General features: G+C 62.8%; 189 protein-coding genes, 1 tRNA gene and 2 pseudogenes. 87 read left to right on the top strand and 105 right to left on the bottom strand.

Annotated features, from left to right (window positions below):
* From B0G83_RS29590 to queF, 3 genes and pseudogenes are all read left to right on the top strand, one after another.
* Positions 1–357: pseudogene (locus B0G83_RS29590) on the top strand (threonine ammonia-lyase, biosynthetic); the annotation flags it as partial.
* Between the two features lie 23 nt (positions 358–380).
* Complete coding sequence (locus B0G83_RS29585; RefSeq protein WP_105510926.1) at positions 381–1,283, top strand: 5'-nucleotidase; 903 nt, start codon at positions 381–383, stop codon at positions 1,281–1,283.
* On the top strand, positions 1,280–2,104 hold the full coding sequence (gene queF / locus B0G83_RS29580; protein ID WP_035553478.1) for an NADPH-dependent 7-cyano-7-deazaguanine reductase QueF: 825 nt from the start codon (positions 1,280–1,282) through the stop codon (positions 2,102–2,104). Before B0G83_RS29585 ends, queF begins: the two co-directional genes overlap by 4 nt.
* 78 nt (positions 2,105–2,182) lie before the next feature.
* On the opposite strand, the gene B0G83_RS29575 is transcribed toward queF, so the two are convergent.
* From B0G83_RS29575 to B0G83_RS29565, 3 genes are all read right to left on the bottom strand, one after another.
* Complete coding sequence (locus B0G83_RS29575) at positions 2,183–2,569, bottom strand: RidA family protein (protein ID WP_105510936.1); 387 nt, start codon at positions 2,567–2,569, stop codon at positions 2,183–2,185.
* A 73-nt stretch (positions 2,570–2,642) separates the two neighbouring features.
* Positions 2,643–4,124: an amidohydrolase family protein gene (locus tag B0G83_RS29570; protein WP_105510925.1), complete on the bottom strand. Its 1,482-nt coding sequence runs from the start codon at positions 4,122–4,124 to the stop codon at positions 2,643–2,645.
* 3 nt (positions 4,125–4,127) lie between these two features.
* A complete protein-coding gene (locus B0G83_RS29565; RefSeq protein WP_105510924.1) occupies positions 4,128–5,018 on the bottom strand; it encodes a MurR/RpiR family transcriptional regulator in 891 nt (296 codons plus the stop codon).
* A gap of 158 nt (positions 5,019–5,176) precedes the next feature.
* Between B0G83_RS29565 and B0G83_RS29560 the strand changes: the two genes are divergently transcribed.
* A complete protein-coding gene (locus tag B0G83_RS29560) occupies positions 5,177–6,454 on the top strand; it encodes an amino acid deaminase (RefSeq protein ID WP_105510923.1) in 1,278 nt (425 codons plus the stop codon).
* 53 nt (positions 6,455–6,507) lie between these two features.
* On the opposite strand, the gene B0G83_RS29555 is transcribed toward B0G83_RS29560, so the two are convergent.
* Together B0G83_RS29555 and B0G83_RS29550 are read right to left on the bottom strand one after the other, a co-directional pair.
* Positions 6,508–7,020, bottom strand: a complete 513-nt coding sequence (locus tag B0G83_RS29555) for a MarR family winged helix-turn-helix transcriptional regulator (protein ID WP_105510922.1) — start codon at positions 7,018–7,020, stop codon at positions 6,508–6,510.
* A gap of 29 nt (positions 7,021–7,049) precedes the next feature.
* A complete protein-coding gene (locus tag B0G83_RS29550) occupies positions 7,050–8,645 on the bottom strand; it encodes an MDR family MFS transporter (protein WP_105510921.1) in 1,596 nt (531 codons plus the stop codon).
* A 139-nt stretch (positions 8,646–8,784) separates the two neighbouring features.
* Here B0G83_RS29550 and B0G83_RS29545 point away from each other — a divergent pair, with 139 nt between their 5' ends.
* A complete protein-coding gene (locus B0G83_RS29545) occupies positions 8,785–9,624 on the top strand; it encodes an EcsC family protein (protein WP_105510920.1) in 840 nt (279 codons plus the stop codon).
* Here B0G83_RS29545 and B0G83_RS29540 read toward each other — a convergent pair.
* On the bottom strand, positions 9,594–10,559 hold the full coding sequence (locus B0G83_RS29540; RefSeq protein WP_105510919.1) for an alpha/beta hydrolase: 966 nt from the start codon (positions 10,557–10,559) through the stop codon (positions 9,594–9,596). The two genes, B0G83_RS29545 and B0G83_RS29540, sit on opposite strands and share 31 nt — an antisense overlap.
* 123 nt (positions 10,560–10,682) lie before the next feature.
* Positions 10,683–11,117, bottom strand: coding sequence for a CHRD domain-containing protein (locus tag B0G83_RS29535; RefSeq protein WP_105510918.1), 435 nt, complete (start codon positions 11,115–11,117; stop codon positions 10,683–10,685).
* Positions 11,118–11,359: 242 nt separating this feature from the next.
* Here B0G83_RS29535 and B0G83_RS38310 point away from each other — a divergent pair, with 242 nt between their 5' ends.
* Positions 11,360–11,575, top strand: a complete 216-nt coding sequence (locus B0G83_RS38310; protein ID WP_146120313.1) for a hypothetical protein — start codon at positions 11,360–11,362, stop codon at positions 11,573–11,575.
* A gap of 151 nt (positions 11,576–11,726) precedes the next feature.
* On the opposite strand, the gene B0G83_RS29530 is transcribed toward B0G83_RS38310, so the two are convergent.
* From B0G83_RS29530 to B0G83_RS29505, 6 genes are all read right to left on the bottom strand, one after another.
* The gene (locus tag B0G83_RS29530; protein ID WP_105510935.1) at positions 11,727–16,145 is read right to left on the bottom strand and encodes an ATP-binding protein; all 4,419 of its coding nucleotides are present in this window, start codon (positions 16,143–16,145) and stop codon (positions 11,727–11,729) included.
* Between the two features lie 59 nt (positions 16,146–16,204).
* Positions 16,205–16,951: an aquaporin Z gene (aqpZ, locus tag B0G83_RS29525; RefSeq protein WP_105510917.1), complete on the bottom strand. Its 747-nt coding sequence runs from the start codon at positions 16,949–16,951 to the stop codon at positions 16,205–16,207.
* A gap of 245 nt (positions 16,952–17,196) precedes the next feature.
* Positions 17,197–17,841, bottom strand: coding sequence for a response regulator transcription factor (locus B0G83_RS29520; RefSeq protein WP_105510916.1), 645 nt, complete (start codon positions 17,839–17,841; stop codon positions 17,197–17,199).
* 111 nt (positions 17,842–17,952) lie between these two features.
* On the bottom strand, positions 17,953–18,642 hold the full coding sequence (locus tag B0G83_RS29515; RefSeq protein WP_105510915.1) for a response regulator transcription factor: 690 nt from the start codon (positions 18,640–18,642) through the stop codon (positions 17,953–17,955).
* 145 nt (positions 18,643–18,787) lie between these two features.
* On the bottom strand, positions 18,788–19,453 hold the full coding sequence (locus B0G83_RS29510) for a response regulator transcription factor (RefSeq protein ID WP_105510914.1): 666 nt from the start codon (positions 19,451–19,453) through the stop codon (positions 18,788–18,790).
* A 338-nt stretch (positions 19,454–19,791) separates the two neighbouring features.
* Entirely contained in the window at positions 19,792–21,099 is a 1,308-nt protein-coding gene (locus tag B0G83_RS29505) for an MFS transporter (RefSeq protein ID WP_105510913.1), read from the bottom strand.
* Positions 21,100–21,198: 99 nt separating this feature from the next.
* Here B0G83_RS29505 and B0G83_RS29500 point away from each other — a divergent pair, with 99 nt between their 5' ends.
* From B0G83_RS29500 to B0G83_RS29475, 7 genes are all read left to right on the top strand, one after another.
* The gene (locus B0G83_RS29500) at positions 21,199–22,086 is read left to right on the top strand and encodes a LysR family transcriptional regulator (protein WP_105510912.1); all 888 of its coding nucleotides are present in this window, start codon (positions 21,199–21,201) and stop codon (positions 22,084–22,086) included.
* Between the two features lie 416 nt (positions 22,087–22,502).
* The gene (locus tag B0G83_RS29495; RefSeq protein ID WP_105510911.1) at positions 22,503–23,219 is read left to right on the top strand and encodes a c-type cytochrome; all 717 of its coding nucleotides are present in this window, start codon (positions 22,503–22,505) and stop codon (positions 23,217–23,219) included.
* Positions 23,216–24,562 carry a cytochrome c gene (locus B0G83_RS29490; protein WP_105510910.1) on the top strand — a complete coding sequence of 449 codons (1,347 nt, stop codon included), beginning with the start codon at positions 23,216–23,218 and terminating at the stop codon, positions 24,560–24,562. The genes B0G83_RS29495 and B0G83_RS29490 overlap by 4 nt, the downstream gene beginning before the upstream one ends.
* Positions 24,563–24,586: 24 nt before the next feature.
* A complete protein-coding gene (locus B0G83_RS38760) occupies positions 24,587–24,763 on the top strand; it encodes a hypothetical protein (protein WP_181157134.1) in 177 nt (58 codons plus the stop codon).
* A gap of 2 nt (positions 24,764–24,765) precedes the next feature.
* The gene (locus B0G83_RS29485; protein WP_105510909.1) at positions 24,766–25,338 is read left to right on the top strand and encodes a cytochrome C oxidase subunit II; all 573 of its coding nucleotides are present in this window, start codon (positions 24,766–24,768) and stop codon (positions 25,336–25,338) included.
* On the top strand, positions 25,325–26,950 hold the full coding sequence (locus B0G83_RS29480; RefSeq protein WP_105510908.1) for a b(o/a)3-type cytochrome-c oxidase subunit 1: 1,626 nt from the start codon (positions 25,325–25,327) through the stop codon (positions 26,948–26,950). The genes B0G83_RS29485 and B0G83_RS29480 overlap by 14 nt, the downstream gene beginning before the upstream one ends.
* Positions 26,947–27,756 carry a c-type cytochrome gene (locus B0G83_RS29475; protein WP_105510907.1) on the top strand — a complete coding sequence of 270 codons (810 nt, stop codon included), beginning with the start codon at positions 26,947–26,949 and terminating at the stop codon, positions 27,754–27,756. Before B0G83_RS29480 ends, B0G83_RS29475 begins: the two co-directional genes overlap by 4 nt.
* A gap of 7 nt (positions 27,757–27,763) precedes the next feature.
* Here B0G83_RS29475 and B0G83_RS29470 read toward each other — a convergent pair whose 3' ends face one another.
* Positions 27,764–29,413, bottom strand: coding sequence for a methyl-accepting chemotaxis protein (locus tag B0G83_RS29470; protein WP_258168375.1), 1,650 nt, complete (start codon positions 29,411–29,413; stop codon positions 27,764–27,766).
* A 303-nt stretch (positions 29,414–29,716) separates the two neighbouring features.
* Here B0G83_RS29470 and B0G83_RS29465 point away from each other — a divergent pair, with 303 nt between their 5' ends.
* Positions 29,717–30,517, top strand: a complete 801-nt coding sequence (locus B0G83_RS29465) for a DUF4239 domain-containing protein (protein WP_105510934.1) — start codon at positions 29,717–29,719, stop codon at positions 30,515–30,517.
* Between the two features lie 182 nt (positions 30,518–30,699).
* Here B0G83_RS29465 and B0G83_RS29460 read toward each other — a convergent pair whose 3' ends face one another.
* On the bottom strand, positions 30,700–31,773 hold the full coding sequence (locus tag B0G83_RS29460; protein WP_105510906.1) for a Glu/Leu/Phe/Val dehydrogenase dimerization domain-containing protein: 1,074 nt from the start codon (positions 31,771–31,773) through the stop codon (positions 30,700–30,702).
* 276 nt (positions 31,774–32,049) lie between these two features.
* On the opposite strand from B0G83_RS29460, the gene B0G83_RS29455 reads away from it, so the two are divergent.
* Positions 32,050–32,508 carry an Lrp/AsnC family transcriptional regulator gene (locus tag B0G83_RS29455; RefSeq protein ID WP_105510905.1) on the top strand — a complete coding sequence of 153 codons (459 nt, stop codon included), beginning with the start codon at positions 32,050–32,052 and terminating at the stop codon, positions 32,506–32,508.
* Positions 32,509–32,602: 94 nt separating this feature from the next.
* On the opposite strand, the gene B0G83_RS29450 is transcribed toward B0G83_RS29455, so the two are convergent.
* From B0G83_RS29450 to B0G83_RS29435, 4 genes are all read right to left on the bottom strand, one after another.
* The gene (locus B0G83_RS29450; protein WP_105510904.1) at positions 32,603–33,409 is read right to left on the bottom strand and encodes an alpha/beta hydrolase; all 807 of its coding nucleotides are present in this window, start codon (positions 33,407–33,409) and stop codon (positions 32,603–32,605) included.
* A 161-nt stretch (positions 33,410–33,570) separates the two neighbouring features.
* Complete coding sequence (locus B0G83_RS29445) at positions 33,571–33,927, bottom strand: DUF4148 domain-containing protein (RefSeq protein ID WP_105510903.1); 357 nt, start codon at positions 33,925–33,927, stop codon at positions 33,571–33,573.
* Positions 33,928–34,368: 441 nt separating this feature from the next.
* A complete protein-coding gene (locus B0G83_RS29440; protein ID WP_105510902.1) occupies positions 34,369–34,911 on the bottom strand; it encodes a single-stranded DNA-binding protein in 543 nt (180 codons plus the stop codon).
* A 122-nt stretch (positions 34,912–35,033) separates the two neighbouring features.
* Positions 35,034–36,221, bottom strand: coding sequence for an MFS transporter (locus B0G83_RS29435; RefSeq protein ID WP_181157132.1), 1,188 nt, complete (start codon positions 36,219–36,221; stop codon positions 35,034–35,036).
* Positions 36,222–36,543: 322 nt separating this feature from the next.
* On the opposite strand from B0G83_RS29435, the gene uvrA reads away from it, so the two are divergent.
* From uvrA to B0G83_RS29420, 3 genes are all read left to right on the top strand, one after another.
* The gene (gene uvrA, locus B0G83_RS29430) at positions 36,544–39,417 is read left to right on the top strand and encodes an excinuclease ABC subunit UvrA (RefSeq protein ID WP_105510900.1); all 2,874 of its coding nucleotides are present in this window, start codon (positions 36,544–36,546) and stop codon (positions 39,415–39,417) included.
* Positions 39,418–39,451: 34 nt separating this feature from the next.
* Positions 39,452–40,537: an AI-2E family transporter gene (locus tag B0G83_RS29425; protein ID WP_105510899.1), complete on the top strand. Its 1,086-nt coding sequence runs from the start codon at positions 39,452–39,454 to the stop codon at positions 40,535–40,537.
* A gap of 212 nt (positions 40,538–40,749) precedes the next feature.
* Positions 40,750–41,988 (top strand): PepSY domain-containing protein, encoded by a 1,239-nt coding sequence (locus B0G83_RS29420; RefSeq protein ID WP_105510898.1) that lies wholly within the window; start codon positions 40,750–40,752, stop codon positions 41,986–41,988.
* A gap of 122 nt (positions 41,989–42,110) precedes the next feature.
* Here B0G83_RS29420 and purU read toward each other — a convergent pair whose 3' ends face one another.
* The 5 genes from purU to B0G83_RS29395 form a co-directional block, all read right to left on the bottom strand.
* Positions 42,111–42,980 (bottom strand): formyltetrahydrofolate deformylase, encoded by an 870-nt coding sequence (purU, locus tag B0G83_RS29415; protein ID WP_105510897.1) that lies wholly within the window; start codon positions 42,978–42,980, stop codon positions 42,111–42,113.
* 122 nt (positions 42,981–43,102) lie between these two features.
* Positions 43,103–43,954, bottom strand: coding sequence for a DUF4743 domain-containing protein (locus B0G83_RS29410; protein ID WP_105510896.1), 852 nt, complete (start codon positions 43,952–43,954; stop codon positions 43,103–43,105).
* A 23-nt stretch (positions 43,955–43,977) separates the two neighbouring features.
* The gene (locus B0G83_RS29405) at positions 43,978–44,592 is read right to left on the bottom strand and encodes a LysE family translocator (RefSeq protein WP_105510895.1); all 615 of its coding nucleotides are present in this window, start codon (positions 44,590–44,592) and stop codon (positions 43,978–43,980) included.
* Positions 44,593–44,680: 88 nt separating this feature from the next.
* Positions 44,681–45,247, bottom strand: coding sequence for an adenine phosphoribosyltransferase (locus B0G83_RS29400; protein WP_105510894.1), 567 nt, complete (start codon positions 45,245–45,247; stop codon positions 44,681–44,683).
* A 107-nt stretch (positions 45,248–45,354) separates the two neighbouring features.
* A complete protein-coding gene (locus B0G83_RS29395; RefSeq protein ID WP_105510893.1) occupies positions 45,355–47,358 on the bottom strand; it encodes a cation:proton antiporter in 2,004 nt (667 codons plus the stop codon).
* Positions 47,359–47,519: 161 nt separating this feature from the next.
* Here B0G83_RS29395 and kdsD point away from each other — a divergent pair, with 161 nt between their 5' ends.
* The 11 genes from kdsD (at position 47,520) to B0G83_RS29340 (ending at position 56,936) form a co-directional block, all read left to right on the top strand.
* The gene (kdsD, locus tag B0G83_RS29390) at positions 47,520–48,503 is read left to right on the top strand and encodes an arabinose 5-phosphate isomerase KdsD (RefSeq protein WP_105510892.1); all 984 of its coding nucleotides are present in this window, start codon (positions 47,520–47,522) and stop codon (positions 48,501–48,503) included.
* Positions 48,503–49,063 (top strand): HAD family hydrolase, encoded by a 561-nt coding sequence (locus B0G83_RS29385; protein ID WP_035553550.1) that lies wholly within the window; start codon positions 48,503–48,505, stop codon positions 49,061–49,063. The genes kdsD and B0G83_RS29385 overlap by 1 nt, the downstream gene beginning before the upstream one ends.
* Positions 49,060–49,668 (top strand): LPS export ABC transporter periplasmic protein LptC, encoded by a 609-nt coding sequence (lptC, locus tag B0G83_RS29380; RefSeq protein ID WP_105510891.1) that lies wholly within the window; start codon positions 49,060–49,062, stop codon positions 49,666–49,668. The genes B0G83_RS29385 and lptC overlap by 4 nt, the downstream gene beginning before the upstream one ends.
* Before the next feature lie 20 nt (positions 49,669–49,688).
* Positions 49,689–50,360, top strand: a complete 672-nt coding sequence (gene lptA, locus B0G83_RS29375; RefSeq protein ID WP_105510890.1) for a lipopolysaccharide transport periplasmic protein LptA — start codon at positions 49,689–49,691, stop codon at positions 50,358–50,360.
* Positions 50,357–51,142, top strand: a complete 786-nt coding sequence (lptB, locus tag B0G83_RS29370) for an LPS export ABC transporter ATP-binding protein (protein ID WP_105510889.1) — start codon at positions 50,357–50,359, stop codon at positions 51,140–51,142. Before lptA ends, lptB begins: the two co-directional genes overlap by 4 nt.
* A gap of 184 nt (positions 51,143–51,326) precedes the next feature.
* Complete coding sequence (locus tag B0G83_RS29365) at positions 51,327–52,841, top strand: RNA polymerase factor sigma-54 (protein WP_105510888.1); 1,515 nt, start codon at positions 51,327–51,329, stop codon at positions 52,839–52,841.
* A gap of 170 nt (positions 52,842–53,011) precedes the next feature.
* Positions 53,012–53,368 (top strand): ribosome hibernation-promoting factor, HPF/YfiA family, encoded by a 357-nt coding sequence (hpf, locus tag B0G83_RS29360; RefSeq protein ID WP_105510887.1) that lies wholly within the window; start codon positions 53,012–53,014, stop codon positions 53,366–53,368.
* A 274-nt stretch (positions 53,369–53,642) separates the two neighbouring features.
* A complete protein-coding gene (locus tag B0G83_RS29355; RefSeq protein WP_105510886.1) occupies positions 53,643–54,158 on the top strand; it encodes a PTS sugar transporter subunit IIA in 516 nt (171 codons plus the stop codon).
* 142 nt (positions 54,159–54,300) lie between these two features.
* Positions 54,301–55,269 (top strand): HPr(Ser) kinase/phosphatase, encoded by a 969-nt coding sequence (hprK, locus tag B0G83_RS29350; protein ID WP_012431656.1) that lies wholly within the window; start codon positions 54,301–54,303, stop codon positions 55,267–55,269.
* Between the two features lie 98 nt (positions 55,270–55,367).
* Positions 55,368–56,261 carry an RNase adapter RapZ gene (gene rapZ, locus B0G83_RS29345; protein ID WP_105510885.1) on the top strand — a complete coding sequence of 298 codons (894 nt, stop codon included), beginning with the start codon at positions 55,368–55,370 and terminating at the stop codon, positions 56,259–56,261.
* Positions 56,262–56,300: 39 nt separating this feature from the next.
* Positions 56,301–56,936, top strand: a complete 636-nt coding sequence (locus B0G83_RS29340) for an LON peptidase substrate-binding domain-containing protein (protein ID WP_035553568.1) — start codon at positions 56,301–56,303, stop codon at positions 56,934–56,936.
* 48 nt (positions 56,937–56,984) lie between these two features.
* On the opposite strand, the gene mutY is transcribed toward B0G83_RS29340, so the two are convergent.
* On the bottom strand, positions 56,985–58,109 hold the full coding sequence (mutY, locus tag B0G83_RS29335; RefSeq protein ID WP_374954950.1) for an A/G-specific adenine glycosylase: 1,125 nt from the start codon (positions 58,107–58,109) through the stop codon (positions 56,985–56,987).
* Positions 58,110–58,116: 7 nt separating this feature from the next.
* Positions 58,117–58,947, bottom strand: coding sequence for a bifunctional DNA-formamidopyrimidine glycosylase/DNA-(apurinic or apyrimidinic site) lyase (gene mutM / locus B0G83_RS29330; RefSeq protein ID WP_105510883.1), 831 nt, complete (start codon positions 58,945–58,947; stop codon positions 58,117–58,119).
* Between the two features lie 87 nt (positions 58,948–59,034).
* Here mutM and B0G83_RS29325 point away from each other — a divergent pair, with 87 nt between their 5' ends.
* The 8 genes from B0G83_RS29325 (at position 59,035) to hisC (ending at position 66,316) form a co-directional block, all read left to right on the top strand.
* Complete coding sequence (locus B0G83_RS29325) at positions 59,035–60,876, top strand: tetratricopeptide repeat protein (protein WP_105510882.1); 1,842 nt, start codon at positions 59,035–59,037, stop codon at positions 60,874–60,876.
* Positions 60,876–61,508 (top strand): lipoprotein insertase outer membrane protein LolB, encoded by a 633-nt coding sequence (gene lolB / locus B0G83_RS29320; protein WP_105510881.1) that lies wholly within the window; start codon positions 60,876–60,878, stop codon positions 61,506–61,508. The genes B0G83_RS29325 and lolB overlap by 1 nt, the downstream gene beginning before the upstream one ends.
* A gap of 88 nt (positions 61,509–61,596) precedes the next feature.
* Positions 61,597–62,478, top strand: a complete 882-nt coding sequence (gene ispE / locus B0G83_RS29315) for a 4-(cytidine 5'-diphospho)-2-C-methyl-D-erythritol kinase (RefSeq protein WP_105510880.1) — start codon at positions 61,597–61,599, stop codon at positions 62,476–62,478.
* Positions 62,479–62,529: 51 nt separating this feature from the next.
* Positions 62,530–62,606 (top strand) — tRNA-Gln (locus B0G83_RS29310).
* Between the two features lie 45 nt (positions 62,607–62,651).
* Positions 62,652–63,608 carry a ribose-phosphate pyrophosphokinase gene (locus tag B0G83_RS29305; RefSeq protein WP_035553584.1) on the top strand — a complete coding sequence of 319 codons (957 nt, stop codon included), beginning with the start codon at positions 62,652–62,654 and terminating at the stop codon, positions 63,606–63,608.
* Positions 63,609–63,772: 164 nt separating this feature from the next.
* Positions 63,773–64,393 (top strand): 50S ribosomal protein L25/general stress protein Ctc, encoded by a 621-nt coding sequence (locus B0G83_RS29300; RefSeq protein WP_105510879.1) that lies wholly within the window; start codon positions 63,773–63,775, stop codon positions 64,391–64,393.
* 150 nt (positions 64,394–64,543) lie between these two features.
* Positions 64,544–65,146: an aminoacyl-tRNA hydrolase gene (pth, locus tag B0G83_RS29295; RefSeq protein WP_035553589.1), complete on the top strand. Its 603-nt coding sequence runs from the start codon at positions 64,544–64,546 to the stop codon at positions 65,144–65,146.
* A 90-nt stretch (positions 65,147–65,236) separates the two neighbouring features.
* Positions 65,237–66,316, top strand: a complete 1,080-nt coding sequence (gene hisC, locus B0G83_RS29290) for a histidinol-phosphate transaminase (RefSeq protein ID WP_105510878.1) — start codon at positions 65,237–65,239, stop codon at positions 66,314–66,316.
* Positions 66,317–66,513: 197 nt separating this feature from the next.
* Here hisC and B0G83_RS29285 read toward each other — a convergent pair whose 3' ends face one another.
* The 3 genes from B0G83_RS29285 to rsmD form a co-directional block, all read right to left on the bottom strand.
* Positions 66,514–66,771, bottom strand: a complete 258-nt coding sequence (locus tag B0G83_RS29285) for a YfhL family 4Fe-4S dicluster ferredoxin (RefSeq protein WP_035553594.1) — start codon at positions 66,769–66,771, stop codon at positions 66,514–66,516.
* Between the two features lie 63 nt (positions 66,772–66,834).
* On the bottom strand, positions 66,835–67,350 hold the full coding sequence (gene coaD, locus B0G83_RS29280) for a pantetheine-phosphate adenylyltransferase (protein WP_035553596.1): 516 nt from the start codon (positions 67,348–67,350) through the stop codon (positions 66,835–66,837).
* Between the two features lie 112 nt (positions 67,351–67,462).
* Positions 67,463–68,077 (bottom strand): 16S rRNA (guanine(966)-N(2))-methyltransferase RsmD, encoded by a 615-nt coding sequence (gene rsmD, locus B0G83_RS29275; protein ID WP_105510877.1) that lies wholly within the window; start codon positions 68,075–68,077, stop codon positions 67,463–67,465.
* A gap of 241 nt (positions 68,078–68,318) precedes the next feature.
* On the opposite strand from rsmD, the gene ftsY reads away from it, so the two are divergent.
* Positions 68,319–69,512 carry a signal recognition particle-docking protein FtsY gene (gene ftsY, locus B0G83_RS29270; RefSeq protein WP_105510876.1) on the top strand — a complete coding sequence of 398 codons (1,194 nt, stop codon included), beginning with the start codon at positions 68,319–68,321 and terminating at the stop codon, positions 69,510–69,512.
* 98 nt (positions 69,513–69,610) lie between these two features.
* On the opposite strand, the gene maiA is transcribed toward ftsY, so the two are convergent.
* Both maiA and B0G83_RS29260 read right to left on the bottom strand, forming a co-directional pair.
* Positions 69,611–70,255, bottom strand: coding sequence for a maleylacetoacetate isomerase (maiA, locus tag B0G83_RS29265; protein ID WP_105510875.1), 645 nt, complete (start codon positions 70,253–70,255; stop codon positions 69,611–69,613).
* 25 nt (positions 70,256–70,280) lie between these two features.
* Positions 70,281–70,979 (bottom strand): fumarylacetoacetate hydrolase family protein, encoded by a 699-nt coding sequence (locus tag B0G83_RS29260; protein ID WP_105510874.1) that lies wholly within the window; start codon positions 70,977–70,979, stop codon positions 70,281–70,283.
* Positions 70,980–71,217: 238 nt separating this feature from the next.
* Between B0G83_RS29260 and ybiB the strand changes: the two genes are divergently transcribed.
* Positions 71,218–72,189, top strand: a complete 972-nt coding sequence (gene ybiB / locus B0G83_RS29255; RefSeq protein ID WP_105510873.1) for a DNA-binding protein YbiB — start codon at positions 71,218–71,220, stop codon at positions 72,187–72,189.
* A gap of 512 nt (positions 72,190–72,701) precedes the next feature.
* Positions 72,702–73,682 (top strand): annotated as a pseudogene (locus tag B0G83_RS29250) (2-isopropylmalate synthase); the annotation flags it as partial.
* Positions 73,683–73,738: 56 nt separating this feature from the next.
* Here the strand turns inward: B0G83_RS29250 and B0G83_RS29245 are convergent.
* Positions 73,739–74,122: a nuclear transport factor 2 family protein gene (locus tag B0G83_RS29245; RefSeq protein WP_105510872.1), complete on the bottom strand. Its 384-nt coding sequence runs from the start codon at positions 74,120–74,122 to the stop codon at positions 73,739–73,741.
* 42 nt (positions 74,123–74,164) lie between these two features.
* Entirely contained in the window at positions 74,165–74,728 is a 564-nt protein-coding gene (locus B0G83_RS29240) for an acyloxyacyl hydrolase (RefSeq protein ID WP_105510871.1), read from the bottom strand.
* Between the two features lie 363 nt (positions 74,729–75,091).
* Between B0G83_RS29240 and rpoH the strand changes: the two genes are divergently transcribed.
* The 5 genes from rpoH to cydX all read left to right on the top strand — a co-directional run bounded on the left by rpoH (position 75,092) and on the right by cydX (position 79,527).
* A complete protein-coding gene (rpoH, locus tag B0G83_RS29235) occupies positions 75,092–76,027 on the top strand; it encodes an RNA polymerase sigma factor RpoH (protein ID WP_035553615.1) in 936 nt (311 codons plus the stop codon).
* 339 nt (positions 76,028–76,366) lie between these two features.
* Positions 76,367–76,627, top strand: coding sequence for a cytochrome oxidase putative small subunit CydP (gene cydP / locus B0G83_RS29230; protein WP_105510870.1), 261 nt, complete (start codon positions 76,367–76,369; stop codon positions 76,625–76,627).
* Complete coding sequence (locus B0G83_RS29225) at positions 76,617–78,212, top strand: cytochrome ubiquinol oxidase subunit I (RefSeq protein WP_105510869.1); 1,596 nt, start codon at positions 76,617–76,619, stop codon at positions 78,210–78,212. The genes cydP and B0G83_RS29225 overlap by 11 nt, the downstream gene beginning before the upstream one ends.
* 35 nt (positions 78,213–78,247) lie before the next feature.
* Positions 78,248–79,384: a cytochrome d ubiquinol oxidase subunit II gene (gene cydB / locus B0G83_RS29220; RefSeq protein ID WP_105510868.1), complete on the top strand. Its 1,137-nt coding sequence runs from the start codon at positions 78,248–78,250 to the stop codon at positions 79,382–79,384.
* A 29-nt stretch (positions 79,385–79,413) separates the two neighbouring features.
* On the top strand, positions 79,414–79,527 hold the full coding sequence (gene cydX, locus B0G83_RS29215) for a cytochrome bd-I oxidase subunit CydX (protein WP_105510867.1): 114 nt from the start codon (positions 79,414–79,416) through the stop codon (positions 79,525–79,527).
* 161 nt (positions 79,528–79,688) lie between these two features.
* Here the strand turns inward: cydX and nagE are convergent, their stop codons facing one another.
* The 5 genes from nagE to B0G83_RS29190 all read right to left on the bottom strand — a co-directional run bounded on the left by nagE (position 79,689) and on the right by B0G83_RS29190 (position 87,107).
* Positions 79,689–81,467: an N-acetylglucosamine-specific PTS transporter subunit IIBC gene (gene nagE, locus B0G83_RS29210; protein ID WP_105510866.1), complete on the bottom strand. Its 1,779-nt coding sequence runs from the start codon at positions 81,465–81,467 to the stop codon at positions 79,689–79,691.
* A 99-nt stretch (positions 81,468–81,566) separates the two neighbouring features.
* On the bottom strand, positions 81,567–84,131 hold the full coding sequence (gene ptsP, locus B0G83_RS29205) for a phosphoenolpyruvate--protein phosphotransferase (protein WP_181157131.1): 2,565 nt from the start codon (positions 84,129–84,131) through the stop codon (positions 81,567–81,569).
* A gap of 38 nt (positions 84,132–84,169) precedes the next feature.
* Entirely contained in the window at positions 84,170–85,177 is a 1,008-nt protein-coding gene (locus B0G83_RS29200) for an SIS domain-containing protein (RefSeq protein ID WP_105510864.1), read from the bottom strand.
* On the bottom strand, positions 85,170–86,273 hold the full coding sequence (nagA, locus tag B0G83_RS29195) for an N-acetylglucosamine-6-phosphate deacetylase (RefSeq protein ID WP_105510863.1): 1,104 nt from the start codon (positions 86,271–86,273) through the stop codon (positions 85,170–85,172). Before nagA ends, B0G83_RS29200 begins: the two co-directional genes overlap by 8 nt.
* Before the next feature lie 99 nt (positions 86,274–86,372).
* Positions 86,373–87,107 (bottom strand): GntR family transcriptional regulator, encoded by a 735-nt coding sequence (locus B0G83_RS29190; RefSeq protein WP_105510862.1) that lies wholly within the window; start codon positions 87,105–87,107, stop codon positions 86,373–86,375.
* Positions 87,108–87,479: 372 nt separating this feature from the next.
* Between B0G83_RS29190 and B0G83_RS29185 the strand changes: the two genes are divergently transcribed.
* Positions 87,480–88,406 (top strand): bifunctional helix-turn-helix transcriptional regulator/GNAT family N-acetyltransferase, encoded by a 927-nt coding sequence (locus tag B0G83_RS29185; protein ID WP_105510861.1) that lies wholly within the window; start codon positions 87,480–87,482, stop codon positions 88,404–88,406.
* 57 nt (positions 88,407–88,463) lie between these two features.
* Here B0G83_RS29185 and B0G83_RS29180 read toward each other — a convergent pair whose 3' ends face one another.
* Positions 88,464–89,276, bottom strand: a complete 813-nt coding sequence (locus tag B0G83_RS29180; protein ID WP_105510860.1) for a MetQ/NlpA family ABC transporter substrate-binding protein — start codon at positions 89,274–89,276, stop codon at positions 88,464–88,466.
* Between the two features lie 199 nt (positions 89,277–89,475).
* A complete protein-coding gene (locus B0G83_RS29175; protein WP_105510859.1) occupies positions 89,476–91,338 on the bottom strand; it encodes a methyl-accepting chemotaxis protein in 1,863 nt (620 codons plus the stop codon).
* Between the two features lie 243 nt (positions 91,339–91,581).
* Between B0G83_RS29175 and B0G83_RS29170 the strand changes: the two genes are divergently transcribed.
* Positions 91,582–91,872, top strand: coding sequence for a YciI family protein (locus tag B0G83_RS29170; protein WP_105510858.1), 291 nt, complete (start codon positions 91,582–91,584; stop codon positions 91,870–91,872).
* Positions 91,873–92,018: 146 nt separating this feature from the next.
* Here B0G83_RS29170 and B0G83_RS29165 read toward each other — a convergent pair whose 3' ends face one another.
* The 5 genes from B0G83_RS29165 to B0G83_RS29145 all read right to left on the bottom strand — a co-directional run bounded on the left by B0G83_RS29165 (position 92,019) and on the right by B0G83_RS29145 (position 96,152).
* A complete protein-coding gene (locus tag B0G83_RS29165) occupies positions 92,019–92,636 on the bottom strand; it encodes an SCO family protein (RefSeq protein ID WP_105510857.1) in 618 nt (205 codons plus the stop codon).
* Positions 92,637–92,645: 9 nt separating this feature from the next.
* Positions 92,646–93,551 carry a heme o synthase gene (cyoE, locus tag B0G83_RS29160; RefSeq protein WP_105510856.1) on the bottom strand — a complete coding sequence of 302 codons (906 nt, stop codon included), beginning with the start codon at positions 93,549–93,551 and terminating at the stop codon, positions 92,646–92,648.
* Positions 93,552–93,557: 6 nt separating this feature from the next.
* Positions 93,558–94,667, bottom strand: a complete 1,110-nt coding sequence (locus B0G83_RS29155) for a heme A synthase (protein ID WP_105510855.1) — start codon at positions 94,665–94,667, stop codon at positions 93,558–93,560.
* A 22-nt stretch (positions 94,668–94,689) separates the two neighbouring features.
* A complete protein-coding gene (locus tag B0G83_RS29150; protein WP_105510854.1) occupies positions 94,690–95,352 on the bottom strand; it encodes a cytochrome C oxidase subunit I in 663 nt (220 codons plus the stop codon).
* A gap of 80 nt (positions 95,353–95,432) precedes the next feature.
* On the bottom strand, positions 95,433–96,152 hold the full coding sequence (locus B0G83_RS29145; RefSeq protein WP_105510853.1) for an SURF1 family protein: 720 nt from the start codon (positions 96,150–96,152) through the stop codon (positions 95,433–95,435).
* A gap of 114 nt (positions 96,153–96,266) precedes the next feature.
* Here B0G83_RS29145 and B0G83_RS29140 point away from each other — a divergent pair, with 114 nt between their 5' ends.
* The gene (locus tag B0G83_RS29140; protein WP_007179452.1) at positions 96,267–96,476 is read left to right on the top strand and encodes a twin transmembrane helix small protein; all 210 of its coding nucleotides are present in this window, start codon (positions 96,267–96,269) and stop codon (positions 96,474–96,476) included.
* A 185-nt stretch (positions 96,477–96,661) separates the two neighbouring features.
* Here the strand turns inward: B0G83_RS29140 and B0G83_RS29135 are convergent, their stop codons facing one another.
* The 8 genes from B0G83_RS29135 to B0G83_RS29105 all read right to left on the bottom strand — a co-directional run bounded on the left by B0G83_RS29135 (position 96,662) and on the right by B0G83_RS29105 (position 103,943).
* Positions 96,662–97,519, bottom strand: a complete 858-nt coding sequence (locus tag B0G83_RS29135) for a cytochrome c oxidase subunit 3 (protein WP_105510852.1) — start codon at positions 97,517–97,519, stop codon at positions 96,662–96,664.
* Between the two features lie 132 nt (positions 97,520–97,651).
* On the bottom strand, positions 97,652–97,861 hold the full coding sequence (locus B0G83_RS29130; RefSeq protein WP_105510851.1) for a DUF2970 domain-containing protein: 210 nt from the start codon (positions 97,859–97,861) through the stop codon (positions 97,652–97,654).
* A 39-nt stretch (positions 97,862–97,900) separates the two neighbouring features.
* Positions 97,901–98,524 (bottom strand): cytochrome c oxidase assembly protein, encoded by a 624-nt coding sequence (locus B0G83_RS29125; RefSeq protein ID WP_105510850.1) that lies wholly within the window; start codon positions 98,522–98,524, stop codon positions 97,901–97,903.
* Positions 98,525–98,566: 42 nt separating this feature from the next.
* On the bottom strand, positions 98,567–98,701 hold the full coding sequence (locus tag B0G83_RS38930) for a cytochrome oxidase small assembly protein (protein WP_035553669.1): 135 nt from the start codon (positions 98,699–98,701) through the stop codon (positions 98,567–98,569).
* A gap of 117 nt (positions 98,702–98,818) precedes the next feature.
* Positions 98,819–100,432, bottom strand: a complete 1,614-nt coding sequence (gene ctaD / locus B0G83_RS29120) for a cytochrome c oxidase subunit I (protein ID WP_105510849.1) — start codon at positions 100,430–100,432, stop codon at positions 98,819–98,821.
* A gap of 44 nt (positions 100,433–100,476) precedes the next feature.
* Entirely contained in the window at positions 100,477–102,132 is a 1,656-nt protein-coding gene (gene coxB, locus B0G83_RS29115) for a cytochrome c oxidase subunit II (RefSeq protein WP_105510848.1), read from the bottom strand.
* Positions 102,133–102,198: 66 nt separating this feature from the next.
* The gene (locus B0G83_RS29110) at positions 102,199–102,672 is read right to left on the bottom strand and encodes a DUF2244 domain-containing protein (RefSeq protein WP_035562454.1); all 474 of its coding nucleotides are present in this window, start codon (positions 102,670–102,672) and stop codon (positions 102,199–102,201) included.
* Between the two features lie 293 nt (positions 102,673–102,965).
* On the bottom strand, positions 102,966–103,943 hold the full coding sequence (locus B0G83_RS29105; protein ID WP_105510847.1) for a methyltransferase domain-containing protein: 978 nt from the start codon (positions 103,941–103,943) through the stop codon (positions 102,966–102,968).
* Positions 103,944–104,111: 168 nt separating this feature from the next.
* Between B0G83_RS29105 and B0G83_RS29100 the strand changes: the two genes are divergently transcribed.
* Both B0G83_RS29100 and trmL read left to right on the top strand, forming a co-directional pair.
* On the top strand, positions 104,112–104,813 hold the full coding sequence (locus B0G83_RS29100) for a ComF family protein (protein ID WP_105510933.1): 702 nt from the start codon (positions 104,112–104,114) through the stop codon (positions 104,811–104,813).
* Between the two features lie 22 nt (positions 104,814–104,835).
* Positions 104,836–105,306 (top strand): tRNA (uridine(34)/cytosine(34)/5-carboxymethylaminomethyluridine(34)-2'-O)-methyltransferase TrmL, encoded by a 471-nt coding sequence (gene trmL / locus B0G83_RS29095; RefSeq protein WP_105510846.1) that lies wholly within the window; start codon positions 104,836–104,838, stop codon positions 105,304–105,306.
* Here the strand turns inward: trmL and B0G83_RS29090 are convergent.
* From B0G83_RS29090 to B0G83_RS29070, 5 genes are all read right to left on the bottom strand, one after another.
* On the bottom strand, positions 105,279–105,827 hold the full coding sequence (locus B0G83_RS29090) for an O-acetyl-ADP-ribose deacetylase (protein WP_105510845.1): 549 nt from the start codon (positions 105,825–105,827) through the stop codon (positions 105,279–105,281). The genes trmL and B0G83_RS29090 overlap by 28 nt on opposite strands.
* Positions 105,828–105,924: 97 nt before the next feature.
* A complete protein-coding gene (locus B0G83_RS29085) occupies positions 105,925–106,923 on the bottom strand; it encodes an NAD(P)H-dependent glycerol-3-phosphate dehydrogenase (protein ID WP_105510844.1) in 999 nt (332 codons plus the stop codon).
* A 21-nt stretch (positions 106,924–106,944) separates the two neighbouring features.
* Positions 106,945–107,415 (bottom strand): protein-export chaperone SecB, encoded by a 471-nt coding sequence (gene secB, locus B0G83_RS29080; RefSeq protein ID WP_074762880.1) that lies wholly within the window; start codon positions 107,413–107,415, stop codon positions 106,945–106,947.
* Between the two features lie 150 nt (positions 107,416–107,565).
* Entirely contained in the window at positions 107,566–107,829 is a 264-nt protein-coding gene (gene grxC / locus B0G83_RS29075) for a glutaredoxin 3 (RefSeq protein ID WP_105510843.1), read from the bottom strand.
* On the bottom strand, positions 107,826–108,251 hold the full coding sequence (locus tag B0G83_RS29070) for a rhodanese-like domain-containing protein (RefSeq protein ID WP_035562459.1): 426 nt from the start codon (positions 108,249–108,251) through the stop codon (positions 107,826–107,828). Before B0G83_RS29070 ends, grxC begins: the two co-directional genes overlap by 4 nt.
* Positions 108,252–108,390: 139 nt before the next feature.
* On the opposite strand from B0G83_RS29070, the gene gpmA reads away from it, so the two are divergent.
* The 3 genes from gpmA (at position 108,391) to B0G83_RS29055 (ending at position 111,945) form a co-directional block, all read left to right on the top strand.
* Complete coding sequence (gene gpmA / locus B0G83_RS29065) at positions 108,391–109,137, top strand: 2,3-diphosphoglycerate-dependent phosphoglycerate mutase (RefSeq protein WP_105510842.1); 747 nt, start codon at positions 108,391–108,393, stop codon at positions 109,135–109,137.
* A gap of 303 nt (positions 109,138–109,440) precedes the next feature.
* Positions 109,441–111,012, top strand: coding sequence for a S41 family peptidase (locus B0G83_RS29060; protein WP_105510841.1), 1,572 nt, complete (start codon positions 109,441–109,443; stop codon positions 111,010–111,012).
* A 174-nt stretch (positions 111,013–111,186) separates the two neighbouring features.
* The gene (locus B0G83_RS29055; protein ID WP_105510840.1) at positions 111,187–111,945 is read left to right on the top strand and encodes a molybdopterin-synthase adenylyltransferase MoeB; all 759 of its coding nucleotides are present in this window, start codon (positions 111,187–111,189) and stop codon (positions 111,943–111,945) included.
* Positions 111,946–112,024: 79 nt separating this feature from the next.
* Here B0G83_RS29055 and ptsP (B0G83_RS29050) read toward each other — a convergent pair whose 3' ends face one another.
* From ptsP (B0G83_RS29050) to B0G83_RS29020, 7 genes are all read right to left on the bottom strand, one after another.
* A complete protein-coding gene (gene ptsP, locus B0G83_RS29050; RefSeq protein WP_105510932.1) occupies positions 112,025–113,773 on the bottom strand; it encodes a phosphoenolpyruvate--protein phosphotransferase in 1,749 nt (582 codons plus the stop codon).
* Positions 113,774–114,104: 331 nt separating this feature from the next.
* Positions 114,105–114,374 carry an HPr family phosphocarrier protein gene (locus B0G83_RS29045; RefSeq protein ID WP_012431596.1) on the bottom strand — a complete coding sequence of 90 codons (270 nt, stop codon included), beginning with the start codon at positions 114,372–114,374 and terminating at the stop codon, positions 114,105–114,107.
* A 96-nt stretch (positions 114,375–114,470) separates the two neighbouring features.
* The gene (locus B0G83_RS29040) at positions 114,471–114,998 is read right to left on the bottom strand and encodes a PTS sugar transporter subunit IIA (protein WP_105510839.1); all 528 of its coding nucleotides are present in this window, start codon (positions 114,996–114,998) and stop codon (positions 114,471–114,473) included.
* Positions 114,999–115,321: 323 nt separating this feature from the next.
* On the bottom strand, positions 115,322–116,278 hold the full coding sequence (gene gshB, locus B0G83_RS29035; RefSeq protein ID WP_105510838.1) for a glutathione synthase: 957 nt from the start codon (positions 116,276–116,278) through the stop codon (positions 115,322–115,324).
* Between the two features lie 102 nt (positions 116,279–116,380).
* On the bottom strand, positions 116,381–117,670 hold the full coding sequence (gene gshA, locus B0G83_RS29030; RefSeq protein WP_105510837.1) for a glutamate--cysteine ligase: 1,290 nt from the start codon (positions 117,668–117,670) through the stop codon (positions 116,381–116,383).
* A 236-nt stretch (positions 117,671–117,906) separates the two neighbouring features.
* Positions 117,907–119,415 (bottom strand): ammonium transporter, encoded by a 1,509-nt coding sequence (locus B0G83_RS29025; RefSeq protein ID WP_105510836.1) that lies wholly within the window; start codon positions 119,413–119,415, stop codon positions 117,907–117,909.
* Between the two features lie 44 nt (positions 119,416–119,459).
* The gene (locus B0G83_RS29020; RefSeq protein WP_006048089.1) at positions 119,460–119,798 is read right to left on the bottom strand and encodes a P-II family nitrogen regulator; all 339 of its coding nucleotides are present in this window, start codon (positions 119,796–119,798) and stop codon (positions 119,460–119,462) included.
* 396 nt (positions 119,799–120,194) lie between these two features.
* On the opposite strand from B0G83_RS29020, the gene B0G83_RS29015 reads away from it, so the two are divergent.
* The 8 genes from B0G83_RS29015 to B0G83_RS28975 all read left to right on the top strand — a co-directional run bounded on the left by B0G83_RS29015 (position 120,195) and on the right by B0G83_RS28975 (position 125,645).
* The gene (locus tag B0G83_RS29015; RefSeq protein ID WP_035553708.1) at positions 120,195–120,452 is read left to right on the top strand and encodes an accessory factor UbiK family protein; all 258 of its coding nucleotides are present in this window, start codon (positions 120,195–120,197) and stop codon (positions 120,450–120,452) included.
* 426 nt (positions 120,453–120,878) lie between these two features.
* A complete protein-coding gene (locus tag B0G83_RS29005; protein WP_181157130.1) occupies positions 120,879–121,211 on the top strand; it encodes a helix-turn-helix transcriptional regulator in 333 nt (110 codons plus the stop codon).
* Complete coding sequence (locus tag B0G83_RS29000; protein WP_105510834.1) at positions 121,208–121,669, top strand: ArsI/CadI family heavy metal resistance metalloenzyme; 462 nt, start codon at positions 121,208–121,210, stop codon at positions 121,667–121,669. The genes B0G83_RS29005 and B0G83_RS29000 overlap by 4 nt, the downstream gene beginning before the upstream one ends.
* A complete protein-coding gene (locus B0G83_RS28995; protein ID WP_105510833.1) occupies positions 121,666–122,187 on the top strand; it encodes an arsenate reductase ArsC in 522 nt (173 codons plus the stop codon). Before B0G83_RS29000 ends, B0G83_RS28995 begins: the two co-directional genes overlap by 4 nt.
* Positions 122,174–123,244, top strand: a complete 1,071-nt coding sequence (arsB, locus tag B0G83_RS28990) for an ACR3 family arsenite efflux transporter (RefSeq protein WP_105510832.1) — start codon at positions 122,174–122,176, stop codon at positions 123,242–123,244. The genes B0G83_RS28995 and arsB overlap by 14 nt, the downstream gene beginning before the upstream one ends.
* A gap of 10 nt (positions 123,245–123,254) precedes the next feature.
* On the top strand, positions 123,255–123,677 hold the full coding sequence (arsC, locus tag B0G83_RS28985) for an arsenate reductase (glutaredoxin) (RefSeq protein WP_105510931.1): 423 nt from the start codon (positions 123,255–123,257) through the stop codon (positions 123,675–123,677).
* The gene (gene arsH, locus B0G83_RS28980; protein WP_105510831.1) at positions 123,677–124,441 is read left to right on the top strand and encodes an arsenical resistance protein ArsH; all 765 of its coding nucleotides are present in this window, start codon (positions 123,677–123,679) and stop codon (positions 124,439–124,441) included. Before arsC ends, arsH begins: the two co-directional genes overlap by 1 nt.
* Positions 124,401–125,645: an MFS transporter gene (locus B0G83_RS28975; protein ID WP_374954953.1), complete on the top strand. Its 1,245-nt coding sequence runs from the start codon at positions 124,401–124,403 to the stop codon at positions 125,643–125,645. The genes arsH and B0G83_RS28975 overlap by 41 nt, the downstream gene beginning before the upstream one ends.
* A 79-nt stretch (positions 125,646–125,724) precedes the next feature.
* Here the strand turns inward: B0G83_RS28975 and B0G83_RS28970 are convergent, their stop codons facing one another.
* The 5 genes from B0G83_RS28970 to B0G83_RS28945 all read right to left on the bottom strand — a co-directional run bounded on the left by B0G83_RS28970 (position 125,725) and on the right by B0G83_RS28945 (position 131,767).
* Positions 125,725–126,051 carry a hypothetical protein gene (locus B0G83_RS28970; protein ID WP_146120312.1) on the bottom strand — a complete coding sequence of 109 codons (327 nt, stop codon included), beginning with the start codon at positions 126,049–126,051 and terminating at the stop codon, positions 125,725–125,727.
* A 381-nt stretch (positions 126,052–126,432) separates the two neighbouring features.
* Positions 126,433–128,274, bottom strand: coding sequence for a type IV secretory system conjugative DNA transfer family protein (locus tag B0G83_RS28965; protein ID WP_146120311.1), 1,842 nt, complete (start codon positions 128,272–128,274; stop codon positions 126,433–126,435).
* A 141-nt stretch (positions 128,275–128,415) separates the two neighbouring features.
* A complete protein-coding gene (locus B0G83_RS28960) occupies positions 128,416–129,198 on the bottom strand; it encodes a hypothetical protein (RefSeq protein WP_146120310.1) in 783 nt (260 codons plus the stop codon).
* A gap of 1,124 nt (positions 129,199–130,322) precedes the next feature.
* Complete coding sequence (locus tag B0G83_RS28950; protein ID WP_105510825.1) at positions 130,323–131,369, bottom strand: site-specific integrase; 1,047 nt, start codon at positions 131,367–131,369, stop codon at positions 130,323–130,325.
* 131 nt (positions 131,370–131,500) lie between these two features.
* Positions 131,501–131,767, bottom strand: a complete 267-nt coding sequence (locus B0G83_RS28945) for a hypothetical protein (RefSeq protein ID WP_105510824.1) — start codon at positions 131,765–131,767, stop codon at positions 131,501–131,503.
* 961 nt (positions 131,768–132,728) lie between these two features.
* Here B0G83_RS28945 and B0G83_RS28940 point away from each other — a divergent pair.
* On the top strand, positions 132,729–133,616 hold the full coding sequence (locus B0G83_RS28940) for a DUF4238 domain-containing protein (protein WP_181157129.1): 888 nt from the start codon (positions 132,729–132,731) through the stop codon (positions 133,614–133,616).
* Between the two features lie 64 nt (positions 133,617–133,680).
* Here B0G83_RS28940 and B0G83_RS28935 read toward each other — a convergent pair whose 3' ends face one another.
* Positions 133,681–134,220: a hypothetical protein gene (locus B0G83_RS28935; RefSeq protein WP_105510822.1), complete on the bottom strand. Its 540-nt coding sequence runs from the start codon at positions 134,218–134,220 to the stop codon at positions 133,681–133,683.
* A 912-nt stretch (positions 134,221–135,132) separates the two neighbouring features.
* Positions 135,133–136,857 carry a recombinase family protein gene (locus B0G83_RS38305; RefSeq protein WP_181157127.1) on the bottom strand — a complete coding sequence of 575 codons (1,725 nt, stop codon included), beginning with the start codon at positions 136,855–136,857 and terminating at the stop codon, positions 135,133–135,135.
* Between B0G83_RS38305 and B0G83_RS28920 the strand changes: the two genes are divergently transcribed.
* Positions 136,852–138,435: a YifB family Mg chelatase-like AAA ATPase gene (locus B0G83_RS28920; protein ID WP_374954952.1), complete on the top strand. Its 1,584-nt coding sequence runs from the start codon at positions 136,852–136,854 to the stop codon at positions 138,433–138,435. The genes B0G83_RS38305 and B0G83_RS28920 overlap by 6 nt on opposite strands.
* A 332-nt stretch (positions 138,436–138,767) precedes the next feature.
* On the opposite strand, the gene B0G83_RS28915 is transcribed toward B0G83_RS28920, so the two are convergent.
* Positions 138,768–139,433 (bottom strand): hypothetical protein, encoded by a 666-nt coding sequence (locus tag B0G83_RS28915; RefSeq protein ID WP_258168377.1) that lies wholly within the window; start codon positions 139,431–139,433, stop codon positions 138,768–138,770.
* Positions 139,434–139,630: 197 nt separating this feature from the next.
* Between B0G83_RS28915 and B0G83_RS28910 the strand changes: the two genes are divergently transcribed.
* Complete coding sequence (locus B0G83_RS28910) at positions 139,631–140,161, top strand: TlpA disulfide reductase family protein (protein WP_105510819.1); 531 nt, start codon at positions 139,631–139,633, stop codon at positions 140,159–140,161.
* Between the two features lie 103 nt (positions 140,162–140,264).
* Here the strand turns inward: B0G83_RS28910 and B0G83_RS28905 are convergent, their stop codons facing one another.
* The 8 genes from B0G83_RS28905 to ugpQ all read right to left on the bottom strand — a co-directional run bounded on the left by B0G83_RS28905 (position 140,265) and on the right by ugpQ (position 150,459).
* Positions 140,265–141,617 carry a sigma-54 dependent transcriptional regulator gene (locus B0G83_RS28905; RefSeq protein WP_181157135.1) on the bottom strand — a complete coding sequence of 451 codons (1,353 nt, stop codon included), beginning with the start codon at positions 141,615–141,617 and terminating at the stop codon, positions 140,265–140,267.
* Between the two features lie 17 nt (positions 141,618–141,634).
* Positions 141,635–143,647, bottom strand: coding sequence for an ATP-binding protein (locus tag B0G83_RS28900; RefSeq protein WP_105510818.1), 2,013 nt, complete (start codon positions 143,645–143,647; stop codon positions 141,635–141,637).
* A gap of 73 nt (positions 143,648–143,720) precedes the next feature.
* The gene (locus B0G83_RS28895) at positions 143,721–145,001 is read right to left on the bottom strand and encodes a dicarboxylate/amino acid:cation symporter (protein ID WP_105510928.1); all 1,281 of its coding nucleotides are present in this window, start codon (positions 144,999–145,001) and stop codon (positions 143,721–143,723) included.
* Between the two features lie 460 nt (positions 145,002–145,461).
* Positions 145,462–146,532: an ABC transporter ATP-binding protein gene (locus B0G83_RS28890; RefSeq protein ID WP_105510817.1), complete on the bottom strand. Its 1,071-nt coding sequence runs from the start codon at positions 146,530–146,532 to the stop codon at positions 145,462–145,464.
* Positions 146,533–146,590: 58 nt separating this feature from the next.
* Positions 146,591–147,382 carry an ABC transporter permease gene (locus B0G83_RS28885; protein WP_105510816.1) on the bottom strand — a complete coding sequence of 264 codons (792 nt, stop codon included), beginning with the start codon at positions 147,380–147,382 and terminating at the stop codon, positions 146,591–146,593.
* Positions 147,379–148,317 (bottom strand): ABC transporter permease subunit, encoded by a 939-nt coding sequence (locus B0G83_RS28880; protein ID WP_105510815.1) that lies wholly within the window; start codon positions 148,315–148,317, stop codon positions 147,379–147,381. Before B0G83_RS28880 ends, B0G83_RS28885 begins: the two co-directional genes overlap by 4 nt.
* Before the next feature lie 136 nt (positions 148,318–148,453).
* Positions 148,454–149,566, bottom strand: coding sequence for an ABC transporter substrate-binding protein (locus B0G83_RS28875; protein WP_105510814.1), 1,113 nt, complete (start codon positions 149,564–149,566; stop codon positions 148,454–148,456).
* A gap of 101 nt (positions 149,567–149,667) precedes the next feature.
* Positions 149,668–150,459, bottom strand: a complete 792-nt coding sequence (gene ugpQ, locus B0G83_RS28870) for a glycerophosphodiester phosphodiesterase (RefSeq protein WP_374954949.1) — start codon at positions 150,457–150,459, stop codon at positions 149,668–149,670.
* 220 nt (positions 150,460–150,679) lie between these two features.
* Between ugpQ and B0G83_RS38755 the strand changes: the two genes are divergently transcribed.
* Together B0G83_RS38755 and B0G83_RS28865 are read left to right on the top strand one after the other, a co-directional pair.
* Complete coding sequence (locus tag B0G83_RS38755) at positions 150,680–150,832, top strand: hypothetical protein (protein ID WP_181157124.1); 153 nt, start codon at positions 150,680–150,682, stop codon at positions 150,830–150,832.
* A gap of 193 nt (positions 150,833–151,025) precedes the next feature.
* Positions 151,026–151,796 carry a DeoR/GlpR family DNA-binding transcription regulator gene (locus B0G83_RS28865; protein WP_105510812.1) on the top strand — a complete coding sequence of 257 codons (771 nt, stop codon included), beginning with the start codon at positions 151,026–151,028 and terminating at the stop codon, positions 151,794–151,796.
* Positions 151,797–151,829: 33 nt separating this feature from the next.
* On the opposite strand, the gene B0G83_RS28860 is transcribed toward B0G83_RS28865, so the two are convergent.
* The gene (locus B0G83_RS28860; protein WP_105510811.1) at positions 151,830–153,497 is read right to left on the bottom strand and encodes a Na/Pi cotransporter family protein; all 1,668 of its coding nucleotides are present in this window, start codon (positions 153,495–153,497) and stop codon (positions 151,830–151,832) included.
* Positions 153,498–153,710: 213 nt separating this feature from the next.
* Between B0G83_RS28860 and B0G83_RS28855 the strand changes: the two genes are divergently transcribed.
* Complete coding sequence (locus B0G83_RS28855; protein WP_105510810.1) at positions 153,711–154,394, top strand: HAD family phosphatase; 684 nt, start codon at positions 153,711–153,713, stop codon at positions 154,392–154,394.
* Between the two features lie 117 nt (positions 154,395–154,511).
* Here B0G83_RS28855 and B0G83_RS28850 read toward each other — a convergent pair whose 3' ends face one another.
* From B0G83_RS28850 to tauA, 3 genes are read right to left on the bottom strand one after another with little or no spacing between them, the layout of a single operon-like run.
* Complete coding sequence (locus B0G83_RS28850) at positions 154,512–155,345, bottom strand: ABC transporter permease subunit (protein WP_258168370.1); 834 nt, start codon at positions 155,343–155,345, stop codon at positions 154,512–154,514.
* Between the two features lie 32 nt (positions 155,346–155,377).
* Positions 155,378–156,175, bottom strand: a complete 798-nt coding sequence (locus tag B0G83_RS28845) for a taurine ABC transporter ATP-binding protein (protein WP_105510808.1) — start codon at positions 156,173–156,175, stop codon at positions 155,378–155,380.
* Between the two features lie 41 nt (positions 156,176–156,216).
* Positions 156,217–157,239, bottom strand: coding sequence for a taurine ABC transporter substrate-binding protein (gene tauA / locus B0G83_RS28840; RefSeq protein WP_105510807.1), 1,023 nt, complete (start codon positions 157,237–157,239; stop codon positions 156,217–156,219).
* A gap of 274 nt (positions 157,240–157,513) precedes the next feature.
* Here tauA and B0G83_RS28835 point away from each other — a divergent pair, with 274 nt between their 5' ends.
* Positions 157,514–157,960: a hypothetical protein gene (locus B0G83_RS28835; RefSeq protein ID WP_105510806.1), complete on the top strand. Its 447-nt coding sequence runs from the start codon at positions 157,514–157,516 to the stop codon at positions 157,958–157,960.
* Between the two features lie 55 nt (positions 157,961–158,015).
* Positions 158,016–158,150 (top strand): hypothetical protein, encoded by a 135-nt coding sequence (locus B0G83_RS39265; RefSeq protein WP_258168369.1) that lies wholly within the window; start codon positions 158,016–158,018, stop codon positions 158,148–158,150.
* Positions 158,151–158,242: 92 nt separating this feature from the next.
* Here the strand turns inward: B0G83_RS39265 and lipA are convergent, their stop codons facing one another.
* The 3 genes from lipA to B0G83_RS28820 all read right to left on the bottom strand — a co-directional run bounded on the left by lipA (position 158,243) and on the right by B0G83_RS28820 (position 160,420).
* Positions 158,243–159,250, bottom strand: a complete 1,008-nt coding sequence (lipA, locus tag B0G83_RS28830) for a lipoyl synthase (RefSeq protein ID WP_105510805.1) — start codon at positions 159,248–159,250, stop codon at positions 158,243–158,245.
* A gap of 13 nt (positions 159,251–159,263) precedes the next feature.
* Positions 159,264–160,001: a lipoyl(octanoyl) transferase LipB gene (lipB, locus tag B0G83_RS28825; RefSeq protein ID WP_105510804.1), complete on the bottom strand. Its 738-nt coding sequence runs from the start codon at positions 159,999–160,001 to the stop codon at positions 159,264–159,266.
* Positions 160,002–160,093: 92 nt separating this feature from the next.
* On the bottom strand, positions 160,094–160,420 hold the full coding sequence (locus B0G83_RS28820; RefSeq protein WP_105510803.1) for a DUF2917 domain-containing protein: 327 nt from the start codon (positions 160,418–160,420) through the stop codon (positions 160,094–160,096).
* A gap of 98 nt (positions 160,421–160,518) precedes the next feature.
* Between B0G83_RS28820 and B0G83_RS28815 the strand changes: the two genes are divergently transcribed.
* Positions 160,519–161,493 (top strand): transcriptional regulator GcvA, encoded by a 975-nt coding sequence (locus B0G83_RS28815; RefSeq protein WP_105510802.1) that lies wholly within the window; start codon positions 160,519–160,521, stop codon positions 161,491–161,493.
* A 30-nt stretch (positions 161,494–161,523) separates the two neighbouring features.
* On the opposite strand, the gene B0G83_RS28810 is transcribed toward B0G83_RS28815, so the two are convergent.
* The 10 genes from B0G83_RS28810 to B0G83_RS28765 form a co-directional block, all read right to left on the bottom strand.
* A complete protein-coding gene (locus tag B0G83_RS28810; protein ID WP_105510801.1) occupies positions 161,524–161,793 on the bottom strand; it encodes a DUF493 family protein in 270 nt (89 codons plus the stop codon).
* Entirely contained in the window at positions 161,765–162,733 is a 969-nt protein-coding gene (locus B0G83_RS28805) for a D-amino acid aminotransferase (RefSeq protein WP_105510800.1), read from the bottom strand. The genes B0G83_RS28810 and B0G83_RS28805 overlap by 29 nt, the downstream gene beginning before the upstream one ends.
* Before the next feature lie 13 nt (positions 162,734–162,746).
* Positions 162,747–163,976: a D-alanyl-D-alanine carboxypeptidase family protein gene (locus B0G83_RS28800; protein ID WP_105510799.1), complete on the bottom strand. Its 1,230-nt coding sequence runs from the start codon at positions 163,974–163,976 to the stop codon at positions 162,747–162,749.
* Between the two features lie 346 nt (positions 163,977–164,322).
* Positions 164,323–164,967, bottom strand: a complete 645-nt coding sequence (locus tag B0G83_RS28795; RefSeq protein WP_105510798.1) for an alpha/beta hydrolase — start codon at positions 164,965–164,967, stop codon at positions 164,323–164,325.
* Positions 164,968–164,975: 8 nt separating this feature from the next.
* Positions 164,976–165,299 carry a ferredoxin gene (locus B0G83_RS28790; RefSeq protein ID WP_105510797.1) on the bottom strand — a complete coding sequence of 108 codons (324 nt, stop codon included), beginning with the start codon at positions 165,297–165,299 and terminating at the stop codon, positions 164,976–164,978.
* Between the two features lie 139 nt (positions 165,300–165,438).
* Positions 165,439–166,596, bottom strand: coding sequence for a VanZ family protein (locus tag B0G83_RS28785; protein WP_105510796.1), 1,158 nt, complete (start codon positions 166,594–166,596; stop codon positions 165,439–165,441).
* Between the two features lie 31 nt (positions 166,597–166,627).
* Positions 166,628–167,254, bottom strand: a complete 627-nt coding sequence (locus B0G83_RS28780; RefSeq protein WP_105510795.1) for an ABC-type transport auxiliary lipoprotein family protein — start codon at positions 167,252–167,254, stop codon at positions 166,628–166,630.
* Between the two features lie 38 nt (positions 167,255–167,292).
* Positions 167,293–168,273, bottom strand: coding sequence for an MlaD family protein (locus tag B0G83_RS28775; RefSeq protein ID WP_105510794.1), 981 nt, complete (start codon positions 168,271–168,273; stop codon positions 167,293–167,295).
* Positions 168,274–168,292: 19 nt separating this feature from the next.
* Positions 168,293–169,171: an ABC transporter ATP-binding protein gene (locus tag B0G83_RS28770; protein ID WP_105510793.1), complete on the bottom strand. Its 879-nt coding sequence runs from the start codon at positions 169,169–169,171 to the stop codon at positions 168,293–168,295.
* The gene (locus B0G83_RS28765) at positions 169,168–170,301 is read right to left on the bottom strand and encodes an ABC transporter permease (RefSeq protein ID WP_105510792.1); all 1,134 of its coding nucleotides are present in this window, start codon (positions 170,299–170,301) and stop codon (positions 169,168–169,170) included. The genes B0G83_RS28770 and B0G83_RS28765 overlap by 4 nt, the downstream gene beginning before the upstream one ends.
* A gap of 106 nt (positions 170,302–170,407) precedes the next feature.
* On the opposite strand from B0G83_RS28765, the gene B0G83_RS28760 reads away from it, so the two are divergent.
* The 3 genes from B0G83_RS28760 (at position 170,408) to B0G83_RS28750 (ending at position 172,423) form a co-directional block, all read left to right on the top strand.
* Positions 170,408–171,310 carry a biotin--[acetyl-CoA-carboxylase] ligase gene (locus B0G83_RS28760; RefSeq protein ID WP_105510791.1) on the top strand — a complete coding sequence of 301 codons (903 nt, stop codon included), beginning with the start codon at positions 170,408–170,410 and terminating at the stop codon, positions 171,308–171,310.
* Positions 171,307–172,122, top strand: a complete 816-nt coding sequence (locus tag B0G83_RS28755) for a type III pantothenate kinase (RefSeq protein ID WP_105510790.1) — start codon at positions 171,307–171,309, stop codon at positions 172,120–172,122. Before B0G83_RS28760 ends, B0G83_RS28755 begins: the two co-directional genes overlap by 4 nt.
* Before the next feature lie 61 nt (positions 172,123–172,183).
* A complete protein-coding gene (locus B0G83_RS28750) occupies positions 172,184–172,423 on the top strand; it encodes a hypothetical protein (RefSeq protein WP_035553786.1) in 240 nt (79 codons plus the stop codon).
* A 3-nt stretch (positions 172,424–172,426) separates the two neighbouring features.
* On the opposite strand, the gene rfaE2 is transcribed toward B0G83_RS28750, so the two are convergent.
* The 6 genes from rfaE2 to B0G83_RS28720 all read right to left on the bottom strand — a co-directional run bounded on the left by rfaE2 (position 172,427) and on the right by B0G83_RS28720 (position 178,921).
* The gene (gene rfaE2, locus B0G83_RS28745) at positions 172,427–172,909 is read right to left on the bottom strand and encodes a D-glycero-beta-D-manno-heptose 1-phosphate adenylyltransferase (RefSeq protein WP_105510789.1); all 483 of its coding nucleotides are present in this window, start codon (positions 172,907–172,909) and stop codon (positions 172,427–172,429) included.
* Positions 172,910–173,089: 180 nt separating this feature from the next.
* A complete protein-coding gene (locus B0G83_RS28740; protein ID WP_105510788.1) occupies positions 173,090–173,962 on the bottom strand; it encodes a ferritin in 873 nt (290 codons plus the stop codon).
* A gap of 577 nt (positions 173,963–174,539) precedes the next feature.
* Positions 174,540–175,325, bottom strand: coding sequence for a PhaM family polyhydroxyalkanoate granule multifunctional regulatory protein (locus tag B0G83_RS28735; protein ID WP_105510787.1), 786 nt, complete (start codon positions 175,323–175,325; stop codon positions 174,540–174,542).
* A 127-nt stretch (positions 175,326–175,452) separates the two neighbouring features.
* On the bottom strand, positions 175,453–176,310 hold the full coding sequence (locus B0G83_RS28730) for an enoyl-CoA hydratase/isomerase family protein (RefSeq protein ID WP_105510786.1): 858 nt from the start codon (positions 176,308–176,310) through the stop codon (positions 175,453–175,455).
* A gap of 142 nt (positions 176,311–176,452) precedes the next feature.
* Entirely contained in the window at positions 176,453–177,646 is a 1,194-nt protein-coding gene (locus tag B0G83_RS28725) for an ABC transporter substrate-binding protein (RefSeq protein WP_374954951.1), read from the bottom strand.
* 291 nt (positions 177,647–177,937) lie between these two features.
* Positions 177,938–178,921: a fumarylacetoacetate hydrolase family protein gene (locus tag B0G83_RS28720; protein ID WP_105510784.1), complete on the bottom strand. Its 984-nt coding sequence runs from the start codon at positions 178,919–178,921 to the stop codon at positions 177,938–177,940.
* A gap of 126 nt (positions 178,922–179,047) precedes the next feature.
* Here B0G83_RS28720 and B0G83_RS28715 point away from each other — a divergent pair, with 126 nt between their 5' ends.
* From B0G83_RS28715 to B0G83_RS28675, 9 genes are all read left to right on the top strand, one after another.
* Positions 179,048–179,959 (top strand): IclR family transcriptional regulator, encoded by a 912-nt coding sequence (locus tag B0G83_RS28715; protein WP_105510783.1) that lies wholly within the window; start codon positions 179,048–179,050, stop codon positions 179,957–179,959.
* 253 nt (positions 179,960–180,212) lie between these two features.
* Positions 180,213–181,514 (top strand): DUF3108 domain-containing protein, encoded by a 1,302-nt coding sequence (locus B0G83_RS28710; protein ID WP_105510782.1) that lies wholly within the window; start codon positions 180,213–180,215, stop codon positions 181,512–181,514.
* A 187-nt stretch (positions 181,515–181,701) separates the two neighbouring features.
* Positions 181,702–182,490, top strand: coding sequence for an alpha/beta fold hydrolase (locus B0G83_RS28705; RefSeq protein ID WP_105510781.1), 789 nt, complete (start codon positions 181,702–181,704; stop codon positions 182,488–182,490).
* A gap of 118 nt (positions 182,491–182,608) precedes the next feature.
* Positions 182,609–182,866: a DUF3567 domain-containing protein gene (locus tag B0G83_RS28700; protein ID WP_007179533.1), complete on the top strand. Its 258-nt coding sequence runs from the start codon at positions 182,609–182,611 to the stop codon at positions 182,864–182,866.
* 250 nt (positions 182,867–183,116) lie between these two features.
* Complete coding sequence (locus B0G83_RS28695; protein WP_105510780.1) at positions 183,117–184,196, top strand: homocysteine S-methyltransferase family protein; 1,080 nt, start codon at positions 183,117–183,119, stop codon at positions 184,194–184,196.
* A gap of 32 nt (positions 184,197–184,228) precedes the next feature.
* Complete coding sequence (locus B0G83_RS28690; protein ID WP_105510779.1) at positions 184,229–185,311, top strand: AAA family ATPase; 1,083 nt, start codon at positions 184,229–184,231, stop codon at positions 185,309–185,311.
* Positions 185,311–186,024: a DUF4276 family protein gene (locus B0G83_RS28685; RefSeq protein ID WP_105510778.1), complete on the top strand. Its 714-nt coding sequence runs from the start codon at positions 185,311–185,313 to the stop codon at positions 186,022–186,024. Before B0G83_RS28690 ends, B0G83_RS28685 begins: the two co-directional genes overlap by 1 nt.
* On the top strand, positions 186,021–188,738 hold the full coding sequence (metH, locus tag B0G83_RS28680) for a methionine synthase (protein WP_181157122.1): 2,718 nt from the start codon (positions 186,021–186,023) through the stop codon (positions 188,736–188,738). The genes B0G83_RS28685 and metH overlap by 4 nt, the downstream gene beginning before the upstream one ends.
* A 163-nt stretch (positions 188,739–188,901) precedes the next feature.
* Positions 188,902–189,111 carry an acid-shock protein gene (locus tag B0G83_RS28675; protein ID WP_105510777.1) on the top strand — a complete coding sequence of 70 codons (210 nt, stop codon included), beginning with the start codon at positions 188,902–188,904 and terminating at the stop codon, positions 189,109–189,111.
* 190 nt (positions 189,112–189,301) lie between these two features.
* On the opposite strand, the gene B0G83_RS28670 is transcribed toward B0G83_RS28675, so the two are convergent.
* Positions 189,302–189,628 carry a DUF1840 domain-containing protein gene (locus B0G83_RS28670; RefSeq protein ID WP_105510776.1) on the bottom strand — a complete coding sequence of 109 codons (327 nt, stop codon included), beginning with the start codon at positions 189,626–189,628 and terminating at the stop codon, positions 189,302–189,304.
* Positions 189,629–190,084: 456 nt separating this feature from the next.
* On the opposite strand from B0G83_RS28670, the gene argS reads away from it, so the two are divergent.
* From argS to B0G83_RS28645, 5 genes are all read left to right on the top strand, one after another.
* Positions 190,085–191,875 (top strand): arginine--tRNA ligase, encoded by a 1,791-nt coding sequence (gene argS, locus B0G83_RS28665; RefSeq protein WP_105510775.1) that lies wholly within the window; start codon positions 190,085–190,087, stop codon positions 191,873–191,875.
* A gap of 61 nt (positions 191,876–191,936) precedes the next feature.
* Complete coding sequence (locus tag B0G83_RS28660; RefSeq protein WP_105510774.1) at positions 191,937–192,731, top strand: SPOR domain-containing protein; 795 nt, start codon at positions 191,937–191,939, stop codon at positions 192,729–192,731.
* Between the two features lie 174 nt (positions 192,732–192,905).
* Positions 192,906–193,544: a thiol:disulfide interchange protein DsbA/DsbL gene (locus B0G83_RS28655; protein ID WP_105510773.1), complete on the top strand. Its 639-nt coding sequence runs from the start codon at positions 192,906–192,908 to the stop codon at positions 193,542–193,544.
* 15 nt (positions 193,545–193,559) lie between these two features.
* Positions 193,560–194,333, top strand: a complete 774-nt coding sequence (locus B0G83_RS28650; RefSeq protein ID WP_105510772.1) for an SDR family oxidoreductase — start codon at positions 193,560–193,562, stop codon at positions 194,331–194,333.
* A gap of 351 nt (positions 194,334–194,684) precedes the next feature.
* The gene (locus tag B0G83_RS28645; protein ID WP_105510771.1) at positions 194,685–196,271 is read left to right on the top strand and encodes an ABC transporter substrate-binding protein; all 1,587 of its coding nucleotides are present in this window, start codon (positions 194,685–194,687) and stop codon (positions 196,269–196,271) included.
* The last annotated feature ends 114 nt before the right edge of the window (positions 196,272–196,385 follow it).

Here is a 196,385-nt window from a genome sequence, read left to right as displayed (position 1 = left end):
GGCGCATTCGAAGCACACGGTTTCGCGACCGTGGACCTGACCTTCGATGAACTCTCGAAGCAGCACATCCGCTACATGGTCGGCGGCCGCTCGCCACTCGCGCACAGCGAACGTCTGTTCCGTTTCGAGTTTCCCGAACGGCCGGGCGCGCTGATGAAGTTTTTATCGTCGATGGCACCGAACTGGAATATCAGCCTGTTCCATTACCGCAACCAGGGCGCGGACTACAGCTCGATCCTGGTCGGTATTCAGGTGCCCGAAAGCGAGAACGCGGCGTTCGACCAGTTTCTCGCCACGCTCGGGTATCCGAACTGGGAAGAGACGCAGAACCCGGTGTACCGCTTATTCCTCGCCTGACCTTTTAGGACTGAAACACGCAGATGGCTCTTACGCTTGTCGACAAACTGGTGGTGGCAATCTCGTCGCGCGCGCTGTTCGACTTCGAGGAAGAGAACCGCGTGTACGAGGACGGCAATCTCCCGCAGTATGAAGCGCTGCAGCGCGACCGGCTGACCGTGCCCGCCAAACCCGGCGTGGCCTTTCCGCTGATTCGCAAGCTGCTGGCGTTGAATGCCGGCGGGCATCGCGTGGAAGTGGTGATCTTGTCGCGCAGCGATCCGATCAGCGGATTGCGCGCGTTTCACTCGTGTCGCGAACATGGCCTCGCGATCGAGCGCGGCGTTTTCACGCGCGGGCGCGCGCCGTTCGGTTATCTGAAGCCGTTGAACGCGTCGCTGTTTCTGTCCGCGAATCAGGACGACGTGCGTGACGCGCTGGCCGCCGGATTCCCTGCCGCGCGCGTGTTGCCCGAATCGGCGAAAATGGCGAGCAAGTATCCGGACGAAATCCGCATTGCCTTCGACGGCGACGCGGTGCTGTTTTCCGACGAAGCCGAGCGCGTGTTCCAGAAAGACGGGCTGAAGGCCTTTCTCGGTCATGAGATTCACAACAAGGATCTGCCGCTGGCGGACGGTCCGTTGAAGCCGTTGCTCGAAGCACTGCATCGGCTGCAAAAACTCGCGGATGAAGCTGCGCCGATGCATATTCGTACGGCATTGGTGACAGCGCGCTCGGCGCCCGCGCACGAGCGCGCGATCCGCACATTAATGGCGTGGAACATCGAAATCGACGAAGCGATGTTTCTCGGCGGCCTCGACAAGAGCGCATTTTTGCGCGAATTCGAGCCGGACTTTTTCTTCGACGACCAAATTGGCCATTGCGAATCGGCCCGCGTCGTGACGGCGACGGGGCACGTGCTGAGTGGCATCGTGAACGCATCATGACACCCGAACAATCACCGCTGGGCAAGGCTTCCACCTACACCGAACAGTACGACGCTTCGTTGCTGTTTCCGATTGCGCGCAAGAATGCGCGCGAGGCGATCGGCATTGGCGCGCAGTTGCCGTTTTTCGGCACGGACATCTGGAACGCGTATGAGTTGTCGTGGCTGAATGCACGCGGCAAGCCGCAGATCGCGGTGGCCACGTTCTTCGTGCCGGCGGATTCGCCGAATATCGTCGAGTCGAAGTCATTCAAGCTGTATCTCGGCTCGTTTGCGCAGACCGCGTTCGAGTCGATGGAGGTGGTGCGCGACACGATCAAGCGGGACGTGTCGGCTTCGTGCGGGGCGACTGTGTCCGTGCATCTGACTGCGCCGTATGAGTTCGGCAAGTTGCAGATGGAAGAGTTTGAGGGGTTGTCGCTGGATCGGCTGGATCTGGATACTGATATTTATCAGCCGGATGCTTCATTGCTGAGTGCGGCGCTCGACGAGGCGCCGGTTGAGGAGACGGTGTTTTCCAATCTGCTGAAGTCGAATTGTCCGGTGACCGGGCAGCCGGATTGGGGCACCGTGCAGATTCATTATGTCGGGCCGCAGATCGATCATGCGGGGTTGTTGCGGTACATCATTTCCTATCGGAATCACACCGGGTTTCATGAGCAGTGTGTCGAGCGGATTTTTATCGATGTGTTGAAAGCCTGTAAGCCGGTTAAGCTGGCTGTTTATGCGCGTTATACGCGGCGCGGCGGATTGGATATCAACCCGTTTCGCACTAACTATAATTTGCCTATGCCGGATAATATGCGGTTGGCTCGCCAGTAAAATTACTGGGTTTTGGGGTTGTAGGCCTTTTCTTGAGATCAGTCGCAATTCAACGAAAGGCCAACAAACCAAACCCAATCAGGCCGCGGGCTTCTTATACGCCACGCAATCAACCTCGACCCGGCAATCAATCACCATCGAAGAAACCACACAAGCCCGCGCAGGCGGATTTTCGCCAAAGTACTCGCGGAAAACCTTATTAAACGAAGCAAAATCTCGCGGATCATCCAGCCACACGCCGCAGCGGACCACATCCTCCGCTCCATACCCTGCTTCCTTCAAAATCGCGAACACGTTCTGAATCGCCTTGTGCGATTGCTCAACAATCCCGCCATTGATCACCTCGCCATTTTCCATCGGCGTCTGTCCGGAAACGAACAACCAGCCATCCGCTTCAACGGCACGAGCAAACGGCATATGCTGACCACCCGTTCCTTTCCCGCCTTCAACGCCATAACGCTTCATCGTCACACTCCTTAAAAGTCGGGCACGCAGCGCAAACACCACTGCCTGCCACATCAATCAGAAAACAACCCGCTCAAAACGCACCCTGCGCATCGCCCTTCGACGCCGCGCCGCGCGCCACGAAATGACCCGCGCGCTCCCCGGTCACTTCGCCATCGCGATACGTCAGCACACCATTCACCCACACCGCGTCGATCCCATCGGCCGCCTGCTGCGGCTTTTCAAACGTCGCCGCGTCACGCACCTTCGCGGGGTCGAACAGCACCAGATCCGCGTGATAGCCGATATGCACCTCGCCCCGCTGCGCCAACCCAAACCGGCGCGCCGACAAACCGGTCATCTTGCGCACCGCCTCTTCAAGCGGCAATAAACCGGCGTCGCGCGCGTAATGCCCGAGCACGCGCGGAAACGCCCCCCACAAGCGCGGATGCGGCAGCGGATCATTCGGCAATCCGTCCGAGCCGACCATCGTCGCGGGATGCGAGAGAATGCGCCGCACGTCGTCCTCGGACATGTTGTGATACACCGCGCCCGCCGGCTGCAAGCGCTTGCCCGCTTCCTGCTGCGTCACGCCCCACTCCGCCGCGATCTCCTTGACGAGCTTGCCCGCCATCTCCGGATGCGGCTCCGACCACGTAATCGTGATGTCGATGTCGCCCGTCACCTGCTTCAGATCCAGCGTCGACGAACTACGGTTGTACGGATAACAATCGCACCCGATCGGCTGCAAACGCCGCGCGCCTTCGAGCGACTTCAGCACTTCCTCGCTGCGCCCCCAGTTCGACGGTCCCGCGCACTTCAAATGCGAAATCACCACCGGCACATGCGCATGACGGCCCACCCGATACGCTTCGTCCATTGCGTCCAGGATCGCGTCGAACTCGGTGCGCATGTGCGTCGTGTAGAGCGCGCCAGCGGCGGCGAGCGGTTCGGCCAACGCCATCACCTCTTCAGTCGGCGCGGCGAACGCCGAGCCATACGCGAGCCCTGAACTCAGACCCAGCGCGCCATGCGCCAATGCCTCCTCGAGTTGCGCGCGCATGCCGTCGATTTCCCCAGCCGTCGCCGCGCGATCGAGCCGGTCCATCTGATTGCTGCGCAATGCCGTGTGCCCGATCAGCGCACCGACATTCACTGCCGGACGCGCCGCGTTCACGGCGTCGACATAGGCGGCGAAGGTCGGATACTGAAACGCGTCGCGCTCGCCGAGCAGATTCATCGGATCCGGCGGATCGCCCTTCAACGCCACCGGCGACGCGCTGATCCCGCAATTGCCGACAATCACCGTCGTGACCCCTTGCGTGATCTTCGGCAGCATTTGCGGCGAGCGGATCACGTGCGTGTCGTCGTGCGTATGGACGTCGATGAAACCCGGCGCCAACGCACGCCCGTTCGCCTCGACCACGTCCTCGGCCAGCCAGTTCGACAGATTGCCGATTGCGACGATGCGCCCGTCGCGGACCGCGACATCGCGCTCTACCGGCGGCGCGCCGGTGCCGTCATACAGTTGCGCGCCGACGATCAGCGTGTCGGCGGCTTCGGGATGCGAATGCATGGATCAGTCTCCTAACGGTTGTCGATCGCCGCCGCCGCGGTGCGCGTCGAGCGCGTGCTTCATGCGGCGCAGCAATTCGCGGCTCTCGTCGCCCTGACTGACGGCGAGTTCGGTGACGAGCACATCGAGCGCCATCATCATCGCGTAGCGCGATGAAGACGGCTTGTAAATGAAATCGGTTTCGAACGCGACGATTGGAATCACCCAGTCGGCGAGCCGGGCGAGCGGCGAGGCCGGCGCGGTCAACGCGATCACGCTCGCGCCGTAGCTGCGCGCGATCTTGCAGTTCTCGACCATTTCCGGCACGCGCCCGGTGGTGGACAGCGCAATCACCACGCACTCGCGCGACACCGTGCTCGCGACCATGCGCTGCAGCAAGCCGTCCTGATAGGTCGCGACCGGTCGGCCGAGTCGCACGAGACGAAAGCGCATTTCGTCGGCGAGCGCGGTCGAGCCGCCACCCATGCCGAACACGTAGATCATCCGTGCGGCGCGCAACGCGGCGGCCGCATCGCTGAACGGCGCCTGCCGCAACAATTGATGGTTATGCGCCAGCGCGTTCTGCAATTCGTCGAAAATGCGGGTAGCGATCGGCTCGGGCGCGTCGCCCGCGCCGCCAGGCTGCAGAAAGCGCTGGCCGACCGCGGCCGCCTGCGCGAGCCGCAGCTTCAGTTCCCGCACATCGCGGCAACCCACCGCCTTGGCAAAGCGCGTGACGGTCGCGACGCTCACCTCGGCCTGCTGCGCGAGCGCACCGATACTGGCGCGCGACGCGCCCGTCAGATCGTCGAGAATCAGCGCGGCAACCTTACGCTCGGCCGAACGCAGTTCCGGCGCGCATTCGGCGATGCGCGCGACGATATCGAAGGTCAACGGCTCGGCGGTTGAGTTCATTGCAGACTGTGGGATGACGCTCGAAGGCTGACAAAAAGCCTTCGTCGGGTTGTAACGCGAACCGTGGTACTAAATAACATTTCTTCGATCATCGTACTTTCGGTAACATGCTAAAGTCAACTTTGATTCAATTTAACTGGACGATGGAGCAGGGAGACATGAAAGTTACAAACTATCAGGGCGCGACGATTGATCCTTATAGCAAGGGCTTGGGCATGGTTCCGGGCGCCAGCATCCAACTGACGGACACCGCCCGCCTCGAGTGGAATCTGTTGAACGAAGACGTCAGCCTGCCGGCTGCCGTGCTGTACGCGGATCGCGTGGAACACAACCTGAAATGGATGCAGGCGTTCGTCGCGGAATACGGTGTCAAGCTCGCGCCGCACGGCAAGACGACCATGGCGCCGCAACTGTTTCGCCGCCAGCTCGACACCGGCGCGTGGGGCATCACGCTCGCCACGGCACATCAGGTGCGCGCGGCTTATCACGGCGGCGTGTCGCGCATTCTGATGGCCAATCAACTGGTGGGCCGCCGCAACATGATGATGGTCGCCGAGTTGCTGAGCGATCCGGATTTCGAATTCTTCTGCCTCGTCGATTCAGTCGAGGGGGTCGAGCAATTGGGCGAGTTCTTCACGTCGGTGCATAAGCAGTTGCAGGTGCTGCTCGAACTCGGCGTGCCGGGCGGCCGCACTGGCGTGCGCGACGCAGCGCAGCGCAACGCGGTGCTCGAAGCGATCGCCCGTTATCCGGACGTGCTGAAGCTGGCCGGTGTCGAGTTGTACGAGGGCGTGCTGAAGGAAGAACACGAAGTGCGCGAGTTCCTGCAAAGCGCGGTCGCGGTCACGCGCGCGCTGGTCGACGAAGGCCGCTTTGCGCGCACACCGGCGGTGTTGTCGGGTGCGGGATCAGCGTGGTACGACGTGGTCGCGGAAGAATTCGTGAAAGCGTCGGAAGACGGCAAGGTCGAGATCGTGTTGCGCCCCGGCTGTTACCTGACGCATGACGTCGGCGTTTATCGCAAGGCGCAGACCGATATCTTCGCGCGTAATCCGGTCGCGAAGAAAATGGGCGAAGGCTTGCTACCCGCGTTGCAATTGTGGGCGTACGTGCAGTCGATTCCCGAGCCGGATCGCGCGATCATCGGGCTCGGCAAGCGCGACTCCGCGTTCGACGCGGGCATGCCGGAGCCGTCGCGCCACTATCGTCCGGGCAATGAAGCCCCGCGCGATGTCGCGGCGAGCGAAGGCTGGGAGATTTTCGGTTTGATGGATCAGCACGCTTATCTGCGGATTCCGGCCGGCGCCGATCTGAAAGTGGGCGACATGATCGCGTTCGACATTTCGCATCCGTGCCTGACGTTCGACAAGTGGCGTCAAGTGCTGGTGGTCGATCCGGCGTATCGCGTGACTGAAGTGATCGAGACGTTCTTCTGATCGTGTTCTGAACGGCGCGCTTTGCGAGAGATCTGAAGCGCGCCGGCGGCGTCTTAGCGCGACGCCGCGCTGTTCGCCGCTTCTGCTTTTTCTGCTGCTTGCATAGCGCTGGTGTCAGCGGCGTTATCGTTACCCGCTGCCACCACTTCTCCGATCCTCGCCTCGAGCATCTTCAACGCGCCCGACAGCGCGCCCAGTACGTCGTCCGGCAGCGCCGCCATCGTGTCGTGCACGAACGCCTTGCGACGCGGCAAACTGGCCTCCGTCGCGGCCTGCCCTGCTTCGGTCAGACGCACGTTGGTCACACGATTATCGCGCGCGTCCATGCTGCGCGCAATCCAGCCCAACGCTTCGAGCGCCTTCAACTGCCGCGTCAGCGCGCCCGGATCCACGCGCAAGCGCTCCACCAGCCGCTTCTGCGACGACTCGCCCGCCTGATCGTGCAGCGCGAGCAGAATGCGCCAGCGCGGCAGCGGATGACCCACCTGCGCCTCGAACGCCGACATGAACGCCCGATAGGTGCGGCCGAATTGCTGCATGACGGCGACGTGATCCTGTTCTTCCATATCTTCAGTAAACCGGTAAGTCTAAAAAATCAATCCGCGTGAATCACTGGCTCGAGCTTGCGCTGAAGCTTGACCGGCGGCACACGGCGGCTTTGCCACACCGACACCACGGCGATGATGGCGGCCATCGCGAGCCCCAGATGAATCGCCGCGACCAGCGCCTCGCGCGCGCTTTCCAGCAGCATGGCGCCGTTGTGGCCCGCATGCGCCAACTGGCCGAGCAAGGTGGTTTGCGCGTCGCGATTGATCAGGATCTGCGGATCGCCGAGATCGCTGAACCATTGCGAGGCGTGATCGTTTTCCAGCGCGCTGCGCACGCCGCTCGCGTACATATGGCTGACCAGCGTACCGGTGAGCGCCGTGCCGAGCATGCCACCGATCATGCGCAGCGACTGCAGCAGCGCGGTGGCGATACCGAGGTGCTCGCGGCCGGCCGTCTGCTGCGCGAAGATCGTCAGGTTCGGCATCACGAAACCGAGACCGAGGCCGCCGATCACCATGAACGTCATCAGCAGCCATTGCGGCATGGCGCGCGTCGCGACGACCACGCCGAGACACGCGAGCGCGAGAAGCGCAAAGCCGATGTACAGCATCAGATTCGGATTGCGCACACGCGACACAATGCGCCCATTCGCGATACTGCCGATCGTGATGAACACCACCAGCGGCGTGATGACGAGCCCCGCCTCTTTCGGCGACATGCCGAAGCCGCCCTGGAATAGCAACGGCGCGTAGAACAGCAGCGAGAACATCGAAAAACCACCCAGCACGGCGAGCGTGAAGAGCGCGGCCAGACTGCGGTTGCGGAACATGTCGACGGGCAGGATCGCCGTCGGGCAGCGCTTTTCCCACTGCCACAGCGCGTAAGCCGAGGCGACGCTCAACGCGAGCAGCGCCAGGGCGCTCAACGTGACGCCATGCTTCGGCAGTAATTCGACGAACAATTGCAGCGAGCCGAGCGCCACCGCGATCAACACGGCGCCGGGCCAATCGAGCCGCATCTTACCTTTATGCTCGACGTGCCGGAGATGCGGCAGGAAGCGCCAGACGAAAAACAGCGACAACAGGCCGACCGGCAGATTCACATAAAAGACCGAACGCCAGCCGTAATACTGCGTGAGGAAGCCGCCGAGCGACGGCCCCACTGCGTTGGCGATACCAAATGCAGAACTCATCAGCACCTGCCAGCGCAAACGCACCACGGAATCGGGAAACAGATCGGGAATGCACGCGAAAGCGGTGCCGACCAGCATGCCACCGCCAATGCCCTGTAGCCCGCGCGCGAGCACGAGGAACATCATGCTGTTCGCGACGCCGCACAGCACGGACGCGCCCGTGAACACCACGATCGACGCGATCACGAACGGCTTGCGCCCGTAGTAATCGCCGAGCCGCCCGAAGATCGGCACGGTAATCACCGAGGTCAGCAGATACGATGTGGCGACCCACGCATAGAGCTCGAACCCCTTGAGTTCCGAAACGATGGTGGGCAACGCGGTGCCGACCACGGTCTGGTCGAGCGCCACGAGCATGGTGACGAAGGAGATGCCGAGCATCGCCAGAAGCGATTCACGGAACGGTAAAACTTGCCCACTCGAGTGGTGGGCCGCAGTATGGACAGCCATTTTTGATAGAGCAACTGTTGACTCGTCAAATGATTGGGAATCATACCACGAGCCGGCGCTCTAAACGGGACGTGTCGCGACGGTTTACCGTAGCGGCAATCGACTGAAGAATGCATTCAACATGACGCCAGGGAGGCACATGGAGCCGAGTTCGCTCGCCGCACAAGCCCTATCGGATGAAGACCTGAGCGCGCTGCGGCGCGCCAAACACGAACTGGAAAGCCCCGCGCTGGCGATGAAACTGGCCAGCATCGTCGGCTCGCCGCTCGAAAAACTGATGTCGCGCATGCCGGCGTTCGCCAACGAAAAGGTCACCGACGCAACCGAGCTGGCGTTGCGCAAATGCCTGTCGATCGCGTTGCGCACGCTCGGGCGCCGGGACGCGGCCCCGTTGATCGTGCCCGACCGGCCGAGCAACCTGCTGCACAAGTTCGCGGTGGCGACTACCGGCGCGGCCGGCGGTGCGTTCGGGCTGTTCGCGTTACCGGTCGAGTTGCCGGTCACGACCACGCTGATGTTTCGCTCGATCTGCGACATCGCGCGCAGCGAGGGCGAGGATCTGAGTTCGATCGACACGCAGTTGCAGTGTCTGACGGTGCTCGGCATGGGCGGCACATCCACCGCCGATGACGATGCCGACTTCGGCTACTTCATCATGCGTGGCGCGCTGGCGCAGGCGGTGTCGAAGGCGTCGTCGGAAATCGCCACCAAGGGATTTACCGCGCACGGCTCGGCGGCCTTGCTGCGCCTGCTCAACACGATCGCCGCGCGCTTTTCGGTGCAGGTCAGCGAACAGATCGCCGCGAAGTCGATTCCCGCGATCGGCGCGGTGCTCGGCGCAATGGTCAATACGGTGTTCATCGACCATTTCCAGCAGGTCGCGCACGGTCACTTCACCGTGCGGCGACTCGAGCGGCAATACGGTCAGGCAACCGTCGAAGCCGCGTATCAAACCATCGACATCGCGCTCGACGGCTGATTCGCGCCAGAGCCGCGACTCGTCACGCGCCGCACGAAAGCGGCCGAGCGGTCGAGCGCGCGATTGGCCTCGGGAATGAACGGCGCGAAGATCGGCCAGACGTGCGGCATCTTGCTCCACACCTCGAATTCACAGTCGACACCTGCCGCGCGCGCGTTGTCGGCCACGCGCCGCGAATCGTCGAGCAGCACCTCGGTGCTGCCCGCCATCATGAAAAGCGGCGGCAAGCCGTGCAGGTCGGCATAGACCGGCGAGGCATGCGGGTGCGTGGCCGGCGTCTCGCCGAGATAGAGTTGGCCGGCCGGCGCGATCGCGCGGCCGCTGAACATGGGGTCGAGGCCGTCGTTGCTGTGAATACTGGCGCCGGTCGCGGCCAGATCGGTCCACGGCGAGAACAGCAGGCCGCCTGCCGGCATCGGATCACCGGCGTCGCGTAACGCCACCAGCGTGGCCAGCGCGAGGCCGCCGCCGGCTGAATCGCCGGCAATCACGATCGACTCGGGCGCGATGCCGTCGGCGAGCAATCGACGATAGGCCGCGGTGGCGTCGTCGAGTGCGGCGGGAAAACGATGTTCCGGGGCGAGACGATAGTCCAGCGAAAACACCGCCGCCTTGGCGCGCGTCGCGAGGCCGAACACAATCGACCGATGCGTTTTCGGAGAACAGAAGTAGTAACCGCCGCCATGGCAAAACAGCACGATGGGGCTGACGTGCGCTGTGTGCGACTCGCCGGCCGGCTCGAGCCATTCGCCGCGCAAGGGCGCGTCGTCCGCGCCGTACAACTCACGCAGATGCCAGCCGCGCGGCACGCGTGGCGGCCAGGCCCGCTTCGCGGTCAGCGCACGCGCTCTCTCGACATTGATGCCCGGCTTGAGGGTTTCCGGACGAAATTGCCTGCGCAGATACCATGTTGCGAGTGCACTTTGCCAGCTCATTGGGGACACACTCCTTCTTTAGTGTCCCGCCATGGTACGTGCGTTCGATGCGGCGCCGGTGGACGGCGGCTTCTAATCCCAAAACCGCGCGATCCACCCTCCGTTCAAGCCTTTCCGACTAATTTAATTCGCCGGTAAAACCTGCCCGCGAATTTCGCCCGTCGGGTTTTGCGCGGTATGTACATTGAAGTACCACTGCCCCGCCATCAGATCCGTCACCTGTTGTTCGCTCAGCGCCGCCGAACCTTTGATCGGGCTCGCGAGCGCGTCCTTGTCGATCGGCACCTGCACCTTGGCGTTCTGCCCGACCGGAGCGGGACCGTGGAAATGCGCGGCCGTAGCCGGGCCGCTCAGGCCTTCGTAGGTGACGGTCCACTGCAGAGATTTAGTCGACGTGTCGAACGTGGCGTTTAGCATGCCGTGTCCGTGACTCACGCGCGGCGGCACTTCGCTCGAAGGTTCAAGATCCGCCTTCAGCGCCACCGTATCGGCAAAGGCAACGCCTGACGCCAACGCCCACAACACCACAGCCAGATTCAATTTTCGCAGCGTAATCATGGTCTTCTCCGGACTTGATGCACCGCCGCACCGACGTTTCGGCTGCGTACGGAGCCACCACATACTAGTGCAATTTCCCTGCAGGCGTTTGCGTTGGACAGCGTGCGCTCGCGGTTAAGCGCTTTTCGTTGCGCATGGTCGGTGCCGCCATCCGACTCGCGCTGCTCGCTTCAATCTGGCGCGTGGCGCCGACTTCGTAGTTGTGCGTAGCTATCGCTGCATGTCACGTGTTGGTGAAACCGATGTCGAGTTGGGGCCTGCCTGATATGCGTCCCGACGTGTCGGATTGCGCGACCCATGGCCGCCATTGGTGCGTCGATTGCGCCGATTCATTCATCGAACCCGCCGCCGACAGGACAGCTACCAACGCTTTCTTCGATTTCTTCAAACAGTTAATTGCGCTTTTTGTAGTGAATGAATTGCGCCATCCCAGCTATGCTTCCGGTTGCGAGAAGTGACTCCTTCATCGAGGGATGTCTCCAAATCTTTAACGCGGCTTCGGCCGCGTTTTTTTTCGTCCGTTTTTTTTGCTCTTTGCCGGGCTGCCGGATTCACACGCGCAATTGCATTGGCCGACCGTGCGGGCGCCGCCGCGCCCCATGGCAAATCTCAAGCGAGCAACGCCGCCTGCTGCTCGATACCGTCGAGCATGGCATTGCATTTGTCGATCAGCGCGAGCCCATCGAGACGCACTTGCTCAGGTGATTCAACACCGATCACGCGACGATACGCTTCGAGCGCATTCAGCAAAGGCGGGTATTGCAGCACGCTCGCCGCCCCCGCCACCCGGTGCAGCCATTCGCGCACCCGCTCGGTTTCGACACGTTCGAGCAGCGGCGACAACGTCGCCATGTCTTCGCGCACCGAGGAAACGAACGAGTCGAGCAATGCCTTGACGGTCGATTCGCTCCCCCACAGTTGCGTCATATAACTCAGATCGACTGGCACGAACGGCTCGGCGGTGCGTGCCGTAATGGCTCCGGCGGTAGCCGGCGTGCCGACGGCCTCCGCAGGGGCGGCCTGCCTCGCGCTGTCGGTGCCGAACCAGCGGTTCAGATAATCGCGCAGCGTGGCGAGCCGGGTCGGCTTGACCAGACTGTCGTCCATCCCGGCTTCGCGGCACAGATTCAGGTCTTCGGGCGCGGTGTTCGCCGTGATACCCAGAATCGGCAATCGATGTGTACCACCCGCCTCCCGCTCGCGAACGCGCCGCGTGAGTTCATAGCCGGACAGGTTCGGCATATGGCAATCGGTGATCAGACAGCCGTAGGTAGTCTGCTCAAGCGCGGCGAGCGCCTCCGCGCCATCGTTCGCGACGTCGCAGGCGAAACCGAGCAGAGCCAGCTGATGGCGAATCAACTCCTGATTGACCGGATGGTCTTCGGCGACCAGGATCAGCCGGCCACTGGCGATGGCGCGCTCGCGATCCGGAATCGCCGCGCCACCCTCGGGCGTACGCGGCATGCCGGCGAGACGCGGCGCCACCGACGGCAAACCGGTTACCGCCGCCGCACACGCGGCGCCCAGCCCGCGCCACGAAATGGGATTGATGCTGACGCGCACGTTGTTGTCGATGATGCGATAACCGGTTGGCTTCGGCTTCTCGGTCAAGCTGACGATGCGGGAACGCGGTATGACGTCTTCGGGAAACGTCACGTCCTCGCTGGCGAACAGCAGATCCACATCGGCCAGTGCTGCGCGGTCGCGCAACTCGGTGGCATCCGGAGAAAAGCGACGCAGTTCGAGTCCCAGCGCCTCGCCGAAATGCATCAAGGCCTGACCGACGCGCGCGTCGTGGGTAGCGACGACACCGCGCTTACCGCGCAACGCGCCGACCGAATAACGCTGGGCCTCGACGGGCAAGCTGAGCCGCACGGTCATCCGCGTGCCACGGCCGGGCTCGCTGTGTAGCGCGAGCGAGCCGTCCATCAGATCGATCAGCTTGCGGCAGATCGTCAAACCGAGGCCCGTGCCGCCAAAGCGGCGCGTGGTAGAAGATTCGGCTTGCACGAAAGGCTCGAAGAGCCGCGCCTGCACCTCGGGGGCAATGCCGATGCCGGTGTCCTCGACCGTCACCTCGAGCGTTTGGACGCCACCGGTTTGCGCGACAACCGACACCCCCACGTCGACCTCACCGGACGGCGTGAACTTGATCGCATTGCCGAGCAGGTTGAACAGAATCTGCCGGAAGCGCACGCTGTCGCCCCGCAGAGTCGCGGCGACTTCCGCGGCGATATCCACGCGCACCTTCAAGCCTTTTTCGTGTGCACGTCCCGCCAGCAGACCGACGGCGTTGTCGACCAGCTCACGTATGTCGATAGGCTCGGCTTCGATAGTCAGCCGACCCGCTTCGATTTTCGAGTAGTCGAGCAGATCGTCGAGAATCTGCAGCAGCGCGCCGGCCGACTCGTGAATCATGCTCAGCATTTCGCCTTGATCCGCGTTGAGCGGCGTGCGTTCCAGCACTTCGACGAGACCGAGCACGCCGTTCATCGGCGTGCGGATTTCGTGACTCATCATGGCGAAAAAGTCGTCTTTGGCGCGCGAGGCCGCTTCGGCGACGTCGCGTGCCCGCGCCAGTTCGTCGGCGCGCGCGTGCTCCGCGCTGGCATCCACCCAGTACCCGCTCCACACGACGCTGCCGGCCCCCTCCCGACGCGGGACCAGTTCGGCGCGCACCCACTTGAGATCGCCTTCGCTTTCGAAGCGAAACTCCATATGCACCGGCGTTTCGCAACGCGCCGACTGCTCCAGTTCGGCGATTACGAGCGGCCGGTCCTGCTCGCAAACGCGCTCGAAGTCGACCTGATCGCGCTTGATCACGGCGCTACCGCCCAGCAGCAGCCGCGTGTCGCCGCCGATATACGGAAACGAGTACACACCGGCCGCCGTACGGCGCAGCTGAAACACCACGGCCGGCAACGAGCGCGTCACGTCGAAGAGACGGCGCTCGGTTTCGCGAGCGAGCATTTCGGCGCGTCGGATATCCGTGATATCGACCATGGTGCCGAGCACGCAAACGGCTTTGCCGTCGCTACCGCGGCAGGTGCTGGTCCAGAACAGCCCATGCCGCACGTCGCCGTTGCTGCGCACGAACTGCAGCTCCGCCTGCGCCGTTTCGCCGCCCTTAAGCATCTCGCGGGTCATCTCGTCGAGAATGTGGCTGTTCGCTTCGCCCCAGCTCCGCACGTCTTTCGTGGTGCGTCCGACCACCGCTTCGCGGCGCATGCCGCAGGCTTCCTCATAGGCCTGATTGACGGCGATATACCGACCGTCGAGGTCCTTCGCAACCAGCGGATAGGGCACCATCTTCATCATGGTTTCCTGGAAGCTCAGCTGCAACGCAAGATCGCATTCGGTCTTTTTGCGCAGCCTGACCTCCCGCTGCAGCAACAGACAGGCTCGCAGCGTGACGAGCAGAACAATGCCGATACCGATCAGCAACGGCAGCAGACGCAGCGCGGTCACACTCCACATGCCCGCACCCGTGGCGCTGCCGGTGACCCACTTCTGCCTGATGCGCTGCTTTTCCCCCGCCGGCATGGCCAGCAGCGCGCGATCGATCAGCCCGGCAAGCGGGCTCAGGTCCGCACGCACGGCGAAATTGAGCGCGTCGGATTCACCCACCGTGCCGAGAATTTTGAGCACGCCGGCATAGCGCCGCTTCAGCACGACGTCGACGGCGGCCACGTTGCCGACCAGGACGTCCGCCTCGCCCGCTGCGACCATGGCCAGCGCGTCTTCGAGACTGGGTGCAATTGCGATGTGGTCCGGCGCAATGTGGTCGAGCGCGTGCGGAACAGAGCCGGCGACATGCGACGAAACGACAATGCGGCGCGACGCGAAGTCGCTGAGTGCGCGCGCGGCCGGCTCGTCTTCGCGCCCGACAATGACCAGCGGATAGCTCTCGTACGCGCGCGTATGCTGCGCGTTTTTGAGGCGCGGATCATTACTGGAAGCGGTGGCCAGCATGGCCAGTTCGCCGCGTTGAAAAGCAGCGATGGTGGCCGGCCAATCCGCAGTGGAAGCGCGGCTGAACACCACGCCGAGCGTGCGACTCAAATAGGCCAGATGGTCTGCGGCGACGCCGGCCGGATGGCCGGCGTCGTCGACATAGCTGAAGGGTGGCCAGGCGCTATCAAAACCCACCGGCAAAGGCGGCAATGAGCGAAGCCACGCCTGCTCCTGTGCGGTGAGTACCAGCCGAGGCGTACCGGGCACAGGCCCGGCGTCAAAGTTGCCGGATAACCAGCGCACGCGCAACGCTGTGTCGTCGGCCGGGTCTAGCGATGCAAGCGCCCGGTCGAGCTGATCACGTAGCGCAGTCTTGTTGCGCGGGACGCCAAATCGCAGGTCCGCGGTCTTGCTGCCCTCCTCGAACGCGACGCTGAGGCCATGGAACTCGTCGGTAGCCAGTGCATATTGCACGGCCGGGGTGAAACCAAGGTAAGCGTCCGCGTCGCCGCGAACGACGGCGGCAAGCGCGGCGTGGGTGGTTGCAAACGCCTTGATCTCAGCACGCGGAAAGCGCTCGCGCACTGAACGCTCCAGTGCAAAACCTTTCTCGATCGCAATGCGCGCCGTGCCAAGTTGCGAAGCCGTCGCGTAGCCCTCACCGTCCCGCCGAACCACAGCCGATATGGAAGAGCGAAAATACGGCACGGTAAATCTCAGGCAGCGTTCACGTTCAGGCGTGCGCGCAAGGCTCATCAACAGATCGACCTGGCCCGCGCATGCGGCGGCAAGCAATTGCGGCATGTCGGGAAAGGCCTTGGCTTCGATCGCGACGTCCGGTCCAACCAGCGCCCGCAAATAGTCCACGCTCATGCCGGTGAGCCGGCCGCCTTCCAGTGCCTCGAACGGCTGCCAGTTGCTGGCGAGCACACCAACGGTCAATCTGGCGGGAATGACGCTTGCGGCCCGAGGGCGGGATGCCTCGCTGGAAGGCTGAGCGACCGCCACAGCGTACACGGCGCCGCAGAAAGAAAAGACTAGCAGGGCCAACCACAGGCGCCGGAATCTACCCATCAACGCCATGCCTTGCCGAACACAGACGGACCACGCCACCCACGGCGCGCGGTTCCCCCTCACGCGGATTCGCTCTGTTGACCGGCGAGCGTATCAGCCGCCTGATCTGATTGACGGTGCAGCAATGAAAACAGGATGCCGGCCACGACGCCGCCCGACATGGGCGCAGCCCAGAACAACCATAGCTGATCCAGCGCCCAATCGCCGACAAACAACGCCTGGGCGGTGGAGCGGGCGGGATTGACCGACCCGTTGGTGACAGGAATCGACACCAGATAAACGAGCATGAGGCACCCGCCGACAACCAGCGGCGCGATCGACGCGATGCGGTGGCGAACCGCGACCATCAGGCACGTCATGACAAAGGCGAACGAGAGCACGAACTCGACGACCAACGCCGAATGCAATGGATAGTCGGCAGGGGAATGTTCGCCAAAGCCGTTCGCGGCGAACTCACTCGCGCCCAACGCGAAACCGGGGCGGCCGCTCGCGACATAAACAAGCAGCGCCGCGGCGACAGTCGCCCCGACGAGCTGTGCAGCGATGTAGGGCACGAGGTCCCTGACCGGAAAACGCTGCGCGGCCGTAAAGCCCACGGTGACAGCCGGATTGAAATGCGCGCCGGATATGCCGCCGAACAGATAGCCGGCTGTAGCGAGCGCGAGCCCAAATGCCGACGACACTTCGAGCACGCCATACCCTTGCTGAACTGCACCGGTGCTCAATACGACGCTGCCGCAGCCGACGAACACCAGCCACGCCGTTCCGACGCCCTCTACGAATAACCTTTTCCCTAACCCGACCATGCCGCCCCCAATTTTTCTGGACAAGGCAGACGGCAGTACACGATTGCGGTAGGGCGTCAGCCTGAGTTCTCCAAGGCGTCTCCATTCAGCATGACGAAATAAATACGCCCATCATGCGAATGAAAACAAAGCCGAAGGGAACTCAGAACTATGGAATGGCAGCGTCACCAAACCAATCAGCAGAGTCCTAAATTCGTGCGCCTCAATGACATTCAGAGAAATGGTCTCGGCATCCCGACTGGTCCTCAGGTCAATCCGATCTGTCTTGCGTAGTCGATCAGATCAGCCTCGGTCTCAAGACCCAGCTTGCGCATCGCGCTGCGTTTCTGCGTACTGATGGTCTTGCCGCTACGCTGCAAACGAACCGCGATTTCGTGGACGGCGAGGCCCTGCACATACAGCTGAAAAACCTCCCACTCGCGTGCGCTCAAAATGCCGGCGCGCAACTGCACCGGCGTATCCGCCGCTTCCATCGCGGTGCGCGCCTGCTCCGACAGATAGACGCGGCCGGCCATGCCGGCTTCGATTGCGTCGATCAGTGCAGCGGCCACGTCGCGCTTATCGACGATTGCACCCACACCGATATGCAACAAACCGGACAACATGTGCGCATGGCAAATCATCGTCAGCACGACGATGCAGGGATGAGGCCGGCCTCGCAGCAGCCGACGCAGAAACGAAACCGCGTTGCTGCCGCCGTCGATGCCGGGCATGCTGATGTCCGACACGACGACGTCGCATGCGCAGGTGTCGATGAGCTCGGCCAGGCCATAGGTGTCGGCGGCTTCGCCGACGATTTCGATATGTGACGCGGCCGACAACAGCCGCCTGACGCCGACGCGAACACAGTCGTGATCGTCAGCCACGATGACACGGATTTTTCTTGTCATTTCTTGTTGTGTTTTCGACTGGCTCGCCCTGCGCGCGTTGCGCTTCCCCAGGTCATGCCAATGCCTCTTCGGACAGTCGCACCGATCGCGGCGCGACACCTCGCCGGCACGTTACCGGCTCTGCGCACGTTCCTCCGCCACGACGCCATGCTCAACGGCGAAGCGGAACAATTCCGCGTCGCTCTGCAAGGCCAGCTTGCGCATGGCAGTGCATTTTTGCGCGCTGATCGTCTTGACACTGCGGCCGAGGCGCGCGGCGATCTCGGTGACGCCGAGTCCGGAAGCGTATTGCGTGAACACCTCGAGTTCGCGGCGCGACAACATGGTGCGAACGAAATCGAGCCGCTGCGTCACCGTGGCGTCGGCGATCAGCGCGCGCACGGCGGGCCCGACGTAGCACTCGCGCGCGAGCGCGGTGACCACCGCCACGTGAATCAGATCGATCCGGTCGCGCTTGCTGACCAGCCCGTCGACACCCAGCGAAATTACCTTTTGCAGCGCGTTCGCCTCGGTTTCCATGGTGAGCACGACGAGCCGCACACCGGGATAGCGCAGCTTGAACTGCCTCACGACCTCGAGCCCGTTGCCGTCGAAACCGCCCGGCATATACAGGTCCATCAGCACGAGGTCGCAGGGATTACGCTCGACTTCCATGAAAAGCTCGGTGGCGTCGGCCGCGCGACCGACGACTTGCATATTCGGATAGCCACCGATCAGATTTTCGATCGCCAGTAAAACCAGCGGATGGTCGTCCGCAATGATGGTTCTAACCGGTGTGGCTGTTTCAGCGACGTCGTTCATCGATTAATTTCCCTTTCTATCTTGACTGCTCGCCGTTGTGGTCGGCGCAACCGACCCTGCCTCAATCATTAAACGTTCTCCCGAAGATAACCATAAGATCGCTCCGAAACACCCCCAATCAAGGCGAGTTTCTTCACTCAATTGCTTAGATATGCGATTCAAAATTAATAATTCCGTGCGCGCGCAGGTAAGAGAAGAGGCCCGGATCGTTGGTCACGCCGAGCTTGGCCATCGCTTCGCGCTTTTGCCGGCTCACGGTGCGACGATGGCAACCGAGGGCGGCCGCGATGTCGGCAATCGATTGTCCGCTGGCAAAACGCGTGACGACCTCCGCTTGCCGCCATGACAGACGCGGCGCGAGTAGCCGCTGAGGCTCGCTGTCCTGCGGATGCGCGAGCGCGTCGACGATGGAACGCCCGACGTAAACGCCGCCGCCCGCGCTTGCTTCGATGGCCCGCCAGAGTTCGTCCATCGGTTCGGTTTTGCCGAGCGTGCTGACCGTGCCGTCCGCGACGATCGCGCGCAAGATCGCGGTGTTCATCAGCGTCGTGATCACGACAACGCGCACTTGAGGCCAATCACGGCGAATGCGTCGGATCAGGCTGAGTCCGTCCTCGGCGCCACCGCGCGGTTCCTGCATCGAGAGATCGGTGACGAGCACGTCGCACGGTGTGTTCTGCAACAGCTCGACTAGCGACGTCGGCGTCGCCGCCTCACCGGCAATGGTGACGCCGGCTCGCATTTCCAGCGCGGCCCGAATGCCAAGCAGAACGAATGGATGATCGTCCGCCAGAATGATTCTAAGGTTCACCAGGATTTCTCGCGTTTGTTGTAGGGATAATTGGCTAATGCGCAGGAATAAACCGACGTACTCTGCGCATGCTTTAACAGCAACCCGGCGACGCCTATAAGTACGCCAAGGCGGCCATAAAATCACCGCTAACACGCCGCGAAAATCGGAGCGTTCCGAATCCTGAAAAAAGCTAATAGTTCAATGCAGGCCTATCCAAAAGGCAAAATGCCGCAAATACCCGAAATGGATATTTGCGGCATTTTTTATTGCCAATGTCCCACTGAATCGCTTCGTTCAATTTGAAGCGCTTCGCGGCACGCTATTGAAGGGTCGGCGTGACGACCGCCGCGCTCGCTTCAGGTCGGGTCGCAAGCAGGCGCCGCGTTTAGCTTGCCGCTACGCGCCGCACGGGGAAAAACCGGCCACGCGATCAACGCGCAGACACTCGCCACGGCCCAGACCATCGGCCACGAACCCATCGACAGTAAGAGCGGAATGGCGAGCGGCGTCAGGAACAGCGTAAGAAAGACGCAGGTATTGCCGATCGCCAACGCCGTGCCCGCGCGGCTCGTCCCGGCCTGCGTCGCCAGCTCCGTGAACGCGACGCCGTGCCACGCCGAGGCGCTCACCCCGCCCAGCACGATCATCACTGCAAACACGCTGGAGAGCATCGCGTGATGCAGACCGAGCCCCGTCAGCAGAGCGAGCGAGGCGAACAGCACCGCCGTGAGCAGACTGCAGGCGCGCATGTACGCCCGGCGATTGCCGCGCCGGTCGGTCCAGCCGCCGCTCCAGACCCGCGCGATGGCCGCGCCGGTTTGCACCGCGGCCATCGTCACGCTGATCGCCAGCACGCCGGCGCGGCTGAAGTCGTGGAGGAACACCGTCCCGAACGTGACGACGGCGAGTTGCGGCACACACAGGGCCGCCGCGCCGAGCGCCACGCGCCAGATGCCGACGTTGCGCAACGGCGAGCCCTTCGCGGGCGCCGCACCTGTCGCGCTTTGTACTGGACTCGCGCCGTCCGCGTCGACGTGCGACGGTTCGTGCAGCCAATGCCAGGTGAATCCGGCCGTGATCGCGCAGGCCAGCGCCAGCACGGCATAGGCGCTAGCGAAACCAAAGTGCGACGCCAGCACCGGCAGCACCAGCGCGCCGAGGCCGCCGCCCGCGGGCACCGCGGTCTGGCGAATGCTCATGGCAAGGCCGCGCTCGCCTTCGCGGAACCACGCCATCACCGCGCGCCCACTCGAACCGTTGACACTGCCGCCCAGCAAACCGACCAGCAGCAAGCCGAGCGCAAGCATCGTCACGCTCGGCACATGCACACCCGACGGCGCCACGAACAGCGCCATGCCGGCCAGCGCCGCGGCGGTCGCCAGCAGGCCGAGCAGCAACACGCGCCGGTCGCCCCAGCGATCGGTCAGCAGGCCCCACGGCAACTCGCTAACGGCGATCCCGAGACCGAGCATGCCGAGCACCAGGCCTAGACCGCCGTTGCCGAGGTGATAGTCGGAGCGCAGAAAAACCGCGGTCGTCGGAATCCCCGAAAATGCCGCCGAAAAACTCGCGTTCGCGGCGAAGCCGACGCCCAGCACTTTCCATCGATGATTTGCCGTCCGTGCGCCCGAGCCAGGCGCCGCTACAACGGTTCCGTTTTTCATCACAGCCTCCGCAAATTAGGAATCTGGAGGTATCCTACGGCTGGGCATTCCATCGGAAAAGCCGGAAATTCAGATGACTTCCATCGGATAAAACGAATCATGAGCCAACGTGGATTCGACCTGACGCAGTTGCGGACCTTCGTCGCCGTCGCGGAATCGGGCAGCGTCTCGGCCGGCGCCGGGCGCGTGTTCCTGTCGCAGTCTTCGGTGAGCGAGCAGTTGAAGAAACTCGAGGAGCGCGCCGGCCTGCCGCTCTTTGTGCGCAGCAAGCAGGGCGTGAGCGCCACGCCGGCCGGCAGCCGCCTGCTGGAGCACGCGCGCCGCATCATCGCGATGAGCGAAGCGGCGTTCGAAGACCTGCAAGGCCGCTCGCTCGACGGCGAACTGCGCATAGCGATCACGGACTATTACCGCCCTCACGACATCGCGCGCATTCTCAAGACCTTTTCGGAGCAGCATCCGCGTCTGAAACTGCATGTGAACGTGCAGCCGAGCGCGGTGATCGACAGCAATGCCGGTGACGATGCGTCGTTCGACATCGGCGTGTCGTTGCGACTCGTCACGGACACGGCGCGCGCCGCCGGCCGCCGCACCGCCGTGCCGAGCACCGTGGTGCGGCGCGAAAAACTGCTGTGGGTCTGCGCCGCCGATGCCGGTCCGCGACCGGCCACGCCTTATCCGCTGGTGCTATTGCCGTCGAGCTGCCAGTTGCAGCGCTTCGTCGTCAAACTGCTCGACGAACACAAGGTGCCCTATCTGGTGTCGCACTCGGCGTCCGGTGTGGCCGGCTTGCAGTTGGCGCTGAAGGCTGGGCTCGGCATTTCCTGCCTAAACGAATCGTCGACGGGCGGCGGTGTGGTGCCCTGCCCGCCCGGCGTGAATCTGCCGACCTTGCCCGCCGTCGAGTTTCATCTGTTGCCGGGGCGGCTCGGCGAAAGCGAACACGTTAGTAACGCGCGCACGGCATTGATGCGGCTATTCAACTGAAGCGCATGACACGGCGAGTAGCGCGCCTTCAATAGAAATATTGAAAGCGCGCTACTCGCCGCCTATGATGATCTGGTACCCAGTCGAAAGCGTTTTTCCCACCGTCGATGCACTGGTTCGAATCCCGCAACCCGCTGTCCGCTGCGGAATGTTTCAGCATTATGTCTGGCAGCCCGAAAACCGTGACCCCGCGGCACATTCCCGCGACTCATTGAGTTAAGTCAAGCAATTGCTTCGTCGTAGCGAATCGACGTATTGGCGTCCGGAATAAGTCCGTTACGATTCGCCATTGATGCCGTCGTTATAAAAACCGGCAGAGCTGTCACGCGTCGCCCATTCGCTCCATAAGCAAATGCAGAGGCGAATGCGCGAGAAAACTATTCAGAAAAAAGAACGTTTCCCCAACGAGGCCTGGCGTGCATCGCAGAACTTTCGGATCTTCCGTCCTGTTCGTGTTTTACGTCATGTGGAGCGGCGCGGCGCTCGCCGCGACTGACGCATCCGGCGTCTTGCCTTCAGCCATGGACGAACGCGTGCGCGCTTGCACCTCCTGTCATGGCGTGCAAGGCCAGGGGCTGAACAACGACTACTTCCCACGCATTGCCGGCAAGCCGGCCGACTATCTGTTCAATCAATTGACCGCGTTCCGCGACGGCGGGCGGACCTATCCGCCAATGGGCTACCTGCTCGCGTTTTTACCGGACGACTATCTGCGCAAAATCAGCCAGTACTTCGCCGATCTGCAACCGCCCTATCCCGACGCCGATCACAGCGCCGTCTCGCCGGCAGTGCTCGCCGCCGGTCAGCGGCTCGTCACGCACGGCGACCCCACGCGCAAGATTCCCGCCTGCATTGCCTGTCATGGCGCGAGCATGACCGGCACCCAACCGGGCATTCCGGGCCTGCTCGGTCTGCACGCAAGCTATATCGCCGGACAGATGGGGACGTGGCGCTCGGGTACGCGTCACGCGCTTGCCCCGGACTGCATGCACTCGATCGCCGTCAAGCTGAGCGACAAGGACATCACCGCGGTATCCAGCTGGCTCGCACGTCAGCCGCGTCCAGCCGATCCACGGCCCGCGCCGGCCACGACCGCGCGGCTGCCGCTCGCCTGTGGGAGCCAACCGCAATGAAGCCGACACTTCGCGCGCGTTTATCTCTCACGCTGATCGCCGGCTTGATCCTCGCCAGCGGCGCCGTACTGCTCAACGTGCCGCAGACGCTCCTGATCGCCGAAGCACGCGCCGCCAGCACCACGCCACTCGCCCCCGCGACCACCACGCAGACCGCGGCCGCCGCAACCGACCCAACCGCCGCGCAGACCGACCTCGTCAAACGCGGCGAATACCTGGCGCGCGCCGGCGACTGCGTGGCGTGCCACACGGCGCCGCGCGGCAAACTGTTCGCCGGCGGTCTCGCGATGGAAACGCCGTTCGGCACGCTGTACTCGCCGAACATCACGCCGGACCCGCAGTACGGCATCGGCACCTGGAGCCAGGAAGCGTTCTTCAAGATGATGCGCACCGGCCGCACGCCGGACGGCACGCTGATCTACCCGGCCATGCCGATCGCCCAATACACCAAGGTCACGCGCGACGACTCGAATGCGATCTTCGCGTATCTGAAGACCGTCGCGCCGGTGCGCGAGGCGAATCATCCGCACACGCTGCGCTTTCCGTTCAATCAGCGCAAATTGTTGTACGGCTGGCGCACGCTGTATTTCCGCGAAGGCGAGTACCAGGCCGATCCGACCAAATCGGTCGAATGGAATCGCGGCGCGTATCTGGTCGAAGGGCTCGGGCACTGCACGATGTGCCACTCCAAGATCAACATGCTCGGCGGCTCGTCGCAAAGCGAGCAGTTCGCGGGCGGCCTGATTCCGGTGCAGAACTGGTACGCGCCGTCGCTGACCTCCGACAAGGACGGCGGTCTCGGCGACTGGAGTATCAAGGACATCGTCGATCTGTTGCAGGCGGGCATTTCCGATCGCGGCGCCGTGTACGGCCCGATGGCCGAAGTCACCTATCACAGCCTGCAATACATGACCGAAGACGACGTCAAGGCGATGGCCGTGTATCTGAAAACCTTGCCCGACAAGAGCGGCCGAAAAACGGGACCGTCCGCGTCGACCAGCAGCAACGTGTTCGAGCTGGGCGCGAAGATCTACGCGGACAAATGCGCGCTGTGCCACGGCGCCAAGGGCGAAGGCCAGTTGCAGCATTACCCGCCGCTGGCCGGCAACCAGTCGATCGAAATGGACTCGGCGGTCAACCCGATCCGGATCGTGCTGAACGGCGGTTTCCCGCCGGGCACCCTGCGCAATCCCGAACCGTACGGCATGCCGCCGTTCGGCCAGGAACTGGACGACACCGACGCCGCCGCCGTCGTCACCTACATCCGCACCGCGTGGGGCAATCACGGCCAGCCGGTGACGTCCCGCGAAGTCAACGAGTTGCGCAAGGCGCCGCTGCACTGAACCGCCGCACTGGAGAATCTTTTGATGGAAGCGAACGATACCCGCAGCGGCGCCCCGCCGACGGATGACGAAGTGGAACGCGTCGTCGCGGCCGGCCCGCACGGCGCGATCGCGGTAGCCGGGGTCGCCACGCTGATCGTCATGGCGATCTGGTTCGGCTTTTACTTTTTCGTCTTTCTGCCGCGTGGCGTTCTGCATTGATCATGTCGACCGATACCAATCATTCATCCGGCGGCGGTCACGCCGTCGCCCTGCGTGCCGAACGGCGCTGGGCGATTTTCGCGGTCGCGCTGATCGTGCTGATGCTCGCCGTCATCGTCTATTCGGGGCTGCATTGGGCGATGATGCCGCCGTCGCGGGTCGAAACGATCGACCCGTCGCGCCTGCAACTCTCGGGCGAATTCGTCGAGGACAACCTCGGCAGCGCGGTCGAACCGGACGGTTCGGTGGTGGTGCGCTTTATCGCGCAACAGTACTCGTTCACGCCGCAATGTCTGCTGGTGCCCGCCGACACGCCGATCACGATCCGCACCACCAGCGCGGACGTCGTGCACGGCCTGCTCGTGACCGACACCAATATCAACACGATGGTCGTGCCCGGCTACGTCTCGACGATGAACACACGTTTCGACACCCCAGGCGATCACACCATGCCGTGTCACGAATTCTGCGGCTTCGGCCATCAAACCATGTGGGCGCACGTCAAAGTGGTCGACAAGGCCACCTTCTTCGCGCAAGCCCGACAATCCCGGAGGCTGAGCTGTGTTTCACGCTAAGCGACTCGTTCTCGCCCATTTCTGGCTTGCCTTCATTGCGTTTCTGATCGCGCTGTTTCTCGGCGCGTGGCAGATGCTGGCGCGCAGTCCGTTCATGCCGTGGGTCGGCGACCCGGAACTCTACTATCGCTCGGTGACCGCGCACGGAACGGTGATGGCCTACGTGATGCCCACGCTGGTTTCGATGGGCTTCGGCTATGCGATCGTCGAACTCGCACTCGGGCAGCGCCTCGCCGGCCTCAAGTGGGCATGGGCCGCGCTCATCATGCTGGCGGTCGGCGCGGTGATGGCCGTGGTGCCGGTCGCGCTCGGCCAGGCTTCGGTGCTGTACACCTTCTATCCGCCGATGATCGGCAGTCCCTTCTACTATCTCGGCGTGGTGCTGGTCGTGGTCGGCTCGTGGATCTGGGTCGCGCTGATGCACGTCAATCTGCGCATCTGGAAACGCGCGAACCCCGGCAAGCCGATCCCGCTCGCCATGTTCGCCAACGTGGCCGGCGCGTATCTGTGGGCGTGGACCGCGATCGGCGCGGCGCTCGAAATCCTGTTCCAGATCCTGCCGGTCGCGTTCGGTCTCACCAATACGATCGACGCCGGCCTGTCGCGCATCCTGTTCTCGTGGACACTGCACGCGATCGTCTACTTCTGGCTGATTCCGGCGTATATCGCGTACTACACGCTGGTGCCGCGCGCGATCGGCGGACGGCTCTACAGCGATTCGATGGCGCGCGTGTCGTTCATCCTGTTCCTCGTGTTCGCGATGCCGATCGGCATTCACCATCTGTTCGCCGATCCGCAGGTCGGCTCCGGATTCAAGTTCCTGCACGCGGTATTCACCGGCATGGTGTCCGTGCCGACATTGCTGACGGTGTTCACGATTTGCGCGTCGGTGGAGATCGCCGGACGCTTGCGCGGCGGCAAAGGCGCGTTCGGCTGGCTCACCGTGTTGCCGTGGCAGAACCCGATGATGCTGGTGATCGCGTTTTCGTTCGTGATGCTGGGGCTGGGCGGCGCAGGCGGGCTCATCAACATGAGCTACCAGTTGAATTCGACGATCCATAACACGCAGTGGGTCACCGGGCACTTCCATCTGATCTTCGGCGGCGCGATCGTCATCATGTACTTCGCGATTGCGTACGAGCTGTGGCCGCAACTCACCGGCCGCGCGATCGCGTCGGCGAAACTGGTGCGCACGCAACTGTGGCTGTGGTTCGTCGGCATGATGGTGGTGACGTTGCCGTGGCATTACGTCGGCCTGCTCGGCGCGCCGCGCCGCATGGCCTATTACGACTACAACGCACCGGGCATGCAACAGCAGGCGTTCTGGGTTGGGATGTCGGCGGTGGGCGGCTTGATCCTGGTGGTGTCGGGCGTGATGTTCATCTACATTCTCGCGAAGTCGCAATTCGGCCCCGTCGTGGAACAGCAGACGTTCCGCTTCGCGAGCGCGGTGCAGCCGGTTGAACGCGTGCCGGCCGCGCTCAACAGCTTCGGCTTGTGGGTGGCGTTGATGATCGGCCTGACAGTCGTCAATTACAGCGTGCCGATCGTACAGTTGCTCAGATTGTCGCAGACGTCGGTGCCGGCCGTCATCGTCGGAGCGCAGCGATGAATCAGGAACGCGTCTTCAGCTTGCGCAACCCGTGGTTCACGCTGAGCGTGGGCGGCACCATCGCGATTGCGGTCGTGGGCATCCTGATCGGCTTTATCTGGCTGCCATCGGCGAACAATGCATTCGGCGACCGCAGCCTGTGGGCCACGATCTGCAGCGCCGCGGGCGCGCCGTCCAGCTGGTACGGCGGCGCGAATCTCACCGGCCCGGCACCGAGCGACGTGGTGGTGTTGCCACCGTTGCGGCGGGCGAACGCGGACGCGACGTCGATCGGCCGGGGCGCGACTATCGCGACGCAGAATTGCTCGATGTGCCACGGCGTGCAAGGCACGCCGCCGGTGACTGCGCCGGCGCTGGCCGGACAGTACGCCGATGTGGTCTACAAGGAGTTGCGCGATTTTCAGAGCGGCGTGCGTCAGAACGCGGTGATGCAGGCGATTATCGCCACGCGCAGCGACCAGGATCTGCACGATCTGGCCGTCTACTATGCGTCGCTGTCCAGAGGGCCCGCGGCGGAGAGTCCGCCGTCCGGTGCGGGACCGGACGCTAACGCGGTGAGGCTGGCCATGCAGGGCGATCCGCAGCGCAATATCGCACCGTGCGCGGCCTGCCATGGGCAACTGGATCGCAAAGGCGCCGCGCCGTGGCTGGGGGGACAGTCTTCCGTTTATCTCGCGGCGCAATTGCATGCCTTTGCTGCCGGCACGCGGCACAACGACATCAATGAACAGATGCGCAATGTCGCGCGGCAGATGACGCCCACTGAGATCGACAGCGTGGCGAAGTATTACGCCACGATGCCGTAAGCAGGCATCAAGCCGTTGCGAGCGCGTGCTTGTCGGCGGCGCCCGCAGCGGCCGATGCGCCACGCCGCACGGCAGAAGCCGACCGCGACGACGCCGGGCCGCTGCCCGTCTGAAACACCGCCACCGCCGACGTCAAGCGCCGCGCCTGATCTTCCAGCGAACTCGCCGCCGCCGCAGCCTGCTCGACCAGCGCCGCGTTCTGCTGGGTCACCTCGTCCATCTGCGCGACCGCGAGGTTGACCTGATCGATCCCGGTGCTCTGTTCCAGCGCGGCGGAGGCGATCTCGCTCATGATCGAACTCACGCGGGAAATCGCGTTGACGATTTCGGTCATTGTCGAACCCGAGCGTTCCACCAGTTGCGAGCCGGCCTGCACGCGCGCCGTCGACGCATCGATCAAACCCTTGATCTCCTTGGCCGCCGCCGCGCTGCGCTGCGCCAGCGAGCGCACTTCGCTCGCCACCACCGCGAAACCGCGGCCCTGCTCACCCGCACGCGCTGCTTCGACTGCCGCGTTCAGCGCCAGAATATTGGTCTGGAAAGCGATCCCTTCGATCACGCCGACAATGTCGGCGATCCGCCGTGAGTCGTCGACGATGCCGTGCATCGTGCCCACCACCTGCTCGGTCAGATCGCCACCCTGCGCGGCCAGGCTCGACGCGCCCTGCGCGAGCGAACTCGCCTGCTTCGCGTTGTCCGCCGTCTGCTTGACGGTCGACGTCAGTTCCTCGATGCTCGCCGCCGTTTCTTCCAGCGACGCCGCCTGTTCCTCCGTGCGCTGCGACAGGTCGGTATTGCCCGAGGCAATCTCGCTCACGCCGGTGTCGATCGATTCCGTGCCCTGACGCACCGTGTTCACGGTCGCGATCAGCGAGTCCTGCATCTTGCGCAGCGCGGCCGCGAGGCGGCCCATTTCGTTGTTGCTGCTGACGTCGATCCGGCTCGTCAGGTCGCCGTCGGCGATGCGCTGAAACTGCGCGATGGTGGCGTCGACCGGGCTGACGATCGCGCGCACCAGCACCGCGCGGCCAATCAGCGAACCCAGCAGCGACAACACCATGCCGACCGCCACCGCGATACTGATCGCGTAGAACAGGTCCTGCGCGTCCTGATAGCGCTGCGCGCCGTGATCGAGTTGCAGTTGTTCGAGCGTGAGCATCGACTTCTCGAAGGCGCTATAGAGCGACGGCAGCTTGTGCGCCTGCAATTGCTGGAACGCGGTCTTGTCGCCCGACTTGAGCGCGGCGAGCGCCGGCTCGACGCCGTCGCGCAGGAAAGTGTCGCGCTTGTCCATCATGTCTTTGATCAGGCGCTGTTCGTCGGCATCCGTGCTGGCGCGGCTCACATAGTGGGCAAGACGATCGTTGGATGCTTTCTGGTACTGATCGAAACGCTTGAGCACGGCGTTCGCGCCGTCCTGGTCGTTAAGGTCGTTGAGCGACGCGTAAGTCGCCAACGCCAGACGCAGACGTAGCAGTTGCCCGGCGCTGCCTTCGAGATCGGCGACGGCGGGCGTGTCCACGGTGTACATCTGCTGCAATGACGCGTTGCTCGAACGCAGCGACAGCAGACCGGCGGCGGCGCCCGCCAGCAGCAGCGCGCCGAAAAACAGGATCATCAGGGTAAGGCTGGTACGAATCGACAGATTTTTCAGCATCGGGCTAGTCTCCATTGGGCTGCCTGACCGAATGTTCAGTAAATCGCCTCGGCCACGCGTGCTGCGCCCAAGCCCGTCCGGCCAGGTCCGCAACCATTTATTCAAATTTAAGCGAATGCCACACAGAGGGACAACGGCCGGTTTACAAAAAACTTTATGGTGAATAGCGCAAGCGCTTGCGATGGTTCAATCTACGAGCGGCAACGGAGCGCTATTCGCGCAAGGCGTTTGCGGGACTACCCGGCTAGCCGCCACGGCGGAGTTAAAGGACAGTGACGAGGCGCATGTCTTCGGAGCATGACCATGTCTGAAATAGGCTCGGCTTTGCTGGTCTTTCTTTTATTGCTCGGCGCGACCGGTATCGGCGTATGGGTGCGTCCGCTACTGCCCGAGGAACACAAAGCGCACGAAACCGTGCAACTGATCCAACTGGTGATCGGCATGCTGGTGACGTTCGCCGCGCTGGTGCTTGGTCTGATGACGGCGTCCGCGAAGGCGAGTTTCGATACCACGTCGAACGATCTGCGCACCTATGCGGCCGATCTGATCGAATTCGACACGACCCTGCGCGAGTACGGCGCCGACACCGGCCGGGCGCGGGATCTGTTGCGCCAGTACACGGCGGCGGCCATCGCGTCGACCTGGCCCGGCGAGCCGGCGCCTGGCGGCGACTATCCGAAGGACGTCGGCACACAGGACAATTCGCAAAAACTGGAGAACGTGCGACTCGGCGACATGCTGACCGCGGTGGGACGGGAATTGCGGCAACTACGCGCGCACGATCCGCTGCAACAGCGCGCGCTCGAAGATGGTTTGTCGCAATACCGGCGGGTCGTCGACGCGCGCTGGAAAATCATCGAAGAAGCGCACAGTTCGATTTCGCAGCCGTTTTTCACCACACTGACGTTTTGGCTCGGCGTGATCTTTCTGAGCTTCGGCCTGATCGCGCCGCGCAATGCGCTGGCGCTCGTCACGATCTGTCTGGGGGCGGTGTCGATCGCGTCGGCGGTATATGTGATCGTCGATCTGGACACGCCGTTCACCGGGCCGATCGTCGTATCGAGTCAGCCGATGCGCGATGCGCTCGGACATCTAAGCCAGTGAACGGCGGAGATTCTGCTAGTGGAGCGCGGAGAAGCGGCGAAGAAGCGGCGAAGACGTGGCGGAGAAGTGGCGAAGAAGCGGTGGAGCGGCGTAGCCGGGTGGCTAAGCGGCGGCCTTGCGTTCTCGCCGGCTGGCTGAACGAAGGCCGCGTTACTTCATTTAACGCTAACTTCGACGCAGCCTCAGGCCGCGACCATCTTCTCGCGCGCCCACGCCACCGCCGCGCGCGCCGGCGCAACGCCCGTCGCGCTGACACGGCCAGCGAGTTCAAACACCCGCGGACCGATCTGCGCGACTTCGGCCAGTACCGACGCTTCTTCCGCTGAGCCCAGATATTCGCGCACGCAACTGATAATGCCGCCCGCGTTCACGAGAAAATCCGGTGCGTAGAAAATGCCGCGCTGATGCAGCATGTCGCCTTCGGCCAGCGACATCAACTGGTTGTTCGCGCCGCCCGCGATCACTTTGAAGCGGCAATGCTCGGCAACCTCGGCGGTGATCGAGCCACCGAGCGCGCACGGTGCGAATACATCCGCTTCCACGCCGGCGATCTGTGCGATCTCCACCACGCGTGCGCCAAACAACTGTGCGGCGCGCGCGGTCCTGGCGGCGTCGATGTCCGACACGATCAACCGCGCGCCCGCCTCATGCAGACGCTCGCACAGATCCCAGCCCACCGAGCCGAGCCCTTGCACCGCGACCGAAACGCCGTCGAGCGATTTGCGGCCCAGCGCCGAATCGACCGCCGCCTGCAGGCCGATGAACACGCCGTACGCGGTGCGCGGCGATGGATTGCCGCCGTACACGTCGCCTGAACGCGGAATACCGCTCACATAGCGGGTTTCGCTTTGGACCGCGCGCATGTCGTCGGCGGTGGTGCCGACGTCTTCGGCGGTCAGGTAGATGCCGTCGAGCGATTGCACCAGACGGCCGAAGGCCTTGAACATCGCGGTGCGGTCGAGCGCGTCGGGCTTGCGCAGAATCACGGCCTTACCGCCGCCGAACGGCAGATCGGCCAGCGCGTTCTTGAACGCCATACCTTGCGACAGGCGCAGCGCGTCGTTATAGGCCTCGTGGTCCGACGCGTACTGCCAGTAGCGGCAACCGCCGAACGCGGGGCCGCGCGCGGTGCTGTACACGGCGATCACGGCTTGCAGGCCGGTGGGTGCGTCGGTCGCGAGCACGATGCGTTCGTGCGCGGGTTCGCCGTGAATGCCGAAAAGCGTGCCGGCGGCAGTGGTCGTCAGTCGGTCCATCTGGGTCCTTCCTTGTGGGCAGGTAATTTGAACGGGGCGCGCAGCGGTGGCTGCACGCGATGCCGTATGCCGACCGGATCGCGGCCGCATACGGAGTCAACACGCGGCGCGGGAGACGCGCCTCGGTCGCAAGAGTTTAGGCGGACAAATTGAGGGTTTCGTTTTGTTTAGCTGGCGATTTGGCGGGCGTGGCAGAATGATTGCCTATATTTTGTTTATTTTGCAGACAGTTCGTCTAGCGGCAAATGCTGCAACGCGCCAACCACCAGGATCTTCATGCCACTCGACGCCATCGACCAACGCATCCTGCGCGAACTGCGCCAGGACGGGCGCCTGTCCAACGCCAAACTCGCCGAACGGGTCGGCCTGTCGGCGACGCCATGCTGGAACCGCGTGCGCGCGCTCGAAGAAGCGGGCGTGATCGAAGGCTATGCGGCCTTGCTGAATCAGAAGGCGCTCGGCATGCCGGACACCGTGATTATCGAAGTGACGCTCGACAAGCACGACGAGCGCACGCTGGAACGTTTCGGCGACGCGCTCATCGATCTGCCGGAAGTGGTCGAAGCGTTTCTGGTGTCCGGCGAGTACGACTATCTGATCAAGGTCGCGGTGGCGGGCACGGAAGGCTATGAGGCGTTTTTGCGGCGCAAGCTGTACCGCTTGCCCGGGTTTCAGAACAGCCGGTCCATCTTCGCGCTGCGGTGTTTGAAGCGAGGGGTGTCGGTGGAGATTTAAGGCGAGCGGGCTACATCTCGCGGCCGGTCACGGGCAGCGGGATGAAGGCGTCACTCGAGATGACCTCTCCTTTTCCGGCTGCCCGCTCGGTGTATCACGGCTGGGCGTGCTGCGCCGCGTCTTCGATCACCGCGGCCACTTCCTTCGGACGCGATTCGTAGACCGAGTGGCTCGCGCCCGCCAGCACCGTGGTGTGGCTATGCGCACGCTGGTAATAGAAACGCTCGAGATCCGGGTTGATGATTTTGTCGTCGGCCGCGACGATGCCCCAGCTCGGCTTGGTGGTCCATGCGGCGACGCTCATCGGCTGCGAGAAGACCTTGGCGGCCGTCAGGATCTGCGACTGCGCTTCGAACTGGGCTTGCTTGAGCGGCAGGTCGGCGGCGAAATCTTTCGGGAAGTCGGCCGGATTCAGGTACGTGTAGCCGTCGTCCGTCTTCTTGATGGCGCCCGGCTGCTTCGACGTGTAGCTCGGGTAGTGCTTGCCCAGATCCGATTCGTCTTCGCCGACCGCCGGCGCATGGGCCGCGACGTACACCAGGCCGCTCACTTTCGGATCGACGCCGGCTTCGGTGATGATCGAACCGCCGTAGCTGTGCGCCACGAGAATGGTCGGACCGTCCTGCAGGTCGATGACGCGTTTGGTCGCGGCGACGTCGTCGTCGAGCGAGGTCAGTGGCTCCTGCACCATCGTGACGTGGTAACCGTCTTTGGTGAGAATGTCATAGACCGGCTTCCAGCCCGAACCATCCACCCACGCGCCATGCACGAGGACGATGTTTTTGATCGGCACGGCGGCCGGTTTGGCATCTTGCGCCATGGCAGCCGAGGAAGCGAACAGGCAAGCGGACAACGACAGAACCGAGGCGGCGAAAAGCAAAATCTTCACGGGAAACTCCATTGAAAAACATTGATATGAATTGGATTTGAAAAAAAGCTGACTTGATTCGTCACCACGCGGAATGGCTGCGACGCGCTGGTCTATCAAGCCACCTTCTTCTGTGCATCGTGCCGGCGACCCTGCGCATGACACGGGAGCGCAGGATCGGCATGCCACGCCACTTAGCTACCGAAGAACACGTTGCAGTAGCTGACCGGGCCGACGCAATTCGAGTGCATCGACATCGACGTGTGAGACATCGATCCCGAAGCCGTGCTGCCGTTCTGTGCAACTCCACCAACAGCCTGCATGGCCAGTTGCCGGTCGCCTTGCGATGCGATCTTTGCTTCGGCTGCCTGAATATCGGCCGGGTAGTCGAGATCGTTGCCACGGTTCGGGCTGTAGCCTGCCTGTTCGACGCGAACCAGATCGGCCCGGACTTCGGCACGGGTGAGCGGGGCATTCGATTGAGCGAAGCTGAGAACCGGTGCGCCGAGGGTGGCGACGGCGAGAGCGATACCTACGAGCATCTTGGACATGATTAAGATTCCTTTATTAATTGAAAATAGCTGGATGGCTTCGGGCTATCGCGGGAGGGGTACGCCTCTTTTTCGCGACTTCCTTATCGGCCTGCGCCTCACATCAATTCGTGCGACAGACGGATAGTCGGCGTATCGACGGTTTGTCTCCAGCCACTTGCGACCGGTTGACGCCATGCGTCGCGAAATGCATCAGGGAGGGCGCGGAATGCGCCGCTGTTGAGGAGGTGCGGAAGGGGGGAGTTACCGCCGTGCGCGAGGAGGGGTCGCTACGCACGGCGAAGACAAGCGGCACGGGCGTGATGAAGTGAGATCACCAGCCCCAACGCACTGTGGCGTTGCCAAGGGCACAAAAGAAGAAAGCCGGATAAACCTCACATAACCGATCGATTACGCAAGGCTTATCCGGCCTGTATTTAGCAGCCGGTGAACCGGCTTTGTTTAGAACGGAATATCGTCGTCCATCTCATCAAAGCCGCCGCCAGCCGGCGCGCTCGGGCGGCTGGCACCACCGCCACCGCCGCTGCCGCCACGCGAAGCACCGCCACCCGACACCGCGCGGCCACCACCACCACCGCCACCGCTACGTTCCGACGGCTCACCGCGGCTATAACCACCACCGCCTTCATCGCCGCCGCCCATCGAGCCACCGCGACCGCCCAACATTTGCATCTGCTCGGCGACGATTTCCGTCGAATAGCGGTCGGTGCCGTCTTGCGCTTGCCATTTACGGGTCCGGATGCGCCCTTCCAGGTACACCGACGAGCCCTTCTTCAGATATTCGGACACGATTTCCGCAAGGCGGCCGAAGAACGACACGCGGTGCCATTCGGTCGCTTCCTTCATTTCGCCGGACGCCTTGTCCTTATACCGATCCGTCGTTGCAAGGCGGATGTTCGCCACTGCGTCGCCGCTCGGAAGATAGCGGACTTCCGGATCGGCTCCGAGATTGCCGACGAGAATGACCTTGTTCACGGATGCCATGAGTTTCTCCTGTTGATTCCGTTGCGGGCGGCGCGGTACGACACGGTTCGCGTCTCATGGCCGACAGGCCCGAGACCAGAACCGCGCCTCTGCCCGCCGCCGGGTGAGTTCTGGGTGCTCAGCTACGCCTTGCGCGGCGGCTGCTTCATATTGGCGGCGATTATAAGCCAGCACAACACCAGCCCCGAGCAGGTAAAGAATACGGCGCTCGCCCCATCTACCTTGAGCAGCCAGCCGCCGACCACCCCGCCCAGCGCGAGGCCGATCGACTGCGTGGTGTTGTAGACGCCGGCCGCCGCGCCCTTGCGGGTGCCCGGCGCCAGTTTCGACACCAGCGAAGGCTGTGACGCCTCAAGGATATTGAAGCCGAGAAAGTACACAAAAAGGATCGCTGCCACACTCAGAATCGTATGCGGAGCGACGCCCAATAACAACTGTCCGATCAGGATAAGACCGATCGCCGACAGCAGCACGATTTTCATTTTTCCGCGCTTTTCGGCGGCGATGATGGCCGGCACCATCATCACGAACGACAGACCCATGACCGGCAAATAAACCTTCCAGTGCGACGCGACCGGCAAGCCGCCGGCTTCGAGAATACGCGGCACGACGAGGAACAGCGCGGTTTGCGTGGCATGCAGCACGAGCACGCCGAAGTTGAGGCGCAGCAGTTCGACGTTGTGCAGCACTTCGGCGAACGGCGCACGCACATGCACCGGCTTCGGCGCGTCGGGCACGACCCACAGCACAAGGCCGATCGCCAGAATCGAGAAGATACCGACCAGCGTGAACAAACCGCTCATGCCGACCCACTGGAACACGATCGGCGCACCGATAATCGCCACCGCGAACGACACGCCGATGCTGGCGCCGACCATCGCCATCGCCTTGGTGCGATGCTCTTCGGACGTGAGATCGGCGATAAACGCGATCACCGCCGACGACACCGCGCCCATCCCCTGAATCACCCGGCCGACGATGATCCACGTCATGTCGTGCGCGCCCGCCGCGACGAAGCTGCCGATCGCGAAGATCAGCAGGCCGATCGCGATCACCGGCTTGCGGCCGATCTTGTCGGAGACCCAGCCGTAAAAGATGTAGAGCATGGACTGCGTGACGCCGTACGCGCCCAGCGCGATGCCCACCAGCAGCACGTTGTCGCCGCCCGGGATGGTTTTCGCGTAGATCGAGAACACCGGCATGATCATGAACAGACCGAGCATGCGCAGCGCGAAGATGGCGGCCAGCGACACGGTCGCGCGCAGTTCAGGCGCGCTCATGCGTGAGGATGTTGCGGACGGATTGGACATCGGGAACGTTCTTTGAATGAGCGGGGCGGGCACACCGCCGAAGGGCGGCCACCAGCGGGCGGCTTACCGTGGGACGGCGGGACGCATGCGGCGCGGCGTTCGAGCCGACGGCCTTGCAGCATTCCCACTGACGCCTCGCGGTGCCTTGTACTCACGAGGAACGGCCCCAGTTAGACCTCTTCCCCGCGGCGCTGAACCGCTGCCTTACAGCTTGCCTCAGTGCTTCTTCAGCCTGTCAGGAAGCCGTAACGGCGGTCTTGAAAAGTCGTTATAGTAGCAGGTTTAGCCCCTTCCTCTTTCCGCCAGTTCATGGAATAAATCCGTGGAACAAATCCGTATTCGTGGGGCTCGCACCCACAACCTGAAGAACGTCAACCTCGATCTTCCACGTCACAAGCTCGTCGTCATTACGGGCCTTTCGGGCTCGGGCAAATCGTCGCTGGCGTTCGACACGCTCTATGCGGAAGGACAGCGGCGCTACGTCGAAAGTCTTTCGGCCTATGCGCGCCAGTTCCTGCAATTGATGGAAAAACCGGACGTCGATCTGATTGAAGGCCTCTCGCCGGCAATCTCGATCGAGCAGAAAGCGACCTCGCACAATCCGCGCTCCACGGTCGGCACCGTCACCGAAATTCACGACTATCTGCGGCTATTGTTCGCCCGGGTCGGCACGCCGTATTGCCCGGATCACGAAATCCCGCTGGAGGCGCAAAGCGTCTCGCAAATGGTCGACGCGGCGCTCGCGTTGCCCGAAGAAACGAAGCTGATGATCCTCGCGCCGGTCGTGGCCGACCGCAAGGGCGAACACGTCGAACTGTTCGAGGAAATGCAGGCGCAGGGCTTTATCCGTTTCCGCGTGCGCTCGGGCGGCGGCACCGCAAATGAAGGCGTCGCGAAGATCTATGAAGTCGACGCGCTGCCGAAGCTGAAAAAGAACGACAAGCACACCATCGACGTCGTGGTCGACCGTCTGAAGGTGCGCCCGGACATGAAGCAGCGTCTCGCCGAATCGTTCGAAACGGCGCTGCGCCTCGCCGACGGCCGCGCGATCGCGCTCGAAATGGACACCGACAAAGAGAAGCTGTTCAGTTCGAAGTTCGCCTGCCCGATCTGCTCGTATTCGCTGCAGGAACTGGAGCCGCGGCTGTTCTCGTTCAATAACCCGATGGGCGCGTGCCCGGAATGCGACGGCCTCGGCCAGATCACCTTCTTCGATCCGAAGCGGGTGGTCGCGCATCCGTCGCTGTCGCTCGCGGCCGGCGCGGTGAAGGGCTGGGACCGGCGCAACCAGTTCTACTTCCAGATGCTGCAGAGTCTCGCGGCGTTCTACGAGTTCGACATCGACATGGCGGTCGAAGATCTGCCGGAGAAGGTCCGCAAGATCCTGCTGTTCGGTTCGGGCAAGCAGGAAATTCCGTTCTCGTACATCAACGAACGCGGCCGCACGTCGGTGCGCGAGCACGTATTCGAAGGGATCATCCCGAACCTGGAGCGGCGTTACCGCGAGACCGATTCGGTCGCGGTGCGCGAAGAGCTCGCGAAATATCAGAACAACCAGCCCTGCCCCGCTTGCGCCGGCACGCGCCTGCGCCGCGAAGCGCGCTTCGTGCGGATCGGCGCGGACAGCGACGCACGCGGCATCTTCGAAATCAGCGGCTGGCCGTTGCGCGACGCGCTCGGCTATTTCCAGACGCTGCGTCTGGAAGGCTCGAAGCGCGAAATCGCCGACAAGGTGGTCAAGGAAATCGTCGCGCGGCTCATGTTCCTGAACAATGTCGGGCTCGATTACCTGTCGCTCGAACGCAGCGCGGAAACGCTGTCGGGCGGCGAGGCGCAGCGCATTCGGCTCGCGTCGCAGATCGGCTCGGGCCTGACCGGCGTGATGTATGTGCTGGACGAGCCGTCCATCGGCCTGCATCAGCGCGACAACGACCGGCTGATCGCCACGCTCAAGCATCTGCGCGACCTGGGCAATTCGGTGATCGTCGTCGAGCATGACGAAGACATGATCCGCATGGCCGATTACGTGGTCGACATGGGACCGGGCGCCGGCGAACACGGTGGCATGGTGATCGCCGAAGGCACGCCGAAACAGGTGCAGGCGAACCCGGCGTCGATGACCGGCCAGTACATGTCCGGCACGCGCAACATCGAGTATCCGGACGAGCGCAAGCAGCCGGACGAACGGCGTCTGCGCATCGTCGAGGCGTACGGCAACAACCTGAAGCATGTGACGCTGGATCTGCCGGTCGGCCTGCTCACCTGCGTGACCGGCGTGTCCGGCTCGGGCAAGTCGACGCTGATCAACGACACGCTGTACCACGCGGTCTCGCATCACCTGTATGGTTCGTCCACGGAGCCGGCGCCGTATGAGTCGATCGAAGGCCTCGAGCATTTCGACAAGGTCATCAACGTCGACCAGTCGCCGATCGGCCGCACGCCGCGCTCGAATCCCGCCACTTACACAGGCCTCTTCACGCCCATCCGCGAACTGTTCGCGGGCGTGCCCGCGGCAAAAGAACGCGGCTACGATCCGGGCCGTTTCTCGTTCAACGTCAAGGGCGGCCGCTGCGAATCCTGCCAGGGCGACGGCGTGCTGAAGGTCGAGATGCACTTTTTGCCGGACGTGTACGTGCCTTGCGACGTCTGCCACGGCAAGCGCTACAACCGCGAAACGCTGGACGTTCAATACAAAGGCAAGAACATCAGCGAAGTGCTCGACATGACGGTGGAGAACGCCTACGAGTTCTTCAAGCCGGTGCCGGTCGTCGCGCGCAAGCTGAAAACCTTGCTGGACGTGGGTCTGGGCTATATCCGCCTGGGTCAGTCGGCCACCACGCTGTCGGGCGGCGAGGCGCAGCGGGTCAAACTATCGTTGGAACTGAGCAAGCGCGACACGGGTCGCACTCTATACATTCTCGACGAGCCGACCACCGGCCTGCACTTTCACGATATCGCCCTGCTGCTGGAAGTGATCCATCGGTTAAGCGACCAAGGTAATACTGTCGTGATCATCGAGCATAATCTCGATGTAATAAAGACTGCCGACTGGGTCATCGACCTCGGTCCGGAAGGCGGTGCGGGTGGCGGTCAGATCATTGCCCAAGGCACGCCGGAGCAAGTGGCGAAGTCGAAGGCAAGTTTTACCGGAAAGTATCTGGCGCCCTTGCTGAAGCGGGCTGCCAGCAAAAAGTAACGCTGCACCTCACGGGTTGGAGACGGAATAAGCCATGGCCAAGCGGAATCAGGCGCGCGACGACGGGCAAGTGCAGGACCTACGCCCACGCCCGGTCAGGCTGACTAGCGACATGAGCCTGCCGAAACTGTCGGCGGTCGAAATCGGCAGTTATGCGCTGATGCTGTTCGGCATGTGGGCGGTGATCGAACTGAGGCTGCTCGGCGCGTTGCTCGCCGGGCTGCTGGTGTTCCAGCTCGTGCATACCATTGCGCCGCGCATCGAGCGCCATATGTCGAGCAAGCGGGCTCGCTGGCTCGCGGTGGTGTTTTTGTCGGTGGTGATCGTGGGCGCGTTGACCGGGCTCACGCTCGGCATCATCGCGCATTTCGAGAACGACGTACCGAGCGTGCAGAACCTGCTCGACCAGGCCATGCAACTCGTCGACGAGGCACGTGGCCGGATTCCGCAGTTCATCGCCAACTATCTGCCGGTCGACACCGAGCAGATGAAGACCCGCGCCACCGAGCTGATGACAACGCATGCCAACATGCTGTCGCAAAGCGGCAAAACGGCGGCGCGCGCGTTTACGCATATTCTGATCGGCATGATCATCGGCGCGATCATCGCGGTCGGCGCACAGAAGCATATGAACCGGCTACCGCTGTCCACCGCGTTCGTCACGCGCGTCACGCGTTTTGCCGACGCGTTTCGCCGCATCGTGTTCGCGCAGGTGAAGATCTCCGCGATCAACGCGGTGTTCACCGGCATCTTCCTGCTGGTGATCCTGCCGATCTTCCACGACACGCTGCCGCTGTCGAAAACGCTGGTGCTGGTCACGTTTATCGTCGGCTTGCTGCCGGTGATCGGCAATCTGATCTCGAACACCATCATCGTCGCGGTGGCGCTGTCGGTGAGTTTCCCGGCGGCGGTCATGTCGCTCGTGTTCCTGATCCTGATTCACAAACTCGAGTACTTCCTGAACGCGCGCATTGTCGGCGGCCAGATCGAGGCGCGCGCGTGGGAACTGCTGATCGCGATGCTGGTGATGGAAGCCGCGTTCGGCATTCCCGGCGTGGTCGCCGCGCCGATTTTCTACGCTTATATCAAGCGGGAACTGATTTATCTGCGGCTGGTTTGAGGCGGGTTCGCGTGGCGGCTGGGCCGCCACGCAAGGCGGTGGATGCAACAGATAGCGGCACTTCTTCGGTGCCGCTTTTTTATTGCCCGACGCATCGACGGGAAACTTGCCGCCCGCTGCAAGTTTCCCGTAAGATGCGAACAATTCCTATTTACACCCGTCTTCGCCGTGATAGTCCGCCCGCCGTTTCCCCTCGTCCCGCCGGCTTGCCCATGAGGCGCCAGTTCGTTCGTCTGCATCGCTGGTTCGGCGTCGCCACCGCGTTGTTTCTATTCATGGCCGGCCTCACGGGGGCGATCATCGCGTGGGACCATGAACTCGATGCCGCGCTGAATCCATCGTTCTTCAACGCACGTACCCATGCGCCAGCGCTGTCGGGGCTTGAACTGGCGCGCCGCGTGGAAGCCGCGGACCCGCGTCTGCAGGTCACCTATCTGCCGCTCGTCGCCGAGCCCGGCCACACGTTGCAGATGATGGTGCTGCCGCGCATCGATCCCGCGACCAGACAGCCCTACCCACTCGACTTCACCCAAATCGCTGTCGACCCCGCCACCGGCGAAATCCAGGGCCGCCGCGAATGGGGCGTCGTCTCGCTCGCGCGGATCAACCTGATCCCGTTCATCTACAAATTTCACTACACGCTGCAACTGCCGTTCATGGGCAGCATCGATACCGGCACGTGGTTGATGGGCATCGTCGGCATCGTCTGGCTGTTCGATAGTGTGATCGCGCTGTGGCTGTCGTTTCCGAGTTTAAAGGCGTGGCGCAAGTCGTTCGCGTTTCGCCTGAAGCGCGGCGGCTACGCGCTCACCTTCGATCTGCACCGCTCCGGCGGCGTCTGGATCTGGGGATTGCTGGCGATAGTCGCGGTGACCTCGATATCGATGAATCTCTCCGGACCGGTCGTACGGCCGGTGGTGTCGATGTTCTCGAAGCTCACGCCGAATCCGATCGATAACCCGGAAATCCTGCGCCAGCCGCAACCCGGCGACCCCGTGTTGAGCCGCGCGCACATCGTGCAACTGGCCGAACAGGCCGGCAAAGCGCAGAACCTGAAGGCGCCGCCGGGCGGCATCTACTACGCGGAATTCCTGCACGCCTACGGCGTGGGCTTTTACACGCCCGGCAACGACCACGGCGATATCGGCTTCGGCAACCCGTGGATGTATTGGGACGCCGCCACCGGCAAGCCGCTCGGCAAGCTGATTCCGGGCAAGGGCACGGCCGGGGATATCTTCACGCAGGTGCAATTCCCGCTGCATTCCGGACGCATTCTCGGCCTGGGCGGACGGATTCTGATCAGTGCGCTCGGTATTGCGGTCGCCGTGCTGAGCGCGACCGGATTGCTGATCTGGCTGAAGAAGCTGAATGCGCGCCGCCGTTCGTCACAAAACGCACGAAACACACGGAACGCGGACGTCTCGCGGGACTCGGGCCGCTCCGCAGCCTAGCCTGCTCAAAAAAATGCGCCGGAATCATCCGGCGCATTTTTGTTACCTGAGTTGAAGGCAGTGTTGCAGACGAAAGCGGCGCTTAACCGCCATCTCGCCCACAGCCAACATCTCAACTGCGTCTAGCGAAACACCACCGTCTTGCTGCCGTTCAACACGACGCGGTGCTCCACGTGCCACTTCACCGCACGTGCGAGCGTCACGCATTCGACGTCGCGGCCGATCGCCGTGAGTTGCTCGGGCGTCATGCTGTGGTCCACGCGCTCCACTTCCTGCTCGATGATAGGACCTTCGTCGAGATCCGTTGTCACGTAATGGGCGGTCGCGCCGATCAGTTTCACGCCGCGGTCGAACGCCTGGTAATACGGCTTCGCACCCTTGAAGCTCGGCAGGAACGAGTGGTGAATGTTGATCGCGCGGCCGGCCAGCGCTTCGCACATTGTCGGCGACAGAATCTGCATGTAGCGCGCGAGCACCACCAGGTCGGCCTGATGCTCGTTGATCACCTCGAGCACGCGTGCTTCCTGTGCGGCCTTCGCGTCGGGCGTGGCGCCCATCAGCGGGAAGTGATGGAACGGCACGTCGTAGCTCGCGGCGAGTTGATAAAACTCCTTGTGGTTCGAGATGATGGCCGCAATCTCGATACCCAGTTGGCCGGTGCGATAGCGGAACAGCAGATCGTTCAGGCAATGGCCGATCTTCGACACCATGATGACCACGCGCGGCTTCACCGACGCGTCATGCAACTCCCAACGCATACCGAACTGTTCGGCCAGCGTCACGAACGACGCGCGCAGCGCCTCCAGACCCGGATCGCCGCCCACCTGCTGAAAATGCACGCGCATGAAGAACTCGCCAGTGCGGCTGTCGCCGAACTGCGCGGAGTCGAGGATATTGCTGCCGCGCTCGAACAGAAAGCCCGACACCGCATGGACGATGCCGGGCCGGTCGGCGCACGACAGTTTGAGAATAAAGCTGTGATCGGTCGACATGACCTGGATGACTCCCTTCTTCAATGCGTGATTTATTCAGTGTATGCGGCTCGATGCAGCGTCCCCGAGAGGATGTCCGGCGCAGCGTGCATGGGCCGCGCCACGCGGCGCGAGCATCTATCTTATGCAAGCACCGGCGGCGTGAACAGGACTTCGATACCGGCGCACGCTTCTTCGTCGATCCAGCGGCGGCGCAGCAAGCAGTCCAGCGTAGCCAGACTCGCGTCGACCGTCATGGCGTCTTCTTCGATCCAGCGCGCGACTTCGTCGATGCGTGCGAGGCGGTGCTCGCCCACTTCGCCGTCCTGATTGCGCGGCGTGAAATCGGCAGGCAGCGCAAGGTCATAGATGAAAATCTGTTCGGCCTGCGTGCCTTCCGGCAACGATTGCAGCACATGCGCGGTGCGACCTGCCGTGGCGCGCGCGGCGATTTCCTCGGGAATGCCGGCTTCCTCCCAGCATTCCTTGACGATCGTCGCCTCGACGCCGAAGCCCCAGCCGATCCCGCCCGCGACGACATTGTCGAGCATGCCCGGATCGGTCGCCTTGGTGTCGCTGCGGCGCGCGATCCACAACTGCGGCGCACCGCCATCCGCATATTCTACGACGCCGTTCAGATGCACCGCGTACGTCTGCGTGCCGAAGAAGCGCGATGCCGCGCGTTCGATATACGCGAGCGGCGGCGCGTCGAACGCATTGCGGATCGCGTAGGTTTCGTTGCGCCAGCCAGGAATGCGGCCTTCGGCAGCGAGCGCGCCGATCACGGAAGCGAGCGCCGCGCTGCGCAGATCGACGGTATTGAACGTGGCCGTGAGCGTCACGCGCTTGCTGTCGATCTCGAACACATCGGGCCAGCGCGTGAGCAAGGACACATCGCTCGAACGAATCCAGCCGACCTGTTCGGCGTCGATCCAGAACGGCAGATGCGCGCGCGGATCGAAGCGGCGCGCGGCGATGAGGGCAGGCAAAGTCATGCAAAACTCCAAACTAACTGGGTTCAATCGCGCAGCGCGACACGAATTCCAATCGCAATGAACGTGGCGCCCGCCAGCCGATCGAGCCACACGCCCACACGCGGCCGGCGCTTCAACCAGCCGCCTATCATTCCCGCGCACACGCCGAACAGCGAGAACACCACCACGGTCTGCAACATGAACAGCACGCCGAGTTCGAGCATTTGCAGCGTGACGCTTTGCGTGCCGTTCGGCTTCACGAATTGCGGCAGAAACACGACAAAGAACAACGTCACCTTCGGGTTCAGCAGATTGCCGAGCACGCTTTGGCGAAACACGGTCGACAACGGCTGCGGCGCGCGTTCGTGCGCGGTCGCGAGGCCCTGGCTGCGCAGCGCCTTGATGCCGATCCAGACCAGATACGCGGCGCCGGCCAGCTTGATGACCTCGAACGCAACCGGCGACGAACGCAGCAGCGCAGCGACGCCGAGCGCGGCCAGCGTGGTGTGAAACGTAATGCCGGCCGCGAAACCGAGTGCGGCGACGAGACCCGCCGCGCGGCCTTGGGAAATGCCGCGCGCGAGGACTTGCAGATTGTCCGGGCCGGGCGCCATGGTGATCGCGATCGACGTGGCGAGAAACAGCAGGAAGTTCGGCATCGTTCTGACCTTCGTGATGGTGTTCAGGAAAGAAACTGGTTCAACGCACGAGGCGAGGCACGCTTCGCGGCAGATTTGTTAAAACCGCTCAATGACCGTCGAATCCGGTCACCGTATAAAGCGGCAGGCCACCGTCGCGCAGCAGCTTCGAGCCACCGAGTTCAGGCAGATCGACGATCGCCGCGCCTTCCACGACGACCGCGCCGAGCCGCTCGAGCAGCATCTTGCCGGCCAGCATCGTGCCGCCCGTGGCAATTAGATCGTCGACGATCACGACGCGGTCGCCCGGCTTGCAGGCATCCTCGTGAATCTCGACGGTCGCGCTGCCGTACTCGAGTTCGTACGATTGCGCGACCCGCTTGTACGGCAGCTTGCCGGCCTTGCGGATCGGAATGAAGCCGAGGTTCAGCTCATACGCGAGAATCGGCCCGATGATGAAGCCGCGCGCATCGAGCCCGGCAATGTAGTCGAGCTTCGCGTCGATATAGCGCTGCACGAACAGATCGATCAACACGCGCAGCGACTTGCGCTCCTGCAGCAGCGGCGTGATGTCGCGGAACTGCACACCCGGTTGCGGCCAGTCGGGCACCGTGCGAATGTGGCTTTTGATGTAGTCGGCCGCATCGAGCGGCGCGCTCGGGAGCGCGTTGGACATGGTGTCTCCGGATGGACCTCGTCAGGTCCGATGAAAAGCGAAATCGGGCAGGCCCGGGTGGGATCGTGGCACAGGCGTGGCGTCGGCGTTCCCGCCTCACGCTGCGCCTACGCCGCCGCGGCGCCCGCGCGGCGGTGCTTCGACAATCGTTCCTCGGCGCTCGCCAACTGCTCGGGCAACCCGCGCAACACCACGATGTCGCTCGCGCGCAGCTTGGTGGACGGGTCCGGCTCGACGCCGCGAATGCCGTGCCGGCGAATCGCCGTCACTTCGACGCCCAGTTCGAACAGGCCCAGTTCGGCGAGCGTGCGGCCCACGGCGTCGGCATTTTCGTCGACCGGGACCGATTGTAGCCGCACCTGTTCGTGGCCGTCGTCGTCTTCCACGTCGTCGGCGCCGTGGAAATAACCGCGCAGCAGCGCATAGCGTTCGTCGCGCATTTCCTCGACCCGCCGCACCACACGCCGCATCGGCACGCCCATCACCACCAGCGTGTGCGACGCCAGCATCAGACTGCCTTCGACGATTTCCGGAATCACCTCGGTCGCGCCGGCGGCCAGCAGCTTTTCCAGATCGGCGTCGTCGACGGTACGCACGATCACCGGCAGCGTCGGCTCAAGTTCGTGAATGTTGTGCAGCACGCGCAAGGCGGACGGTGTATTCGCGTAGGTAATCGCAATCGCGGCCGCGCGATGGATACCGGCGGCGAGCAGCGACTCGCGCCGCCCGGCGTCGCCGAACACGACCGATTCGCCGGCCGCCGCGGCCGCCGCCACGCGATCGGGGTCGAGATCGAGCGCCACGTACGAGAGCCCTTCGTGTTCGAGCATGCGCGCCAGATTCTGCCCGGCCCGGCCGTATCCGCAGATGATGACGTGACCGCTCTGCTTCAGGCTCTGCGTGGCGATGCGCGTCATTTGCAACGACTGCATCATCCATTCCGTGGACGACAAACGCAGCACGATCCGGTCGGCGTTCTGGATCAGGAACGGCGCGGCGAGCATGGACAGCAGCATCGCCGCGAGAATCGCCTGCAGCAACGTGGCGTCGACGAGATGCTTGTCGAGAATCAGATTCAGCAGCACGAAGCCGAACTCGCCGGCTTGCGCGAGGCCAATCCCGGTGCGCATCGCGACGCCCGGCGACGCGCCGAAGAGGCGCGACAGCCCCGTCACCATCACCGCCTTCAGCACGATCGGCCCGATCAGGAAGCCGAGCACGATAAACGGATGCTCCCAGATCACGCGCGGATTCAGCAACATGCCGGTGGTGACGAAGAAGAGCCCCAGCAGCACGTCGCGAAACGGCTTGATGTCCTCTTCCACCTGATGCCGGTACGGCGTCTCGGCGATCAACATGCCGGCGATAAACGCGCCGAGCGCGAGCGACAAACCGAATTTGTCCGTGATGAACGCCGAGCCGAGCGTGACCAGCAGCAGATTGAGAATGAACAGTTCCTGCGATCGACGCCGCGCGACCACATTGAACCAGCGCGTCATGAAGCGCTGCCCGACGATCAGCAGCAGCGCGAGAGCCACGACGATCTTGATCGACGCGAGGCCGAGCGCGCTCACCAGGTCTTTCGAATCGCCGCCGAGCGCCGCGATCACGATTAACAGCGGCACGACCGCCAGATCCTGGAACAGCAGCACGCCGAAGATATTGCGGCCATGCTCGGTTTCGATTTCGAGCCGCTCCGCCAGCATCTTGCTGACGATCGCCGTCGACGACATGGCCAGCGCGCCGCCCAGTGCCACGCTCGCCTGCCACGTGATATGCACCCAGCGCTCCAGCACGAAGCCGAGCGTGACCGCCACCGCGATCGTGCCGATCACCTGCAACAGGCCGAGACCGAACACGAGCCGGCGCATGGAGCGCAGCTTGGCAAGCGAAAACTCCAGCCCGATCGAAAACATCAGGAACACCACGCCGAATTCGGCGAGGTTCTGCGCACCGGCCGAGTCAGGGATCAAACCGAACGCATGCGGCCCGACGACGATCCCCACCGACAAATAGCCGAGCATCGGCGGAAGATTCAGGAAGCGAAAGATCACCACGCCCGCCACCGATGCCAGCAGCAGGAACAGCGTCATTTCGAGGGGGGAAATCATCGGCAAAAACGCATCGGTAAAGCGTCCTCGTTCGTCAGCGGAACCGCGCACGCAAAACGCCGTGCGACAAGGTTGAGGGGCCGTAAAAAACAGCAATAAAGGCAGCGGCTTGGCACAGCAGGCCCGGCGCGGCGAACAAGCGCCTTTGCTATACTCCGCGAATGATAGCGAAAATCAATGGCGACCGGGCACTCACGCTCGCTCGTGACGTGCTCGACATCGAAGCGGACGCCGTGCGCGCGCTTCGCGATCAACTCGACGATGGCTTCGTCGGGGCGGTCGATTTCATCCTGGGCTGCCGTGGCCGCGTGGTCGTTTCCGGCATCGGCAAATCCGGCCACGTGGCGCGCAAGCTCGCGGCCACGCTCGCCAGCACCGGCACGCCGGCGTTCTTCGTGCATCCCGCGGAAGCCAGTCACGGCGACCTCGGCATGGTCACGGCCGACGACGTCTTCATCGCGCTGTCCAATTCCGGCGAAACCGAAGAACTCGTGGCGATCCTGCCGCTCATCAAGCGGCTGGGCGCGAAGCTGATCGCGATGACGGGACGTCCGTCGTCGAGTCTCGCACAACTGGCCGACGTGCACCTGAATTCCGCGGTGGCGAAAGAAGCCTGTCCGATGAATCTTGCGCCCACGGCCAGCACCACCGCCGCGCTCGCGCTCGGCGACGCGCTCGCGGTCGTGGTGCTCGACGCACGCGGTTTCGGCCGCGACGACTTCGCGCGCTCGCATCCGGGCGGCGCACTCGGCCGGCGCCTGCTCACTTATGTCCGCGACGTGATGCGCACGGGCGACCAGGTGCCGAAAGTCACGCCCGAGGCCACCGTACGCGACGCGCTGTTCCAGTTGACCGCCAAACGCATGGGCATGACCGCGATCGTCGATCGCGACGACCGTGTTGCCGGTATCTTCACCGACGGCGACTTGCGCCGCGTGCTCGAACGCGACGGCGATTTCCGCGGCCTGTCGATCGCCTCGGTCATGACTGCCGGTCCGCGCACCATCGGCCCCGATCACCTCGCGGTGGAAGCCGTGGAACTGATGGAGCGCCACCGCATCAATCAGATGCTGGTCGTCGACGAAGCAGGCAAGCTGATCGGCGCACTCAACATGCACGACCTGTTTTCGAAGAAGGTGATCTGATGGCCATCGCCCCTGTGACCGCTACCGAACGCGCAAGCCGCGTGAAGCTGATGATTTTCGACGTCGATGGTGTACTGACCGACGGCGGCCTGCTGTTCACGGCGGAAGGCGACACGATGAAAGGCTTCCACTCGATGGACGGCCACGGCATGAAGCTGCTGCGCCAGGCCGGTATCGACACGGCGATCATCACCGGGCGCAAGTCGGGCATCGTGGCGGTGCGGGCGAAAGAAATGAACGTCACGCATGTTTATCAAGGCGTGCAGGACAAACCGGCGGCCTTCGCGGATCTGCTCCAGCAAACCGGCCTGACGGCGGAAGAATGCGGCTACATGGGCGACGACTGGGTCGATCTCGCGGTCATGCTGAAGGTCGGCTTCGCCGCGGCGCCCGCCAACTCGCATCCCGAAGTGATCGCACGCGCGCATTGGGTGAGCGAAGCACGCGGCGGCCACGGCGCGGCCCGTGAAGTCGTCGACACGCTGCTGCGCGCCCAGCACAAATATGAAGCGCTGCTCGCGGCAGCCTGTAGCGGCGAACAGCGAGGCCTCGTCGGATGAACCAGTTTCGCCTGACTTCGCTGATCCCTCTCGTGGCCATGGCCGCGCTCGCCGGTATCACCTGGTGGCTGCTGCAAGCCACCTTGCCGCGACAGAACGAAAACCTGGTGCGCCCCAAGGAGCACACACCCGACTACTTCGCGGACAACTTCTCGGTGTCCGAACTCGATCAGTCGGGCTCGACGCAATACCGCCTGACCGCTCAATCGCTGATTCACTACGAAGACGACGAACTGAGCGACCTCGTCAAGCCGGCCATGCGTGCCTTCCAGCCCGGCAAGCCGATCGTCACCGCGACCGGCGACACCGGCAAGGTGAACGGTGACGCCTCGATCGTCGACCTGTACGGCAATGCGCGCATTCTGCGGGCGCCTGGCTACGGCGATCCGCAGATGCAGGCGGATTCGGAGCATTTTAAGGTGCTGGTCAACGACGATGTGATCGAGACTGAAAAGCCGGTTAAACTTCAGCGCGGCATGTCGGTGATGACTGCCAGCGGCATGAATTACAACAACGTCACCCGGGTGATGCAGCTGTTCGGCAACGTGAAAGGCGCGATCGCGCCGTCCGAAGCCGGTGGCAGCTCGCCCAAGCAACCCGGGTAATCTATTCCAGGCGTGACTGCATGAACGAATCGTTCCCCCGTTTTGATACCGGCCGCTCGCGCGCTTTGTCCGCGTGGCGTGCCGGACTCGCTGCGCTGCTCGTCGCGTTGCCGCTCGCCGGCTTCGCGCCGCTTGCGCACGCGGACCGCGCCGACAAGGACAAGCCGCTGAACATCGAAGCGGACAACATGACTTACGACGACCTCAAGCAGGTCAACATCTTCACCGGCCACGTGGTCGCCACCAAAGGCACGATCGTGATCAAGGCCGATCGCGTCGAAGTGACGCAAGACCCGCAGGGCTATCAGTACGCCACGGGCACGTCGAGCGGTGGCAATCTGTCGTATTTCCGCCAGAAGCGTGAAGGCCTCGACGAGTACATCGAAGGCACGGCGATCCGCATCGACTACGACGGCAAGCAGGACCTGACCACGCTCACCACGAATGCAACGGTGAAGCGTCTGCAGGGCCTCGCCACTGTGATGGACCAGGTGCACGGCAGCGTGATTACCTATGACGGCCAGAACGACTTCTACACCGCGAAGGCGGGCAAGGATGTTGCCGGTCCGGGTAATCCGAGCGGCCGCGTGCGCGCCATGCTGTCGCCGCGCAATGGCGGCGCCGCGCCGCTGAACGGTGCATCGGCCACGCTCACGCCGTCCAACTCGATCCAGGGAGCGCCGAATCAGTGAGCACCTCCGCGTCTCTCCCCAATCGCAAGCCGGCCGGTACCAGCAGTTCGCTGGTCGTACGCAATCTGAAGAAGCGCTATGGTTCGCGCACGGTCGTCAAAGACGTGTCGCTCGACGTGAAAAGCGGCGAAGTGGTCGGCTTGCTCGGCCCGAACGGTGCCGGCAAGACGACCTCGTTTTATATGATCGTCGGCCTCGTGCCGCTCGACGCCGGTGAAATCGATCTGGACGGCAAGTCGATCAGCCTGCTGCCCATCCATAAACGTGCTTCGCTAGGCTTGTCGTATCTGCCGCAGGAAGCTTCGGTATTCCGCAAGCTCACCGTCGAAGAAAACATTCGTGCCGTGCTGGAATTGCAGCATGAAGACAACGGCAAGCGGCTCAGCAAAGACACCATCACGAGCCGTACGGAAGCGTTGCTCGACGAATTGCAGATCGCGCATTTGCGCCAGAATCCGGCGCTGTCGCTGTCGGGTGGCGAACGTCGCCGGGTTGAAATCGCACGCGCGCTGGCCACCAATCCGAGCTTTATTCTGCTCGACGAACCATTCGCGGGTGTCGACCCGATCGCGGTGCTGGAAATCCAGAAGATCGTTAAATTTCTGAAGCAGCGCAATATCGGCGTGCTGATCACCGATCACAACGTGCGCGAAACGCTCGGCATCTGCGATCACGCGTATATCATCAGCGACGGCAGCGTGCTGGCCGCCGGTGCGCCGAGCGACATCATCGAAAACGAAAGCGTGCGGCGCGTCTATCTGGGCGAGCACTTCCGCATGTAAGCCCACAAGGGACATCCCGGCTATGCCAACGCGCATACGCCGGTCCCTTTGCGGCAACCGCACATCAGCATCCTGACCCGGGCCATTCGCGCCCGGCGCCGCCGAAAACGGGCGCACGCGTAATTGCGAATGTCGCAATGTATCGCGGTCGTGGCAAACTCTCTACAATGAAACTCAACTTGCCATGAAAGCCAGCCTCCAACTCCGCCTATCGCAGCATCTTGCGCTGACGCCACAACTGCAGCAGTCCATCCGGCTGCTTCAGCTGTCTACGCTCGAACTGCAGCAGGAAGTCGCAATGGCGATCTCGCAGAATCCGCTCCTCGAAAACGAGGACGACTGGATCGCGAGCCCGTTGCGCGTGGCGGCGGACGGCTCGCTGATCACGCAAGCGCCCAATTCGTCGGCGCCGCCCGACCAGATGGGCGGCAATACGTCGTCATCGTCCAGTAGCAGCGAGCGCGCCGAAAACGGCGAGCCGCAGGGCGTGGACGAATACAACGGCCTCTCGGGCGACAGCAACGGCGACGCGTCGCAATGGAACCTCGACGACTACGGCCGCTCCGGCAATGCGTCGGACGACGACGATTTACCGCCGCTGCAAATTCACGAATCCAGCACTTCGCTGCGCGACCATCTGATGGCGCAATTGCGCGTGACCCAGGCGAGTCAACGCGACCGCGCGCTGATCACGTTTCTGATCGAATCGCTCGACGACGACGGCTACCTCGCCGCCACGCTCGACGAAGTGCTGGCCGATCTGCCCGACGAGCTCGAAGTCGACACCGACGAACTGAATGCCGCGCTCGCGCTGCTGCATAGCTTCGACCCGGCGGGCGTGGGCGCGCGCTCCGCGTCGGAATGTCTGAAGCTGCAATTGCTGCGCCTCGACACGTCGCCTACGCGCACGCTCGCGCTCGACATCGTGGCCCACCATCTGGAACTGCTAGCGGCGCGCGACTTCACGCGTCTGCGCAAACACCTGAAGGCGAACGACGACGACCTGCGCGACGCGCACGTGCTGATCCGCTCGCTCGAGCCGTTCCCGGGCGCCGCCTACGGCAAAGCCGAAGCGGACTACGTGGTGCCCGACATCATGGTGCGCAAAACGGCGCAGGGTTGGCAGGCCGAACTGAATCCGGAAGTCGTGCCAAAGCTGCGCATCAACCATCTGTACGCCAATATTCTGCGCAATAACCGGGGCGATCCGGGTAGCGGTTCGTTGCGCCAGCAACTGCAGGAAGCACGCTGGCTGATCAAAAATATCCAGCAGCGTTTCGAGACCATCCTGCGGGTCGCGCAAGCTATTGTGGAACGTCAGAAGAGCTTTTTTGTCCACGGCGAAATTGCTATGCGCCCCTTGGTCTTGCGGGAAATAGCTGATACGCTAGGCCTACACGAGTCAACTGTCTCGCGTGTGACAACCGGTAAATACATGCTGACCCCATTCGGGACGCTTGAATTTAAGTACTTCTTCGGATCACACGTTTCGACCGACACGGGCGGCGCGGCGTCTTCAACGGCGATCCGTGCGCTCATCAAGCAACTGATAGGAGCGGAAAACCCGAAATCTCCTCTTTCAGACAGCCGCATAGCCGAACTGCTGGCGGAACAGGGCTTCGTGGTCGCGCGCCGCACCGTGGCGAAGTATCGCGAAGCACTAAAGATTCCGGCAGTCAACCTGCGCAAGTCTCTGTAGCCCGTCGCCTTCCGTGGCGGGCATTTACCGGCCGCTCCGCAGTTGGCGGACAGGCCGGCCGATGCGACCTGCCAGAAGTCAGTCACCGGGGGGCGACTCAGGCAAGCCGACAGATCGACCGGACCTACGTCATCGTGCGGAACAAGCGGCCATTAGCTTGGAGAAGCACTATGAATCTGCAGATCAGTGGACACCACCTCGAAGTAACGCCTGCGTTGCGCGAATACGTGATCACCAAACTGGATAGGGTGCTAAGACATTTCGATCAGGTAATCGACGGCAGTGTGGTCCTCTCGGTCGACAACCATAAGGAAAAGGAAAAGCGTCAAAAGGTTGAAATCAACCTGCATCTGAAAGGCAAGGACATCTTTGTCGAGAGCTGTGACAGCGACCTCTACGCTGCGATCGATCTGATGATCGACAAGCTTGACCGACAGGTGATACGCCACAAGGATCGTCTGCAAGGCCATGCGCACGAGGCGATCAAGTATCAGCCGGCGCCGCAAATTGACGTGCCGCCGCAATAGGGCAAATTAGAAGCGCCGCTTCATATTCCCTAACCTAGCCAAACCGCCCGAGACCGGGCGGTTTTTCGTTGCGCGAGCGCTTTTTCCGCGAGAATCGTGTGGCGTCGAACGATCCTTCAAAAACCCGTCGCGCATCGATGGCGCGCCGCACCATCTGTTGCCACCCTGTTCTATAATGTTCCGGTTACCATCGGGGTCAAGCCAGCGCTAACGGAAGTCGGCAGGAGTCTTGTGCTTTCGGACTCCAACGCACGTCGCCGCGAGCATCGAACGAATGGAACGCCAATCAAACGCCCCAGCGAGGAGAAACCAGGCCACGTTTTCGCCTGTCAACATGAATCGTTTAGCCAAATTTCTTCCCCTCGAGAACGTCGTCGTCGGACTATCGGTCACCAGCAAGAAACGTGTATTCGAGCAAGCGGGCCTGATCTTCGAGAACCAGAACGGCATAGCCCGTAGCACGGTCACTGACAATCTGTTTGCGCGTGAGCGCCTCGGATCGACGGGGCTCGGCGAAGGCGTCGCGATTCCGCATGGCCGGATCAAAGGCTTGAAGCAGCCGCTCGCCGCGTTCGTCCGCCTGGCCGATCCCATCCCCTTCGAATCGCCCGACGGTCAGCCGGTTTCGCTGCTGATCTTCCTGCTCGTGCCCGAACAGGCCACCCAGCAGCACCTCGAAATTCTTTCGGAAATCGCCCAGTTGCTGTCCGATCGCGAAGCCCGCGAGCGCCTGCACACGGAAGAAGACCGCGAATCATTGCATCGCCTGCTCACTCAGTGGCAACCTTGATGTAGCGGCGGTTATCCGCACGCCGCTGATCCGCATGCGCGGTGGCCATCCGCGCGCGGGTAAGGTCTCGCAACGCGAGCGGACCGCGTTTATGCGGCCGCCCGGTTGCCGGGCTAGCGGTCCACACTGGAGTCACTGACTCATGGATACGTCCAGCATCAACGCCCAGAGCATTTTCGACGACAACGCCGCCATGCTGAAACTGAGCTGGCTGACGGGGCATGAAGGCTGGGAGCGCGGCTTTTCTTCGGAATCGGTCGCCAATGCCACGTCGAGCGCCGACCTTGTCGGCCACTTGAACCTGATCCACCCGAACCGGATCCAGGTGCTCGGCGACGCCGAAATCGACTACTACAAGCGCCAAACCGACGAAGACCGCTCGCGCCACATGGCCGAGCTGATCGCGTTGGAGCCACCTTTCCTGGTGGTGGCGGGTGGCGTTGCCGCGCCGCCGGAACTGGTGCTGCGCTGCACGCGCTCGTCCACGCCGCTGTTCACCACGCCGATGTCCGCCGCCGCGGTGATCGACAGCCTGCGTTTGTACATGTCGCGCATTCTCGCGCCCCGCGCCACGCTGCACGGCGTGTTTCTCGACATTCTCGGTATGGGCGTGCTGCTCACCGGCGACTCGGGCCTCGGCAAGAGCGAACTCGGATTGGAGTTGATCAGCCGCGGCCATGGCCTCGTTGCCGACGACGCCGTGGATTTCGTGCGCCTCGGTCCGGACTTCGTCGAGGGACGCTGCCCGCCGCTGCTGCAAAACCTGCTCGAAGTACGCGGCCTCGGCCTGCTCGACATCAAGACGATTTTCGGTGAAACCGCCGTGCGGCGAAAAATGAAGCTGAAGCTGATCGTGCAACTGGTGCGCCGTCCTGACGGCGAATTCCAGCGCCTGCCGCTGGAAAGCCAAACCGTCGACGTCCTCGGCCTGCCGATCAGCAAGGTCACGATTCAGGTGGCGGCCGGCCGAAATCTCGCGGTGCTGGTCGAGGCCGCGGTGCGCAACACGATCCTGCAACTGCGCGGCATCGACACGCTGCGCGACTTCATGGACCGGCAGCGCCTCGCGATGCAGGACCCCGACAGCCAGTTTCCCGGCAAACTGATCTGAGTCCGCGACACCATGCCGCACCCGCTGCCTACGGCAGGCCGCAGGGTACGAGCATGGGGACCAGATGCTATGATGAAATGTACGGTTTTGACGATTCCATGCGCATAATCCTGATCACCGGTATATCCGGCTCCGGCAAGTCAGTCGCCTTGAACGCGCTTGAAGACGCGGGCTATTACTGCGTCGACAATTTGCCGCCGCGTTTCCTGCCGCAACTGGCGTCGTACCTCGCCGAAGGCGGGCACGACCGCCTCGCGGTCGCGATCGACGCGCGGTCGAGCGCCTCGCTCGACGACATGCCCGCCATGATCCGCGACCTGTCGCGCGCTCACGACGTGCGCGTCCTCTTCCTGAACGCCAGCACGCAGTCGCTGATCCAGCGCTTTTCCGAAACACGCCGCCGCCATCCGCTGTCCGGTTCCACCGCGCACGACGCGGACGTCGGCCTGCTCACCTCGCTCGCGGAAGCGATCGAACGTGAACGCGAATTCGTCTCGGGTCTGGCGGAATTTGGCCATCAGATCGATACCAGCAATCTGCGCGCGAACGTGTTGCGCGCGTGGGTCAAGCGTTTCATCGAGCAGGAAGATGCCGGGCTCGTGCTGATGTTCGAGTCGTTCGGCTTCAAGCGCGGCGTGCCGCTCGACGCCGATTTCGTCTTCGACGTACGCACGCTGCCGAACCCGTATTACGATCACGAATTGCGGCCTCTAACGGGCCTCGACAAACCGGTGATGGATTTTCTCGATGCGTTACCGGTCGTGCATGAAATGATCGATGACATCGAGAAGTTTCTTGCCAAATGGCTCCCGCATTTCCGCGACGACAATCGTAGTTATCTAACCGTCGCGATTGGTTGCACGGGTGGCCAGCACCGTTCGGTGTTTATCGCGGAGACGCTTGCCGCGCGTCTCGCAGCCTCGGCGAATGTCATTGTGCGGCACCGCGATGCGCCGGTCGACGCCAGCGCATCATCGAAGTTAGTGGCTTAATCGGCCGCATCGCGCGGCCTTAACTCGAAGCGTTGCGCCATGTCTTCTACTTCTACTGTGCTTGCCGATGTGCCGCTGTTTCCGCTGCATACGGTGCTGTTTCCCGACGGCCTGCTGCCGTTGAAGATCTTCGAAGCGCGCTATCTCGACATGGCGCGCGACTGTCTGCGCGAGAAAACGCCGTTCGGCGTGTGTCTGCTGAAAAGCGGCGCCGAGGTCGCGCGTGAGCAGGAGCCTTCGGTACCCGAAGCAATCGGCTGTCTGGCGGAAATCGAAGAGTGCGACGTCGAAGCCTTCGGCATGCTGCTGATCCGCGCACGCGGCACGCGGCGCTTCCGGCTGCTGTCGCATCGGGTGGAACACAATGGCTTGCTGGTCGGCATGGCCGAACCGCTCGGCGAAGACATGCCGCTGGAAGGCAATGAACTGCTGGCCAAATTCGGCGCGTGTGCGGAAGTGCTCGAACGCATCATCGCGACGATCCGCGAACGGGACGCCGACAGCCTGCCGTTCGCCGAGCCGTTCAGGCTCGAAGATCCTTCCTGGGTGTCGAACCGGCTCGCTGAAGTGCTGCCGATCGCGTTGCGTGCGCGTCAGAAATTGATGGAGTTGCAGGACGCCGGCGCACGGATCGATGTGGTTCATCACTACATGCAGCAGCATCAACTGCTTTGAATACGCTGCGAACCAGGCGCTAACACCACCGCCTGCGTGGACGTTTGATCAGATCAACGAACCCTGCAAGCCGTCCAGCAGCTTGCGCACCGGCGCCGGCACACCGAACGAATCCAGATCGCTCAGCGCGACCCACGCGGTGTCGGCGTCGCCAAGCGCGGCCGGTACGCCGGCCGTGCGATCCAACTCGGCGAGGCGCGGCTCGATATCCAGCTTGAAGTGCGTGAACACATGCGTGAGCGGCGCCAGCGGCGAGACCGCGCCGTCGCCGCCGAACGCGCGCGCACGCTCGGCGAGCGCCGCTTCGTCGGCCGCTTCGGGCAAGCTCCACAAGCCGCCCCAGATGCCCGACGGCGGCCGCTTCTCCAGCATCACCGCGTTGCCGTCGCGCAGCACCAGCATCCAGGTGCGACGCGTCGGCACGGTTTTCTTCGGACGCGCCGTGGGCAGTTCTCGCTGACGTCCCGTCACGTTGGCCACGCAGTCCACGGCATACGGGCAGCGCAAGCAATCCGGCTTGCCGCGCACGCACAGCGTCGCGCCGAGATCCATCAGACCTTGCGTGTAGGCGCTGACTTCGTCGTCCGACGCGTTGAGCGGCAGCAGCGATTCCGCCAGCGTCCACATCGCGTTTTCGACTTTCTTTTCGCCGGTAAAACCTTCGACGCCGAACACCCGCGCCAGCACGCGCTTCACATTGCCGTCGAGAATCGTCGCACGCGCGCCGAACGCGAACGACGCGATCGCCGCCGCCGTCGAACGGCCAATGCCCGGCAACTCCGCCAGTTCTTCGACCGACGCCGGAAACTCGCCGCCATGCCGCTCGACGACGGTTTGCGCGCAACGATGCAGATTGCGCGCACGCGTGTAGTAACCGAGGCCGGCCCACAGCGCCATGACGTCGTCGACCGGCGCGGCGGCGAGCGCGGCGACATCGGGACACCGCGCGAGAAACTTCGCGTAGTACGGAATCACCGTCGACACCTGGGTCTGCTGCAACATGATTTCCGACAGCCAGATGCGATACGGATCGCGCGTGTTCTGCCACGGTAGATCGTGACGCCCGTGCTGACGTTGCCACGCGATCAGCCGCGCGGAAAAATCAGACATGACCGGGAAAGCAGCTTGGGGCGCAGCGGATGAACTCGCACGCGGTGTTAGACGAGAAGGCATTGAGGAATTAACGCTGACAGGTGGGACAGAAATACGTGGAGCGCTGCCCCTGCACGATCTGTTTGATCGGCGTTCCACACACGCGGCACGGCAGCCCCGCGCGATCATAGACGAAATAGTCGAGCTGGAAATACCCGCTTTCACCATTGCTGCCGACGAAATCGCGCAGCGTGCTGCCGCCCTTCTCGATCGCGGCGGCGAGCGTCACGCGCACGGCGTCGGCGAGCAGGTCGTAGCGCACCAGCGAAACACGGCCCGCCGCCGTGGTCGGCCGGATGCCGGCGCGAAACAGACTTTCCGACGCGTAGATATTGCCCACACCGACCACGATCTCCCCGGCCAGCAGTGCCTGCTTCACCGACACCTTGCGGCCGCGCGTGAGACGATGCATCAGCGCCCCGGAGAATGCCGGCGAAAACGGCTCCACGCCGAGTCCGGCGAGCAGCGGATGCGCGAGCACGTCGCCGGCTTCACGCGAATGCCAGAGCACCGCGCCGAAGCGCCGGGGATCGCGATAGCGCAGAATGAATTCGTCGAAAATCCAGTCCACGTGATCGTGTTTTGCCGCAGCGGGCGGATGCGGCACGTGACGCAGCACGCGCAGCGTGCCAGTCATGCCAAGATGCACAATGAACCAGCCCGAGTCGATTTCGAACAGCAGATACTTGCCGCGCCGCTCGACCTTACGGACTACATGGCCGCGCAAGGTTTTAGCAAGCTCGGCCGGAATCGGCCAGCGCAGCGCGGGCGTGCGGATGTCGACGCGCTCAACCTTGCGGCCGGACACATACGGTTCGATTCCCCGTCGGGTAACCTCAACTTCTGGCAACTCTGGCATGTCTAACTGGTCTGCAACTTGCGTGAGTGGTTGTGCGCGTATTGTAGCGAGCGCGTTACAATCGTCCGAAACATTGAACGGATTTCCATGAACTTGTCCTTCGTGAAGCTGTTTTCGAAGCGCCCGGCTAGCGCATCCCGCGTGCCGCACGCCGTGTCCGCCCGCCGGATGCTCGGTGCCGCCGCGCTCGCGGTCTGGGCGCTGGCCGCCGTGCCCGCGCACGCGCAGGACCCATCCCCGGACTCGGACGACACGTCGGTCACCCTGCCGGACCCGCTTGGGCCCGCGTCGGCGGAAGACCAAAAGTCGTTGCCGAACGTACCGCTGACAAGTCAGATCGTATTCCAGGTGCTCGCCGCCGAAGTCGCGTTGCAACGCGACCAGCCGGCGCCCGCTTACCAGACCTATCTCGCGCTCGCGCGCGACACGCACGATCCGCGCATGGCGCAGCGCGCTACCGAAATCGCGTTGGCCGCGCAAAGCCCGTCGGACGCATTGGCCGCCGCACAGTTGTGGCAGCAGTATGCGCCGAGTTCGGAACGCGCCGCGCAACTCGACGCGTCGTTGCTCGTGTTGTCCGGCAAGCCTGACGACGCCGAGCCGATTCTCGCCCGGGAACTCACCAAGGTGACGGCCGAAAATCGCGGCAGCGCGATCCTGGCGTTGCAGTTGCTGCTCTCGCGCGGACCGAATCGCGTTGGTGGCCTGCACGTGCTGCAGGATCTGTTGAAGAACGACATGGACCGGCCGGAAGCGCAACTGGCTATCGCACGTCAGCAGATTCAGGCTGACGACGCGCCGGGCGCGCGCAAGTCGCTCGAACAGGCGCTCACGCTCAAGCCGGATTACCTGCCGGCCGCGTTGATGCTGTCGCAAATGGGCCCGGAAGAGCGCAAGGAAGGCATTGCGTCGCTCGAAAAGTACGTGCAGCAAAATCCGAAATCGCATGACGCGCGTCTCGCGCTCGCGCAGATGTACCTTGCGAGCGACCGTCTGGACGACGCGCAGAGGCAGTTCGAGACCATGCACAAGAACGACGCGAAAGATCTCACGCCGCTCATGGCGCTCGCGTTGATCAAGATTCAGCAGAAGAATTTCACCGAGGCCCAAACGTATCTGACGCAATACGCGCAGCAGGCCGAGAAAACGCCGGGCGCCGATCCGGGGCAAGCGTATATCTATCTGGCGCAGTTGTCGCTCGAGCAGAAAAACGAGGCCGCCGCGGGCGACTGGTTGAACAAGATTTCGCCGCAAAGCCAGCAATACATTCCGGCGCAGATCACGCGCGCCCAGTTGCTCGCCAAGCAAGGCAAGACCGACGACGCGCGCAAGCTGCTGGCCACTTTGCCGGCGCAGGATCCGCGTGACCAGGCACTGATCGCTCGCACCGACGCGGCGATCCTGTTCGACGCGAAGCGCTACCCGGAAGCGGAATCGCGCCTGCAGCAAGCCACGGCGAATTTCCCCGACGATCCCGATCTGACCTACGACTACGCCATGGCCGCCGAAAAAACCGGCCATTACGATGTCATGGAAGCGCAGCTGCGCAAGCTGATCCAGACGCAGCCGGACAATCCCCAGGCGTACAACGCACTCGGATATTCATTGGCCGATCGTGGCCAACGTCTCGCGGAAGCGGACAAGCTCGTCGAGAAGGCTTCGTCGCTGGCGCCTAACGACGCGTTCATCATGGACAGCGTCGGCTGGGTCAAATATCGCATGGGCGATACGTCGGACGCGATCAAGCTGCTGCGCAAGGCGTACGACATCCAGCCGAACGCCGAAATCGGCGCGCATCTCGGCGAAGTGTTGTGGAAAACCGGCGCGCAGGACCAGGCACGCGCGGCCTTCCGCGATGCCCGCAAGCTCGAACCGGACAACGACACGCTGGTCAAAACGCTCCAACGTCTTCAGGTGAACGATCTTTGATGCGTCTTTCCCGTTTGCTTTCCTTTACCCGGGCGCCGCGTGGCGCGGTGCTCGGATTCGCAGCGGCGACGGCTGTCGCGTTGACCGGCTGTGCGTCGGTTACGCCCAAAGGGCCGTCCACGTCGAATGCCGCGACCTCGGTGACCGCGCAGACCAGCCGCGCATATCAAGGCCGGTTCGCGATCCAGTACAACGATCAGAACGGCCAGCAGCGCAATGCGTACGGCAACTTCGTCTGGCAGGAAACGGGTGACACCGTGACTCTGCAGTTACGCAATCCGCTTGGCCAGACGCTGGCGGTGGTGACGTCGTCGCCGGCCTCGGCCACGCTCGAACTGCCGAACAAACAGCCGCTCACCGCGGATAACGTCTCCACGTTGATGCAGAACGCGCTCGGCTTCGCGCTGCCGGTCGAAGGTTTGCGTTACTGGCTGCAGCCGTCGCCTGCGCCGACTTCGCGTGCCAGGACCGAGAAGGATCCGGACCAGCCGTCGCGTCTGAAGCAGATTACACAAGACGGCTGGACGATCGACTACCTCGCGTATGCCGATGCCCCAGCCACTGGCGTCAAGCGCCTGAACCTCAGCCGTTCGGAACCGCCGCTCGACATCAAGCTCGTGCTGGATCAGTAACGCGTCGACTCGCGCCGCGCGTCGACCCATGTCGTCGCGCGGCCTTGCTTTTTAGCGCCACCATGGCGCACGTAGCCTCGAATGACTCATGATTGAAACCATCGATTCGCTGCGCGATTGCCTCGCGCCCGCGAAACTCAACCTCTTCCTGCACATCACGGGCCGTCGGCCGGATGGCTATCACACGCTGCAAACGGTTTTCCAGTTGCTCGACTGGGGCGACACGCTGCACTTCAAGCGCCGCGACGACGGGCTAATCACGCGCAGCACCGAAATCGCCGACGTACCGGCGGAACACGACCTCACGGTGCGCGCCGCGACGCTATTAAAGGCGCATACCGGCTCGGGCGAAGGTGTCGACATCGAAATCGAAAAACGCCTGCCGATGGGCGCGGGCCTCGGCGGCGGCAGCTCCGACGCAGCGACCACGCTGCTTGCGCTGAATCGTCTGTGGAAGCTCGATCTGCCGCGCCTGGAACTGCAGAAACTGGCGCTGAAACTCGGCGCGGACGTGCCTTTCTTTGTTTTTGGAAAAAATGCGTTTGCAGAGGGTGTCGGAGAAGCATTAGACGTTGTACAATTGCCGCCGCGCCATTTCCTAGTAGTGACGCCGAGAGTTCAGGTTCCCACTGCAGCGATTTTTTCCGAAAAAGCGTTGACAAGAGATTCGAAACCTCTCATAATTACGGACTTTCCTGCAGAACTTAGCTGCAACACTGAATGGCCGGAAAGTTTTGGCCGGAATGACATGCAGCAGGTTGTCGTAGGGAAGTACGCGGAAGTAGCGCAAGTGCTGCGATGGTTTGAAAACGTCGCGCCAGCGCGGATGTCTGGATCAGGTGCAAGTGTCTTTGCAGCGTTCCGTAGTAGAGTTGAGGCAGAGGCGGTGCAAGCCACTTTGCCCAGCGAATGGAACAGCGCAGTGGCCGCCAGTCTAGAGCAACATCCACTCTTTACTTTCGCGTCATAGTTTTGCGTCGTCGAACGAAACTCCACGTTCGGTGAGGCTCAAAGTTAGTGTAGGGGAGTCGCCAAGTTGGTTAAGGCACCGGATTTTGATTCCGGCATTCGAAGGTTCGACTCCTTCCTCCCCTGCCAAAAATTCTCGCATTTCCCTCGCCCCCAGCCTGAAGTAGGTGCACGATGAGCAGCCATGACGGCCTGATGGTTTTTACTGGCAACGCAAATCCCGCGCTTGCACAGGAAGTCGTCAAAATCCTCGGTATTCCCCTCGGCAAAGCAATGGTTAGCCGTTTCTCGGACGGTGAAATCCAGGTCGAGATTCAGGAAAACGTGCGTGGCAAGGATGTATTCGTCCTGCAGTCCACATGCGCACCGGCGAACGACAATCTGATGGAACTGATGATCATGGTCGATGCGCTCAAGCGCGCATCCGCAGGCCGGATCACCGCAGCTATCCCCTACTTCGGTTATGCCCGTCAAGATCGTCGCCCGCGTTCGGCGCGCGTCGCCATCTCGGCGAAAATCGTGGCGAACATGCTGGAAATCGCCGGCGTCGAGCGGATCATCACGATGGATCTGCACGCTGACCAGATTCAAGGTTTCTTCGACATCCCGGTCGACAATATCTACGCTACGCCCGTGCTGCTCGGCGATCTGCGCAAGCAGAACTACGAGAACCTGCTGGTCGTTTCGCCAGACGTCGGCGGCGTGGTGCGTGCCCGGGCGTTGGCAAAGCAACTGAATTGCGATCTCGCTATCATCGACAAACGTCGCCCGAAAGCGAATATCGCCGAAGTGATGAACATCATCGGTGAAGTCGAAGGCCGTACCTGCGTGATCATGGACGACATGGTCGACACCGCCGGCACGCTCTGCAAGGCAGCTCAGGTGTTGAAGGAGCGCGGTGCGAAGCAGGTGTTCGCTTACGCTACCCACCCGGTTCTGTCGGGCGGTGCGGGCGAGCGTATCGCCGCTTCCGCACTCGACGAACTCGTTGTCACGGACACGATCCCGCTCGGCGAAGAAGCCCGCTCGTGCGCAAAGATCCGTTCGCTGACCAGCGCCGGTTTGCTGGCCGAAACGTTCTCGCGGATTCGCCGCGGCGACTCGGTCATGTCACTGTTCGCTGAAAGTTAAGTATTTGCGAAGGCGCCGCGCGCCGCGTCAGGCGGCCCGCGGCGCTTTTGCACAATCGGCATGAACGAACGAAGGTTTGTGCCGCAGCTCTGGGGCCTCAGCCATAACGGCTTGGAGGCCCTGTTTTTACTGCCTGGTCGCGGGCAGTGCATTGGAGATTCAACATGAAAGTAGTCGCTTTCGAGCGTTCTTTGCAAGGTACGGGTGCGAGCCGCCGCCTGCGTATCGCGGGTAAGACCCCGGGTATCGTATATGGCGCTGGTGCTGAAACGCAATTGGTCGAACTGGACCACAACGCACTGTGGCACGCGCTGAAGAAAGAAGTTTTCCACTCGTCGATCCTCGAATTGGAAGTGGCCGGCAAGTCGCAACAGGTTCTGCTGCGCGACGTGCAATACCACCCGTTCCGTCAGCTCGTGCTGCACGTGGACTTCCAACGCGTCGACGCGAAGAAGAAGCTGCACACCAAAGTGCCGCTGCACTTCATGAACCAGGAATCGAACCCGGCAGTCAAGCTGTCGAGCGCGGTGATCTCGCACGTCGTCAATGAACTGGAAATCGAGTGCCTGCCGTCGGCACTGCCGGAATTCCTCGAAGTTGATCTGGCAACGATCGAAGCAGGTCACTCCGTTCACGCTAAAGACATCAAGCTGCCGGCAGGTGTGTCGCTGGTTGCTCACGTCGAAGCAGAAAACCCGGTGGTCGCTGCTGCAACGATCCCGGCGGGCGCAATCGCTGAAGGCGACGCTGCCGCTGCTGCTGAAGGCGAAACGCCGGCTGCTTAAGGGCACCTCAGGCAAAGAACAAGTAATCCTCTCGATCCGTTTCAATGAAACGGTCGACGTGACCCGCCGAGGTTCGCCCCGGCGGGTTTTTTTTCGCTTTTTTTCGGCACGGCGGCGTTCAGCCACCGGGCCAGACGGACCTACGCAATCATGATCAAGCTGATCGTCGGGCTCGGCAATCCGGGCGCCGAATACACCGCGACGCGCCACAACGCCGGCTTCTGGCTGGTCGATCAATTGGCGCGCGAAGCAGGCACGACGCTGCGCGACGAGCGGCGCTTCCACGGTTTCTATGCGAAGGCGCGACTGCACGGTGAGGAAGTGCATTTGCTGGAACCGCAGACGTATATGAACCGCTCGGGTCAATCGGTTGTAGCGGTGGCGCAGTTCTTCAAAATTCTGCCCGACGAGATTCTGGTCGCGCACGACGAACTCGACATGCCGCCCGGCAGCGTCAAGCTGAAGCTGGGCGGCGGCAGCGGCGGCCATAACGGTCTGAAAGACATCACCGCACATTTGTCCTCGCAGCAGTATTGGCGGCTGCGGATCGGCATCGGGCATCCGCGTGACCTGATTCCCGAAAGCGCGCGTGCCGGCGCCAAGCCGGATGTCGCCAATTACGTGCTGAAGCCGCCGCGGCGTGAGGAGCAGGACGTCATCGATGCCTCGGTCGAACGCGCGCTCGCTGTCATGCCGCAGATCATCAAGGGCGAGCTGGAACGGGCGATGACGCAGTTGCATCGGAATCCGTGATCGATCTTTGAGCTGGCCTGCCATAGCCGAATCGTCTCGCCCCGCTCGCCGCGGGGTTTCACGCCGCATCGCCCTCGATAGGAGAATCGCTTGAGCCACTATTGGAGTGACGTCGTTCACCGCCTGACGCCGTATGTGCCGGGCGAACAGCCCGTGGCCGCGCATCCGGTAAAGCTGAATACCAACGAGAATCCCTATCCACCATCGCCGCGCGTGGTCGAGGCGATCCGCCGGGAACTGGGCGAGGCCGGCGAGTCTCTGCGGCGTTATCCGGATCCGACGGCGCTCAAGCTGCGCGAAACGGTGGCCGCGTATCACGGCATTCGCGCCGACCAGATCTTCGTGGGTAACGGCTCGGACGAAGTGCTCGCGCTCGCGTTCCAGGCGCTGTTGAAGCACGACAAACCCCTGCTGTTCCCGGATATCACGTACAGCTTTTATCCGACCTACGCGCGGCTGTTCGACGTCGACTACCAAACCATTCCGCTCGACGACAGCTTTGCCATTCACGTCGACCATTACGCGATGCCGAACGGCGGCGTCCTGCTGCCGAATCCGAACGCACCGACAGGCCGTCCGTTGCCGCTCGCCGATATCGAACGCCTGGTTGCGCGAAATGCGGATTCCGTCGTGGTGATCGACGAGGCCTACGTGGATTTCGGCGCGGAGTCGGCGATCGCGCTGCTCGACCGTTATCCGAATCTGCTCGTCGTTCAGACCGTGTCGAAGTCGCGATCGCTTGCCGGCATGCGCGTCGGCTTTGCGTTCGGTCATCCGACGCTGATCGACGCGCTTAACCGCGTGAAGGACAGCTTCAACTCCTATCCGCTCGACCGGTTGGCACAAGTCGCCGCCACTGCGGCCTACGAAGACGACGCGTGGTTTCGCGACCATTGCGCCAAGGTGATCGCGAGTCGCGAGCGGCTGGCCGCGGGACTGACGGCGCTGGGTTTCGAGGTAGTGCCGTCGGCGGCGAATCTGCTATTCGCGCGCCACGAGGGTTACGACGCCGCCACGCTTGTGTTGCGGCTCAGGGAAAGGGAGATTTTCGTGCGCCATTTCAAGGCGCCGCGAATCGACCAGCATCTGCGGATCTCGGTGGGCACCGACGCCGAATGCGAGATTCTGTTGAGCGCGCTGCGCGATATCTTCGGCGCTTACATCGGGTAACGGCGCGCGCAAAACAGGACGCGCGCGGATCAATGCTCTGGCCGTAACACGTCACGCGCAGCACGCCGCACATCATGCATGACTCGCAACTCGTCCCGCAAAACGAAATCGCATAGCGCAAGCATCACCGCAAAAGCAAACGGCGAGGCCCAAGCCTCGCCGCTCATCCATCCGCGCACCGCGTCAACTCAAGGCGCTCACGCCTCTTTCGCCGCCACCAGCGCGTGGTACTTCGCCATCAACCCATCCGGCGTTTCCAGATGCTCGGGATCGCGCGGAATGCACTCCACCGGACACACCTGAATACACTGCGGCTCGTCGAAATGACCGACACACTCGGTGCATTTCTTCGGGTCGATCACATAGATTTCCGGGCCCATCGAAATCGCGTCGTTCGGGCACTCGGGCTCGCACACGTCGCAATTGATGCACTCGTCGGTAATCATCAAGGCCATACTTCTCTCACTTCGCGCCGGCCGCAGCCGGCTTTGATCCGTCAAACCGACAGTTTACGCCGGTTACGGTTGTCCCGCCGAGGCCTCGCCGCTGGTATCCAGCGCGGCGACCTTCTCTTTCAGCCATTTTTCGACCGACGGGAACACGAATTTGCTGACATCGCCGCCCAATTGCGCGATTTCACGCACGATGGTGCCGGAGATGAACTGATACTGATCGGACGGCGTCATGAACATGGTTTCGACGTCGGGCAGCAGATAGCGGTTCATGCCAGCCATCTGAAACTCGTATTCGAAGTCCGAGACGGCGCGCAGCCCACGCACGATCACCCGTGCGTTATTGCTGCGCACGAAGTCCTTCAGCAGGCCCTTGAAGCTCATCACCTGAACGTTCGGGTAGTGCCCAAGCACTTCGTGAGCGATATCGAGGCGCTCCTCCAGCGTGAAGAATGGCTTCTTGTTGCGGCTGTCGGCAACGCCCACCACCAGCGTGTCGAAAATGCTCGACGCGCGCCGCACGAGGTCTTCGTGACCGCGAGTCAGCGGGTCGAAAGTGCCCGGGTACACGGCGACTACCATGAGACTTCTCCTCTCTTCAGACAAAGGGGCACGTCAAAGCGTCCATCCGACGCCTTCGGCACCGACCGCGCGCGTAACGGCAAACCGCCCGGCGCTTGTTATGGAACGCGCATTATTCCTTATTTTCGCGCTGCAGCAAATGAAAGTGGACAGCGCCCGCTTTCCCTTGCCGCACGATTTCCCAGCCGGCTAACAACTCGTTGCCCTCGAGTTCGAGGGCTTCGCCCGCTTCCACGTATAGAAAACCTTCAGCGCTGATCAACGGCACGGCAAGCGTGAGCGCCTTGTCGAGCAGACCGGCGTCGAACGGAGGATCGAGAAACACCACGTCGAACGAGCCGGGCGCAAGGCTTGCGGCAAGCCGCAGGCCGTCCGCTTCGGCGATTTCGATCGTGCGCGCCGCGAGGCGTTCCTGATTCGCGCGCAACTGGGCGGCGGCGCGCGTATTGCGCTCCACCATCAGAACCCGCGCGGCGCCACGCGAAGCCGCCTCGAAGCCCAGCGCGCCGCTGCCGGCGAACAGATCGAGGCAGCGCTGACCCTCCAGATCCTGGCCGAGCCAGTTGAAGAGCGTTTCGCGCACGCGGTCGGGCGTGGGGCGCAGGCCGTCGAGGTCGAGCACGGGCAAGGGGGTGCGCTTCCAGTCGCCGCCAATGATACGGATGGCGTGCGGCTTGCCGCCTTTGGACGAAGCGCCGTGAGCGCGTGAAGACGAAGAACGGGGCATGCGGTTTCATTGACTTGATGGGGGCGCCCGCCACGCCGATGCGAGAGGGCCGGAGCGCCAACGTTACCACAGGGGCGCTCCGCGTCCAGCCTGGCCGTTCGGCCGATACGACGGGCGGCGGCGCGCCTGATAAAATGTGCGGCTTCCAGCGCCTTGCATCCCGCATCGCAACGCTGCCTGCCGCTCCCACCGGTCTTGTGCCGGCTGCGCGCATCGGCGCGCGCTCTCACCACGCCAGATCATGTTCAGCTTTTTCAAACGATTCAAGGGTTCGAAAGAGTCCGATAACGCGCCAGAAGCGTCGCAAATTGCGCCCGAAGACCAGGCGCCCGAGCGCGCGGTAGACACGCCGGCCGCGCCTGTCGCGCCGTCGGCGCCGCGTCCGGCGGTGGCTCCGGCCGCGTCCGCCCCTGCGCCTGTGGCCGCCCCAATCGAGCCGGAGCCGGAAGAAGCCACGCTTGAGGAAGAATACGAAGCCGCGGAAACGCCGGAAACCGTCGAAATCGTCCCGCCCCCGGCGCAGGACGCGAGCGCCAAGCGCTCGTGGCTGACGCGCCTGAAAACCGGCCTCTCGAAAACGAGCTCCAGCCTGACCGGCATTTTCGTCAACGCGAAGATCGACGACGACCTCTACGAAGAACTCGAAACCGCGTTGCTGATGTCCGACGCGGGCGTCGGCGCCACCGAATTCCTGCTCGAATCGCTGCGTGAAAAAGTGCGCGCCGAGCGCCTCACCGATCCGCAGCAGGTCAAAGCGGCATTGCGCACATTGCTGATCGACCTGCTCAAGCCGCTCGAAAAGTCGCTGATGCTCGGCCGAGCACAGCCGCTCGTCATGATGATCGCCGGCGTGAACGGCGCGGGCAAAACCACGAGTATCGGCAAGCTCGCCAAGCATCTGCAGAGTTTCGACCAGTCGGTGCTGCTGGCCGCCGGCGACACCTTCCGCGCGGCCGCGCGCGAACAGTTGGCGATCTGGGGCCAGCGCAACAATGTCACGGTCGTGTCGCAGGAAAGCGGCGACCCGGCGGCAGTGATCTTCGACGCGGTCGGCGCCGCGCGAGCGCGCAAGATCGACGTCATGATGGCGGACACGGCCGGCCGTCTGCCGACCCAGTTGCATCTAATGGAAGAGCTGCGCAAGGTGAAGCGCGTGATCGGCAAGGCGCAAGACGGCGCACCGCACGAAGTGCTGCTGGTGATCGACGCGAACACCGGCCAGAACGCGCTCGCACAAGTGAAGGCCTTCGACGACGCGCTCGGCCTCACCGGCCTGATCGTCACCAAGCTCGACGGCACGGCGAAAGGCGGCATTCTCGCCGCGATCGCACGGCAACGGCCGATTCCGGTGTATTTCATCGGCGTCGGCGAAAAGGTCGAGGATTTGCAGCCGTTCAGCGCCGAAGAGTTCTCGGACGCATTGCTGGGCGGTTGAACGACGGCGCGGGTTCTATTCCCGCTGCAACGTGCAGCACCGGCAACAAGCAAAAAGGGCACTCCGCGGAGTGCCCTTTTTGCCTTCAACCCATCACCTCACTCTGCGTCCGGTTGCGCGCCAGGTGCCGCGCGGGCAAACGCGTCGAGTTGCATCGCGCGATCGTAGATGCGTTGAATCGTCGGAAACTTCGCGGTGTCGACCTTGAAGCGCTGCGCGTTGAACACTTGCGGGATCAGACAGGCGTCCGCGAGCGTCGGCGTGTCGCCGAAACACAGCTTGCCGGTGCGCGGATCGCCGGCCAGATGCGTTTCCAGCGTCGCGAAGCCCGCTTCGATCCAATGCTTGTACCACGCGTCTTTCGCATCGTCGTCGACGCAAAGCGTGTGCTTCAGATACTTCAGCACGCGCAAATTGTTCAGCGGATGAATCTCGCACGCCACCTGCAACGCCACCGAGCGTATGTACGCGCGCTCGGCCGGCGTGCCGGGCAACAGCGGCGGCTCCGGGTGCGTTTCCTCCAGATACTCGATGATCGCGAGCGACTGCGGCATCACCTCGTTGCCGTCGACAAAGGTCGGCACGATACCGTCCAGGTTCACCTTGCGATAATCGGGCTTCAACTGCTCGCCGCCATCGCGGACCAGGTGCACCGGCACATAGTCGTATGGCAGGTTCTTCACGTTCAGTGCAATGCGCACGCGGTACGACGCCGAGCTGCGAAAGTAGCTGTAGAGCTTCATATTGTCTGTCTCCTCCGGCGTGCCCTCAGACCACGCGCACGCTGAACTCGCCGAGTCCGTCCACGCCGCCCTTCATCAGGTCGCCCTGCACCACCGCGCCGACACCTTCCGGCGTGCCGGTAAAAATCAGGTCGCCGGTTTGCAGTTCGAACAGCGTCGACAGATACGCAATCGTCTCGGCCACCGACCAGATCAGTTGCGACACGTCCGAGCTTTGCTTTTCCTCGCCGTTCACCGACAACCAGATCGCGCCCTTGCCGACATGGCCCACCGTCGTCACCGGATGAATCGGGCCCAACGGCGCCGAGTGGTCGAAGCCCTTCGCGGTATCCCACGGACGGCCCAGCTTTTTCGCCTCGGCTTGCAGATCGCGGCGCGTCATGTCGAGACCGAGCGCATAGCCGTAGACGTGATCGAGCGCGCTGTCAGCCGGAATGTTCTTGCCGCCCTGGCCGATCGCCGCCACCAGTTCCATTTCGAAGTGGACGTTTTTTGACAGCGGCGGGTACGGAAACTCGCCGGTCGTGCCGGGTGCGACGTACAGCACGGCATCGGCCGGCTTGGTGAAGAAGAACGGCGGTTCGCGGTCGGGATCGTGTCCCATCTCGCGCGCATGGGCCTCGTAATTGCGGCCCACACAGTAGATGCGACGCACCGCGAATTGCTCGCTGGATCCCACGACCGGCACCGCGACCTGCGGTGCGGGTGCAAATACGTAACTCATCCCGTTCTCCGTTGCTTGATATGTACCGCTGCGGTGTACGGCCGCAGCGACGCTAAAGCATCGAGTGTAACGCGCGGAAAAGCGCTACGCGCGGCAGTCGGGCAAGCACGCGCGGCGGCGGCGAATCCGGCGCGCGGTCTCGCCGAAGCGCCATAGATGCGATACTCACACCGAACGAAGTCCTTTGAATACCGTGGCAAACCGCTTGAGGCGGCGCGCCGCCCCGTCCCCGCGCCCGATGACCGACTCCGCCGACACCGCTACCCCCTTCCCTTGCGCCCGATTCATCAAGGAAATCGGCCGTGGCCCGAACGGCGCCCGCGCGCTGACCGCCGACGACACGCGCTCGCTCTACAGCGCGATGCTGGACGGCCGCGTGGCCGAACTCGAACTCGGCGCGGTGCTGCTCGCTTACCGCGTGAAGGGCGAAACCGCCGATGAACTCGCCGCCATGCTGGCCGGCGCACATGCGTCGTTCGAGCCGGTTCATCTGCCGCACGGTGAGTTCCGGCCGGTATCGATCCCCAGCTACAACGGCGCGCGCAAGCAACCCAACCTGGTGCCGCTGCTCGCGCTATTGCTGGCGCGTGAAGGCGTGCCGGTGCTGGTGCACGGCGTCACCGAAGATCCGGGCCGCGTGACCAGCGCGGAAATCTTCACGCATCTGCAGATTCCTCACGCGCGCGCACACGCCGATATCGAAGACGGTCTCGCCGAGCGGCGTCTCGCGTTCGCGCCGATCGAGGTGCTCGCCCCGAAACTCGCGCGCCTGCTCGCGCTGCGGCGGCGCATGGGCGTGCGTAACTCGACGCACACGCTGGTGAAAATCCTGCAGCCGTTCGCGCCGGCCGGGCTGCGCCTCGTGAATTACACGCATCCGCCGTACCGGGACAGTCTCACGCAACTGTTCAACACGCATCCCGATGCGGCCGAGGGCGGGGCGCTGCTGGCGCGCGGCACCGAAGGCGAAGCGGTGGCCGACACGCGTCGTCAAGTGCAGGTGGACTGGCTGCACGACGGCGTCTGCGAAACGCGCGTGCCGCACGAGCGCTCGTCGCCGGATGCGCCCGAGGTCGACTTGCCCGAGGCCAAAGACGCACCAACCACCGCGGCATGGATCGCCGCCGTGTTGCGTGGCGAGGCGCCCGTGCCGAGCGCGATCGAGCGGCAAGTCGAGCTGATCGTCGACGTCGCGAGAATGCCGGTTTGATGGGCGCTGCGCTCGGCGGCGCGGCCCGCGAAGCGGTGCTTGCCCGACGAGACGCAAACGCCGAGAGTTGACACACTGCCGCGCGCTGTCTTAAATTAGCCCGATGCGTTCCCTTCCGAACCCCCTCCGAATTAGCTTCGGCCGCCTAGCGCGGCCCCTATCGCTACGTCTAGCGTAAGTCAGACGTAGCGCTGCGCGTTGGCCACCCACTGGGTTGCGCCAGGCACAGTCCTCCGGCAGTTCCCGCAGTTCCCGCGTCACCCCAAACCTGAGTTCTTCACAACCTGTAGTCGTTTGCATTCGTCCGTTTACCGTTCGGACGAAGCGCGAGGGTCATATGCGCGTTGCATGGGCATCATCCACGTCCGTTTTCGTCGTCGCCATGACGCTGTTCGTTCGCGCACGTTCGTTGGTGCCGCTAGCCACCGGCTGGCGGACCGTGCACCCGTGGCAGTCCGCCAACCGCTCGACGCCACACCCTTTCGCACACGACACAACGAACGAGGCCCCACATGTTGCGCAATCCCGCTGAAAAATACCGTCCCTTCCCCACTGTTCGGCTGACCGGCCGCAAATGGCCAAGCCGCACGATCGACCACGCGCCGGTCTGGATGAGCACCGATCTGCGCGACGGCAACCAGGCACTGATCGAACCGATGAACGCCACGCAGAAGCTCGAATTCTTCGAGATGCTGGTGGCGATCGGCTTCAAGGAGATCGAGGTCGGCTTTCCGTCGGCCTCGCAAACCGACTTCGATTTCGTGCGCAAGCTGATCGAAGAAAAGCGCATTCCCGACGACGTGACCATCGAAGCGTTCGTGCCGTCGCGCGCCGAACTGATCGCGCGGACCTTCGACGCGCTCGCGGGCGCGCCGCGCGCCATCGTCCATTTGTACAACGCGATCTGTCCGTCGTTCCGGCGCATCGTCTTCAACCAGTCGAAGGCCGAGATCAAGGCGCTGGCCGTGGAAGGCACGCGCATCATCAAGGAGCACGCGCAGGCGCGGCCGGACACGCAGTGGACCTTCCAGTACTCGCCCGAAACCTTCAACACGGCGGAACTGCCGTTCTCCCGCGAGGTGTGCGACGCCGTCGCGCAAACGTGGCGGCCCACGCGCGATCGCAAGATGATCGTCAATCTGCCCGCGAGCGTGGAGGCGGCGACGCCGAACGTGTTCGCCGATCAGATCGAATGGATGCACCGCAATCTCGGCTATCGCGACAGCATCGTGCTGTCGGTGCATCCGCATAACGATCGCGGCACGGCCGTGGCCGCGGCGGAACTGGCGCTGATGGCGGGCGCGGACCGCGTCGAAGGATGTCTGTTCGGCAATGGCGAGCGTACCGGCAATCTGGATCTCGTCACCCTCGCGATGAATCTCGACGCGCAAGGCGTGGACTCAGGTCTGGATTTCTCGGATATCGCCGCGGTGCGGCGTGTCGTGGAGCGCTGCAACCAGCTTCCGGTGCATCAGCGGCATCCGTACGCGGGCGTGGCGGCGATGCGGGTGAAAGAAGACCGGCGAAGCGATAGCGTCACCGGCAAGGCTCACTCGATCGCACAACGGGTCGCCTGCCACGCGATCAACCGCCATTGACCCTCTTCTTGCGTATGAATGGCCGTGTAGGCGATCGGAAACAGCAGCGCGCCGTTATTCGCCTCCATTTCGATCAACGCTCGGCCGGTCACGACGCAAGTCTCGCGCCCCACCGGCAGCACCTCTTGTGACTGCACCTCGATCTGCCGGTAACGCCGCCGCCCGGCGGTAATCCCGTCGATGAACTGCCGCTTCGTTTCCCGCTTGCCGTTCGTATGGACATAGCTGACGTTGTCTGCGAGCAGCGCGTCGAGCGACGGCCCGTCACCGTCGACCATTGCACGAAAGCGCTCTCGCTCGAGCCCGCGAATCGCTTCGATCATCTTTGCCACCATCGCTCAGCCCCTCGCACCGGTGAGCCGACGTGGCCACGGTCGTCAGAAGTTATATTGCAGATATAGCTGGTGGAAATTTATACCAGGATTCGGCTCTTTGATACCACCGTTGGAAACATGCTGGAAACGGTAGCCCGCCTGGTACTGCTGGTGGCTGCCGAACTGCAGCCCCACGCCCGCCATGTCGGCGAACTGGAAAGCGGTGCCGAGCGTGAACTTCTCGGACAGCCGTGGACTCGTCAGCAGCCGGATGCCCGCGCCTAGTTCGGCGTACGGACGCAGCGACCCGCTCCCCTTGATGAAGCGGATGATCGGCGTCACACCGACTTCGCCGATGTTGTCGTGCACATTGCCTTCGTTGGTATGCCACCAGGCCACGTGCGCTTCGCCGATCAGCGAGAAATGCCAGTCGCCGATTTGCCACCAGGTCAGATTCGGATCCCAGACGAAACCGAGATCGAGTTTCTTGACGTGCCGGTCGCCGACACCGCCGGCGACCTGTATGCCGAACTGGTCGGCCGAAGCCGCCGCCGAAGCGCCCATCAACAAGGCCGCACATGCGGCTTTTAGCGCCAGACCACGCAATCCATCGTTTTTATTGTTCATCTAACACCCGAGCTCCGCCGAACGTTAAAGAATCTGTAACAGTCCCCTTATTCTAAAGAGAAAGTCGGATCGATGGATCGTATGAAGAAACCTAAGTTTTCGCAATTAGTCACTTCAAAATCTGCAAAAATCGGTCACTTATAAGACTGAAGGCAAATTGTTAGGTAAGTTGTACGACTCAAGCAATGGCTGCGCGGGAAGCGTATCATGGCTATTGAAATCCAAATTTCAATAGGAATTTGCGGAACTTGGATGTCCCTACGGCCTCTAAGTATTAGCACTCGGGAAATCAGAGTGCTAACATCCAACGCTGGAGTCGTTTACCTGAATACGCTTTTGTCTGATTCCAAAGGAGTTTTCCACGTGAGCCATGCAATGACCCTTCCGAGTACTCTGAGCCCGTCGGCGGCTAAGGCCGCTTCGGCAGGTGCACTGGCGCTCTCGCATTCCTCGCTGCTGCCTGGTCAACTGGGCAATATCGACGCCTACATCCAGGCCGTTAATCGGATTCCGATGCTGACGCCGGCGGAAGAACGCCAGTTCGCCACCGAATTTCGCGAGCAGGACAACCTCGAGTCCGCGCGCCGTATGGTGCTGTCGCACTTGCGGTTGGTCGTGTCGATCGCGCGCAATTACCTCGGTTACGGCCTGCCGCACGCCGACCTGATCCAGGAAGGCAATATCGGCCTGATGAAGGCCGTGAAGCGCTTCGACCCGGAGCAGAACGTGCGCCTCGTGTCGTACGCCATGCACTGGATCAAGGCTGAGATCCACGAATACATTCTGCGCAACTGGCGGATGGTGAAGGTCGCCACCACCAAGGCGCAACGCAAGCTGTTCTTCAACCTGCGTAGCCACAAGCAGGGGCTGGGCGCGTTCACGCCGGACCAGATCGACGATCTGGCCAAAGAACTGAACGTGAAGCGCGAAGAAGTCTCCGAAATGGAAACGCGTTTGTCGGGCGGCGATATCGCGCTCGAAGGTCAGGTCGAAGACGGCGAAGAAGCGTACGCGCCGATCGCCTATCTGGCCGACTCGCATAGCGAACCGACCGCCGTGCTGGCTTCGCGCCAACGCGACAAGCTGCAAAGCGACGGTATCGCGAGCGCGCTGGACGCGCTGGACGCCCGCAGCCGCCGCATTATCGAGGCACGCTGGCTGAAGGTGGAAGACGACGGTTCGGGCGGCTCGACACTGCACGAACTCGCCGACGAGTTCGGCGTGTCGGCGGAACGGATTCGCCAGATCGAAGCCAGCGCCATGAAGAAGATGCGCGGCGCGCTGACCGAATATGCGTAAGGCCTGAAACCTTCGCCACGAAGCGCACCGCCAGGCCAACGCCAACTGGCCGTAAAGCCCCGCCCTCGCAAGACGGCGGGGCTTTTTTTCGTCCGCGCGGCAAGATGTTCGCCGCGCCCCAGCCCATACGTGGCCTGGCCCAGTCGGCATACGTTTTCTTGACGTATCACAAACCAGATAGCAATACTGTTCGAACGGGGCGAGCTTCGCGACCCAATGCCGCAGCGCTGAAATGATGCGCACAGGGTTCTGCTCCTAGAATCGGGATGCACTCGCCAGACCGCTCACGTGGCCTGGATCCAGCCGGACTCACCGGCGAGAAGTCGCCTTCGACCGATCATGACCATAGCCCTCAAACGCAACCACCGCCCCCGCTCGAACCTGCGCAAACGGTTCGACCGCTGGGTGCGCGGTCCGACGTTGGCGCGGGACATCGCCATCGTCCTCGCCATCAAATTCGCTCTGCTGATGGCGCTCAAATACGCATTCTTCAATCATCCGCAGGCGGAGCATATGTCGCTGCCGCCTGAACAAGTCGCGCAGGCGCTGTTGTCCGTGCCGGCCTCCCATCCGTCCCAAGGTGATCCACATGCCCGTTAGCGAAGTCGTAGAACTATCGCGCCTCCAGTTCGCCATCACGGCGCTTTATCACTTTCTGTTCGTGCCGCTCACGCTTGGCCTGTCGTGGCTGCTCGTCATCATGGAATCCGTCTACGTGATGACCGGCAAGCAGATCTACAAGGATATGACCCAGTTCTGGGGCAAGCTTTTCGGGATCAATTTCGCGATGGGCGTGACCACCGGGCTCACGCTGGAATTCCAGTTCGGCACCAACTGGTCGTACTACTCGCACTACGTCGGCGATATTTTCGGCGTGCCGCTCGCCGTTGAAGGCTTGATGGCGTTCTTTTTGGAATCGACCTTCGTCGGTCTGTTCTTCTTCGGCTGGAAGCGGCTCTCGAAAGTGCAGCACGTAATGGTCACGTTCCTCGTCGCGCTCGGCTCGAATCTGTCCGCGCTGTGGATTCTGGTCGCCAACGGCTGGATGAACAATCCGGTCGGCGCCACCTTCAACTACCAGACCATGCGGATGGAACTCGACAGCATCTTCTCCGTGCTGTTCAACCCGGTCGCGCAGGTGAAGTTCGTGCACACCGTGTCGGCCGGTTATGTGACCGCGTCGATGTTCGTGCTCGGCGTGTCGTCGTGGTATCTACTCAAGCGCCGCGACACCGAATTCGCGCTGCGTTCGTTCGCGATTGCCGCCGGCTTCGGTCTGGCGTCGACGCTGTGCGTGATCGTGCTCGGCGACGAGTCCGGCTACCGCACGGGTGAAGTTCAGCAGGTGAAACTGGCCGCGATCGAATCCGAATGGGAAACCGCGCCGGCGCCCGCGCCGTTCACGATCATCGGCATTCCGAATCAGAAGGAAGAGCGCACGGACTACGCGATCCGGATTCCCTACGCGCTCGGCCTGATCGCCACCCGCTCGGTCGATGAACCCGTGGTCGGCCTGAAAGACCTGATGGCGCAAAACGAAGTGCGTATCAGGAACGGCATGCTGGCCTACGCCGCGCTGCAAAAGCTCAAACAGGGCGACGCTACCGACGAAGCCAAAGCCGCCTTCGACGCGCACAAGAAAGACCTCGGCTACGGCCTGATGCTCAAGCAGTTCACCGCGAACGTCACCGACGCCACGCCGGACCAGATCGTCCAGGCGGCGAAGAAGACGATTCCGCCGGTCGCTCCCGTGTTCTTCTCGTTCCGCCTGATGGTGGGCCTCGGCATCCTGTTCCTCGCGACCTTCGTGACGGCGTTCTGGTTCTGCGCGCAACGCTCGCTGCTGCTGGAAAAGCGCCGCTGGTTCCTGCGCTGGGCGGTGTGGGCGATTCCGTTGCCGTGGCTCGCAGCCGAGTTCGGCTGGATCGTGGCTGAAGTGGGCCGTCAACCGTGGACGATTGCCGGCATCCTGCCGACCAGCCTCTCCGCGTCGAGCCTGACGCCGACGGATCTGTATCTGAGCATCGGCGGCTTCGTGGTGTTCTACACGGTTCTGTTCATCATCGAAATCATGCTGATGTTCAAGTACGCGCGCCTGGGACCGTCGTCGCTGCATACGGGCCGCTACCACCACGAACAGCAACCGCCGCTGAATCAGCCGCTGCCGACCAACACGGCCGCCTGATGCGCCGCCACTGAGCATCAAGGGAAAAGATCATCATGGATTACGCAACCCTCAAACTGATCTGGTGGGTGCTGATCGGCGTGCTGCTGATCGGCTTCGCGCTCACCGACGGCTTCGACATGGGCGCGGCGATTCTGCTGCCGTTCATCGCAAAGACCGATGCCGAGCGGCGCATTGTCGTGAACACGGTCGGTGCCACGTGGGAAGGCAACCAGGTGTGGTTCATCACGGCCGGCGGCGCGATGTTCGCGGCTTGGCCGCTGGTGTACGCGGCCTCGTTCTCGGGCTTCTACTTCGCCATGTTGCTGGTGCTGTTCTCGCTGTTCTTCCGGCCGGTCGGCTTCGACTACCGCAGCAAACGTGAAGACCCGCGCTGGCGCAGCGCTTGGGACTGGGCGCTGTTCGTCGGCGGCTTCGTGCCTTCGCTGGTGATCGGCGTCGCGTTCGGCAACCTGCTGCAAGGCGTGCCGTTCGCGTTCGATACCGACCTGCGCGTCACCTATCACGGCGGCTTCTTCGCGCTGCTCAATCCGTTCGCGGTGTTGTGCGGGCTGGTGAGCGTGTCGATGCTGGCGGCGCATGGCGCGGCCTTCGTGAAGATGAAGTCGGACGGCGTGGTGGCCGAGCGGGCCTCGCTCGCGCTGCGGATTGCTTCGCTGGTGGGCGTGGTGCTATTCCTGATCGCCGGTGTGCTGATCGCGACGGTGATCGGCGGCTATCAGGTGATCGACGCGCCGCCGCTCGATTCCGTCGCCAATCCGCTGATGAAGAACGTGATCGGCGCGCCTGGGCTGTGGCTCACCAACTACGCGAATTATCCGTGGATGGTGGCCGCGCCGGTGGCGGGTCTGGTGGGCGGTGTGCTGGCTTTGTTGCTGGCACGCTCGCGGTTCGAGAAGAGCGCGTTTCTGTCGACCGCGTTGATGATTATCGGCGTGATTCTGACGGCGGGCTTTTCGATGTTCCCGTTCATCATGCCCTCGTCGCTCGACGGCCGCAGCAGCTTGACCGTGTGGGATTCGACGTCGAGCCGCATGACGCTGCAGATCATGCTGGTGGCGGTCGTCATCTTCCTGCCGCTGATTCTGATTTACACCAGCTGGGTGTATCGCGTGATGCGCGGCAAGGTGACTGCCGCCGCGCTCGAAGAAAACCAGCATTCGATGTATTGACCGGCAGTACGTTTTAACAGGAGTTTGTGATGTGGTATTTCAGTTGGCTGCTTGGGATCGGCGTGGCGTTGGCGTTCGGCATCATCAATGTGATGTGGCTGGAGTCGCGCAAGCCGGTGGAAGCTAAAGCTAGAACGCGCTGAAGCGACGCGCGCCGGCGGCAATGAAGCCGGTCGATTAACGCGAAAGCGGCACCTTGAAGAAAATCAAGGTGCCGCTTTTTTGTTGCTGCGTGCCGTGCCGCTTGAATGGAGACGGCGGAAACCGCCCCACTCCGTTACGACGCCGTCACACGATCACCCCATCACGCGGGCAAAGGCGAAGCATTGCCGCCATTCGCCGACATACGCGTCGCCAGCACCGCCGCATAGCGTTGTGCCGAATCGCCGACGACGATATGGAACGTATCCGCCGAGATCCACGCCGTATCGAGCGTAGCGAGCCGCTGACGATCCACCGCCGACGGATCGCGCACGACCACGCGCAAACGCGTCGCCGCAACCGCATCCAGCGACACCACGTTGCCCGCGCCGCCGAACACGGCAAGCCAGCGCAGCGGATCCGGATCGAGCGGACCACCTTGCCCACCTGCAGTTGCCGCAGCAGCCACCGGCGCAACGGCAGCAGCAGGCGCAACACTCGCCGCCTTCACCGTCTCGCCACCACCCTGCGCGATTACCGTACGAATTTCATCCGCGATGATGTCCGCTTCCGGCCCGATGATCACCTGCACATTGCCCGAACCGCGCTTCAACACGCCACGCGCGCCGATCGTCTTCAGATCGTTTTCCGAGACCTTGTTCGAATCGACCACCGACAACCGCAGACGCGTCGTGCAAGCATCCACCACCGACAGATTCGCCGCACCGCCCAACGCAGCGATATACCGCTGCGCACGCGGCACCGCAGCGCCCGCCACCGGCGAAACGAAACCACCGGCCTCGAACGATCCGACCTGTTCGTCAGCAGCAGCGGGTTCGCGACCTGGCGTCGCCATGTTGAACTTGCGGATGAAGAAGCGGAACAGCCCGTAATACACGACCGAATACACGATGCCGATCGGAATCGCCATCCAGCCCTTCGTCGACAGGCCATAGTTCAGCACATAGTCGATCGCGCCAGCCGAGAACGTGAAGCCGAGGTGAATGCCGAGCGCCGAGCAGATCGCGAGCGACAAGCCGGTCAACAGCGCGTGAATCACATACAGCACCGGCGCGAGGAACATGAAGCTGAATTCGATCGGCTCGGTCACGCCCGTCAGGAACGAGGTGAGCGCCATCGAGAACAGCAGGCCGCCAACCATCGCACGGCGTTCCTTCGGCGCTTCATGGAACATGGCCAGACACGCGGCCGGCAGACCGAACATCATGACCGGGAAGAAGCCCGTCATGAACGTTCCGGCCGTCGGGTCGCCCGCGAAGAAGCGATGCAGATCGCCCGTCACCGCAACGCCGCCCGGCGGCGTGAACGTGCCGAACACAAACCACGTCAGCGAGTTGAGAATGTGATGCAGACCCGTGACGAGCAGCAGACGGTTCAGCACGCCGAACACGAACGCGCCGAGCGCACCCGCCGTGGTCAGCCAATGACCGGCCGTATCGATCACAGCTTGCACGGGTTGCCACACGTACCCGAACACGATGCCGAGCACGAGGCAGACCACCCCCGTGACAATCGGCACGAAGCGTTTCCCTCCGAAGAACGCGAGGTAATCGGGCAGCTTGATGTCCTTGTACTTGTTGTACAACAAGCCCGCGACAATCCCCGCGATGATCCCCGACAACACGCCCATGTTGAGCTTGTCGTTGATGTCCTTCATCACCGCCATTTCGATCAGATAACCGATCGCGCCCGCGAGACCCGCCACGCCGTTGTTGTCTTTCGCGAACCCGACCGCCACGCCGATCGCGAACAGCAGCGGCAGGTTGTCGAAAATCGCGCCGCCGGCGTCGGCGATCATCTTGATGTTGAACACATCGGGTTGGCCGAGGCGCAGCAGCAGGCCGGCAACCGGCAGCACCGCAATCGGCAGCATCAGCGCGCGTCCCAGGCGCTGAATCTTCAGAAACGGATTCCCATCCATCGATTACCTCCAATCCTTAGTCTCGTGGTCGACTGTTGTCGTTGAATTTTCTAGCTTCACGTCTTCGTTGTGCGAAGCCGGCTGCGGACTGTGTGGTGCTCAGTCCAGCGGCCAGGTTTCGCGGCTCACTGCTCTTACCGCCTGTGCCGATTCGAGCGCCAAGGCATCCTGGGCGCGCTGGCGACACAACTGATAATCGAGATTGCGCACGCGCGCTTTGATGCCCGGCACCGACACCGGATCGACCGACAGTTCGGTCACGCCGAGGCCGACGAGCAGCGGCATCGCCACCGGATCGCCGGCGAGCGCACCGCACACGCCGACCCATTTGCCGTGCTTTGCCGCGCCTTGCACGGTGGCCGCAATCAGGCGCAACACGGCCGGATGCAAGCCGTCGGCTTGTGCGGCGAGGTCGGCCTGACAGCGGTCCATGGCGAGCGTGTACTGCGTCAGATCGTTGGTGCCGATAGACAGGAAGTCCGCGTATTGCGACAGCTGATCGGCCAGCAAGGCCGCCGACGGCACTTCGATCATCACGCCGACTTCGATCGGCTCGGTGCGGCCCAACTCGCGGGCAAATTCGTCGATGCGTTTGCGGATGCGGATCAGTTCACCCGCGTCGGTCACCATCGGCAGCAGAATGCGCACGGCGCCAAGCGGCTGCACGGCCAGCAGACCGCGCAACTGGTCGTCGAGCAGATCCGGGCGTACTTGCGCGAGACGAATGCCGCGCAGGCCGAGCGCCGGATTCGGTTCGGGCGGCAACGTCAGGTAATCGACTTCCTTGTCGGCGCCGACGTCGAGCGTGCGAATGATCGCGGTGCGCCCGCTCAAGGCGTCGACGATCGACTGATAGCTTTGACGGTGTTCGTCCGTGGTCGGCGCCGCGGCGCGGTGAATGAACAGCAGTTCGGTGCGCAACAGGCCGACGGAATCGGCGCCGTTGTCGACGGCGATTTTGGCGTCGTCCAGCGTGGCGATGTTCGCGGCCACTTCGATCGCGCGGCCGTCGGCGGTCACGGCGGCTTGCTGCGACGTGCGGCGGTTCGCTTCGCGCACGTTAGCGAGGCGGCTGCGTTCCGTGCGCGCGCGTTCCACGTCGAGTTCGGTCGGCGCGAATTCAAGCCGGCCGGTGGTGGCGTTCACCACGACTTGCGTGCCTTCGGGAATCGCGTGCAAGGCATCGCCCACGGCAACCAGCGCGGGAATCCCGGCCTGCCGCGCGAGAATCGCCGCGTGCGAGGTCGCACCGCCGCGCGCCATGACCAGCGCAGTAACGCGCGAGCGATCCAGCGTCGACAGATCCGACGGCGTGAATTCTTCGGCCGCGAGCACGGCTTCTTCCGGCAGCACACGTGCCGCTGCGTTCGTATAACCCAGTGCGCGCAGCACGCGCTTTTCGATGTCGCGCAGATCGGCGGCACGTTCGGCGAGCAACGCGTCTTCGATATTCGACAGAATCGCGATCTGCGCGCGGATCGCGTCGCGCCACGCAAAACCCGCGCTCTTGCCGAGGCTGATCAGATCGCGCGCCGCGTCGAGCAGCGTCGGATCTTCGAGCAACACGCGATGCACCGCGAAAATGCCCGCTTCACCCACCGCGCCGCGTTGCGACGCATCGCGCACGGTCGTACCGAGGTCCGCGTCGACGGTGGCGATCGCCTTGTCGAGCAGACGGCTTTCCGCCGCCGACGTGCCGTTCGCCTTCTCCGGCGGATCGATGTCCGCGTCGTCCCAACGCACCAGCTTGCCGACCGCGACGCCCGGCGCGGCGCACACGCCCGCGAGCGTATTCGGCGCGAGCGCCTCACCCGCCGGACGCACGACCGCCTGCGGCGCGGGCGAGCTTTGACGTGCGGGCTTTTCTTCGGCTTCGCCGTGCGCTTCGCGCGTCAATTCGTGGGCGATCGCGTCGATCGCGGCTTTGGCTTGCGGGCCGACGCCGAGCAATTCGACGGTCGCGCCTTCGCCCGCACCCAGACCGAGCAAACCGACCACGCTTTCGATCGCCGCCTTGCGCCCTTCGTAACGCACTTCGACCCGCGCGTCGAAACCGCGCGCCGCTTCACGGGCACGCGCCGCCGGACGCGCATGCAAACCACCCGCGTGAACCAGCGTGACCTGCTGGCGCGCTTCTTCCGTCACATTCGTGGCACTCGCCTGGCGCGACGCTTCGGCGACGGCGCCGTCGCGGGCACGCAGCACCAGCAGCGGCGTTTCACCGGCCTTCAGCATGCCGCCTTCCACGCGCTCGACGATTTCGAACGCGTCCGAATTGGCAATCGCGATCACCGACACCAGGCTCGGTGCGTTAAGCGCGACCTGGTCCTGATCGAACTCGATCAGGATGTCGCCGGCACGCACGTGGGCGCCTTGCGCGACCATCGGCGCAAAGCCCTTGCCGTTCAGTTCGACCGTGTCGATACCGATATGCAGCAGGATCTCCGCGCCGTCGGCGGTGGCCAGCGTGACCGCATGGCCCGTGCGTGCGAGATGCGTGACGGTGCCGTCGCACGGCGCGACGAGTCGCCCCTCGAGCGGATCGACGCCAATGCCGTCGCCGAACATGCCGCCCGAAAACACAGGGTCGGGCACCTTCGCGAGCGGCACGACCGGACCGGTCATTGGCGCGAGCAAAACAATATGGCCTGCAGTGGGGCTCATCAAGCGGGACTCCTCGACACGTCGCATCTGATTTCTCGTCAGTGAGTTTCGGTGACTTTGTTGAGATGGCGCGGCGCATCGGGATTGCGCCCGCGCGCGGCGGCAAGGCCGGCGGCCATCACGTAAAAGGACAGGATCGCGGCGATCGGATCGAGCGCCGCATGAGCGGTGGTCGCGAGCGGCAGCGTGGCTTCCGCCACGTCGGCGGGCGCCGCGAGCAGCACGTTGGCGCCGCGCGCGCGCATGTCGCGAGCGAGTTGCAGCAGGCCCGTTTGCTCGGGTCCGCGCGGCGCGAACACCAGCAGCGGATAGTCGCGGTCGATCAGCTCCATCGGACCATGACGCACTTCCGCGCTCGAAAACGCTTCGGCCTGAATGCCGGAGGTTTCCTTCAGCTTGAGTGCGGCTTCCTGCGCGATCGCGAGACCCAGACCACGGCCGATCACGATCATGCGTTCGACGCCGCGCAATTCGTCGACGGCTTGAGTCCAGTCGAGCTTGCCCGCCGTTTGCAGCGCCTCGGGCAGCGTGTTCAATGCGGCGAGCAGGTCGGCGTCTTTTTGCCAATGCGCGACGAGTTGCGCGGAGATCGACAGCATCGCGATGTAGCTCTTGGTGGCCGCGACACTCAACTCCGGACCGGCGACGAGCGGCAGATGCCATTCGCACGCGTCGGCCAACGGCGAGCTGGGTGCGTTCACGGCGGCTACCGTCAGCGCGCCGGCTGCGCGGAGCGCTTGCATCGTGCCGACCAGATCCGGGCTCTTGCCCGATTGCGAGAAAGCCAGCGCGAGCTGATCCCGCACTTGCAGCGGCGCTTGCTGAAGCGTCGCGACCGACATGGGCAGCGACGCGACCGGCACGCCGAGGCGGCTCATGGTCAGGCTGGCGAAGTAGCTCGCCGCATGGTCCGAACTGCCGCGCGCGACGGTGAGCGCGACGTGACGCGGCTGCTGCGCGAGCTTCGTGGCCAAGGCCTCGACGCGCGAGGTATCCGTGAGTTGCGCGGCAACCGTTTCAGCGGACGCCAACGCCTCTTTAAGCATATTCGACAATTGCTTCTCCTTCGACGTAAGTCGCGGTCAACGCCAGTTCACGATCGAACACGACCACATCGGCCCACGCGCCGCGCGCGATGCGGCCGCGGTCTTCGATGCCGAGATAGTCGGCGGCGTAGCGCGACAAACGGTTTGATACATCGGCGATCGGCAAGCCGATCGAGACGAGATTGCGCAGCGCCTGATCCATGGTCAGCGTGCTGCCGGCGAGCGTGCCGTCGGCAAGGCGTACGCCGCCGAGGCACTTGGTGACGTGCTGGCTGCCGAGGCGGTATTCGCCGTCGGGCATGCCGGTGGCCGAGGTGCTGTCCGTCACCACATACAGACGCGGAATCGCGCGCAGCGCGGCGCGGATCGCGCCCGGATGCACGTGCAGCAAATCGGGAATGATTTCGGCGAATTCGGCGTGCGCGAGCGCGGCGCCGACCAGGCCAGGATTGCGGTGATGCAGCGGCGACATCGCGTTGAACAGATGCGTGAAGCCGCAGGCGCCGTGCTTGAGCGCAGCGACGGCGTCGTCGTAGGTGCCCAGCGAATGGCCGAGCTGCACGCGCACGCCGCGCGCCGCCATCGCGGAGATGATTTCCATGTGGCCGGCAATTTCCGGCGCGAGCGTCACCACGCGAATCGGCGCGATCGACAGATACTTCAGCACTTCTTCCATCACCGCGGAAACCGCCGCGTCCGGTTGCGCGCCGAGTTTGCCGGGGTTGATGTACGGCCCTTCCAGATGCACGCCGAGCACGCGCGCGCCGCCCGGCGTACGGACTTTCGCGTTGTTGCCGAGACCGGCGACCACGTTCATCAGTTCGTCGCGCGGCGCCGTCATGGTGGTGGCGAGCAGGCTGGTGGTGCCGTAGCGCGCATGCGTACGGGCAATCACTTCGATCGCGTCGCCGGCTTCCATCACGTCGGAACCGCCGCCGCCATGCACGTGCAGATCGATGAAGCCGGGCAGGATGTACGGCGCGTCGTTGGTCGACGGATCGACGCGGGCGCCGGTCAGTGCCGTGATGCGGCCGTTTTCGTATTCGAGCGTGCCGTGAATCCACCCATCGGTGGTGAGTATGTTTCCGGTCAGCATGAGTCTCTCTGGTCAGGCGTAATACGGGGTGTGGCTGAATCGCGCGTAGTGTCGCCGCGTCGCCCGGTGAGCCTCGCGGCCCGCCGGCAAATCAGCCAGTCAGGTTCGCAACTCGGCGACGAAGTCGTAGTAATCGTCGCGGCAATAGGTGTCGGTCAGTTCGATGGCGCGCTGGTCCGCGCTATAGCCGATACGGGTAATGACCAGCAGCGCCGAGCGCGGTTCGATATCCATCAGCGAAGCGATCTCGCTCGACGCGTTGACCGCACGGAAGTGCTGCAACGCGCGTACCACGGCCTGGCCGCGTTGTTCTAGGTGCGCGTAGAGCGACACGCCGATTGCTTGCGGGTCGGGCACGATCGACGCCGGCAGCGCGGAATGCTCGACCGCCATCACGATGCCGTCCGCACGCCGCAGGCGCCGCAAGCTCGCCACCGCCGCGCCGGGCGACAGACCCAGATGCACCAGCTCGTCCCGATTGGCGGCGCGGATATCGCGCTCGAGCCACACCGAATCCGGCCGGAAACCACGTTGCTGCATCTTCTTGGTGAAACCGGTGAGACGCGACAGCGGATCTTCGACCCGCGGCGTGATGAAGCTACCCGCGCCGCGAGCACGCCGGATCAAGCCTTGCTCGACCAGCAGTTCGATCGCCTTGCGCGCGGTGATGCGCGACACGCCGATCGCGTCCGACAACGTGCGCTCCGACGGCAGCGCTTCACCCGCCGACCAGACGCCACAATGGATCGCCGTCGCCAGATTGCGCGCGAGCTGCAAATAGAGCGGCGTGACGTTGCGAGCGTCAGGCATCAATGCGGACCAGCGAGTTTCCATGGGGCTCCGGGGGCCGTTGTGGGGGAGTCGGCCGACGAAAAATGAGAGCCCATTATATAACCAACATAATACCAGTCAATCAACTGGTATCAGTCTGGTCCGAACCACTGGAGAGCCTTATACAGCAAGCGTTTGCGAGGTTTGACAAGGTGCCGGACGGGGTGTCCCGGCGCCCAGGACTTACCCGTATTCAGCCTTCTGAAAGCGTACCGGTGGAGCCCACATCGGACCGCAACTGGTCTGATGAAAACCACGGTGGATACCTGTGTGATACCAGTTCGTCTACCTCGGCGTCGGCGCGGCTTTTTTAATGGGTGAGGTTCCAATATAGTGCTGGATACGAGGCCATAAAAATTCCCCGGGGAGCAGCATTTGACCGATTCCGAGGCGCTGCGGCGCGCTCAGGCCGTCCGCCATTTCAACCGCTTCTACACCCAGCACATTGGCGCGCTGCATGAGCATCTGGCAAAGAGCGCGTTTTCGCTGACGGAAGTGCGCGTGCTGCACGAACTCTCGCGCGGACGTGCGCAAACGGCCTCGGTGCTCGGGCGTGCGCTCGGTCTCGATAGCGGCTATCTGAGCCGCCTGCTGACCAGCTTCGAACGACGCAATCTGATTACGCGGCGCCCGTCGGATACGGATGCGCGACAGTCGCTAATCGCCCTCACCGACAACGGCCACGCGGCCTACGCGCCGCTCGACACCGCCGCGATCGAAGAAGTATCGGCGCTGCTCGCAGGTCTCACGCCACTCTCGCAGGAACAGTTGATCGGTGCGATGAAGCTGATCGAACGGCTGTTGCGCGCCCAGCCATCGCACGAACTCGTGCTGCTGCGGCAGCCACGGCCCGGCGAATGCGGCTGGCTCGTGCATCGGCAGGCACAGTGGTTTGCGGCGCAATACGGCTGGGATCGATCGTTCGAGGGACTGCTGGCGCGAGTCGTCGCGGATTACACGCAACGCGGCGATCCGCTGCGCGAGATGTGCTGGGTCGCCGATCAGGAAGGCGTGGTGGTCGGTTCGGTGTGCATCGTCGGGGTGTCGACGACGGTGGCGGGCGTGCGGCTTTTGTGGGTCGAGCCGGATTTGCAGCGGCTCGGCATCGGCACGCAGTTGATCGGCGAATGCGTGCGTTTCGCGCGGCGCGCGGGCTACACGAAGCTCACGCTGACCACGGCGCTTTCGCTTGCCGAGCCACGGCGCCTGTGTGAGCGCGCCGGTTTTACGCTCGCCGGCACAGCGCCGGAGCGCCGCTTCGGCAAGGATCTGACGATCGAGCGATGGGAGTTGGGCTTGTAGAAGCGAGTTGGCGGGCGGCGCCGTGTCAGCGCGCACCCGCCATGGTGAGTCAGCCGCTTAGAACGACGGCACCACCGAACCCTTGAACTGCGTCTTGATGAACTGGCGCACGTCTTCCGACTGATACGCAGCGACCAGCTTCTTCACCCACGGCTTGTCCTTGTCCTGCGCACGCACGGCGATCAGGTTCGCGTACGGGCTGTGGATGTCCTCGAGCGCGATCGCGTCTTTGGTCGGCTGCAGGCCGGCGGCCAGCGCGAAGTTCGTGTTGATCGCGGCGGCGTCGACGTCCGACAGCGAACGCGGCAATTGCGCGGCGTCGAGTTCGATGAGCTTGATCTTCTTCGAATTCTCGGCGACGTCGAGCGGCGTGGCGTTATTGCCGTTGGTACCCGCGCCGGCCTTCAGCTTGATCACGCCTTGCGCTTGCAGCAACAGCAGCGCGCGATTTTCGTTCGACGGGTCGTTCGGCACCGCGACCTTCGCGCCTTGCGGCAGATCCTTCACCGACTTCAGCTTCTTCGAATAGATGCCGAGCGGCGAGATGTACGTGAGACCGGCGTTGACGATCTTGTAGCCGCGTTGCTTCACCTGGCTATCGAGGTACGGCTGATGCTGGAAGCTGTTCGCGTCCAGGTCGCCCGCGTCGAGTGCGGCGTTCGGCTGCACGTAGTCGTTGAATTCGACGACCTTCACGTTGAGGCCTTCGCGCTTCGCGACTTTGGTGACCACTTCCCAGATTTGCGCGTCCGGGCCGCCGATGGTGCCGACCTTGATGACTTTGTCGTCGGCATGGGCGCCGGCGCTGGTCACGATCGCCGCGCCGGCGATCACTGCGGAGAGGGCTTTGAGGATGTTTCTGCGCTGCATTTGATTCTCGCTGGTTCCAGTCGATCAGGTGGGCTGATCGACGCTCTGATCGGTGTCAGATTCGGGTGAAAGTTGGCGCGCGTGCTGCTTTTGGCAGTGCGGCGCCAACTGGACCGTAAATGGTCTCATACGCCCGGCGAGATGGGAAATATCACGATGGCATATAGGTATGCATCGGCAGCGGCAGCGTTGGGCTACATTAGAACGTGGTCCAGTCTTCGTCGGACGAGGCGGTCTTTGCCGGTTCGGCGGAGACGCGCATCGGCGCTGGTGTTGGCCGGGCGTTCGCTGCAGGCTTCGCGCTTGCTGCTGTCGCATTCAATACGCTGGAGGCCGATGCCGACAGCATCGGTTCCACTTGCACCGATGCCGCTGCCGACGCGTGAGTCCGCGTCGAAGCCTTTGCGTTACTGATCCGCTTCGAAGCGCTTTGCGCCGCTGCCGGTTTAACGTCGCGCGAGGTGACCGCCGCCGGTCGCGTCGCAGCCGATGTCGTGCCCGCCACCGCTGCCCCGCCATTCACCCGAAACGCGCTCACCGTATCGCGCAACCGCCCCGCCTGATCCTGCAACGAAGCGGCGGCCGCCGCAGCCTGCTCGACCAGCGCCGCGTTCTGCTGCGTGACTTCATCCATCTGCGTGACAGCACGGCCGACCTGCGCGATGCCCGTGCTCTGCTCCTCGGACGCCGCCGCGATTTCGCCCATGATGTCGGTCACGCGCTGCACGGCCTGCAGAATCTCGCCCATCGTCGTGCCGGCCTGCTGCACCAGCGTCGAGCCGTTATGCACGCGCTCCACCGACGCGCCGATCAACTGCTTGATCTCCTTGGCCGCCGTGCCGGAGCGCTGCGCGAGGCTGCGCACTTCGCCCGCGACGACCGCGAAACCACGCCCCTGTTCGCCGGCGCGCGCGGCTTCCACCGCCGCATTCAACGCGAGAATGTTGGTCTGAAACGCAATCCCCTCGATCACGCCGATGATGTCCGCGATCTGCCGCGAGCTGTCGTTGATCTCGCCCATCGTGCCGATTACGCGGCTTACCACGTCGTTGCCGCGGGTCGCGATTTCGGACGCGTTGTGCGCGAGCCCGCTCGCCTGCCGCGCGTTGTCGGCGTTCTGCTTGACCGTCGCGGTCAGCTCTTCCATGCTCGCCGCCGTTTCCTGCAACGACGCCGCCTGCTGCTCGGTGCGCTGCGACAGATCGTTATTGCCGGCGGCAATCTGCTGCGTCGCCGAGGCGATCGACTCCGACGAACGACGAATCTCGCCGATGGTCCGTTGCAAGCGGTCCTGCATGCCGTGCATCGCCGCCATCATGCTGGTCGTGTCTTGCGGACGCACGTCGACGACCTGCGTCAGATCGCCTTGCGCGATACTCGCCGCGATCCGCGCCGCCTGATCCGGCTCGCCGCCGAGGCTCGCACGTACGTTGCGGATAATCAGCAGCATGGCGAGCGTGATGATCGCGCCGATCACCAGCACGACGGCCAGGTGCAACGCCAGGGTCTCGTAGTAGACGGTGTCGATATCCTTGATGAACACGCCGCTCGTGATGTTCCAGTCCCACGGCGCGAAACGCACCACGTAGCTGATCTTCGGCACCGCCGTTTCGCTGTGCGGCAGACGTCCGCGATATTCGGCGAAGCCGCGGCCGCTTGCCTTGGCCGCGTCGACGATCGCGACGTACAGCAGCTTGCCGTCCGGGTCCTTGAAATCGCCGACGGGTTTGCCGGTCATTTGCGGCAGCGTCGGGTGCATCAGCACGACCGGCTTCGAATCCATCACGAACAGATAGCCGGAGTCGCCGTAGCGCATGGTCGCGAGACGGGCGAGCGCTTCGCGCTGCGCGTCGGCCTCGCTCATCTTGCCGCCCTGCGACAGCGTGTAATAGCCGTTCACGACGCCTTGCGCCGCGTCGACGAGATTCACCATGCCCGCCTTGCGCTCGGCCAGCATCGTGCTACGCGTTTCGACCGCGCTCCATAGCCCGACGCCGAGCAAACCCAGCCAGACAAGTGCGAGCGACAGCCACAGTTTGCGATTCAAACTCATCCTGCTCATTGTTATGGTCTCTCTCGTGTGATCCGTTTTCAGCTTGCTTCAGCTTGCGAATGCGGGCGCGTGGTTCATCACCGTGACTGCCCGCAAACGATTGCTTCATTGATAACGGCATGGCAGGCAGCCAACTTGAGGCATGTTGTAAGGAAACCGATTGCTTCACGGTGTCGCACGCGGCCGAGTTGATCGCGCGCAATAAGTCGTCCGCTGACCGATAATCGACGGCTGGCAGAAAAGAGAACCATCATGTACGTCATCAACCTGAGCTATATCGCATCGCTCGAACGCGTCGACGACGTGCTCGACGCGCATCGCGCATTTCTGACAACGCAGTTCGAAGCAGGCGTGTTCGTCGCGGCCGGGCCGAAGGTGCCACGCGACGGCGGCATCATTCTGGCGGTGGGCGTCGAGCGTGAAAAACTGGATGCGATTCTTTCCAGCGACCCGTTCGCGGTGCAGCAGATCGCACGCTACGAGGTGACGGAGTTCAAGGCGACGCGGCTGGCGCCGGGTTTGAATTTGCCGATGCCGACTTGAGCGGTCTGGCGGAAGGAATGAAGCGAGCCGGGTCGAGGCTGCGGGAATCGAGGCGCTGAAGTCTGATGACGTGACGCGAATTCAATCATGGAGCCGAGTCGAAACCGGGCACATGCTTCAGGCATGCGCCCGCTTCCATCGCGGCATTAATCGAGCAGCAGCTTGATATCGTGTACCCAAGGCGTTGCGCCCTGGCCGTCGCGCGCGAACAGACGCAGCTTGCCGTCCGTATCGAACACATAGCTCGCGGCCGTGTGATCCATCGTGTAGCTGTCCGGCGTCTTGCCCGGCACTTTCGCGTAGTAGACGCGGAAGTCTTTCGTGATCTTGGTGAGTTGCGCCTGATCCGCCGGACGCAAGCCGACGAACGTCGGGTTGAACGCCGGCACATATTGCGCCAGCAACGCCGGCGTATCGCGATCGGGATCGACGGTGACGAACAGCACCTGCACGCGCTTCGCGGCGTCCGGTCCGAGTTGCTGCAGCGCCTGCGAAAGCTCGGCCATGGTGGTCGGGCAAACGTCCGGGCAATGCGTGTAGCCGAAGAACAGCACCACCACTTTGCCCTTGTAGTCCGCCATGGTGCGAACCTGGCCGGACGTGTCGGGCAACGAAAAGTTGCTGCCGAATTGCGTATTACCGGTGATGTCGAGATTCGTGAACGCCGGCGGCTGTTTGCCACAGCCTGCGGCGATCAACGCGGCGCCGAGCGCGCAAGCCATCACAGCGGCACGCGCGCTGCGTGCGAAGCGGTTCTTGAACATGATGTAGTGTTACGCGCCGATCAGGACGCGCGCATAGTGGTCGATCAGCAGCGCGGCGAACAGCAGCGACAGATAGACGATCGAATAACGGAACATCTTGCGCGCGAGATCGTCCGAGTACTCGCGGTAGATCTTCCAGGCGTACGCAAGGAACAGGGCGCCGAGCAGCACGGCGGCCGCGAGATACACCACGCCGCTCATGCCGGAGATGAACGGCATCATCGTGACCGCGAACAGGATTACCGAGTACAGCAGAATATGCAGGCGCGTGTACTGCTCACCGTGCGTGTTCGGCAGCATCGGCAGGCCGGCGTTTTCGTAGTCTTTGCGGCGATACAGCGCTAGCGCCCAGAAATGCGGCGGCGTCCACACGAAAATGATCAGCACCAGAATCCACGCGTCGCCCGGCACGTGACCCGTGACCGCAGCCCAACCGAGCGCCGGCGGCATGGCGCCCGAGGCGCCGCCGATCACGATGTTCTGCGGCGTGGCCGGCTTGAGCAACAGCGTATAGATCACCGCATAGCCGACGAACGTGGCCAGCGTGAGCCACATGGTCAGCGGATTGGCGAACGTGTAGAGCGTCCACATGCCGAGACCGCCGAGCACGGCGGAGAACGACAGAATTTGCGTGGTGGTGATTTCGCCGCGGGCCGACGGACGCCACGACGTGCGTCGCATCTTCGCGTCGATTTTCTGTTCGACGAGGCAGTTGATCGCGAACGCCGCGCCGGCCAGCAGCCAGATGCCGACGGTGCCGCCGATCAGCTTGGTCCACGGCACCATGCCGGGCGTTGACAGAAACATACCGATGACGGCGCAGAACACGGCGAGTTGCGTGACGCGCGGCTTCGTCAGGGCGAGATACTGGGAGACCCGGCCACCGGGCGTTTGGGAGAGTGTTGTGCTGTCCATGTGGAGTCACGCTGGCGCGGCATCGCGCGCGGGAAGCGCGGCGCGGCCGGGACGGCTATAAGCGATCCGAAAGTTTAACATAACGAGCAGAAGCAGCAGGATCGCGGCCCCCCCGTTATGCGCCACTGCAATGGGCAACGGCCACTGCAGAACGATGTTCGACAAACCCGTGATGAACTGAATCAACACCACCAGCAGCACGCCATTCGCCGGCCGTCGCAGCGACTCGAAACGGCGCAATTTCAGCGCGAACCAGACCAGATACGCGACCAGCACGATCGCAAACGTGCGATGCGTCCAGTGGATCGCCACCAACGCGTCCTGCGTGATCATTTCGCCGTCACCGGTCATGCCGAGCGCGCGCCACAAGTGGAAGCCGTGCGCGAAGTCCATCGGCGGGACCCATTGGCCGTTGCAGGTCGGGAAGTCGGTACAGGCGAGCACCGCGTAGTTCGTGCTGACCCAGCCGCCCAACGCGATCTGCGCCACAAGCAACACGAGGCCGGCGAGCGCCGCGACGCGCCAGCGCGCGGCTTCGGGCTCGTAGGCGGGCAGCGGCGTTTGCCGCGCCGCCAGCCAGCCGAGCGTGCCGAGCAACGCGAGACCGAGCAGCAGGTGCGTGGTCACGATGATCGGTTGCAGCTTCATCGTCACGGTCCATGCGCCGAACGCGCCCTGCACGAGGATCAGCAGCAGTAGAGAAGTCGGCCACCACGGCGACACATGCAGCGGACGGCGCTTGATGCGCGCGGTCCACGCAATGATGGTCTGCGCGATGATAAGCACGCCGATCGCCATGGCGAAGTAACGGTGGATCATCTCGATCCAGGCCTTCGTCAGGCTGACCGGCCCGGTGGGCATCAACCGATGCGCCGCGCTGATCGCCGCATGCGCGATAAACGGCGACGACGTGCCGTAGCACCCCGGCCAGTCGGGACAGCCGAGGCCGGAATCGGTAAGGCGCGTGAAGCCACCGAACATCACCAGATCGAGCGTCAGGAAAGTGGTGAGCCAGACCAGCTTGCGGAATTTGTTGTCGTCGGCCTTGACCCACACGTAGGACAGCGGCAACAACGCGATACACAAGCCGATCAGGGCCAATTGCAGTACGAACATCTCTCTTACCCTGGTTGCGACATCAGCCGATGGTCGACCATTTGAGCAGCTTGGTCACGTCGCCCTTGATCTTGCTCGGGTTCGGATCTTTCGGGAAACGCATCATCAGATTGCCGTTCGGATCGACCAGATAAATGTGGTCGGTGACCTGGGTGCCGGTGTCGCTCGGCAGCCAGGCAGACACCTGAGCCGGATCGGCGATCAGCATGTCGGTGTCGGGATACGCCTTTTGTATCACGTCACCGACATTGCCTGCATCGGTGCGCAGCCACACTTGCACGACGCGCTCGCGTTCCGGGCCCTGGGCTGTGCGGATTTGTCGCATGAAGTAGAGCTTCGTGACGCAGTTTTTGTCGCACGCGCTGTTGTCGACCGAAATCATCAGCCACTTGCCGCGCAGCGTGGCCAGCTTGAGCGGCTTGCCGTCTTCACCGGTGACCACCAGCGATTCGGGGATCGGGCGCTGCGGCTCGACCAGCGTGCCGTAGTTCGTTTTGCCGCCGGCCGGCTTGATCACGTAATAGGTGAAGTACGACACGGCGATCGGCGCCGCGCAGATCAGCGCCAGCAGCAGCAAGACCCATCGGCCACGCTTCCATGAGCCCTTGCCGTTGGGTTGGCCTGGCATCGCTTTCGGCGTGGCGGGTTTGCCGGCTTGCGGCGTACGGGGAGATTGCGTCGACACTACGGGACCTCACTTCAATGATTGCGCGGTCGCGTCGTGCCCTGGCGAGCTGGCGCGAAACCGCATGTGCTGTGCTTGCGTTATACGCCGGACACCGGCGCTTTTTTGCCCGCCCGGCGCGCGGCATACAGACCGAACACCAGCGCGGCGGCGGCCATGCCCCACCACTGGAACATATAGCCGTAGTTGCGCTCGACGCCATTGTCCGGCGCGGGCCAATCGCGCACCAGCTTGTCGCCGTCGTCGCTTAGTTGCTGGATCACGAACGGTTGCAGCGGCAAGCCGGTTTCAGCGGCATACGCGGCCGTGTCGAGATTCTGACGGATCAACTGATGCTCGGCCGAGCCGCCCTGCCCCAGCTCGAATGCGCGCGTGGCGTCGGCCCGCGCAATGCCTTCGATCTCGATCTCGCCCTGCGGCGTACTGTACGGCGCGATGGTTTCGCGATTGTTCATGTTGCGCGGCAACCAGCCGCGATTGACCAGCACGTAGCCGCCGCCGTCGGCCAGTTTAAAAGGCATCACGACGTAAAAGCCCGGCTGATCGTTATACGGACGATTATCGAGGTAGACGACCTTGTCCGCGACGAAACTGCCGCGCGCTTTCACCCGATGAAATTCGATGTCCTTCAATGCAAGCGGCGCACTGTTCAGCGTCTGCGCAGGCGCGTTCTCGAACTGCGAGATGTGCGCCTCGAGCGCTTCCTTCTGGTGCGCGCGATCGCGCTGCCAGAAGCCGAGCCGCACCGTTACCACGATCACCAGCAGAATCAGCAGCGCGGGAATCAGGCGGAACTTCATCGGCCGCCCCGCTTTGTCACCGCGCGCGGCGCCGCCCGGACGCTACGGCAAACGCCGGCGCGCGGTGCGATAATAAATGTCTCGCCTCTGCGCTTTCGGGTTTCAGTTGGTTCCATGCACATTCTCGTTCCCATCGCCTTCGTCCTTATCATCGCCAGCATGGTGTCGGCGCTGTATTTCATGATGCATGACAAGGGCAAAACCAAGCGGATGGTCTGGTCGCTCGCCACGCGGGTGGGCCTGTCGATCTCGTTGTTCCTGTTCATCCTGTTCGCTCACTGGATGGGCTGGATTCAGTCGACCGGTATTCCCTACGGGCGCTGAGCCCGGCGGGACGTTATCAAGCTTCCCACGCCGCCAAACAAAACGCCGCCCTGACAGGGTCGAGGGCGGCGCTCCTTACGTGCTTGCATACTGCTCGTGCGCCACGTCCTGAAGAACGTCACGCGAACGGCCTGCACACATTCCGGGTTCCCGGTCGGCGCAGGCCAGACTGCCAGACCGCCTGCTTACAGCCAGTACACGACGACGTACAGCCCGAGCCACACAACGTCCACGAAGTGCCAGTACCACGCCGCGCCTTCGAACGCAAAGTGATGCTCCGCCGTGAAGTGGCCGCGAATCAACCGCACCAGCACCACCGCCAGCATCGTGCCGCCGAGGAACACGTGGAAACCGTGAAAGCCCGTCAGCAGGAAGAAGGTCGAACCATACACGCCCGACGACAGCGTCAGATTCAGTTCGTTGTACGCGTGGAAGTACTCGAAGGCTTGCAGGAACAGGAAGCAGACGCCGAGCACCAGCGTAGCCGCCAGCCAGATGATGGCCTTCTTGCGATGATCTTCACGCAGCGCGTGGTGAGAAACCGTCAACGTCGCGCCCGACGACAGCAGCAGCGCGGTATTGATGGTCGGCACCGGCCACGGCTGCATCGACTTGAAGGTCGAGACCAGCGCTGCCGGACCGTTGTTCGGCCACACCGCCGAAAAGTCCGGCCAGATTAGCTTGTAGTCGAGGCTGCCCAGTTGATGCAGCGCAATTTCACGCGCATAGAACAACGCGCCGAAGAACGCACCAAAGAACATCACTTCGGAGAAGATGAACCAGCTCATGCTCCAGCGGTACGACTTGTCGACATTCTTGCCGTACATGCCGCCTTCCGATTCCGCGATCGCGTCGCCGAACCAGTGCCACAGCGTAAAGAGCAGCCACAACAGGCCGACCACCACGCCGATCGGCGCCCAGTCATGGTCGTTGATCCAGGCCGCAAGCGATCCGAGCATGACCAGCAACCCGGCAGCGGCGCTGATCGGATGCCGCGACGGATGCGGTACGAAATAGTACGGGCTCTCGTTTTGACCGCTCATTCTTGATTCTCCACTTCAGTCCAGTTGTTCCGGAATCTCCGGCTGTATCTTCGGCGGCGCGTCGATACCGCACCGCTTCACTCTAATTCGTGGGCCCCGCTGCGCCCTTTACTACCGCTGCGTCCGATCGCCTCAGCCCACCACCGCGCGCACGACCAGAATCAGCACGCCGATGAAAATAGCCGCGCAGATCAGCGCCGCCGCGATCACATGCAGCGGATTCAACTGCGTAGCATCGGCTTCCAGATCGCGACGCTTGCGCACACCGAAAAACGACCAGAACACGGCACGCATCGACTGACCAAAACTACTCTTGCGCGGGGCGCTGCCGTTATCGCTCATCTTGTCCCGGTTTCCTTCGCCTGGGCGGGGGGTAACCCGTCAGGCGGGATTGGCGGTGGTTGCCGCCGTGTTAGCCGTGTCGGCCGTGGATGTTGCGCTTCCGGCCGTCGCCGCGGTCGGCGTGTTCAATTCAAAAAACGTGTACGACAACGTGATCGTCTTCACGTCTTTCGGCAACTTCGGATCGACCACGAACACCACCGGCATCCGTTTCGTCTGATTCGCCGTCAACGTCTGCTGCGTAAAGCAAAAACATTCGATCTTCTTGAAGTACTCGGTCGCCTGCTTCGGTGCGTAGCTCGGAATGGCTTGCGCCTGAATCGTGCGCGCCTGTTCGTTGCTGACCTCGTACATCACGGTGGTCACTTCGCCCGGATGGACGTCGAGACTGCGTTGCTCCGGCTTAAAACCCAGCGGACCGCGCGCGTTCGCATCGAACTCGATCGAAATCGTGCGGCTCATGTCGACCTGCGTGTTCTTCGCCTCGCGCGCCGTGGCATCACGCCGCACGAGGTTGTTGATGCCGGTGATCTGGCAGATCGCGCGGTACATGGGTACCAGCGCGAAACCGAAACCGAACATCATCAACGCGACGACGAACAGCTTGATCAGCATCGAACGGTTAAAAGAGCGATCGGCCTGAGCCGGCGGTTGCGTCGACATCTCAATCCTCAACAAACCTGCGAACAGACGGCAACGGCTGTGTCAGGTGAAGAACCGCTGCTTGATGATGACGCTCGCGAAAAAGACCGCCGCGATGACGAACATCACCCAACCTATCCGCCTGTTGCCCGCGCGAATCTGCTCCGGCGACCGTCTTTCCTGTGGATTGCGCGTCATGCTCGATTTTCTGAATACTTTTGTGACCGCCGGGTGGCAGCTGCCTGAGCCGCTGCCCCGATTCCGCTGGCGGCAACTCGCGCCGCAGCCGGAACCGGTTGCCTCCCCCACTGCCGATTACTCGACTGTCGGCGGGTGTTCGAACGTGTGGAACGGAGCCGGGCTCGGCACGGTCCATTCGAGGCCCGTTGCGCCGTCCCACGGCTTGTCGCTCGCCTTTTCGAGTTCACCGCCACCACGGTAGGCCGGCAGTGCAACCGCGAACAGGAAGTAGACCTGCGCCAGACCGAAGCCGAACGCGCCGATCGAGATGACCTGGTTCCAGTCGGTGAACTGGGCCGGGTAGTCGGCGTAACGACGCGGCATGCCAGCCAGGCCGACGAAGTGCATCGGCAGGAACGCGAGGTTGAAGAAGAACATCGACGCCCAGAAGTGGATCTTGCCGCGCGTTTCGTTGTACATCCAACCGGTCCACTTCGGCGCCCAGTAGTACCACCCTGAGAACAGCGCGAAGAGCGACCCCGCCACTAGCACATAGTGGAAGTGCGCCACCACGAAATAAGTCCCGTGATACTGGATGTCGAGCGGCGCCATGGCCAGCATCAGACCCGACAGACCGCCGAACGTGAACACGATCAGGAAGCCGACCGCGAACAGCATGGGCGTTTCGAAGCTCAACGAACCGCGCCACATCGTCGCGACCCAATTGAACACCTTCACGCCGGTCGGCACGGCGATCAGCATCGTCGCGTACATGAAGAACAACTGGCCCGTCACCGGCATGCCGGTGGCGAACATGTGGTGCGCCCAGACCATGAACGACAGAATCGCGATCGACGACGTTGCATACACCATCGAGCTATAGCCGAACAACGGCTTGCGCGAGAACGCCGGGATCACCTGCGACACGATCCCGAACGCCGGCAAGATCATGATGTACACCTCGGGGTGCCCGAAGAACCAGAAGATGTGCTGGTACATGACCGGGTCGCCGCCGCCCGCCGCGTTGAAGAACGACGTGCCGAAGTGGCGATCGAACAGCACCATGGTGATCGCGCCGGCCAGAACCGGCATCACGGCGATCAGCAGGTACGCGGTGATCAACCACGTCCAGACGAACATCGGCATCTTCATCAGCGTGAGGCCGGGTGCGCGCATGTTCAGGATCGTCACGACGATGTTGATCCCGCCCATGATCGACGAAGCACCCATCAGGTGGACCGCGAAAATCGCGAAGTCCATGCCGGGGCCCATTTGCGTGGAGAGCGGTGCATACAGCGTCCAGCCCGCGGCGGTCGCGCCGCCCGGTGCGAAGAACGAACCGACCAGCAGCACGGCGGCCACCGGCAGCAGCCAGAAGCTGAAGTTATTCATGCGCGCGAACGCCATGTCCGACGCGCCGATCTGCAGCGGAATCATCCAGTTCGCGAAGCCGACGAAGGCCGGCATGATCGCGCCGAACACCATGATCAGGCCGTGCATGGTGGTCAGCTGATTGAAGAACTCGGGGCGCATGATCTGCAGGCCCGGTTCAAACAGTTCGGCACGTATCATCAGCGCCATCACGCCCCCGGAGAGGAACATGGTGAACGAGAAGATCAGGTACAGCGTACCGATGTCCTTGTGATTGGTTGCGAACAGCCAACGACGCCAGCCATGCGGCGTTTCGTGGGCGTGGTCGCCGTGTACGTGCTCGTGGCCCGCGGTTACATCGTGTCCGATGCTAGACATGACAATCTCCTAATGCGAATACTGCGGTGCTGACCATGAACACGTCAGGCGGCCGGGCTGATCTGAACACGCCGGGCTTCTTTCGCGTCGCTGCCGCCCGTGATCGTTTCCGGCTTCTTTAAAATAATATGGTCTTCGGCAATGCCGGCTGCTTTCAGTGCGTCGCGCACGGCTTCGGCGCGCGTCTTCGCGAGCTTCGCGTTGACGTCGGCGGAGCCGGTTGCGTCGGTGAAGCCCGACAGCGTGAATTTCGCGTCCGGATGCGTCTTCGCGTAGGCCGCGGCCGCGTCGACCGCCGCTTTCGCGTCGGCCGGCAGCGTGCTCTTGCCGGTGTCGAAGTAGATGCTGGCCGGCAGCGCCGCTTGCGTGCCCGCCGCGCTGTCCGAGCCGGCCGCAGCCGCGTCCGCGCCCGAGGCGCCTGACGCTGCCGCCGCGCCCGAAGCCGCTTCCGCGCCGCTTGCCGCCGCACCCGCCCCACCCGCCCCACCCGCGTCGGCCAGATGGTTGCCACCTTCCGGCAGCTTGCCGTTACGGGCGTCCAGAATCTGCTTCGGCTGGAGAATGTCGCCGGTGTGGTTGCCCCACGAGTTACGTTCGTACGTGATCACCGAAGCGATTTCGACGTCGTTCAGCGTCGGCGCCCACGAAGGCATGGCGTTCTTGCCCTTCAGTACCAGGCTGACGTGCTCGGCGATCGGGCCGTTGGCGATCTTGCTGCCGTCGAGCGCCGGGAATGCGCCCGCGCCCTTGCCGTTCGGCTGGTGGCAGACCGCGCAATTCGCCGTGTACACCTTGCCGCCGCGTTCCATCAGCTCGGCCATCGTGTAGGTCTTGTTCGGGTCGTCCTGGCTCGCGGCCATTTTCGCTTTCTGCGTTTCGACCCACTTCGCGTAGTCGTCGGCGGACAGCACTTCGACCACCACCGGCATGAACGCGTGTTCCTTGCCGCACAGTTCGGTACAGAAGCCGCGGAACGTGCCGGTCTTGTCAGCCTTGAACCACGTGTCGCGCACGAACCCCGGAATCGCGTCCTGCTTCACGCCGAAAGCCGGCACGTACCAGGAGTGGACCACGTCGTTCGCGGTGGTGATGATGCGGATTTTCTTGTCGACCGGGACAACCAGCGGATTGTCGACTTCCTGCAGGTAGGTGGTGGAAATCGGCTGGCGGCCGTCGGTTTCCGCACGCGGCGTGGCCAGCGTGGACAGGAAGTTGATGCCTTCGCCCGGGCCCTTCACGTAGTCGTAGCCCCATTTCCACTGATAGCCGGTGACCTTGACGGTAAGGTCGGCGTTCGTGGTGTCTTTCATCGCGACGACGGTCTTGGTGGCCGGCAGGGCCATCAGCACGACGATGACGAACGGCACGATCGTCCAGATGATTTCGACGGTGGTGCTTTCGTGGAAGTTCGAAGCCTTGTGCCCTTTCGATTTGCGATGCGCAAAGATCGAATAGAACATCACGCCGAACACGCCGACGAAGATGACAAGGCACAGAACCAGCATGAACATGTGGAGGCTGAAAAGCTCCTCAGCGATTTTGGTCGCAGGCGGCTGGAGATTGATCTCGTTGACGGCAGGGCCGCCCGGAACATCGCCCACTGCCAGGGCGGCACCGGCGAAAAGCAGTCCGCTCATCGCCAGCACGCCCATGAGGGCTCGCTTGATTGTTTTCATAGCTTCCTTACCCAAATTTTCCATTCAAACCCTCGACCCCACCGACAGGCTGCCTCGCGCTCCCCTTGAACGCCGCGCGTCTCAACGCGTCTAACAACGCGTGAGCCACATACGCAATTCACCTGCGAACTGCGCGCGCCGATACTGCGCGAGATGTTGCCCGATCATGATCGTCTGGCCACGCGAGACCAGTTTGATCTGGTCACGCGGCGTTGCGCCCGGCTCGATCCGCACCCAGCGCGGATTGAATTCGAACTGCGTAAGCTTCTCCGCGCTGACCTGCTCGATCACGAGCCGGTTCGGAAACAACCGGATGCGCTCGTAATCCACAGCATGACGCGCGTATATGGCAAACGCGATACCCACCGCCAGCAATTCGATACCGGTGAACGGCAACACCAGCCAGGCGCCGACTAGAACCAGCATGAAAGCAATTGCCAACGAGAACAACGCAAGCGACACGTAGAAACCGACGAACTGCCGCGGCGATATCGAACAGTTGCGTTTCATGGTCCAGTCTTTGAGGACTGGTTCTGAATCCGCCAGCAGATCTGATGCTTCCATCGCTGCCTCCTGCGAATCGCCGCTTTCGGTCATGTGGCGCGGACCTTTGAACCCGCCGCCCGATCACAACCGAGTCTCCTCATCATGCAGTACTTTGCCTCCGGCCTGCCGCCCCAAATGTGGGGACTCCGGGCGACAAACTGACGCATTATAGGCGCGATCCATAGCATCCACAAGCAAGGGCCAAATGGCCCAAAAGCCCGGTGCGACAAGCCTCCGCGCCGTTTTGACGCAGCTTTTGCGCGTCTTTTGAAGTGGAAATTTCAGACATAACAGATGTCGTCTTTACCGCTTCAACGATTCCTCGACGAACCTCGTCCGATGTCCTCGATTCGCACGATCCCGTGACCTTCGGCGGTGGTGCGCGGCACGGCTTTCCATGCGTGTCCGTAGATCACCTCGAAGGTCAGCGCGAGAGTGCCGTCGGCGCGCCGGCCCGCTTCGAGCGCCGCCAGCAAAGCCTTGTGCAGCCGACGCGCGGAGCCGCCCGCGGACACTTCACGCTCGAACGCGCGCTCGAACGGATAGGCGCCCCAGCGACGCACGTCCGCGAGCAGCGACTCCGGCGACTTGTAGGTAATGGTGAGCACTTCCTGATCCATCACGGGAATTTCGAAGCCGCTCTCCACCAGCATATCGCCCAGATCATGCATATCGACGAAGTCGATCACATGCTTGCGCGAGGCGATGCCGTGCGCGGCTTCGACCTCGGCGTATGCGCCGCGCAATTCCTTGAGCGTATCGGGACCGAGCGTGCTGAACATCAGCAGGCCGTTGACCTTGAGCACGCGCTGCCACTCGGGAAACACGAGATCGGGCCGCGAGTGCCAATGCAGCGCCAGGTTGGACCAGATGAATTCGAAGGCGCCGGCCGCGAACGGTAGCGCCGAAAAGTCGGCCTGCGCGAAGCGCGGACCGCGGGCGCCGAGCGCCTTGCCGAGCGAGGCCGGCAGGAAGCGCCGCCAGCTCGTGTCGCCCGAGTCATGGTGTAACGCGCGGGTCAGCATGCCGTGCGACAGATCGGTGCCGAATACGGGGGCTTCGGGGAAGCGCTCGCGCAACGCGGGGAGGTCTTCGCCCGCGCCGCAACCGGCGTCGAGCACGCTGGCCGGCGTGACCTTGATGTAATCGAGTCGCTCACGCATGCGCTGCGCGATCTCGCGCGGCAGGAACGCGACGTCGTCGAAGGTCAACGCGCGACGGTCGAAGATGCGCCGGAGACGCCGTGAATCGTAGGCCGGACGGCCTGATTGAGCGGGAGTTGGGGACATGGGTGTCGTGCTGGCGTAGAGCAGGAAGTATACTCGTTCGTTTCCTTCCATTCAGCGGGGACGGCCTCCGCAGGCCCTCCAATCGTGGCACTCCAACCATTTTCTTTGTCATCCGGCGGCCGGTTCGCGCGTTTCGTGCGTGGTCTGCATTCGGCGTGGCCACACGTGATGCAGGCCGCGTTGCCGAACCTGTGTGCGCTATGCGGCAATTTGTCGCATAACACGCTGTGCGCCTGTTGCGACGAAGCGTACTGGAACGAGAGCAGCGTGCGCTGCACCACCTGCGCGGCGCCGCTCGCGTCGACGCGCTGGGCAGGCCACACGCAATACCGGTGTGCGGATTGTCTCAGCGAGCCGCCGCCGTTCGACGCGACGTTCGCCCTCGCCGACTACCGCGCCCCACTCGACACGCTTGCGGTCGGCCTGAAATTCCGTGCCCGGCTGATGCTGGCGCGCGAGTTCGCACAGCGCCTCGCGCGTCTGGCACGAGACTCGTGGGACGGGGCGTCGGAGGTGCCTGACGTGATCGCACCCGTACCGCTGGCTCGGCAACGTCTCGCCGAGCGCGGCTATAACCAGGCGTGGCAGATCGCGAGGCCGCTGGCCCGCGCGTTGAAGCTTCGCAGCGACGCCACCTTGCTGCGGCGAGTGATCCATACCGCGCCGCAATCGCGGCTCGACCTCGACGCACGCCGCCAGAACGTGGGCCGCGCGTTCAAGGTCAGGGCAAGCGTCGACGGTCTGCACGTCGGAATCGTCGACGACGTGATGACGACCGGCGCCACGCTCGAAGCGCTGGGGCGCACGCTCAAGGCAGCCGGCGCGCGGCGGGTCACGAATTTCGTCGCGCTGCGCACCCCGAAAAACTAGTCTCCACCGATCTCATCCCATCATGTTCAATGTCGTTCTCGTCGAACCCGAAATCCCGCCGAACACCGGCAACGTGATCCGCCTGTGCGCCAACACCGGCGCGCGGCTGCATCTGATCGAGCCGCTCGGCTTTCCGCTCGACGACGCCAAACTGCGCCGCGCCGGCCTCGACTATCACGAGTATGCGCAAATGAACGTGCACGCCGACTGGGCCGCCTTCGTCGCCAAAGAAACGCCTGACCCGGCACGCATGTTCGCGTTCACCACGCGCGGCTCGGGCCGTTTTCACGAGCACGCCTTCCAGTCCGGCGACTGGTTTGTGTTCGGCGCCGAAACGCGCGGCCTGCCCGACGCGGTGCTCGACCAGTTCGCCAACGAACAGCGCGTGCGCCTGCCCATGCGGCCGGGCAACCGCAGCCTGAATCTCTCGAACACGGTCGCGATCGTGGTCTTCGAGGCGTGGCGTCAAACTGGCTTCGACGGCGGCGCCTGACGGCGCGTCAGTTCGGCCTGGTAGCACGCGAGCATCGCGTCGTCGAAACAGGCAAACACGACGCGCTCCATTCGCGGCGTGCGCGGCAAGGTGTCGAGCACCGTGTCGAGCGCGATCCGCACCGCATCGTGGGCGGGAAAATGGTAGATGCCGCAACTAATTGCGGGAAACGCGATGCTCGTGCATTGCGCCTCACGCGCAACCTCGAGCGAGCGCCGATAGCAGGACGCCAGCAACTCGGCCTCGCCGTGCGCGCCGCCCCGCCAGACTGGCCCGACCGCGTGGATCACAAAGCGGGCCGGCAAGCGATAGCCGCGGGTGAGCTTCGCTTCGCCCGTTGCGCAGCCGTCGAGCGTCTCGCATTCGCGCAGCAAATCCTGGCCGGCCGCGCGATGAATCGCGCCATCCACGCCGCCGCCTCCTAATAGCGAAGTATTCGCGGCATTGACGATCGCGTCCACGGCGAGCGTGGTGATGTCGACCCGGCGCGCTTCCAGTGTGCAGCCATTGATATTGAGCATGGGAACCTCGCTAGTCCGAAGCGTCGATAACAACGTGGACCGCGATGGCGGGCAGCCGTTCAGCGCTTTTGCGCGCTAAACGGCTGAAAGACAACGCTTATTCAGCTTTGGAATCGCGCCGCAAAAGAGCGCTGACGGCGTCGCGCGGCGCCACGCCGTCGAACAGCACGGCGCAGACCGCCTGCGTGATCGGCATCTCGATCGCATGCGCACGCGCAATGGCCAGAACGGCTTGCGCACAACGCACGCCTTCGGCCACGTGGCCGAGTCCGCCGAGAATGTCGTCGAGCGTACGGCCCGCGGCAAGTTGCACGCCGACAGTACGATTGCGCGACAGGTCGCCAGTCGCGGTCAGAATCAGGTCGCCTAAACCCGTGAGACCCGTGAACGTTTCCGCCCGCCCGCCGAGCATCACGCCGAGGCGCGACATTTCCGCCAGACCGCGCGTAATCAGCGCGGCCCGCGCGTTCAGACCGAGCCCGAGACCGTCGGCGATGCCCGTGGCGATCGCCAGCACGTTCTTCACCGCGCCGCCCACTTCCACGCCGACGACGTCGTCGCCGGTATAGATGCGCATGGCGCCATGATGAAACGCGGCGACCGTGCGTTCGCGGCACGCCGCCGAGCCGCTCGCGATCGTCAACGCGACCGGCAAGCCCTGCCCGACCTCACGCGCGAAACTCGGACCGGACAGCACGCCATTGCTGGCATGCCCGGCCAGTTCGGCCGCCACCACCTGGTGCGGCAGCAACTGCGAATCGGCTTCGAAACCTTTGCACAACCAGACCACATGCGCCGGCACTTTGCCCGCGTCGCGCATGGCTTGGAACAGACCGCGCAGACCCGCCACGGGCGTTGCGACGACGCACAACGCGTCGTCCGCCAGTGCGTGGTCGAGCACCGCGTTCAGGTCGGCTTCATAGCGAAGCGCCGCAGGCAAAGCAACGCCCGCCAGATAGCGGGCGTTTTCGTGCGAGGCGGAGAGGTCGGCAATGAGCGCGGCTTCGCGCGCCCACAACACCGTGTCGTGCCGTACGGCCAGATGGCCGGCGAGGGCTGTGCCCCATGCGCCGGCGCCAAGGACAGCAACCTTCATAGCCGGCACTGCCTCGGACACTTAGTGCGTGACGCCGTTCTGCGCCGCGCCTTCCTGGCTGCCCATCTGCGCGAGGCGTTGCTCGTACAGCGCCTGGAAGTTGATCTCGGCGAGGTGGATCGGCGGGAAACCGGCGCGGGTGATCGCGTCGGCGATGTTCGAGCGCAGGTACGGGAACAGGATCGTCGGGCAGGCAATGCCGACCAGCGGATCGATCTGCTCGGCCGGGATGTTGCGGATGTCGAAAATGCCGGCTTGCTTGGCTTCGATCAGGAACGCGACCTTGTCCGACACCTTGGCCGTGACCGTGCCCGTGACGAGGATTTCGAACACGGTGTCGGCGAGGCGTTCGGCCTTCACGTCGACTTCCACTTCCACCGACGGCATTTCCTGCTCGAGGAAGATGCCCGGGGAATTCGGCTGCTCGAGCGACATGTCCTTCAGGTAGATGCGCTGGATGTTGAAGAACGGCTGGTTATTCTCGTCGGACATGATGAAGTGATTCCCTGATAGGTATGCGTAACGGCGGCCCATGCCTGCATGGACCGCCCGATCGTTGCGGCGCGCCGCCCACCCGGATCGGGCGAGGATGCGCCGGCTTGTCTTTCACCCGCCTCTCCACACGCCCGCAGGCGCGCGAATTCAGGCGGTTGCTTCGAGCAGCGGCATCAAACCGCCCGCGCGGTCGAGCGCGGACAGGTCATCGTACCCGCCGACATGCGTCTCGCCGATGAACACCTGCGGCACCGTGCGACGACCCGTCCGGGTCATCATTTCTTCACGACGGGCCGGGTCTTTGTCGATCAGTACCTTCTCAACGTGCTCGACGCCGCGCGACTTTAAAAGACGTTCGGCCATCTGGCAATACGGGCACACCAGGGTGCTGTACATGATCACTTTGTTCACTTGGCTGCTCCTTGTTTCACGACCGGCATACCGGCTTTCTGCCAGGCGTCGACACCGCCTTCGAGAACATGGACTTCGGCATACCCTGCATCCTGCACGATACGCGCTGCCTTGTTCGACTGCTGGCCGGTCTGGCAAACCAGCAGCACCGGGTTGTTCTTGTTTTTGACGAGTTGCGCGACTTTCGCCTGCAATTCGGCAAATTCAAGCTGCCGGGCCGCGGGCAGATGGCCCTTGGCAAACTCGGCGGACGGCCGCAGATCGATGACCGCCGCATTGCGCCGGTTGATCAGTTGGGTGGCTTCAGCGGCCGACAGGCCACCGCGTCCACGCCGGCTGATCGTCGGCCACAGCAGCAACCCACCAGAGATGAGGACGATCGCGATCAGTACAAGGTTTGTGTAATCAGTGAAAAACTTCACGGAAAATCCGCCGAAAAAGAGAGAAATCGAAAAGGGCAATCCAGCCATTATAAAATAACCGTCTGACGCGATGGCGACGCTCGGTCAAACGAGCCCTCGCAACGCTTTTACCGCTTCCTTACTACCGACCGGCAATCTCATGTACAAACTCGTTCTCATCCGCCACGGCGAATCGACGTGGAACAAGGAAAACCGCTTCACCGGCTGGGTCGACGTCGACCTCACCGAACAGGGCAACCGGGAAGCGCAGCAGGCGGGCGTGCTGCTGAAGGAATCGGGCTACACGTTCGACATCGCCTACACGTCGGTGCTCAAACGCGCGATCCGCACGTTGTGGCACGTGCAGGACAAGATGGATCTGATGTACCTGCCGGTAGTGCATTCGTGGCGCCTGAACGAGCGTCACTACGGCGCGCTGTCGGGTCTGAACAAGGCCGAAACCGCCGCGAAGTTCGGCGACGAGCAGGTGCTGGTCTGGCGGCGCAGCTACGACACACCGCCGCCCGCGCTGGAGCCGACCGACGAGCGCGCGCCATACGACGATCCGCGTTACGCCAAGGTGCCGCGTGAACAACTGCCGCTGACCGAGTGCCTGAAAGACACCGTTGCACGCGTTTTGCCGTTGTGGAACGAGTCGATCGCGCCGGCCATCAAGTCGGGCCGCAAGGTGGTGATCGCCGCGCACGGCAACTCGATCCGCGCCATGGTGAAGTACCTCGACAATATTTCCGACGACGACATCGTCGGGCTGAATATTCCGAACGGTGTGCCGCTCGTCTATGAACTCGACGAGAACCTGAAGCCGATCAAGCACTACTACCTGGGCGACCAGGATGCGATCGCCAAGGCGCAAGCCGCGGTCGCCAAGCAAGGCAAGGCGGGCTAATCTGCGCCGCCGGCGAAGGCCGACGTTCCGGCCTTCGCTCTGACCTGCCGCACGGTCATTTTCAGGCCACGCGGCGGCCATCTTCCGGCCATCTGCAAACGGCCTTCCGGCTGCCTCGCACGCGCTTTGGCCGTTACCGCACATTACTTCGGCGTCGCAGGTACGATCTCACGAACCAGGCGTGCCCCGCGCTGTCGAATCACGATTGCCTGCGCTGCGCCCTTTGTGGGCGGGTGTGCAGTTATACTTGTCCGTCCCCATCTCTATCGACGCTGCCACGCGCTTCCGACCGCAACAGACTCTATGCGAAAGAACCTGAAAAATATCGGCCTGATTGCCGCGGGCCTTGCTACCGGTGTATTTGCCACCCTGCAACTGTCGGCCTCGGCCCAGCAACCTGCCAGCGCCGCATCAAGCACCGCCACGCCGCTGCCGCTGGACCAACTCAGGCTCTTTGCCGAAGTGTTCGGGCAAATCAAGCACGAGTACGTCGAACCGGTCGACGACAAGAAGCTCCTCACCGCTGCCATCAAGGGCATGGTGGCGAGTCTCGACCCGCACTCGTCGTATCTCGACAAGACCGATTACGAAGAACTGCAGGAGCAGACCAAAGGTCGCTTCGCGGGTCTCGGCATCGAAATTTCGTCGGAAGACGGCCTGATCAAGGTGATTTCGCCGATCGAAGACACGCCCGCGTTCCGCGCCGGCATTCGTCCGGGCGACCTGATCACGCGCATCAACGACAAGCCGGTTCGCGGCATGACGCTCGACCAGGCGGTCAAGCAGATGCGCGGCGACCCCGGCACCAAGGTCACGCTCACCATCTTCCGCAAGACCGACGACCGCACGTTCCCGCTCACGGTCACGCGCGCCATCATCAAGGTCCAGTCGGTGAAGATGAAGATTCTTGCACCGGGCTACGCGTATATCCGCATCACGAGCTTCCAGGAACGCACCACGCCTGATCTGGCCGCCCGTCTGCAAGACATCGCGCGTCAGCAGCCGAATTTGAAGGGCCTCGTGCTCGACCTGCGTAACAACGGCGGCGGTTTGCTGCAAAGCGCGGTCGGCGTGGCCGGCGCGTTCCTGCCGCCGGATTCGGTGGTGGTGTCGACCAACGGTCAGATTCCGGACTCGAAGCAGGTCTACCGCGATACCTACGACAACTACCGTCTGCAGTCTTTCGACAGCGATCCGCTGAAAGACGAAGCGCCGATCTTCAAGACGGTGCCAATGGTGGTGCTGACCAACGCGTACTCCGCGTCGGCGTCGGAAATCGTCGCGGGCGCGCTGCAGGATCAGCACCGTGCGCTGATCGTCGGCAAGACCACCTTCGGCAAGGGCTCGGTGCAGACCGTGCGCCCCATGACCGCGGACACCGCGCTGCGTCTGACCACGGCGTACTACTACACGCCGAGCGGCCGTTCGATCCAGAACAAGGGCATCCGTCCTGACATCGCGGTCGACCAGTACGCGGAAGGCGATCCGGACGACGCACTCGTCACGCGCGAAGTCGACTACTCGAATCACCTTGCGAACACGCAAGACCCGAACGAGAAGAAGGAAGCGGAACAGCGTGAAACGGATCGCATGGAACAGCTGCGTATCCTCGAAGAGCAGAACGACAAGAAGACGCCGGAACAGCGCCAGAAGGATCGCGACCGCAAGCCGGTGGAATTCGGCTCGAACGACGACTTCATGCTGCAACAGGCGTTGAACAAGCTCGAAGGCAAGCCGGTGCAGGAATCGAAGTCGCTGAGCGAGCGCCGTCTGGCGCAGAACAAGCCGGCAACGTCGGCGTCCGCGCCGGTCGCGGTCAAGCCGACCCAGCCGGTTCCGGGTGCCTCGGCTCCGGCTGCCGCGCCCAGCAAGTAAGCAGCAAGCTTTAGCGAGCGCCTCAGGGTGTCTTCGCCGCAAACCATCGCGGCCAAGACACCCGGTATCACCCGCACGCCATCAGCATTCCCCTTTGCGCGATTAAAATAAATACACCGCGCATCGCAGACCCCTTCTGCGTTTCACCGCGCGCACACTCACTCGCGGCCCGCCATGAATGACGATCAACTCCTCCGCTATTCCCGCCATATCCTCGTCGACGAAATCGGTATCGAGGCGCAGCAGCGTTTTATCGACGCGCACGCGATCGTCGTCGGTGCGGGCGGATTGGGCTCGCCGGCGGCCATGTATCTTGCGGCGGCAGGCGTCGGCCGTCTGACGTTGGTCGATGCCGATACGGTCGATCTAACCAATCTGCAGCGGCAAATTCTGCATGTGACCGCATCGGTCGGGCGCAAGAAGGTGGAGTCCGGGCGCGACGCGCTCGCGCGGATCAACCCCGAGGTCGTGGTGAACGCAGTAGACGAGCGCATCGACGACGCCTGGCTCGATCATGAAGTGCCGCACGCCACCGTCGTGCTCGATTGCACGGATAACTTCGCGACACGTCACGCGATCAATCGCGCCTGCGTGAAGCATGGCGTGCCGCTGGTGTCGGGCGCGGCGTTGCGCTTCGACGGCCAGATCAGCACTTTCGATTTTCGCGACGAAGCCTCGCCCTGCTATGCATGCGTGTTCCCGGAAGACCAGCCGTTCGAGGAAGTCGCGTGTTCGACGATGGGCGTGTTCGCACCAACCGTCGGCATTATCGGTTCGATGCAGGCGGCCGAAGCGCTCAGGGTGATCGGCGGCATCGGCACACCGCTGGTGGGCCGTTTGATGATGCTCGATTCGTTGCGAATGGAATGGACTACGATGCGGATCGCACGGCAGCCGGATTGTCCGGTATGTGGGCACGCGCATCCAGCTTGACGCGACCGCCCCGCGAAGTCTCCCCCAAAAAAACGCCGCACTTTTCAGTGCGGCGTTTTTCTTTAGAAGCGTCGAAACGTCAAACCAGCGTCACCCGCTTGAGCGCCGCCTGCACCTCCTCCGGCTCGAACGAAGCCAGCACATCGGCCACCGGCTTCTCCAGCGTCTTCAGATGCGAGCGCAGCACTTCCTGCTTGACCACCAGAATCTGACTCGGGTGCATCGAAAACTCGGTGAGCCCCATGCCGAGCAACAGCCGCGTCAACGCCGGATCGCCCGCCATTTCCCCGCACACTGAGACCGGCACACCCGCCCGCTTCGCTTCGCGCAGCGTGAAAGCGATCAGATGCAGCACCGCCGGATGCAACGGGTCGTACAGATGCGCGACCGAGTTGTCCGCCCGATCGATCGCCAGCGTGTACTGGATCAGATCGTTGGTGCCGATCGACAGGAAATCGAGCCGCTTCAGGAACAGCGGCAACGCAATCGCGGCGGCCGGAATCTCGATCATCGCGCCGACCTGCACGTTCGGATCGTAGGCCATGCCCGCGTCGTCCAGCTGACGCTTGGCTTCGCGAATCAGGTCGAGCGTCTGGTCGATTTCCTGAGCATGCGCGAGCATCGGAATCAGAATCTTCACCGTACCGAATGCCGATGCTCGAAGGATGGCGCGCAACTGCGTAAGGAACATCTGCGGCTCGGACAGGCTCCAGCGAATCGCTCTGAGCCCCAAGGCGGGGTTCGCGGCGGTTTCGTAACTGTCGCCACCGCTCATCGAATCGAGCGGCTTGTCGGCACCCACGTCGATCGTGCGGATCGTGACCGGCAAGCCGTTCATCAACTCGACCGCACGACGGTATGCGCCGAACTGCTCTTCCTCTTCCGGCAAACGGTCCTTGTGATTCATGAACAGGAACTCGGTGCGGAACAGGCCCACGCCGGTCGCGCCTGAATCGACCGCCGACTTCGCGTCGTCCGGCAACTCGATATTCGCGCACAGTTCGATGCGCGTGCCGCACAGCGTTTGCGTCGGCGAAAACTTCAGCCGCTGCAGCTTGCGTTGCTCGAGCGCCTTTTCGCTCTGACGGTACGAGTATTCCTCGAGCACGATCGGCGCCGGATCGACGATCACAATGCCGTGATCGCCGTCGACGATGATCAGGTCGTCCTGGCGAATCAGCGCGCTCGCGTGCTGTACGCCTACCGCGGCCGGAATGCCCAGACTACGCGCGACGATCGCCGTATGCGAGGTGCGGCCGCCGAGATCCGTGACGAAGCCTTGAAACGTTTGCGTTTTGAATTGCATCATGTCGGCCGGCGCGATGTCATGCGCGACCACGATCATTTCGTCGCACGCGCCATGCACACCGTCGCCCAAACCCACCGACGCCCCCGCCAACGCCTTCAGCACCCGCTCGACCACTTGCTCGATATCGGCTTTGCGTTCGCGCAAATATTCGTCTTCGATATCGTCGAAGTGGCGCGACAGACGCTCGAGCTGTTCGGTCAGCGCCCATTCCACGTTATAGCGGCGCGTGCGGATCAGATCGATGGTTTCCTGCACGAGCATCGCATCGTTCAGGATCATTGAATGAACGTTGATGAACGCGCCCATTTCGCTCGGCGCATCGGCCGCGAGATCGGCGCGCAACGCGTCGAGCTCCTGATGCACCTGTTGCTGGGCCGCGCGAAAACGGTCGACCTCGCCCTCGATCTGGGCGGGTTCGATCAGATAGTGGTCTACGTCGAGTGCGGCCGGGGCGATCAGATAAGCCCGCCCGATGGCGATACCGCGTGACACGGGAATTCCATGCAGCGTGAAGGACACGCGCACCTCCTCTAGTTGTGTGATGCCGCGGCAAACCGCTGCAATGCTCTCAGACTCTCGTCGTCATTATAAATTCCGCGCTGTTTGCACGTAGGTTGAGCCTGTGTGCAGCGCAGCACGAAAAATCGTAAGCGGCACGACAATCCGCCTTCACCCAGCTTGCGTTCGGACTACGCAAACCATAATCGAACCCGCTTGCCTCTTCGTTGCGCTTTCGCAGGTTCCTCAAGCGCGCCTCTCATGCGCGTCTTCATCGGCACATTGTCGCGCGCTAAAAAAAACGCCGCGGATAGCCGCGGCGTTTTTGCATATTGCAACCTGCACGCGCAACTTACTGACCTTCGCCGAATTTATCGGCAATCAGTTTCAACAATGCGTCCATGGCTTCTTTTTCGTCCGAGCCCTCGGTTTCGATCAGCACCGTGCTGCCGATTCCCGCAGCCAGCATCATGACGCCCATGATGCTCTTGGCATTGATACGGCGGCCGTTACGGCTCATCCAGATTTCCGCCTGGTAGTTGCCCGCGAGTTGGGTCAACTTGGCCGACGCGCGCGCGTGCAGCCCCAGCTTGTTCACAATAGTCGTTTCCTGTTGCAGCATGTGATGGTCCGAAGCGCGGGTAAGTGTGGTGGTGAAGTGTGAAACTGCAAACCGCTTGCAATGCGTTTGAAGCCTGGGTCAAACCGGCCAGTCTGCTTAAAGGCCGGCCGAATCCGTTTTCTGGGTCAGGTCGGCGCCGACCGGCAACGCGGGTAGACAGTCGCCGGGCGCCGCGTCGGGCGGCAAGGCCGGTAGACAATCGCCCGAGGCCGCGCACGGCGCGACGGGCGCCGGCGTGGCGGGTCCGATTGCATGCACGCCCTTGGTGGCGCCGGAGAGTGCCTTGTCGACCAACGTGTCGAGCGGCGTGGCGCGATAACAGACCGCGCGCACCAGCATCGGCAGATTGACGCCGCACAGCACGCGCACGTCCGGCAGCGAAGCGAGCCGCCCGGCGATATTCGCGGGTGTGGCGCCGAACATATCGGTGAGCACGAGCGCGCCGTTTTCTTCCCTGAGACGCTCGATCTCGGCGTTCGCAAAAGCCACCCGTTCAACCGGATCGCAGTCGGGCGACACGTCGATCACGCCGATGCGTGCCGGCAAGCCACCGTAGATGTGCGAAATGCAATCGCGCAACGCGGTGGCGAACGGAGCGTGCGCAATGATCAGAATGCCTGCCATATCAGCCTTACTGCAAAAGAACGGCCCCGAACCGTGGACCGGGACAAAGCCCGAGCCCCAAGCGCCCTCGACCGGCCGTGAGCCATGAGGACCGGAACGCAACATCTGACGAGCCCGGCGCCGCGCCGGACAGGACGCCGGCAGCGCTGACAAACGGCTCGATCACAGTCCGCAACCTATGCCCCGGGCATCGCTCGGATACCGTCGATTCGGCTTGGCGCGGGAGAGCGGGCATTGTAGCAGGCCCATTTTCGCGCCAAAGCCGGTGTTCTGCCTGATGCGGATTTACTACACAGTTTGGGGGCGGTGGCGGGCATTCAAGGCTAGCCCGCCGCGCGCTCCAGCGCGTCGATAAACATGGCGGCAACGTCGAAACCGGTCTGATCCGTGATCTCGCGGAAACAGGTCGGGCTCGTAACGTTCACCTCGGTCAGCCAGTCGCCGATCGCATCCAGCCCGGCCAGCAGCAAACCGCGTGCGGCCAGCACCGGCGCGAGCGTGTCGGCGATCTTGCGGTCATGCTCGGTCAGCGGACGCGCCACGCCCAAACCACCCGCCGCCAGATTGCCGCGCACTTCATTGCCCTGAGGAATCCGCGCCAGCGAATACGGCACCGCTTCGCCGCCGATCAGCAGAATGCGCTTATCGCCTTCCTTGATTTCGGGGATGAACTTCTGCGCCATCACCGAACGCGCGCCGTCGTGGCTCAGCATTTCGATGATCGAACCCAAGTTCATGCCGTCCGCCTTCACACGGAACACGCCCATGCCCCCCATGCCGTCGAGCGGTTTCAGGATCACGTCGCCATGCTGTTCGTGGAACGCGCGCAGACGGGCCGCGTCGCGCGTGACCAGGGTGGGCGTGACGAACTGCGCGAATTCGCCGATCGCGAGTTTTTCCGAATGATCGCGAATCGCCTGCGGCTTGTTGAATATGCGCGCGCCGCCGCGCTCGGCCATCTCGAGCAGCCACGTCGACGTGACGTATTCCATATCGAACGGCGGGTCTTTGCGCATCACCACGGCGCTGAAGCTTTTGAGCGAGCGCGCTGCGGGCGCGTCGGCGGCGTACCACGTGTCGCGATGCAGATCGGTCACGTCGCCGACAATCGCGAAGCGCTGCACGTTCGCCTCCACGTCGCCGCCGGTCCATGCCAGATGCTTCGGTTCGCAGGCGTACACCGTGTGGCCGCGGCGGGCCGCCTCGGCCATCATCGCGTAGGTCGAGTCTTTGTAGATCTTGAACTGCGTGAGCGGATCGGCGATGAAAAGAATGTCCATGAAGGTCCCGGTGCGCCCTGATGGGCTTGGCATTGAGCGTCAAACTACGCGTTGAAAATGACGATGGCGGCACGCGCGCCGCCATCGACCACCCTGGATGGCCTAGACCTGAATCGCTTCCGGATCGGTCTTTTCCAGCTCGACCGATGCGGCCAGCAAACCGAGCCGCGCCACCACGCCATACATATAGAAGCGATTCGGCGGCGCCGCGCCGGGCTTGGCGTGCGCGTCCGGCAGCGCCGTGTGTTCGAAGCCGAGCGGCACGAAGTGCATGCCGGGCGCATTCAGATTCTGATCGCGCTCGCGGCTGCCGTGCACGCGATAGAAGCCGCCCACGACATAACGGTCGATCATGTACACGACCGGTTCCGCGACTTCGTCGCCGAGGCGTTCGAAGGTGTACACGCCTTCCTGCACGATCACGTCATGCACTTCGAGGCCGTCCTTGGTGGCGGCCATCTTGGCGCGTTCGCGCTTGGTGAGCGCGGCGACCTCGGAGGCGTCGTGCACCGTCATCACGCCCATGCCATAAGTACCGGCGTCCGACTTGATCACGACATACGGTTTTTCGGAGATGCCGTACTCGCGATACTTCTTGGCGATCTTCTTCAGCACGCCGTCGATCGCATCCGCCAGCGCTTCCTCACCGGTGCGCTCCTGGAAGTCCACGCCTTCCACATGCGCGAAGTACGGATTGACCATCCACGGATCGATGTCGACCATCTTCGCGAATTTCTTCGCGACGTCGTCATAGCAGGAGAAATGCGTGGACTTGCGACGCACGGCCCACCCGGCATGCAACGGCGGCAGCAGATACTGCTCGTGCAAATTCTCCAGAATCGGCGGAATGCCGCCCGACAGATCATTGTTCAGCAGAATCGAACACGGATCGAAATTCTTCAACCCCAGCCGCCGCGGCGTGCGTTCGAGCGGTTCGAGCACGAGCTTCTGGCCGTCGGACAGCGCGATCGTGACCGGCCCGTTGATGCTGTCGTCGAGCGTGCCGAAGCGCACGTTCAACCCGGCCTGACGCATGATCGCTGCCAGCCGGGCAACGTTCTCGAGATAAAACGCGTTGCGGGTATGACGCTCGGGAATCACCAGCAGGTTCTTCGCGTCCGGGCAGATCTTTTCGATCGACGCCATCGCGGCCTGCACGGCAAGCGGCAGCACTTCCTGCGGCAGATTGTTGAATGCGCCGGGGAACAGATTGGTGTCGACCGGCGCGAGCTTGAAACCCGCGTTACGCAGGTCGACCGAACAGTAGAACGGCGGCGTGTGCTCCTGCCATTCGAGCCGGAACCAGCGTTCGATGGCAGGCGTGGCGTCGAGGATCTTCCGCTCGAGGTCGAGCAGCGGGCCGTTTAACGCCGTAACTAGGTGCGGAACCATTGATCACTCGCAGACTGGAGAAAAAAGATTGTATTGCAAATGCTTTGCCCATTTGGGGACGGTTTCTCCATTCGCAAGCGGACGCGAATGCATTCTCGCTATCGTGATGATAGGCGGGGAAAACTACTGTTTCCAAGATAAGCGCCAAGAAAAAAGCCCGCCATGAAAGGCGGGCCAAAATCGCTGCGCTTGTTGCTGTTGGCTCGGCGCCGCCGGGCGGCGCCGACTGCCAGACTTTATTCGACGTGTTCGCCGTGCAGGCTCACGTCCAGACCTTCGCGTTCTTCTTCTTCCGTCACGCGGATGCCCATCACCATGTCGATCACCTTCAGCAGGATGTAGCTGACCACGCCGCTGTAGACCAGCGTCGTCAGCACGCCCTTGGCTTGCAGGATCACGCTGCCGTCCGCGCCGCCGATGTCCTTGACCGCGAACACACCGGTCAGCAGCGCACCCACGATCCCGCCGACGCAGTGCACGCCGAACGCGTCGAGCGAGTCGTCGTAACCGAGCTTGTGCTTGAGCCACGTGGCCGACCAGAAGCAGATCACGCCTGCCGCAATGCCGATCACGAGCGAACCCGTCATGCCGACGAAGCCCGAAGCCGGCGTAATCGCCACCAGACCCGCCACGGCGCCCGACACGATACCGAGTACCGACGGCTTACCCTTGGTTGCCCATTCGGCGAACATCCATGCGAGCGCGGCGGCTGCCGTTGCGACTTGCGTGGCGAACATCGCGAAACCGGCACGGCCGTCAGCCGCCACCGCCGAACCTGCGTTGAAGCCGAACCAGCCCACCCACAGCATCGCGCCACCAATCAGCGTGAGTGTCAGGTTGTGCGGCGCCATCGCTTCCTTGCCGTAACCGACACGCTTGCCGAGCACCAGCGCGCAGACCAGCGCCGCGATACCGGCGTTGATGTGCACCACCGTGCCGCCCGCGAAGTCGAGGATGCCGGCGCTAGCCAGCCAGCCGGTCGGTTCCCAGACCATGTGCGCGATCGGCGAGTAGACGATGATCGACCACAGCGTCATGAACACCAGCATCGCCGAGAACTTCATACGGTCGGCAAATGCGCCCGTGATCAACGCTGGGGTGATGATCGCGAACGTCATCTGATAAACCACGTAGACCGTTTCCGGAATCGTCGGGGCCAGGTGGCTGACGGTCAGCGTCGTGGCCTTGTCGCCCTTGATGTAGTTCATGCCCGCCATGAAGAAGCGCGAGAAACCGCCGATGAACGAGTTGCCCGGCGTGAACGCCAGCGTGTAGCCGATCACAACCCAGATGATCGACACCAGGCAGGTGATCGCGAAACTTTGCATCAGGATCGCGAGCACGCTTTTCTTGCGGACCATGCCGCCGTAGAACAGCGCCAGACCCGGGATCGTCATGAACAGCACGAGCGCGGTGGAGGTCAGCATCCAGGCGGTGTCGCCCGAATTGATCTTCGACGAATCGACCGAGAACGGCGCGGTCGGGGCAGCCGGCGCAGCGTCCGATGCTGCTGGTGCGGCGGCAGCGGCGCTGGCAGCCGGCGCGGCGGACGCGTCAGCGGCCGGTGCCGAAGCCGCGGCGGCGGCAGGCGCCGCCGAAGCGTCCGGCGCCGGCGCGCTCGCCGTCGTATCGGAAGCAGCGGCCGAAGCGGCTGCGGGGGCGGAAGCGTCGTCCGCGAGGGCGGCGCCGATACCGCCCGCGAGCAGCGAACCGGCCATCAGCAAGGACATCATTAGTTTGCGCATCTTCGTTTCCTCTTGTCGCTTATCTGTGTCGCTATCTTTTGGTGTTACAGAGCGTCCGCGCCGGTCTCCCCGGTGCGAATCCGGATGACCTGTTCGATCGGCGTGACGAAAATCTTGCCGTCGCCGATCTTGCCGGTGCGCGCGGCACGTTCGAGCGCCTCGATCGCCTGGTCGACGATGTCGTCCGAGACGGCGGCCTCGATCTTCACCTTCGGCAGGAAATCGACCACGTATTCGGCGCCGCGATACAGCTCCGTGTGGCCCTTCTGCCGGCCGAAGCCCTTGACTTCCGTCACCGTGATGCCCGAGACGCCGATGGCCGACAAGGCTTCGCGCGCCTCATCGAGCTTGAACGGCTTGATGATTGCGGTAATGAGTTTCATGAAATCCCTCGCTTAGTTGCTAACCCGTTGCGTAACCCGTTTGCGTACTCGTAACCCGTTCGCGTGGTCTCGTTTCGCTGCCGGTAAAAAGCTCCCGACAGTGCGCGCCGGGCAGTAACAGCAACTCGCATGCCATGTTGTGTCAGACTGCGCACCGGGCACGCTGGCAAAGGGGCGCAAGCGGCCCTGGCCGGATGGCCAACGTGGGCCGGGCGCGCTGGCGCGGCGTTTGGATCGTTGCTAGAGTGTTCGAAGGTTTTGAACGCGCGGGCACGCACCAAAGGCGCTCATGCGGCAACGGCACGCAATGGGCAATGCACCAAGACCGCCCATTCGCCGTAACAAAGCACAGACGTAACGAAACATGCACATTTTTTGTGCATCAAGGGGAACACCATGAAACAACCGAACGACGTTTTTAACGACTTCCAGGCACGCATGAGCGAGCTGTTCAAGAACTCGCCGGCCAAAGATGTCGAACGCAACGTCAAAGCCATGCTGTCGCAGGGTTTTTCGAAGCTCGATCTGGTCACGCGTGAAGAATTCGATACGCAGACGCAAGTGCTGGTGCGCACCCGCGCGCGCTTGGAAGAACTGGAGCGCCGCGTCGCCGAGCTCGAACAGAAGCTGCCGGTCGCGACCCAAACGCCGTAACGCCTTGCTGCGCAGCGTCAGCGCTGCCGCAGTGCTGCCCACTTCACAGGCAAGCGAGCCGTGACGTCATCAGCGTTTTAGGGGACTTGCGCGCGCCCTACCGCGCCGTCCGACGGGAGAAAACATGTCGCTTGCCGTGGTGCGCAGTCGCGCGCCGGCCTCTGGCCGCGCGCCTGAAGTAACCGTCGAGGTCCACCTCGCCAACGGATTACCCTCTTTTTCTGACGTGGGAAATTAACTGCACCGCACTCCTCGACGGCCGAGCTGCGCTATGCGATTGCCGTCGCGCCATGAGTTGCGTGCTGCCGGAGTTGTCCTGCGAAGGCATCCCGCGGTTTCAGTCCGTTGAATGCGAAAAGCACTGGAGACCGCGCATCATTTCAATAATACTTGAAATATGGAATTGATGCGCCTACCATGCGTCCTATGGACTCAAACCTTGTAGTTCGCGCCTTAAGCGCTCTGGCTCATGAATCGCGTCTAGCGATTTTCCGCTCGCTCGTCGTTGCCGGACCTGAAGGCATAGCGGCCGGTGAGATTGCACAACAGCTCGGGCTGTCGCCGTCCAGTCTTTCGTTCCATCTGAAGGACCTATCCCACGCTGAGCTAGTTAGAGCGCGCCAGGACGGCCGCTTTATCTTTTACTCGGCCAACTTCGAAGCAATGAGCGGGCTCATCGGCTTCCTTACAGAAAACTGCTGCGCCGGCGCCGACTGCTCGCTGCCGACATCGCCGCAATGTTGTGGAGACAAGACATGAAGCGCATGCACATTCACGTCGCCGTTGAAAACCTGACGGCGAGCGCGCGGTTTTATACCGCGATGTTCGGCGGCATTGAGCCGACGATTCAGAAATCCGACTACTGCAAGTGGGAACTGAGCGACCCCAAGGTTAACTTCGCCATCTCGCAAAGGGGCGCGAAGCCAGGCGTTGACCACCTCGGCATTCAAGTCGAGACGGACGAAGAGCTCGTGGAGATGCGCAGCCGTTTCTCAAATGCGGATTTGCCTGCGCTGGACCAGGCAGCCACGACTTGCTGCTACGCACAATCGGACAAGTCTTGGACCATCGACCCGCAAGGCGTCGCTTGGGAAACCTTCCGGACGTTGGAGACTGCACCCACATACGGTCAGTCGCGACATGACCCCGAACCCACTGCGTTGGCCGCCTGTTGCACCCCAACGACCTCGACCATTGCTTTTCGGAGCCGGACGTGAGCGACCGCGAATACAACGTTCTTATCCTGTGCACAGGCAACAGCGCACGCAGCATCATGGCCGAAGCGTTGTTCAACGTGGTTGGCAAGGGCCGCTTTGCCGCCTACAGCGCAGGCAGTCACCCAACGGGCAAGGTCAACCCTTTGGCTATCGAACGCTGTGAATCTATCGGATACGACACGGCGAGCCTGCGTAGCAAAAGCTGGGATGTCTTTTCCTTGCCGAGCGCACCACACATGGACTTCGTCATCACCGTGTGCGACCAAGCTGCGGGCGAGGTCTGCCCGATATGGCCTAGCACGCCGATGGCCGCACATTGGGGATTCGAAGACCCGGCCGCTTTCGAGGGTGACGATGAAGCGAAACGTAAAGTATTCGACAAGGCGTTTCGCCAAATTCTGAACCGCGTAAGTCAGTTTGTGAATCTGCCTCTACACATTCTCGACCGCAACGCCATCCAGAACGAGTTGCGCGCTATTGGCAACAGGCCCGCGGAGGAAGGAAGTGAGCAGCGCTGAAAACTTAACGCCGGCTGGCAGCATTGCGGCCATTGGCTTTTTCGAACGCTACCTCACCGTCTGGGTGGCGCTGTGTATTGTCGGCGGCATCCTGCTTGGTCAGTGGGCGCCAGCGGTGTTCGAAAACATCGGTCGCATGGAAGTGGCGCAGGTCAACATCCCTGTGGGTGTGCTCATCTGGGTCATGATTATTCCAATGCTGGTCAAGATTGACTTCGGCGCGATGGCGCAGGTGAAAGGACACTGGCGCGGCATCGGGGTTACGCTGTTTGTGAACTGGCTCGTCAAGCCGTTCTCAATGGCGCTGCTCGGCTGGATTTTTGTACGTCACGTCTTCGCGCCATACCTCCCGGCAGCGCAACTCGACAGCTACGTTGCCGGCCTGATATTGCTCGCAGCCGCGCCGTGCACCGCGATGGTTTTCGTCTGGTCGCAGCTTTGCAAGGGTGACCCGTACTTCACGCTCTCCCAGGTCGCGCTTAACGACGCAATTATGATTGTCGCGTTCGCGCCCATCGTGGCGCTCTTGCTGGGTATGTCCGCTATCACTGTGCCTTGGGACACGCTGTTTACGTCGGTCGGACTGTACATCATCATTCCGGTCATCATCGCGCAGCTGATGCGCCGCGTATTGCTTGCCCGGGGTGAGGGTCACTTTCAGCGGGTCGTATCGGCGCTCGGCCCGTATTCAATCTGCGCATTGCTTGGCACCCTGGTTTTGCTCTTCGCATTTCAAGGACAGGCCATCGTCCACGAGCCGCTAGTTATCGCCATGCTCGCCGTGCCCATCCTCATACAAGTGTTCCTGAATTCCGGATTGGCGTATGTGCTGAATCGCCGGCTCGGCGTTGCTCATTGTGTGGCTGGGCCATCTAGTCTGATTGGTGCGAGCAATTTTTTCGAGCTGGCTGTCGCGACCGCCATCAGCCTGTTCGGTTTCAAGTCCGGCGCCGCCCTGGCGACCGTCGTTGGTGTGCTCATTGAGGTGCCCGTGATGCTGCTGGTCGTCGGTGTAGTCAACCGGTCGCAGCGTTGGTATGAAGCACGCACAAACTGAGGAAAACCAAATGAGCGTCACTATCTATCACAACCCCAAGTGCGGTACATCACGCAACACGCTCGCGATGATTCGCAACTCCGGGATAGAACCGGAAGTGATTGAGTATCTCGAACATCCGCCAACCCACGAAGCGCTAAAGCGCATGATTTCATCTGCTGGATTGACCGTCCGCGAGGCCATTCGTGAGAAAGGTACCCCCTACATAGAACTCGGTCTGGCAGACGCGTCGATGACCGACGACCAGTTGCTTAACATCATGCTCGCGCACCCGGTTCTCATCAACCGGCCGTTTGTGGTGACGCCCCTGGGCGTCCGGTTGTGCAGGCCATCTGAAGTGGTTCTCGACATTCTGCCGAATCCTCAACAGGGCGAGTTCACGAAGGAAGACGGCGAACGGGTAGTCAACGCCGAAGGCAGGAGGGTTCGCTGATGTCGTCGGACCTTCGTAACGTCATGCTGCCATTGCTCGGCACGCCGGACACCGAGAAGCTGGAGCCCCGTTCAGTCTCAACGCATGCACCTCGAATCCTGCTGCTCTATGGCTCACTCCGACCGACTTCTTACAGCCGCCTGCTGACCCTTGAGGCCGAACGAATTCTTCGGCACTTCGGTGCTGAGACCAAAGTGTTCGACCCGCATGACCTACCCATCGCGGATAGTGTCCCGGCCGACCATCCAAAGGTTGTCGAGCTTCGGAAGCTGTCAGAGTGGTCCGAAGGCCAGGTCTGGTGCAGCCCCGAGCGTCACGGGACGTTGACGGCAGTGTTCAAGAATCAGATTGACTGGCTGCCATTAGAAATCGGCGGCGTGCGCCCGACCCAAGGCCGGACGCTCGCGGTAATGCAAGTTTGCGGCGGCTCGCAGTCGTTCAATGCGGTCAACGCGCTACGCGTGCTCGGACGATGGATGCGGATGGTGACCATCCCGAATCAGTCGTCGGTCGCAAAGGCATACCAAGAGTTTGAGGTTGACGGGCGCATGAAGCCGTCGTCCTATTACGACCGGGTCGTGGACGTGATGGAGGAGCTGTACAAGTTCACGCTGCTCGTGCGCGACCGGTCCGACTACTTGACCGACCGCTACAGCGAGCGAAAGGAAAAGGCGCCGGCTGTAGCGGAGGCGCTTGCCCACGCGGCAATGACTCATGAGCACGATGCAGACACAGCAGACAGTGACGACGGAGAAGTCGAATAACCCGTCCGAACCATCAGCAGCACTTCCGACGTGGGCGCTGGCGCTGGCGCAGCTCGTATCCTGGGGTTCCGTCTACTATTCGTTCTCGTTGCTGATGGTGCCCATGGAACAGACGATGGGCTGGAGCCGCACTGCGACGAACGGCGCGTTGTCTGTCGGCCTACTCGTCTCAGGCTTAGCCGCTTATCCAGTTGGGCGATGGATAGACCACGGGCTGGGGCGTAGGGTGATGGTCGCCGGTTCCCTCGTAGCGGCCTCCATGTTGCTGCTTTGGTCAACTGCGCAGTCACTGACGCTTCTCTTCGTCGTCTGGATTGGCCTCGGCGCCGCGATGGCTGCAACGTTCTACGACCCGGTTTTCGCGGTTGTCACTCATGCACATCCGCGGACCTACAAGGCCAAAATCACGCTGATTACTCTGGTTGCCGGGTTCGCAAGCACGGTTTTTATTCCATTGACCCAGTTCCTCGTCGGCGAGTGGGGATGGAGACTTGCTCTGGTCGCGCTCGCAGCTGCAAACCTACTTGTTTGCCTTCCCATACACTTTGTAGCAATCCGTTCTTCGAGATGCCTGGACATTTCTAAGCCCAGTCCTACGGACGTAAAGCGCCTGAATAACGCTGCCACAAGGCGCGCGCTGCGCACCCCGAGCTTTTGGGCGCTCGCCGTGTCCTTCACCGCTTACTATGCGACGTTCGCGGCGCTTACGTTCCATCTTGTTCCCCTAATGGTCGAACGCAACGTGACCAACGCCGTGCTTGTCACGACAATGGCACTAATCGGGCCTGCTCAGGTAATGGCGCGAGCGGTCTGGTTCGTGTTCGGACGCGGCGTCCACGTCAGCAGAATTGGATTCATCGTCGTCACACTGTTTCCAATTTCGACGGTCATCCTCATTTGCGCTGGAAACTCGCCGTCCTTGCTCTGGCTTTTCGCGCTCTGCTATGGGGCCGCGAACGGCATGATGACTATTCTGCGCGGCACTATCGTGCAGGATTTGATGTGGACGGAAGGTTATGGTGCCGTCAGCGGCATGCTCTCTTTGCCATCAAACATTGCTAAAGGAATTGCGCCCATTGCCGCGGCAGCCATCTGGAGTCTTGCGGGGTATGGTGCCGTCGAATGGACGGTGTTTGCGGTGTCGCTGATTTCTGCCGTAGGGTTCTTCTTCGCAGTGCACGCCAGTAGAAAGCTGGCCGGATAGCAAGCCAGCGTCCCATCAACGAAGGCGCGGAGACGTTGAAGGCCTCCACCGGACGTAACCCGGCAAGCAACGTCTTCAGCTAGTTGAGTGTGGGAATGACGCCTTCGACATGCTTTAAAAGAAATCGGCATGCGGCCTCACACGCGGTTGCCTCGGATACGCCATAGTGCGGCGTGTGCTGACCGCCGACGGTAAGGTCGAGACGGTACGGCCCACTCGCGTACCTTGGGGGCGTGTGATTCAACTGGCGACGAAGCAATACACGGACCGTTGTACCGTCCGCGTAGAGTTTGGACTCCACTTCAAAGTCCTCGATGATTTCAAACACGGGCGATTCGGACGCGACTGCGTTAGCTTTTCCAAGTGCGAAGAGAGGGATTGCATTCACCACCGACTTTCCTTTCATATTAAAACTCCACAAATAAAACAACGGAGTCGCCATGGTTAGCGAAAAGAATCTATCGGGCAACAATAACCCTACATCTCATTAATATAATAGCGAGAAATGCGAAAACGCCAAGTAAATCGCATTTATAATCAAAAATACCATTTCGTCAAGTTAATGACCATTTGACGACTCGTTTCGTGTGAAACCATATACCGAGAAATTAGCGTAACAACAACCTGAAGGTGTGCCAAGCCGCCCAGGAAGCCCAAATGGTCGCGGCCAATCGCCAGACGACAAGTGGTATTTTCGCAACGTATACCGTGTAACAGTGGGTCGCGAAAAGCGCCAGAACGATTAGTCCGAGAAAGAAAATCCACACTTTAATTTTTATCATTTCCGCTACATTTCAGCATGGCGGGTTCCCGGCATAACGTAATACGGACGCAGAAAAACCCGGTGAATTGGCACACTACGGCTCCCATCGTGTGACTGTAAAATTCCTTGGCCCACAGGCAGATTTGAAAGGACCTCGGGTGGAACAATGTGCTCCCGTTTCTCGTGCACAGAGTAGGACTGAGACACAGTCGACTCTCCACCAAATCGGCCATTTGCCGCGAGGGTCGCGTCCATGACGCTCTCAGAAATGTTGGCATCAATGGCTATAGCGTCGTGCTCGCCGAGCAAATCAGCCGCGAATTCGGGAACGGTCTGGTGCAACACGAGACGGTTGCGTAGCGATTGCAGCAACACTTTGGCTCGGTCTTCGCCGACACGTTGCACAATAGATGCAAAGCCTTGGGTCAATAGCACGGTGATAGATTTCGACTCGCGACACAAGGCCTGATACTCGGCGTCACCCGGACTGGCATAGTCCTGATATTCGTCGATTACCAATGCCATATAGCGCTCTGCGTTACAGCGACCTTCGCGCACCCAGGCAAGACGCGCGAGCATTGCATCTTCATAGGACAGCTTCAGGAGCATTCCGAGGATGACAGCGAGCCCGGGAACGCTGCGACTGTTGCAGTCGAGCACTACGACCAAGCCACGATTCATGCACTCGGACCAATCGGGCATGTCGAGGTCTGATTCGGGTGCGTTATAAAGTTGTGCAACATCTGGTGCCGTCAACGGCACCAGAAGATTGAACAGTTCCGAAACGTAAATCGCTCGAAACTTCTCGTCTTCTCCTATCCTGTCAATGATGAGCTTCGAGTAATAGATAAAGTGCTCGTGTTTGTCGGTTCGGGCAGCCGAACCGACAAACAGCATGTCGATATATTCCTTTGCCGCCGCTCCAGGCGTGTCGCTGCCGGCGGTCAGATGAAGCAGCTCGCCCAAAAGGGCACGCACACCGGACGCGGTGACGTAGCCGGTCAGAAGGCGTAACAGCCCAATAGCACCTTCAGCAAGGTGCGCTGCGCCCGCGCGAATCCATCGCGTGTCTGCGCCGAACGGCGCACCGTTGACGTTCTCAAGCGCCGTCAAGAGCGCGTTTGCGATGGTTGCCGGAGACGAGAGAGGCATGTGAAGCGGGTTCCATTTGGTCGCCTGACTGGGGCCAACGGCGAGCAGGTCAGTACCCCGGCCAGCGGCGACCATTTCGGCGCGAAGCGGCTCCACTAGCGCCGCCTTGGAATCCATTACGAGACCGCCAGGACGGGTCGGATGATGGAATAGCTGGAAAATAGCCGGCCGCAGCACATACGCTGTTTTACCGCTACCGATGCTGCCTAGAACGAGCAGGCCAGTCACCAGGCCTTTAGCGGGCAGCACGGCCCATTCAGGAGTCGGGCTGTACACCTCTTCGGTACGATAGTGCAGTGCGTACTCGCCGTCGTCGGTATATCGTCGGCCGGGGTGAACCTCACCAAGGACAATGCCTGGTTCATCAAACGACGGCATGAGCGGTAGCCGATAGCCAGTCGCGATTGATGCTTGCGACTGCGGGTTGTTCTCAAGCCAGAGACTGAGACGGACACCGAAAGGCCCCCAATATGCCCTGACTCCGAGCGCGGCCAGTACGCCCGAAGCTGCGCAAATGGAAAGCAGCCAGGCGAACCGTGGTGCGAATCCTTCGGGCAGATAGGGCACAGCGACGAATGCGGCCCAAACCGCAAATACGAGAAACGCAATCTGCGGCAGCAGTGAATTCAACTGGTATTCGGCAATACTGCGCAGTTGATAGACTGAATACGCCAGCGTGCGCTGGCGAGGTGAGCGTTCAGGCAGCAGCCGCACGTTATGCCTCGCCGCGTATCAAGGCTTGAACCCACCAGACTAGGACGAATATCGGACGACACCACGGACGCGGTCCGCGGCCGACGACAATGTCCCCGTTCCGGCTGGAATAGGAGCGGTAAGCGAAAAGGTGTTTGAGCCTCATACCTGCACCCCCACGACTTTGTTGCTAAGCCAAGGGAAAGCTGGCATCGGCGCGACAGCACTGGCAGCGGCAAGCTCGGCGCGCCGGTGTGCAAGCTGGACGCGCATCGCACCTGTGCCATCGGCTGCAATGCGGGCGTCGAGCTGCGCCAGTTCACTGACGGCGTCCTCATGCGACGCCGGGACAAACTGCGAGAGAGCCGATTGCAATGCACCGGCCGCGCAGCCAGCCAGTGTCACGAGATGCAGATGGGTTGCTCCTTTTTCCAACAAAGGCAACCAGCGTGCAGCGGCGTTGCCGATGATGGCGCCCGGTGACTTGCCCGCTTCTTCTGGCGGAACAAGGACGTACACCTCATACCCCCCGCTGCTGTCCCGCGCGATAAGCGGCTCGGTGTGCCCCTTGCTCGGGATAGCGTACTGTTCACAGAGAAGCAAAGTCGCTTCGATTGTCAGCCACACGAGACTGGGGTTATGCATAAACACGACGCCTCCACGCAGCAGGCCTCGCCATCGGCTTGACTCCGAGATGCCCGCGCGTAGGAATTTTGGGGCTTGGCGAGCGTCCAAACCGCCTGCTTTTGCGGTCGGCTGGAAGCACGGCGTATTGCCCAAACCGGGAAGCAAAAGACGACGAAAAAGGCCAAGCGACGCTGCGGTACGTAGCTCGGACAAGGCATCGTCACGCGCACAGTTCAGCGCGGCGGCTGCGTAGGCGGGTGTCGTCACGGAATGCAGCGCTGCGCATCGTGCGGCGTGGTCGCGGATATTAGAAAGCATTTGGAACTCCAAGGGCGCGCGGGATGGCGCTTCACCTCCGTATAGCTCCATGTGACCCGCATGCCGTGTCGCCCGCGCTGGTTTTCAACGGCGGGCCACTGTGCAAACACAAGCAAGTCGAAGAGGAAAAACTCCTCACCGCGACAAGCCTTGTCGCGTGGCGCGCATAGCGTGACATGGGACAAGGCGGAGCCGCGTTAGCGGCTCTTGGGCGGCGGCGCAAAAGCGCTCGGAGAGCGCGCGCCGGGCGCGTCAGCGCCAGTCCCTCAGGCGTCCGGAGGGAGACTGAGAGCCGTAACGTCTCGGCTAACGCTCCATGCCGCCGTCGCGAACACGCGAAGGAGCAACGTCTGGAGCCGGTGAGGTCGCTCGAGCTGGTGTCAAGCTAGGCTCGCGAGCAGGCACCTGCTCAGCCGTCTTGAACAGCGCCGGGTCAAGCTCTGTATTTCCACGCGCCCAGTCGGGAACTTCGCCGTTCAGTGCCACAATGCGCGACGCTTGCGCCTCGTGCGACAGGTCGAAAGGCGGTGGCTCCTGGTGAATGCGAGCAATCCGCTGTATGAGCACTTGCGCGGTGGGCGAGAGCACACGCTCGGCAATTGCTGAGTCCTGCGCCACACTACCTGCGCCGCGGAAAGCCTCCCGCTCCAGCGCAGCGCGCAGTTGGTCTGAGTAAAGACCCGCCAGAGGGTCGGCAGGGTCGAGGCTTGCGCGGTCGCGACCAAGGGCGTGCAGCGTGACCTCCAATCCAGCGCAACAAACACCTGCGCGCACTTCTTCACCGCTGTGCTCGTGAGATTCACCACCAGCCCCTAACGCACCATGACCTACGCCATCAACATGCGCTGAAAGAGGGCTGCCAGGAACCGTGCTGTGGTCGTCCGTGTCGCGGGAACCGGCCGCATCGCCATGGCCCGGCGCGGTGCTGGAGACTACTGTGCTGTGTCCTTCACTTCTCAATACGCGAGTCTCGGGCTCCGAGGGTGCCACGGTCGGCTGCATCATTTGCGGGCCAGACAGAGGCCCCAAAGCATTCATTATCTCGGCGGCTTCGGCTTCGCTGTCGAGTCCACGACTGCGAAGGTCGGCGATAAAAGTAGATGGGTTAAGGGGCTCCACTGTTTTTACCCGTAGACAGACTGCGAACGGTCGCTGCGATGCCCCAGACGTTCCGCGATTTCGCCACGCGGCGTTCCCGCCGACTTAAGGTCTCGCGCTGAAGCGTGGCGATACGTGTACGCCGAGACCTGGTGCAGCCCGGCGCGGTCCGCGGCACGGCTTACACGCTCGCAGAACGCCTCGACCGTTCCGGGATGTGAAACTGTGCGCTGTTCCCGACTGCCGACCCAGTCCATCAGGTCGCGTCCCGCCTGCACCTTGGCCAGTTCGTCTCGGTCGAAAATGACCGTGCGGGATTCGATGCCTCGCGCCTCATCGACCTTCGCGCCACGCACCGTCAAGCTAACAGTGCCGTCTGCATCCTGCCGCACGCGAACTCCGCGCACCTCGGCCGGACGGCATCCTGTCAACGCCATGACCGCCACGCCTACCTTGTCTTTGTCGCGCACCTCGCGTTGGACGGTGTCTCGCCAGTCGTCCGGCAGGCCGACCAAGGATGAACGCTTGCCGTTACTGCGCTCAGGGTCAGTGCGTGAAGGCCCTTGGTAGACGCTGCGACGGGCCATATCGGCCTCTCGGCTTCCGGTTGAAGGGGGGTATCGCCGGAGCGTATTCAGGCCCGAACGCACACGGCTGTATGCCTCGGCCGCACTTTCTACGCCACCGGCGCGACGATGCTTATCGAGGTCACGAAGTGCCGTCTTGAGTTCGGTCCGCGTAACGTGCACCAGCGCTGCACGGCGAAACTCGAACGAATTGCGGCAACTGGCGTCTTCAGGCCGCTGTCCTGCTTCGCGCATTTGCCCCACCACTTGGTCATAGCGACCTTGGGTTCGCTCGGACACGTCATGGGCTTCGAAACCCCGGACGTAGTCTCGTGCTTCGCGCACGTCAGTACGCAGTTGTGCCGCGGCACGCGAATCGGCCCTCGCCTCCAGTTGCTCGCGCAAGGCCATAACACGCTCGCCGAGCCGTAGCCCATCTCCGCCTGAACTCGGCGAACCGCGCCCGGTATCGAACCGGTCAACGTTGCGGACGGTCGACGCGGTCATCGCGGGCTCCTGGTTGCGTAACTGCGGCCAGCAGGCGGGCTACAGCCTCTCGGATAGCGGACTGCTGTTTGGGCATGCGTTCTACTGAACGGCTCGGCAAAGGCTTACGAGGTCTAGGAGGCGTGCGCATGTCAGTTCCCCGAAAGATGCAGTTGTGCGGCCGATTTCGCGCCGACCTCTCTCATACGCAACTTCCGGTAGAGAGTCGTAAGGGTGTAGTCGGCTCCGGCCGCGGCCAGCGCAAGCCAGGAACCGAACATGAGCGTGTGCTCCGTCAGCACGACGTCGAGGCATTGCGTCAGAGCGGGTGTACTGGCGTACAACGCCATTGAGCCGGCTATGCTCAAAAGCGCGGAAAGGGCATACGGCAATAGAAGGAAAAGGCTGGTCTGGACCATTGCACACGCACATCAAATGAATATGCCTGTGTATAGCTTTTCGAGATGAAGATGATTTCCGTCTGTCCGGCGGTCTGCCATCCGACACCGCCAGCTACGACCTTGCTGAGGCGCCGCAAGTGCCGCACCGCGATATCAAGCACCACGCTCGACAAGGGCAGTCATTGCCACGCGCGCAATCGCCATGCTACCTGCCCGCCCTGGTCAGCGACGCCCGTCAGGGCGCGAATCTTTGCGAGCTTCAGCGAAGTGGAAAAGATATTCTTACCTAAGGATATGCTCAGGTTATTCCGAAAGAATAATTTCACAATTGAATATATTTTTGGAATAACCTAGATATGCTTACGTAAGCATATTTTTTTAAGATTGAGCATATCCTTAGGTAAGAATATCCTCACTTTAAAGGTGCTTGTGAGGATAACCTCGATTGAGGAAAGCCGGAATAGCCAAGGCCCCCTGGTGGCTCACGCCAGGGCACCTTCCACCACCCTGTAAAAGGATAGTTCCGACAGACATTCAGGCTGCGCTTCTATCTTCGCCTTCGCACCGGATTGTTTCAGCCTTTCCCCGTGGTATCCGGATTTCCCTAGCGCGCCACCGGTTCCACCCGTCCACGCTAGCGGTCACAACCGATTCTCTTCAGTCGGAAGAGGCGGCATTCCAGTCGGGCGGCTCGTGCTCGGCCAACTGCTGACAATAAAGTATATAGCTGGACCCCGCTACTTTCCACGAAATTTATGCGAAAGCACTGAAATAAATTTTCGAACAAAAATAGTACCCGGAATTACAGTTAATTATTGAAGCGATTCCGATTTCACTCTTCGCCCAATTCTGGAAAATCGACCGCGGGCCCCGTACTTACAGCTTACTCGCACGTCAAACATGGCCGTCTGTCTCGCCGATGGCTCGCGCGCAAACCGTTTTTCCTGCGGTGGCTCCGACCGAGTACCATGAATCATTGATGCGGACGACCAACAACACGAGTTCTCATGTGAACAGGCCCAGAAGACATCACTTCGTACCCCGCTTCTATCTGGAAGGGTTCTGCGCTGACGATGCACGCGTCGTGGCCGTCTATGACCGATTGAGGAACGCTTACCGTGCGCAGCGTCCAACGGAAGTCGCCCACCGTCGCGACTATTACGCGTATGAAGATGACCAAGGAAACCTGGTCTTCGACATTGAAATCGGACTCGGAGAAGTTGAAACGGCAGCGAGCGCTGCGATTCTGAAGTTGGACAACGAAGAGCAGCTGACGGCAGACGACAAGCTTGTGCTCGCAACCTACGTAGCGTTTCAGTTCACCCGGACGCCAGCTTACGCGGCTTGGCTCGGCGAATTTCGCGCTCAATTTGCTCAAAATGCGCGACCGGAAGAAATCGACGCGCTGCCTAACCCACAAGACCCTGCTGCGGATAGGGGGGCGGCTTTGGGTGCGATGCTACGGCACGCACCGAGGTTCGCCGATGTATTCCTTAACCTAAACTGGACCATATGGCGACGTGACTCCGACCGCCAGTCCTTTGTGACAACGGATTGTCCAGTCAGTGTGCTCCAGACTCAGCGGCAAGAGGCAAACATCTACGCTGGCGTGGGCATCCTATTGCCCGATGTGATTACCCTTCTTCCGCTGTCGCAGGCATCTGCGCTTGCAATGTCAGGAATTGGGAATCGCATAGACAGCAGGACTCTCACGCCGGACTGGGTTCGGCGTGTCAACCTAGCGATTGTTAATCAGGCGCAGCATTTCGTGTTCGGCCGTGACATGGCGCTCGTAGAGAGTCTTGTACGGAGAACAGGCATTGAGAGGCGGGAATGGCAGCCCCCGTTGCAAGCACAACCTCTATAGAAACGCCCTGTCGCAAATCGAACGGCCTTGGTGAGTCGTGATTCACGGGCGGAACTGTCCGCTACTATCGGACGCTCAAACCGGATTTCCTCAAATTTTCCAGGAACTGCTTCGCTGCAAGATTGCCACTTTGGGCGCGAACCTCGAAAGCAGCAAGCAATCCGGGGGTCATCGTACAGTGCCAACTCATGGCCGTATCGCAAGCGAGGTCGGCCACCTTGTCGTAGAACGCTTGCGTGGATTCAGGCGTAGCGCCGTCGTTGCCCGCATGAATCATTGCGGCCCTCAGCACGTCGCGTAAAGCGCGCAACCCTTTGTCCTTCTGGGTGCCGGGATACTCATCGAGCGCGGCAAATGCAATCTCTATTGCGTTCATAGTGACGGTGTCTGGGTCACGCATCGTTTTCTTGCGTTGTGCGCTATCTTCCATAACCGCGGAAATGTTTCGTCTTGCCGGTCGGGACTCCATAGCCTTACGAGTGGATGCCTCCGTCGCAGTTGCGCTGTGGCATGTCATCTGGTCAGCTCCGCCTGCCGCCAGGCGGCGTGGTTTCCGTCCAGCACCCTTCATCTCGGTGCCGGCTACCAACTTCAATTTGGTCATCGTTAGCTCCTAAAAAGCGTTCCGAGGCGTCTCTGGAACATGGAGCCATTGAATCAAAAAGTTTGTTTGACAGAAACTGCTCTACCCCCCAGCGCCTGGTCGCAAGGGGGTAGAGACTAGGCCCCCCTGAGCCATTTGCGGGCCGTCGCAAACGCTACGTTGAGAGCTTCGCACTCGGCTCGCGCACAGGCGTCTTTTGACGCATACCGCCCCGACTGCCATCGGGTTAGCAACTCAGACCTCCGGTCACGATAGCCATTTTTTTGGTCATAGCGCTTATCAGAGCCTTTTGTCCCATGCGTTACTGCGGCCCGGTCGCTATGGAGGCGAGCTGAAAACTGCGCGCTATTGCGGGCGAGGACACATAGGGTGACGAGGTCCATCGCATCTAACGGTTTGCTCGCCAGCTCCTGGTTCAACGTGGATAAGGTTTCCGTCAACGGAACGGATTTAGAACCTACAACAGCGAGTGCTTCCCATATCCGAGATGCGCGTTCAGCGGCCACTGCCATAGCATCCGAAGTCAATCCGTCGGCAAGTGGCTTGAGCAACGCGAGTGTTTCAGCGACGTCATAAGTCAGATGGACATATGACTCAGTCGAGACTTCATGCCCATTTCTCACAAGAAACTTGGCTAGGGATTTGCTATCCATCGTCACGTCTTACCGTCCTTCGTCTAAAGGCATTTATCGAACTTGGGGCAAGCCCGCCTGAGCGGGCGCGTCAGGCCGCAGGCGAGACCTCACGGGGAGCTTGTGTGCAAGGCCGGAAACCGACGCGCAGCGCCGGCTGTCCACACGGCAAGTGTGGGCAGCGGGCTTGTGCATGAGCGGGCGTGGGCGAACCGACAAACTATGAACCACCAAAGGGCAGCCGGGTCGTGAACAGGAACCGCCGCGAAGCAAACCTGTATCAATTGTCCAAGGCAAGGCGCAGTGCGTCTATGTCTCGCTCGGCAGCCTGCAACTCATCAGCGCTCGGTTCGGAAGGCGCCTCCAAACTAACAAAGTCCAGTGGAAGCCAGACCGGTTCGTCTCGCCCATTGATGAAAAATTCAACGTAGCCAGCTGCTTGGTGGACAACGATTTTCTGAAAAATTCGTGCAAGCTCCTCACGCAACCGTAGGCCGCCGTCAATTCCATCGCGACCAGCTGCGAGTTCGTCAATGTCGCGCGAGATTTCACTGAGTGCTGCGAGGAATTTCTCATCGCCATTAAGATGAGCATGGTCGGCGAGTTGAGCGCGTACACGAGCGAGTTCATTCTCGTTCGCGTCGAGAGCTTCGCCCGTTCTCTCCAGCCTTTCTATCAACGTTTTTTTGGCGGAGATTGCGTTGACGGTCGCAGCGAGGTCAGCCAATCCGTCGATGTTCGCTTTAGCCTTGGCAATCTCCACCACCAGAACATCCGCCCGCACTCTCAGTGTGTCAAACGATGTGTCGGTTCTCCAATGGTTCGGCAGCCAGACAGACGCCACATGATTGACGCATCCTTGAAGCTGTGCCGAACTGACGCTGGCGCACTTAGTCAATCCGCGAACGCGAGCGGCGCAGTAATAGCGTGCATACCCTGGTTGCTTTGCGGAAGCCTTATTCTTGCGAACTAGCGAGTTTCCGCATTCGCCACACCTGACCAACCCGTAAAGCCAGTTCCGCGCATGCGCGTCGCGTCGGCCCGGGCGCAAGCCACGCCGCAACGCTGTCGCCTGCGCCCTCAGAAAAGTTGTCTCGTCAATGATGCTTGGGTAGTAGTCGCGGATAGGCTCCCCGACTGCAATTCGGTTCGCGCTATTTTCTCGGTCGATGCGCCGCGGTTGATATTCGCCTAATACCGCCCGATTTTTCAGGATGCGATTTACAAGGGAGAGGTGCCAACTTCCGCTGGCTCCCCGTCGATGTTCAAAATCTTGGTCCGACTCCCCGGCTTTCCTGATAGGTGCTTTCCCCGGTACTGGCCAGCGTTCTCGATTTGCTCGGCTGCAAATTGCTACCGCGCCTGCGCCGTCAATCCGCATCGCAAAAACCCGTCGAACGCTCTCCACCAATTCGGGCACCGGGTCAAATCCGGTTTTGTCGCCGTTGGCGCGCAACCAGCGCGGCGCTTCGCTAGTCACAATCCGCGTCGCAGTGCCGTCGGCTGCGCGCTTTTTTTTCTGTTCCCAAACTTCCGAAAGACGGCGAGATTTGCTAACACTCTCATTGTTAGCACGAGACATATAGATGATTGCAGTAACGAGGTCAGCGACGTCTGCAATGGAATCTTTGTTCCACACCTTTTTGTCGATTAACGTGACGACGACAATTCCTGCATCCACCAAGTCCAAGAACAACCGTAGAGCAACGTTGACGTCCGCACGAGTCAACCTGTCGAACTGCTCAATGATGAGAAAGCTTCCAGGCAAAACCTTTCCGGCCTCGACTGCGCGGATGAATTCGGCCAGCTTGCCGGTCTCAATATTTTTCTTTCGAAACGCCGAAACACCGAGGTCCCGATAAGCGGACGCGCGAGCCAATGTCAGGCCGTGTTCCTCACAGTACTTTTCGGTCATCTCGACCTGTCGGCGCAGGCTGTCGCCGAGTGCCTGCTGCGCGGTGCTAAATCTTACGTAACTGTAAGCTAACGGCTTATTGACATCCACGTTCGATACCTCTTTGCCAAGTATAAGGGTCGGTGCAATTATATATCCGCGCCTTCGATCGTCGGCCTGCCTGATCTGGAAGTGCGCGAAAGCCGCGAGCGCGTGCGCGCGGCGCTGCAGAACTGCCACTTCGATTTCCCCGTGCGACGTATCACCGTCAATCTGGCGCCCGCCGATTTGCCGAAGGAATCCGGCCGTTTCGATCTGCCGATCGCGCTGGGCATTCTGGCGGCGAGCGGCCAGATTCCCGCCGAGTCGTTGCTGCATCGTGAGTTTGCCGGCGAGTTGTCGCTGACCGGCGCGCTGCGGCCCATGCGCGGCGCGTTTGCGATGGCGTGCGGGACCGCGCGCGGTGCGAGCGCTTTGAATGGCGGCGCGGCGGCGGCGGCATCGGCGGCGGGGATTGCCGGCGCGACCTTGTCGGACGGTTCCGCCCCGAACGGGGCCCATGCCACGCCGCAGCTCTATCTGCCGGCCGCGAGCGCAGCGGAAGCGGCACTCGTCCCCGGCGTCGATGTCTACGGCGCCGCCGACTTGCCCTCGCTCTGCGCTCACCTCGCGGGCGAACCGGACGCACGGCTCGCACCGGTTGCGGCTCCCCACCTCACCGATATCGCGCCGGCCGCCACGCCTGCGGACATGGCCGACGTGATCGGCCAACGCGCCGCGCGTCGTGCACTCGAAGTCGCCGCGGCAGGCGGACATCATGTGTTGCTGATCGGGCCGCCCGGCGCGGGCAAGTCCATGCTCGCCGCGCGCCTGCCAAGCCTGCTGCCGCCCATGACCGACGACGAAGCGCTCAGCTCAGCCGCCCTGCTGTCCGCCAGCCGCACGGGTTTCACGCCGTCGCAGTGGCGGCAGCGGCCGTTTCGCGCGCCGCATCATTCGTCGAGCGCGGCGGCGCTGGTCGGTGGACGCAATCCGCCGCAGCCGGGCGAGATCACGCTCGCGCACCTCGGCGTGCTTTTTCTCGACGAACTACCTGAGTTCGATCGCCATGTGCTCGAGACGCTGCGCGAGCCGCTCGAAGCCGGCCGTATCACCATTTCGCGCGCCGCCTTGCAGGCGGATTTCCCGGCGGCCTGCCAGTTGATTGCCGCGATGAACCCGTGTCCGTGCGGCTGGCGCGGCGACCCCGGCGGACGCTGCCGCTGCACGCCGGAGATCGCGGCGCGCTACCTGCGCAAGCTGTCCGGGCCGCTGCTCGACAGAATCGATATCCAGATCGAGATTCCGGCGCTCACGTCGGCCGAACTGGCGGCCCGTTCGAGCGCGACCGGGGAAGCCAGCGCGGCCATCGCTCAGCGAGTGGCCACGGCTCGCGAACGTCAGTTGCAACGGCAGGGCAAAACCAACCGCGAACTCTCGGGGCGAGAAGTGGACGAAGTCTGCCGCCCGGACGCAACCGGCGAAACCCTGCTGCGTGAGGCTGGCGAGCGCTTCGGCTGGTCGGCGCGCGCTTATTACCGGGTTCTGAAGGTCGCGCGGACCATTGCGGACCTGGCCGGTGCGGCCATGCCGAGCGTCGCGCAGGTCGGCGAGGCGATTCAGTACCGCCGTGCCTTCGGATCGCTATGAGGCGAAAAATATGCTGTCAAGACTTGACTTATGCACATACGGGCGTTCCAAACAGATTTGGATACAACTGAAAGGTCCGTCGCCGGGCACGCGAGAAAAGTGTTGATTTTATTGAGTTTTTTTAATCATGCAGCACAAGCCGAATCTGACAGAGTGCCCACCAGATGGGCATCCGCGACAATTTTCGACGAGTTCTCAACAGAGTTATCCACAGGGCACGTGAGTAAAGGAAAAACTTCAACGTAAACCGGGAATTAGCGCGCGATGCTACGAATGAACTTTCACTGTGCCCGGCGATCTATCGCGCGCCGAATCGGCCAAAAATACCTGTTTTAATACAGCTGAAACGACGAAAAAAATTGGTCGACCTGTTCCTGCTGCAGCGGTTTGGACGCGATGATGGCCGCCTGGTACACGTGACGTCCGCGCGCCACCAGCCGCGCGTACACGGTGCGCGTTTCATGCTGCGAGCCGGCTTCGCCGCTCAGCTTCATCTCCAGACCCAGCACCTGGCCGCCCGCGGCTAGCGGAATCTGGACCGCCCGCGCGTCCGGCGCGGCGCCCACGTTGCGGGCCAGCCCCGTGCGCAGAAAATCCAATGCCGCACGCTGGGTCGCTTCGTGGTCGTCCGGGAGCATGATCGTGCCGACGGCGAACACGGCGTCGCCGGCCTCGGCGGTTTGCATCGCCATCTGCATTGAAGTGCCGCCGATCTGCACCGCCCGTTGATCGTTGCCTGGCTTGGCCGGCAGGTCGACGGTGTAGCCGTTATCGTTATTCATGATGGTGCGCCAGTCGAAAGTCGGCGAGCAGGCGCTCAGTGCGGCGCCCAGCGCCAGCGTGCAGGCTGCGGCCCCGACGAGCGTCCATGCGCGTGGCGCACGCCGGGCAGCGGGCGCGCCTTTCGGCTGCAGGCTGCCGCATGAACTCACGGCGAACCGGCTGAAAAAGGCAGAACGACGCGAAATTTGAGCGAAGAAGAAACCGGCACGACGCATCACATCAAAAGCAGTTCGGAACATGGGGACGGAAGATCGGACTGACAGGAACGTAAAACCCTATTATCCGCTGCCGGCCGGCGTCCTGCCCCGCCACGGGAATGGCGCTACAATAGCGACGCTAAACAGTCCCGGGCCCCCAGGCCCAAACCGGCGCACTGTCCCGCGCGTTCTGCGCGACTCTCGAGGTTCCGTTCATGAGCTCCACTCCGTCCACCGCCGCCAAGCACGTGAATCCGCTTCGCTACGTGATCATTGCGATCGTCGCCGTGGCGATCGCCGTCGCGGGTTATTTCGCGTTTGCCGGTCAGCAGCGCGTGCCGGATGCCACTTTCACGCTGCTGTCGGGCCAGAAAGTGTCGACCGCCGACCTGAAAGGCAAGGTCTATCTGGTCAATTTCTGGGCGACCAGTTGCGACACCTGCATGAAAGAAATGCCGCAGATGGTCCAGACCTATAACCGCTTCAAGGGCAAGGGTCTCGAATTCGTCGCCGTCGCGATGAACTACGACGCGCCGATGTACGTGGCCAACTACTCGCAAACCCGCCAGTTGCCGTTCAAGGTTGCCATGGACGACGGCTCGGCCGCAAAACAGTTCGGTAACGTGCAACTCACGCCGACCACGTTCCTCGTCGATAAAGACGGCAAAATTCTGAAGCGCTATGTCGGCGAACCGCAGTTCGCGGAACTCGACAAGCTGCTGGAAAAGGCGCTGAACGCGGCTTAATTTTTACGCGGAGTTTTACTGCGATCGCAGCAGTACCCCGCCCCGCAGATCGAAACAGATTCAAACACGCCGGCCTCCTACTTCGAGGTCGGCGTTTTCATTTCTACCGCTCCCCTTCCCCTTTGGCCGCCAGGCCATATCGCTTGATCTTCTCGTACAGCGTGGCCTTGCCCAGTTGCAGTCGGTCGGCCGCGACCGCGACCGCACCGCCGGTCTGCTCCAGCGCCTCCGCGATCACCGCTCGCTCGAATTGCTCGACGCGTTCCTTCAACGGTTGTGCGCCAGCGCTGTCGTCGGTGAACGACATCACAGGATCGTCGGCGACGCCGAGCACGAAGCGGTCGGCGGCATTGCGCAGTTCCCGCACGTTACCCGGCCAGTCGCGCTGCATCAGGCTGGCGCGCTGCCGGTCGGTGAGGATCGGCGCAGGACGCTGGTAGCGCACTGCCGCGTCCAGCAGGAAATGCTCGAACAGCGGCACGATGTCTTCGCGCCGCTCGCCCAACGGCGGCAGCGCGATCGTCACCACGTTCAGCCGGTACAGCAGATCGCGCCGGAACGAACCGTCCGCGACATGCTCGGCCATATCGCCCTTGGCGGCGGCAACGACCCGACAATTCACGCGGATCGGCTGATTCGAGCCGAGCCGTTCCAGCACGCCGTCCTGCAACACGCGCAGCAGCTTGACCTGTAAAGCGAGCGGCATGCTTTCGATTTCGTCGAGAAATAGCGTGCCGCCCGACGCGTGTTCGAGCTTGCCGATGCGGCGCTTCGCGGCGCCGGTGAACGCCCCCGGCTCGTAGCCGAACATTTCCGACTCGAACATCGGCTCAGGTAACGCGCCGCAGTTCACCGCGATAAACGGCCGATCACGCCGTGGCGACAACTCGTGCAGACTGCGCGCGATCAACTCCTTGCCCGCGCCGGTGTCGCCGTTGATCAGCACGGACGCATCGGTCGGCGCGACGTTGGCGATCAGCCGCCGCACCTGTTCGATGGCCGGACTGCGGCCGATGATCCGCGGCGCCACCGAATTCTGTTCCGCCAACTCACGACGCAGCGCGATGTTCTCGAGCACCAGCTTGCGGCGCTCCAATGCGCGCCGCACGGTTTCGATCAGGCGCTCCGACGCGAACGGTTTTTCGATAAAGTCGTACGCGCCGTCGCGCATGGCTTGCACGGCCATCGAGATATCGCCGTGGCCGGTGACCAGAATCACCGGCACGTCGGGCGCGCGCTCGTGCCATTGCGCGAGCAGGTCGAGGCCGCTCGCGCCGGGCAAACGGATGTCGCTCACCACCACGCCGGAGAAATCCGCGCGAATCATCTTCGCCGCCGATTCCGCCGACGCATGGCCGATCACCTCGAAGCCCGCCAGTTGCAAACTCTGCACGCTCGCGCGCCGCACCAGTTCGTCGTCTTCGATATATAGCACTTGCAGCCCGTCGTTCAGCATGGCGTTTTCCGTCTGATTCATGAACCCGTAGTCAACGGGTCCGGGGTATGGCTCGTCTGCACGCGTGCGCGGCGCAGCGTCAGGACGAAGAGTGCGCCGCCGTCGGCTGCGTTGCGCGCCACCAGCGTGCCGCCGCAATCGCGCGCGATCGACGACGAGATCGCCAATCCGAGGCCCAATCCCTGGCCCATTTCCTTGGTCGTGAAGAACGGCTCGAATAGACGCGGCAGGACGTCGTCGGGAATGCCGGGTCCGTTGTCGCTGACCAGAAACGAGAGGCTGGTTGCGGACACGTCGATCTCGATCGTGATGCGCGGCGGATTCAAACCAGCGGTGGCGTCGAGCGCGTTGCCGAGCAGATTGATCAACACCTGTTCGAGCCGCAGGTCGTCGCAATGCGCGATCAGCTCGGGATGGTCGTCGGCGAGACTGAGCGGCGAGCGCGTGCCGCTGTCGTTATCCGCGTCGGCATCGACTAACACGTACTCGATTTCCACACCTTGCAAACGCTTTTGCAGCAGCGCGACGACGTTGCGCAGCGCCCGCATGATCGGCGCACGCGCACTGCGCGGCCGCGCGCGGCCGACGAACAGCTTCAACTGATTGGTGATCTTGCCCATGCGCTCGGTGAGCGCGGCGATCGCTTCGAGATTCTCGCGCGCCGACGCCTGGTCGCCGCGCTCCAACAGCACACGCGTGTTGTCCGAGAACCCGCGCAGCGCGGCGAGTGGCTGATTCAATTCATGCGTGATACCGGCAGCCATCTGACCCAGCGCGGCGAGCTTGCTCGCCTGGATCAGCTCGTCGTGGGCGGCGCGCAATTCCTGCTCGGCGCGCGTACGTTCGGCCACTTCCTTGTGCAATTGTTCGTTCGCTTCGGACAGATCCGCCGTACGTTCGGCCACGCGCCGGTTCAATTCCGCATACGCCTTTTGCAGCATCGCGCGGCTACGCATCACCTCGCGCACGCGCGCGCGACGCATGCGCCAGTAAAACGCGAACAACACGAGCGACACGTAGCCGAAAGCCGTGACGATGGTCGCATTGCGTGCGTCGGCATCGACCGGATCGACGGGCGACATGGTGATCAGATGCCAGTCCGGCTCGCCCATGCCCCGCCGCGACGCAAGGTAGCGCGGTGCATAACGGCCGCCGCCGATGCGCACGATCTGCGCATTGCCTTCCAGCGTGCGCTCGATCGTGACGGGCAGCGGCGCGATCGGCTGCTGCGCATATTGACGCGCCTGGTAGATCGAATCGGCAACCTGGCCGGAGAGCGGCCGGATCGTGTGATATTTCCACGCGGGCATCGACGAGAGAAAGATCACGCCGTGGTCGTCCGTAACGACGAGCGGCTCGGACGCATCCGCCCCCTGGAACCATTCGAGATCGAGTTTGACGACCGCCACGCCGACGATCTTCCCGTCACGCCGCACCGGCTGCGAGATGTAGTAGCCGGGCGCCTGCGAAATCGTGCCGATGCCGAAGAAGCGGCCCACGCCGCCCTTCACCGCATCGAGAAAGTACGGCCGGAATTGATAGCCCGCGCCGATAAAACTTTGCGGCCCTTGCCAGTTGCTCGCGGCCACGCAATAACCGTCGAGCGGAATGATGTAGGTGACCGTGGCACGCGCGTGGCGGTTGAGGTCTTCCAGATAGAGATTGGCGCGCCGCACGTTGGCCGCCGTCGGATCGACCAGCACGTCCTGCACGATGGGATGTTCGGCCAGCAGATAAGGCAGCGATTCGTAGCGTTCGAGCGTGCTCTTCAGCGCGTTGGCCGTACGATCCACGCGCACCGCCGCGTTGCGCCGCAAATTGTCGATGCCGCGCTGCCACGCAATGCTGTACGTGAGCCCGCACGCCGCCACGAGCCCGACGACGAGCGCGAAGAGGATCAGCAGGCGGCGCGTCACGTTGGCAATATCCGATCGGAGGGGATCGTTTATTGTGGCATAAGGCGAAGCGCCGCCGGCGCGAGTTTCGTCGGCCGGCGGCGCGGGGGTTGGACGCACGGCCACCCGTTTCATGTGCGGGTGGCCGTGGAGGTTGCGGTTGAAGCGAAAAACGCGGTGAGCGTCGAAACCGGAGCCGCAGCCCAGCTTAAACGCCGGCCGGCTCTTTGACCGCCACCTCGCCGCGCAACGCGGCATTCAGCTTGTTGCGGTCCAGTTCCTTTTCCCATGCCGACACCACCACCGTCGCCACACCATTGCCGACGATGTTGGTCAGCGCACGGCACTCGCTCATGAAGCGGTCGATACCGAGAATCAGCACCATGCCCGACAGCGGAATGGTCGGCACCACGGCCAGCGTCGCTGCCAGCGTGATGAAGCCCGCGCCCGTCACACCGCTCGCGCCCTTCGAGGTCAGCATCGTCACCGCCAGCAGCGTGAGCTGCTGCGTCCACGTGAGGTCGATATTGGTCGCCTGGGCGATGAACAGCACGGCCATCGTCATGTAGATGTTGGTGCCGTCGAGATTGAACGAGTAACCGGTCGGCACCACGAGGCCCACCACCGAGCGCGAGCAGCCGAGCTTTTCGAGCTTCAGCATCAGTTGCGGCAGCGCGGCTTCCGACGAGCTCGTGCCCAGCACGATCAGCATCTCTTCCTTGATGTACGCGACGAAGCGCAGGATATTGAAGCCCACCGCCCGCGCGATGACGCCGAGCACGACCACCACGAACACGATCGAAGTCAGATAGAACGTGCCGATCAGTTTGAGCATGGGCAGCAGCGAGCCAATGCCGTACTTGCCGATCGTGAAGGCCATCGCGCCAAACGCACCGATCGGCGCCAGCTTCGTGATGATGCGCACCACGCCGAACAGCACATGCGAGAGCCCGTCGATGAAGTTCGTCACGACCTTGCCCTTCTCGCCGGCCGTGGCGAGCACCGCGCCGAACAGCAGCGCGATCAGCAGGATCTGCAGGATTTCACCTTGCGCGAAAGCCGACGTGAGGGTGTCCGGAATGATGTGCATCAGGAAGTCCACGGTCGTCTGGCCGTGCGCCTTCGCGGCGTACGACGCGACGGCTTTGCCGTCGAGCGTGGCGGGGTCGATGTTGAAGCCGACGCCCGGTTTGAGCACGTGCGTCGCGATCAGCCCGAGCACCAGCGCGAAGCTCGAGACGATTTCAAAGTACAGCAGCGCCTTGCCGCCCACGCGTCCGACCTTCTTCATGTCTTCCATGCCGGCGATACCCGTCACCACCGTGCAGAAGATGATCGGCCCGATCACCATCTTGATCAGCTTGATGAAACCGTCGCCGAGCGGCTTCATGTCGACGGCGAGATTCGGGTAGTAGTGTCCGAGCGCGATGCCGATGATGATCGCCACGATCACCTGCACGTACAGCACTTTATGGATAGGTTTTTTCACGATGTTTCCTGCGATATGAGTGAGCTCATGGCCCGCCACGCCGCGCATCATGCGAACGAATCATCGTCACGCCTGTGCACGGCATTAGGCCGCGACAAGACGACGAATTCAGAAATACCAGGAAGGGAAATCAGACATCGTTGTCTCCTTGCTTTAGTTGTCGGACCGTTGCGGCCGCGTGTTCTAAATTGCAAGGTCGATGCCAGCTTGAAGCCGGACTCGGCGCGTTGATTTTTATGGCTTTTTTAAGATACGGCGAGGTGCGCCTTCCGGGATTCCGGAAATCCGGACGAGCGGTGTCGGGGAATCCGGAATGCATCGCGACGCGGGCCTCGGGAAAACCCCGAGGCTTTTTTGCTGCGCGCTTTGCTTTGGTTTGACGGGCCTGACCTTGCCTGACTAGCTCGCTTCTGCTCGGCGTTGCCCGGCCCGGACAACGCGCCGCCAGACCCCGAGGCGTTTAAACCGCGCCTTCTTCCAGCACCAGCAGATTCTCGTGCGAGAAACCCAGCGACACCGGTTGCCCCCGCTCAGGCAGGCCGCGATTGGGGTCGTTGAACACGTCGAGCGAAATCACCGCGTCTTTCACGCGCGTTCTAATTCGCACCACCGCGCCGAGGAAATTCACTTCTTCGACGGTCGCGTTCAGCGTGTTGCGGCCCGGCGCGGCCGGCTCCAGCACGATGGCTTCCGGCCGCAACGCGAGCAGGCGTTGCTTGCCGGCGTCATCCGACGGCAGTGCCTGCGTGGTGGTCAACTCCTGACCGTCCACCGCCATCCGGCCGGTCGCCGGATCGACCACGTGCCCCGCCAGAATATTGAGCGTACCCACGAACGACGCCACGAAGCGCGTGCGCGGATAGTTATAGATCTCCGACGGCGTGCCGATCTGTTCGACGCGCCCTTCGTTCATCACGACGATGCGGTCGGAAATGGACAGCGCCTCTTCCTGATCGTGCGTGACGAAAATCGACGTGATACCCAACTCGCGTTGCAACGCGCGAATGTCCTGCCGCAGCGAAATGCGGATCTTCGCGTCGAGCGCCGAGAGCGGTTCGTCGAGCAGCAGAACCTGTGGCTTGCCGGCCAGCGCGCGCGCCAGCGCGACACGTTGCTGCTGACCGCCCGACAGTTGCCACGGATAGCGCTCGCCGAGATGCGGCAGCTTGATGAGTTGCAGCATCTCGTCCACGCGCTGCTTGATCTCCGCCTGCGGCCGATGATTAATCTTCAGCCCAAAGCCGATGTTGTCCGCCACCGTCATGTTCGGAAACAGCGCATACGACTGGAACACCATGCCGACCTTGCGTTGCCGCGTGCGCAGATGCGTGACGTCTTTGCCATCGAGCCGGATGATGCCGCGCGTCGGCGTTTCAAAGCCCGCGATCATGCGCAGCACCGTGGTTTTGCCGCAGCCCGACGGCCCGAGGAAAGTAATGAACTCGCCGCGCTCGATCTTCATGTCGAAGTGATGCAGCGCCGTGTTCGCCCCGAAGGACTTGTGCAGATTTTCGATCTCAAGGAATGCCATGATTCGCCGCCTCAGTGCGTCAAATTCTCATTAACGTCGACTCAACGTCGACCTGACGTCAAACTTTCTGGCCGCTCAACGCGCGGGCCGAACCGAATACCTGAATCAATCCCATCGACGCCCACGTGATCACGAACGCAATGATCGCGAGCGCCGACGGCTCATACGCGCGATTCGCGCCGATCAACTGCAGGTACGGACCGAACGCGGGCCGGTCGAGCAGGCTCGCAAACGTGAACTCGCCGATCACCACGGCAAAGGTGAGAAACGCGCCGGACAGAATGCCCGAGCGGATATTCGGAAAGATCACCTTGAACAGAATGGTCGGCCAGTTCGCGCCGAGGCATTCAGCCGCTTCGGTGAGCGAGCGCACGTCGACGGCGCGCAGGCCGGCGTCGACCGAGCGGTACATGTACGGTAAAGACAGCGTCACGTAGCCGCACACCAGCAGCAGATCCGTGGCGCGCTCGTTGCCGGTGAGCGGCAGAATCGAGCTGCTGTTGTAGATGCGCAGATAGCCGAACACGATCACGATGGCGGGCACCACCAGCGGCAACAGCGTGATGAATTCGACGAGCGGACGCAGCTTCGGCAGTCGCAATTGCACCCAGTAAGCCGTCGGCACGACGAGCAACACGCCGACCACAATCGTCAGCAGCGCCATGAGAATCGAATAGCCGAACGAGGCCTGAAAACGCGGATCGCTCAGCACGACGTGGTAAGCCTCGAAGCTGTACACGCCGCGTTTCATCCGCATGCTGAACTCGAAAGTCGCGATCAGCGGAATCAGGAAATACAGCGAGCCGACGATCATCGCCGTCCACGCACCCACGCGCGATTGGCTTTTCATCGACGCCCCCTTTCGGCGCGCGAGCGCAGCCAGATATAGCCGCCGTTCGACAAACCCGTCACAAGCACCATGCCGAGCGCGAGCGCATAGCCGAGGTTCTGGTTGTGCATCACGTCGCCGCGAATCTGCGCATACAGCAGGATCGTGACGATGTTCAGCGAGCTGCCGGTCAACGCATAAGCCGTGGCGACCGCGCCGAACGAATTGGCGAACAGCAACAGCGCCGCGCCGAGCACGCTCGGCCACAACACCGGCAGCGCGACGTAACGCCAGTATTGATACGAGGTGCCGCCCAGACAGTCGCAGGCTTCGCGCCATTCGCGCTTCAGGCCGTCGAGCGCGGGCGTGACGATCAGTACCATCAACGGAATCTGGAAATACAGATAGGTCAGCGTCAGGCCGGAAAAGCTCAGAATGCTGAAACCTGTCGAGTAAAGATTGAAGCCGAGATACTTTTTCAGCAGCACGGTGACGAGCCCGACGCGCCCCAATGTGCAGATGAACGCAAACGCGAGCGGCACGCCGGCAAAGTTCGACGCCACGCCGGAAAACGTCATCAGCGTAGGGCGAATCCAGCCGGGTAGTTTGCCCTGCACCGCGGCCCACGCGAGCAGCGAGCCGATCACGGCGCCGCCGAGCGACGAGGCGGCGCTCACCTTGAAGCTGATCCAGTACGCGTCCAGCACGGTGGGCTGCAGCAGGTCACGGAAATTGCCGAGCGTGAAATGACCTTGCGCGTCCTGAAATGCACCGACCATCAGAAAGCCGGTGGGCAGAATCAGGAACAACAGCGCGAAGGTAAAGAACGGCAATACGCCGATCCAGGCAAGAAACTGCGACGCGCGGCCCGGTCCGTCGACGCGAGGCGTTGGCGTGGGCGCAGGCGGAACCAGCAATTCCGGTTGCACCGCTCCAGCATCCGATGAAGCGCTCATAGCTCACCTTTGAGACTGTCTGGCAAAACGTCAGGCGTGCCGCTCGGATCGAGCAGCACGCCGACTGCAATACTTCGGGTTACAGTTCGCCGCCACGGCGCGGAGCTTGCCCCGCCGCGGCAACGACCTGCGTCGCTTACTTGACGTTCGCGCCGACCGCCTGATCCCACTGCTTCGTGATGGTGTCTTTATAGGCGTCCTGTTGGGACAGCGTCGGGAACACCACGTTCTTGTACGACGACGGCGGCGGCAGCTTGTCGAGCAGCGCTTGCGGCACCTTCTTGCCGGCCACCAGTTCGTTGTAGCGCATCGGGTGGCAGTAGCCCGCCAGCCAGCCGATCTGGCCTTCGTCCGAGTAAAGGTATTCCATCCACAGCTTGGCGGCATTCGGATGCGGGGCGTAAGCGCTGATCGCCTGAACGTACACACCGGCAACAACGCCCGTCTTCGGAATCACCACCTGCACCTTCGGGTTGCCCTTCAGCGTGTCGCGGTCGGCCAGCGCGTTGTAGTCCCAACGCACGACGATCGGCGTGGTGCCTTGCGCAAGCGATGCGGCCTTGCCGATCACCGGCACGAAGTTGCCGTTCTTGTTCAGATCGGCAAAGTACTTCAGGCCCGCTGCGCCGGCCTTGCTCGCGTCGCCCTTGCTTTGCGACAAGCCGGCCGCGAACACGGCCTGGATGGCCTGGTTGGCGGTACGCGGATCGCCCGCGAGCGACACGGCGTTCTTGTAGTCGGGCTTGAGCAGATCGCTCCAATCCGTCGGCGCCTTGTCGATCATGTCGGCGTTCACTTCGAACGACAGCACGCCGTAGTAATCGCCGTACCAGTAGCCGTCAGCGTCTTTCGACTCTTTCGGAATCGAGTTCCACGTCGCGACCTTGTACGGTTGAAGCAGGCCTTCGGCCTTCGCGGTCGGACCGAACGACAGCCCCACGTCGATCACGTCCGGCGCTTGCGGGCCCTTGTTGCCCTTGTTCGCCTTGATCGCTTCGACTTCGTCGCCCGAACCGGCATCCGGATTCAGCTCGTTGATCTTGATGCCGTACTTCTTCTGGAAGCCGGCCACCAGTTGGCCGTAGTTACACCAGTCGTGCGGCAACGCGATCACGGTGAGCTGGCCTTCCTGCTTGGCGGCGGCGATCAGTGTGTCGAGCGGCGCGGCGCAAGCCATGCTGCTGGCGCCGGCGGCGACGCCCGCCGCTGCCGACATGGAAATTAAACGGACTAACGCGGTGCGGTTCATGGTCTTCCTCATCCTCTGCCGAAATTGCTACGTTTGGAAAATTTCTGGTTCGAGCTTCAGGGCGCATGCCAATGCGCAATGGCGCGCGCCCTCCGACATGTTCAGGCCGGCGTGGAGAACATGTCGTGATGCAGTGTATCGATGCGATCTGTACAAATCATGTCGACGCCCCATTGCGCGAGCAGTTGCGCACGCGCCGGGTCGTTCACCGTATAAGCGAGCACGCGCAGCCCGGCCGCACGAATCTCGGCGACCAGCGGCTCGCTCAGATAACGGTGGCTCGCGTGCAGCGACACGCAGTCGAGTTCACGCACGATTTGCAGCCAGTCGGCGGGTACTTCTTCGAACAGCATGCCGCGTTGCAGCGCAGGCGCCGCGTCGCGCGCCGCCGCCAGCGCCTCGAACGAAAACGACGACAGCAACGGCGCCGTTTGCCCTTGCCACAAAGTCAATGCGCCGCTTGCCACCAGCGCGCCCGTGATTGCGTCGCGCCCCGGACACGGCTTGATCTCGATGTTCGCGGCGATGCCCTCGCGTGCGCAGCGCCCGGCCGCCTCGGCGAGCGTCGGCAGATGGGTGCCGGCGAATTGCGCGCTGTCGCCGTACCAGGCGCCGGCATCCAGTGTGCTCAATTGCGTCCACGTGTGATCGGCGGCGGCGCCGTGGCCGTTCGTGGTGCGCTCGAGCGCGTCGTCGTGCATCAGAAAGAGCTGGTTGTCGGCGGAAAGCTTGGCGTCAAATTCGACCATGCGGTAACCGTAGCGCACGCAGGCGTCGAATCCTGCCAAGGTGTTTTCCGGCGCCAGCGTGCCGCCGCAGCGATGCGCGACCAGCCGCGGATACGGCCAGTCAGCGCTCAAGGTGCGGCCCATCTCATGAATCCCGTTTGCCACGTCTCGTTACCTTCCCGATAGAGCGGGTTAAATATGCTCTCGACGCGTTACTGGCCATGACGGCCATGACGGCACAGGCAAGCTTCCGGCTGTCTTCACACGCGAGCTCCGCGCGTAGTATCGCGCCAAGCCAGGCGGCGCGATAGCTGGCCGAACGGTCTACGCAAGAACCTCGCAAATCGTATGAAGCGTTGCCGTATCATTGTCAGGATCACGAATCGTGCTGCATCCGGCCGCGCAAGACACCGCAGGCAACTCGTTCAGCCAGCCGATCCCAAGATTCATTATGGCGACGGCATGGGTCAATCAGATTGCCAAAAAACGTCGCAAAATGCTCGAAATCGGACATTTCAATTCCTTTTCGAACATTTGATGTTCGAAACAGCCGTAACGCTTCGATTTGCGAAGGCTAAGGTGAAATACACAAACTTGCAAGCTGCCAAAAAAATACAACACAATTCGACTAAAGTACTAAGCTTGACATAGTTTGGACACACATTCGTGTCCACGATATCGCTCTTAAAACCAGGCTGCGTGAACGCGCGTGGGCATTCAAGGAAAAATGCATGTGGCAGGAAGACCGTCATCAGAGAATTCGTGCGCTGCTGTCCACGCTGCAGCGCGTGTCGACCGAACGGATCATGGCGGACCTGGGGGTATCGCGCGAAACAGTGCGGCGCGATCTGCTCGACCTCGAAGCACTCGGTGAGCTGCGGCGTGTGCATGGCGGGGCGATCAAACCCGCTGACGAAGCCCCCATCGCAGAGCGCGCGCACATGCGCGTCAAATCCAAGACGGCTATCGCGAAAGCCGCCACCGGTTTGATCGCGAGCGGCCAGACGCTCTTCATCGACGCGGGCACCACGACTGCGGCGCTCGCCGAAGAACTCGCGAAGCTGGCCAATCTGACCATCGTCACCAACTCGATCGACGTCGCGCTGAAAATGCGCGGCGGCGTCGAGCAAACCGACGCCGCCAACGAAGTGATTCTGCTAGGCGGCTCGATCAGCGACCGCGCCATGGCCACCACCGGCGCCACCACGGTGCTCGATATTCAGCGCTACCGCGCGGACCTCGCGCTGCTGTCGCCGGTCGGCGTCGATCACCGGCATGGCGCGACCAATTACGACCACGCCGAAACCGAAGTGGCGCGCGCGATGGTCGCCAACGCGGACCGCGTGGTGATCCTCGCCGACTACAGCAAGATCGGCCAGCGCAGCCGCATTTCCTACTGCCCGGTCGAGCGGATCGATGTGCTCGTCACCAACAAAAAGGCGGCCGAAGCCGCCGAATTCGCCGCGCTGAAAAAGAAGCTGGAAGAGATTGTTCTGGCTTAGGTTTTCAGCGCCGCGGATTGCCGTGATGATGCGCTATTCCTTCACATGCATCGTGTCGAGCGCGCGCTTGCGCAAGCGCGTGTCGTGCAGCGCGCCAGCCGCGTCGAGCACCGGATAGGCGGTCGAACAGAACAGCGAGTTGAGCCGCTTCATGTCGCTGATCAGATCCAGGTGCAGCGCGCTGGTTTCGATGCTGCGCAGCGTTTGTCCGGCGAGCCGATCCAGATGCTTGTACGAATACGCGCGCTCCAGGTCGCGAAAGCGCTCCTTCTCCGCCAGCAGACGCTCGGCGCATCGCAGGTCGTTATTCAGAAACACAGAGAGCCCCAGTTGCAGGTTGCTGACGAGCCGCGCCTGCAGATCGTCGAGCTCACCCAGCCCTTCTTCCGAAAACGACAGACGGTGCGCGATCTTCTTTTCCTCGATATCCCTGACGATCCGCTCGATGATGTCGCCCGCATGCTCCAGGTTGATCGTCAACGAAATGATGTCGGTCCAGCGTCGGCTGTCCGCTTCATCGAGCTGCTCGCGTGAGATCAGCGTCAGATACGTTTTGACCGCCGCGTAGAGTTCGTCGACGTCGTCGTCCATACGAACCGTTTCGCGCGCTTTGTCCAGACTGTTGTGATGAATCAGGTCCGCGACGTTGTCGAGCATGGTGCGCACGATGTCGCCGATCCGCAGCACTTCGCGCGCCGCGTGGGCGAGCGCGAGCGTGGGAGTGGACAGCGCCGTGGCGTCCAGATGCAGCGGCCGCAACTCGCCATTGGGCTGCGGCCGGTCCGGCAACACGCGCACGCAGATACGCGCGACGGGATCGATCAGCGACAAACACGCGCAACACCGCAGCGCGTTGTAGATCAGATGAAAACCCACCGTCGCTTCGCGCGGATTCGCGATCAACACCGGCAAGCCGCGCGCCAGCAGCGGCGCGAACGGCAGGATCAGCAGCGCGCCGGCCAGCTTGAACGCGAAGCTGCCCAATGCGAGCCGCCGCGCCGCGGCGTTCTGCGCGACGGTGCCGAGCAGCGCCAGCAAGCCGCTGCCGAGGTTCGCGCCGATCACGAGACACAGCGCGACCTTCAGCGAAATCACACCGGACGACGCCAGCGTCGCGGTCAGCAACACCGCCGCGAGACTCGAGTACGACAGCATCGCGAACGCGGCGCCGACCAGTGCGTCGAGCATGGTGTCGCCGGTCAATGCGCCGAACATCACGCGCACGCCGGCGCCTTGCATCATCGGCTGGGCGGCTTCGACGATCAGGTGCAGCGCCAGCAGGATCAACCCGAGTCCGATCAGTGTGCGGCCGGCTTGGCCGATCCGGTTCTGCTTGCGCGACAGGAACAGCGGCACGCCCAGCAGAATCAGAATCGGTGAGAGCCACGACAGATCGAGCGTGAGAATCCGCGCCATCAACGCGGTGCCGACGTCCGCGCCGAGCATGATCGCCAGACCGCTGGTGAGCGGCAGCAGTCCCTGCGCCGCGAACGACGTGACGATCATCGCGGTGGCATTGCTGCTCTGCACCAGACTCGTGACGCCGACGCCCGCGAGAAAGGCCCGCCAGCGGCTGGCGGTGCTGCGGCCGAGCATGCTGCGCAGATCGGCGCCGAGGACCCGCAGGATGCCAGTGCGAACAATGTGGGAACCCCACACGAGGAGCGCCACGCCGGCGAGAAGGTTAAGGAGAATCAACATAACGTGCTGCCCATTGCTGCTGCCATGACCCGAACCGCATGCCGCGCTGGCGCGTTATGCGAAGCGTATGTGACAGTAGTGTTGCACATTTTTGCCTTATTGTAATTTTGTGCGTTTGACTATACGCTCGTGGCAAACTGTGGATTGCTGTGCGCCGGCTGATGCGCGTCAGCCACGCGATTGATTCGACCTAATAAACCAAAAGGACTCTGGATGAGCCGCAATCTTGCGCTGTTCGACCTGGACCATACGCTGCTGCCGCTCGATAGCGATCAGGCGTGGGCCCACTTCATTGCTGGCTTGGGAATAGAAGGCGCGGCGCGGCACGCCGAAGAGATCGACGGTTACTACCGTCAGTACGTGGCCGGCACGCTCGATATGGCGGCTTATCTGAACTACACGCTGGCGCCGCTGGCACGTCACTCGCGCGAGCAACTCGACGCGTGGCATGCGCAGTTCATGCGCGAAGTGATCACGCCGGCCATCTTGCCGGCCGCGCGCGAAATCGTGCAACGCCATATCGCGGCGGGCGACCTGTGCTGCATCGTCACCGCCACCAACGTTTTCATCACGAAGCCGATCGGCAAGGCGCTCGGTTTCGATCATCTGCTGGGAATCGATCTGGGCACTGAAGGCGACGATCCGGCGGCGCGCTTCACCGGTAAGGCGGTCGGTGTGCCGACCTTCCGCGAAGGCAAGATCACGCGGACCGAGCATTGGCTGGCGTCGCTCGGACACCGTCTGCAGGACTTTCCGCAGAGCTGGTTTTATAGCGATTCGATCAACGACGTGCCGTTGCTGGAACTCGTCACCGATCCCGTCGCGACGAATCCCGATCCGCGTTTGCGCACTATCGCGAACGATCGCGGCTGGCGGGTGATCGAGCTGTTTGGTTGAGCGGTGTCGGCGCTGGCTGCTTCGCGGCGGGGTGATTGACCATTGTGTGGATCGCGCCGGCCTGACCAGCCGCTGTACGGTTCGCGTTTGCCGCGCTCGCGGCCTTTCAGTGGTCTCTTATACGCGCCCTTTCCACGGCACCAGTCGCCGTTCCAGCGCACGCATGCCGAGATCGAACAGCCATGCGATCAAGCCGATCAGCACGATGCCCATCACCACCACGTCGGTGCGCAAAAAGCTCGACGCGTTGAGCACCATCTGACCGAGTCCCGCCGTCGCCGCGACCATTTCGGCCGCAACCAACGTGGTCCAGCCGAAGCCGATCGCAATCCGCAGTCCCGTCAATATCTCCGGCAACGCCGCAGGCAGCACCACGTGCCGCACCACCTGCGAAAAACGGCCGCCCAGCGAATACGCCGCGTGAATCTGCTCGACGGTCGCGCTGCGTGCGCCAGCGCGCGCAGCCATTGCGATCGGCGCGAAACACGCGAGATAAATCACGACGATCTTCGCGGTTTCGTCGATACCGAACCAGATCACCACGAGCGGCAGGTAAGCGAGCGGCGGTAACGGCCGATAGAACTCCAGCGGCGGATCGAGCAGCCCGCGCGCGACCCGGCTCACGCCCATCAGAATCCCCACCGGCACCGCCGTGACGGCCGCCAGCGCGAACGCGCCGAATACCCGCAGCGCGCTCCAGGCGAGATGCTCGGAGAGCGGCAAGCCGCCCTGGATGCGTCCGTGCCATGCGTCGAGGAATGCCGCCCAGACCGCTTCCGGTGTCGGCAGAAATAACGGCGGCAGCCAATGCAGATGTGTCGCGAACCACCACAGCGCCGCGAGCGTCGCGACTGAGATTGCGCTCAATGCGGCGGTTGGGCCTTCGCCCGGCAAGCGCCAGCCTTGAGTGGGCCGCGTCTTGCCTGCGGCGGGTTCGTTTTTCCGGTTCACGGGCACCGTGCTCAATGTTTCGCGTGAAGCCGTCACGACACCACCTCTTCCTGATTGCGCTCATGCAGGCGACGCACCAGTCGCTCCCGCCATTCGATGAAGTCTGGCGACGATTTCACCGCGCGTGCATCATGCGTTTCGAGAAAACGTCGCGCAAACGGTAGATCGTAGCTTTCGGCGATACGTCCCGGACCCGGCGTCATGACGACGAGACGGGTCGCGAGAAACAGCGCTTCCTCAACGCTATGCGTGATGAAAAACACCGTCTTGCGCGTGCGGCCCCATACGTCGAGTACGAGTTCCTGCATCGACTCGCGCGTCATTGAATCGAGCGCGCCCATCGGCTCGTCCATCAGCAGCACTTGCGGGTCGCTCGCCAGCGCGCGCGCAATGCCCACGCGCTGCTGCATGCCACCCGAGAGCGCATAGACCCGCGAGTGCGCATGCTTGTCGAGCCCCACCAGCGCCAGCATCTCGCGCGCGATGCGCTCGCGCTCCGCTTTCGGCACGCGTTGAAACCGCAAGCCGAGCGCGACGTTGTCGAGCACGTCGAGCCACGGCATCAGCGCGTACTTCTGAAACACCACGCCGCGATCCGCGCCGGGGCCGCGCACGACCTCGCCGTTCAGGCGCACTTCCCCCTCGGTCGGCGTGATGAAACCGGCGATGCAGTTGAGCAAGGTCGTCTTGCCGCAGCCCGACGCGCCCAACGCGACGACGAACTCACCGGCGCCGATATGCAGATCGACGTCCGCGAGCGCGACGTGTGGGGCCGCGCCGCGTGCGCCTTCATAGGCGACGTGCAATCGCCGGATTTCAAGACCGCTCATGGCTCGACCTCATACTGCGGATGTGAAACAACCTGCGTCGATCAATGCGCCGCGCGCTGCACGAACCGCGGATCGACGCCGCTCGAATAGTCGGCGAGCACGTTCTGGATGGTGCCTTGCGTCTTCAGGAACGCGGCGGTCGCAGCCATCGACTTCGCCGCGCCCGATTGCGCGCCACCACCCAGCCATGCATTCGACGCCTGCTGCGCGGGCGTCGGGAAGCCGTACAGCGCGAGGCTCGCCGGCACGTCTTGCGCGTTGGCGCCGGACTCTTTCGCGACGGCCTCCACCTGCGGCGACACCGCGCTCCACGCAGACGTGTGTTCGCGATAGCTCGCGTCGGTCGCAGCCAGCACCTTCACGAAACGCTCGACAAACTCCGCGTTCTGAGTCGCGAATTTGCGATCGACAACGAAGCCGTCGAAAGTTGCTTTGCCGGTTTGCTGAGCGACCTGACCCGACGTGATCAGCACCTTGCCGTTCTGTTTGACCTTGGCCAGAACCGGGTCCCAGATGTAAGTCGCGTCGATGTCGCCGCGCGCCCAGGCCGCTGCGACTTCGGGCGGCCGCAGGTTGACGATCTTTACGTCGGCCGGATTCACGCCTGCGCTCTGCAACGCAACCAGCGTATGAAAGTGCGAAGTCGACACGAACGGCACGCCGATTTTCTTGCCTTTCAATCCCGCGACACTCGTCACATTCGAGCCGTCGCGCGCGACCAGCGCTTCAGCGTTGTTGATATTGTCCAGAATCCAGAATAGCGAAATATCGACACCTTGCGACAACCCCGCCGCGATCGGGCTCGACCCGGCTTCGCCGAGCTGCACCGAACCGGAGGCGAGCGCACGGATCACGTCGGCGCCGCTGCCGAGCTTGCGATACGTCACCTTGTACCCCGTGGCTTTCTCGACCTCACCAGTGGCCTGCGCGTAGCGCCACGGCACCACCATGTCCTGATACGCGATCACGACTTCTTTGTTGTCGGCGTGTGCCGGGGAAACAAACGTCGCGGACAGTGCGAACAGCGTAACGACCGCGGCCAGCGGACGGTGAAAGCGCTTCATCGGGAAACCTCGTGTGTGGATAGTGTCTGCGAGGCTTCCGACTATAGGGAGTTTGTTCACTGACGGTTCTATTTAATCCGCAATTGCTAATCACGCCGTTCAAGCATTGCTTTTCACGTTCGGTTAGCTACGAGCGACTGCTGCCGCGGGCATTGAGCCAGCTCCAGCGAATGATGAGGCTTGCCATGCTCGCACGCAAGCAGGCCGTTCGGCATATTGACCGTGCCTTGGCGACCGCGCGAAGATCGTCGGATCGTTTTCACCGCACCTTTCCATGTCCGATTTTCCTGGCCGCCTGAGTTGGCTGTTCTTCAATGTGGGCGTGCCGATTCTGGCGCCGATCGCGTTGCTGCCCCTGCTCGGTTTCTCGCGTTTCTATCGGCTCGCGTCGAGAGGTATCGCGATGCGCTGCGTGAAGGAGGGGCAGCTTCTGTGGGTCGTCATTTCGATGTGCGCGAGCGCGTGCCATGAGATCGGCGGCGCGCTAAGCCATGCATCGTCAGACGGCACTCGAGCCATGTTGTTCGCCGGCCTGCTTTGGCATGGCATGTTTATCGTGGCGTCGTCCGTCATCGTATCGTTTGGCGTCGCCGATTCAATGCCAGATCCGGCCTACGACAGTGAAGAAAAAGCACGCAGCCGCAGGCTGATGTGGGCTTCATTGCTCATGACGGCACTCGTCACAACCTCATACTGCATATCTCATTTTTCGTTAACCTAACTAATTTATTTCCATTACTTTATACTTTCAAAATCTCTACACACGGAGAGGCCACATGCCCAATCTGATCGACTACATCATCGAAAACCGAGCCATGCGCGACCGTTTCATCGCCGCCATGATTCCCTTCACGATTGTGGGCACCACGATTTCATCGGTTTGCATGGTGCTTGCACGCTACTATCGCTAGCGCTTGTGAATCGGCCTCGAAGGTCGATCCACCAAAAACAAAGCCCGCATCAAGTGCGGGCTTTGTTTAATACGGACAGCGATCCAAAATACTCAGACCACGCCGGCTCCATGCGCCTGCAAATCGGCGTGATAGCTCGAACGAACCATTGCGCCCACCGCAGCATGCGTGAAGCCCATCTTGTACGCTTCTTCCTCGTACATCTTGAACGTGTCCGGATGCACGTACGAGCGCACCGGCAGGTGGTGTTCCGACGGCTGCAGGTACTGGCCGATCGTCAGCATGTCCACATTGTGTTCGCGCAGGTCGCGCATTACCTGCAGAATTTCTTCTTCGGTTTCACCAAGGCCGACCATCAGACCCGACTTGGTGGCAACGTCCGGATGCAATGCCTTGAAGTCCTTAAGCAGCTTCAGCGAATGCGCGTAATCCGAACCCGGGCGCGCTTCCTTGTACAAACGCGGCACCGTTTCGAGATTGTGGTTCATCACGTCCGGCGGAGCCGCGTTCAGAATGCCGATCGCGCGATCCAGACGGCCGCGGAAGTCCGGCGTCAGAATTTCGATGCGCGTTTCCGGCGAGAGTTCACGCGTCTGGCGGATGCATTCCACGAAGTGAGCCGCGCCACCGTCACGCAAGTCGTCACGGTCCACGCTGGTGATCACCACATACTTCAGCTTCAGCGCGGCGATGGTGCGCGCCAGATTGCCGGGTTCCTCGACATCGAGCGGATCCGGTCGGCCGTGGCCGACGTCGCAGAACGGGCAGCGGCGCGTGCACTTGTCACCCATGATCATGAACGTGGCCGTGCCCTTGCCAAAGCACTCGCCAATGTTCGGGCAGCTCGCTTCCTCACACACCGTGTGCAGATTGTGTTCGCGCAGAATCTGCTTGATTTCGTAAAAGCGTGAATTGCCGGTTGCCGCTTTGACGCGAATCCAGTCGGGCTTCTTCAGCTTTTCGATCGGGATGATCTTGATGGGAATACGGGCGGTTTTGGCTTGCGCCTTCTGCTTCGCGGTCGCGTCGTAAGCAGCGGCTGAAGCCGGCACGGCGTCGGAAGCGGGAGAAGTTGCGAGGTTCGCGGTAACGTCAGTCATTCGTTCGGTCCAGTCAGGCGGTGAGCGCACCGGCCTGCGGTTGGGCGACGGCCGCAGGACTGCCGTCGAGGTTTGCGGTGAGGCGTTCTGCAAAGGTGCGGGCCACATGGTTCCAGTCGGCCGTGACGCCCAGCGTTGCCATGTCGACTGTTTCGAGCCCCGCGTAGCCGCACGGATTGATGGCCAGAAACGGCCGCAAGTCCATGTTCACGTTCAGGCTCACGCCGTGATAGCTGCAGCCGTTACGGATTTTCAGACCCAGCGCGGCGATCTTCGCACCGGCGTGCAGTTCGGCGTCCGGTCCCGCATCTGACCCGGCGCCCACGTAGATACCAGGGGCGCCCGCCTTGCGTTCTCCGGCAAGATTATACGCCGCGAGGGTGTCGATCACGGCCTGCTCGATTCGCGTGACCATCTCGCGCACCATCAGCTTGCGGCGTCGCAGGTCAAGCAACAGGTAGGCCACGACCTGGCCGGGGCCGTGGTAAGTGATCTGGCCGCCGCGATCAACCTTGACCAGCGGAATGCCGCTGTCGGCGGCCAGCAGGTGTGCCGGGTCGCCGGCCTGGCCGAGCGTGAAGACGGGAGGGTGTTCGACTAGCCAGATTTCGTCGGGAGTCCCAGCCGTGCGGGCGTCGGTGAACGCACGCATGGCTTCGAAACTGGCTTCGTAGGGTTCGCTGCCCAGCCAGCGCAGCGTAAGCGGCGCCGTGGCGGGCAAGGGAGACGGGGAAACCGGGGTGGCGCACATAATCCCGCCAGTTTACCGAAATCTGGGAATCCCCGTTGAACAAGGAAACAGGAACCGTGCCGGGCGCGACCGCGTGACCGCTCCCAGGTCGGTCAAACCGTGCGCCAGCCACCGCGCATACGGGCCGCGAGCCGTTCGCCGATCCGCGCGAACCAGTTCAGCGCGCGCTGATCGCAGCGCGTCGGCACGGAAAACGTCACCTTTGCCTGCACGCCGCCCTCGGCGCTCAGCCACAGCCGCTCGCCACAGCGCAGCCGGAGCGTATGGCCGGGTTGCAGCCAGTAGTCTTCCGTGTCGTCACTACGCGTGACCCAGACCGCGCCGCCGTGCACGACCAGCCGGGTGCTGCGTGCTACCTTCATGGGAATGGTTTCGCCGCTACGGATTTCAAACCCGATACTAGAGGAAATTTCTCGCATGATGCCCTCGCCAAAAATCGTTTCATGGCTACAATCGTAGGCGTAGCAAGGGTTTACGCAAAACGATCAATTTTCACCTCTATGTGAGAAATATTGCGATGGACCTCCGGCAACTCCCCGCACTGAACGCGATCAAGGCGTTCGAAGCCGCCGCCCGCCACGAGAGCTTCTCGCGCGCCGCCGACGAACTTTTCGTCACGCACGGCGCCGTCAGCCATCAGATCCGCGCGCTGGAGGCCGAACTGGGCGTCTCGCTGTTCGCGCGCGACGGCAAACGCGTGCGCCTCACCGACACCGGTCGGCGCTACGCCACGCACGTGCGCGGCGCGCTGATGGCGCTCGCCGACGCCACCCGCGAAATCCGCGCCGGCGACCGCGAGCGGCGCCTGGTCGTGTCGATGTTGTCGTCGTTCGCGGCGCGCTGGGTGACGCCGCGCATCGGCAGCTTTATCGAGGCGCATCCGCAATGGGATCTCGAATTGCTGTCCACCAATGCCCTCACGGATTTCGCGCGCGACGACGTCGACGTGGCGATCCGTTTCGGTTTCGGCAAATATTCGGGGTTGCACGCGGAGCTGCTGCTGGAGGAGATTTTCTTTCCAGCCTGCGCGCCGGGCTTCAACGGCGGCAAGTTGCCGCAAACGCCGGCCGATCTCGCCAAAGTCCCGCTGCTGCGCTCCGACGACGAATTGTGGCGCCCGTGGTTCGACGCCGCCGGTCTCACCGACTGGCCGGAGCCGAAGCGCGGGGTGCTGTATCAGGATTCGTCGAATCTGCTGCAGGCGGCGATCGACGGTCAGGGCGTCGCGCTCACGCGCCGCTCGCTCGCCATGCACGAAATCGCGGCCGGGCGCCTTGTACGTCTATTCGATGTCGATGGGCCGAGCCCGTGGCAGTACTACTTCATCTGCCCGCCGCAGATGCTCGAGACCGCGCGGGTCAAGGCGTTTCGCGACTGGGTCTTCGCGGAGGTGGGACGTTTCAGGCAGCTATTCGACCAGGCCTGCGAGGTGGGGCCAGGCGGCGAGACTGACGCCGCTCAGCCGGCGGACGCGTTGCACGTCACGCCGTAATCAATCAAACGTTTCAGATAATGCGAAACCTCAAAGCACCACTTTAACCATCGGATGCCCGGTCAGCGCGCGATAGATATCGTCGAGCTGCTCCTGGCTGGTAGCGCGCACCGTGACCGTCAAACCGGTGTAGTTACCGCCACTCGACGGCCGCGTTTCGAGGCGCGACGTGTCGACGTCGTTATCGAACTTACGGACCACCTCCACGATCGTCTCGGTGAAGTCCGGGTGCGTTTTTCCCATGATCTTGATGGGGAAATCGCAGGGAAACTCAAGCAGTGATGTTTTCTCGGGATTCATTCTTAACTCCTTGCTGCGCTTCTTGCGCGTGTTGCGCTTCTTTGGCTTTGGCTCGCTGATAGCCCGCGTACAGTGCTGCAAAGACCGCGCCCGGTCGGCCCTCGCCGATCGGCTGACCGTCGAGCTGCGTGACGGGCAGCACTTCCTTGGTGGCCGAGCTGACGATGATCTCGTCGGCGGCACGCAATTCGGCCTCGCTAATCTCACGGGCCTCGAAACGGATGCCGCTTTCCTGCGCGAGCGTTTCGATCAGCCCGTAGCGAATCCCTTCGAGAATCTTGTGACTGCGCGGCGGCGCAGCCAGGACGCCGCCCTTCACTACCCACACATTCGACGACGCCCCTTCGGTCAGCATGCCGTCACGAAACTGGATCGTTTCGAACGCGTCGTTCTCGGCGGCGTATTGCGCCATCAGCACATTGCCGAGCAGCGACACCGACTTGATATCGCAATTCAGCCACCGGCGATCTTCCGCTGTGACGCAACGCACGCCTTGCGCACGCTGCGCTTCAGACGGCAGGTTTAGCGGCGTGACCATCACGAACACGGTTGGCTGAATGCCGGCCGGAAACGCATGACCGCGCTTCGCGACACCGCGTGTCACCTGAATATAGGCAATCGCGTCCTGATCGGCGCGCAAACCGGCATGCGCCTCATTGGCCGCGACCACACGGGCGACCAGCGCACGCCAGCCGGCGTCGTCGAACGGGTTGGCGATGCCGATCTTGTCCACCGAGCGGGCCAGCCGCGCCAGATGCTGCGCGAAACGAAACGGCGTGCGACGGCCCGCATTACCTGCGTACAGCGGCGCGACTTCGTAAATGCCGTCACCGAAAATAAAGCCGCGATCGAGAACCGGCACGCGCGCCTCGGATAACGGCACCAACTCGCCGTTCAGATAAACGATCGGGTCGTGCGAAACATCGTCAACAGCGGTCATTGCGGGCAGGCTCTTACTTCTTCTTGTTGAACATCAACATCAGCGAATCCCACACGCGGCCGACCACGCCGGCTTGCGGCACCGCCTGCAACGCGACGATCGGGAATTGCGCCAGCACCTTGCCGTCGGCGACCAGCTTGGCCGTGCCGACCTGCTGACCGTTCGCGATCGGCGCGATCAGCGGATCGTTCTGCTCGATCTGCGGCTTCACCTTGTCGCCCATGCCCTTCGGCACGGTGATGTACTGATCGCCCTTCACGCCGATCTGCACCGTGTCTTGCGCACCTTTGTAGACGCGCGGCGTGCCGACCACCTGGTTCGCCTTGTACAAACGCACCGTGTCGTACGCGGTGTAGCCGTAGCTCAACATCTTCAGGCTGTCCTGCACCCGGTCGTGCTCTTTGGTTTCGCCCATCATGACCGTGACGAGACGGCGCGAGCCGTCGGTCGTGCCCGGCAGCGGACGCTTCGCGCTGGCGATCAGGCAATAGCCGGCCGCTTGCGTGTGGCCGGTCTTCAGACCGTCGACGGTCGGGTCGATCCACAGCAGACGATTACGGTTCGGCTGCTTGATCTTGTTGTACGTGAATTCCTTGACCGAGAAGATGTTGTAGTAGTCGGGGAAGTCGCGAATCAAACGCGCCGACAGCACCGCGAGGTCGCCCGCCGTGGTGTAGTGCTGCGGATCGGGCATGCCGTTCACGTCGGCGAAATGCGTGTGCTTCATGCCGAGCTTTGCCGCTTCGTTGTTCATCATGTTGACGAACTGCGACTCGCTGCCGCCGACCAGTTCGGCCAGCGCGATCGCCGCGTCGTTACCCGACTGGATAATCATGCCGTACACCAGATCGTGCACGGTCACCGGCTTGTTCGCCTCGATGAACATGCGCGATTCGTCGGTTTTCACCCGGCGCACCGCTTCGCTCGGCATCACCGTCTGGTCCATCGTGATCTTTTTCGCCTGCAGTGCCTCGAAGACGAGGTACGCAGTCATCAGCTTGGTCAGCGACGCCGGTTCCACGCGCTCGTCGGCATTGCCCGACGCGAGCACCTGGTTGCTGGTGGCGTCGACGAGTACCCACGAACGCGCGTTCACAGCCGGCGGCGGCACTTGCGCGAACGCGGTGCTGGCCACGAGCGTGGCCGGCAGCACGACGCCGAGCGTCACGGCACGACTAAGCGAAGAGGGAACGAAGGAAGCAACTGAAGGGAAGGACGTGCGGCCGGAAGTGGAGAAACGCATAGGGTCGATTCGTGCAGAAAAATACATCGCGCGCAGGGCGCATAGTTTGGAAGAGCCGGTCGGCGAGCGTCTGGCCGCAAAAACGGCGCGGCGCCCATTGGACTTCCGGCTACGCGATCGGTTCGCGCAGCGCGCCCTGCATCCGACACCGCTGCGCGCGCAACAACCAGGAAACAACCACGAAACTACCAGGTTACGCGTCGCGCGAACTGCCGGATGGGCGGCGCTGCGCCCAAAAAAGAGCGCTCATTATACGCGCGCTAACCTGGTAACTTTGCGCAAACGGAGACGATTAATTTGCGTTTGCGCGTACCTGTACCCCGGAAAACGCGGCGCGACGCACTGCTTAACGCCATGCGTCGACAATGATCCGCTTGAGCACGTGCAGCTTGCGATGCAGAAAGTGTTCCGCCCCCGGAATCACGATGACCGGTAATTCCTGCGGCCGCGCCCAGTCGTAAACCGATTGAATGGGCACCGTTTCGTCGGTCTCGCCGTGAATCACCAGCGTGTTCTCCGGCACGGGCGCCACCTCCCAGCGGCTCGCCGCCGTGCCGACAAAAACGATCCGCTCGATCGCCCGTTCTTCCTCGCGCAGCTTCGCGGCCACGTGCGAAAGCACGAACGTGCCGAACGAAAAACCCGCAAGCACGAGGGGCAGATCGGCCTGCCCCGGTTCGGCGCGCATGTGATCCAGCACGGCGCGCAGATCGTCGCGCTCGCCGATGCCCGCGTCATGCTCGCCTTGCGTCTCACCGACGCCACGGAAATTCGAGCGATACGTCACGTAGTTCAACTGCACGAGCGTGCGGGCGAGCGTCTGCGCGACCTTGTTGTCCATCGTGCCGCCGAACAGCGGATGCGGATGCGCGACCAGCGCGATGCCGCGCGGCGCGGCGCCGTTCTCGCGCATCTCGTCGGGCAGATCCAGCGCGACTTCGATCTTGCCGACCGGGCCGTCGATCAGATATTTTTTCGTGTGTACGTTCATGACGATGCTTATTGATCGATTTTCAGACGCTCGACAATCTTGCCGTTCACCAGGTGCGAATCGACGATTTCGTCGATATCGCTCTCGTCCACATACGTGTACCAGATGCCTTCCGGATACACGACGAGCGCCGGTCCGAGTTCGCAACGTTCGAGACAACCGGCCTTGTTGATTCGCACCTGACCGGGGCCCGCGAGACCGAGTTGCTTCACCCGTTTTTTCGCATGCTCCTGCATGGCTTGCGCGTTGCAGTTCGCGCAGCTCGGACGCTCGGCACCGGGATCGCGCTGATTGAGACAGAAAAAGACGTGGTACTTGTAGAAGGAGTCCATGATGTCCGGGGACGAAACTGTAAGAGTGGGGAATGGCGTTGTAAGCGCGGTAGCGCGCCGGTTTATGCGGACGATTATAACGAGCGAGGCCGCCGGTCGCAGACGCTGACGGGGGCGGCGGCCTCACCTCACACTCACGTCACACTCGCCTCACTCGTCGCTTGAGCCACGCCTGCTCAACCACAAACGCGAGCCACACCAGCGCCGCATATGGCCAGCTCCACGCCAGCCAATGCGCCAGACCGTTGAAGTGCAGATACCGCCCTTGCCGCCAGTCGGCGAGCACGACGTCGAAGTACGGATTCACCGGCAGCAGATTGACGAGCACCAACGAGACGATCAGCGCACCGGCGGCGAGCGCCGCTCGCGCTCCGCGCCGCAGACGCAACGCCAGCAACGCCAACGCCGCGCCACCCACGAGCCCCGCGAGCGCGCCCGGCGTCGCCCAATTGAACGCGAGCCCCGACTGCGATTGCAGAAACGTCGCGCCGACTTTCACGCACAACGTCGCGAAGACAAACACCAATAGCAGACGCACCAGCGGCGCATGCCGGCGCACCGGCAGCGACGCCAGCGCGAGTGCGGCAAACAGGTTGAGCGCGGCGATCAGCGCCTCCCACGTATCGTCGGGCAACCGCGCCGCGAGCAACGCGGGCCACGCGCCGACGTGCCAGCCGGACGGCGCCCACGCGAGCAACGCATCCTGCGTCGTCGAATCGAAACGCAGCCACAACGCGCGCGGCCAGTTGCCGAGCCCGAACAGACGCGGCGCGGGATACATGGTCGCGAACGGCCACGCCGCGACGAGGCAGACGAGCGCGGCGCTATCGCGCTCGAACCACAGCAGCCGCAAACGCCGCAACAGGCCGCGATCGAGCAGCGCGCCGGTGGCGGGCGACATGATCGCCGCGCCGAGCAACGCGCCGAGCGCATTGGCGGCCAGATCGAGATTGGACGCGACGCGCGTCGGCAGATAGGTCTGCACGGCTTCCATCGTGCCCGACAGCAAGCCGCCCAGCACGAAGGCCAGCGCCACCGCCAGCGTGCCGCGCCAGCGCGGATAGACCGCCAGCACCACCAGCGCGCCGAACGGCATATAGCCGAGCACGTTCGTGACGACGTCGAACGCCGTCAGGTACTGCGGCATGGGATCGAACAGATAGGCAAACGGAGCAAGGCCGAGCGAACGCCAGCCGGAAAACGGATACCACGAACCGTACACGATCAGCGCGGCATACAGCACCAACGCTTGCCGGGCGAGCGCCGACGGACGGCGCTGCCAGGGTTTTACGCTCACGCAGCGCTCCGTTGCGCGCGCTGCATGTGGATCACTGCGCGGCGACCAGCGCCTGCACGCCCAGCCACGCGCCGATCTGCGAGACCAGGTCGTCGCTGGCGACGGCGAGCGCCTGCGCGCCGCCGGCGGCGTCCGCCGAACTGGACGGCGCGCGCGCGATAAACGTGCGCTGGCCGATCACCTTGCCGCTTTGCGTCAACGTGACGCGCGCGGTCACGGCGGCGTGACTTTCGGACTGGCTGTCGAAGACCTGCTCGAACTCGCTCAGATCGACCTTCAGCACCGGCGCGGCCACGCCGTCGGCGCCCGTCAGCACGGTGCCGCGCGAACTGAGCGCGCCGCGCAGGCGCTGCGTCAGCAGTTGCGCGGGCGTCATGGTCCAGTGGCTGTTCGCGTAGGACGCGGTCTGTTGCGCGTCGGCGTAGCTGAGGCGGTAGATCAGCTTGTTGGACTCGAGCATGTCGGGTGCGCTCACTTCGAGCACCTTCACGGCCGGCGACGTGCCCGCCGACGCCGCCGGATTCGGCGGCCCGAAGTCGTAGCGAATGTCGGCGAGCGCGGCCGGATTGCCGGCGCAGCCCGCAGCTAGCACGCCGAACGCGAGCAGTACCGTCAATGCGGCGCTCGAGGACAACAATCGGTGGGTCAAGCGTGACATGACAATCTTCCTTTCTTCAAACCTGCAAATTCATCGATTCATTTAGCGGCGGCGGGCGCGGCGGCATGCCCGGCGGGCCACGTGAAACCGGCCTCGCCCGGACCGGGCGCCGCGCGCGGCGTGCCGCCGAACAGCAAACCGCTCGGATTGGTGCTGAACGAGTCGGCCGCGCGGTCCACCGAGCGGGCGGCGGAGCGCACGTCCTCGGCAAGCGAATTGACGCGCGGCAAGGTGTCGTAACCGACCCGCGACGACAGTTCCTGCAACGAGCCGTTCATCTGCGTCAGCGCGTCGCCGGCCTGCTGGGCCGCCGTGCCGACCTTGTTCAGGTTGGTCTCGAACGGGCCGTCCACGCGGCTCAGACTGGTGATCAGCTGATTGGTCGACGCCAGCGTGCGATCCAGCTGGTCGATCGTGCCGGGCAGCTTGCCCGCCGCCGGCGCGAATTGCTGGGTCAACGTGGCGACGCCGTCGGCGGCTTTCTGGATGCTGGCCGCGGTGCCGTGCAACTGCGCGACCATCTCCGGCGACAGCAAATTGTCGACGTCGTCCGTGACTTTTTCGAGTTTGCGCAGCAGCACGTCGCCGCGTTGCTGTAGTTGATCGAGCAGGCCCGGACGCATCGGCAACTGCGCGACATCCTTCACCGACGACGGCAGCGGCGACGGATCGCGCCCGTTGTCATCGAGCTGGATGAACGCGATCCCGGTCACGCCCTGAAAACCCAGGCTGCCGAAGGTCGAACGCGTGATCGGCGCGTGCGTGTCGACCAGAATGCGGATCAGGATTTGCCCCGGATGGTCGCGGTCGAATTTGATCGACTGCACCTTGCCGACGTCGAGCCCGCGATAGCGCACCGCGGCGTCCGTATAAAGCCCTGTCACGTTGGTGCGCGCGATCAGATCGTACGGCACCCGCACGGAGCGGTCGACGTTGAACAAAAAAGCCGCAACGGCAATGGCCGCCAGCAAGGCTACCGTGAAGAGCCCCGCCCAGAAGGCATGTGATTTGTTTTCCATTCTCAGGTTCCCTGGTTCTTCACAGCGGCAATTCGGACGACGCCGGCTCGAGCGCGGCGCGCGGCAGCTTCGCGCGGCGTTCGGGCGGCAGCGCCTGCAACGCGCGACGTCCGCGCAGGCCGAGGAAATATTCGCGGATGAACGGATGATCGACGCCCGCCGCCTCTTCGACCGGCGCGGCGACCAGCACCTTGCGGTCCGCCAGCACGGCGACGCGGGTCGACAGCGCGATCATCGTGTCGAGATCGTGCGTGACCATCACCACCGTCAGCCCGAGCGCGCGATGCAGCGCGGAAATCAGTTCGACGAATTCATCGGACGCCTGCGGATCGAGCCCGGCGGTCGGTTCGTCGAGAAACAGCAGTTCGGGTTCGAGTGCGATGGCGCGGGCAATGCCGACCCGCTTGATCATGCCGCCCGACAGCGCCGACGGCATTTTCGACGCGTGCTTGCACGGCAGCCCGACCATCTCGAGCTTGAGCATCACGATGTCGCGCAGCAGGTCTTCCGGCACCTTGCCGAGTTCGCGCACCGGTTGCGCGATGTTGTCGAACACCGACAGCGACGAGAACAGCGCGCCGCGCTGGAACAGCATGCCGGAGCGGCTGCGCATCAGCAGCGCGGTTTCCGGCGAGATCGTCGCGAGATCCTCGCCGAACAGCTTGATGGTGCCGGACGACGGCTTCTCCAGCCCGAGAATCTGCCGCACCAGCGTGGTCTTGCCCGAACCCGAGCCGCCGACGATCGACATGATCTCGCCGCGCTTCACATCCAGATTCAGATGCTGATGGACGATGTTGCGACCGTAGCGCTTGGTGATGTCGATCACCTCGATCACCGGCTCGGCGATCGACGGCACAGGCTGGCCGCGCACGGCCTGGGAGAGCGGCGCAATCATCCGAGCCCCACGTTCTGGAAGAGGATCGCGAACACCGCGTCCGCGAGAATCACGATGGTGATCGAGGTCACCACCGAGGTCGTCGTGCCTTCGCCTAGACTCTGCGAATTCGCCTTGATCCGGAAGCCGAAGTGACAGCCGACGATCGCGATCAACATGCCGAACGCGACGCCCTTGCCGAGACCAATCCACAGATTCGCCACCGGCACCACGCCCGGCAACGCGCGCGCGAAGTAGCTCATGTCGATGCCGAGCACGATCTTGGCGGCCAGCGCGCCGCCGGTCAGCGCGATGATATTGGTCCACATGACGAGCAGCGGCATGGCCAGGCCGAGCGCGACCACCCGCGGCAGGATCAGCCGCAGACCGTGCGGAATGCCCATCACGCGCATGGCGTCGAGTTCCTCGGTCACGCGCATCACGCCGATCTGCGCGGTGATCGCCGACCCCGAACGGCCCGCCACCAGAATCGCCGACAGCACCGGCCCCAGTTCGCGAATCACCGACAAACCAAGAATGTTGACGATGTACTGGTTCGCGCCGAACAGCCGCAACTGCTGCGCGGACAGATAGCTCAGCACGATGCCGATCAGGAATGCGACGAGCGCGGTGATCGGCAGCGCCTTGGTGCCGGCGTTGTAGACGTTCGCGGAGATCTCGGTCCACGGTGTGATCTTCGGTTTGCGCAGGATCGCCAACAGATCGAGCACGACTCGCCCCAGCATGCCGACGCCGCCGTACAGATGTTCGAAGAACGAGAAGATCGACAGGCCCAGCCGCGTGAACGGGTCGAGCTTGACCACCGGCTCGGCCGTATCGCGCACCGTGTCGAGCAACGCAATGCGCTCGAAGATGTCGCGCTGCGTGTCGGTGAGCGTGGTGTCCGGCGGCATCTTATGGCCCCAGACGCGCCACAGCGCCTGGCCGCCGACGTGGTCCATCCGGTCTATGCGCGACAGGTCCCACTCGCGGACGCCTTCAGCGCCGATCAACGAGCGCAGCAGCGGGATCACATGGCCGGTAGCCTTGTCGCGGGCGAGCGCGAGCGCCGTCCACTGGCCCGAGAGCCGGACGATCTTGCCCTGGCTGCCGGCCGCGACGTCGAGGCCGGGCGGAGTGTCGTAGTTCAAGGATCGCGAGAATCTGGTTATCGGATTAGGGGCCATTGTAGCGAACGCGCGGCGGATGGGCCTGGCCGGCGGCCCCATCGGGTGCGCTGTCGCTACAATATGAGTCATGAACGCCTCCAAGACTCCTCCCCAAGCCGCCGCGACCGATTGGCGCATTGACCGCGAACGCGCCGTCGCGCTGTTCGGGCCGCACGCGCATGACTGGCCGATCGAAATCGTCGAGGAAACCGGCTCGACCAACGCCGACCTGATGACACGCGTCAAGGCGCTCCCGCGTAAAAGCAACGCGCTGCCGCGGCCGCTCGTCAGGGTCGCATATCTGCAGACCGCCGGGCGCGGCCGGCGCGGCCGTCCGTGGTATGCGGAGCCGGGCAATGCACTGCTGTTTTCGGTGGCATGCGTGCTGCCGCGTCCGCTGGAAGACCTCGCGGGCCTGAGCCTCGCGGTCGGCGTCGCGCTGGTCGACGGGCTGCGCTCGCTGCCGGTCGCCGGTCCGGGCCAGATCGCGCTGAAATGGCCAAACGACGTGCTGCTGGAAGGCGACAAGCTGGCCGGCATCCTGATCGAGACCGCATGGAGCACCGACTACGCGAGCGCGGTGGTGATCGGCATCGGCACCAATGTGAAGGGCGCGGACGAACTCGCCGCCAAGGTCGGCGCGCTGAACGCCGACGTGCCGCCGCAAGCGCGCGGCACGGTGCCGACCGCGCTGCAGCGCGCGTTGCCCAACGCCAATCTCACCGACACGCTGGCCGCCGAATTGAATGCGCTCGAACCCGCGTTGCAGCGCTTCGGCGCGGACGGCTTCGCGCCGTTCCAGGCACGCTGGAACGCGATGCATGCATACGCGGGACGCGAAGTCGTGCTGCTGGAACAGGGCCAGGAACTGACGCGCGGCGTGGCGGCGGGCGTCGACGAGCGCGGCCAGTTGCTGCTCGACACGGCCACCGGCCGCCAAACGATTTCAACCGGCGACGTCTCGCTGCGTCTGGCCGACGGTGCCGCATGACGAGCGGTGCGCCTTCGCTGCTGATCGACGCGGGCAATAGCCGCATCAAGTGGACGCTGGTGGAAGCGGACGGCGCGCCGATCGCGGCCGGCGCGTTGGCGCATGACGGTGTGGATCGGCCGTCGTGGTCGAACCTGCCGACGCCGGGCGGCGCATGGCTGTCGAATGTCGCGGGTGAGGCGGTGGCGGCGCGGATCAGCGCGTTGCTCGACGCCCATTGGCCGGATCTGCCACTCACCACGATCCGCGCCTGCGCCACGCAATGCGGCGTGACCAATAGCTACACCACGCCGCACGCGCTTGGCAGCGATCGTTGGGCCGGCATGATCGGTGCGCACGCGGCGTTTCCCGGCGAACATCTGCTGATCGCGACGTTCGGCACGGCGACCACGCTGGAAGCGTTGCGCGCGGACGGCAGCTTTGTCGGCGGTCTGATCGCGCCGGGCTGGACGCTGATGATGCGCTCGCTCGGCGAGCACACCGCGCAGTTGCCTACGCTCGACGCCAACGCCGCACGCGGCCTGCTCGATGCGGCCGAAGGCGCCGCCGCGGCTCGCCGTGGTCCGTTCTTCGCAACGGACACGCCGCGCTCGCTATCCGCCGGCTGCACGCTGGCGCAGGCCGGGCTGATCGAACGGATGTGGCGCGATCTGCAGGACGAATGGCAAGTGCCGGTGCGCCTCGTGGTCAGCGGCGGCGCGGTGGACGAAGTGGCGAGCGCGCTGAAAGTGCCGCATACTCGCCACGATTCGCTCGTGCTGTCCGGCCTCGCGCTGATCGCCGCCGAGCGCGCGATGGCACGCGGCGCCTGACTGGCGGCCATCGGATCGGAATCACGACGGCTCAACACCTTCTGGACGGGGAAAACCAATAATGCTGCGCTGGCTGATCGCCATCTTGTTTCTTGCCAACCTGCTGGCATTCGTAGCCGTGCGCGGCGTATTTGGCCCGACGCCCACCGCCGGCGGGCGCGAACCCAATCATCTGAATCGCCAGATTCATCAGGAATGGTTGAGGGTGCAACCGGTTACGGCCGCCGAGGCCGCCGATCAGGCCGTGGTCGGCGGCCCGGCGCCGGTGGCGCCGATCGCGGCGTCGGCGTTGCCGCAGTAGCCTTCAACCCTGCGAGCGCACCTTCTTCAACAGCGCCGTGGTCGAGCGATCGTGCTCAAACGGAATTGCCAGCGCTTTGCCGCCCCAACCGCGCACAATGGCCGACTCCGGCAACACATCCATGTCGTAGTCGCCGCCCTTGACGAGCACGTCCGGGCGCAGCGCCGAAATCAGCTCGACCGGCGTCTTCTCGCCGAAGCACACCACGTAATCGACGCTTTCCAGCGCGGCCAGCAACGCCATGCGGTCCGACTCGTTGTTGATCGGCCGGTCGTCGCCCTTGCCGAGCATGCGGACCGACGCGTCGCTATTCACGCCGACGATCAGGCACGCGCCGAGCGCCTTCGCATCGGCCAGATAAGTCACATGCCCGCGATGCAGGATATCGAACACGCCGTTGGTGAACACCACCGGCGCGTTGAGCGTGGCGCGCAGCGTCACAAGGGCATCGCGCGTCAGCATCTTGCGTTCAAAAGTAGTAGCCATGACGGAATCGAAAAGAAGAATAAAGAAGTGCCGTCACGATACACGTTGGACGGCATGAAACAAAACGGCCCGGCAAGCTCACGCTTGCCGGGCCGTTCCTGAAACCGTAAAACCAGTTCTGCTGGCGCGGGCTTTTAACCCGGCGTGAAGCCGCTCACGCGGATCACGCCCTGAGCGCCATCAAGCCGGCTGTTCCGTCGACTTCTGCTCCGCCTGCAGGCGCGTCACCACTTCCTTGCGGTAGCGGTTCAGTTCCTGCGCGGTGTTGAACGTGCGTTCGAACAGAATGGACAGATTGTGCAGAATCCGCTCCACCACCTTCTTTTCCCAGCCGTCGTCGAAACGGATCTGTTCGTCGAGCCAGCGCTCGAGCCATTCCGGATCCGGCAGACGCGACTGAATCGTGTCGCGCGGGAACAGCGCCTGGTTCACGTGCAGGTTGGTGGGATGCAGCGGCTTTTCGGTGCGACGCGCCGACGCCATCAGCACGCCGATCTTCGCAAACGCAGCACGCGCGATGTCGCCCGTTTGCACCATTGCTTTCTTCATGTAGCGCAGATACGCGCCGCCATGGCGTGCTTCGTCGCGCGAAATGGTTTCATAGATCTGCTTGATCACCGGCTCGGTGTGCCATTCGGCCGCACGGCGATACCAGTGGTTCAGGCGGATTTCGCCGCAGAAATGGAGCATCAGCGTTTCGAGCGGCGGCGCCGGATCGAATTCGAAGCGCACCGCGTGCAGCTCTTCTTCGGTCGGGCACAGCTCGGGCTTGAAGCGGCGCAGATACTCCATCAGCACCAGCGAATGTTTCTGTTCTTCGAAGAACCACACGCTCATGAATGCGGAGAAATCGCTGTCGTGATGGTTGTCACGCAGGAACATTTCCGTGGCGGGCAAGGCCGACCATTCGGTGATCGCGTTCATCTTGATCGTCGCGGCCTGCTCGTCGGTCAATAGCGATGCATCGAACTTGTCCCAGGGAATGTCTTTCTCCATGTCCCATCGAACGGATTCGAGCGATTTATAAAGTTCCGGATAAAGCATGGTGTTCATAGTCCCACCCCTGTTCTGCGCATACTGTGTGTGTCTGCTGCTACGTGTAGCACTCTCGCTGACGACGAACGGTTCACGCCGCGCGTCGGCCAACATTCAATTTTACGCGGTAATCAGCCGCCTAGATGCACCGGGCAGCAAAGAAGTCGGGCGTTTGCGCGGGCACGCCCCGTCTAAGCTACGCGCTGCGCGGCCAACCGTGGGTGAGGGATACCCTGTGCCTGAGGTCGAGCCAGTCTGCGGTGAAACCGCACCGTCCAGCCCTGCGCCGGTCTGACCGGCGGCAAATGAAGCAAGGGCGGCATGATGGGTTGTTTTGTGCACGCCCCAAAACCAACTAAAAAAACAACTAAAGCTTACACAATGATAGCACGCTGACTTTACGGAATTCCCACGTTAGCAGACGCCGCGCCGCCGTCCGCTTGACCTCTCTCAACAAAGCGCATGATCCGCGGAGTGTGGCCGAGGATCGAGGTCAAAACCATGACACACGGCGAACCGGCCCATCTCGCCCGCCAGCCGTGTGGTCTTTTTGCCGATGACGGGCGGGTCCGCGTCGTCATCGGTCGTTCCCGCCTTAGGTCGACTTTTTCGCCGTGCGCGGCGTGCCGCTCGCGCTAGCCGCGCGTTTCGCGGCGGACGGAGCCCGTTTTGCAGCCGGTCGCCTGGCGGCGGATTCCGCGCCTTGCGGTGACGTCTGCGACGCGTCGGCCGTGGCTTCGGCAGCCGCTTCACCGCCGGCTGCCGCCGATGCGCCTTGAGTGGAATCGCCGGTCGCGGTCGCCGGCTGCGTCATCGCGAACTGGGCGATCTGATTGAACTGCGACTGCAGCAGGTTCCACCATGCGGACGCGTCGAACGGCGGCGTCGACGGCGCTTCTTCATCGTCGGCGCTGGACGGTTCGGCCGCGGCGGACTCCGCCGTGCCGCTGGCCGGAGCCGCCTGCCGCGGATGCGGCCAGCCGGTCGCCGGCGCGGGGCTCGGCGCCGCGGATGCCGCCGGCTGCGCCATCGACGATTGCGCGAACGCGCCGAACGCGCGCAGCGTGGCGAGCGTCGCGCGCTGCACTTCGAGCGCCTGAATCGCGGACTGCAGCATGCTCAGATTCAGCTTGAGCCATTGCTCGACGGCGCGCATGTCGGTGATGCGCTTGTCGAGTTCCTCGACGTTGGTCAGCGGCGCCATCATGTCGGACATCATCGACAGCGACGGTCCCATGCCCCCGCCGGCCGGTTGCGCGCCGGAGAATGCGGAGCCGAACGGCGACAGGCGCATCATGCCCCACATGCGTTCGAGCATTTCAGCGGGCGGAAAGCCGGGGAAGCCGGGAAACGGCGGCGTGGAATCGGGTGTATCGGTCATGCTTGTCGCCTCGCTGCATAAAAGTAGGAGTGCGCGCCGGCCCGCACGCGTCGGAGTCGATCATACCGTGCGGGGGCGGCGCGTCAGGAGCGTTTGGGGACGGTGGGTTGCCTCAACGCAACCCGGCTCATCCCGCCTCACCGCGCCACGGATCCGCGCCGCCGAAATCGGGCGCGCGCCGCTCACGCAGCGAATTCACGCCTTCGCGCACGTCCGGTCCGGCAAAGCCCATGAATTCCAGCGCCAGCGACGTATCGAACGCCGGTCCCGCCGAGCGCAGCCAGTTGTTCAACGCGTACTTCGTCCAGCGAATCGCGGTCTGCGAACCGTTGGCGAGTTTGCCCGCCACCTCGAAGGCTTTGGGCAGCAGATCGCTTTCGTCGACGGCGAGCGAGACGAGGCCGATACGCTCCGCCTCTTCGCCGCTCACCGGTTCGCACAGCATCAGGTAGTACTTGGCCTTCGCCATACCGCACAGCAGCGGCCAGACGATCGCCGCGTGATCGCCCGCGGCGACGCCCAGCCGCGTATGACCGTCGATAATCCGCGCCGTCTTCGCCGCGATCGAGATATCCGCGAGCAGTCCCGCCACCAGGCCAGCACCCACCGCCGGACCGTGCATTGCCGAGACGATGGGCTTGCTACAGTTGATCACGTTGTAGACGAGATCGCGCGCCTCGCGCCAGACCCGCGCGCGCACGTCGAAATCGGTCGCCATGTCTTCGACCAGTTGCAAGTCGCCGCCCGCCGAAAAGCCCTTGCCCTCGCCGCGAATAATCGCCACGCGCGTCTGCGGATCGCGGTCGATATCGCGCCAGATTTCGGCGAGTTCGTAATGCATCCGCGCGTTGGCGGTGGCAAGGCCGCTTTTGTTGGCACCCTCGCCGCTCATCACGACTTCGAGCACGCCGTCGGGATGGCGCGTCAACTGAAGCGACTGGTAGTGCGCGTAAAACGCGTCGTTGGTGTGTGAGGTCTGAGACATGGTGAGCAATCCGTGACTTGCGTGAGATACATTCAAAACGCGTTCAAAAACGTATCCAACGAGGTTTGCAACAATTCGCGGCGATCGGGTCGGCGCGCGCGGGAAGAGGCCACGCGCGGCCTGTTCTCTTCGACGCGGCCGCTCAACGCGGCTGATAAACCCACTTCCCATTCATGATCTCGACCATCACGCGAGCCCGCTGATCGAGCCCGAGGTGATCCGTCGCGCTCATGTTGACGACGCCATTGGTATCCGCCAGTCCGCGTGTGGCTTCGAGCGCATCGCGCAGCGCGCGGCGGAATTCCGGCGTGCCGGGCGCGCCCGCTTTCAACGCGATCGGGACGGCGTTGTTCAGCAGCATGCCGGCGTCCCACGTGTACGAGCCGAACGCCGACACGCTGTTCGGTCCGCGCAGCGCTTCGAAGCGCTTGATGTAATCCAGCGCGAGACGTTTGGCCGGGTGATCCGCCGGCAATTGCGCGGCCACCAGCACCGGGCTCGCCGGCAGGAACGTGCCGTTGCAATCGGCACCGCAGACGCGCAGGAAGTCGTTATTACCGACGCCATGATTGTGATAGATCAGCCCTTTGTAGCCGCGTTCCCGCAGCGTTTTCGGCGGCAGCGCGGCGGGCGTGCCAGCCGCACCGACTACCACCGCGTCGGGATGCGTCGCGAGAATTTTGAGGACCTGGCCGGTCACGCTCGGATCGGTGCGATTGAAGCGCTCGCTCGCCACCATGTCGATGTGATGCAGCTGCGCGAACTTGGCGACTTCGGCGTAGAACGTCTCGCCGAGCGCGTCGGCCTGGCCGATGAACGCAATGGTTTTGACGCCGTGCGCGCTGGCGTGCTCGGTAATGGCCGACGCCATCATCGCGTCGGTCTGTGGCGTCTTGAAGACCCAATGGCGTTTCGCATCGACGGGTTCGATGATTTTCGCCGACGACGCCAGCGATATCATCGGCGTCTCACCTTCGGCGACCACGTCGATCATGGCGAGCGAATTCGGCGTGATCGACGAACCGATAATCGCGTCGACGTGATTCTCGGAGATCAGCTTCTTGGTGTCCTGCACGGCCTGGGTGGTGTCGGACGCGTCGTCTAGCACGATGTACTCGACCGTCTGACCGCCAATCTGTTTCGGCAGCAACGTGGCCGTGTCGCGTGCGGGAATACCGAGCGACGCGGCCGGTCCGGTCAGCGACAGCACGAGGCCGATCTTGACCTGCGCGAACGCCGCGCCGGGCAATGCGCCCACGCAAGCGAACGCCACGCACAACGCGGTGGCGCGGAACGCCCGCCCGCCACGCGCCGGACTCACGCCCGCGCGCGACATTTCAATCGTTTCGCTACGCCGGGTGCCAGGTTTCAAGGATACGAATCGCGGCATGCTGTCTCCTCACATTGGTTTTCGTTTTTGATGTGCTGCCGATGAACGACCGACGAACCGGCAACTAGCCACCCCGGGCGTGCCGCCGCGCCAGTCAGTGTAGCCGCGCGCCGGAGCGTCGGCATCGGGCGAAACCCTTTCGAAAGTGCTGTTCAAATCCGCTCGGCCCGCGCCGTCGCGGCGCGCGTCACAAGCGCGCTCCGTGCGCTACGCGCTGCTTCGCACGCACACCGCCCATCAATCCAACGGCGCGATGCTCTGATCGATCGAACCGAAAATCGACTTGCCCGCTTCGTCGAACATCTCGATCTTCACGGTGTCGCCGTAGTTCATGAACCCGGTTTGCGGCGCGCCGTGTTCGATGGTTTCCAGGCACCGTTTCTCGGCGATACAGCAATAGCCGCGCTTCGCGTCCTTGTTGGAGACCGTGCCCGAACCCACGATCGCGCCGGCGCGCAAGTTGCGGGTTTTCGCGGCGTGCGCGATCAACTGCCCGAAGTGAAACACCATGTCGGTGCCGGCGTCCGGCTGACCGACTTTCTTGCCGTTCCAGTGGACGATCATCGGCCGGTGCAGGCGGCCTTCGCGCCAATATTCACCGAGCTCGTCGGGCGTGACCGCGACCGGCGCGAACGACGTGGCCGGCTTGCTCTGGAAAAAGCCGAAGCCCTTCGCAAGTTCCGCGGGAATCAGGTTGCGCAGCGAGACGTCGTTGACGAGCGTGATCAGGCGCACGCTTCTGAGCGCCTGATCGGGCGTGGCGCCCATCGGCACGTCGGTGGTAATCACGGCGACTTCCGCCTCGAAGTCGATGCCATAAGTTTCCGACGCGCACAACACATCGTCTTTCGGGCCGATGAAGTCGTCGCTCCCGCCCTGATACATCAACGGATCGGTCCAGAACTCCGGCGGCATCTCCGCGCCGCGCGCGCGCCGCACCAGCTCGACATGATTCACATACGACGAACCGTCGGCCCACTGGAACGCGCGTGGCAGCGGCGCCATGCAGTCTTTCGCGTCGAACGCAAAACTGTTGCGCGCGCGGCCGTGATTGAGCGCGTCGTACAGATCCTGCAACTGCGGTGCGTAGAAGGTCCAGTCGTCGAGCACGCGCTGCATGGTGGGCGCGATCGCATCGGCAATCGCCGCGGTGTGCAGGTCGCGGGACACGACGATCAGTTGGCCGTCGCGCGTGCCGTCCTTCAGCGTGGCAAGTTTCATAGGGGAGTGAGCCGTGTTAGTGACGATAGAAGGAATCTATTCTACGATGGTGAATCGGCGCGACCCAAGTGCCCGCGGCTTTCCTGCTTCTGAACCTCTTCTGAACGCGCTCCCGGCGCCCCGCTCATGCCTCCAACTGCCCGCTCAGGCGCGATCCGTACCGACCACCACGGCACGACTGAATCGCTCGAAGCCACCGACATCGACGACGAAAGCGCCGAAACCGGCGATAGCGGCGAAGAGAAACTGCGCTCCGGCATCCAGTCGATCGAAGTCGGTTTCCGCCTGCTCGACGTACTGACCCACGAACCCCGCGCGATGATGTTGCGCGACCTCGCGCAGCGCGCCGGCATGAGTCCCGCGAAGGCGCACCGCTATCTGGTGAGTTTTCTGCGTTTGGGCGTGGTGTCGCAAGATCCGCTGTCGGGGCGCTACGAGTTGGGTGGGTTCGCGTTGCAACTCGGGCTCGCGCGGCTTGCGCGGGTCGACGGGGTGAAGCTTGCGCGCATAGCGCTCGCCGAATTGCGCGACCGGCTTGATTTGACGGTCGGCATCGCGGTATGGGGCAATCAGGGGCCGACCATGGTCCACTGGATGGAATCGAGCCATCCGGCCAAGGCGTCGCTGAAGCTCGGCGATGTCATGCCGCTACTCAGCTCAGCCACCGGTCTGCTGTTCGCCGCGTATCTGCCGGTCAGCAAGACCGCCGCGATGCTCGAACGCGAACTGGCCGACGCGCGGCGCGCCGCGCATCTGGGCGGACCGCGCACCCGCGACGAAGTCGAGCAGGTCCTCGCGCAAGTGCGGCAGCATCGAGCTGCACGCGTGGAAGGCATGTTGTTGCCTACCATTCACGCGTTCTGCATGCCGGTATTCGACTCGACGGGCGACCTCGCGCTCGGCCTCATCGCATTGGGTCACGAAGGGGTGTTCGATATCCGCTGGGGCGGCGAGATCGATCTGGCGCTGCGCGACTGCGCGCAAAAGCTCTCGTATGAGCTGGGGTATAGTGCGACGCCGCGCGACGCGCAGGATTGATGTATCGCGTCTCCGAGCGGCTTGAACGCTTGCGTTGGGTGAGCTTGTGTCCGCGGCTTATCGACAAACTTAACGGCAAACACTCATTGTTCCATGAGGCATTTTGGAGCGTCGGCCTGGCGCGAGTTTTCGACATCGCGGAACATCGCTCGCGGCGATGTGGTCGAATCGGTTCGCTCACGGCCTCACTGATCCGCGCAAGGTTTCGTTCGCGTGATCCAATACATTCCCCCTCGCACCTCTTTAACCGCCGATGGCTTCGTCCTCCGTCACACACCGCCCCGACCGCACGCCGCCAGGCGGACCGCGCGTCGCGCTGCGCGTGGGACGATGGATCGCGGTGCTGCTGGTCGTGGCGGTGCTGCACTGGATCGCCGCGCAGTGGGTGGAGCGCAACCGCGCGACGCTCAATCCGGCGGACCACGAGCGTGTCCCCGTGCAGGTCGCGCTGTTGACACCTGAGCGTATCGAACGCAATCCGGCCGCCGTTGCACCGCATGTGCCAGCACCGGCACCGGCGCAAAGGCCCGCTGCGAACAAACCGCGCGAACATGTACTGACCGCGTTGCAACCGGCGAAGCAGGCGCCATTGGCTGCCTCCGCGACCGAGGCGAGCGCCACGGTTGCCGCAAGCGCCGCCAGCACGACGACCGCGAACACTGCCGCCGGAAGGACTACCGGCACTGCCAGCGGCCCCACTGCCGCAAGCGCCCCACAAGCAACGCCAGGCGTGAAGTTTTCGGTCCCGCCCTCCGGCGAGTTGCAATACGACACGTTCTACAACGGCGTGCGCAATCAGCCCGGCACGATCCACTGGACCAGCAACGCGCAAAGCTACGAAATGGTGGTGTCGGTGCCCTTGCCTTTCGTCGGCACATTCGTGTATTCGAGCCACGGACGTATCGACGCTTTCGGCCTCGCGCCGGACCAATACGTCGAAAAGCGCGGCCGCCGCGCGGAAGATATCGCGATCTTCAATCGCAGCGACAAAAAAATCGCCTTCACCCGCACGCCGGCCAGCTTGCCGCTGCCCGACGGCGCGCAGGACCGCTTCAGCATGGTGATGCAGCTCGCCAGCCTCGTGCGCGGCGACCCGGCCGCTTATCAGCCCGGCGTGACGCGGCAGTTCTTCGTGGTCGACAACGACAGCGGCGAGAACTGGCCCATCGAGACGATCGGCGACGAGACCATCCGCACGGCGCAAGGCTTCATCGATACGCGTCATTTCAAACGTCTGCCGCGCCACGACGGCGACTTGCGTCGCATCGACGTATGGCTCGCGCCGTCGCTCGGCTGGCTACCGGCGCGTATCGTTCAGACGGAACCGAACGGCACGCAATTCGAACTGGTGTGGCGCGGCAAGCTCAATCTCGACAACCCAGACACCGCCGCAGCCGCCTCGCCTGGCAACGCTGCCGATAGCAGCGCTGCAGCGCCTGACAATTCCGCTCACCCGGCGCCCGCCGACGCATCGGCAGCAACGCCCGAGGCCGCGCCGTCCCAATCGTTAAATCCTACCGATCCCAGCAGCCCAGCCGGCGTTATCAAGCCCTGACAAACCGGTCTCGAGTGAAGTCTCGAAGAATCGGCGAAACTTCTTCGACAACACCCACTCGCAACACACTGTTGCAACCGTTCGCGCGGATGCTGCGTATATTGATGAGGCATCAGGCCGATGGCCCGTCGAGGCTGTGCAGCGCGCGTCAATGGATCCTTCCACTGCGATCCCTCAAGGAGCCCGCATGCAAGTGAACATCAATGGAATCGAGACGCGCTATGTACTGAGCAATGAGGGCGGCGGCCCGTGGCTGACGTTCATTCATCAGCTCGGTGGCGACCTCTCGGTGTGGGACCAGCTCGCCGGCTATTTCCGCGACGACTACACCGTGCTGCGCTACGACCTGCGCGGCCACGGCAAGACGGCGTTGTCGCGCGAGCCGTTTGGTATCGCCGATCTGTCACACGATCTCGCCACCCTGCTCGACACGCTCGGCGCGCCCAGTACCCATCTGGTCGGTATGTCGCTCGGCGGCATGATTACGCAGCAGTTCGCGCTGGATCACCCGTCACGCGTCGACACCCTCACGATTGCCGACACCAACGGCGGCACGCCGCCCGAAGCCCGTGCGCTGTGGGACCAACGTGCCGCAAGCGCGCGCACGGACGGTATGGGTTCGCTCGTGTCGTCGACCATGAGCCGTTGGCTGACACCTGACTTTCAGCGTGCGCATCCCGAAGCCGTCGAGCCGATTCGCGACGTGTTCAACCATACGTTGTCAGAAGGCTACGCCATGGCGTGCGAAGCCCTGCGCGATTTCGACGTACGCAGTAAGCTGGGAACCATCCGTTGCCCAACATTGACCGTGGCGGGCCGCCACGACACGGGCACGCCGCCTGCTGCTACGCAGGCAATTGCAGACGCCATCGAAGGCGCGCGTTTCGAACTGCTCGATGCCGCTCATCTCGCGCCCATCGAGCAATCTCACCGTTTTGCTGCACTGCTTGAAACGTTTCTTGAAAGGCCGGTCTAACCGGTAGGTTCGGAACTTTTACAAGCGTCAATCCGGACCCACCCCTTGAATTCCACCCCCACGCTCCAACCTATGGCGCAGGAATGGCCAGGAGCCAACGGAAATAAGGAGTGTCGCCATGCAAATGATCTACAACAGCCCCAACTATTGCGTCGTTGAGTTTCCGCCGCAGGAAGGTCCGCTGGCCATGAAGTCGGGTGGCTACGAGATCGTGGACAAAAACATGCAGCGGGAGATCTACATTGATGGCGCAATGGCGGCGCGGTTTCGCGAGCACGTGCAGAAGCTGATCGAAGAGGAGCCGTCGCTGGACGAGGTTGACGAATTCCTCGGGCAGTTCGACAGCCTGATGCATCAACCGGTGATTCTTCACTAAGCGCAAGCTTCGATTTAACATTTTTGGCGACCTATCTTCGACCGCGCCGTCCGGTTTAGCAGTCGGCCCACCCGGCGGCCCTTTCAAGGCGGTCAGCAGTTCATGAAGCGGTCCAGCAGGCTCTTGGCTTGTTGGACCGTTTTCTTTTCCGACGGCGAGATCGCCTGTCCGGCCCGCGCGCGGCGTGTGCGCCCGGCAGCGGCTACAATGACAGGTTTCCCGCCAAACCCGGCGCAAGCCCTTGTCCGCCATGAACCAGCCTGCTCAAACCGCCACGCCTGTCCGCTCCGAAGCCGCCTATACGCGCGGTGCGGCGCTGCCCGCGCTGCTCAAGTCGCGCATCCTGATCCTGGATGGCGCAATGGGCACGATGATCCAGCGCTACAAGCTCGACGAAGTCCGTTATCGCGGTGAGCGCTTCAAGGACATCGAGCGCGACATCAAAGGCAACAACGAACTGCTGTCGATCACGCAGCCGCACATCATCGGCGAGATTCACGAGCAGTACCTCGCGGCGGGCGCGGACATCATCGAGACCAACACGTTCGGTGCGACCACGGTCGCCCAGGCCGACTACGGCATGGAAGAGTTGGCCATCGAGATGAATCTCGAATCGGCGAAGCTGGCGCGTGCTGCGTGCGACAAATATTCGACGCCGGACAAGCCGCGTTTCGTCGCCGGCGCAATCGGACCGACGCCGAAGACCGCGAGCATTTCGCCCGACGTGAACGATCCGGGCGCGCGCAACGTGACGTTCGACGAACTGCGCACGGCCTACTACGAGCAGGCCAAGGCGTTGCTCGACGGCGGCTGCGATCTGTTCCTCGTCGAGACGATCTTCGACACGCTCAACGCAAAGGCCGCGCTGTTCGCGCTGGACGAACTGTTCGAAGACACCGGCGAGCGTTTGCCGATCATGATCTCGGGCACGGTCACCGACGCATCGGGCCGCATTCTGTCGGGCCAAACCGTCGAGGCGTTCTGGAACTCGCTGCGTCACGCGAAGCCGCTCACCTTTGGGTTGAACTGCGCATTGGGCGCGGCGCTGATGCGCCCGTACATCGCCGAACTGGCGAAGCTTTGCGACACGTATGTGTCGTGCTATCCGAACGCCGGCCTGCCGAATCCGATGAGCGATACGGGCTTCGACGAATTGCCGGCGGATACGTCCGGTTTGTTGAAGGAGTTCGCGCAGGCGGGGCTGGTGAATATCGCGGGCGGGTGCTGTGGGACGACGCCGGAGCATATTGCGGCGATCGCTCAGGCGCTGGCTGGCGTGAAACCTCGCGCATGGGCAAACTATCGGGAAACCGATACCGAAACGGCTTGATCGCAGCGTCCAACTGAACGGGGAATCGATCGATGGCTGGCGTCACCAAACTGACGATTGCGGGTTTCAAATCAATACGTGAGTTGCGCGACTTCGAGCTGCGTAACCTGAACGTGTTGATCGGCGCCAATGGTGCGGGGAAGTCGAACTTTATCGGTTTGTTTCGAATGCTGGCGGAGATCTACGAAGGGCGTCTTCAGCTATACGTTCAAACGCAAGGCGGCCCCGACGCCTTGATGCATTTTTCGCGGAAGACGACGGACGAGATCCATGCGGAATTTCGATTCAGCGATCAGGAATGGTATGCATTCAAACTCGTCCCGACGAACGATAACCGGCTAGTTCTTTCCGATGAACAGTTCAGGTTCGAAGAAAACGCCCGCGCGGCAAATGGCAGTCTAGGCAGTGCACCGGAGGCACGGCTTAAAAAGATCGCAGAGCAGCATGGTTACCCTTACATTGCTGCCGCGCTCGAAAGCACCCGCGTCTATCATTTCCACGACACCGGCGAAAAAGCCAAGGTCAAACAGCTTCACGCGCTCAACGACACACTGCGGCTGAAAGTCGATGGCGCCAACCTGGCGGCGTACCTCTGCATGCTCAAAACCGAGCATGCACACAACTATCGCCTGATCGTCGACACGATTCGCCTCGCGGCACCGTTTTTCGACGATTTCGTGTTTCGCGCCAATCCTTTCTCGAAAATCCAGCTCGAGTGGACCGAACGGGGCGATCCCGACACGCCGTTCACGGCCCATGCGCTTTCGGACGGTACGCTTCGCTTTATCTGCCTGTGCACGCTGTTGCTCCAGCCGTGGACGTTGATGCCTGCCACGATTCTGATCGACGAGCCAGAACTCGGCCTCCATCCGTACGCGATCAATCTGCTCGCCGACCTGCTCAAACGCGCATCCGAGCAAAAACAATTGATAGTCTCGACGCAATCAGTCGAACTGCTGGACAACATGGACCCAGAGGACGTCATCGTCGTGGATCGTAAAGACAACGCGTCGACCTTCCACCGGCTCGACGCCACGCAACTGCAAGACTGGCTCGACGACTATTCGCTCGGCGATCTGTGGAAACAGAATGTACTGGGCGGGAGACCCGCGTAATGGTCGAGTTAATCATCGTCGGCGAAGGCCAGACCGAGGAGACGTTCGTGCGCGACGTACTCGCTCCAGCATTGGCCGCGAGCGACGTTTACGTGAGCCCGCGTCTGATCAATTCGTCAAAAACTCAAGCCGGCGGCGCGTTGAACCTTGCTCGCGTCAAACGGTTCGTCGGCAACACGCTGCGCGAACGCGCCGATACCTATGTCACGACTTTGATCGACCTGTACGGACTCGACACGACATTTCGCGGCGTCGCCGAAACCCAGGGGCGCGAGCCGGCTGCTCGCGCAACGCGCATCGAAACGCTGCTGCATGAAGACATCGTCGGCTTCGCGCAGTGCCGTCCCGAGCGCTTCATTCCGCACGTGCAACCGCATGAATTCGAATCCCTGCTGTTTTCCGATGTCGCCCGGCTCTGCGAAGTCGAGCCACTCTGGCAGAGACAGAGCGCTTCACTCATTGCCGCGCGAAACGCGGTCGACAATCCCGAGTGGATCAACGATTCCCCGCAAACTGCGCCGTCGAAGCGCCTTGAACAATTAGATCCGCGCTATCGCAAGGTCGGCCACGGCCCTCGCGCCGCCGCTCGCATTGGCCTTGACCGGATTCGCGAGCAATGCCCGCATTTCCGCCAATGGTACGACCGGCTCGTGACGCTGCCGGCGCTTGCCGCCACGCGCACCAACACTGCACATATTGAGCTAACGCCATGACCGATCACACCATGCGCCTTTCCGGCCTCGAGCCGTTCAACGTCACGTCCGGCACGCTCTTCATCAACGTCGGCGAGCGCACCAACGTGACCGGCTCGAAAGCCTTCGCGCGAATGATCCTGAACGATCAGTTCGACGACGCCGTCGCGGTCGCGCGCCAGCAGGTCGAAAACGGCGCGCAGGTGATCGACGTCAACATGGACGAAGCGATGCTCGATTCGAAAGCGGCCATGGTGCGCTTCATGAATCTGATCGCATCGGAACCGGACATTGCGCGCGTGCCGATCATGATCGACTCGTCGAAATGGGAAGTGATCGAGGCGGGTCTCAAGTGCGTGCAAGGCAAGGCGATCGTCAACTCGATCTCGCTGAAAGAAGGCGAAGAGGCCTTCCGCCACCACGCGAACCTGATCCGCCGCTACGGCGCGGCCGCCGTCGTGATGGCGTTCGACGAACAAGGCCAGGCCGACACCTACGAGCGCAAGACGCAAATCTGCAAGCGCTCGTACGACTTTCTGGTCAACGAAGTCGGCTTCCCGCCGGAAGACATCGTCTTCGATCCGAACATCTTCGCGATCGCCACGGGTATCGAAGAGCACAACAACTACGCGGTCGACTTCATCAACGCGACGCGCTGGATCAAGGAAAACCTGCCGTACGCGAAGGTGAGCGGCGGCGTGTCGAACGTGTCGTTCTCGTTCCGCGGCAACGACCCGGTGCGCGAAGCGATTCACACCGTGTTCCTCTACCACGCGATCCAGGCCGGCATGGACATGGGCATCGTCAACGCGGGCCAGCTCGGCGTGTACGCCGACCTCGATCCGGAGTTGCGCGAACGCGTCGAAGACGTGGTGCTGAACCGTCGTGACGACGGCACCGACCGGCTGCTCGAAATCGCCGACAAGTTCAAGACCGGCGCCGCGAAGAAAGAAGAAAATCTCGAATGGCGCAACCAGCCGGTCGAGAAGCGCCTCGCTCACGCGCTGGTGCTCGGCATCACCAACTTCATCGTCGAAGATACCGAAGAAGTGCGCGCGAAGATCGCCGCCGCCGGCGGTCGCCCGATCAATGTGATCGAGGGCCCGCTGATGGACGGCATGAACATCGTCGGCGACCTGTTCGGCCAGGGCAAGATGTTCCTGCCGCAAGTCGTCAAGTCCGCGCGCGTGATGAAGCAGGCGGTCGCGCATCTGATCCCGTTCATCGAGGAAGAAAAACGCCTGCTCGCGGAAGCCGGCGGCGACGTGCGCGCGAAAGGCAAGATCGTCATCGCCACGGTGAAAGGCGACGTGCACGACATCGGCAAGAACATCGTGTCCGTGGTGCTTCAGTGCAATAACTTCGAAGTGGTCAACATGGGCGTGATGGTCTCGTGCAACGACATTCTCGCCAAGGCGAAGGTCGAGGGCGCGGACATCATCGGACTCTCGGGGCTGATCACGCCGAGTCTCGAGGAAATGGCTTATGTCGCGTCGGAAATGCAGCGCGACGACTACTTCCGCATCAAGAAAATTCCGCTGCTGATCGGCGGCGCGACCACCTCGCGCGTGCACACCGCGGTGAAGATCGCGCCCCACTACGAAGGGCCGGTGGTGTACGTGCCGGACGCGTCGCGCTCGGTGTCGGTGGCGTCGAGTCTGCTGTCGGATGAAGGCGCCGCGAAGTACCTCGACGACCTCAAGACCGACTACGACCGCATCCGCCTGCAGCACGCCAACCGCAAAGCCACGCCAATGGTCACGCTCGCCGAAGCCCGCGCGAACAAGACCAAGGTGGACTGGGCGAGCTACCAGCCGGTCAAGCCGAAGTTCATCGGCCGCCGTGTGTTCAAGAACTTCGATCTGAGCGAACTTGCGAACTATATCGACTGGGGTCCGTTCTTCCAGACCTGGGACCTGGCCGGCCCGTATCCGGCGATCCTGAACGACGAGATCGTCGGCGAATCGGCGCGGCGCGTGTTCTCGGACGGCAAGTCGATGCTCTCGCGTCTGATCCAGGGCCGCTGGCTGCAGGCCAACGGCGTGATCGCGCTGCTGCCGGCAAATACGGTGAACGACGACGACATCGAAATCTACACCGACGAATCGCGCTCGGAAGTCGCCCTCACCTGGCGCAACCTGCGCCAGCAGAGCGTGCGCCCCGTGGTGGACGGCGTGATGCGGCCGAATCGGTCGCTTGCCGACTTCATCGCGCCGAAAGAATCGGGCGTGGCCGACTATATCGGCATGTTCGCGGTCACCGCAGGCCTGGGCGTCGACGTGAAGGAAAAGCAGTTCGAGAAAGATCACGACGACTACAGCGCCATCATGTTGAAGGCACTCGCGGACCGTTTCGCCGAGGCCTTCGCCGAAGCCATGCATGCCCGCGTGCGGCGCGATCTGTGGGGCTATGCGAACGCCGAAACCCTGTCGAACGACGACCTGATCGCCGAGAAGTATCACGGCATCCGCCCGGCGCCCGGCTATCCGGCCTGCCCGGACCACCTGGTCAAGCGCGACATGTTCGACGTGCTGCAAGCCACCGAAATCGGCATGAGCGTGACCGAATCGCTCGCCATGCTGCCGGCGGCGAGCGTCTCCGGTTTCTATCTCGCGCATCCCGACAGCACGTATTTCTCGGTCGGCAAGATCGGTCAGGACCAACTGGAGGATTACGCAATCCGCATGGCGTTGTCGAAGACGGATGCGGAGCGCGCTCTGGCGCCCTTGCTGTAAGCCCTTGCGCGGCGTGGTGGGAAACCCACTATATCGGGTCTGAAAGGCTGAATATTTGCGGCGGTGTAATTTTCGGCTTTGTAGACTGAATTGGATTTACCCAGCCAGACGCGGCCAAAACGCGTCGGCTTATCCAATTGCAATCGTCGACGGAGAGAATCGTATGAAGAAGCTGACGCTGTTGTTGACTGCTGTTTCACTGGCTGTGGGCGCCTCGGCGGCGCTGGCACAGCCTGCCGCTCCGGCTGGTTCGAGCGCGGTGAGCTCCTATTCGCCGCCCACGGTGAAACACGTCAAGAAACCAAAGAAGAAGAAAGTGAAGAAGGGTGCGTCGGCTCCGGCAGCCGCTCCGGCGGACGCTGCCAGCCAGTAAGCGTTGCACGGCAAAGCCGGCTAACACCGGCCTTGAATGACAAAGAGCCCGCTTCGAGCGGGCTCTTTTCATTGGCGCGTCGCAAGGAGTCGCGCCGCCAACCGCGGCGCGGGACACGCGCCATGACTGCTGCAACGGCTGCGGCGCACGTCTGGCTCACGGAAGAGCCGGCCACGCTGCCGCAACGACTTCACAACCCCCAGACGATATCCGCGTTTTCCTTCTGTGCCGCGCGCAGCATGTCGAGGAACGGATATGCGCGTTGCGCGAGACCCGGCGGAATCTCGTGATGCTCGTGGCCGTCTTCGCCTTCGTGGAAATGGCCATCGTGTTCGGCGCGTTCCTGCTTGTCGACGCTGATGGCGGCTTCGAGTTTGCCGATGGCCGGACCGAGTTCGTCGTGCGTAATGACGCCGCGTTCACCCAGACGTTTGCCGACGATGCCGACCAGGTACTGGGCAAGATTCTCCAGCATCATCACGTCTGGCGCGGCACGGCATTTGAAAGTAATCAGCATGACTGTTCCCTTTTTTGGTTATGTTGGATTGGCGTGCCGGCGGCTCGAAAGCGGCGCCAGCGCGCGTTACGTTGACTCGCCGATCAGATGCGGCGGCCACGGCCCTTGCTGGGCATCTCATTGAACATATTAGCACCTGCTAAAATCCGTCTGAACGGAAAAGCGCGCCGCGTCTGGCCGCGCACGGCCGGGCACGATGAACGTGGCTCGAAAGGTCACCGGGCCGTTGCGCTTGGCCGGTGCCTGCCGCGCCGGCCAACTCGCCGCGAGTCGCTGTGCATCATGCCTGACTGCGTTGCAGGCAACGTGCCTGATCGCGCGATCGCAATGACCGACCTGCCGCAACGGGCGCCGCGCCGCTTTCCACGCTTCTGACGAACCGTCTGCGCCCGCTGCACGGGCACGGCCGGCGCCTCTTCCGCATCACCGGATTGCCTCACTGGACTCGCAACAAGCATGCTGCCTGCACACAAACAGACCCTCGAAACCCTGCTCGCCGACACGGTGAAGCAGGTCGCTGAAGCCTCGCAAGGCGCGACCGAAGCCGCTTTCGTGTCGCCCACCATCACGCTGGAACGCCCCAAGGTCGCCGCGCATGGCGACGTCGCGTGCAACGTGGCCATGCAGCTCGCCAAACCGCTGCGCGCGAATCCGCGCCAGCTCGCCCAACAGATCGTCGACGCGCTGCTCGCGCAGCCGCTCGCCCAAGGTCTGGTCGAAGCCGCTGAAGTGGCGGGCCCCGGGTTCATCAACCTGCGTCTGGCCGCCGCCGCGAAACAGGCCGTGATCGCCGCCGTGTTCGCCGAGCAGGCCGCGTTCGGCCGCTCGCAGCGCGACGCCGGCAAGCACGTGCTGATCGAGTTCGTGTCGGCTAACCCGACCGGCCCGCTGCACGTCGGCCACGGCCGTCAGGCTGCGCTGGGCGACGCGTTGTCGAACGTGCTGGCCTCGCAAGGCTGGGACGTGCATCGCGAGTTCTACTACAACGACGCCGGTGTGCAGATCCAGACGCTCGCGCTGTCCACCCAGGCGCGCGCCCGCGGCATCGCCCCCGGCGACGCGGGTTGGCCGGCTTCGGCCTACAACGGCGAGTACATCGCCGAAATCGCCAAAGACTATCTGGCCGGCGCCACGGTGGCCGCGAGCGACGGCGAGCCGGTGACCGGCGCGCGCGATGTCGAGGATTTCGAAGCGATCCGCCGTTTCGCGGTGGCGTATCTGCGCCGCGAGCAGGACATGGATTTGCAGGCGTTCGGCGTGAAGTTCGACCAGTACTACCTGGAGTCGTCGCTGTACACGGAAGGCCGGGTCGAAAAGACGGTCGAGGCGCTGGTCGCCGCCGGCAAGACGTACGAGCAGGAAGGCGCACTGTGGCTGCGCACGACCGACGACGGCGACGACAAGGACCGCGTGATGCGCAAGACCGACGGCACCTACACGTACTTCGTGCCGGACGTCGCCTATCACGTCGCCAAGTGGGAACGCGGCTTCACCAAGGTCATCAACGTGCAGGGCTCGGACCACCACGGCACCATCGCACGGGTGCGCGCCGGCTTGCAAGGATTGGGCATCGGTATTCCGAAGGGCTATCCCGACTACATCCTGCACAAGATGGTCACGGTCATGCGCAACGGCGAAGAGGTGAAGATCTCCAAGCGCGCCGGCAGCTACGTGACGGTGCGCGATCTGATCGAATGGTCGGGCGGCGCGACGCCGGGTTCGGAAACCGCCGTCGATCTGATCGACGAAGAAACGATTCGCCGCGGCCGCGACGCCGTGCGCTTCTTCCTGATCTCGCGCAAGGCGGATACGGAATTCGTGTTCGATATCGACCTCGCGCTGAAGCAGAACGACGAAAACCCCGTGCATTACGTGCAGTACGCGCACGCGCGCATCTGCTCGGTGCTCGCCGAATGCAAGTCGCGCTACAGCACGGACGAAACCACGCTCGCGTCGGTGGACGTTTCCCCGCTCACGAGCGAACGGGCCATGGCGCTGCTGAACAAGCTCGCCGAATTCCCGGACATGCTGCAACACGCCGCCGACGAACTCGCACCGCACGCGGTCGCGTTTTATCTGCGCGACCTCGCCGGGGAATTCCACTCGTTCTACAATGACCGGGCCGAACGCGTGCTGGTCGACGACGCGGCCGAGCGCAACGCACGCGTCGCGCTGCTCGCGGCCACGCGTCAGGTGCTGGCCAACGGTCTCGCGACGATCGGCGTCTCCGCTCCCGTCAAGATGTAAGTCCTCCGCCGTAACATGCATGCGGCCGTCGTTATAATCGGCGGCCGTTCCAGGATTCTTTTTGCAGGTGATTCATACGATGGCAAAACCACGCCGCACAACAAAGCAATCGAAACAAACCGGGGGCACTTTTCTCGGCATCGTGCTGGGCCTGATCGTCGGCCTTGCGATCGCGGTAGTGGTGGCGCTGTATATCACCCGTGCGCCTACGCCGTTCGTCTCGAAGGTGGCGCCGCCCGCGGCGTCCGACTCCAGCGCGAGCCAGGCGCAATACGATCCGAATCGTCCGCTGCAAGGCAAGACGCCGGGCCAGCCGGTGCCGCAAGCCGCACAGCCGGCACCGCCGAACACCGCGCCGGGCCAGACCAACTCGCAGACGCAGTCGGGCATGCTGGAAGAGCCGCAGATCGTCGAAGTGCCACCCGCTAACGGTACGAACGCCAACCCGAACGGCACGGCAGTCGCACCGAAGCCCGCGCAGGACAATGGCAACGTCGCACCCACCGCACCGGCGAAGAAGCCGCAGGCATCGAGCGCACCGGCGCCCAGCACGGCCACGGCCAACAACGCCAAGCCGGGTTCCGGCGCAACGTCGGCACCGGCTCCGGGTGACGCGAACACCGGCTACTTCCTGCAAGTGGGCGCGTACAAGACCTCCGCCGACGCCGAACAGCAACGCGCACGCCTTGCGTTCCAGGGCTTCGAATCGAAGGTCACGCAGCGCGATGCAGGCGGTGTGACGTACTATCGCGTGCGGATCGGACCGTTCTCGAAGTTCGAGGACATGAATTCGAGCCGTCAGCGTCTGTCCGACGCAGGCGTCGACACCGCCGTGATCCGTTTCACGAAGCAATAAGCCAACCATAAATACACGGTGATTTACCGGAACGCGCCGCCGCCGAACCATCGGCGTGCGGCGCGTGTCACAAACACGACGGACGTTTGAAAACGTCCCAACGCCGACAAAAAAAGTGGTGACGGGCATTTGCGTGGCGCCGCCGCTTTACCGCCTACTCTGGGTCAACACGACATGAAAAAACTGCTGAGCATTCTGTTCCTCTCGCTGGGCCTCGTTGCCGCCACAGCTCAAGCGGCGCCGGCCGCGCCGGTGTCCGGCAAGGACTACACCGTGCTGGCCACGCCGCAACCGACCGACGAGCCGGCCGGCAAGATCGAAGTCACCGAGTTCTTCTGGTACGGCTGTCCGCACTGCAACGAATTCAACCCGTACCTCGAAGCATGGGTGAAGAAGCAAGGCCCGGACGTCGTGTTCAAGCGCGTGCCGGTTGCCTTCCGCGACGACTTCGTGCCGCATTCGAAGATGTATCACGCGCTCGACGCGCTCGGCCTCGCACAACAGCTCACGCCGAAGGTCTTCAACGAAATCCACGTCAACAAAGACTATCTGTTGACGCCGGAAGATCAGGCCAAATTCCTTGCGAAGAATGGCGTCGATCCGAAGAAGTACATGGACGCGTACAACTCGTTCTCGACGCAAAGCGCGTTGCAGAAAGACACGAAGCTGATGAACGACTACAAGATCGACGGCGTGCCGACGCTGGCCATTCAGGGCAAGTATGAAACCGGCCCGGCTCAGACCAACAGCCTGCCGGGCACGATCCAGGTGCTGGACTACCTGGTCGCGCAAATCCGCGCCAAGAAGATGTAAAGACAAGGCGCCGGAATGAGTTCACCGCTGAAGGTTTTCATTACCGGCGCCTCGAGTGGCATCGGCCTCGCCCTCGCTGCCGAATACGCGCAGCGCGGCGCGATTCTCGGCCTGGTCGCCCGTCGCGGCGACGCCCTCGCTGCGTTCCAGCAGTCCCATCCGAGGAATGCCGTCGCCGTCTATTCCGTCGACGTGCGCGACGCCGAAGCGCTCGCCGAAGCGGCCGCGCAATTCATCGCGCAATACGGCTTGCCGGATGTCGTGATCGCCAATGCCGGCATCAGCCGTGGCGCGGTCACCGGACACGGCGATTTGCGCACCTTCCGCGAAGTGATGGACATCAATTACTTCGGCATGGTCGCCACGTTCGAGCCGTTCGCCGCCGCCATGGTCGCCGCGAGGAAAGGCACGCTGGTCGGGATTGCCAGCGTCGCCAGCGTGCGTGGTTTGCCGGGCTCCGGCGCGTATAGCGCGTCGAAGTCGGCGGCGCTCAAGTACCTGGAGGCGTTGCGCGTCGAGATGCGGCCGCAGGGCGTCGGCGTGGTCACGATCGCGCCCGGCTACATCCGCACGCCGATGACCGAGCACAATCCGTACACCATGCCGTTCCTGATGGACGCCGACCGTTTCGCGGTGAAGGTCGCGGACGCGGTGGAACGTCAAACCGCGTTTGCCGTGTTCCCATGGCAGATGCGTCTCGTCGCGATGTTGCTGCACGTCATGCCGCGCTGGCTCTACGACCGCGCGTTCGAACGCGCGCCGCGCAAGCCGCGCGCCGCCACCGAATAAGACCCGTCACCCCGTGCGGCCGATGCAACCGGCGCAGCACGCTTTCACCTCTTCGATGGCGCTTAAGGGCTTCAGCTCATAGGCGTCGTTCGTATCACGCTCTTCCGCACCACAAGCCGTAGCGCATCGCCCGCTCCATATGGATATGCGGATTAAGTTGTTGTCGCCGCAACGACCCTTCGATAAGCTTTCGCGCAGGCTCACCCGCGCATGGGCGGCATTATCGGCGTCATGCGCCAGCGCCGGAAACGTATCACAATAAAGACGGCGGCCACGCCGGCCACCCTCGTCAACGGAACATAACCACACAACCAGACGCACTGCCTGACTGCGCTTGTTATGGGAGATCCTATGCGCTTCAAACTGCTCGCAGCCGCCGTACTGTTCACGGCGCCCGCGCTCGTGCTCGCCAAACCGCTGACCGTCTGTACCGAGTCGAGCCCTGACGGTTTCGACATCGTGCAGTTCAATTCGCTCGTCACGACCAATGCGTCGGCCGACGTGATCTTCAACTCGCTGGTCTCGTACGACGAGGCCGCGAAGAAAGTGGTGCCGTCGCTGGCCGACAAGTGGGACGTGAGCGCCGACGGCCTCACCTACACGTTCCACCTGCGCCCGAACGTGCAGTTCCAGACCACCGACTACTTCAAGCCCACCCGCGCGCTGGATGCCGACGACGTCGTCTTCACGTTCGACCGCATGCTCGACGACAGCAACCCGTGGCACAAGGTGGCGGGCGCGAGCGGCTTCCCGCATGCGCAGTCGATGGGTTTGCCGAAGCTGATCAAGTCGGTCAGCAAGGTCGACGACAACACCGTCAAGTTCGAACTGAACGCGCCGGACGCGACCTTCGTCTCGATCCTGACAATGGGTTTCGCGTCGATCTATTCGGCTGAATACGCCGACCAGTTGCTCAAGGCCGGCAAGCAGGTCGATCTGAACGCGAAGCCGATCGGCACCGGTCCGTTCGAGTTGAAGAGCTATACGAAAGACGCGGTGATCCGTTACGACGTGAATCCGACCTACTGGGGGCCGAAACCGAAGATCGACCGCCTGATCTACGCGATTACGCCGGACGCCACGGTGCGGGCGCAGAAGGTGAAGGCGGGCGAATGCCAGATCGCGCTGTCGCCGAAGCCGCAGGACCTCGCCGACGCGAAGACCGACAAGTCGCTCGCTATCGTGCAGACGCCCGCGTTCATGACGGCCTTCGTCGCGTTGAACACGCAGAAGAAGCCGCTCGACAACCAGAAGGTGCGCGCCGCGCTGAACATGGCGTTCGACCGCACCACGTATCTGAAGACCGTGTTCGACAACACCGCGACGGCGGCCGTGAACCCGTATCCGCCGAACACGTGGAGCTACGACAAAGCGGTGAAGCCGTGGCCGTACGACCCGGTGAAGGCCAAGAAGCTGCTCGCCGACGCGGGCTATCCGAACGGCTTCGAAACGACCATCTGGGTGCGTCCGAACGGCAGCGTGTTGAACCCGAATCCGAAGGCCGGCGCCGAACTGCTGCAGGCCGACTTCGCGAAGATCGGCGTGAAGGCGGAGGTGAAGGTGATCGAATGGGGCGAGCTGATCAAGCAGGCCAAGCAAGGCCAGCATGATTCGCTGTTCATGGGCTGGGCCGGCGACAACGGCGACCCGGACAACTACCTGTCGCCGCTGTTTAGCTGCAATGCGGTGAAGTCCGGCATCAACTTCGCGCGCTTCTGCGATCAGGATCTGGACAAGCTGATCGCCGACGGCAAGTCCACGCCGGATCAGGCGAAACGCGCGAAATCATATGAACAGGCGCAGCAGATCATTCACGATCAGGCGCTGTGGATTCCGCTCGGATATCCGACGGCGTCGGCGATTACGCGCACGAATGTGAGCGGCTATCACGTAAGTCCGTTTGGACGGCAGAACTTTGGAACGGTGGCGGTGCAGTAGCGCTGCCGGTTTTTTGAGGTGACCCGTCCTGCTATAGGTTGACAGGTTTTGCCAGGGTATCCGGCTGGTAAAGATACCCCCTTAACGACGCCCGATGAACTTCATCGGGCGTTT

It is taken from the genome of Paraburkholderia sp. BL21I4N1 (assembly GCF_002973525.1).
Taxonomy (GTDB): Bacteria; Pseudomonadota; Gammaproteobacteria; order Burkholderiales; family Burkholderiaceae; genus Paraburkholderia.
The sequence above is the reverse complement of the archived record's forward strand: the minus strand, read 5'-3'. Positions and strand labels throughout refer to the sequence as shown.

What these genes read in the sequence shown, in the direction of transcription:
- B0G83_RS29585 (WP_105510926.1), top strand. Translation starts at nt 381, where the DNA reads ATGGCTCTTACGCTTGTCGACAAACTGGTGGTGGCAATCTCGTCGCGC.
- queF (WP_035553478.1), top strand. Translation starts at nt 1,280, where the DNA reads ATGACACCCGAACAATCACCGCTGGGCAAGGCTTCCACCTACACCGAA.
- B0G83_RS29575 (WP_105510936.1), bottom strand. Translation starts at nt 2,569, where the DNA reads ATGAAGCGTTATGGCGTTGAAGGCGGGAAAGGAACGGGTGGTCAGCAT.
- B0G83_RS29570 (WP_105510925.1), bottom strand. Translation starts at nt 4,124, where the DNA reads ATGCATTCGCATCCCGAAGCCGCCGACACGCTGATCGTCGGCGCGCAA.
- B0G83_RS29565 (WP_105510924.1), bottom strand. Translation starts at nt 5,018, where the DNA reads ATGAACTCAACCGCCGAGCCGTTGACCTTCGATATCGTCGCGCGCATC.
- B0G83_RS29560 (WP_105510923.1), top strand. Translation starts at nt 5,177, where the DNA reads ATGAAAGTTACAAACTATCAGGGCGCGACGATTGATCCTTATAGCAAG.
- B0G83_RS29555 (WP_105510922.1), bottom strand. Translation starts at nt 7,020, where the DNA reads ATGGAAGAACAGGATCACGTCGCCGTCATGCAGCAATTCGGCCGCACC.
- B0G83_RS29550 (WP_105510921.1), bottom strand. Translation starts at nt 8,645, where the DNA reads ATGGCTGTCCATACTGCGGCCCACCACTCGAGTGGGCAAGTTTTACCG.
- B0G83_RS29545 (WP_105510920.1), top strand. Translation starts at nt 8,785, where the DNA reads ATGGAGCCGAGTTCGCTCGCCGCACAAGCCCTATCGGATGAAGACCTG.
- B0G83_RS29540 (WP_105510919.1), bottom strand. Translation starts at nt 10,559, where the DNA reads ATGAGCTGGCAAAGTGCACTCGCAACATGGTATCTGCGCAGGCAATTT.
- B0G83_RS29535 (WP_105510918.1), bottom strand. Translation starts at nt 11,117, where the DNA reads ATGATTACGCTGCGAAAATTGAATCTGGCTGTGGTGTTGTGGGCGTTG.
- B0G83_RS38310 (WP_146120313.1), top strand. Translation starts at nt 11,360, where the DNA reads ATGTCGAGTTGGGGCCTGCCTGATATGCGTCCCGACGTGTCGGATTGC.
- B0G83_RS29530 (WP_105510935.1), bottom strand. Translation starts at nt 16,145, where the DNA reads ATGGGTAGATTCCGGCGCCTGTGGTTGGCCCTGCTAGTCTTTTCTTTC.
- aqpZ (WP_105510917.1), bottom strand. Translation starts at nt 16,951, where the DNA reads ATGGTCGGGTTAGGGAAAAGGTTATTCGTAGAGGGCGTCGGAACGGCG.
- B0G83_RS29520 (WP_105510916.1), bottom strand. Translation starts at nt 17,841, where the DNA reads ATGACAAGAAAAATCCGTGTCATCGTGGCTGACGATCACGACTGTGTT.
- B0G83_RS29515 (WP_105510915.1), bottom strand. Translation starts at nt 18,642, where the DNA reads ATGAACGACGTCGCTGAAACAGCCACACCGGTTAGAACCATCATTGCG.
- B0G83_RS29505 (WP_105510913.1), bottom strand. Translation starts at nt 21,099, where the DNA reads ATGAAAAACGGAACCGTTGTAGCGGCGCCTGGCTCGGGCGCACGGACG.
- B0G83_RS29500 (WP_105510912.1), top strand. Translation starts at nt 21,199, where the DNA reads ATGAGCCAACGTGGATTCGACCTGACGCAGTTGCGGACCTTCGTCGCC.
- B0G83_RS29490 (WP_105510910.1), top strand. Translation starts at nt 23,216, where the DNA reads ATGAAGCCGACACTTCGCGCGCGTTTATCTCTCACGCTGATCGCCGGC.
- B0G83_RS38760 (WP_181157134.1), top strand. Translation starts at nt 24,587, where the DNA reads ATGGAAGCGAACGATACCCGCAGCGGCGCCCCGCCGACGGATGACGAA.
- B0G83_RS29485 (WP_105510909.1), top strand. Translation starts at nt 24,766, where the DNA reads ATGTCGACCGATACCAATCATTCATCCGGCGGCGGTCACGCCGTCGCC.
- B0G83_RS29475 (WP_105510907.1), top strand. Translation starts at nt 26,947, where the DNA reads ATGAATCAGGAACGCGTCTTCAGCTTGCGCAACCCGTGGTTCACGCTG.
- B0G83_RS29470 (WP_258168375.1), bottom strand. Translation starts at nt 29,413, where the DNA reads ATGCTGAAAAATCTGTCGATTCGTACCAGCCTTACCCTGATGATCCTG.
- B0G83_RS29465 (WP_105510934.1), top strand. Translation starts at nt 29,717, where the DNA reads ATGTCTGAAATAGGCTCGGCTTTGCTGGTCTTTCTTTTATTGCTCGGC.
- B0G83_RS29460 (WP_105510906.1), bottom strand. Translation starts at nt 31,773, where the DNA reads ATGGACCGACTGACGACCACTGCCGCCGGCACGCTTTTCGGCATTCAC.
- B0G83_RS29455 (WP_105510905.1), top strand. Translation starts at nt 32,050, where the DNA reads ATGCCACTCGACGCCATCGACCAACGCATCCTGCGCGAACTGCGCCAG.
- B0G83_RS29450 (WP_105510904.1), bottom strand. Translation starts at nt 33,409, where the DNA reads ATGGAGTTTCCCGTGAAGATTTTGCTTTTCGCCGCCTCGGTTCTGTCG.
- B0G83_RS29445 (WP_105510903.1), bottom strand. Translation starts at nt 33,927, where the DNA reads ATGTCCAAGATGCTCGTAGGTATCGCTCTCGCCGTCGCCACCCTCGGC.
- B0G83_RS29440 (WP_105510902.1), bottom strand. Translation starts at nt 34,911, where the DNA reads ATGGCATCCGTGAACAAGGTCATTCTCGTCGGCAATCTCGGAGCCGAT.
- B0G83_RS29435 (WP_181157132.1), bottom strand. Translation starts at nt 36,221, where the DNA reads ATGTCCAATCCGTCCGCAACATCCTCACGCATGAGCGCGCCTGAACTG.
- B0G83_RS29425 (WP_105510899.1), top strand. Translation starts at nt 39,452, where the DNA reads ATGGCCAAGCGGAATCAGGCGCGCGACGACGGGCAAGTGCAGGACCTA.
- B0G83_RS29420 (WP_105510898.1), top strand. Translation starts at nt 40,750, where the DNA reads ATGAGGCGCCAGTTCGTTCGTCTGCATCGCTGGTTCGGCGTCGCCACC.
- purU (WP_105510897.1), bottom strand. Translation starts at nt 42,980, where the DNA reads ATGTCGACCGATCACAGCTTTATTCTCAAACTGTCGTGCGCCGACCGG.
- B0G83_RS29410 (WP_105510896.1), bottom strand. Translation starts at nt 43,954, where the DNA reads ATGACTTTGCCTGCCCTCATCGCCGCGCGCCGCTTCGATCCGCGCGCG.
- B0G83_RS29405 (WP_105510895.1), bottom strand. Translation starts at nt 44,592, where the DNA reads ATGCCGAACTTCCTGCTGTTTCTCGCCACGTCGATCGCGATCACCATG.
- B0G83_RS29400 (WP_105510894.1), bottom strand. Translation starts at nt 45,247, where the DNA reads ATGTCCAACGCGCTCCCGAGCGCGCCGCTCGATGCGGCCGACTACATC.
- B0G83_RS29395 (WP_105510893.1), bottom strand. Translation starts at nt 47,358, where the DNA reads ATGATTTCCCCCCTCGAAATGACGCTGTTCCTGCTGCTGGCATCGGTG.
- kdsD (WP_105510892.1), top strand. Translation starts at nt 47,520, where the DNA reads ATGATAGCGAAAATCAATGGCGACCGGGCACTCACGCTCGCTCGTGAC.
- B0G83_RS29385 (WP_035553550.1), top strand. Translation starts at nt 48,503, where the DNA reads ATGGCCATCGCCCCTGTGACCGCTACCGAACGCGCAAGCCGCGTGAAG.
- lptC (WP_105510891.1), top strand. Translation starts at nt 49,060, where the DNA reads ATGAACCAGTTTCGCCTGACTTCGCTGATCCCTCTCGTGGCCATGGCC.
- lptA (WP_105510890.1), top strand. Translation starts at nt 49,689, where the DNA reads ATGAACGAATCGTTCCCCCGTTTTGATACCGGCCGCTCGCGCGCTTTG.
- B0G83_RS29365 (WP_105510888.1), top strand. Translation starts at nt 51,327, where the DNA reads ATGAAAGCCAGCCTCCAACTCCGCCTATCGCAGCATCTTGCGCTGACG.
- hpf (WP_105510887.1), top strand. Translation starts at nt 53,012, where the DNA reads ATGAATCTGCAGATCAGTGGACACCACCTCGAAGTAACGCCTGCGTTG.
- B0G83_RS29355 (WP_105510886.1), top strand. Translation starts at nt 53,643, where the DNA reads ATGGAACGCCAATCAAACGCCCCAGCGAGGAGAAACCAGGCCACGTTT.
- hprK (WP_012431656.1), top strand. Translation starts at nt 54,301, where the DNA reads ATGGATACGTCCAGCATCAACGCCCAGAGCATTTTCGACGACAACGCC.
- rapZ (WP_105510885.1), top strand. Translation starts at nt 55,368, where the DNA reads ATGCGCATAATCCTGATCACCGGTATATCCGGCTCCGGCAAGTCAGTC.
- B0G83_RS29340 (WP_035553568.1), top strand. Translation starts at nt 56,301, where the DNA reads ATGTCTTCTACTTCTACTGTGCTTGCCGATGTGCCGCTGTTTCCGCTG.
- mutY (WP_374954950.1), bottom strand. Translation starts at nt 58,109, where the DNA reads ATGCCTTCTCGTCTAACACCGCGTGCGAGTTCATCCGCTGCGCCCCAA.
- mutM (WP_105510883.1), bottom strand. Translation starts at nt 58,947, where the DNA reads ATGCCAGAGTTGCCAGAAGTTGAGGTTACCCGACGGGGAATCGAACCG.
- B0G83_RS29325 (WP_105510882.1), top strand. Translation starts at nt 59,035, where the DNA reads ATGAACTTGTCCTTCGTGAAGCTGTTTTCGAAGCGCCCGGCTAGCGCA.
- lolB (WP_105510881.1), top strand. Translation starts at nt 60,876, where the DNA reads ATGCGTCTTTCCCGTTTGCTTTCCTTTACCCGGGCGCCGCGTGGCGCG.
- ispE (WP_105510880.1), top strand. Translation starts at nt 61,597, where the DNA reads ATGATTGAAACCATCGATTCGCTGCGCGATTGCCTCGCGCCCGCGAAA.
- B0G83_RS29305 (WP_035553584.1), top strand. Translation starts at nt 62,652, where the DNA reads ATGAGCAGCCATGACGGCCTGATGGTTTTTACTGGCAACGCAAATCCC.
- B0G83_RS29300 (WP_105510879.1), top strand. Translation starts at nt 63,773, where the DNA reads ATGAAAGTAGTCGCTTTCGAGCGTTCTTTGCAAGGTACGGGTGCGAGC.
- pth (WP_035553589.1), top strand. Translation starts at nt 64,544, where the DNA reads ATGATCAAGCTGATCGTCGGGCTCGGCAATCCGGGCGCCGAATACACC.
- B0G83_RS29285 (WP_035553594.1), bottom strand. Translation starts at nt 66,771, where the DNA reads ATGGCCTTGATGATTACCGACGAGTGCATCAATTGCGACGTGTGCGAG.
- coaD (WP_035553596.1), bottom strand. Translation starts at nt 67,350, where the DNA reads ATGGTAGTCGCCGTGTACCCGGGCACTTTCGACCCGCTGACTCGCGGT.
- rsmD (WP_105510877.1), bottom strand. Translation starts at nt 68,077, where the DNA reads ATGCCCCGTTCTTCGTCTTCACGCGCTCACGGCGCTTCGTCCAAAGGC.
- ftsY (WP_105510876.1), top strand. Translation starts at nt 68,319, where the DNA reads ATGTTCAGCTTTTTCAAACGATTCAAGGGTTCGAAAGAGTCCGATAAC.
- maiA (WP_105510875.1), bottom strand. Translation starts at nt 70,255, where the DNA reads ATGAAGCTCTACAGCTACTTTCGCAGCTCGGCGTCGTACCGCGTGCGC.
- B0G83_RS29260 (WP_105510874.1), bottom strand. Translation starts at nt 70,979, where the DNA reads ATGAGTTACGTATTTGCACCCGCACCGCAGGTCGCGGTGCCGGTCGTG.
- ybiB (WP_105510873.1), top strand. Translation starts at nt 71,218, where the DNA reads ATGACCGACTCCGCCGACACCGCTACCCCCTTCCCTTGCGCCCGATTC.
- B0G83_RS29245 (WP_105510872.1), bottom strand. Translation starts at nt 74,122, where the DNA reads ATGGTGGCAAAGATGATCGAAGCGATTCGCGGGCTCGAGCGAGAGCGC.
- B0G83_RS29240 (WP_105510871.1), bottom strand. Translation starts at nt 74,728, where the DNA reads ATGAACAATAAAAACGATGGATTGCGTGGTCTGGCGCTAAAAGCCGCA.
- cydP (WP_105510870.1), top strand. Translation starts at nt 76,367, where the DNA reads ATGACCATAGCCCTCAAACGCAACCACCGCCCCCGCTCGAACCTGCGC.
- B0G83_RS29225 (WP_105510869.1), top strand. Translation starts at nt 76,617, where the DNA reads ATGCCCGTTAGCGAAGTCGTAGAACTATCGCGCCTCCAGTTCGCCATC.
- cydB (WP_105510868.1), top strand. Translation starts at nt 78,248, where the DNA reads ATGGATTACGCAACCCTCAAACTGATCTGGTGGGTGCTGATCGGCGTG.
- cydX (WP_105510867.1), top strand. Translation starts at nt 79,414, where the DNA reads ATGTGGTATTTCAGTTGGCTGCTTGGGATCGGCGTGGCGTTGGCGTTC.
- nagE (WP_105510866.1), bottom strand. Translation starts at nt 81,467, where the DNA reads ATGGATGGGAATCCGTTTCTGAAGATTCAGCGCCTGGGACGCGCGCTG.
- ptsP (WP_181157131.1), bottom strand. Translation starts at nt 84,131, where the DNA reads ATGAGCCCCACTGCAGGCCATATTGTTTTGCTCGCGCCAATGACCGGT.
- B0G83_RS29200 (WP_105510864.1), bottom strand. Translation starts at nt 85,177, where the DNA reads ATGCTTAAAGAGGCGTTGGCGTCCGCTGAAACGGTTGCCGCGCAACTC.
- nagA (WP_105510863.1), bottom strand. Translation starts at nt 86,273, where the DNA reads ATGCTGACCGGAAACATACTCACCACCGATGGGTGGATTCACGGCACG.
- B0G83_RS29190 (WP_105510862.1), bottom strand. Translation starts at nt 87,107, where the DNA reads ATGGAAACTCGCTGGTCCGCATTGATGCCTGACGCTCGCAACGTCACG.
- B0G83_RS29180 (WP_105510860.1), bottom strand. Translation starts at nt 89,276, where the DNA reads ATGCAGCGCAGAAACATCCTCAAAGCCCTCTCCGCAGTGATCGCCGGC.
- B0G83_RS29175 (WP_105510859.1), bottom strand. Translation starts at nt 91,338, where the DNA reads ATGAGCAGGATGAGTTTGAATCGCAAACTGTGGCTGTCGCTCGCACTT.
- B0G83_RS29170 (WP_105510858.1), top strand. Translation starts at nt 91,582, where the DNA reads ATGTACGTCATCAACCTGAGCTATATCGCATCGCTCGAACGCGTCGAC.
- B0G83_RS29165 (WP_105510857.1), bottom strand. Translation starts at nt 92,636, where the DNA reads ATGTTCAAGAACCGCTTCGCACGCAGCGCGCGTGCCGCTGTGATGGCT.
- cyoE (WP_105510856.1), bottom strand. Translation starts at nt 93,551, where the DNA reads ATGGACAGCACAACACTCTCCCAAACGCCCGGTGGCCGGGTCTCCCAG.
- B0G83_RS29155 (WP_105510855.1), bottom strand. Translation starts at nt 94,667, where the DNA reads ATGTTCGTACTGCAATTGGCCCTGATCGGCTTGTGTATCGCGTTGTTG.
- B0G83_RS29145 (WP_105510853.1), bottom strand. Translation starts at nt 96,152, where the DNA reads ATGAAGTTCCGCCTGATTCCCGCGCTGCTGATTCTGCTGGTGATCGTG.
- B0G83_RS29140 (WP_007179452.1), top strand. Translation starts at nt 96,267, where the DNA reads ATGCACATTCTCGTTCCCATCGCCTTCGTCCTTATCATCGCCAGCATG.
- B0G83_RS29135 (WP_105510852.1), bottom strand. Translation starts at nt 97,519, where the DNA reads ATGAGCGGTCAAAACGAGAGCCCGTACTATTTCGTACCGCATCCGTCG.
- B0G83_RS29130 (WP_105510851.1), bottom strand. Translation starts at nt 97,861, where the DNA reads ATGAGCGATAACGGCAGCGCCCCGCGCAAGAGTAGTTTTGGTCAGTCG.
- B0G83_RS29125 (WP_105510850.1), bottom strand. Translation starts at nt 98,524, where the DNA reads ATGTCGACGCAACCGCCGGCTCAGGCCGATCGCTCTTTTAACCGTTCG.
- B0G83_RS38930 (WP_035553669.1), bottom strand. Translation starts at nt 98,701, where the DNA reads ATGACGCGCAATCCACAGGAAAGACGGTCGCCGGAGCAGATTCGCGCG.
- ctaD (WP_105510849.1), bottom strand. Translation starts at nt 100,432, where the DNA reads ATGTCTAGCATCGGACACGATGTAACCGCGGGCCACGAGCACGTACAC.
- coxB (WP_105510848.1), bottom strand. Translation starts at nt 102,132, where the DNA reads ATGGAAAATTTGGGTAAGGAAGCTATGAAAACAATCAAGCGAGCCCTC.
- B0G83_RS29110 (WP_035562454.1), bottom strand. Translation starts at nt 102,672, where the DNA reads ATGGAAGCATCAGATCTGCTGGCGGATTCAGAACCAGTCCTCAAAGAC.
- B0G83_RS29105 (WP_105510847.1), bottom strand. Translation starts at nt 103,943, where the DNA reads ATGTCCCCAACTCCCGCTCAATCAGGCCGTCCGGCCTACGATTCACGG.
- B0G83_RS29100 (WP_105510933.1), top strand. Translation starts at nt 104,112, where the DNA reads ATGCAGGCCGCGTTGCCGAACCTGTGTGCGCTATGCGGCAATTTGTCG.
- trmL (WP_105510846.1), top strand. Translation starts at nt 104,836, where the DNA reads ATGTTCAATGTCGTTCTCGTCGAACCCGAAATCCCGCCGAACACCGGC.
- B0G83_RS29090 (WP_105510845.1), bottom strand. Translation starts at nt 105,827, where the DNA reads ATGCTCAATATCAATGGCTGCACACTGGAAGCGCGCCGGGTCGACATC.
- B0G83_RS29085 (WP_105510844.1), bottom strand. Translation starts at nt 106,923, where the DNA reads ATGAAGGTTGCTGTCCTTGGCGCCGGCGCATGGGGCACAGCCCTCGCC.
- secB (WP_074762880.1), bottom strand. Translation starts at nt 107,415, where the DNA reads ATGTCCGACGAGAATAACCAGCCGTTCTTCAACATCCAGCGCATCTAC.
- gpmA (WP_105510842.1), top strand. Translation starts at nt 108,391, where the DNA reads ATGTACAAACTCGTTCTCATCCGCCACGGCGAATCGACGTGGAACAAG.
- B0G83_RS29060 (WP_105510841.1), top strand. Translation starts at nt 109,441, where the DNA reads ATGCGAAAGAACCTGAAAAATATCGGCCTGATTGCCGCGGGCCTTGCT.
- B0G83_RS29055 (WP_105510840.1), top strand. Translation starts at nt 111,187, where the DNA reads ATGAATGACGATCAACTCCTCCGCTATTCCCGCCATATCCTCGTCGAC.
- B0G83_RS29045 (WP_012431596.1), bottom strand. Translation starts at nt 114,374, where the DNA reads ATGCTGCAACAGGAAACGACTATTGTGAACAAGCTGGGGCTGCACGCG.
- B0G83_RS29040 (WP_105510839.1), bottom strand. Translation starts at nt 114,998, where the DNA reads ATGGCAGGCATTCTGATCATTGCGCACGCTCCGTTCGCCACCGCGTTG.
- gshB (WP_105510838.1), bottom strand. Translation starts at nt 116,278, where the DNA reads ATGGACATTCTTTTCATCGCCGATCCGCTCACGCAGTTCAAGATCTAC.
- gshA (WP_105510837.1), bottom strand. Translation starts at nt 117,670, where the DNA reads ATGGTTCCGCACCTAGTTACGGCGTTAAACGGCCCGCTGCTCGACCTC.
- B0G83_RS29025 (WP_105510836.1), bottom strand. Translation starts at nt 119,415, where the DNA reads ATGCGCAAACTAATGATGTCCTTGCTGATGGCCGGTTCGCTGCTCGCG.
- B0G83_RS29020 (WP_006048089.1), bottom strand. Translation starts at nt 119,798, where the DNA reads ATGAAACTCATTACCGCAATCATCAAGCCGTTCAAGCTCGATGAGGCG.
- B0G83_RS29015 (WP_035553708.1), top strand. Translation starts at nt 120,195, where the DNA reads ATGAAACAACCGAACGACGTTTTTAACGACTTCCAGGCACGCATGAGC.
- B0G83_RS29005 (WP_181157130.1), top strand. Translation starts at nt 120,879, where the DNA reads ATGGACTCAAACCTTGTAGTTCGCGCCTTAAGCGCTCTGGCTCATGAA.
- B0G83_RS29000 (WP_105510834.1), top strand. Translation starts at nt 121,208, where the DNA reads ATGAAGCGCATGCACATTCACGTCGCCGTTGAAAACCTGACGGCGAGC.
- arsC (WP_105510931.1), top strand. Translation starts at nt 123,255, where the DNA reads ATGAGCGTCACTATCTATCACAACCCCAAGTGCGGTACATCACGCAAC.
- arsH (WP_105510831.1), top strand. Translation starts at nt 123,677, where the DNA reads ATGTCGTCGGACCTTCGTAACGTCATGCTGCCATTGCTCGGCACGCCG.
- B0G83_RS28975 (WP_374954953.1), top strand. Translation starts at nt 124,401, where the DNA reads ATGCAGACACAGCAGACAGTGACGACGGAGAAGTCGAATAACCCGTCC.
- B0G83_RS28970 (WP_146120312.1), bottom strand. Translation starts at nt 126,051, where the DNA reads ATGAAAGGAAAGTCGGTGGTGAATGCAATCCCTCTCTTCGCACTTGGA.
- B0G83_RS28960 (WP_146120310.1), bottom strand. Translation starts at nt 129,198, where the DNA reads ATGCTTTCTAATATCCGCGACCACGCCGCACGATGCGCAGCGCTGCAT.
- B0G83_RS28950 (WP_105510825.1), bottom strand. Translation starts at nt 131,369, where the DNA reads ATGACCGCGTCGACCGTCCGCAACGTTGACCGGTTCGATACCGGGCGC.
- B0G83_RS28945 (WP_105510824.1), bottom strand. Translation starts at nt 131,767, where the DNA reads ATGGTCCAGACCAGCCTTTTCCTTCTATTGCCGTATGCCCTTTCCGCG.
- B0G83_RS28940 (WP_181157129.1), top strand. Translation starts at nt 132,729, where the DNA reads ATGCGGACGACCAACAACACGAGTTCTCATGTGAACAGGCCCAGAAGA.
- B0G83_RS28935 (WP_105510822.1), bottom strand. Translation starts at nt 134,220, where the DNA reads ATGACCAAATTGAAGTTGGTAGCCGGCACCGAGATGAAGGGTGCTGGA.
- B0G83_RS28915 (WP_258168377.1), bottom strand. Translation starts at nt 139,433, where the DNA reads ATGCGTCGTGCCGGTTTCTTCTTCGCTCAAATTTCGCGTCGTTCTGCC.
- B0G83_RS28910 (WP_105510819.1), top strand. Translation starts at nt 139,631, where the DNA reads ATGAGCTCCACTCCGTCCACCGCCGCCAAGCACGTGAATCCGCTTCGC.
- B0G83_RS28905 (WP_181157135.1), bottom strand. Translation starts at nt 141,617, where the DNA reads ATGCTGAACGACGGGCTGCAAGTGCTATATATCGAAGACGACGAACTG.
- B0G83_RS28900 (WP_105510818.1), bottom strand. Translation starts at nt 143,647, where the DNA reads ATGAAACGGGTGGCCGTGCGTCCAACCCCCGCGCCGCCGGCCGACGAA.
- B0G83_RS28890 (WP_105510817.1), bottom strand. Translation starts at nt 146,532, where the DNA reads ATGGCATTCCTTGAGATCGAAAATCTGCACAAGTCCTTCGGGGCGAAC.
- B0G83_RS28885 (WP_105510816.1), bottom strand. Translation starts at nt 147,382, where the DNA reads ATGAAAAGCCAATCGCGCGTGGGTGCGTGGACGGCGATGATCGTCGGC.
- B0G83_RS28880 (WP_105510815.1), bottom strand. Translation starts at nt 148,317, where the DNA reads ATGAGCGCTTCATCGGATGCTGGAGCGGTGCAACCGGAATTGCTGGTT.
- B0G83_RS28875 (WP_105510814.1), bottom strand. Translation starts at nt 149,566, where the DNA reads ATGAACCGCACCGCGTTAGTCCGTTTAATTTCCATGTCGGCAGCGGCG.
- B0G83_RS28865 (WP_105510812.1), top strand. Translation starts at nt 151,026, where the DNA reads ATGTGGCAGGAAGACCGTCATCAGAGAATTCGTGCGCTGCTGTCCACG.
- B0G83_RS28860 (WP_105510811.1), bottom strand. Translation starts at nt 153,497, where the DNA reads ATGTTGATTCTCCTTAACCTTCTCGCCGGCGTGGCGCTCCTCGTGTGG.
- B0G83_RS28855 (WP_105510810.1), top strand. Translation starts at nt 153,711, where the DNA reads ATGAGCCGCAATCTTGCGCTGTTCGACCTGGACCATACGCTGCTGCCG.
- B0G83_RS28845 (WP_105510808.1), bottom strand. Translation starts at nt 156,175, where the DNA reads ATGAGCGGTCTTGAAATCCGGCGATTGCACGTCGCCTATGAAGGCGCA.
- tauA (WP_105510807.1), bottom strand. Translation starts at nt 157,239, where the DNA reads ATGAAGCGCTTTCACCGTCCGCTGGCCGCGGTCGTTACGCTGTTCGCA.
- B0G83_RS28835 (WP_105510806.1), top strand. Translation starts at nt 157,514, where the DNA reads ATGTCCGATTTTCCTGGCCGCCTGAGTTGGCTGTTCTTCAATGTGGGC.
- B0G83_RS39265 (WP_258168369.1), top strand. Translation starts at nt 158,016, where the DNA reads ATGCCCAATCTGATCGACTACATCATCGAAAACCGAGCCATGCGCGAC.
- lipA (WP_105510805.1), bottom strand. Translation starts at nt 159,250, where the DNA reads ATGACTGACGTTACCGCGAACCTCGCAACTTCTCCCGCTTCCGACGCC.
- lipB (WP_105510804.1), bottom strand. Translation starts at nt 160,001, where the DNA reads ATGTGCGCCACCCCGGTTTCCCCGTCTCCCTTGCCCGCCACGGCGCCG.
- B0G83_RS28820 (WP_105510803.1), bottom strand. Translation starts at nt 160,420, where the DNA reads ATGCGAGAAATTTCCTCTAGTATCGGGTTTGAAATCCGTAGCGGCGAA.
- B0G83_RS28815 (WP_105510802.1), top strand. Translation starts at nt 160,519, where the DNA reads ATGGACCTCCGGCAACTCCCCGCACTGAACGCGATCAAGGCGTTCGAA.
- B0G83_RS28810 (WP_105510801.1), bottom strand. Translation starts at nt 161,793, where the DNA reads ATGAATCCCGAGAAAACATCACTGCTTGAGTTTCCCTGCGATTTCCCC.
- B0G83_RS28805 (WP_105510800.1), bottom strand. Translation starts at nt 162,733, where the DNA reads ATGACCGCTGTTGACGATGTTTCGCACGACCCGATCGTTTATCTGAAC.
- B0G83_RS28800 (WP_105510799.1), bottom strand. Translation starts at nt 163,976, where the DNA reads ATGCGTTTCTCCACTTCCGGCCGCACGTCCTTCCCTTCAGTTGCTTCC.
- B0G83_RS28795 (WP_105510798.1), bottom strand. Translation starts at nt 164,967, where the DNA reads ATGAACGTACACACGAAAAAATATCTGATCGACGGCCCGGTCGGCAAG.
- B0G83_RS28790 (WP_105510797.1), bottom strand. Translation starts at nt 165,299, where the DNA reads ATGGACTCCTTCTACAAGTACCACGTCTTTTTCTGTCTCAATCAGCGC.
- B0G83_RS28780 (WP_105510795.1), bottom strand. Translation starts at nt 167,254, where the DNA reads ATGTCACGCTTGACCCACCGATTGTTGTCCTCGAGCGCCGCATTGACG.
- B0G83_RS28775 (WP_105510794.1), bottom strand. Translation starts at nt 168,273, where the DNA reads ATGGAAAACAAATCACATGCCTTCTGGGCGGGGCTCTTCACGGTAGCC.
- B0G83_RS28770 (WP_105510793.1), bottom strand. Translation starts at nt 169,171, where the DNA reads ATGATTGCGCCGCTCTCCCAGGCCGTGCGCGGCCAGCCTGTGCCGTCG.
- B0G83_RS28760 (WP_105510791.1), top strand. Translation starts at nt 170,408, where the DNA reads ATGAACGCCTCCAAGACTCCTCCCCAAGCCGCCGCGACCGATTGGCGC.
- B0G83_RS28755 (WP_105510790.1), top strand. Translation starts at nt 171,307, where the DNA reads ATGACGAGCGGTGCGCCTTCGCTGCTGATCGACGCGGGCAATAGCCGC.
- B0G83_RS28750 (WP_035553786.1), top strand. Translation starts at nt 172,184, where the DNA reads ATGCTGCGCTGGCTGATCGCCATCTTGTTTCTTGCCAACCTGCTGGCA.
- rfaE2 (WP_105510789.1), bottom strand. Translation starts at nt 172,909, where the DNA reads ATGGCTACTACTTTTGAACGCAAGATGCTGACGCGCGATGCCCTTGTG.
- B0G83_RS28740 (WP_105510788.1), bottom strand. Translation starts at nt 173,962, where the DNA reads ATGAACACCATGCTTTATCCGGAACTTTATAAATCGCTCGAATCCGTT.
- B0G83_RS28735 (WP_105510787.1), bottom strand. Translation starts at nt 175,325, where the DNA reads ATGACCGATACACCCGATTCCACGCCGCCGTTTCCCGGCTTCCCCGGC.
- B0G83_RS28730 (WP_105510786.1), bottom strand. Translation starts at nt 176,310, where the DNA reads ATGTCTCAGACCTCACACACCAACGACGCGTTTTACGCGCACTACCAG.
- B0G83_RS28725 (WP_374954951.1), bottom strand. Translation starts at nt 177,646, where the DNA reads ATGTCGCGCGCGGGCGTGAGTCCGGCGCGTGGCGGGCGGGCGTTCCGC.
- B0G83_RS28720 (WP_105510784.1), bottom strand. Translation starts at nt 178,921, where the DNA reads ATGAAACTTGCCACGCTGAAGGACGGCACGCGCGACGGCCAACTGATC.
- B0G83_RS28715 (WP_105510783.1), top strand. Translation starts at nt 179,048, where the DNA reads ATGCCTCCAACTGCCCGCTCAGGCGCGATCCGTACCGACCACCACGGC.
- B0G83_RS28710 (WP_105510782.1), top strand. Translation starts at nt 180,213, where the DNA reads ATGGCTTCGTCCTCCGTCACACACCGCCCCGACCGCACGCCGCCAGGC.
- B0G83_RS28705 (WP_105510781.1), top strand. Translation starts at nt 181,702, where the DNA reads ATGCAAGTGAACATCAATGGAATCGAGACGCGCTATGTACTGAGCAAT.
- B0G83_RS28700 (WP_007179533.1), top strand. Translation starts at nt 182,609, where the DNA reads ATGCAAATGATCTACAACAGCCCCAACTATTGCGTCGTTGAGTTTCCG.
- B0G83_RS28695 (WP_105510780.1), top strand. Translation starts at nt 183,117, where the DNA reads ATGAACCAGCCTGCTCAAACCGCCACGCCTGTCCGCTCCGAAGCCGCC.
- B0G83_RS28690 (WP_105510779.1), top strand. Translation starts at nt 184,229, where the DNA reads ATGGCTGGCGTCACCAAACTGACGATTGCGGGTTTCAAATCAATACGT.
- B0G83_RS28685 (WP_105510778.1), top strand. Translation starts at nt 185,311, where the DNA reads ATGGTCGAGTTAATCATCGTCGGCGAAGGCCAGACCGAGGAGACGTTC.
- metH (WP_181157122.1), top strand. Translation starts at nt 186,021, where the DNA reads ATGACCGATCACACCATGCGCCTTTCCGGCCTCGAGCCGTTCAACGTC.
- B0G83_RS28675 (WP_105510777.1), top strand. Translation starts at nt 188,902, where the DNA reads ATGAAGAAGCTGACGCTGTTGTTGACTGCTGTTTCACTGGCTGTGGGC.
- B0G83_RS28670 (WP_105510776.1), bottom strand. Translation starts at nt 189,628, where the DNA reads ATGCTGATTACTTTCAAATGCCGTGCCGCGCCAGACGTGATGATGCTG.
- argS (WP_105510775.1), top strand. Translation starts at nt 190,085, where the DNA reads ATGCTGCCTGCACACAAACAGACCCTCGAAACCCTGCTCGCCGACACG.
- B0G83_RS28655 (WP_105510773.1), top strand. Translation starts at nt 192,906, where the DNA reads ATGAAAAAACTGCTGAGCATTCTGTTCCTCTCGCTGGGCCTCGTTGCC.
- B0G83_RS28650 (WP_105510772.1), top strand. Translation starts at nt 193,560, where the DNA reads ATGAGTTCACCGCTGAAGGTTTTCATTACCGGCGCCTCGAGTGGCATC.
- B0G83_RS28645 (WP_105510771.1), top strand. Translation starts at nt 194,685, where the DNA reads ATGCGCTTCAAACTGCTCGCAGCCGCCGTACTGTTCACGGCGCCCGCG.